Origin of the sequence: Mannheimia bovis (assembly GCF_014541205.1) — a bacterium.
In the GTDB taxonomy this organism is placed as follows: domain Bacteria; phylum Pseudomonadota; class Gammaproteobacteria; order Enterobacterales; family Pasteurellaceae; genus Mannheimia; species Mannheimia bovis.
In genome coordinates this window covers 227,610-458,295 of sequence record NZ_CP061280.1, presented here as the reverse complement: position 1 = coordinate 458,295, position 230,686 = coordinate 227,610, and the positions used below count along the sequence as shown (strand labels likewise).

General features: G+C 40.3%; 206 protein-coding genes, 5 tRNA genes and 2 pseudogenes (2 of these 213 only partly in view). 126 read left to right on the top strand and 87 right to left on the bottom strand.

Annotation, left to right across the window (positions count from 1 at the left end):
• The 6 genes from atpA to ICJ55_RS02270 all read right to left on the bottom strand — a co-directional run.
• Positions 1-793 carry the 5' portion of a F0F1 ATP synthase subunit alpha gene (gene atpA / locus ICJ55_RS02295; protein WP_188157166.1) on the bottom strand. Its footprint begins 749 nt before the window's first position, so 793 of the gene's 1,542 nt are visible here — the first part of the coding sequence; the start codon lies at positions 791-793; the stop codon falls past the left edge of the window.
• A gap of 12 nt (positions 794-805) precedes the next feature.
• Positions 806-1,339, bottom strand: coding sequence for a F0F1 ATP synthase subunit delta (gene atpH, locus ICJ55_RS02290; RefSeq protein WP_188157165.1), 534 nt, complete (start codon positions 1,337-1,339; stop codon positions 806-808).
• Between the two features lie 13 nt (positions 1,340-1,352).
• Entirely contained in the window at positions 1,353-1,823 is a 471-nt protein-coding gene (gene atpF, locus ICJ55_RS02285) for a F0F1 ATP synthase subunit B (RefSeq protein WP_025236986.1), read from the bottom strand.
• 58 nt (positions 1,824-1,881) lie between these two features.
• Positions 1,882-2,136, bottom strand: coding sequence for a F0F1 ATP synthase subunit C (gene atpE, locus ICJ55_RS02280; protein ID WP_025236987.1), 255 nt, complete (start codon positions 2,134-2,136; stop codon positions 1,882-1,884).
• Between the two features lie 147 nt (positions 2,137-2,283).
• Positions 2,284-3,072, bottom strand: coding sequence for a F0F1 ATP synthase subunit A (gene atpB / locus ICJ55_RS02275; protein ID WP_188157164.1), 789 nt, complete (start codon positions 3,070-3,072; stop codon positions 2,284-2,286).
• Positions 3,073-3,097: 25 nt separating this feature from the next.
• Positions 3,098-3,481: an ATP synthase subunit I gene (locus ICJ55_RS02270; protein ID WP_188157163.1), complete on the bottom strand. Its 384-nt coding sequence runs from the start codon at positions 3,479-3,481 to the stop codon at positions 3,098-3,100.
• 303 nt (positions 3,482-3,784) lie between these two features.
• Between ICJ55_RS02270 and ICJ55_RS02265 the strand changes: the two genes are divergently transcribed.
• A complete protein-coding gene (locus tag ICJ55_RS02265) occupies positions 3,785-4,423 on the top strand; it encodes a MerR family transcriptional regulator (protein ID WP_188157162.1) in 639 nt (212 codons plus the stop codon).
• A gap of 141 nt (positions 4,424-4,564) precedes the next feature.
• On the opposite strand, the gene rsmG is transcribed toward ICJ55_RS02265, so the two are convergent.
• Together rsmG and mnmG are read right to left on the bottom strand one after the other, a co-directional pair.
• Complete coding sequence (gene rsmG / locus ICJ55_RS02260; protein ID WP_188157161.1) at positions 4,565-5,179, bottom strand: 16S rRNA (guanine(527)-N(7))-methyltransferase RsmG; 615 nt, start codon at positions 5,177-5,179, stop codon at positions 4,565-4,567.
• 45 nt (positions 5,180-5,224) lie between these two features.
• Positions 5,225-7,117, bottom strand: coding sequence for a tRNA uridine-5-carboxymethylaminomethyl(34) synthesis enzyme MnmG (mnmG, locus tag ICJ55_RS02255; RefSeq protein WP_188157160.1), 1,893 nt, complete (start codon positions 7,115-7,117; stop codon positions 5,225-5,227).
• A gap of 452 nt (positions 7,118-7,569) precedes the next feature.
• Here mnmG and ICJ55_RS02250 point away from each other — a divergent pair, with 452 nt between their 5' ends.
• Both ICJ55_RS02250 and ICJ55_RS02245 read left to right on the top strand, forming a co-directional pair.
• On the top strand, positions 7,570-8,031 hold the full coding sequence (locus tag ICJ55_RS02250) for a YchJ family protein (protein WP_188157159.1): 462 nt from the start codon (positions 7,570-7,572) through the stop codon (positions 8,029-8,031).
• A gap of 87 nt (positions 8,032-8,118) precedes the next feature.
• On the top strand, positions 8,119-8,748 hold the full coding sequence (locus ICJ55_RS02245; RefSeq protein WP_188157158.1) for a tellurite resistance TerB family protein: 630 nt from the start codon (positions 8,119-8,121) through the stop codon (positions 8,746-8,748).
• 86 nt (positions 8,749-8,834) lie between these two features.
• On the opposite strand, the gene ICJ55_RS02240 is transcribed toward ICJ55_RS02245, so the two are convergent.
• Both ICJ55_RS02240 and ICJ55_RS02235 read right to left on the bottom strand, forming a co-directional pair.
• A complete protein-coding gene (locus ICJ55_RS02240) occupies positions 8,835-9,059 on the bottom strand; it encodes a sulfurtransferase TusA family protein (RefSeq protein ID WP_025234956.1) in 225 nt (74 codons plus the stop codon).
• A 9-nt stretch (positions 9,060-9,068) separates the two neighbouring features.
• A complete protein-coding gene (locus ICJ55_RS02235) occupies positions 9,069-10,106 on the bottom strand; it encodes a YeeE/YedE family protein (protein ID WP_188157157.1) in 1,038 nt (345 codons plus the stop codon).
• A gap of 258 nt (positions 10,107-10,364) precedes the next feature.
• On the opposite strand from ICJ55_RS02235, the gene ICJ55_RS02230 reads away from it, so the two are divergent.
• A complete protein-coding gene (locus tag ICJ55_RS02230) occupies positions 10,365-12,017 on the top strand; it encodes a phospho-sugar mutase (RefSeq protein ID WP_188157156.1) in 1,653 nt (550 codons plus the stop codon).
• Between the two features lie 52 nt (positions 12,018-12,069).
• Positions 12,070-13,002 (top strand): uridine-preferring nucleoside hydrolase UriH, encoded by a 933-nt coding sequence (uriH, locus tag ICJ55_RS02225; RefSeq protein ID WP_188157155.1) that lies wholly within the window; start codon positions 12,070-12,072, stop codon positions 13,000-13,002.
• A gap of 11 nt (positions 13,003-13,013) precedes the next feature.
• Here the strand turns inward: uriH and recG are convergent, their stop codons facing one another.
• Positions 13,014-15,107 (bottom strand): ATP-dependent DNA helicase RecG, encoded by a 2,094-nt coding sequence (recG, locus tag ICJ55_RS02220; protein WP_188157154.1) that lies wholly within the window; start codon positions 15,105-15,107, stop codon positions 13,014-13,016.
• 181 nt (positions 15,108-15,288) lie between these two features.
• On the opposite strand from recG, the gene htpG reads away from it, so the two are divergent.
• On the top strand, positions 15,289-17,169 hold the full coding sequence (htpG, locus tag ICJ55_RS02215; protein ID WP_188157153.1) for a molecular chaperone HtpG: 1,881 nt from the start codon (positions 15,289-15,291) through the stop codon (positions 17,167-17,169).
• A gap of 45 nt (positions 17,170-17,214) precedes the next feature.
• Here the strand turns inward: htpG and ICJ55_RS02210 are convergent, their stop codons facing one another.
• Positions 17,215-18,039 carry a hypothetical protein gene (locus ICJ55_RS02210; RefSeq protein ID WP_188157152.1) on the bottom strand — a complete coding sequence of 275 codons (825 nt, stop codon included), beginning with the start codon at positions 18,037-18,039 and terminating at the stop codon, positions 17,215-17,217.
• A gap of 161 nt (positions 18,040-18,200) precedes the next feature.
• Here ICJ55_RS02210 and proS point away from each other — a divergent pair, with 161 nt between their 5' ends.
• Positions 18,201-19,916, top strand: a complete 1,716-nt coding sequence (gene proS, locus ICJ55_RS02205) for a proline--tRNA ligase (RefSeq protein WP_188157151.1) — start codon at positions 18,201-18,203, stop codon at positions 19,914-19,916.
• Between the two features lie 72 nt (positions 19,917-19,988).
• On the opposite strand, the gene ICJ55_RS02200 is transcribed toward proS, so the two are convergent.
• From ICJ55_RS02200 to ICJ55_RS02170, 7 genes are all read right to left on the bottom strand, one after another.
• The gene (locus ICJ55_RS02200) at positions 19,989-20,168 is read right to left on the bottom strand and encodes a DUF1232 domain-containing protein (RefSeq protein ID WP_188157150.1); all 180 of its coding nucleotides are present in this window, start codon (positions 20,166-20,168) and stop codon (positions 19,989-19,991) included.
• Between the two features lie 8 nt (positions 20,169-20,176).
• On the bottom strand, positions 20,177-20,617 hold the full coding sequence (gene mioC / locus ICJ55_RS02195; RefSeq protein ID WP_188157149.1) for an FMN-binding protein MioC: 441 nt from the start codon (positions 20,615-20,617) through the stop codon (positions 20,177-20,179).
• Between the two features lie 394 nt (positions 20,618-21,011).
• Positions 21,012-21,572, bottom strand: coding sequence for a DUF2059 domain-containing protein (locus tag ICJ55_RS02190; RefSeq protein ID WP_188157148.1), 561 nt, complete (start codon positions 21,570-21,572; stop codon positions 21,012-21,014).
• 129 nt (positions 21,573-21,701) lie between these two features.
• Positions 21,702-22,583: an N-acetylneuraminate lyase gene (gene nanA, locus ICJ55_RS02185; RefSeq protein WP_188157147.1), complete on the bottom strand. Its 882-nt coding sequence runs from the start codon at positions 22,581-22,583 to the stop codon at positions 21,702-21,704.
• 24 nt (positions 22,584-22,607) lie between these two features.
• On the bottom strand, positions 22,608-23,510 hold the full coding sequence (locus tag ICJ55_RS02180) for an N-acetylmannosamine kinase (RefSeq protein ID WP_188157146.1): 903 nt from the start codon (positions 23,508-23,510) through the stop codon (positions 22,608-22,610).
• 10 nt (positions 23,511-23,520) lie between these two features.
• A complete protein-coding gene (locus ICJ55_RS02175; RefSeq protein WP_188157145.1) occupies positions 23,521-24,210 on the bottom strand; it encodes an N-acetylmannosamine-6-phosphate 2-epimerase in 690 nt (229 codons plus the stop codon).
• 204 nt (positions 24,211-24,414) lie between these two features.
• A tRNA-Sec gene (locus tag ICJ55_RS02170) sits at positions 24,415-24,509 on the bottom strand.
• Positions 24,510-24,577: 68 nt separating this feature from the next.
• Between ICJ55_RS02170 and selA the strand changes: the two genes are divergently transcribed.
• From selA to trkA, 7 genes are all read left to right on the top strand, one after another.
• Entirely contained in the window at positions 24,578-25,963 is a 1,386-nt protein-coding gene (gene selA / locus ICJ55_RS02165) for an L-seryl-tRNA(Sec) selenium transferase (protein WP_188157144.1), read from the top strand.
• Positions 25,960-27,816 (top strand): selenocysteine-specific translation elongation factor, encoded by a 1,857-nt coding sequence (gene selB, locus ICJ55_RS02160; RefSeq protein WP_188157143.1) that lies wholly within the window; start codon positions 25,960-25,962, stop codon positions 27,814-27,816. The genes selA and selB overlap by 4 nt, the downstream gene beginning before the upstream one ends.
• 178 nt (positions 27,817-27,994) lie before the next feature.
• Complete coding sequence (locus ICJ55_RS02155) at positions 27,995-28,957, top strand: TAXI family TRAP transporter solute-binding subunit (protein WP_025342030.1); 963 nt, start codon at positions 27,995-27,997, stop codon at positions 28,955-28,957.
• A 205-nt stretch (positions 28,958-29,162) separates the two neighbouring features.
• Positions 29,163-31,799, top strand: coding sequence for a TRAP transporter permease (locus tag ICJ55_RS02150; RefSeq protein WP_188157142.1), 2,637 nt, complete (start codon positions 29,163-29,165; stop codon positions 31,797-31,799).
• Between the two features lie 37 nt (positions 31,800-31,836).
• Positions 31,837-32,262, top strand: a complete 426-nt coding sequence (locus ICJ55_RS02145) for a universal stress protein (protein WP_188157141.1) — start codon at positions 31,837-31,839, stop codon at positions 32,260-32,262.
• Positions 32,263-32,297: 35 nt separating this feature from the next.
• A complete protein-coding gene (gene rsmB, locus ICJ55_RS02140; protein WP_188157140.1) occupies positions 32,298-33,632 on the top strand; it encodes a 16S rRNA (cytosine(967)-C(5))-methyltransferase RsmB in 1,335 nt (444 codons plus the stop codon).
• The gene (gene trkA / locus ICJ55_RS02135) at positions 33,633-35,009 is read left to right on the top strand and encodes a Trk system potassium transporter TrkA (protein ID WP_188157139.1); all 1,377 of its coding nucleotides are present in this window, start codon (positions 33,633-33,635) and stop codon (positions 35,007-35,009) included.
• A 76-nt stretch (positions 35,010-35,085) separates the two neighbouring features.
• On the opposite strand, the gene ICJ55_RS02130 is transcribed toward trkA, so the two are convergent.
• The 12 genes from ICJ55_RS02130 to ICJ55_RS02075 all read right to left on the bottom strand — a co-directional run bounded on the left by ICJ55_RS02130 (position 35,086) and on the right by ICJ55_RS02075 (position 48,271).
• On the bottom strand, positions 35,086-35,736 hold the full coding sequence (locus tag ICJ55_RS02130) for a YagU family protein (RefSeq protein ID WP_025234978.1): 651 nt from the start codon (positions 35,734-35,736) through the stop codon (positions 35,086-35,088).
• 247 nt (positions 35,737-35,983) lie between these two features.
• Positions 35,984-37,429 carry an aldehyde dehydrogenase gene (gene aldA, locus ICJ55_RS02125; RefSeq protein WP_188157138.1) on the bottom strand — a complete coding sequence of 482 codons (1,446 nt, stop codon included), beginning with the start codon at positions 37,427-37,429 and terminating at the stop codon, positions 35,984-35,986.
• 274 nt (positions 37,430-37,703) lie between these two features.
• Positions 37,704-38,855, bottom strand: a complete 1,152-nt coding sequence (fucO, locus tag ICJ55_RS02120; RefSeq protein WP_188157137.1) for a lactaldehyde reductase — start codon at positions 38,853-38,855, stop codon at positions 37,704-37,706.
• 142 nt (positions 38,856-38,997) lie between these two features.
• A complete protein-coding gene (locus ICJ55_RS02115) occupies positions 38,998-39,249 on the bottom strand; it encodes a PTS sugar transporter subunit IIB (protein ID WP_025234981.1) in 252 nt (83 codons plus the stop codon).
• Positions 39,250-39,304: 55 nt separating this feature from the next.
• The gene (locus tag ICJ55_RS02110; RefSeq protein ID WP_025234982.1) at positions 39,305-40,252 is read right to left on the bottom strand and encodes an ABC transporter substrate-binding protein; all 948 of its coding nucleotides are present in this window, start codon (positions 40,250-40,252) and stop codon (positions 39,305-39,307) included.
• 24 nt (positions 40,253-40,276) lie between these two features.
• A complete protein-coding gene (locus ICJ55_RS02105) occupies positions 40,277-41,275 on the bottom strand; it encodes an ABC transporter permease (RefSeq protein WP_188157136.1) in 999 nt (332 codons plus the stop codon).
• Entirely contained in the window at positions 41,272-42,801 is a 1,530-nt protein-coding gene (locus tag ICJ55_RS02100; protein WP_188157135.1) for a sugar ABC transporter ATP-binding protein, read from the bottom strand. Before ICJ55_RS02100 ends, ICJ55_RS02105 begins: the two co-directional genes overlap by 4 nt.
• Positions 42,802-42,851: 50 nt before the next feature.
• Positions 42,852-43,505, bottom strand: a complete 654-nt coding sequence (locus tag ICJ55_RS02095; RefSeq protein ID WP_188157134.1) for an L-fuculose-phosphate aldolase — start codon at positions 43,503-43,505, stop codon at positions 42,852-42,854.
• 58 nt (positions 43,506-43,563) lie between these two features.
• Positions 43,564-43,998, bottom strand: coding sequence for an L-fucose mutarotase (fucU, locus tag ICJ55_RS02090; protein WP_188157133.1), 435 nt, complete (start codon positions 43,996-43,998; stop codon positions 43,564-43,566).
• Positions 43,999-44,007: 9 nt separating this feature from the next.
• Positions 44,008-45,441: an L-fuculokinase gene (gene fucK, locus ICJ55_RS02085; RefSeq protein WP_188157132.1), complete on the bottom strand. Its 1,434-nt coding sequence runs from the start codon at positions 45,439-45,441 to the stop codon at positions 44,008-44,010.
• A 117-nt stretch (positions 45,442-45,558) separates the two neighbouring features.
• Positions 45,559-47,325, bottom strand: a complete 1,767-nt coding sequence (gene fucI / locus ICJ55_RS02080) for an L-fucose isomerase (protein WP_188157131.1) — start codon at positions 47,323-47,325, stop codon at positions 45,559-45,561.
• Between the two features lie 199 nt (positions 47,326-47,524).
• Positions 47,525-48,271, bottom strand: a complete 747-nt coding sequence (locus ICJ55_RS02075) for a DeoR/GlpR family DNA-binding transcription regulator (RefSeq protein WP_188157130.1) — start codon at positions 48,269-48,271, stop codon at positions 47,525-47,527.
• 282 nt (positions 48,272-48,553) lie between these two features.
• On the opposite strand from ICJ55_RS02075, the gene ICJ55_RS02070 reads away from it, so the two are divergent.
• Positions 48,554-50,656: a TonB-dependent siderophore receptor gene (locus ICJ55_RS02070; protein ID WP_188157129.1), complete on the top strand. Its 2,103-nt coding sequence runs from the start codon at positions 48,554-48,556 to the stop codon at positions 50,654-50,656.
• A gap of 102 nt (positions 50,657-50,758) precedes the next feature.
• Here ICJ55_RS02070 and ICJ55_RS02065 read toward each other — a convergent pair whose 3' ends face one another.
• Complete coding sequence (locus ICJ55_RS02065; RefSeq protein ID WP_188157128.1) at positions 50,759-51,970, bottom strand: ATP-binding protein; 1,212 nt, start codon at positions 51,968-51,970, stop codon at positions 50,759-50,761.
• Between the two features lie 172 nt (positions 51,971-52,142).
• Between ICJ55_RS02065 and purL the strand changes: the two genes are divergently transcribed.
• The 28 genes from purL to ICJ55_RS01925 all read left to right on the top strand — a co-directional run bounded on the left by purL (position 52,143) and on the right by ICJ55_RS01925 (position 83,545).
• Positions 52,143-56,039 (top strand): phosphoribosylformylglycinamidine synthase, encoded by a 3,897-nt coding sequence (purL, locus tag ICJ55_RS02060; protein ID WP_188157127.1) that lies wholly within the window; start codon positions 52,143-52,145, stop codon positions 56,037-56,039.
• Positions 56,040-56,091: 52 nt separating this feature from the next.
• Positions 56,092-57,228, top strand: a complete 1,137-nt coding sequence (locus ICJ55_RS02055; protein ID WP_188157126.1) for a DUF3800 domain-containing protein — start codon at positions 56,092-56,094, stop codon at positions 57,226-57,228.
• A 237-nt stretch (positions 57,229-57,465) separates the two neighbouring features.
• Positions 57,466-58,014 (top strand): REP-associated tyrosine transposase, encoded by a 549-nt coding sequence (locus ICJ55_RS02050; RefSeq protein ID WP_188157125.1) that lies wholly within the window; start codon positions 57,466-57,468, stop codon positions 58,012-58,014.
• Positions 58,015-58,157: 143 nt separating this feature from the next.
• A complete protein-coding gene (locus ICJ55_RS02045; protein ID WP_188157124.1) occupies positions 58,158-59,264 on the top strand; it encodes a transglutaminase-like domain-containing protein in 1,107 nt (368 codons plus the stop codon).
• Positions 59,239-59,607, top strand: coding sequence for a mercuric transporter MerT family protein (locus ICJ55_RS02040; RefSeq protein ID WP_188157123.1), 369 nt, complete (start codon positions 59,239-59,241; stop codon positions 59,605-59,607). The genes ICJ55_RS02045 and ICJ55_RS02040 overlap by 26 nt, the downstream gene beginning before the upstream one ends.
• 1 nt (position 59,608) lies before the next feature.
• Positions 59,609-59,914, top strand: a complete 306-nt coding sequence (locus ICJ55_RS02035; RefSeq protein WP_188157122.1) for a heavy-metal-associated domain-containing protein — start codon at positions 59,609-59,611, stop codon at positions 59,912-59,914.
• 116 nt (positions 59,915-60,030) lie between these two features.
• Positions 60,031-60,966 (top strand): KpsF/GutQ family sugar-phosphate isomerase, encoded by a 936-nt coding sequence (locus tag ICJ55_RS02030; RefSeq protein WP_188157121.1) that lies wholly within the window; start codon positions 60,031-60,033, stop codon positions 60,964-60,966.
• Between the two features lie 212 nt (positions 60,967-61,178).
• Positions 61,179-63,056 (top strand): PTS mannitol transporter subunit IICBA, encoded by a 1,878-nt coding sequence (locus ICJ55_RS02025; RefSeq protein ID WP_188157120.1) that lies wholly within the window; start codon positions 61,179-61,181, stop codon positions 63,054-63,056.
• A gap of 58 nt (positions 63,057-63,114) precedes the next feature.
• On the top strand, positions 63,115-64,254 hold the full coding sequence (locus ICJ55_RS02020) for a mannitol-1-phosphate 5-dehydrogenase (RefSeq protein WP_188157119.1): 1,140 nt from the start codon (positions 63,115-63,117) through the stop codon (positions 64,252-64,254).
• Positions 64,255-64,262: 8 nt separating this feature from the next.
• Complete coding sequence (locus tag ICJ55_RS02015) at positions 64,263-64,778, top strand: MltR family transcriptional regulator (protein ID WP_425168891.1); 516 nt, start codon at positions 64,263-64,265, stop codon at positions 64,776-64,778.
• A 178-nt stretch (positions 64,779-64,956) separates the two neighbouring features.
• On the top strand, positions 64,957-66,822 hold the full coding sequence (locus ICJ55_RS02010) for an SLC13 family permease (protein WP_188157118.1): 1,866 nt from the start codon (positions 64,957-64,959) through the stop codon (positions 66,820-66,822).
• 238 nt (positions 66,823-67,060) lie between these two features.
• Positions 67,061-68,059 carry a 3-dehydro-L-gulonate 2-dehydrogenase gene (gene yiaK / locus ICJ55_RS02005; RefSeq protein WP_188157669.1) on the top strand — a complete coding sequence of 333 codons (999 nt, stop codon included), beginning with the start codon at positions 67,061-67,063 and terminating at the stop codon, positions 68,057-68,059.
• Positions 68,060-68,172: 113 nt separating this feature from the next.
• A complete protein-coding gene (locus tag ICJ55_RS02000; RefSeq protein ID WP_188157117.1) occupies positions 68,173-68,634 on the top strand; it encodes a NanQ anomerase/TabA/YiaL family protein in 462 nt (153 codons plus the stop codon).
• Between the two features lie 8 nt (positions 68,635-68,642).
• Positions 68,643-69,125: a TRAP transporter small permease gene (locus ICJ55_RS01995; RefSeq protein ID WP_188157116.1), complete on the top strand. Its 483-nt coding sequence runs from the start codon at positions 68,643-68,645 to the stop codon at positions 69,123-69,125.
• Positions 69,122-70,399 carry a TRAP transporter large permease subunit gene (locus ICJ55_RS01990; protein WP_188157115.1) on the top strand — a complete coding sequence of 426 codons (1,278 nt, stop codon included), beginning with the start codon at positions 69,122-69,124 and terminating at the stop codon, positions 70,397-70,399. The genes ICJ55_RS01995 and ICJ55_RS01990 overlap by 4 nt, the downstream gene beginning before the upstream one ends.
• Positions 70,400-70,492: 93 nt before the next feature.
• Positions 70,493-71,479 (top strand): TRAP transporter substrate-binding protein, encoded by a 987-nt coding sequence (locus ICJ55_RS01985; protein ID WP_188157114.1) that lies wholly within the window; start codon positions 70,493-70,495, stop codon positions 71,477-71,479.
• Positions 71,480-71,561: 82 nt separating this feature from the next.
• Positions 71,562-72,545, top strand: coding sequence for a TRAP transporter substrate-binding protein (locus tag ICJ55_RS01980; RefSeq protein WP_188157113.1), 984 nt, complete (start codon positions 71,562-71,564; stop codon positions 72,543-72,545).
• A gap of 124 nt (positions 72,546-72,669) precedes the next feature.
• Complete coding sequence (locus tag ICJ55_RS01975; RefSeq protein ID WP_208455134.1) at positions 72,670-74,154, top strand: sugar ABC transporter ATP-binding protein; 1,485 nt, start codon at positions 72,670-72,672, stop codon at positions 74,152-74,154.
• A 242-nt stretch (positions 74,155-74,396) separates the two neighbouring features.
• Positions 74,397-75,443: an ABC transporter permease gene (locus ICJ55_RS01970; protein ID WP_006249001.1), complete on the top strand. Its 1,047-nt coding sequence runs from the start codon at positions 74,397-74,399 to the stop codon at positions 75,441-75,443.
• Between the two features lie 17 nt (positions 75,444-75,460).
• Positions 75,461-76,570, top strand: a complete 1,110-nt coding sequence (locus ICJ55_RS01965; RefSeq protein ID WP_188157111.1) for an ABC transporter substrate-binding protein — start codon at positions 75,461-75,463, stop codon at positions 76,568-76,570.
• 166 nt (positions 76,571-76,736) lie between these two features.
• A complete protein-coding gene (locus ICJ55_RS01960; RefSeq protein WP_188157110.1) occupies positions 76,737-77,627 on the top strand; it encodes an SMP-30/gluconolactonase/LRE family protein in 891 nt (296 codons plus the stop codon).
• 62 nt (positions 77,628-77,689) lie between these two features.
• Entirely contained in the window at positions 77,690-79,162 is a 1,473-nt protein-coding gene (locus ICJ55_RS01955) for an FGGY-family carbohydrate kinase (protein ID WP_188157109.1), read from the top strand.
• Positions 79,163-79,366: 204 nt separating this feature from the next.
• On the top strand, positions 79,367-79,678 hold the full coding sequence (locus ICJ55_RS01950) for an ElaB/YgaM/YqjD family protein (protein ID WP_188157108.1): 312 nt from the start codon (positions 79,367-79,369) through the stop codon (positions 79,676-79,678).
• A gap of 90 nt (positions 79,679-79,768) precedes the next feature.
• Positions 79,769-80,176, top strand: a complete 408-nt coding sequence (locus tag ICJ55_RS01945; protein ID WP_188157107.1) for a phage holin family protein — start codon at positions 79,769-79,771, stop codon at positions 80,174-80,176.
• Positions 80,177-80,180: 4 nt separating this feature from the next.
• On the top strand, positions 80,181-80,459 hold the full coding sequence (locus ICJ55_RS01940; RefSeq protein ID WP_244141785.1) for a hypothetical protein: 279 nt from the start codon (positions 80,181-80,183) through the stop codon (positions 80,457-80,459).
• Positions 80,460-80,662: 203 nt separating this feature from the next.
• A complete protein-coding gene (gene tnaC, locus ICJ55_RS10745) occupies positions 80,663-80,764 on the top strand; it encodes a tryptophanase leader peptide (protein WP_188157105.1) in 102 nt (33 codons plus the stop codon).
• Between the two features lie 83 nt (positions 80,765-80,847).
• Positions 80,848-82,266 carry a tryptophanase gene (tnaA, locus tag ICJ55_RS01930; RefSeq protein ID WP_188157104.1) on the top strand — a complete coding sequence of 473 codons (1,419 nt, stop codon included), beginning with the start codon at positions 80,848-80,850 and terminating at the stop codon, positions 82,264-82,266.
• Positions 82,267-82,330: 64 nt separating this feature from the next.
• Entirely contained in the window at positions 82,331-83,545 is a 1,215-nt protein-coding gene (locus tag ICJ55_RS01925) for an aromatic amino acid transporter (RefSeq protein ID WP_188157103.1), read from the top strand.
• A gap of 76 nt (positions 83,546-83,621) precedes the next feature.
• Here ICJ55_RS01925 and ICJ55_RS01920 read toward each other — a convergent pair whose 3' ends face one another.
• Positions 83,622-85,214 (bottom strand): glycerol-3-phosphate dehydrogenase/oxidase, encoded by a 1,593-nt coding sequence (locus ICJ55_RS01920; RefSeq protein ID WP_025235039.1) that lies wholly within the window; start codon positions 85,212-85,214, stop codon positions 83,622-83,624.
• A gap of 364 nt (positions 85,215-85,578) precedes the next feature.
• Between ICJ55_RS01920 and glpT the strand changes: the two genes are divergently transcribed.
• Entirely contained in the window at positions 85,579-87,024 is a 1,446-nt protein-coding gene (gene glpT, locus ICJ55_RS01915; protein ID WP_188157102.1) for a glycerol-3-phosphate transporter, read from the top strand.
• 70 nt (positions 87,025-87,094) lie between these two features.
• Positions 87,095-88,028 (top strand): annotated as a pseudogene (glpQ, locus tag ICJ55_RS01910) (glycerophosphodiester phosphodiesterase).
• 74 nt (positions 88,029-88,102) lie between these two features.
• On the opposite strand, the gene fbpC reads toward glpQ, so the two are convergent.
• From fbpC to ICJ55_RS01895, 3 genes are all read right to left on the bottom strand, one after another.
• Positions 88,103-89,149 (bottom strand): ferric ABC transporter ATP-binding protein, encoded by a 1,047-nt coding sequence (fbpC, locus tag ICJ55_RS01905; RefSeq protein ID WP_188157101.1) that lies wholly within the window; start codon positions 89,147-89,149, stop codon positions 88,103-88,105.
• A gap of 97 nt (positions 89,150-89,246) precedes the next feature.
• Positions 89,247-91,283 carry an ABC transporter permease gene (locus ICJ55_RS01900; protein WP_188157100.1) on the bottom strand — a complete coding sequence of 679 codons (2,037 nt, stop codon included), beginning with the start codon at positions 91,281-91,283 and terminating at the stop codon, positions 89,247-89,249.
• A 64-nt stretch (positions 91,284-91,347) separates the two neighbouring features.
• Complete coding sequence (locus tag ICJ55_RS01895; RefSeq protein ID WP_188157099.1) at positions 91,348-92,382, bottom strand: ABC transporter substrate-binding protein; 1,035 nt, start codon at positions 92,380-92,382, stop codon at positions 91,348-91,350.
• 221 nt (positions 92,383-92,603) lie between these two features.
• On the opposite strand from ICJ55_RS01895, the gene ICJ55_RS01890 reads away from it, so the two are divergent.
• From ICJ55_RS01890 to glmS, 3 genes are all read left to right on the top strand, one after another.
• A complete protein-coding gene (locus ICJ55_RS01890) occupies positions 92,604-92,804 on the top strand; it encodes a glycine zipper 2TM domain-containing protein (protein WP_025235047.1) in 201 nt (66 codons plus the stop codon).
• A 157-nt stretch (positions 92,805-92,961) separates the two neighbouring features.
• Positions 92,962-93,723, top strand: coding sequence for a DeoR/GlpR family DNA-binding transcription regulator (locus tag ICJ55_RS01885; protein ID WP_188157098.1), 762 nt, complete (start codon positions 92,962-92,964; stop codon positions 93,721-93,723).
• A gap of 56 nt (positions 93,724-93,779) precedes the next feature.
• On the top strand, positions 93,780-95,615 hold the full coding sequence (gene glmS / locus ICJ55_RS01880) for a glutamine--fructose-6-phosphate transaminase (isomerizing) (protein ID WP_188157097.1): 1,836 nt from the start codon (positions 93,780-93,782) through the stop codon (positions 95,613-95,615).
• Between the two features lie 135 nt (positions 95,616-95,750).
• Here the strand turns inward: glmS and ICJ55_RS01875 are convergent, their stop codons facing one another.
• The 9 genes from ICJ55_RS01875 to ltnD all read right to left on the bottom strand — a co-directional run bounded on the left by ICJ55_RS01875 (position 95,751) and on the right by ltnD (position 104,913).
• Positions 95,751-96,578, bottom strand: coding sequence for a cysteine ABC transporter substrate-binding protein (locus tag ICJ55_RS01875; protein WP_188157096.1), 828 nt, complete (start codon positions 96,576-96,578; stop codon positions 95,751-95,753).
• Between the two features lie 20 nt (positions 96,579-96,598).
• Positions 96,599-97,330 (bottom strand): amino acid ABC transporter ATP-binding protein, encoded by a 732-nt coding sequence (locus ICJ55_RS01870; protein WP_188157668.1) that lies wholly within the window; start codon positions 97,328-97,330, stop codon positions 96,599-96,601.
• A 177-nt stretch (positions 97,331-97,507) separates the two neighbouring features.
• The gene (locus ICJ55_RS01865) at positions 97,508-98,848 is read right to left on the bottom strand and encodes a carboxylesterase family protein (RefSeq protein WP_188157095.1); all 1,341 of its coding nucleotides are present in this window, start codon (positions 98,846-98,848) and stop codon (positions 97,508-97,510) included.
• 64 nt (positions 98,849-98,912) lie between these two features.
• Entirely contained in the window at positions 98,913-100,385 is a 1,473-nt protein-coding gene (locus ICJ55_RS01860) for a GntT/GntP/DsdX family permease (RefSeq protein WP_188157094.1), read from the bottom strand.
• Positions 100,386-100,399: 14 nt separating this feature from the next.
• Positions 100,400-101,347 (bottom strand): D-erythronate dehydrogenase, encoded by a 948-nt coding sequence (gene denD, locus ICJ55_RS01855; protein WP_188157093.1) that lies wholly within the window; start codon positions 101,345-101,347, stop codon positions 100,400-100,402.
• 12 nt (positions 101,348-101,359) lie between these two features.
• Entirely contained in the window at positions 101,360-102,136 is a 777-nt protein-coding gene (gene otnI / locus ICJ55_RS01850) for a 2-oxo-tetronate isomerase (protein ID WP_188157092.1), read from the bottom strand.
• Position 102,137: 1 nt separating this feature from the next.
• Positions 102,138-102,770, bottom strand: coding sequence for a 3-oxo-tetronate 4-phosphate decarboxylase (gene otnC / locus ICJ55_RS01845; protein WP_188157091.1), 633 nt, complete (start codon positions 102,768-102,770; stop codon positions 102,138-102,140).
• Positions 102,767-104,008, bottom strand: a complete 1,242-nt coding sequence (gene otnK, locus ICJ55_RS01840) for a 3-oxo-tetronate kinase (protein WP_188157090.1) — start codon at positions 104,006-104,008, stop codon at positions 102,767-102,769. Before otnK ends, otnC begins: the two co-directional genes overlap by 4 nt.
• Positions 104,008-104,913, bottom strand: coding sequence for an L-threonate dehydrogenase (gene ltnD / locus ICJ55_RS01835; protein WP_188157089.1), 906 nt, complete (start codon positions 104,911-104,913; stop codon positions 104,008-104,010). Before ltnD ends, otnK begins: the two co-directional genes overlap by 1 nt.
• Positions 104,914-105,087: 174 nt before the next feature.
• Between ltnD and ICJ55_RS01830 the strand changes: the two genes are divergently transcribed.
• Positions 105,088-105,849: a DeoR/GlpR family DNA-binding transcription regulator gene (locus tag ICJ55_RS01830; protein ID WP_188157088.1), complete on the top strand. Its 762-nt coding sequence runs from the start codon at positions 105,088-105,090 to the stop codon at positions 105,847-105,849.
• Here the strand turns inward: ICJ55_RS01830 and ICJ55_RS01825 are convergent, their stop codons facing one another.
• The 4 genes from ICJ55_RS01825 to ICJ55_RS01810 all read right to left on the bottom strand — a co-directional run bounded on the left by ICJ55_RS01825 (position 105,850) and on the right by ICJ55_RS01810 (position 108,881).
• The gene (locus tag ICJ55_RS01825) at positions 105,850-106,518 is read right to left on the bottom strand and encodes an amino acid ABC transporter permease (protein WP_188157087.1); all 669 of its coding nucleotides are present in this window, start codon (positions 106,516-106,518) and stop codon (positions 105,850-105,852) included.
• Positions 106,508-107,167 carry an amino acid ABC transporter permease gene (locus tag ICJ55_RS01820; protein ID WP_188157086.1) on the bottom strand — a complete coding sequence of 220 codons (660 nt, stop codon included), beginning with the start codon at positions 107,165-107,167 and terminating at the stop codon, positions 106,508-106,510. The genes ICJ55_RS01825 and ICJ55_RS01820 overlap by 11 nt, the downstream gene beginning before the upstream one ends.
• A gap of 137 nt (positions 107,168-107,304) precedes the next feature.
• Positions 107,305-108,024 carry an L-ribulose-5-phosphate 4-epimerase gene (locus tag ICJ55_RS01815; protein WP_188157085.1) on the bottom strand — a complete coding sequence of 240 codons (720 nt, stop codon included), beginning with the start codon at positions 108,022-108,024 and terminating at the stop codon, positions 107,305-107,307.
• Positions 108,021-108,881, bottom strand: coding sequence for an L-ribulose-5-phosphate 3-epimerase (locus tag ICJ55_RS01810; RefSeq protein WP_188157084.1), 861 nt, complete (start codon positions 108,879-108,881; stop codon positions 108,021-108,023). The genes ICJ55_RS01815 and ICJ55_RS01810 overlap by 4 nt, the downstream gene beginning before the upstream one ends.
• Positions 108,882-109,363: 482 nt before the next feature.
• Between ICJ55_RS01810 and ICJ55_RS01805 the strand changes: the two genes are divergently transcribed.
• Positions 109,364-110,044 (top strand): 3-keto-L-gulonate-6-phosphate decarboxylase UlaD, encoded by a 681-nt coding sequence (locus tag ICJ55_RS01805; RefSeq protein ID WP_188157083.1) that lies wholly within the window; start codon positions 109,364-109,366, stop codon positions 110,042-110,044.
• 71 nt (positions 110,045-110,115) lie between these two features.
• Here ICJ55_RS01805 and ICJ55_RS01800 read toward each other — a convergent pair whose 3' ends face one another.
• The 4 genes from ICJ55_RS01800 to ICJ55_RS01785 form a co-directional block, all read right to left on the bottom strand.
• Positions 110,116-111,255, bottom strand: a complete 1,140-nt coding sequence (locus tag ICJ55_RS01800) for a glycerate kinase (protein WP_188157667.1) — start codon at positions 111,253-111,255, stop codon at positions 110,116-110,118.
• Positions 111,256-111,264: 9 nt separating this feature from the next.
• Complete coding sequence (locus ICJ55_RS01795) at positions 111,265-112,644, bottom strand: GntP family permease (RefSeq protein WP_025218225.1); 1,380 nt, start codon at positions 112,642-112,644, stop codon at positions 111,265-111,267.
• 122 nt (positions 112,645-112,766) lie between these two features.
• The gene (locus ICJ55_RS01790) at positions 112,767-113,861 is read right to left on the bottom strand and encodes a CdaR family transcriptional regulator (RefSeq protein WP_188157082.1); all 1,095 of its coding nucleotides are present in this window, start codon (positions 113,859-113,861) and stop codon (positions 112,767-112,769) included.
• Positions 113,862-113,892: 31 nt separating this feature from the next.
• On the bottom strand, positions 113,893-114,726 hold the full coding sequence (locus ICJ55_RS01785) for an alpha/beta hydrolase (protein ID WP_188157081.1): 834 nt from the start codon (positions 114,724-114,726) through the stop codon (positions 113,893-113,895).
• A 224-nt stretch (positions 114,727-114,950) separates the two neighbouring features.
• Between ICJ55_RS01785 and ICJ55_RS01780 the strand changes: the two genes are divergently transcribed.
• Genes ICJ55_RS01780 through ICJ55_RS01770 form a run of 3 tightly spaced genes read left to right on the top strand, consistent with a single transcriptional unit; the run spans position 114,951 to position 118,553 of the window.
• Positions 114,951-116,495, top strand: coding sequence for a YjjI family glycine radical enzyme (locus ICJ55_RS01780; RefSeq protein WP_188157080.1), 1,545 nt, complete (start codon positions 114,951-114,953; stop codon positions 116,493-116,495).
• Position 116,496: 1 nt separating this feature from the next.
• On the top strand, positions 116,497-117,285 hold the full coding sequence (locus ICJ55_RS01775) for a 4Fe-4S cluster-binding domain-containing protein (protein ID WP_188157079.1): 789 nt from the start codon (positions 116,497-116,499) through the stop codon (positions 117,283-117,285).
• An 11-nt stretch (positions 117,286-117,296) separates the two neighbouring features.
• Positions 117,297-118,553 carry a NupC/NupG family nucleoside CNT transporter gene (locus tag ICJ55_RS01770; RefSeq protein WP_188157078.1) on the top strand — a complete coding sequence of 419 codons (1,257 nt, stop codon included), beginning with the start codon at positions 117,297-117,299 and terminating at the stop codon, positions 118,551-118,553.
• Between the two features lie 80 nt (positions 118,554-118,633).
• Here the strand turns inward: ICJ55_RS01770 and rimO are convergent, their stop codons facing one another.
• From rimO to ICJ55_RS01755, 3 genes are all read right to left on the bottom strand, one after another.
• Positions 118,634-119,968: a 30S ribosomal protein S12 methylthiotransferase RimO gene (rimO, locus tag ICJ55_RS01765; protein ID WP_188157077.1), complete on the bottom strand. Its 1,335-nt coding sequence runs from the start codon at positions 119,966-119,968 to the stop codon at positions 118,634-118,636.
• A 133-nt stretch (positions 119,969-120,101) separates the two neighbouring features.
• Positions 120,102-120,794, bottom strand: a complete 693-nt coding sequence (gene mtnN / locus ICJ55_RS01760) for a 5'-methylthioadenosine/S-adenosylhomocysteine nucleosidase (RefSeq protein ID WP_188157076.1) — start codon at positions 120,792-120,794, stop codon at positions 120,102-120,104.
• Positions 120,795-120,845: 51 nt separating this feature from the next.
• Entirely contained in the window at positions 120,846-121,067 is a 222-nt protein-coding gene (locus ICJ55_RS01755; protein ID WP_188157075.1) for a SlyX family protein, read from the bottom strand.
• An 86-nt stretch (positions 121,068-121,153) separates the two neighbouring features.
• Between ICJ55_RS01755 and fkpA the strand changes: the two genes are divergently transcribed.
• The 7 genes from fkpA (at position 121,154) to ICJ55_RS01720 (ending at position 126,067) form a co-directional block, all read left to right on the top strand.
• Positions 121,154-121,879, top strand: coding sequence for an FKBP-type peptidyl-prolyl cis-trans isomerase (gene fkpA / locus ICJ55_RS01750; protein WP_188157074.1), 726 nt, complete (start codon positions 121,154-121,156; stop codon positions 121,877-121,879).
• Positions 121,880-121,975: 96 nt separating this feature from the next.
• The gene (locus ICJ55_RS01745) at positions 121,976-122,644 is read left to right on the top strand and encodes a helix-turn-helix transcriptional regulator (protein ID WP_188157073.1); all 669 of its coding nucleotides are present in this window, start codon (positions 121,976-121,978) and stop codon (positions 122,642-122,644) included.
• The gene (gene tusD, locus ICJ55_RS01740; protein ID WP_188157072.1) at positions 122,644-123,021 is read left to right on the top strand and encodes a sulfurtransferase complex subunit TusD; all 378 of its coding nucleotides are present in this window, start codon (positions 122,644-122,646) and stop codon (positions 123,019-123,021) included. The genes ICJ55_RS01745 and tusD overlap by 1 nt, the downstream gene beginning before the upstream one ends.
• A 1-nt stretch (position 123,022) precedes the next feature.
• Entirely contained in the window at positions 123,023-123,394 is a 372-nt protein-coding gene (tusC, locus tag ICJ55_RS01735) for a sulfurtransferase complex subunit TusC (RefSeq protein ID WP_188157071.1), read from the top strand.
• A gap of 8 nt (positions 123,395-123,402) precedes the next feature.
• Positions 123,403-123,675, top strand: coding sequence for a sulfurtransferase complex subunit TusB (gene tusB / locus ICJ55_RS01730; protein WP_188157070.1), 273 nt, complete (start codon positions 123,403-123,405; stop codon positions 123,673-123,675).
• Between the two features lie 61 nt (positions 123,676-123,736).
• Positions 123,737-124,684: a hypothetical protein gene (locus ICJ55_RS01725; protein ID WP_188157738.1), complete on the top strand. Its 948-nt coding sequence runs from the start codon at positions 123,737-123,739 to the stop codon at positions 124,682-124,684.
• A gap of 264 nt (positions 124,685-124,948) precedes the next feature.
• Entirely contained in the window at positions 124,949-126,067 is a 1,119-nt protein-coding gene (locus ICJ55_RS01720) for a DNA-methyltransferase (RefSeq protein WP_188157069.1), read from the top strand.
• A 38-nt stretch (positions 126,068-126,105) separates the two neighbouring features.
• Here the strand turns inward: ICJ55_RS01720 and ICJ55_RS01715 are convergent, their stop codons facing one another.
• The 3 genes from ICJ55_RS01715 to ICJ55_RS01705 all read right to left on the bottom strand — a co-directional run bounded on the left by ICJ55_RS01715 (position 126,106) and on the right by ICJ55_RS01705 (position 129,077).
• A complete protein-coding gene (locus ICJ55_RS01715) occupies positions 126,106-126,666 on the bottom strand; it encodes a hypothetical protein (RefSeq protein WP_208455131.1) in 561 nt (186 codons plus the stop codon).
• Between the two features lie 463 nt (positions 126,667-127,129).
• Positions 127,130-127,882 carry an esterase family protein gene (locus tag ICJ55_RS01710; RefSeq protein WP_188157067.1) on the bottom strand — a complete coding sequence of 251 codons (753 nt, stop codon included), beginning with the start codon at positions 127,880-127,882 and terminating at the stop codon, positions 127,130-127,132.
• 10 nt (positions 127,883-127,892) lie between these two features.
• Positions 127,893-129,077: an ATP-grasp domain-containing protein gene (locus ICJ55_RS01705; RefSeq protein WP_188157066.1), complete on the bottom strand. Its 1,185-nt coding sequence runs from the start codon at positions 129,075-129,077 to the stop codon at positions 127,893-127,895.
• A 306-nt stretch (positions 129,078-129,383) separates the two neighbouring features.
• Here ICJ55_RS01705 and ICJ55_RS01700 point away from each other — a divergent pair, with 306 nt between their 5' ends.
• Complete coding sequence (locus tag ICJ55_RS01700) at positions 129,384-129,815, top strand: PAS domain-containing protein (RefSeq protein ID WP_188157065.1); 432 nt, start codon at positions 129,384-129,386, stop codon at positions 129,813-129,815.
• Positions 129,816-129,895: 80 nt separating this feature from the next.
• Complete coding sequence (locus ICJ55_RS01695) at positions 129,896-131,452, top strand: diflavin oxidoreductase (RefSeq protein WP_188157064.1); 1,557 nt, start codon at positions 129,896-129,898, stop codon at positions 131,450-131,452.
• A 75-nt stretch (positions 131,453-131,527) separates the two neighbouring features.
• Here ICJ55_RS01695 and ffh read toward each other — a convergent pair whose 3' ends face one another.
• From ffh to mutY, 8 genes are all read right to left on the bottom strand, one after another.
• Positions 131,528-132,928 carry a signal recognition particle protein gene (ffh, locus tag ICJ55_RS01690; protein WP_188157063.1) on the bottom strand — a complete coding sequence of 467 codons (1,401 nt, stop codon included), beginning with the start codon at positions 132,926-132,928 and terminating at the stop codon, positions 131,528-131,530.
• 333 nt (positions 132,929-133,261) lie between these two features.
• Positions 133,262-133,337, bottom strand: a tRNA-Asn gene (locus ICJ55_RS01685).
• A gap of 5 nt (positions 133,338-133,342) precedes the next feature.
• Positions 133,343-133,418 (bottom strand) — tRNA-Phe (locus tag ICJ55_RS01680).
• 168 nt (positions 133,419-133,586) lie between these two features.
• Positions 133,587-133,662, bottom strand: a tRNA-Asn gene (locus tag ICJ55_RS01675).
• Positions 133,663-133,667: 5 nt separating this feature from the next.
• Positions 133,668-133,743 (bottom strand) — tRNA-Phe (locus ICJ55_RS01670).
• 131 nt (positions 133,744-133,874) lie between these two features.
• The gene (mltC, locus tag ICJ55_RS01665; RefSeq protein ID WP_188157062.1) at positions 133,875-134,972 is read right to left on the bottom strand and encodes a membrane-bound lytic murein transglycosylase MltC; all 1,098 of its coding nucleotides are present in this window, start codon (positions 134,970-134,972) and stop codon (positions 133,875-133,877) included.
• A gap of 18 nt (positions 134,973-134,990) precedes the next feature.
• On the bottom strand, positions 134,991-135,260 hold the full coding sequence (locus tag ICJ55_RS01660) for an oxidative damage protection protein (protein ID WP_188157061.1): 270 nt from the start codon (positions 135,258-135,260) through the stop codon (positions 134,991-134,993).
• 10 nt (positions 135,261-135,270) lie between these two features.
• Complete coding sequence (gene mutY / locus ICJ55_RS01655; RefSeq protein WP_188157060.1) at positions 135,271-136,413, bottom strand: A/G-specific adenine glycosylase; 1,143 nt, start codon at positions 136,411-136,413, stop codon at positions 135,271-135,273.
• An 81-nt stretch (positions 136,414-136,494) separates the two neighbouring features.
• On the opposite strand from mutY, the gene gloA2 reads away from it, so the two are divergent.
• From gloA2 to hslU, 6 genes are all read left to right on the top strand, one after another.
• Positions 136,495-136,887: an SMU1112c/YaeR family gloxylase I-like metalloprotein gene (gene gloA2, locus ICJ55_RS01650; RefSeq protein ID WP_025247064.1), complete on the top strand. Its 393-nt coding sequence runs from the start codon at positions 136,495-136,497 to the stop codon at positions 136,885-136,887.
• A gap of 1 nt (position 136,888) precedes the next feature.
• Positions 136,889-137,758 (top strand): DMT family transporter, encoded by an 870-nt coding sequence (locus tag ICJ55_RS01645; RefSeq protein WP_188157059.1) that lies wholly within the window; start codon positions 136,889-136,891, stop codon positions 137,756-137,758.
• A gap of 15 nt (positions 137,759-137,773) precedes the next feature.
• Positions 137,774-138,484 carry a DNA/RNA nuclease SfsA gene (sfsA, locus tag ICJ55_RS01640; RefSeq protein WP_188157058.1) on the top strand — a complete coding sequence of 237 codons (711 nt, stop codon included), beginning with the start codon at positions 137,774-137,776 and terminating at the stop codon, positions 138,482-138,484.
• Between the two features lie 69 nt (positions 138,485-138,553).
• The gene (locus ICJ55_RS01635; RefSeq protein ID WP_188157057.1) at positions 138,554-139,057 is read left to right on the top strand and encodes a cytochrome b; all 504 of its coding nucleotides are present in this window, start codon (positions 138,554-138,556) and stop codon (positions 139,055-139,057) included.
• Between the two features lie 134 nt (positions 139,058-139,191).
• Positions 139,192-139,713, top strand: a complete 522-nt coding sequence (gene hslV, locus ICJ55_RS01630; protein WP_025235100.1) for an ATP-dependent protease subunit HslV — start codon at positions 139,192-139,194, stop codon at positions 139,711-139,713.
• A 69-nt stretch (positions 139,714-139,782) separates the two neighbouring features.
• Positions 139,783-141,105, top strand: a complete 1,323-nt coding sequence (gene hslU / locus ICJ55_RS01625; protein ID WP_188157056.1) for an HslU--HslV peptidase ATPase subunit — start codon at positions 139,783-139,785, stop codon at positions 141,103-141,105.
• A 61-nt stretch (positions 141,106-141,166) separates the two neighbouring features.
• Here hslU and ICJ55_RS01620 read toward each other — a convergent pair whose 3' ends face one another.
• Positions 141,167-141,883 (bottom strand): arginine ABC transporter substrate-binding protein, encoded by a 717-nt coding sequence (locus tag ICJ55_RS01620; protein WP_188157055.1) that lies wholly within the window; start codon positions 141,881-141,883, stop codon positions 141,167-141,169.
• A gap of 203 nt (positions 141,884-142,086) precedes the next feature.
• Here ICJ55_RS01620 and ICJ55_RS01615 point away from each other — a divergent pair, with 203 nt between their 5' ends.
• The 4 genes from ICJ55_RS01615 to ICJ55_RS01600 all read left to right on the top strand — a co-directional run bounded on the left by ICJ55_RS01615 (position 142,087) and on the right by ICJ55_RS01600 (position 146,030).
• Positions 142,087-142,878 (top strand): ABC transporter ATP-binding protein, encoded by a 792-nt coding sequence (locus ICJ55_RS01615; protein ID WP_188157054.1) that lies wholly within the window; start codon positions 142,087-142,089, stop codon positions 142,876-142,878.
• 8 nt (positions 142,879-142,886) lie between these two features.
• Complete coding sequence (locus ICJ55_RS01610) at positions 142,887-144,053, top strand: ABC transporter substrate-binding protein (RefSeq protein ID WP_188157053.1); 1,167 nt, start codon at positions 142,887-142,889, stop codon at positions 144,051-144,053.
• Positions 144,054-144,070: 17 nt separating this feature from the next.
• Positions 144,071-144,814, top strand: a complete 744-nt coding sequence (locus ICJ55_RS01605) for an ABC transporter permease (RefSeq protein WP_188157052.1) — start codon at positions 144,071-144,073, stop codon at positions 144,812-144,814.
• A 157-nt stretch (positions 144,815-144,971) separates the two neighbouring features.
• The gene (locus ICJ55_RS01600; RefSeq protein ID WP_188157051.1) at positions 144,972-146,030 is read left to right on the top strand and encodes an acyl-CoA dehydrogenase family protein; all 1,059 of its coding nucleotides are present in this window, start codon (positions 144,972-144,974) and stop codon (positions 146,028-146,030) included.
• Positions 146,031-146,146: 116 nt separating this feature from the next.
• On the opposite strand, the gene ICJ55_RS01595 is transcribed toward ICJ55_RS01600, so the two are convergent.
• The 3 genes from ICJ55_RS01595 to ICJ55_RS01585 all read right to left on the bottom strand — a co-directional run bounded on the left by ICJ55_RS01595 (position 146,147) and on the right by ICJ55_RS01585 (position 149,145).
• Complete coding sequence (locus tag ICJ55_RS01595) at positions 146,147-146,692, bottom strand: carboxymuconolactone decarboxylase family protein (RefSeq protein WP_188157050.1); 546 nt, start codon at positions 146,690-146,692, stop codon at positions 146,147-146,149.
• Between the two features lie 152 nt (positions 146,693-146,844).
• Positions 146,845-148,356, bottom strand: a complete 1,512-nt coding sequence (gene glpK / locus ICJ55_RS01590) for a glycerol kinase GlpK (RefSeq protein ID WP_188157049.1) — start codon at positions 148,354-148,356, stop codon at positions 146,845-146,847.
• Positions 148,357-148,359: 3 nt separating this feature from the next.
• Positions 148,360-149,145 carry an MIP/aquaporin family protein gene (locus tag ICJ55_RS01585; RefSeq protein WP_188157048.1) on the bottom strand — a complete coding sequence of 262 codons (786 nt, stop codon included), beginning with the start codon at positions 149,143-149,145 and terminating at the stop codon, positions 148,360-148,362.
• Between the two features lie 195 nt (positions 149,146-149,340).
• On the opposite strand from ICJ55_RS01585, the gene ICJ55_RS01580 reads away from it, so the two are divergent.
• Positions 149,341-149,706: a CrcB family protein gene (locus ICJ55_RS01580; RefSeq protein WP_188157047.1), complete on the top strand. Its 366-nt coding sequence runs from the start codon at positions 149,341-149,343 to the stop codon at positions 149,704-149,706.
• A gap of 59 nt (positions 149,707-149,765) precedes the next feature.
• Here the strand turns inward: ICJ55_RS01580 and ICJ55_RS01575 are convergent, their stop codons facing one another.
• A complete protein-coding gene (locus tag ICJ55_RS01575) occupies positions 149,766-151,088 on the bottom strand; it encodes an anaerobic C4-dicarboxylate transporter (RefSeq protein WP_188157046.1) in 1,323 nt (440 codons plus the stop codon).
• A gap of 141 nt (positions 151,089-151,229) precedes the next feature.
• Between ICJ55_RS01575 and dapF the strand changes: the two genes are divergently transcribed.
• Entirely contained in the window at positions 151,230-152,054 is an 825-nt protein-coding gene (dapF, locus tag ICJ55_RS01570) for a diaminopimelate epimerase (protein WP_188157045.1), read from the top strand.
• A gap of 36 nt (positions 152,055-152,090) precedes the next feature.
• On the opposite strand, the gene ICJ55_RS01565 is transcribed toward dapF, so the two are convergent.
• Positions 152,091-152,630 carry an RBBP9/YdeN family alpha/beta hydrolase gene (locus tag ICJ55_RS01565; protein ID WP_188157044.1) on the bottom strand — a complete coding sequence of 180 codons (540 nt, stop codon included), beginning with the start codon at positions 152,628-152,630 and terminating at the stop codon, positions 152,091-152,093.
• Between the two features lie 78 nt (positions 152,631-152,708).
• On the opposite strand from ICJ55_RS01565, the gene ICJ55_RS01560 reads away from it, so the two are divergent.
• On the top strand, positions 152,709-153,032 hold the full coding sequence (locus tag ICJ55_RS01560) for a DMT family transporter (RefSeq protein WP_025235118.1): 324 nt from the start codon (positions 152,709-152,711) through the stop codon (positions 153,030-153,032).
• Positions 153,033-153,088: 56 nt separating this feature from the next.
• Here the strand turns inward: ICJ55_RS01560 and xylB are convergent, their stop codons facing one another.
• Both xylB and xylA read right to left on the bottom strand, forming a co-directional pair.
• Positions 153,089-154,534, bottom strand: coding sequence for a xylulokinase (gene xylB / locus ICJ55_RS01555; protein ID WP_188157043.1), 1,446 nt, complete (start codon positions 154,532-154,534; stop codon positions 153,089-153,091).
• A 73-nt stretch (positions 154,535-154,607) separates the two neighbouring features.
• Positions 154,608-155,927, bottom strand: a complete 1,320-nt coding sequence (gene xylA / locus ICJ55_RS01550) for a xylose isomerase (protein ID WP_188157042.1) — start codon at positions 155,925-155,927, stop codon at positions 154,608-154,610.
• Positions 155,928-156,172: 245 nt separating this feature from the next.
• Here xylA and xylF point away from each other — a divergent pair, with 245 nt between their 5' ends.
• From xylF to gntR, 8 genes are all read left to right on the top strand, one after another.
• Complete coding sequence (xylF, locus tag ICJ55_RS01545; protein WP_188157041.1) at positions 156,173-157,174, top strand: D-xylose ABC transporter substrate-binding protein; 1,002 nt, start codon at positions 156,173-156,175, stop codon at positions 157,172-157,174.
• A gap of 62 nt (positions 157,175-157,236) precedes the next feature.
• On the top strand, positions 157,237-158,751 hold the full coding sequence (gene xylG, locus ICJ55_RS01540) for a D-xylose ABC transporter ATP-binding protein (RefSeq protein WP_188157040.1): 1,515 nt from the start codon (positions 157,237-157,239) through the stop codon (positions 158,749-158,751).
• A 3-nt stretch (positions 158,752-158,754) separates the two neighbouring features.
• The gene (locus ICJ55_RS01535) at positions 158,755-159,882 is read left to right on the top strand and encodes a sugar ABC transporter permease (protein ID WP_188157039.1); all 1,128 of its coding nucleotides are present in this window, start codon (positions 158,755-158,757) and stop codon (positions 159,880-159,882) included.
• Between the two features lie 260 nt (positions 159,883-160,142).
• A complete protein-coding gene (locus tag ICJ55_RS01530) occupies positions 160,143-161,591 on the top strand; it encodes an MFS transporter (RefSeq protein WP_188157038.1) in 1,449 nt (482 codons plus the stop codon).
• A gap of 22 nt (positions 161,592-161,613) precedes the next feature.
• On the top strand, positions 161,614-163,302 hold the full coding sequence (locus ICJ55_RS01525) for a glycoside hydrolase family 43 protein (RefSeq protein ID WP_188157037.1): 1,689 nt from the start codon (positions 161,614-161,616) through the stop codon (positions 163,300-163,302).
• An 11-nt stretch (positions 163,303-163,313) separates the two neighbouring features.
• On the top strand, positions 163,314-164,297 hold the full coding sequence (locus ICJ55_RS01520; RefSeq protein WP_244141784.1) for an aldo/keto reductase: 984 nt from the start codon (positions 163,314-163,316) through the stop codon (positions 164,295-164,297).
• A 125-nt stretch (positions 164,298-164,422) separates the two neighbouring features.
• Positions 164,423-165,583, top strand: coding sequence for a XylR family transcriptional regulator (locus tag ICJ55_RS01515; protein ID WP_188157036.1), 1,161 nt, complete (start codon positions 164,423-164,425; stop codon positions 165,581-165,583).
• 74 nt (positions 165,584-165,657) lie between these two features.
• Entirely contained in the window at positions 165,658-166,653 is a 996-nt protein-coding gene (gntR, locus tag ICJ55_RS01510; RefSeq protein WP_188157035.1) for a gluconate operon transcriptional repressor GntR, read from the top strand.
• 44 nt (positions 166,654-166,697) lie between these two features.
• On the opposite strand, the gene ICJ55_RS01505 is transcribed toward gntR, so the two are convergent.
• Complete coding sequence (locus ICJ55_RS01505; protein WP_188157034.1) at positions 166,698-167,213, bottom strand: gluconokinase; 516 nt, start codon at positions 167,211-167,213, stop codon at positions 166,698-166,700.
• A gap of 187 nt (positions 167,214-167,400) precedes the next feature.
• On the opposite strand from ICJ55_RS01505, the gene ICJ55_RS01500 reads away from it, so the two are divergent.
• The 6 genes and pseudogenes from ICJ55_RS01500 to ICJ55_RS01475 form a co-directional block, all read left to right on the top strand.
• Positions 167,401-168,750, top strand: a complete 1,350-nt coding sequence (locus ICJ55_RS01500; RefSeq protein WP_188157033.1) for a GntP family permease — start codon at positions 167,401-167,403, stop codon at positions 168,748-168,750.
• A 156-nt stretch (positions 168,751-168,906) separates the two neighbouring features.
• Positions 168,907-170,352 carry an NAD-dependent succinate-semialdehyde dehydrogenase gene (locus tag ICJ55_RS01495; RefSeq protein WP_188157032.1) on the top strand — a complete coding sequence of 482 codons (1,446 nt, stop codon included), beginning with the start codon at positions 168,907-168,909 and terminating at the stop codon, positions 170,350-170,352.
• Positions 170,353-170,568: 216 nt separating this feature from the next.
• Positions 170,569-174,561 (top strand): YadA family autotransporter adhesin, encoded by a 3,993-nt coding sequence (locus tag ICJ55_RS01490; protein WP_188157031.1) that lies wholly within the window; start codon positions 170,569-170,571, stop codon positions 174,559-174,561.
• 83 nt (positions 174,562-174,644) lie between these two features.
• Positions 174,645-175,166 carry a hypothetical protein gene (locus tag ICJ55_RS01485; RefSeq protein WP_188157030.1) on the top strand — a complete coding sequence of 174 codons (522 nt, stop codon included), beginning with the start codon at positions 174,645-174,647 and terminating at the stop codon, positions 175,164-175,166.
• A 41-nt stretch (positions 175,167-175,207) separates the two neighbouring features.
• Positions 175,208-175,519 (top strand): hypothetical protein, encoded by a 312-nt coding sequence (locus ICJ55_RS01480; protein ID WP_188157029.1) that lies wholly within the window; start codon positions 175,208-175,210, stop codon positions 175,517-175,519.
• A gap of 1,095 nt (positions 175,520-176,614) precedes the next feature.
• Positions 176,615-177,520, top strand: a pseudogene (locus ICJ55_RS01475) (IS256 family transposase, variant Zn-binding type); the annotation flags it as partial.
• Between the two features lie 144 nt (positions 177,521-177,664).
• Here the strand turns inward: ICJ55_RS01475 and rfaD are convergent.
• Together rfaD and def are read right to left on the bottom strand one after the other, a co-directional pair.
• On the bottom strand, positions 177,665-178,597 hold the full coding sequence (gene rfaD, locus ICJ55_RS01470) for an ADP-glyceromanno-heptose 6-epimerase (RefSeq protein ID WP_188157028.1): 933 nt from the start codon (positions 178,595-178,597) through the stop codon (positions 177,665-177,667).
• A gap of 94 nt (positions 178,598-178,691) precedes the next feature.
• Positions 178,692-179,204 carry a peptide deformylase gene (gene def, locus ICJ55_RS01465; RefSeq protein WP_188157027.1) on the bottom strand — a complete coding sequence of 171 codons (513 nt, stop codon included), beginning with the start codon at positions 179,202-179,204 and terminating at the stop codon, positions 178,692-178,694.
• Positions 179,205-179,291: 87 nt separating this feature from the next.
• Between def and dprA the strand changes: the two genes are divergently transcribed.
• The 9 genes from dprA to ICJ55_RS01420 all read left to right on the top strand — a co-directional run bounded on the left by dprA (position 179,292) and on the right by ICJ55_RS01420 (position 186,784).
• Positions 179,292-180,431, top strand: a complete 1,140-nt coding sequence (dprA, locus tag ICJ55_RS01460; protein ID WP_188157026.1) for a DNA-processing protein DprA — start codon at positions 179,292-179,294, stop codon at positions 180,429-180,431.
• Between the two features lie 123 nt (positions 180,432-180,554).
• Entirely contained in the window at positions 180,555-180,968 is a 414-nt protein-coding gene (secE, locus tag ICJ55_RS01455) for a preprotein translocase subunit SecE (protein ID WP_188157025.1), read from the top strand.
• A gap of 1 nt (position 180,969) precedes the next feature.
• Positions 180,970-181,533, top strand: coding sequence for a transcription termination/antitermination protein NusG (nusG, locus tag ICJ55_RS01450; RefSeq protein WP_188157024.1), 564 nt, complete (start codon positions 180,970-180,972; stop codon positions 181,531-181,533).
• A 127-nt stretch (positions 181,534-181,660) separates the two neighbouring features.
• Positions 181,661-183,127 (top strand): alkaline phosphatase, encoded by a 1,467-nt coding sequence (locus ICJ55_RS01445; RefSeq protein WP_188157023.1) that lies wholly within the window; start codon positions 181,661-181,663, stop codon positions 183,125-183,127.
• 170 nt (positions 183,128-183,297) lie between these two features.
• The gene (gene rplK, locus ICJ55_RS01440) at positions 183,298-183,726 is read left to right on the top strand and encodes a 50S ribosomal protein L11 (protein WP_188157022.1); all 429 of its coding nucleotides are present in this window, start codon (positions 183,298-183,300) and stop codon (positions 183,724-183,726) included.
• 4 nt (positions 183,727-183,730) lie between these two features.
• The gene (gene rplA / locus ICJ55_RS01435) at positions 183,731-184,420 is read left to right on the top strand and encodes a 50S ribosomal protein L1 (protein WP_188157021.1); all 690 of its coding nucleotides are present in this window, start codon (positions 183,731-183,733) and stop codon (positions 184,418-184,420) included.
• Positions 184,421-184,705: 285 nt separating this feature from the next.
• Positions 184,706-185,197 carry a 50S ribosomal protein L10 gene (gene rplJ / locus ICJ55_RS01430; protein ID WP_025235143.1) on the top strand — a complete coding sequence of 164 codons (492 nt, stop codon included), beginning with the start codon at positions 184,706-184,708 and terminating at the stop codon, positions 185,195-185,197.
• A gap of 55 nt (positions 185,198-185,252) precedes the next feature.
• Positions 185,253-185,618, top strand: coding sequence for a 50S ribosomal protein L7/L12 (rplL, locus tag ICJ55_RS01425; protein ID WP_005621166.1), 366 nt, complete (start codon positions 185,253-185,255; stop codon positions 185,616-185,618).
• 236 nt (positions 185,619-185,854) lie between these two features.
• Positions 185,855-186,784, top strand: coding sequence for a Fic family protein (locus tag ICJ55_RS01420; RefSeq protein WP_279611696.1), 930 nt, complete (start codon positions 185,855-185,857; stop codon positions 186,782-186,784).
• A gap of 211 nt (positions 186,785-186,995) precedes the next feature.
• Here the strand turns inward: ICJ55_RS01420 and ICJ55_RS01415 are convergent, their stop codons facing one another.
• Entirely contained in the window at positions 186,996-187,181 is a 186-nt protein-coding gene (locus tag ICJ55_RS01415; RefSeq protein ID WP_244141783.1) for a helix-turn-helix domain-containing protein, read from the bottom strand.
• Positions 187,182-187,394: 213 nt separating this feature from the next.
• Here ICJ55_RS01415 and ICJ55_RS01410 point away from each other — a divergent pair, with 213 nt between their 5' ends.
• The 4 genes from ICJ55_RS01410 (at position 187,395) to rpoC (ending at position 196,940) form a co-directional block, all read left to right on the top strand.
• Positions 187,395-187,841 carry a hypothetical protein gene (locus ICJ55_RS01410; RefSeq protein WP_188157020.1) on the top strand — a complete coding sequence of 149 codons (447 nt, stop codon included), beginning with the start codon at positions 187,395-187,397 and terminating at the stop codon, positions 187,839-187,841.
• Positions 187,841-188,089, top strand: a complete 249-nt coding sequence (locus ICJ55_RS01405; RefSeq protein ID WP_188157019.1) for a hypothetical protein — start codon at positions 187,841-187,843, stop codon at positions 188,087-188,089. Before ICJ55_RS01410 ends, ICJ55_RS01405 begins: the two co-directional genes overlap by 1 nt.
• 360 nt (positions 188,090-188,449) lie before the next feature.
• The gene (gene rpoB / locus ICJ55_RS01400; protein WP_188157018.1) at positions 188,450-192,475 is read left to right on the top strand and encodes a DNA-directed RNA polymerase subunit beta; all 4,026 of its coding nucleotides are present in this window, start codon (positions 188,450-188,452) and stop codon (positions 192,473-192,475) included.
• A 181-nt stretch (positions 192,476-192,656) separates the two neighbouring features.
• Complete coding sequence (rpoC, locus tag ICJ55_RS01395; RefSeq protein ID WP_188157017.1) at positions 192,657-196,940, top strand: DNA-directed RNA polymerase subunit beta'; 4,284 nt, start codon at positions 192,657-192,659, stop codon at positions 196,938-196,940.
• 206 nt (positions 196,941-197,146) lie between these two features.
• Here rpoC and hemL read toward each other — a convergent pair whose 3' ends face one another.
• A complete protein-coding gene (gene hemL / locus ICJ55_RS01390) occupies positions 197,147-198,427 on the bottom strand; it encodes a glutamate-1-semialdehyde 2,1-aminomutase (protein WP_188157016.1) in 1,281 nt (426 codons plus the stop codon).
• Between the two features lie 142 nt (positions 198,428-198,569).
• Here hemL and wecA point away from each other — a divergent pair, with 142 nt between their 5' ends.
• The 5 genes from wecA to rffA are packed head-to-tail and all read left to right on the top strand — an operon-like array spanning position 198,570 to position 203,525.
• Positions 198,570-199,634 (top strand): UDP-N-acetylglucosamine--undecaprenyl-phosphate N-acetylglucosaminephosphotransferase, encoded by a 1,065-nt coding sequence (gene wecA / locus ICJ55_RS01385; RefSeq protein WP_188157015.1) that lies wholly within the window; start codon positions 198,570-198,572, stop codon positions 199,632-199,634.
• An 11-nt stretch (positions 199,635-199,645) separates the two neighbouring features.
• Positions 199,646-200,455, top strand: a complete 810-nt coding sequence (locus tag ICJ55_RS01380) for a Wzz/FepE/Etk N-terminal domain-containing protein (RefSeq protein ID WP_188157014.1) — start codon at positions 199,646-199,648, stop codon at positions 200,453-200,455.
• Positions 200,456-200,503: 48 nt separating this feature from the next.
• Positions 200,504-201,748 (top strand): UDP-N-acetyl-D-mannosamine dehydrogenase, encoded by a 1,245-nt coding sequence (gene wecC, locus ICJ55_RS01375; protein WP_188157013.1) that lies wholly within the window; start codon positions 200,504-200,506, stop codon positions 201,746-201,748.
• Positions 201,736-202,380, top strand: coding sequence for a dTDP-4-amino-4,6-dideoxy-D-galactose acyltransferase (rffC, locus tag ICJ55_RS01370; RefSeq protein WP_244141782.1), 645 nt, complete (start codon positions 201,736-201,738; stop codon positions 202,378-202,380). The genes wecC and rffC overlap by 13 nt, the downstream gene beginning before the upstream one ends.
• Positions 202,377-203,525, top strand: a complete 1,149-nt coding sequence (gene rffA, locus ICJ55_RS01365; RefSeq protein ID WP_188157012.1) for a dTDP-4-amino-4,6-dideoxygalactose transaminase — start codon at positions 202,377-202,379, stop codon at positions 203,523-203,525. The genes rffC and rffA overlap by 4 nt, the downstream gene beginning before the upstream one ends.
• Before the next feature lie 51 nt (positions 203,526-203,576).
• Here the strand turns inward: rffA and ICJ55_RS01360 are convergent, their stop codons facing one another.
• Positions 203,577-205,379, bottom strand: coding sequence for a DUF4153 domain-containing protein (locus tag ICJ55_RS01360; protein ID WP_188157011.1), 1,803 nt, complete (start codon positions 205,377-205,379; stop codon positions 203,577-203,579).
• Positions 205,380-205,445: 66 nt separating this feature from the next.
• Positions 205,446-206,399 (bottom strand): magnesium/cobalt transporter CorA, encoded by a 954-nt coding sequence (corA, locus tag ICJ55_RS01355; RefSeq protein WP_188157010.1) that lies wholly within the window; start codon positions 206,397-206,399, stop codon positions 205,446-205,448.
• A 328-nt stretch (positions 206,400-206,727) separates the two neighbouring features.
• Here corA and ubiE point away from each other — a divergent pair, with 328 nt between their 5' ends.
• From ubiE to hemB, 7 genes are all read left to right on the top strand, one after another.
• Entirely contained in the window at positions 206,728-207,516 is a 789-nt protein-coding gene (gene ubiE / locus ICJ55_RS01350; protein WP_188157009.1) for a bifunctional demethylmenaquinone methyltransferase/2-methoxy-6-polyprenyl-1,4-benzoquinol methylase UbiE, read from the top strand.
• A gap of 2 nt (positions 207,517-207,518) precedes the next feature.
• Positions 207,519-208,148, top strand: a complete 630-nt coding sequence (locus tag ICJ55_RS01345; protein ID WP_188157008.1) for a ubiquinone biosynthesis accessory factor UbiJ — start codon at positions 207,519-207,521, stop codon at positions 208,146-208,148.
• Complete coding sequence (gene ubiB / locus ICJ55_RS01340) at positions 208,148-209,785, top strand: ubiquinone biosynthesis regulatory protein kinase UbiB (RefSeq protein ID WP_188157007.1); 1,638 nt, start codon at positions 208,148-208,150, stop codon at positions 209,783-209,785. The genes ICJ55_RS01345 and ubiB overlap by 1 nt, the downstream gene beginning before the upstream one ends.
• Before the next feature lie 109 nt (positions 209,786-209,894).
• A complete protein-coding gene (tatA, locus tag ICJ55_RS01335; RefSeq protein ID WP_188157006.1) occupies positions 209,895-210,146 on the top strand; it encodes a twin-arginine translocase TatA/TatE family subunit in 252 nt (83 codons plus the stop codon).
• Between the two features lie 3 nt (positions 210,147-210,149).
• Positions 210,150-210,794, top strand: a complete 645-nt coding sequence (gene tatB / locus ICJ55_RS01330; protein ID WP_188157005.1) for a Sec-independent protein translocase protein TatB — start codon at positions 210,150-210,152, stop codon at positions 210,792-210,794.
• Positions 210,781-211,536 (top strand): twin-arginine translocase subunit TatC, encoded by a 756-nt coding sequence (gene tatC / locus ICJ55_RS01325; RefSeq protein WP_188157004.1) that lies wholly within the window; start codon positions 210,781-210,783, stop codon positions 211,534-211,536. The genes tatB and tatC overlap by 14 nt, the downstream gene beginning before the upstream one ends.
• 62 nt (positions 211,537-211,598) lie before the next feature.
• Positions 211,599-212,618, top strand: a complete 1,020-nt coding sequence (gene hemB / locus ICJ55_RS01320) for a porphobilinogen synthase (RefSeq protein WP_188157003.1) — start codon at positions 211,599-211,601, stop codon at positions 212,616-212,618.
• Positions 212,619-212,694: 76 nt separating this feature from the next.
• On the opposite strand, the gene ICJ55_RS01315 is transcribed toward hemB, so the two are convergent.
• On the bottom strand, positions 212,695-213,384 hold the full coding sequence (locus ICJ55_RS01315) for a pirin family protein (RefSeq protein ID WP_188157002.1): 690 nt from the start codon (positions 213,382-213,384) through the stop codon (positions 212,695-212,697).
• 203 nt (positions 213,385-213,587) lie between these two features.
• Between ICJ55_RS01315 and ICJ55_RS01310 the strand changes: the two genes are divergently transcribed.
• Together ICJ55_RS01310 and map are read left to right on the top strand one after the other, a co-directional pair.
• On the top strand, positions 213,588-214,253 hold the full coding sequence (locus tag ICJ55_RS01310) for a 7-cyano-7-deazaguanine/7-aminomethyl-7-deazaguanine transporter (protein WP_188157001.1): 666 nt from the start codon (positions 213,588-213,590) through the stop codon (positions 214,251-214,253).
• A 78-nt stretch (positions 214,254-214,331) separates the two neighbouring features.
• On the top strand, positions 214,332-215,135 hold the full coding sequence (gene map, locus ICJ55_RS01305) for a type I methionyl aminopeptidase (RefSeq protein WP_188157000.1): 804 nt from the start codon (positions 214,332-214,334) through the stop codon (positions 215,133-215,135).
• An 82-nt stretch (positions 215,136-215,217) separates the two neighbouring features.
• Here the strand turns inward: map and ICJ55_RS01300 are convergent, their stop codons facing one another.
• From ICJ55_RS01300 to thiP, 3 genes are all read right to left on the bottom strand, one after another.
• Entirely contained in the window at positions 215,218-216,642 is a 1,425-nt protein-coding gene (locus ICJ55_RS01300) for a sucrose-specific PTS transporter subunit IIBC (protein WP_188156999.1), read from the bottom strand.
• A 163-nt stretch (positions 216,643-216,805) separates the two neighbouring features.
• A complete protein-coding gene (gene thiQ / locus ICJ55_RS01295; RefSeq protein ID WP_188156998.1) occupies positions 216,806-217,450 on the bottom strand; it encodes a thiamine ABC transporter ATP-binding protein in 645 nt (214 codons plus the stop codon).
• Positions 217,447-219,021 (bottom strand): thiamine/thiamine pyrophosphate ABC transporter permease ThiP, encoded by a 1,575-nt coding sequence (thiP, locus tag ICJ55_RS01290; protein ID WP_188156997.1) that lies wholly within the window; start codon positions 219,019-219,021, stop codon positions 217,447-217,449. Before thiP ends, thiQ begins: the two co-directional genes overlap by 4 nt.
• A 259-nt stretch (positions 219,022-219,280) precedes the next feature.
• On the opposite strand from thiP, the gene ptsH reads away from it, so the two are divergent.
• The 10 genes from ptsH (at position 219,281) to spoT (ending at position 230,381) form a co-directional block, all read left to right on the top strand.
• Positions 219,281-219,538 (top strand): phosphocarrier protein Hpr, encoded by a 258-nt coding sequence (ptsH, locus tag ICJ55_RS01285; protein WP_025216575.1) that lies wholly within the window; start codon positions 219,281-219,283, stop codon positions 219,536-219,538.
• Between the two features lie 112 nt (positions 219,539-219,650).
• On the top strand, positions 219,651-221,372 hold the full coding sequence (ptsI, locus tag ICJ55_RS01280; protein ID WP_188156996.1) for a phosphoenolpyruvate-protein phosphotransferase PtsI: 1,722 nt from the start codon (positions 219,651-219,653) through the stop codon (positions 221,370-221,372).
• 80 nt (positions 221,373-221,452) lie between these two features.
• A complete protein-coding gene (gene crr / locus ICJ55_RS01275) occupies positions 221,453-221,953 on the top strand; it encodes a PTS glucose transporter subunit IIA (RefSeq protein WP_188156995.1) in 501 nt (166 codons plus the stop codon).
• A 214-nt stretch (positions 221,954-222,167) separates the two neighbouring features.
• Positions 222,168-223,595, top strand: a complete 1,428-nt coding sequence (gene miaB / locus ICJ55_RS01270; RefSeq protein ID WP_188156994.1) for a tRNA (N6-isopentenyl adenosine(37)-C2)-methylthiotransferase MiaB — start codon at positions 222,168-222,170, stop codon at positions 223,593-223,595.
• 177 nt (positions 223,596-223,772) lie between these two features.
• Positions 223,773-224,696 carry an aminoimidazole riboside kinase gene (locus ICJ55_RS01265; RefSeq protein WP_188156993.1) on the top strand — a complete coding sequence of 308 codons (924 nt, stop codon included), beginning with the start codon at positions 223,773-223,775 and terminating at the stop codon, positions 224,694-224,696.
• Positions 224,697-224,779: 83 nt separating this feature from the next.
• Positions 224,780-226,210: a glycoside hydrolase family 32 protein gene (locus ICJ55_RS01260; RefSeq protein WP_188156992.1), complete on the top strand. Its 1,431-nt coding sequence runs from the start codon at positions 224,780-224,782 to the stop codon at positions 226,208-226,210.
• A gap of 45 nt (positions 226,211-226,255) precedes the next feature.
• Entirely contained in the window at positions 226,256-227,269 is a 1,014-nt protein-coding gene (locus ICJ55_RS01255; RefSeq protein ID WP_188156991.1) for a substrate-binding domain-containing protein, read from the top strand.
• A 10-nt stretch (positions 227,270-227,279) separates the two neighbouring features.
• Complete coding sequence (locus tag ICJ55_RS01250) at positions 227,280-227,777, top strand: thioredoxin family protein (RefSeq protein WP_188156990.1); 498 nt, start codon at positions 227,280-227,282, stop codon at positions 227,775-227,777.
• Between the two features lie 101 nt (positions 227,778-227,878).
• Positions 227,879-228,160 (top strand): DNA-directed RNA polymerase subunit omega, encoded by a 282-nt coding sequence (gene rpoZ, locus ICJ55_RS01245; RefSeq protein ID WP_025216583.1) that lies wholly within the window; start codon positions 227,879-227,881, stop codon positions 228,158-228,160.
• Between the two features lie 106 nt (positions 228,161-228,266).
• On the top strand, positions 228,267-230,381 hold the full coding sequence (spoT, locus tag ICJ55_RS01240; RefSeq protein WP_188156989.1) for a bifunctional GTP diphosphokinase/guanosine-3',5'-bis pyrophosphate 3'-pyrophosphohydrolase: 2,115 nt from the start codon (positions 228,267-228,269) through the stop codon (positions 230,379-230,381).
• A gap of 50 nt (positions 230,382-230,431) precedes the next feature.
• On the opposite strand, the gene hemH is transcribed toward spoT, so the two are convergent.
• Positions 230,432-230,686, bottom strand: partial view of a ferrochelatase gene (gene hemH, locus ICJ55_RS01235; RefSeq protein WP_188156988.1) — the 3' portion only. Its footprint extends 705 nt past the window's final position; 255 of the gene's 960 nt are visible here — the last part of the coding sequence; the start codon falls outside the window, past its right edge — the gene reads right to left on this strand; its stop codon occupies positions 230,432-230,434.

Below are 230,686 nucleotides of genomic sequence, written 5' to 3'. Positions count from 1 at the left end.
TAGATAAATCATCGTAAACGATTAACGCATCTTCACCACGATCACGGAAGTACTCACCCATTGCACAACCTGCATAAGGAGCTAAGTATTGTAATGCTGCAGATTCAGATGCAGATGCTACAACCACGATAGTGTTTTGTAATGCACCGTGCTCTTCTAATTTACGCACTACGTTTGCAATAGTTGATGCTTTTTGACCGATAGCAACATAGATACATTTAATACCTGAATCACGTTGGTTGATGATCGCATCGATTGCTAATGCTGTTTTACCGGTTTGACGGTCGCCGATGATAAGCTCACGCTGACCACGACCGATTGGTACCATTGAGTCAACCGCTTTATAACCGGTTTGAACAGGTTGATCTACCGATTGACGGTCGATAACACCCGGAGCAATAACTTCGATTGGTGAGAAACCATCATTCTGGATTTCGCCTTTACCATCAATTGGCTGACCTAATGTATTAACTACACGACCTAATAAACCACGACCAACCGGCACTTCTAAAATACGACCTGTGCATTGTACTTCCATACCTTCTGCTAAATCTGCATAAGGTCCCATTACAACCGCACCGACAGAATCTCTTTCTAAGTTTAATGCAATCGCATAACGATTGCCCGGTAATGCAATCATTTCGCCTTGCATTACATCTGATAAGCCGTGGATACGAATAACCCCGTCACTTACCGAAACGATTGTCCCTGTGCTTTGAGCTTCGCTCACAACATTGAATTGGGCAATACGTTTTTTAATCAATTCACTAATTTCTGTTGAATTTAGTTGCATTTTTTATTCCTCTTACAAGCTCAACTCTTGACTCAAGCGGTTTAGCTGTCCACGACTACTACCATCAATCACCACATCATCATAACGAATGATTACACCCGCAATTAATGAACTATCAATTGATGAAGTAATACGTACTTTTGTTCCGAGTCGCTTTTCCATCGCATTGGCAATTTTTGCTTCTTGTGCATCTGTTAATTTATCTGCAGAAACAACCTCAACATTTTTTATTGATTCGTGCTCTGCTCTTAATTCTAAAAATGCATTCAATACAGCAGGTAATACCGCTAAACGCTTATTATCAGCCATAACGCGAATGAAATTTTGCCCATATTGATCTAATTGTTCGCCACAAATATTGATAAACGTATCAGAAATTTGACCGCTTGCAAGTGATGAACTGATGAAATCAGCTACTTGCTCATCATTCGCGACAGCTGCAGAAAATTGCAACATTTCCTGCCATTTATCCAATTGACCTTGTTCTAAAGCAAAATCGAAAGCCGCTTTAGCATAGGGGCGAGCTACTGTGCTTAATTCTGACATCTGCCCCACCTTTTTATAGTTCTGCAACTAGCTTATCAATAATATCGTTGTTCGCTGCAGCATCCACTGAACGACCGACAATTTTCTCAGCACCGGCAACAGCCAATGCAGCCACTTTTTGACGAAGCTCTTCTTGAACACGTTTACGTTCGCTTTCTACTTCCGCATAACCTTGTTCAATAATGCGTAGACGTTCAACTTCAGCTTCTGCTTGTACAGACTCTAAAATTTCATTACGACGTTTTGTTGCCAAATCAATAATTTTTTGTGCTTCTTCTTTTGCCAGCAGAATTTCTTGATCCGCAGCAGCTTTAGAATCAGCTTGCTCTTGTTTCGCTTTTTCGGCAGAAGCTAAAGCATTAGCAATATTTGCTTGACGCTCTTCAATTGCTCGAATTAGCGGTGGCCATACATATTTCATACAGAACGCAACAAAGAGTGCGAACGCAATAAGCTGACCAATTAGTGTTGCATTTAAATTCACAACGCCTCCTATAAAGTTAGTTAAATTACCCGAAGGTAACGCCTATTATTTATAGGGATTAGCCTAATAAACCAATGAACGGGTTAGCGAAGATGAATAATAATGCGATACCCACAGCGATCATTGAGATAGCATCTAAAAGACCTGCAACGATAAACATTTTAGTTTGTAAGCTGTTTGCTAATTCTGGTTGACGAGCAGAAGATTCTAAGAATTTACCACCTAATAATGCGAAACCAATCGCAGTACCGAATGCAGCGAAAGCTAATAAAATTACTGAACCAAAAATTGTTGCGGTAATTACGTTTTCCATAATGTTCTCCATAAGGGTTGAGGAATTTAGCCAAAGGCTAGGTTAGTTAAATATCAAAGGCTTATGCCTTTCATTTCATTGTTTTACAGAGCAATCACTCTACAAAATTTAAAATTGTAAAAAATTAAGATTTTTTAACCGCTTGTATTAGTGATCGGCTTTATTATAACCAATACTTAAATACACGATTGTCAGCATCATAAAGATGAATGCTTGAAGCGTAATAACTAAAATGTGGAAGATAGCCCAAATAATTTGAAGCGGCACACCCAACATTTGAGGTACTATGCTTTCTGCCATATACATTACAGCAATCAAAATAAAGATTAATTCACCTGCATACATATTACCGAATAAACGGAAAGCAAGAGAAATCGGTTTAGCAAGTAAAGTAACCACTTCTAATAAGAAGTTTACAGGAATAAACGCCCAATGATTAAAAGGGTGTAACGTATATTCTTTTACAAAACCACCGAAACCTTTCGATTTGATTGTGTAGTAGATAATTAGGCAGAATACACCAATTGATAAACCCAATGTCGCACTAATATCTGCTGTTGGTACTGCACGCAAATAGTCAATACCTAGCAAACTTGCTAATTGAGGTGGATAATCAACAGGGATCAAGTCAATCGCATTCATAATGAATACCCAGCAAAAGATGGTTAAAGCTAATGGACCGACTTCGTGGCGAGGACCGTGAAAGTTCTCTTTAACCACACCGTTTACCCATTCAATAATCATCTCAACAAAACATTGCCACTTACCCGGCACGCCTGTTGTTGCGTTTTTTGCTGCTTTGCGGAAAAAATAAAGGAAAATAGCACCTGCTACCAATGAGAAAAATAAGGTATCTAAATGCACATTCCAAAATCCCTCACCTGTCGTTAAAAACGTCAAATGGTGAGTGATATATTCTGCGGTAGACCCAGCCATAATTTATCCTTTCAAAATTAAAAAACTATGTTGATTTCCGACTCAAGAACATCGGCAATGCAATGTTTAAAAACAGTGCCAAAAAATAACCTACAAAAAATACTAAAAATTGGAAATGAGGAATTAAGGTAAAACTCACTATCATTAAAATGATTGCAACTAACCATTTACCCCCTTCTCCCCAATAGAAAGCGGTCATTTTTGTCCGATCTTTTGCAGAATTTCTAAAGAAAACCCAATACACAAAAACACAGTGAGGCACAAAACTAGAGATACCTCCGGCAAGAAAGGAAACTGCAATATTCCCTTTACACAAAAAAAGAATAAAAGCTAAAACTAAAATAGTTCCCGCCTCAATTCCCAACGCTCTGCGATATTGTGATTTTGCTTTATTGATTACAGCAGACACATTTTACCCTTTTTGAACAAGTTTACCTTAACAAACAGGCTAATAATTAGCCACTGTTGAATCAATGGAAATCCAGCGGGAAATTATACTTTACAAATTAAGAGTTGCAACCTAAAACTACTCAAAACGTGGCATTCTTCACATTTTTGACAAAAAACACCTATTTTTAACAAAACCACAAACAAATCTATTTAAAAAATGAACAATTTATTCTATATTTTATTCATAACTGCAACGTTTCACTTTACACTTATATAATATAAATAATCCGATAAGTAATTAGAGTTAATTAAAGGAAAGATTATGATAAAAATGAATGACTTAGTAAAACTGACAAGTACTCCAAAATCAACCATTTTATACTATATAAAAGAGGGATTATTGCCCGAACCTTATAAAGATAAGCCAAACTTCCATCTTTATGATGAAAGTAACGTAAAACTACTAGAGTTTATCAAATATCTACAAACTAACTTTAATGCCAGCATTGCACAAATAAAATCATTATTTAACCAGCCTAACTTTGATAAAATGAACCCATATGAAAGTTTAATTCATTCACTTTCATTAGTTATGGGGGCAGAAACTGAAGAATTTGCTCCAAAGCAATTATGCCAAGAATTTAACATTAGTGAGCAAAAACTCAGCGAATATATAGAAAAAGGATTACTCCACCCTCGTGATAATATTTTTACCAATAAAGAACGGGAAATTTTAGCCATTGTCAGCCGCTGTAATGAAACCGAACTAAACTTACTACAAGCCTACATTGATGTAGCCAAACAACTTGCACAGTTTGAAGTTAATATCACGTTAGAAGGTTTAGCTGATAATGAGCAAAATGATGAAAAGCTGAAACATCTATTTGATATTTTGCTGGTGCTAAAACCCTATGTATTTAATATGGAAACGTTAAAAACTTATCAAAAAATAACTAGATAGCTTTTATCAAGTAAGTATTTACTTTCTAAATTTTACATAATAAAAACAGTGAGTAAAATAAAGTACAAGCGATTGTTTTTTTCTGAAAAATTTGCAAAAAAATCAGGGAAAACAACCGCTTGATATGCTTTTAATGAAAATCTATAGTTTTTTCAATACAACCAAATGCCTTTCTCCTACCAACTCCGGCACTTGTAAGGAGATAATTTCAACCAATTCTACCGGATTTTTAACCGCTTGCATTTCGGTTTCATCATATATCCCTTTTAACGCATAAAACTTGCCGTTTTTATTCGGTAAGTGATAGCACCAATTAACCATATCATCAAGCGAGGCAAAGGCACGGCTGAGTACACCATCAAATTGCTGCTCGTGGTATTCCTCCACACGGCTGAGAACAGGCGTTACATTTTTAATCCCTAACTCACGCAACGCATTTTTAATAAAAGTAATACGTTTACCTAGGCTATCCAGCAGCACAAATTGTTTATCGGGGTTAGCAATCGCTAATGGAATACCCGGCAACCCCGGACCTGTGCCAACATCAATAAATTTATCGCCGTGTAAATGTGGGCTTACCACAAGACTATCCAAAATATGTTTTACCAACATTTCATCAGGGTTGCGAACAGACGTCAGGTTATAGGCTTTATTCCATTTATCCAACAATCGTACAAAACCAACTAACTGCTCTTTTTGTTGATCGGTTAAATTTATTTCAGCTTGAGCTAACAAGCGGTCTAATTTTTCTAACATTTTGCAAATTCCTAAAATAAAACCTCGGTAAACCGAGGCTTATTATTACAGCTCACCGCGTTTTAACATTCCTTGCTTTTTCAAATTCACAAGCAGAATGGAAATCGCCGCAGGGGTGATGCCTGAAATACGGCTTGCCTGCCCGATAGATACCGGGCGGTGTTGCATTAATTTTGCCCGTACTTCATTCGATAAGCTATCCACTTTATCATAATCAAATTCAGGTGGAATTTGGGTGTTTTCGTGGCGTTTGTGGCGTTCGATTTCGTTATATTGATGCTCAATATAGCCTTGGTATTTAATCGCAATTTCCACTTGTTCTGCTGCTTGTTTGTCTTCAATAGCTGGAGCAAACGGGGCAATTTGAGTGAGTTTATCGTAACTCATTTCTGGACGACGAATTAAATCTTCACCACTGGATTCACGGGCAAGTGGCGTACTTAATAACGCATTAAGTTCACTTAAATTAGGCATTTGTAAGTGTGCCCAAGTTTGTTTTAAGCGAGTACGTTCTTGCTCAATCGCTTCCATTTTTTGGTTAAAGCGAACCCAACGTGCTTCATCAATCAAACCTAATTGGTGAGCAATCGGCGTTAAACGAATATCGGCATTATCTTCACGCAGCAATAAGCGATATTCGGCACGAGAAGTAAATACACGGTAAGGCTCTTTTGTACCAAGCGTGCAGAGATCGTCCACCAATACGCCGGTGTAAGCCTGATCACGAGTTGGGAACCAGGCCTCTTTGCCTTGAACTTGTAAGCCTGCGTTAATCCCAGCTAGCAATCCTTGGGCTGCAGCTTCCTCATAACCGGTTGTACCGTTAATTTGACCAGCAAAGAATAAGCCCTCAATAGCTTTGGTTTCCAACGTTGGTTTTAAATCACGAGGGTCGAAATAATCGTATTCAATCGCATAGCCCGGCTTGATAATACGGGTATTTTCCAAGCCCTTCATTGAGTTTACGATCCCCATTTGCACGTCAAAGGGCAAGCTAGTTGAGATCCCGTTCGGGTAAACTTCAATCGTATTTAAGCCTTCCGGTTCAAGGTAAATCTGGTGTGAATTACGATCGGAAAAACGCATTACTTTATCTTCAATCGATGGGCAGTAGCGTGGACCAATTCCTTCGATAATCCCTGTGTACATAGGGCTGCGATCTAAATTGGAACGGATCACCTCGTGGGTTTGCTCATTCGTGTGTGTAATATAACAAGGAATTTGACGAGGGTGCTGTTCAACCGATCCCATAAAAGACATTACCGGTAGCACATCATCACCGTGCTGCTTAGCTAATACATCAAAATTAATGGTACGGGCATCTAAACGTGGTGGTGTTCCTGTTTTTAAGCGATCAACACGCAAATTCAGATCACGTAGACGATCAGCTAACATCGTTGCTGCAGGATCACCTGCTCGACCACCTGCATAATTATCTAAACCAATGTGGATCTTACCGGCTAAGAATGTACCTGCGGTTAACACAACAGATCGAGATTTAAAAATTAATCCCATTTTAGTAACAGCACCTACTGCTCGGTTATTTTCTACTAAAATATCAACTACTTCTTGTTGGAAAATATCTAAATTCGGTTGATTTTCTAATGCTGTACGCACCGCATTACGGTAAAGCACACGGTCTGCTTGAGCACGGGTTGCTCTTACGGCAGGGCCTTTTGAACTGTTTAATGTACGAAATTGGATCCCTGCAAAGTCGGTAGCTATCGCCATTAAGCCGCCCATTGCATCAATCTCTTTCACTAAATGCCCTTTACCAATCCCCCCAATGGCAGGATTACAAGACATTTGCCCTAAAGTATCTACATTATGTGTTAAAAGTAGGGTTTTTAACCCCATACGGGCGGGAGCAAGTGCAGCCTCAGTTCCCGCGTGTCCGCCACCTACGACAATCACATCGTAAATTTGGTTATAAATCATATATCGCCTTTTCTCTCAAAAATACTGTGCAAAAATAAACGTGTATTTTAGCTTAAAAAGGGATCATCAGGGAAATAAAATTTAAATTGAACAAGATCCAAAGTTCCTTTGCTAAAGATAATATAGATCTATATAAAGATCTTTATTGTTAATCTTATTAGATCCGCTACTTTATGTGAGTAAAAGATCTTTTACAAGAAAAACAACAAGTTAAATCCAAAAATGGTCGTGAATAGATCTCACTAAAAGAAGATCTAACCTGTGGATAAAATCTAAAGTTATCCACAGAAGCTAAAATAAAGAAACTTTTAACAGTGTAATTCCCAAATAATTCAATCTTTTTCATAAGTTATCCACATAGGATATGTAACGTTTTTTTAGATTAAATTCCTTTTTTTGTATTTATACAGTAAAATTTTACTCCATTTTGATATGTAAAAAAGTGAGAAAAAATGACCGCTTGTAACTGCCAATCAGGCAAAAAATATACTGAATGTTGTGAGCCTTTTCATTTAAAAGCTGAAATACCACAAACAGCAGAACAACTTATGCGTTCTCGTTACTCAGCTTATACGCTGGTTAATATTCCCTATATTGTTGAAACTACAGTTCCAAACCAGCAAAAATATCTTGATCAAGCAGCAATGAAAACGTGGGGAGAAAATACAAAATGGGCTGGTTTAGAAATCATTAAACATTTACCTAACCTTTCAAAAATACATAGTCAGGTTGAATTTAAGGCATTTTTTGATACAGAAGAGGGAAAACAAGCACATCACGAATTATCGCTTTTTGTCAAAATAGAGAGTAAATGGTTCTTTGTAGACCCTACTGTTCCTTTACCAAGTCAAAAGCAAAATTGTGTATGCGGATCAGGCAAAAAATTTAAACATTGTTGTGGTCATTATCTTTAATATTGAATTGAACTCTTTTTAAATCAAAAAGACTAAGTAAATGAATTCTATTCACCAACGACTAACTTACCTACAGGGGAACGAAAAATGGATTTCAATAAAATTTTAAACCAAGTGTTAAATACGGCAAAAGATGCAGCAACTAACGGATTAATCAAAGGTAATACGACAAATGACCAAATCGCCAAAGTAGGTGGTGGTGCAGCAGCTCTAGGTCTTATTTCAATGTTATTTGGACGCAAAGGCGGCTCAGGTTTAGCGAAATTAGGTTCTTTAGCCGCTCTGGGGAGTTTGGCTTATCAAGCATATCAAAGATATCAAGAACAAAATGCGTCAGCGTCTCAATTAAGCCAAGATAATTTTGAAGAAGTTGATGCGAATGAAGCAAGTAAGGTGATTTTACAAGCAATGATTGCCGCAGCGGCAGCAGATGGTGCAATTACTGAAGATGAAAAAGCCGCAATTGTTGCACAAGTATCACAAGATCCGGAAGTATTATCGTGGATTAGTCAAGAAATGAATAGTCCTGCAAGCGTAGAAGAAATTGCTCGTCAAGTAGGTAACGATCAAGCTCTTGCGACTCAAGTTTACCTTGCTGCTCGTGCAGTATGTACAAACTTAGAGCGTAAAGAAATCATTTTCTTAGCAAACTTAGCGAATGCACTAGGTTTACCGGATGCGTTAGTTGAACAGTTAGAAAAAGATGCCGGATTCTAAATTTAGACTATTTTAGTTTAGCTACAAGCGGTTATATTTTGAGAGTTTTTTGCAAAAAACTTGTGAAATATGACCGCTTGTTCTTTTTAAGCTTTTTGGATAACAATTTCCCAAGCGGCATCACCAATTTGAGCGAAATGAGTAACAGGATAATTATTCTCAGCAGCCCAGCGAGGTAAATTTTCCGTAGCTTCAGCACAAGTAAATTGGATAGCCAACTCGTCGCCAATATTTAAATCAACAATTTTCTTTTTAGCTTCCATTAATGGATAAGGGCATAGATGCCCTTGAGTATCAAGCTCGTAACGCATATTTTCTCCTTATTGAGGTTGTTTGGTCGGTCGGATATGGACAAAATAAGTCATTATCCACACTCCGATCATAATAAAAAACAGTGAAATCCAGCCTTTGGCACTCATTATTGCTGTTGCCGTTAAACCATTGCCAATCGTACAACCACCGGCAAGTGAAGCTCCTATTCCCATTAATAATCCGCCGATGACACTGTTCCGACAAGTTGTTAGATCAGGCATCCGCCATTTAAACTCTTTACTCCCTTTGGCTGCAATGTAAGAACCAAGCATAATGCCTAATACAAGGAATACTCCCCAGTTTATTAACTTAGCATCTCCGGTAACAGTATAACGAATGATATTAGCCGATGGACCTGTGATGCCTAATCCGGCTGATTTCCCATACAGAGCATTTACTCCCCAAGCGGCAAAAGCTAATAATCCAATTAATACAGCAGCAAAAAATGGGTGGTAACGTTTTTCGAATAAATAGTGGCGAATGCCGGTCCATTTAGGTGGTAAAGAAGCAACTTTAAGTGTTGGTTTTGACAATGTTCGATAAACTAAAAAGCCAGTAATAGTAATAAGTATCCCGATTAACCACCATATAGATATATTTAATAAAGCAGCTAAGTTTTCCTCTATTTTGCCGTATTGCATCATTGATTTTGTAAAATCACTTAATGCACCAAATCGCATCGCAGCAGCACTAATCATATACATCAATAATGCAATCCAAGCACTAATTAACCCTTCACCTGCGTGATACCAAGTGCCGGTAGCACAGCCGCTTGCTAAGATAATACTCATACCAAAAATTAATGAACCGATAATAGTGGTTGGGAGTGAGAAATCTTTATAAGGTAAAGTGATATAACCCAATTCCATTAAGGAAACTACGCCTATACTTTGCACCGAAATTGCGATTAGCAAAGCATAAAACATACGATTATTTTTGAGGAGATACATATCACGAAATCCGCCTGTTAAGCAGAAGCGGGAGCGTTGAAAAATAAAACCAAGTAATCCGCCGATTATCAAGGCTGATAAGAAAGACCAAAACATAACTAAACCTTAGTATAATGTAATGAAAAAGAGGTAGACATTTTTGTCGTGTTTATAAACTTTGTCAATTGAGTTAATTATATTTTGTGAGATCTCTCACAAATTTCATTTTTGTGTCCGATTTTATATTAGATAAAAAAGTAAACGTTTGCCTGAGTTTTATTTGATAACTCGATCACAAAAAAGCAAATAAATCCTTTAAAACAAAGGTTCTTTGCGTTAGTCTAACTCAAAGTTTAAATTACAAAGGAGTACAAAATGACTATTTTTCAAGTTGCTCAAAATTGGTTAGCACAAGACCCTGATGCTGAAACCCGTGCAGAGTTAGAACAGCTTATTCAAGCGGCACAAACGGATGAAAAAGCGAAAGCAGAGTTGGAAGCTCGTTTTGATGGACGTTTACAATTCGGTACGGCAGGTTTGCGAGGCAGATTACAAGCAGGCTCTCAAGGTATGAACCGTGTATTGGTTGCACAAGCTGCCGGTGGATTAGCAGAATTTGTGAAAGGTTATGATAAATCCCCTTCTATTGTGATTGGTTACGATGGTCGTAAAAATTCTGATGTGTTCGCCCGCGATACTGCAGAAATTATGGCTGCAGCAGGTATTAAAACCTACCTATTGCCACGTAAATTACCAACTCCGGTGTTAGCTTTTGCCATTCAATATTTTGATACCACCGCAGGTGTAATGGTAACGGCAAGTCATAACCCACCGGAAGATAACGGTTATAAAGTCTATTTAGGTAAAGCTAATGGTGGCGGACAAATCGTTTCACCTGCCGATAAAGAGATTGCAGCATTAATTGATAAAGTGGCAAGTGGAAGTATTGTTGATTTACCTCGCAGTCAAGATTTCATCGTGTTAGATGATGAAGTAGTAAATAAATATATCGAAAAAACAGCCTCACTGGCGAAACAGCCAAAAGCGGAGATCAATTATGTTTATACTGCAATGCACGGTGTGGGCTATGAAGTATTAAGCAAAACCTTAGCTAAAGCCGGTTTACCTCAACCTCATTTAGTAGAAGCACAAATTCAGCCAGATGGTTCTTTTCCTACGGTAAACTTCCCAAATCCGGAAGAAAAAGGGGCATTAGATTTAGCCATTGAATTAGCGAAAGATAAAAATGCAGAATTTATTATTGCAAATGACCCTGATGCAGACCGTTTAGCGGTTGCTGTACCTGATGCTCAAGGTAATTGGAAACCTCTACACGGTAATGTAATTGGTTGTTTCTTAGGCTGGTATTTAGCAAAACAGTATCACGCACAAGGCAAAAAAGGCGTATTGGCTTGCTCGCTGGTATCTTCCCCTGCATTAGCGGAGATTGCGAAAAAATATGGTTTAGAGTCAGAAGAAACGCTTACCGGCTTTAAATACATCGGCAAAGTGGAAAATCTCTTATTCGGCTTTGAAGAAGCATTAGGTTATTTAGTTGACCCTGATAAAGTGCGTGATAAAGACGGTATTTCAGCGGCAATTATGTTCTTAGATTTAGTTTGCAGCTTGAAAAAAGAGGGTAAAACGCTGGCAGATTACACCGCAGAATTTGTGAAAGAATTTGGGGCTTATGTAAGCGGTCAAATTTCTATTAGAGTTTGCGATTTAGCAGAAATCGGTAAATTAATGACCGCTTTACGCAATAATCCGCCGGCAGACATCGGTGGATTTAAAGTCGTTGAATTTATCGATCATACAAAAACGCCACGTCAAAATGATATTTTAGTATTCATTTTAGAAAATGGCAGCCGTTTAATCGCTCGTCCTTCAGGTACTGAGCCAAAAATTAAGTTCTACTTAGATGCTCGAGGTACTGATGCAGCAAATGCCGAAGAAGTACTAAGCCAATTTGATGCAAGTGTGCGTGCATTACTACATCAAGAACAATACGGCAAACAAGATTGTTAATTTTTACTAAGAGAGGGTTATTCCCTCTCATTTTTTTATAAAGGAGAAATTAATGGCTCAAAAAATTATTTTAGATTGCGACCCGGGGCACGATGATGCAATTGCGATGATGTTAGCTTGGGGAAATCCGAATATTGATTTATTGGCGGTCACTACAGTTGTAGGCAACCAAACGTTGGAAAAAGTCTCTCGCAATGCGTTAGCGGTGGCGGAAATTGCTAATATTCGCAATATTCCTTTTGCCAAAGGTTGCCCTCGCCCACTGGTGCGTGAGGTGGAAAATGCCCCTGATATTCACGGCGATTCAGGAATGGATGGACCAAAATTACCAGAGCCGACTCAGCAATTTTCCGAAAAACACGCCGCTCAATTAATTATTGATTTAGTGATGTCGCATCCTGAAAAAACCATCACCTTAGTGCCAACCGGCGGCTTAACCAATATTGCGTTAGCCGCACGATTAGAGCCTCGTATTATCGAACGAGTGAAAGAAGTAGTGCTGATGGGCGGAGGCTATCATACCGGTAACTGGAGTGCAGTGGCGGAATTCAATATCAAAATTGACCCGGAAGCCGCTCATATTGTCTTTAATGCCGGTTGGAAAGTAACAATGGTTGGGCTTGATTTAACTCACCAAGCGTTAGCTACCCCTGATGTGGTGGAACGTTTGGTCGCTCTTAACAGCAAGCCGGGGCAATTTGTGGTAGAGCTACTTGAGTTCTTTGGCAAGATGTATAAACAAGCACAAAACTTTGATGCCCCACCGGTACACGATGCCTGTGCGGTGGCTTATGTAATTGACCCGAGCTTAATTGAAGTTCAGCAAGTGCCGGTCAATATTGAATTAACCGGTACTCACACGCTAGGAATGACGGTTACCGACTTCCGCTACCCACCAAAACAGTGCAATACTTGGGTGGCGAAGAAATTAGATAAAGAGCGTTTCTGGAATTTGGTGATCGACTCCGTGAAAAATCTTGGCTAATCATTTATTTGTTAAGCGTTGGTATATTCCGCTTTATTATCTAACCAACGCTTAATTAATTTTTGTGCAAGCGGTGGATTTTCGACAATAATTTGCTTGGCGTAGTGCTGCACAAGTGGAATCATTTTGCGGTCTCGCATTAAATCCGCCACCTTAAATTCTGCCATTCCGGTCTGTTTTGTGCCGAGAATTTCCCCCGTGCCTCGAATTTCCAAATCTTTTTCGGCAATGAAAAAGCCATCTTGGCTATCTCGCATTACTTGTAAACGCTTGCTGGAAATTTTGCCGAGCGGCGGTTTATACATCAACACGCAATGGGATGCGGTTGCTCCTCGCCCTACTCGTCCACGTAATTGGTGAAGTTGAGCCAAACCCAAACGCTCGGAATTTTCAATGATCATTAAGCTCGCATTAGGGACATCTACCCCCACCTCAATCACTGTGGTCGCGACTAATAAATCCAACTCCGCCGTTTTAAACGATGCCATAATATCTTGTTTTTCTTGCGGTTTCATTCGTCCATGTACTAAACCAATACGTAAATCCGGCAAGGCTCGTTGTAAATCTTCGGCAATCGCTGCTGCTGCTTGGGCTTCTAACACTTCCGATTCATCAATTAAGGTACAAACCCAATAGGCTTGGCGGTTTTCGTTTTTACAGGCTTGATAAACCCGCTGCACAATTTCAGCCCGTCTGTCTTCCGAAATCACCACCGTGGTAATAGGCGTTCGTCCCGGTGGGAGTTCATCAATAATGGAGGTGTCTAAATCCGCATAGACTGTCATCGCCAGCGTTCTTGGAATTGGCGTTGCAGTCATAATCAGTTGGTGCGGATAAATCTCTTGCCCGTTCGCATTTTTAGCCCCTTTTTCACGCAAAGTTAAACGCTGATGCACACCAAAACGGTGTTGTTCATCAATAATTACTAAGGCTAAATGATGGAATTCCACAGCTTCTTGGAATAAGGCGTGTGTGCCAATAATCATCTGCACTTTACCATTTTTAATGGCTTCAAGTTGAGCGGTTCTTGCTTTTCCTTTCACTTTACCGGCAAGCCAGCCTACTTCAATGCCAAAGGGGTTAAGCCAGTTGGCAAAGTTATTAGCGTGCTGCTCGGCTAAGATTTCAGTCGGTGCCATCAAGGCAACCTGCTTGCCATTATCAATCGCTAACAAAGCGGCTAAAGCAGCAACCAATGTTTTACCTGAACCTACATCGCCCTGTACTAACCGCATCATTGGGTTGGGACGTGCTAAATCTTGCTCAATATCCGTCGTAACTCGGCTTTGGGCGTTGGTTGGTTGGAATGGTAGGCTTGCTAAAAAGCGATCTTTCAAATCTGTTTTGTAGGTCAGTGGCTCGGCGAACTGCTGTTTGACCCCTAAACGAAGTTGCTGCATCGCTAAATTATGGGCAAGCAATTCCTCAAAAATCAATCGTTTTTGGGCAGGATGTTCGCCTTTTTCTAGAATTTCTGCCGAAATGGTTGGTGGCGGACGATGCAATAATTGCAACGCCTCTTTTAAGCTATATTTATGTGGATTGTATTCATCCGGCAGAAGTTCTTCCACTTTTACATTATTTAACACCGCTAAGGCTTGCTCGGTCATTTTGCGTAATGAAGCCTGTTTTAACCCTTCAGTGGTGGAATAAATAGGTGTCAGGGTTTCTGCTAATTCAAGGGGTTGATTATTGCGGATAATTTGATATTCAGGGTGATGAATTTCCGCCATAAAACGTCCACGTTTTACCTCGCCAAAGGCTTTTACCCGAACGCCGGTGGCAAGGCTGTTTTTCATTCCGGCATTGAAATTGAAAAATTTCAGCATAATTTTGCTGGTACTGTCAGACAGTGTAACAGACAAAATCGGACGTTTACCAAACTGCACTTCAGTTAATTGCACATAGCCTTCAATAGTGCAGTAAGTATCAGGGCGAACATCGGCAATCGGCGTAATACGGGTGCGGTCTTCGTATCTCATTGGCAGATGAAACAGTAAATCTTGCACGTTATTAATACCGATACGGCTCAGTTTTTCCGAAATCGCCGCACCCACGCCCGAAAGAGCGGTTAAAGGCACGCCATCTAGTAGTTGTTCGCTCATAGTGTTATTCAAATCATCATTATTGGAAACAAGTATAAGGGGAAAATAACGTTTTCTCTATTTTTTAATCATTTTTCTTACAGACAAGCGGTATTTTTTCTCTCATTTTTTGCAAAAAATCTTGAAAATTTGACCGCTTGCCCCATCTAGTTTCTGTTTTTAGATGAAAAAGGAATACACAATGGCAAATCAAGAAACTCGTGGCTTCCAGTCGGAAGTAAAACAGCTTTTACAGCTGATGATCCATTCACTTTACTCTAACAAAGAAATTTTCCTGCGTGAGCTGATCTCAAATGCGAGTGATGCGGCGGATAAACTCCGTTTCAAAGCCCTTTCCGAGCCGGCTCTATATGAAGGCGATGGTGAATTGCGTGTGCGTGTGTCGATTGATGAAACGCTTGGCACTATTACCATTGCCGATAATGGGATAGGTATGACCCGTGAACAGGTGATTGATCATTTGGGCACGATTGCAAAATCCGGCACGAAAGAATTTTTAGCTTCACTCGGCACAGAACAATCCAAAGACAGCCAGCTTATCGGTCAATTCGGTGTGGGATTCTATTCTTCGTTTATTGTAGCGGATAAAGTTACCGTCAAGACCCGTGCCGCAGGTGTGCCGGCAAATCAAGGTGTGATTTGGGAATCAGCGGGCGAAGGGGAATATACCATTGCTGATTTTGAGAAAGCTGATCGTGGTACAGAAATTATTTTGCATCTGCGTGAAGAAGAAAAAGCATTTTTAAACGAATGGCGTTTGCGTGAGATTATCGGCAAATATTCCGATCATATCGGCTTGGCGGTGGAAATTCAAACCAACGAATACGATGACGAAGGCAAACCAAGCGGTCAAAAATGGGAAAAAATTAACAAAGCTCAAGCCCTTTGGACAAGATCGAAAAACGAGATTTCAGACGAAGAGTATAAAGAGTTCTACAAGCACATCAGCCACGATTTTGCCGACCCTCTGCTCTGGTCGCATAACAAAGTGGAAGGCAAACAAGAGTACACCAGCTTGCTCTATGTGCCGAGCAAAGCTCCGTGGGATTTATTCCAACGTGAACAGAAACACGGCTTGAAACTCTATGTACAACGTGTGTTTATTATGGACGATGCGGAAGTCTTTATGCCGAATTATCTACGTTTTATGCGTGGTTTGTTGGATACCAACGATCTGCCGCTCAATGTTAGCCGTGAAATTCTGCAAGAAAACCGTGTTACTCAATCGCTCCGTTCTGCTCTGACTAAGCGTGCCTTACAGTTACTGGAAAAACTGGCGAAAGATGATGCGGAAAAATATGCTCAATTCTGGAAAGAGTTCGGCTTAGTATTGAAAGAGGGCGTGGGCGAAGATTTTGCCAACAAGCAACAGGTGGCAGGTTTACTCCGTTTTGCCTCAACGCACACAGACAGTAGCGAACAAGCGGTCAGTTTTGCCGATTATATTGCAAGAATGAAAGAGGGGCAGAAAGCGATCTACTTCTTAACCGCTGATAGTTATAGTGCAGCCAAAAACAGCCCGCACTTAGAGTTGTTTAACAAAAAGGGCATTGAAGTATTACTGCTTTCCGACCGCATAGATGAGTGGTTAATCAGCCATCTCACCGAATTTGACGGTAAACCTCTGCAAAGTATCACCAAGTCTGATTTAGACTTAGGCGACCTTGCCGACAAAGCGGAAGATGAAACCCAAAAAGCTCAAGAGGCTGAGTTTGGTTCATTCTTAGAGCGAGCAAAAAGCTACTTTGGTGAACGGGTTAAAAATGTAGTGCTCACTCATCGCTTAACAGATACCCCAGCTGTGGTTTCCACCGATAGCGACGAAATGACTACTCAAATGGCAAAACTCTTCGCTGCAATGGGGCAAACTGCTCCGGAAGTGAAATATACTTTTGAACTAAACCCTGAACATCCAATGGTTAAAAAAGTAGCCGATATTGCAAGCGATGATGAGTTCAACGAGTGGATTGAACTACTGTTTGAGCAAGCATTACTCGCCGAACGAGGCACATTGGAAAACCCAACGGCATTTATTAAACGAATGAATAAACTCTTAGGGTAATAACAAAAAAACACCTTCAATGAAGGTGTTTTTTGTTAGAAAGAATTACTGTTTATTAGTTTCTGGTTGCTGTTCTGCTTTTTGCTCTCGATGACCTTCTAAAGATTGTTCTTCCGGTAAGGCTTGCTCTTTATGCGGAGCTGGTTCTTCTTGACCAATTGCTTTAGATTGTTGCTCAGGTGTTTTTTGTTGCTCAACAGGTTTATCTCCGGAAGATTGACTTTGCGTTTGTTGAGTTTGGTTTGTCGATTCTGTTGCCATTGGCTCAGAGGTAGAAGCTGCTTTATTGGTTTCAGGCTGTTGTACTGCTTTCTGCTCTCGATGACCTTCTAAAGATTGCTCTTCAGGTAAGGCTTGCTCTTTATGCGGAGCTGCTTCTTTTTGACCAACTGCTTTAGATAATTCTTCAGGCGTTGTTTGCTGAACAGTTGGTTTAGCCTCAGGTGTTACACCTGTTGATACTGCAGTTGGATTATGTTCAAGCGTTTTAGCGTGAGCTTCAGGTTTCTGCTCATTGGCTAAGGTTTTTGCCTCGGGTTGCTCTTGGTTAGCTTGTGGAACATCAGAAGGCTGCTGCTGTTGCTGACCTTCAAGCGATTGCTCTTCAGGTAGGGCTTGTTGCTCACTTGGAGCTGGCGTTGGTTCAGTCTCTTTTGTTTGAGTTGCCGCTTCTTCTTTTGTTACCGCCGGAAGAGGCTCAGGATTTTTCACTTCCAACTCTTTATGTTGCTCTGCAACTTGTTGAGATTCAGTTTTTACCGGTTCAACCGTTTCTACTTTTTCTTCCTTCTTGTTTTTATTGTCGATAAGATAATTACCGCCAATAAATGCTACCAAAACCAGTGCAATTAATAACAATACTCTAGCCATAGTTGATCTCCTTTATCAAGTTTTCCCTATCCTAACATTTTTTTAACTTAATACACAACAAGCGGTTAGGTTTAGATAAAAATTTGCAAAATTTCCTGAAAATCTAACCGCTTTGTTTTAGAATAGAGAAATTTTTGAAATTTAGAAGAATAGGAATAACAATGCGTACAAGTCAGTATTTATTTTCAACCTTGAAAGAAACCCCGAACGATGCTCAGGTGGTTAGCCATCAATTAATGTTACGTGCAGGAATGATTCGCCCGATGGCATCAGGTTTATACAACTGGTTGCCGACCGGGATTCGTGTGTTGAAAAAAGTGGAAAATATCATTCGTGAGGAGATGAACAAAGGTGGTGCAATTGAGGTATTAATGCCTGTGGTTCAGCCGGCTGAATTGTGGGTGGAATCCGGTCGTTGGAATGATTACGGTCCGGAATTACTGCGTTTTAAAGATCGTGGCGAGCGTGATTTTGTGCTTGGTCCAACGCACGAAGAGGTGATTACCGATTTAGTTCGCCGTGAAGTGTCATCATACAAACAACTTCCGCTGAATTTATATCAAATCCAAACTAAATTCCGTGATGAAGTGCGTCCACGTTTTGGTGTGATGCGTTCACGTGAGTTTTTGATGAAAGATGCCTACTCTTTCCACACCGATAAAGAGAGTTTACAAGAAACCTATGATGTGATGTATCAAGTTTACAGCAATATCTTTACCCGCCTTGGATTAGATTTCCGTGCAGTACAGGCGGATACAGGGTCTATTGGTGGTTCGGCTTCTCACGAGTTCCAAGTGCTTGCTTCAAGCGGTGAAGATGATGTGGTGTTCTCAACAGAATCTGATTTTGCGGCAAATATTGAATTGGCGGAAGCGGTTGCTGTGGGTGAACGCCAAGCTCCAACGGCAGTAATGGAATTAGTGGATACGCCAAATGCAAAAACAATCAATGAGTTAGTGGAAAATCACGGTTTAGCGATTGAAAAAACAGTTAAAACTTTGATTGTAAAAGGTGCAGCCGAAGAACAACCGCTTATTGCTTTAGTGATTCGTGGCGATCACGATTTAAATGAAATTAAAGCTCAAAAACATCCTTTAGTGGCAGACCCACTTGAATTTGCTGATGAAGCGGATATTAAAGCGAAAATCGGAGCGAGTGTGGGTTCATTAGGGGTGATTAATTTACCAATCCCTGCCATTATTGACCGTTCTGTAGCGTTAATGTCAGATTTCGGTTGTGGTGCGAATATTGATGGCAAACATTATTTCAATGTGAACTGGGAACGTGATGTGGCAATGCCGGAAGTGTTTGATTTGCGTAACGTGGTGGAGGGAGACCCAAGTCCGGACGGTAAAGGTACACTTCAAATCAAACGTGGTATCGAAGTAGGTCATATTTTCCAATTAGGTAAAAAATATTCCGAAGCGATGAAAGCAACCGTGCAAGGTGAAGACGGTAAACCGCTTGTAATGACAATGGGGTGTTATGGTATTGGTGTAACCCGTGTGGTGGCGGCAGCGATTGAGCAACATCACGATGAGCGTGGTATTATCTGGCCAAGCGATGAAATCGCACCATTTACAGTGGCGATTGTGCCGATGAATATGCACAAATCAGAAAGTGTTCAAGCCTTTGCAGAAGAGCTATATTCAACTTTAAAAGCACAAGGTGTTGATGTGATTTTTGATGATCGTAAAGAACGCCCGGGTGTGATGTTTGCGGATATGGAATTAATCGGTGTACCGCATATGGTCGTGATTGGTGAGAAAAACCTTGAAAACGGCGAAATTGAATATAAAAACCGTCGCAAAGGTGAGAAACAGATGATTGCTAAAGAAAGCTTACTTTCTTTCTTAAAAGAAAACGTGAAAGCTTAATTGGTAAAATTTTAACGAAAAAAGACCGCTTGTAGAGATGACAAGCGGTTATTTTTTATGATTTTTTGCAAACTACTTTTCTAAAATCGTTTTAATTAATAACATAAGTGCTGTAGCATCATCAACCAATCCAAGTGGACCTAAAATCGCTTCAGGCAGAATATCAATAGGGCTAAACATATAAATTAAGATAATTGCTATCTTAATCCATTTCATTTTGTTGGTTGGAAGTTTTGCTTGAATTTTGTTCATTTTTTATCCTATAGATTTTCGATAAAAGATGGCAGCCATTCTTCTGCTGTTGCATCGTGATCAAAATTATTTACTACATCAATCCGTAAAGATTCACAAATTTGAGTTGCCTCTTTCGCTTTTAAGGTTTCTTCAACAATATTTACCGCATTACAGAAAGTATCATAATCGGTACTACCTAAGCCGATTACCCCAAATTTCATTGAACTAAAATCAGCAGTGCTATGTGCTAAATCTTTAAATAATGGTTGAATATTTTCTGGCAACTCACCTGCTCCGTGCGTGGAGGTAATAACCAGTAAATTGGATTTACCCTCAATATCAGCGAGAGTTGCCTGGTTATATAATTCCACCTCAAAACCTTGTTCGGTTAATACATTATTAATATGGTCAGCAACATATTCCGCACCGCCTAAGGTGCTACCTGTGATAATGCAAATAGATGTCATCGTCGTTCTCTCTTAATTATTTTTGTGGCTATTCTAACTAAGATTGAATGCTTTGCAATCATTCTTTTGGTGTTAGATGACGCTTATGTTAAGGCTAAAAATTATTAGGAGTAAAAATGAAATATAAAACGCTCATTTCAACGCTATTATTGGGATTATCTGCTCATATTCAAGCCAATGAAAATCAAATATACTCAAATTTGTACAGAGCATCATAATCAAATTATTGCTAATTACTTTAATGTGTCTAAAGAGCAACTTTCTATCTGTACTTGAGCGTCTGCTTGTAACGTTGATCCTAATCAGTTACGCAGTAAAAGCAGAATGAATGGCTGCATTAAATAGCAAGTTTTTGAGAAAAAATCACCGCTTGTAAGTGGTGATTTTGTGCTTATTATGAAGAAATGTTGCAGCGAGCCGTCTCTTTTTCATAAAGAGGTAATGCAAAATTAATTGCATCTTGTTCGCTCATCGCATCACTTTTTGCTTTTACTTTTACAAAGAATGGTTTAGTAATTGCTTTGGCAATTTCAGATTTTTCTTCTGTGGTTGGCTCAATAAATGGCGGTAAATTTTCAGCACCTGCTTGACGTAGTAGGATTTCAGTAAACTTTTGTCCGGCACCGGTTGAGAAGAAATCATCAGCTTCTTTTATTTCTTCTTCGGTAAGGATACCTTTAAAATATGGCTCAAGTACTTCCATATAGTTTGGATTGCCTTCAATACTACTTAAACAAACATTTTGTTCTTCACTAAGTTCATATTCAGCTTTAAGCGAATTTACAATCATTGTACGGTTAACATTCACTTGAAAGTTCATATAAGGGCTCTTAATAAGAAGCTTTTCGATGTCAGTAGGATTTGCGGGAGACACCGCAATAGCGTTTTGTGAGTGTGTAATTAAAGTAGATGAGAGAACGAAAGATAAAGCAAAGAATTTTGTTAGTTTTTTCATTATATAATCCTTAAATTTAAGAGTTAAAATGGAGTTCTTATCTTATCTATATATTTTTGTAATAAAAAGCACCTTGATTACATATCAAGGTGCTTTATTTAAAAACTACACTATATTAAAGATGATGCTTTATGAAAGATATTTCGCTTTTAACTCTTTCACAACCGCTTTTTGTTGTGCGTTAAGTTCTTTCGTCATTGGCTCACGGCAGTAACCTGCTTGAACACCTTCTTCTTCCAATAAGCCTTTGATGGTTTGGTATAAACCGTTGCCTAAAATGCCTTCGATTAAATCATTCGTCACGTTTTGAATTTCAAACGCTTCTTTGATTTTTCCTTCACGAGCAAGGTCGAAGATTTGACGTGCACGGATACCGTTTACGTTGAAGGTTGAGCCGATTGCACCGTCCACACCTAAAACGGTTGCCGGTAACATCATTTCATCGAAACCTGCGTAGATTAAGTGGTTCGGGAAGGCTTTGCGCAGACGCTCTAATAGGTAGAAATCGCCCGCGGTGAATTTCACACCAATGATTTTTTCATTTTCAAATAATTCTGCAAATTGGCTCACACCGATGTTTACACCTGTTAAGAACGGGATTGAGTAAACAATCATTTTGTTGCCGGTTTCACGAATAATAGTTTCGTAGAAGTTTTTGATTTCTGCGAAGCTGAATTTGTAGTAGAAAGGGGTTACCGCAGAAAGGCTGTCATAGCCTAATTCAGTTGCATATTTACCTAACTCCACCGCTTCTTTTAAGTTTACGCTACCCACTTGTGCGATAAGTGCGATTTCATCTTTCGCTTCATCTTTCGCAATACGGAAGATCTCTTTTTTCTCTTCGGTTGAAAGCATAAAGTTTTCGCCGGTTGAACCACCAACGTATAAACCATCCACTTTCATCTTATCGATGTTGTGGCGGATAATTTGGCGTAAACCTTTTTCGTTGATTGTGCCGTCTTCGTTAAATGAAACGAGTAACGCACTAAAAATACCTTTTAAATTTTTCATTTAAATCTCCAAAATAAGAATTTGTTAAAGGGTTGATCCTTGTTTAAGGCGGTTTTCCGCCCACCACGCAGCACCGATTAATCCGGCATCTTGTCCGGATTTTGCATTTTCTAATGCACACTGATAAACAGTGGGCATTTCAGATAAGTAACGTTGAACGAGTGGTAAATAGCCTTCCGCTAATCCAACACTACCGCCTAAAACGACTTTTTGTATATCTAAACTGATTTTTAAATCTGCGATCAGGTTTGCAATCGCTTTTGCAGATTTTTGCACTAATTCGACCGCTTGTGAGTTGCCTTGTCTAAAGCGTTCAAACACTTCTTTGGGTGAACAAGGGTTTTCCCACTGGCTTGAAACGGCTTCAATAGCTCTTCCTGCGGCAATCGCCTCAACACAACCGACACGACCACAACCGCAAACAGGACCGTTTGGATCGGCAAGAGTATGACCGATATGACCTGCAATACCGTTCGGACCGGTTTGCAATTCGCCGTTTAAAATAATGCCACCGCCAACACCGGTAGAAACGGTAATAAAGACGAAGTTTTTAACCGCTTGTCGGTTCTCAAAAAGATATTCCGCACACACTGCGGCTTGCACATCATTTAACAAGCCGATCGGTTTATCGGTATGGCGGGCAATGCTCGCTTTCAGCGGAAATTCTGCCAGTCCGCCTAAGTTTTTCGGGTTTAATGCAGTAAGCACACCTTGGTTGATAATGCCGGTTGAGGCAACAGAAACAAAATCAAACTGCCCTTGGTAGCCTTGCATAATCTCAGATATAGCTTGGTGTAAACTTTCCGCCTGATCTTCTTGAGGTCTATCGGTTGGGGTTTGAATTTGCTGACGTTGCTCGACTTGATTATTGTGAACAATCGCAGTTGCTATTTTCGTACCACCAATATCTATGGCTAAACAACGCATACGCTTACCTCTATTTTTGGGCGGATTTCACCGAATCGGCAAACCAACTTACAATATGCTCTAAACGGGTTAAAGCTGAGCCTACCGTTACATAATCCGCACCGATTTCCATCGCCACTTTGGCGAGTTCCGGAGTGTTATAACGCCCTTCTGCCATCACATTACAGCCTGCGGCTTTTAAATCTTTCACTAATTGATAGTCCGGCTCGTCAGGAATTGGTCCGCCTGTATAGCCCGACATTGTACTGCCGACAATATCAAAGCCTAACTGTTGGCAAAATAGACCTTCTTCTAGGCTTGAACAGTCAGCCATCGCCAAGCAGCCTTTTTCGTGAATGCGTTTTACCGCATCTTCAATACTCACAGGGCGTGTGCGGAAAGTACCATCTACGGCAATAATATCTGCACCGGCTTCGGCTAAAGCATCAATATCTTCTAAGAATGGAGTAATACGAACAGGAGAATCCGGTAGGTCACGTTTTACAATGCCGATAATCGGCACATCAATTACGGCACGGGTGGCTTTTAAATTATCAACCCCCTCAATGCGAATCCCTTTCGCACCGCCAATCACAGAGGCGTGAGCCATTGCAGCAACGATTTCTGGTTTATCCATCGGACCATCGTCTACAGGCTGACAGGAGGCAATAAGACCGTTTTGAATTTTGTTTAAAATAGTATCACGAGATAGTTTTGACATAACATTTCCTTTTTTAGATTTCAAAAGGTAGTCAATGGACTAGATTTTGGTGTGAAGAAATACTCCAAATAATTATACTTTAATAAATATTTACTACAATTAGAAAAGTGAAAAAATGTGAGATAGGTCGCATTTTTGATAAAAATTTAGCGATGTAGTGTGTAGAAACGAAAAAAGCAGTTGTAAACAACTGCTTTTAGAATTTGGCGGAAGTGAATGGGAGTCGAACCCACCCGAGAACGCTGGCGTCCTCAACAGGATTTGAAGTCCTGCCACCTCACCGGAGATGACGCACTTCCGAAAAGATGGCAATATTGTACTTTATTTATTAGAATTATCCAAATCATTCTCTTAAACAATACTGACTATGCAACAACTATTTCGCCAAATTCCCTCAGTCGATCAGCTGCTCAAACAGCCACAAGCGGTCGAATTATGCCAACAATTTACCCATTCTGCGGTGGTAGAGCAAACACGCCTGCTTATTGAGCAAGCCCGCCAATTTATTGTACATCAGCAATCCGTTCCTTCATTTATTACAGATGAAAATGAATTTTTCATTCGCTTGGCACAACAACTAAAATCATTGAGTGAAGTAAAAATTCAAACCGTATTTAATCTAACAGGCACGGTACTGCATACGAATTTGGGGCGTGGATTATGGTCGGAAAAAGCGGTTGAGGCAGCCACTAATGCAATGCGAAATAATGTAGCGTTAGAGTTTGATATTGCAGAGGGAAAACGCTCACACCGAGATAATTATATTTCAGAGTTAATGCAGAAAATCACCGGTGCTGAGGCGGCTTGCGTGGTGAATAACAATGCGGCAGCGGTGTTGTTGATGTTAGCGACTTTTGCTCAGGGGAAAGAGGTGATTGTTTCCCGTGGCGAATTGGTGGAAATTGGCGGGGCTTTCCGTATTCCCGATATTATGGCTCAAGCAGGCTGTAAATTAGTGGAAGTTGGCACCACCAATCGCACACATTTAAAAGATTATCGCAACGCGATCACCGAAAATACCGCCTTTTTAATGAAAGTTCACACCAGTAATTATCATATTGAAGGTTTTACCAGCTCGGTGTCGGAAGAAGAATTAGTGGCGTTAGGCAAAGAGTTTAACTTGCCTGTGATTAGCGATTTAGGCAGTGGCTCATTAACCGATATGCAAGCGTTAAATCTACCTGCTGAACCCATGGTGCAACAAAAAGTAGCAGCAGGCGTGAGCTTAGTTTCGTTCTCAGGCGATAAATTATTAGGCGGTCCACAAGCAGGCATCATTGTGGGTAGCAAAGCGATGATTGAACAACTGCAACAACATCCATTAAAACGGGTGCTACGTTGCGATAAAGTGATTTTATCCGCCCTTGAAGCCACACTCCGCCACTATTTATTCCCTGAAAAAATCACCAGCGAATTACCGACTTTAAACTTACTCACTCAGTCGGTTGAGGTGCTACAAAACAAGGCGGAGCGATTAAAAACCGCATTAAGCAAGCGGTTAAATTCCACCTATATTTTGCAAATCGAGCCAAGCCTCACCCAAATCGGCAGCGGTGCATTGCCGAAAGAAACCTTGCCTTCGGTAGCGGTCACTATTTCTGCCGAAAAACAGAGCGATTTATTGACCTTAGAAAAACAATTTAAAAATTTCCCAAGCCCGATTATCGGACGATTTTCAGCCCAAAAATTCTGGTTGGATTTAAGATCGGTAGCGGAGTTTGAGAAATTAATTGAGATGTTGGAGATAGCATGATTTTTGTAACCGCAGGCCATATCGATCACGGTAAAACAGCATTATTAGAAGCACTTACCGGAAAAAATACCGCACATTTACCCGAAGAACAAAAGCGTGGGCTAACCATTGATTTAGGTTATGCCTATTTGCCTGTTGAAAACGATATTTTAGGTTTTATTGATGTGCCGGGGCATCAACGCTTTTTATCCAATATGCTTGCCGGGCTTGGTGGAATTAATCACGCCTTATTGGTGATTTCTGCCGAAGAGGGCATTAAACCGCAAACGGAAGAACATTTGGATATTCTCCGTTTGCTGAATTTCCAGCACATTATGGTAGTGATCACTAAGGCTGATCGTGCTGACGCTGAGCAAATTTCGCAATTAATCGAAAAGGTGAAAACCACTTATCCGTTCTTGGCGGAGGCGAAAACGTTCGTGACGTCTGCCAAAACTTCGCAAGGCATTGAGGAGTTGAAAGCCTACTTAATTCAACTCAATCAGCAAAATAACCAAATAAATAAGCCGTTCCGTTATGCGATTGATCGTGTTTTTAATGTGAAAGGAGCAGGCTTGGTTGTTACCGGCACAACAGTGGCGGGTAATGTTAGCGTTGGCTCAGAGTTGTTTTTATCGAACGGCAAAAAAGTGCGAGTAAAAGCGATTCACGCTCAAAATACACCTTCGGAAACAGGTTCTGCCGGTCAGCGTTTGGCGTTAAATATCGCTAACGTGGAAAAAGAAGATATTAAGCGTGGAGACTGGATTACCGAGCTTGAGCCAAAATTTGCCACTGATCGCATTACCGTATCCTTTACGGCTAACCAATCATTTAAAGAAAATACAGTAGTGCATTTGTACCATTTTGCTTCGCATATTACAGGCAAACTCAATTTGCTTGAGGGTAAACAAGCGGTCAAAAATCAGCAATTTTTTGCAGAAGTGATTTTAGACGAGCCATTGCATATTGCGGTGAATGATAAATTGATTATCCGCAGTGGTGATGACAGTCAAACGCTGGCAGGGGCAGAAGTGCTGGAAATCCACTCGCCGAAACGCCATAAACGCACCGATGAGCGTTTAGCTTTGGTAAAAAATGTAGCAAAAACAACCGCTTGTAATGACTTTGCTGCACGCATTGAGCTTTATCTGCAAAACAGAGCAATGGATTTAGCGTTGCTATTATGGGCAGAACAATGTTTTGCTGGAGACGTGGCAAAACTCGGTTTTGATGTTTCTTCAAAATGGTTATTCAATGCCGATTTTAAAGCTCAATCTCAACAACGAGTGTTGGAAAAAATGGCGGAATACCATCAACAGCATCAAGACCAAGTTGGCGTAACTAAAGCTCGTTTATATCGCATTGCATTATTGGATTTACCTGAAAATTTAGCCAATCAATTTGTTGATGATTTGGTGGAGCAAAAAGCACTGGCGAATAGTCGAGGCTGGTTACACTTGCCTGAACATCGCATTGAGTTTAATGCGAGCGAATTGCAAATTTGGCAACAAATTCGACCGCTTTTTGAAGCAACTAATCAAGCACTTTGGGTGCGAGATATTGCGAGCTCGCTCTCTATTGATGAAACCCAAATGCGTAATCTTCTGTATAAAGCAGGCAAGTTAGGTTATTTGATCCCGATTGTGAAAGACCGCTTCTTATTAAGTGAGCAAATTAGCGAATTTGCCGCATTGATTAAGAAATTTATAGCGGAAAATGGCTCGATTTCGGTGAATCAATTGCGTGATGAGTTAAGTTATGGGCGAAAATTAACAGTTCAGTTAATTGAATATTTCGACCGTTCTGGTTTTTTGAGACGCAAAGGTGATGTACATTTGTTACGAGATTGTGAAACTTTTGCATCAAATTAATTCAGAATAGAATTTTTTATTATTAAAAATAAATTTACTAATTTAAAAATCTATGTTAAAACTCAAAATCCAAGAGGCAAATGCAACTCAAATAAGTTTCGTATCTCTTATGGTGTTTGGAGCGGTGGCTCAAAAACAAAAATTCTTATTTTCCCTCTTAATATTTAGGAGCTAAAAAATGAAAAAATTAGTCAAACTTTCTTTCCTTGCAAGCCTTGTGATGGGAACAGCTTCAGTTCAAGCTGCTGAAACATTTGTAACTATCGGTACAGGTGGTCAAACCGGGGTTTATTATGTTGTGGGTCAATCAATCTGCCAATTAGTAAACCGTGATTCAGCGAAAACAGGTTTAAAATGTAATGCACCTTCAACCGGAGCTTCGGTTGCAAACCTAAACTCAATTGCAGCGAAAGAAATGGATATGGGTATTGCACAATCAGATTGGCAATATCACGCATATAATGGCTCAAGCTCATTTGAAGGTAAGAAAAACGATAAGATCCGTGCTATTTTCTCACTTCACCCTGAACCATTCACCGTAATGGCTCGTACTGATGCGAATATCAAATCTTTCGATGATTTAAAAGCAAAACGTGTAAACGTGGGCGATCCGGGTTCCGGCACTCGTGCAACAATGAATGTTATCTTAGCTGCAAAAGGTTGGACGGATAAAGATTTTAAAGTGGCTTCTGAGTTAAAACCGGCTGAAATGGCATCGGTAATGTGTGATAACAACTTAGATGCAATCACTTATAACGTAGGTCATCCGAACGGTGCGTTAAAAGAAGCAGCAGCATCTTGTGATGCAAAATTAGTACCGGTAACTGGTCCTGAAATCGATAAATTAGTGGCAGATCACTCATACTATGCAAAAGCAACTATTCCGGGCGGTTTATATAAAGGTTCTGATGAGCCAACAGAAACCTTCGGTGTGTATGCAACGTTAGTAACTTCTGCCGATGTTGATGCAGATAAAGTGTATAACGTAACTAAAGCGGTATTTGATAACTTCGACCGTTTTAAACGTTTACACCCTGCGTTTGAAAATTTAAAACAAGAAGAAATGATTAAAAATGCACTTTCTGCTCCGTTACACGAAGGGGCTGTGCGTTACTACAAAGAGAAAGGTTGGATTAAATAGCCCACTTTTATCTTAGATTTATGCGTAATCAGCACGTTTTTCGGCGTGCTGGTTTTTTGCGTTTATAAGGCTGTTGATAATTTATCGATTTTTCCTTTTGATCTATAAGTTATCCATAGTATTTTGTTTAGCAAGCGGTGGTTTTTTCGAGAAAATTTGCAAATTTTTTATCAAATATGACCGCTTGTCTTTTTGAGGAATTATTATGTCGGTTGAATCTAAAGCTGATTATGATGACCTACAAGATATGGTCGCTTCAAACGATACAGGTGGTCGAACTCCGTCCGGTTTGGCGAAAAAAGCCATTGTGTATGTCGCTATTCTTTGGTCTATCTTCCAAATTTACTACGCTTCTCCAATCCCATTTGTTTTCCAAGAATGGCTTACTCAAGCAGGTATTAACTTGAATGTGGTGGTAGATGACACCAAAGCTCGTTCTATCCACTTAGCCTTTGCGATGTTCTTGGCTTTCCTGTCTTATCCTGCTTTTGCAACTTCGCCAAAACATCGTATTCCAAAGATTGATTGGGTGTTTGCGATAGTCGGGGCTTGCTTGGCGTTGTACTATATTTTCTTCTATGAAGGCTTGGTAAAACGCTTTGGTGCACCTAATACACAAGATATTATCGCAGGTTGCTTAGGGATTTTATTAGTGCTTGAAGCTACTCGTCGTAGCTTAGGCTTGCCGCTTGTTATTATTGCGATTGTGTTCCTGATTTATAACTTCTTCGGGCAATATTTCCCTGCTGATTGGATTGTAAGTCATCGTTCAGGTTCACTTTCCCAAATTATTAACCAACAATGGATTACCACCGAAGGTGTGTTTGGTGTTGCACTCGGTGTTTCAACGAAATATGTGTTCTTGTTTGTGTTGTTTGGTGCATTGTTAGACAAAGCCGGTGCAGGTAACTATTTCATTAAGACCGCTTTTGCTTATTTAGGGCATTTGCGTGGTGGTCCTGCAAAAGCAGCGGTAGTTTCTTCTGCATTAACCGGCTTAATTTCCGGTTCATCAATTGCGAATGTGGTAACTACAGGTACGTTCACTATTCCAATGATGAAACGTGTTGGTTTTACTAAAGAAAAAGCGGGTGCTGTGGAAGTGGCATCTTCCGTGAACGGACAGATTATGCCACCGGTAATGGGAGCGGCGGCATTTTTGATGATTGAATATGTGAATATGCCATATAGTCAATTGATTACGCACGCCTTCTTACCGGCATTGATTTCTTATATCGCATTGGTTTATATCGTGCATTTAGAAGCTTGTAAGATGAATTTACAAGGCTTACCAAGAGCTGAAGAACCAAGCCCGATTTTAGTTTTCTTGTTAAGAACGGTTGCTTCAATTTTAGTGATTGTTGGTCTGGCTATCGGGGTTTACTACGGTTTAGGTTGGATTCGTAATGTTGCTGAAGATTATGCCTTCATTATCGTTTGCGTATTCTTAGGCTTGTGGTATTTACTGGCAATTCGCCGTGTAGCAAACTACCCTGATTTAGAAGCGGACGACCCAAATTCAGAGATTGTCTCTCTACCAAAAAGAAAACCAACCGTAAATGCAGGCTTACATTACCTCATTCCTGTTGTTGTGTTGCTTTGGTGCTTAATGGTGGAAATGCTTTCGCCGGGTTTATCTGCGTTCTGGGGAACAATTACATTAATTTTCATTCAATTAACCCAACGCCCGTTACTCAATTTCTTCCGTAAGGAGACGGTAACGAAAGAGATTATCAAGCAAGGTATTCGAGATGTGGTAGATAGCCTTGAGGCTGGCGGTCGTAATATGACGGGTATCGCCCTTGCAACTGCAACTGCGGGTATTATCGTAGGCGTTGTAGCATTAACAGGTTTCGGTGTGCAGCTATCAAGTGTGATTGAGCTACTATCAATGGGCAACATTGTACTAATGTTGATTTTAGTTGCCATCTTCAGCTTGATTTTAGGTATGGGGCTGCCAACTACTGCAAACTACATTGTCGTATCATCATTAATGGCAACGGTGATTGTGGAAGTTGGTCGCCAAAACGGTTTAATTGTGCCATTGATTGCTGTGCATTTATTTGTGTTCTACTTCGGGATTATGGCTGATGTTACCCCACCTGTTGGTTTAGCTTCTTTCGCAGCAGCGGCAATTTCAGGCGGTAGCCCGATTAATACAGGTATGGTTGCGTTTAAATATAGCTTAAGAACCGCAATTTTACCGTTCTTATTTATTTTTAATACCGACTTATTATTAATTGATCTGCGTTATCCGGGGCACGGCTGGGTAGTATTTATTACCGCAACTGTTGGGGTTCTCGCCTTCACCTCTGCAACAATGCAATATATTGTTACTAAAAACAAATGGTGGGAAACCGTATTGCTTGTTGTTGCAGCATTTGCATTGTTCCGTCCGGGCTTCTTTATGGATAGAATTTATCCGTCAGAACGCCATATTGAGCCGGTGCAGTTTGAAGAACAATTACTTGAGAGCAAAGTGGGTCAAAGCGTTACCTTAAAAGTGGAAGGTTTGAACCCTTATGGTAAAGAAATTGAGTTCTACGCTCAATTACCTGTACCGGAAGGTTCAACCGGCGAAGAACGTTTGAAAAACTTAGGTTTAACGCTTATTCAAACTGATGAAAAAATCGAAGTTGATGGAGTAGAAACACCAAAAGTGGTTATTGATATGGTTGAGATTGATTCCCCAGCGGCTAAAGCAGGCTTAAACTGGGATCAAGCTATTCACTATATTGCAGTTCCACAAGATGCACCAGCTAAAGATTGGATTTTCATTCCAGCCTTGTTAATGGTGTTTGGCGTGGTGGCAAACCAACGTCGTCGTGTGAAAAAATCATAAGTAAATGGGAGGGTATTCCCTCCCTATAGGAATTATTATGTATAACAAAATACTTATTGCCATTGATTTAACTGATCTTAAAAGTGCGAAATATGTGGTAGATACTGCGTTAAAAATGACTGCAAATAATCCAAATGCAGTTTATCGTGTGGCTTCTATTATTGAACCTGTGGATAACAGTTTAATTTCTGCGTTTTTACCCAAAAATTTTGATAAAGAAGTTGTAGCAGAAGCTAACCAAAAACTGCACGAATTCACTAAGGCACATTTTCCTGAAGGTTCAAAAGTGCAACACATTGTTGCGTATGGAACAATTTACGAAGAAATTTGCCGTATTGCAGATGAAAAATCGGTGGATTTAATCTTAATGCTAGCAAGCAGCAAACCACAAGCGAAAGGCTTAAGCTCAAATACGGTAAAAGTGGCTCGTAATACAAGTAAGCCAATTTTAGTTTTAAGATAATCTCGCATTCAGTTACAATAGTGCCATTCTGTCGAATGGCATTTTTATTTATGAAAAAAGATTTTTCCAAAGCACTTTCTTCCAGAGCAATAAGTGCGAACATTATTTTACAAGTTTTAGATCAAGGTAAATCGCTCTCAACGCTTATTCCTGAAGCACAAAAGCAGCTTGACCCCAAAGATGTACCATTAGTACAAGAAATCACTTTTGGGGTGTGCCGAGTGTTACCTCGCCTAGAATCGATCATTAGGTTATTGGTAGAAAAACCACTTAAAGGCAAAACCCGTTTAGTACATTGCTTATTGCTGGTGGGTTTATATCAATTGCTTTATATGCGAGTACCTGTCCACGCAGCGGTTGATGAAGTAGTTAATGCAACCAAATCGCTAAAATTAGACAGCTTCCGAGCCTTAACCAATGGTGTGCTTCGTCGTTTCTTGCGTGAGCAGGACGAAATTTTGGCAAAGGTAGATAAACATTGGCAAACACTACACCCTGAATGGCTAGTGAATAAGCTGAAAAAAGCTTATCCGCATTGGCGTGAGATTGTGGAGGCGAATAACCAACGTCCACCAATGTGGATTAGGGTCAATCAGCAACATATCAAAGCAAAAGACTATGCCGTATTACTTGGCGATGTAGTTGCAAAAAATTCAGCAAATCTGACCGCTTGTTCCCCTCATTGTGCCTTGCTATTAGATAAGCCGGTTAGCGTAAATCAACTACACAATTTCGAGCAAGGTTGGGCAACGGTGCAAGACGCTCACGCACAATGGTCGGCAGAATTGCTGGGAGCAGAAAATGGTGAAACTATTTTAGATGCCTGTGCTGCTCCGGGCGGAAAAACCACTCATATTTTAGAAAAAGCACCGAATGCAAAAGTTATCGCATTAGATATTGAAGAAAGCCGTTTAAACCGAGTGCGAGAAAATTTAGTCAGACTTCAGCAAAGTGCAACTGTGATTTGTGGTGATGCTTCAAAGCCTCAAGAATGGTTAGACGATGATGTAATGTTCGACCGTATTTTATTAGATGCCCCTTGTTCCGCAACAGGGGTTATTCGTCGCCACCCTGATATTAAATGGCTACGCCAAGAAAGCGACATTCCGGAGCTGGCACAATTACAAGGTAATATTTTAAGAGCATTATGGGATAGACTGAAACCCAACGGTATTTTGCTTTATGCAACTTGTTCGGTATTACCTGAAGAAAATAGCGAACAAATTCAACAATTTGTACAAGAAACGCCAAATGCAAAATTAGTGGAAATGGATTTTAACGGCGAAAAAGTATTGGAAAAGCAGTTTTTTCCACACCAAAATGGCGGCGATGGTTTCTTCTACGCAAAATTACAAAAAGTGGCAAATTAAATGAAAATTATCATTTTAGGTGCAGGACAAGCAGGCTCAACGCTCGCAGAGAACTTAGTTAGTGAAGATAACGATATTGTCTTAATTGACAACGATCCTGCACGCTTAGACAAGTTAAAAGATAAGCACGATTTACAAGTTATTCGTGGTGAATTTGCCTCTCCTCGAACACTCCGAGATGCGGGAGCAAATGATGCAGATTTATTAGTTGCCGTTACCAGTAGCGATGAAGTAAATATGATTGCTTGCCAAATTGCCTATACGCTATTTAATGTTCCGACCAAAATTGCTCGTATTCGTAATGCCGATTATGTGAGAGAAAGAGAGCGACTATTTAATAATGATGTGTTGCCAATTGATCACATTATCGCTCCGGAAATTTTAGTAAAAGAAGATATTCTACGCCTTATTCACTATCCGGGAGCATTGCAAATTACCCAATTTGCCAATGAATTAGTGAGCATTGTAAACGTAAAAGCCTATTATGGCGGACCGCTAGTGGGCTACCCGATTTCCGCATTGCGAGATCATCTCCCCCATATTGAGGCTCGAATTGTGGCGATTTTCCGACAAGATAAAGCAATTGTGCCACAAGGTTCAACTATTATTGAAGCAGGTGATGAAGTCTTTTTCATCTGTGCCACTCAACATATCCGAGCGGTAATGGGGGAACTACAACGCCTAGATAAGCCTCATAAATGCATTATGATTGTAGGTGGTGGGAGTATTGGTTCGTCTCTGGCACGAGATTTGGAAGATCAATATCGAGTTAAAATTATTGAACGCAATCCAAAACTAGCCGAAAAGTTAGCAGAGAAACTCTCCAATACACTTGTTTTAACCGGCGACGCTTCTGATGAAGAACTGTTGTTCGAAGAGCATATCGAAAATATCGACTTATTCCTTGCAGTAACGAGTGATGACGAAGCCAATATTATGTCCGCACTACTGGCAAAACGACTGGGTGCAAAAAAAGTAATCATTTTGGTGCAGCGTTCAGCTTATCTACACCTTATTCAAGGCGGTACAATTGATATTGCAATCTCCCCACAACAAGCCACTATTTCAGCGTTAGCAAGTTATGTTAGAAAAGGTGATATTTTACAAGTTTCCTCGTTAAAATTAGGCGTTGCCGGTGCGGTAGAAATCATCGCTCACGGCGATGAAAGCTCTTCAAAAGTGGTTGGTAGACAAATCCGAGAAATAAAACTGCCACAAGGTGCAATTGTGGGTGCGGTGGTACGAGGCGAGGAAGTTATTATTGCCCACAAATCTACCGTCATTCAAGAAAACGACCGAGTTATTATTTTTGTAAACGATAAGAAACAAATAGACGAAATTGAAAAACTGTTCCAACTTGGGGTGTTTTTCTTATAAAAGAAAGAGCATTGTTTTAAAGCAATGCTCTTTTTCGTTTGCAAATTTTTAAGCAAATATTACCGCTTGTAGTTGATTAACGGAAAGGTTGATCTAACGGCACTTCTGCATCAGGTTCACGTGTAATGCGGTTACGCAAATCACGGCGGATAACCTCAATGGTCCAGAACCAGAAAATATGACCTACTAATTCTGAAATGTGTTCGTATAAAGGCCATTCAGCAACAGGTGGTGTTAATCCTAAAGCAGGGAATGTGATGTAGTGAACACAGATGTTTGCAATAATACCTGCACCAATACCTTGCCAGAATTTAATTTTTGGGAAAATTTCCGCAACGATACAGTAACCAATCGCAAATACTAAAGAGAAGATCATATGAGTTACACCGATTGAGTTGAATGGGTGATCTGCAAAGGTAAAGGCAACTGTGTTGTAAGGGTCGATACCGATATAATCACGCAAGAACACCGCCGGTGGGTTTAAAAACGCACGTGAACACTCTTGTAATGCAATTGTTTTGGCGGCAACTTGATCTGCTGCGGCATTCATTGCATCTAAAACAGGTTGTGGACAAGCTGCGGTGAATAAATCAATCGGGCTACGCGGTGGGAATGGATGCTCTGCTCCCCATTTTACAAATGCTGAGATAATACCTGCAATAATACCGATAAATACAGCTAAACCATAACGGCGACGGTTTGGGTTTGTTTGTTGGAAAATACTCATAATGAAATCCTAATTTGAAAGAATTATTGTGTTACTCCATTTTATGAAACGTTATTTCACAATGGCGAGAGCATTTTGCACCTAATTAATTCAAATAGCAAATTAAATAATCAAAATGAGGTAATCATAAATAATTATTTAACTATTAAATAACATTTCATTCTTATCGTTTTCAATTTGGATACAAAATTGATTAAAAATAACCCCGCTCAAAAATGAGTGGGGTTTTGAATTTTTATCTTAAAAATTAGACTTTATCATCAAACTGTAAGTAAACGACTTGGGTTTGCAGATACTCTTCCAAACCGTGTTTACCGTCTGCACCGCCGATGCCCGATTTACGCCAGCCAGCGTGGTAGCCTTGCATTGCTTCAAAGTTTTCACGGTTTACATAGGTTTCACCAAATTTCAGGCGAGAGATCACTTTCATCGCTTTATTGATATTTTGCGTATAAACCGAAGAGGTTAAGCCGTATTCACAGTCGTTAGCGAGTTTGATTGCCTCATCAATGGTTTCAAAAGTGGCAACAGGAATGACCGGTCCGAAGATTTCGTGCCTCATAATATCCATCGTGTTGTCTACATTATCGATGATCGTCGGTTCAAAATAGTAACCGGTACCTTCCACCGCTTTACCACCCAGCACTAAGTTACCACCTTGATGGATGGCGTGGCTCACCATTTCTTGTACTTTGTGCAAGCCTTTTTCATTCACCATCGGTCCCATATCAATATCATCACGTTCTAGTGGGTTGCCATATTTGACCGCTTGCATTTTCTCCACTAATTTTTGGACGAATTGCTCTTTGATGGATTTGTGAACATAAATACGTTCTGCACAGTTACACACCTGCCCTGAGTTGATCACACGAGAGTTTACTACTGCCGTTGCTGCGAGTTCTAAATCAGCATCATCTAATACAATCGCAGGGGCTTTACCACCTAATTCTAAATTCACTTTGATGATATTTTTGCTTGCGGCTTCCATCACTTTTTGTCCTGCGAATTGGCTACCGGTAAACGACACCATTCCCACTTTTTCATTGCCCGAAAGTTCCGGACCGACTTCGTTGCCATAACCGGTTACTACGTTGAATACACCTTTTGGTAGACCGATTTGATGGACAATTTCAGAGAATAAAATCGCATTGTTTGGTGCATCTTCACTTGGTTTGATCACGATAGTGTTACCTGTTACCAATGCAGGAGCGGCTTTACGTGCGATAAGGAAGAACGGGAAGTTCCACGGCAGAATACCGGTGGTTACGCCAATTGCTTTTTTGTAGAGGAAAATATGCTCGTTCGGGCGGTCGCTTTGGATAATTTCGCCTTCATAACGGCGAGCCCATTCCGCCATATAATCTAAATAGTCCGCAGTGAAGTGCACTTCAATGGTGGCGAGAGAAAGAGTTTTCCCCATTTCTTCGGAAATCGTACGGGCGATTTCATCCGCACGTTCACGAATGCCTACCGCGATTTTACGCAGATATTGCCCACGTTGTACCGCAGGTAAACGTTCCCACGCTTCTTGTGCTGCCTCCGCAGCATCAATTGCAACTCTTGCATCGTTTTCCGAGCCTCGAGGTACTTCGGAAATTGCTTGCTCGGTAGCTGGGTTATAAACCGCTAAGGTGCGACCATCTAAAGCCGGTACGAATTCACCTTTAATGTACATTTGATAAGATTTAACCATTATTTGCTCCTTTTATATCCTCTGTGGAAAAGTCATATTCATCATTGGCTAAGCGGCTCAAGTTTGCAAATAAATTGTTGTTTTATTGTTAATATTGATGCATAAATGTGAATAAGATCACATTTATTTCGTATTCATAGCTGATTTATCACCAATAAAAATGCCCGATTTTTCACATTTGTGGAAAAATCGGGCGTTATATGAATGATATTTCGCCTTTGCTCAGAATAATACAAGCGGGTTATTTTGAGCAAAAATTTGCTAAATACTGAAATTAGAAGGCAATTTTATACACTTCTAACAATTCTTCAGGTGTACAATCTCTCGGGTTACCGCCGGTGCAAACATCATTGAAAGCATCGACTGATAATGCCGGCAAGTCTTCTTCTTTCACGCCGATTTGGTGAAGTTTTGGTGGAATACCCACATTTTGTGAAAGTTGTTGAACCGCTTTGATCGCAGCATTACGATATTCTTCTTGGCTCATTTCATCAACACCTTTGACACCCATTGCACGGGCAATTTCACGGTATTTTTCGCCGGTGTAGTTTTTGTTAAATTCCATTACATACGGTAATAGCACCGCATTCGCAATACCGTGTGGGGTGTCGTAGTAAGCTGAAAGTGGGTGTGCCATACTATGCACTACACCTAAGCCCACATTTGAGAACCCCATACCTGCCACATATTGACCGAGAGCCATTCCTTCAATATCTTTTGGATTTTTCTCTACCGCACCGCGTAGTGAACGGCTGATAAGTTCAATCGCTTTTAAGTGTAGGGCATCCGTTAATTCCCAAGCGGCTTTGGTAATGTAGCCTTCGATTGCGTGAGTGAGTGCATCCATACCGGTTGCAGCAGCAAGGCTTTTTGGCATTGATTCCATCATATCCGGATCGACTAATGCCACTGCCGGTACATCGTGTACGTCCACACACACGAATTTACGTTTTTTCTCTTCGTCTGTGATAACGTAGTTGATGGTTACTTCCGCTGCAGTACCTGCGGTGGTTGGCACTGCGATAATCGGTACACATTTTTGGTGGGTTGGGGCAACGCCTTCAAGTGAAAGCACATCGCTAAATTCAGGGTTATTAATGATGATACCAATCGCTTTCGCACTATCAATTGGTGAGCCACCACCGATAGCGATTAAATAGTCTGCACCGGAGGCTTTAAATTTTTCTACACCGGCTTTGATCACATCGACTGCCGGGTTGGCTTTCACTTCATCAAAAATTTCATAAGGTAGATTTTCTGCATCAAGTAAGTCAGTTACTTTTTGTGCAACATTAAACTTGATAAGATCTTTGTCTGTAACGACAAGAGCTTTATTGAAACTGCGACTTTTCACTTCGTGAACAATGTGTTGAATTGCTCCTTTACCGTGATAGCTAGTTTCGTTAAGGATCAGACGATTTGACATAATATTTTCCTTCTTAAAAGTTAAACAATTCGGTTAACTTGCAAGCGGTAAAATTATGGCGATTTTTTGCAAATTTTTATAAAAATTTCACCGCTTGTAATAATAAATTCGGCTGATAATGCATTAGGAATAGCAGTTAAAACTAAATATTTAAAATACGTTTTATTTCATCACGATAGTGTTCTGCTTCACTACCAAAGATGGATTGAATCACGGAGCCTGAAGTAACTACACCTAAAGCACCCACCGATTTGATTTTGTCCCATTCTACGATTTGGGTATTTTTGACTTCAACACGCAAGCGTGTGATACAGGAGTAAACATCAACAATATTTTCTTTGCCACCAAGGGCTGCAATCACAACAAGAGCTTTATCGGTAAGAGAGTTTGACATAGAGTTTTCCTTTTTGGTTAAAGGGTGGGTTGCCCCACCCTGTTTAACTTGGTGTTTAGTAAAGAACACCTTTCGCTTCTTCGCTATCAATGTTTTCTTTCGTGACATACACCACCCCGGTATCGATCACTTTTTCAACTTTCTCGCCTTTAATCAATTTACCGATGGTATCTACACCTTTGTAGCCCATTTGGTAAGAAGATTGCACCACGATGCCGTCTAATGTGCCATCTTTCACGAAGTTTTGTAGGTCTGAGTTACCGTCAAAGCCAACTGCTACGATTTTGCCTGCAAAACCTTTTTGTTTCACTGCACGTGCCATACCGACAGCGGTTGGTTCGTTTGCACCGAAGATGGCTGCGATATCCGGGTTAGAACCTAATACGTCTTCAGTTTGGTTCAGTGCTTTGGTCATATCAGAGTCTGAGTAGTATGGACCGACAATTTTGTAATCAGCTTTCGCTTTAATTTCATCAACAAAGCCACCGGTACGCTCAATCGCAGAGGCTGCACCTTGGGTGAAGCTCATTACTGCCACTTTGCCACCTTTCACTTTCGCTAATAATTTTTCAGCAGCTAATTTACCTGCCGCACGGTTATCGGTCGCTAGGAATGATTGGTAGTATTTGCCATCACTGTTGATACCTGAGTCAATCAACACAACCGGAATGCCGCTCTCGTACGCTTTTTTCACAGCCGGTACTAATGCCACCGGGTCAGATGCTGCAAGTACGATACCTGCTACACCACGGTTTACAGCGTTGTCCACCATATTTACTTGGGCGTCAATCGCAGTTTCAGCTTCAGGACCTTGGAAAGTTACTTTGTATTGTCCACCAATATCTTTACCGGCAGTTTCTGCACCTTTACGTACGTTTTGCCAGAAAGTTGAGTTTGCTGATTTTACGATTACAGCGATTTCATCGGATTTTGCCCACGCTGAGCCTGCAAAAAGGGTTGATAAACCTAAGATAGTTGCAGTGAATAATGCGGTTTTTTTCATTTTAAATTCTCCTATGAGAGTTGATTATTTTTTACCGGCTTTTTTAGATTGGCGTAGTTGGTCAAGAGAAACCGCTACGATAATCACAAGCCCGATGACAATCATTTGAACAAATGAAGAGACGCCATTCATATTCAAACCATTACGGAGTACACCGATAATGAATGACCCAATCAGTGTGCCAGGGATTGTACCGATACCACCTGAAAGTGATGTACCCCCAACAACAGCACTGGCGATAGCATCTAGCTCGTAAGATACACCACCGTTTGGCTGTGCAGTTACTAAGCGAGAGGCTAGAATTACACCTGTTAAACCAGAGAGTAAACCACTGGCAGTATAGGCATAAAGTTTTACGATATTGGTTTTGATACCGGATAAGCGAGCTGCTTCTTCGTTAGAGCCAATAGCGTATAAGTAACGTCCAACTTTCAATTTAGCTAAAGCGAAAGTGAACAAGATGGTGATGAAGATCATGATGATTACAGGATATGGAATACCGGCAAACACCACTTTCGGTAAGCCATTCGCCCCTTCTTCAACAATTTTAAATAACGCACCGTTACCTAAGTTAGCAAAGGATTCCGGCATACCTGATACGGGTGCTGCGTTGGTGACATAAAGTGCTAAACCACGAGCCACCATCATCATACCAAGGGTTGCAATAAATGGTGGGAGTTTCATACGGGTGACTAACACGCCGTTGATTAAACCGCAGATACCGCCTACGATAATCCCAAAAATCATACCAAGCGGAACTGGTACACCTGCGTTTACAATCATTGCCGCTGCGACACCGGAAAGTGCCACCACTGAACCGGTACTTAAGTCAATCCCGCCGGTTAAGATTACGCAGGTTGCCCCGATACCGATTAAGGCGATAGTGGAGGTTTGTAAACCTACCGTCATAATGTTGTTAGAGGTAAAGAAGTATTCATTGGTTACGCTGAAGAAGATGATTAACAGAACTAAACCTGCTAATGCTGCCATTTTGCGTAACATTTCTTTTTGTTTTTCACTCATTTTGCCACCCCATATTCTTTAGCAAACATATTTTTCACACCTGTTGCATAATGCATAATTTCTTCTTGGTTGGTTTTCTTGGTTTCAAGCATACCGGTCATTCTGCCTTCACGCATCACGATGATGCGGTCTGAAATACCTAATACTTCCGGTAATTCTGATGAAATCACAATTACCCCCACTCCGCTTGCTGCTAGCTCATCAAGGAGCTGGTAAATGGCGTATTTTGCCCCTACGTCAATACCACGGGTTGGCTCATCGAAAATCATCACTTTTGCTTCACGGAACAACCATTTGCCGATAACCACTTTTTGTTGGTTACCCCCACTTAAGTTTTGCACTTTTTGTTCAATGGTTGGTGTTTTGATTTCCATTTTGTCGATAAAGGTATTTGAGGCTTTCTCTTCCTCTTCGTATGAAATCACGCCAAGTCCGTTAGACACTTTATCCATTGATGCCATCGTGATGTTTTCACGAATCGACATTCTTACCGCCACACCGTTAAGTTTACGGTCTTCGGATAAGTAGGCGATACCGGCTTGAATTGCATCACTTGGGTCTTTAATACTCACTTTTTGCTCGTGAACAAAAATTTCACCACCATCAAGTGGGTCAGCCCCAAAAATCGCACGAGCCAATTCAGTACGTTTCGCTCCGACTAAGCCGGTAAAGCCTAAGATTTCACCTTTACGCAAGTCAAAGTTAAGCGGTTCAAACACGCCGTGGCGTTCGGCGTTCATTACCGAAAGAATAATGTCATCGGTTACAACTGCTGTTTTTGGCGGGAAGTGATTATCCAGAGAACGACCTACCATTTTGGTGATGATTTCATCCATTGTGATTTCATCAAATTTATGGTTAGACACATAAGTCCCATCACGGAAAATCGTAATGTGGTTACAGATGCGTTTAAGTTCTTCCATACGGTGAGAAATGTAAACAATACTCACGCCTTTAGAACGTAACTTATCCACCAATTCAAAGAGTTTATCGATCTCTTTTTCTGTTAAAGCTGATGTTGGCTCATCCATAATCAGAATTTCAACATCGAAAGACAGGGCTTTGGCAATCTCCACCATTTGTTGTTTTGCCACTGATAACATTCTCACTTCATCAGCTGGGTCAACATCAATATCAAATAAGGCTAATAATTTGGCGGATTCCTCAATCATTTTCTCTTTATCGACTAAACCGTGTTTTAACGGCTCACGCGCAAAGAAAATATTTTCTGCCACTGTTAAATGAGGGATTAAGTTCAGCTCTTGGAAAATCATACTGATACCGGCTTTTTGTGCCTCTAAAACAGATTCAAATTGAACCGGTTTGCCTTTATACACAATTTCACCTTGATCAGCTTTGTGCACACCAATCATACATTTCATTAATGTTGATTTGCCTGCACCGTTTTCACCCATCAGGGCGTGAACTTCACCTTTACGCAAGGTAAGTTCTACGTTTTTCAACGCATTTACTCCCGCAAAGGATTTGCTGATGTTTTTCATCGTGAGTATTACTTCGTTTGACATACTACACTCCGTTTGTAAATTTCTTTTAAAAAATGACCGCTTGTTTGTTTTTAGTCTTCACCTTCAACCCAAGAGCCGTAGGATTTAAATTTTTCTAATACAATATCCATCTGTTCTTTGTTTAAGGTTGGAATTGGCTTGCCGGTTGCTAAGAGTTTTAAATACCATTCAGCAATAACTTCAACTTCGTGTGCCACACCTAAGGCTTTATCAAGGGTTTTGTCTGCAGTAATTAAGCCGTGGTGAGCAAGTAAAATCGCTTTACTGCCACGAATACCTTCACGCACATAGTCCGCTAATTGGTGTGTGCCGAAAGGGGCATAAGGTACGCAAGGAATATGGTCTGTGCCGGTACAAGCAATCATATAGTGGATGGCTGGAATCGGTTCACCGAAAATCGAGACCGCTGCACAGTTTTTCGCGTGGTTGTGCACCACAGCATTTAACTCAGGGCGAGCTTCATACACCGCTAAGTGGAATTGCCATTCGCTTGAAGGGAGTTTGCCTTCTTCGTGTTTGCCGTTAGCATCAACGAATACGATAGAATCTTCGGTCATTTCTTCATAAGGGGTGCCGGTTGGGGTAATAAGCATTCCGTCTTGATAACGAACGCTGACATTACCTGCTGTACCTTGGTTTAACCCTAGTTTCGTCATTTCAAGACAAGTATCTATGATTTGTCTTGAGAGTGTTTTTCTGTCCATAACGAACTCCTTTTAATTTGTAAAAAATTTGATTTTTTAAACCGCTTGTTATTAGCGATTAAGGCACTGGCGTTACGCCTTTTTTAATAATAATGTTGCCGTATTTTGCTAACTCGCCAGTAATGACTACTGCGTAAGCAGTTTTGGCTCTCTCGTAGAAAGCAAAGCGTTCAACACGTTCTACTTTCGGTGCAGAGCCGTTGATTTTTTTGATTGCATTGAGATAACGCTCTTCTACCGTAGGGTCGAGAGAATCACCCGGTACGGCTTGCATCATTGCAAGTGGAGCCTCAACATATTGGTCAAACTCAAACAGAGCAGAAATGCCTTCTAATAGAGTCGCAACACTTAAACCGTCTGCACGAATCACTTTTTGATGAATGGAATGTGCTGGGAAATGGGCATCTGAAAGCACTAATTCATCGCCGTGCCCCATTTCTGCTAAGACTTTTAGTAATTCCGGTGAAATTGCCGGGTGGATACCTTTTAACATTTCAAACTCCTATTTATAAAAATCGCTGTTGGCTGATGGCTCAACCCGTTTTACATTCGGTTTCATTGCTTGTTGTGCGGCATTTGGATTGTCAAACACGCCAGCACCGGCAAAGGTAAACATTGCTGCACCCAACACGGTACTTTCAGGGAAATCCACCACATCAATCGGGCAATTTAAAACATCGGCTCGGATTTGGTTCCATAATGCATTTTTAGAGCCACCGCCCACGCAAATTAAACGCTCCGCATTGAAGTTACCGACTTGTTGCAACACATCTAACCCTGCTTTTAAGCGATACGCCATATATTCCAAACCTGCACGGTAAATTTCTCCACGAGCCGTGTGCATTGATAAGCCGATAATGGAGCCGGTGTGGCCTGTTGTGCCGTCAAAGTTACCTACTAATTTCACACCGTTTGAGCCGGCAGGCACTTCGCTAGCCTCATTAATCATTGTGGTGTAGTAGTTTGGTGTACCAGCCACATCAGCGAAGAAACGTTTACCAAACCATTCCATCACGCCAGAGGCAACCCATTGCACGCCTGGGTTGAAGTAACCTGCTTGGCTGTCAAATTCAATGGTTAAACCGTTTTGTACAAATTGCCATTCTGGTTTGGCTTGCAGGGTACGAACCATCAAAATTTCCCACGTGCCGGAGCTTAAAACCGGTTGGTTGTAACCTGCACCTGAGCCAAAGATGGCGAATTGGGTGTCGTGTCCGCAAGAAATCACCGGAATTTGACCGCTTAAACCAAGCTCTTGGGAAATGTCTCCTTTTAATGTTCCCACAACCTCGCCCGCACTTTTCATTGGCGGGAAGTGGCTTTCGTTTAATCCAAGTACGTCAAGTACTTCTTTATCCCAATAATCGCTTTCAATGTTGGTCATCATTGATGTGCCCGCCATTGTGCGGTCTGTGCTTTTCACCCCTGTTAAGCGATAAGTTAAAATGGATGAAATGAATAAGAAACTGTCTGCTTTTGCATAAATTTCAGGTTTATTTTGTTTAAGCCATAACAGTTTGAATAAGGTATTAAAGCTGTAATGCCCAACCCCGTTACGGCGATATAAAGCCTCAACATCAATATAGCTGGCAATATTTTCCATAATCGGTAAGGTTCTTGGGCATTTCCAAGAAATAATCGGATAAAGTTGATTGCCGGCTTTATCGAAAAGTGTACCGTCCACGCCAAAAGTGGTAACTGAAATCCCAACAATCTCTTTTCGTTGTTGTTCTGAAAGTTGGGAGAGTGTTTGCTTGGCACAGGTCATCAGTTTTGACCAGATTTCTTCAATATCCCAAATATGGAATTCAGGATTTTTCGCACCCGGTTGCGTATTATTCTGTAAGTGATGTGCCGCCACAATTTGACCTGTTTGGTCGATTGCAATAGTGCGAAGGTTTGTAGCACCACAGTCAAAAATAAGGGCAATAGACATAGGTTTTCCCCTTGTTATTTCCTTGTAGGGACGCACTATGTGCGTCCGTATTGTTTTAGGTTTGATCAAGCGGTCTTATTTGCAAATTTTTTTACAAATTTAACCGCTTGTAAGTGCTTATTTATAAAGCGGTCCGAAGTTTGCACACGCACGGTAGTCTTGACCTTCTTTGTCTTGACCGAAACCGTTCCACGCACTTGGACGGAATACATCTTTATCTTCTACGTTGTGCATACAAACCGGAATGCGTAACATTGATGCAAGGGTGATTAAATCTGCACCCACGTGGCCGAAAGTGGCTACACAGTGGTTTGCCCCCCAGTTTGCCATCACGCTATACACGTCTGCGAATGCACCTTTACCGGTTAAGCGAGGCACGAACCAAGTAGTTGGCCAGGTTTCGTTGGTACGTTTGTTTAAGGTATCGTGAACGTGTTCCGGTAAGTCGATTGACCAACCTTCCGCAATTTGTAATACAGGACCAATGCCTTTGATGAGGTTGATTCGGTGCATCGTAAACGGCATTCCGCCTTTGGTTAAGAATTGAGAAGATAAACCGCCGCCACGGAAATATTCGTGCACTGCCGGACACCAACGGGTATTCTCTAAGCAACGTTTGCCGTCTTCTTCTGTTACTTCCCAAACCGGTTTGATTACAGGTTTACCGTCTTTGTCGGTATGCTGACCTGTACCGTCTAATGCCGCTGAACCTGAGTTAATTAAGTGGATAAAGCCACTTTCAGGACGCCAACCGGTAACACGCTCAACAGAATCTTCGCTCCAGTAAGTACGCACATCCGCAAACACTTGGGCTTGACCGGTTAATAAGTTACCGAACAACATATTCACGCCATTTAAGCTATCGTTTTCTGTTGCCATAATGTATGGTGCTCGCACACCGTTCCAGTCATAGGTTGAGTTGAGTGTTGCCTCTAAGAAATCGCCGTTTGGTAAATGGTCTGTCCATTGGCGTTGTCCTTGGAAACCGGCAGCAATCGCATTATGACCTAATGCCTCTTCGCCATAACCTAATTCTGCTAAACGTGGGTTGCCGACCATTAAATCACGGGCGATAATGGTCATTTTCACCACATCTTCCCAAAGTTTTTCACGTTCTTCTGGGCTGCGTTGGTTTTCCGGTGCATTCACATCAACACCTTCTTTGCAATAAGTTTTCACCCATTCCATCGCTAATTTAAATTCTGCGTCATCGTAGATGTTGCGATCTAAACGGCGTTTAATTTCCGTCATATCTACATATTCATTACGCATACCTAAATATTCTTGGAAGAATTGTTGGTTTACGATAGAACCGGCGATACCCATTGAAACTGAACCGATAGATAAATAAGATTTGCTACGCAAAGTCGCCACTGCTAAACCTGCACGAGCAAAACGCAATAATTTTTCACGCACATCGGTAGGAATGGATTGGTCGCCTGCTTCTTGTACTTCTGTGCCATAAATGGAGAATGCCGGTAAACCTAATTGGCTATGCCCTGCTAAGGCTGCCGCTAAATACACTGCACCCGGGCGTTCTGTACCGTTAAAGCCCCAAATGGCTTTTGGCATATGTGGGTCCATATCGATGGTTTCAGAACCGTAGCACCAGCAAGGGGTTACGGTAATCACCGCACCGACATTTTCACGTTTGAATTTTTCGGCACAAGCCGCAGCTTCGGCAACGCCACCGATGGTGGTGTCAGCAATCACACATTCAACGAAATCACCGTTTGGATGGCGGATTTCCGATTGAATTAAATTGGCAACTGCTTTTGCCATATTCATTGTTTGATCTTCAAGTGATTCACGCACTCCTAAACGGCGACCGTCAATAGTAGGGCGGATACCAATTTTCACAGGGGTAGATTTCAACGTTGTCATAAATAGTTCTCCCGATTGGTTTAAAAAATGTTGTTGTTGAATTTATTATGCATACGCAATATAGGTTATGAAGAAAAATGCGAAATTCGTTTTAAATTTGTGATTGAGATCACAAAAAAGAGGAGGTTTTTTGCAAAATAGCTTAATAAAGGATGCCCGATTTTGGTTTGTTTTTGAAAAAATCGGGCAAGTTTAGGTACTAAATAATGATTTCAACTTGATTATCTAGACAATAATTTTGTAGAGATTCTGGAAGTGCTTGATTAATAAATAATTTATCAATACAGGATAAATTTTCGATTTGGAATAAATCCTTACGTTCAAATTTACTATGATCGGCTAATAAGAAAACCTGCTTACTATTAGTAATTAATTTTCTCTTTAACGAGATATTAATTTCATTGGATTCCCAAATCGCTCCATCAGCAATACCGGTACAAGAAAGAATAGCCAAATCAATTTTTAACCGGGTCAGTAACTGCTCGGATAATGGACCGTAAAACGCATCGTATTTTTCAGAATAAATACCACCGGTAGCAATGGTTTTAATGTGTGGCTTGTGTGAAAGGCTATAGATAATCCGCATTGAACTGCTGACAACTGTGCAGGGAATATTCGGAATACGTTGTGCTACATTCCACGAGGTTGAGCTGGCATCTAAGGCAATCACCGACTCAGGTTGTAAGTATTCCAATACATTTTCTGCAATACTGCGTTTTGCCTCGCTGTTCAGCCGTTGTCGGGTGGTAAATGAGCGACCAATATCTCGCTTTTTGTGGCTCACTGCCCCTCCGTGAGTGCGATGTAATAACCCATCTTTATCTAGCTTATTTAAATCTCGGCGGATAGTTTCAATCGAAACCCCACAATGTTCCGCCAATTCTTGAACGTTAGCTTCATCAAACTGTTCTATATATTCCATTATCTGTTTGTGTCGCAGCTGCATAATCTATCCTTTTTGTAAATTTTTCTCCAAATTTAACCGTTTGTAGCGTTGCTGTCGAGCAAGCAAATTTGATTTTTAGAAGGCGATCACATTTTGTGTTGCAAGCGGTTAAATTTAGGGAACTTTTTGCAAAATTTGTAATATATTTTTTGAAATTTTATTTCAGACTAATTGACAACCATTTTTATCTCTGTAAAATTCGCTTTGTTTGATGTTGAGAATTGTTTTTAATATCAAAATTTGGTAATCCTCTTAAATAACTTACCTAAGGAAATGTTTCGAATGAAAAAATTTAAATTACTTCCTGTTTCAGCTGCAGTCTTGAGCGTACTTGCTGCAAATGCAATGGCTCAAACTGCTTCAACAGATACAGTAGCATTAGATACTGTTACTGTAACCGACAATCAAGGCTTAAAAGTGCAAAGCAATGTGGTAACAACACAGAAAAAAGATGAGAGCACACAAACAGACTTACGTGGTTTATTAAAAGATGAGCCGGCAATTAGCTTAGGTGGTGGTAATGGCACATCTCAATATCTCTATATTCGTGGTATGGGGCAAAACTCCATTGATGTAAAAGTAGATAACACTTACTCAGATAGCCAAATTTTGTATCACCAAGGTCGTCATATGTTAGATCCGGCATTGGTGAAAATTGTTTCTGTACAAAAAGGTGCAGGCAGTGCTTCAGCCGGTATTGGTCAAACTAATGGTGCAGTAATTGCTAAAACCGTTGATGCATTAGATTTATTAAAAAACAGCGATAAAAACTTCGGTGCAAAATTAGGTACTGGCTTCAGCACAAACCACGCTCACAATTTCAATGCAACCTTATATGGTAAAGGCGAAATCTTTGATGCTTTAGTTTCAGGTAATCTTGTGAGAGATCGCGACTATAAAGGCGGTAAAGATTACGTAAACCAATTCGGCACAAACCGTGTTCCGTATAGTGCATTAGATAAAACCAGCTTCTTAGCTAAATTAGGTGCAACATTGGGAGATCACCGTTTTGTATTAAGCCATTCAAACGAGCGAAATGAAGGTCAGCGTTTAGTGCGTGAAGAATTTGATACAGCACCAAATGGTACGATTACACCTCCATACCATCGTTTAAATTTAAAAAGTCAAGCTCCAGCTAACCGTAGAATTACGGTTCAAAGAACTAACTTAGAATGGACTGGTAAAAACTTAGGTTTTGCTCAAGAAGCAACAGCTAACGTGTATCAGTTAGTACAAGGTCGTTGGTCTGAGAATGAAACAGGTAATGGTTATGCTGGTGGTGTAGATTATGCAACCAAAACTAAAATAGTAACCCACGGTGCAAACGTAAACTTTGATTCTGCCCTTCACGAAAATGTATTATTAAAATACGGTGTGAACTATCGCCACCAAGAAGCTAAACCACACACTAAATTTAACCCTCTTGTGAAAAACCAAGAGAAAACCGATACCGGCGTGTATGTTGAAGCAATTACTGCTCCAGTAGATAAAGTAACTTTAACTACCGGTGTACGTTACGACCACTTCAAATTCAAAGCAATGGATGGTAAAGAGCGTAGTAATGGTGCATTCAGCCCAAGCGTTGGTCTTATCTATGAGCCAATTGAACATTTAAGCTTAAGTGCAAGCCACAACTATGCAACTCGTAGTCCTCGTTTATACGATGCACTAACGGCTCACGGAAATAGAAAAATCGTTAGTATTGGCAGCAATACTAAAGCGGAGAAAGCTCGTAATACTGAAATCGGTTTCAACTATAACAATGGTACATTCAGTTTTGATGGTAGCTATTTTTGGCAAGATATAAAAGATGCATTAGGTGGTGGTCGTGATAGCCATAATCCTAATAATGAGTTAATTATGAACCTAGGTAAAATTAAAAACCGTGGTTATGAGTTAAATGCAGGTTACCATAATGGTGGTTTTACTGCTCGTATTGGTGTTGCACACAGCAAACCACGTTTCTACTCACCAACTATTTGGGAAGTAAACAGACAAACTGGTAAGCTAGAAGAAAAACCATTATTAAGTACTAACCCGGAATACGCATCAGCAATCGGTCGTACTTGGACAGCCTCTTTGAGCTATCGCTTTGAACAACCAAATTTAGAGGTTGGCGTACACCACCGTATTGTTGAGAAAGTGAAACCTGAAGATAATTTCTTCGTTACGGGCGGAACATTACAAACAAATACCGGTACAGGCAAAGACGGCTACAATGTAACTGATATCACCTTAAACTGGAAACCACTTAAAGATGATAGCGTGAATGTAAACTTCGCAGTGGATAACGTGGCGAATAAAAAATACAACGCACACGGTCAGCGTGGTAATTTCCCAGCTCGTGGACGTGAATTCCGTGCAGGTGTGAACTACACGTTCTAATTCTTAAATTAGACTAAAGTGCCCGATTGAACTAACATTCTCAATCGGGCATTTTTTATGTTACAAGCGGTCAAATTTTCCGGCTTTTTTGCAAATTCGCTGTTACTTCACAAAAAATTCTGCAAAAGGGATAATCTCAATTGTTTTTCCTTCACTGATCACTTTGTCTTTTTGGGTTAATGTAATGATATAGCCGGTATCAAAATTGAAAAAATGCATTGCATCTAATGCCCCTTGAATTTCTCGTTTTTGATTTTCGGCATTCAGCGTTAAACAAACCTGAATCAGCTGATGTGGTTGAGCGTTTTGGCACACCACAAAATCACACTCTTTATTATTTTCGTTGTAATAATAAATCTCTTTGTATTGACGGCGTAATGCCCAAAATACGGCATTTTCTAATTTCCTGCCGAGATCTGCCGTAAAAGAGGGGGAAATTGCTTCTTGTAAGCCGTTATCAATAAAATAGACCTTACGAGGGTTCACTAACTGAGCTTTATAAGAGTACGCAAATTTTGGAATAAGCTGTACCAAATAAGCATTTTCCAAATAAGTTAAATATTCCTGCACGGTGGAAGTACTTTTTACATTTAAACTTTGGGTGAGCTTGCTGGCAGAAATTAAGTTTCCTACATTTCCGGCTAGAAACAGTACAAGCCGTTTCATTGATTGTTCGTCCCGAATAGCGTAACGTACCACTATATCACGATATAAAATATCGTTGATTAAATGCTCAAACAGTTCATTTTCTTGCATTTTTAAATATTGTGGAAAACCGCCTTGGTGCAAATATTCCTCTACGCTTTCTGCATTTGGTGGTAATTGTAAAAACGCACAAAATTCGGAAAATGAAAAAGGAAACAGCTCTTTACTTATATGCCTGCCGGTTAGCTTTGTACCTAATTCTCGGCTTAATAATGAGGCATTCGAGCCTGTAACAATCACTCGATACCCTTCATCGAGCTTGCCCCGCACATAGATTTCCCATTGATCAATAACTTGGATTTCATCGAAAAAAAGAATGTTGGCTTGTTTTTCTTGAATGATTTCATCTAACAAGCGGAAATCGCCGAATTGGAAATCAAACAGTCTTGGCGTATCAAAATTGATGAATAGCGTTGTTTTTGGATCTTGCTGCTGTAAAAGTTGGGTAAGCAATGTGCTTTTACCGCAACGCCTGATACCCGAAATAATTAATGCCATTTCGTTATAAAAACGCAGTTGAGGCAACATTTCTCGAGGATAGCTTTGTTGAACCACTAACTGTTGTTGCTGGCTGCTTATTACATCAAGGAGATCGGATTTTAGTATCATAATTGTTCATTAGTATTGAATAAATTTGTTTGATAGTAACAAATAAATTTATTCGATGCTAGAAAATAAATTTGAAATAATTATCTTTCTCTTATTTTTCAATGTTGGCAACCGTTTGCGTAATGAATTATAATCAGCACAAATTTTCATTTTAGATAGGAAAATCTCACCAATGACTATGCAAATCTTCCGTGGCTCGCCTGCCCTTTCAGAATTTCGTTTAAATCAACTTCAACAAAAATTTGCCGCTGCCAATTTGCCGGTGAAATCGATTTACGCAGAATATGTGCATTTTGCGGATTTAACCGCACCACTCTCAGCAGAGCAAGAAGATAAATTAGTTCAATTATTACACTACGGTCCAACCCTTGCTGAACACGAACCTGTTGGTGAAACCTTTATCGTGATTCCTCGTTTAGGCACGATTTCTTCGTGGTCATCAAAAGCAACTGACATCGCCCACAACTGTGGCTTAGAAAACATTGCTCGTGTAGAACGTGGCTTAGCTTACTATTTTGAATTTGAACGTAGCTTAACCACTGAAGAAGAGAGCAAACTTGCCGCCTTGTTACACGACCGTATGATGGAAACCGTGATTCGCAATGCAGACGATGCGGCGGTGTTATTCAAACAACAAGAGCCAAAACCATTCACCAGTGTGGATATTTTAGGCGGTGGTCGCAAGGCGTTGGAAGAAGCGAACGTCAATTTAGGCTTGGCGTTGGCGGAAGATGAAATTGATTATTTGGTGGAAAATTTCACCGCACTTGGGCGTAACCCGAACGACATTGAGCTTTATATGTTCGCCCAAGCCAACTCAGAACACTGCCGCCACAAAATTTTCAACGCCGATTGGACGATTGACGGCGTGAAACAGGAAAAATCCCTGTTCAAAATGATTAAAAACACCTTCGAGAAAACTCCTGACTATGTGCTTTCCGCTTACAAAGACAATGCGGCGGTAATGGAAGGCTCAACGGTTGGCAGATGGTTCCCGGATCAAGACGGTCAATACCGTGCTCACCAAGAACAAGCCCATATTTTGATGAAAGTGGAAACCCACAACCACCCAACCGCTATTTCGCCATTCCCTGGTGCAGCGACCGGTTCGGGCGGTGAAATCCGTGATGAAGGAGCAACTGGTCGTGGAGCAAAACCAAAAGCGGGCTTAACGGGCTTTTCGGTATCTAACCTTGTGATTCCAAACTTTGAGCAGCCTTGGGAAAATCCACTTTCCAAACCGAGCCGTATTGCATCTGCGTTAGACATTATGATCGAAGGTCCACTCGGTGGTGCTGCGTTCAACAACGAATTTGGTCGCCCTGCGTTATTAGGTTATTTCCGTACTTACGAGGAAAAAGTGAATAGCTTTGCGGGCGAAGAAGTACGTGGCTACCACAAGCCGATTATGTTGGCGGGTGGTATCGGTAATATTCGTGCCGAACACGTGCAAAAAGGCGAAATCCCTGTGGGGGCGAAGTTAATCGTGCTTGGCGGTCCGGCGATGAATATCGGCTTGGGCGGCGGTGCGGCATCGTCAATGGCATCAGGTAAATCGAAAGAAGATTTAGACTTCGCCTCTGTTCAACGTGAAAACCCGGAAATGGAACGCCGTTGCCAAGAAGTGATCGACCGCTGCTGGCAAATGGGCGAAGAGAACCCGATTTTATTTATTCACGACGTGGGTGCAGGCGGTTTATCGAATGCGATGCCTGAATTAGTCCACGATGGCGAGCGTGGCGGTAAGTTCGATTTACGCAAAATCCTGTGTGATGAAAAAGGAATGTCGCCGCTCGAAATTTGGTGTAACGAATCCCAAGAGCGTTATGTGTTAGCAGTTGCTCCTGAAAAACTCGAACTTTTCACCGCACTTTGTGAGCGTGAGCGTGCACCGTTTGCGGTGATTGGCGAGGCTACCGAAGAGAAACACTTAACCTTACACGATGAGCATTTCGGCAACGATCCGATTGATTTACCGATGAACGTGTTGCTCGGCAAAACCCCGAAAATGCACCGTGAAGTTTCGCAAAAAACCGTTGAAAATGCACCGCTTGCAACGGACGGTATCGACCTGAAAGAAGCATTACACCGTGTATTACGCTTGCCTGTGGTGGCGGAAAAAACCTTCTTAATCACCATTGGTGACCGCTCGGTAACAGGTATGGTGGCTCGTGACCAAATGGTTGGCCCGTGGCAAATTCCGGTGGCGGACTGTGCCGTTACAACTGCATCGCTTGATAGCTATCACGGTGAGGCGATGTCAATGGGCGAACGTGCACCAGTTGCGTTGTTAGACTTTGGAGCGTCAGCTCGCTTGGCGGTGGCGGAAAGTATCACCAACATTGCGGCGACCAACATCGGCGACATCAAACGCATTAAACTCTCGGCGAACTGGATGTCGGCAGCAGGCCACGAGGGCGAAGACGCAGGCTTGTATGAAGCGGTAAAAGCGGTGGGCGAGGAGCTTTGCCCTGCACTTGGCATCACCATTCCGGTGGGTAAAGACTCAATGTCGATGAAAACCACTTGGGAAGAAAATGGTGAGAAGAAAACGGTTACCGCTCCGCTTTCCCTTGTGATTTCGGCGTTTGCTCGTGTGGAAGATGTACGTAAAACGGTTACGCCACAACTTCGCACCGACAAAGGGGATTCTCGCTTGTTGTTAATTGACTTAGGCGAAGGCAACAACCGCTTGGGTGCAACGGCGTTAGCACAGGTTTACAAACAACTGGGTGACAAACCTGCGGATGTCGTAAATGTTCAAGCCTTAAAAGATTTCTTCAACGCAATGCAAGCCTTAGTAGCAGAAGATAAATTATTGGCGTACCACGACCGTTCAGACGGTGGCTTAATCACCACCTTAGCGGAAATGGCATTTGCCGGTAACTGCGGTGTGGATGTAGATATTTCAGCCCTTGGCGACAACGATTTAGCGGTGCTATTCAATGAAGAGTTAGGTGCGGTAATCCAAGTCGCTGATAGCGAACTCAATGCAGTACGTGAGGTGTTAAAAGCTCATAACTTGATTCACGTAACCAAAGAATTAGGTGCGGTGAATGCGGATAACCGCTTTGAAATCAGCCGTGGCTCTCGCAAACTGTTAAGCGAAAAACGCTCTGAATTACGTGGTATTTGGGCAGAATTAACCCACCAAATGCAACGTTTGCGTGACAACCCTGAATGTGCTGACCAAGAGTTTGCAGCGAAAAAAGATGAGAATAACAAAGGCTTATCTGCATTCTTAACTTACGATGTAAATGAAGACATCGCCGCACCGTTTATCAACAAAGGAGCGAAACCAAGCATTGCGATCTTGCGTGAGCAAGGCGTAAACAGCCACTATGAAATGGCGGCGGCGTTCGACCGTGCTGGCTTTAAAGCGATTGACGTGCATATGTCCGACTTAATCGCAGGTAGACGCAACTTAAACGACTTCAACGCAATGGTAGCGTGCGGTGGCTTCTCTTACGGCGACGTACTCGGTGCTGGCGGCGGCTGGGCGAAATCAATCCTATTCAACCCAATGTTGCGTGACCAATTCAGCCAGTTCTTCGCTAACCCGAACACATTAGCACTTGGTGTATGTAACGGCTGCCAGATGGTGTCTAACTTGGCGGAAATCATTCCGGGTACAGAAAACTGGCCTCGCTTTGTTCGTAATAAATCCGAACGTTTTGAAGCCCGTGCAGCGATGGTAAAAATCAACGACACCAACTCGCTCTGGTTCAACGGAATGGCAGGCAGCCATATGCCGATTGCGGTTTCACACGGCGAAGGACAGGTTGAGTTCAAAAATCCACAGCAATTAGCGAACTTGCAGCAGCAAAATCTCGTGATCGCACAATATGTGGATAGCCACCTCAACCCAACCGAACAATACCCAGCTAACCCGAATGGCTCAGCATTTGGTATCACGGCAATCGGTAATACAGATGGACGTGTAGCAATTATGATGCCACACCCAGAACGTGTGTTCCGTGCAGTAAGCAACTCTTGGTGTCCGGAAGATTGGACAGAAGACGGGGCTTGGATGAGATTGTTTAGAAGTGCACGTGTAGCGCTGAAATAGATAAAGAAATAGCACTCGTCTTTGATGAGTGCTATTTTATTGAGAGTAATGTATGTATTTTTATATAGATGAAAGCGGTAATACTGGACTAAATTTATTTGATAAATCACAACCATATTTATATTATGGAGTATTAAGCTCCCCTTTAAACATAGATGATGTTGGATTAAAAGAAATAAAAGATATTAGAAACAAGTTTTCAGTCAATCGATTACATGGACACGAGCTAGGCGTCGCTAAGTTATCGGAAATATATAAAGAACTTATATCTTTTATAGAAAGGTATGATTTAAAATTTGATTTATACAGACTAAATAAATCAGACTACATCATAATTTCTTTCTTTGACCAGATTTTTGATCAAGGGATAAATCCTGCTGTCCCATATAGTGCCTATTGGACTCCACTAAGATACCCATTATTATTTCATGTGGCTAATTTATTTGATGCGGATCTATTATATAAGGCTTGGAGTGCTAGAATTGAAAAAGATCAAAATAAATCTAATAATTTATTATTAGATGTTTGTAAGATTCTATTAAGCAGAGTTGAATATTTACATGACAAGAGAGCTAAAGAAATTATTAGTCATGCTATAACATGGGTTGTGAATAATGTAGACGACATATATTATAATGGACCTAAAGATAAGAAATCCAGATTACTCATTTCTCCTAATTTAATTAGTTTCCAAAGTGTTCTATTTGGGATAATACACCGATCTGAACTACATAAAAGCAATGTAGATAAGATTATTGTTGATCAGCAATCTCAGTTTAATAATACTCAAAAGTGGTTAGCTCAATTGTACCAAAGAACAGATGATATATTACGTATAGGCCCAGGATTACCAGAAATAGATTTACGCGGTATGTTTCAAACTAGTATAGAATGCGTTTCTGGAATGGATAGTATTGGATTAGAAATCACAGATCTATTTTTATGGTTATTTAAGAGATATATAGAGAATAAAAGTTTATCTAATGATCTAAGAAGTGTTATAAATATTTTACTTAATGATGCATTAACAGATGAGATATCACTAACTAGTTTATCTGCCCGTTGGGAAACATGGTTTAATGAATTACCAGAATTATCTGAGTATTCAGAATGCAATTTGGAAAAAATAAAATTAATGCAAACTGAAGAAAATAGAAAAATAAAAGAACTTGTTTCTGCTTATAAATAATTACCCCGATGGCGCTCGTCTCTGACGAGTGCCTTTGTCTTCTCGTTAAACGTAACTTTCCTTCTATTAAATTACAGCACTCGTCGGAGACGAGCGCTATCTTTCCTATTTGCAAAAAATGAAGTGAAATTGACCGCTTGTATTTTTGCGATCTCTGTCGAAAAATTGTGATTTACTGCTTGTCTGCTAGGAGATTTTGAGTAATTCAGCTTATTATGTTTTAGTTGAAGGTATTCTATGAATAGAAAATACAAAATGAGAAATAGCGATGGGGCTTATTTTGTGAGTTTTGCAACGGTATATTGGATAGATGTTTTTATTCGTGAGATTTATTTCCAAGCCATTATTCAATCTCTCGCATTTTGCCATAAAGAAAAGGGAATGCAGATTTATGGTTACTGCATTATGCCAAGCCATATTCATTTACTCTTTCAAGCTAAAAATCAAAACCCAACCGAAGTATTGCGAGATTTCAAAAAATTTACGGCAAATCAACTGATTACGTTAATTCGTGAAAATCAACAAGAAAGTCGGCGTGAATGGCTATTATGGATGTTTTCCCGAGCAGCAGCAAAACGTGGTAATGTGCAGAAATATCAATTTTGGCAGCATCATAATCAACCTATCGAAATTTATTCGCAGAAATTCTTTGATGAAAAGTTAAATTATATTCATCAAAACCCTGTGATAAGTGGCTTTGTATCTGAGCCTTGGGAGTGGAGATATAGTAGTGCGAGAAATTATTGCGGAATGAGTTCCGTGCTCGATATTGATATTGCAGTGTAAGGTATTATCAGACAACTATTATTATTTCCTATCCCCTATTGCTTTCCCCTTTTTTATTGGCTACTATGCAACCTCATCCGTAGTTAGAATACTTAATATGTTAAGTTTTAACTGTTTTTTCAATCTAATAAGGATCATCTCAAATGAATAAACTTATTGCCTCTCTTGTTGCATCAAGCTGTGCAACCGCTTTTGCAGCCCCTGTTCAACAAAACAATTTCCACACCAACACGCATACTTACGAATTTACCCAATCTTATGATTTAGTAGTGCCGCAAGGTTCTTCGGGAACAACGAATTTATGGATTCCGTTGCCGTCTGATACCGATTACCAAACGGTAAAATCGATTGAGTTTGAGGGCAGCTATAAAACTGCTTATATCACTGAAAACAATGCCTATGGTGCAAAAACGCTTTATGCCACTTGGGATAAAGATGCACCGAAACGTGATATGAAAGTGAAATTGGTTATCCAAACACAAGACCGTGAGCCAATGGCTCAAGGGGCGTTGAAAGATTACCAAATGCCGGAAAAAATTACCTATTCGGTGGATGTGTTGGAATATCTTAAACCAACTACTCATATTAAAACAGACGGTATCGTGAAGGAATATGCTGATAAAATTGTGGGTAACGAGAAAAACCCACTGAAACAAGCGGAATTAATCCACAACTGGATCGTCAATAATATGGAGCGTGATAACTCTGTGTTGGGTTGTGGCGATGGTGATGTTGAGAAAATCTTAACTACCAAAGTCTTGAAAGGAAAGTGTACCGACATCAACTCTGTATTCGTAGCGTTAGCCCGTGCTTCAGGCATTCCGTCTCGTGAGGTGTTTGGTATCCGTTTAGGTAAAGCAGACAAAATGAGCCAATATTCCAAAACCGCTTTTGGTAGCTCAAAAGATGGTATTGCGAATGAAAACAGCGGGCAACATTGCCGTGCGGAATTTTATTTAGCCGGCTTCGGATGGGTGCCGGTAGATTCTGCCGATGTAGCGAAAATGCGTTTAGCAGAGAAAAAAGAGGTCTCAGATCCAGATGTTCAAGAGGTATCAAAATATTTGTTTGGTAACTGGGAAATGAACTGGGTTAGCTTTAACCACGGGCGTGATTTTGATCTATATCCACAGCCTGAATTAGCCCCACTGAACAACTTCGGTTATCCGTATGCGGAAGTGGGCGGCGACCCATTAAACTCTTTTGATCCGAAAGAATTTGGTTATGAGTTCATTTCAAAAGAACTATAACAATAAATTCATCACAATGTGTATCACCGCTGTGATTACAGCGGTGAGTTCAACGTTGTGTTGCATTGCACCGCTTATTTATTTGCTGTTTGGGATTTCCTCCCCTTGGTTGATGGAATTAAACCAGCTGGAGTTTTTGCAAATTCCAATGCTAATTCTTTCACTTTGTGCATTTGGCTACGGTTTTTGGCTACTTAATTTTTCCAATAAGATTATTTGTACCAAATACTTCTCTCGCAGAACCTTAGTGATTTTGTATTGGGTGGTGTTTGTTATTGTGATGTTCTTTCTAACTTACCCTTATGTTTTGCCTTATATTTTAGAAATATGGGGCGGAGAATAAAATGAAAAAATATATCGCAACAATGTTGTTGGCTTTTGGGTTGATAAATTCAAGCTATGCACAAGAAAAAACAGCTCAATCTGCAGTACAACAAGCTGAGAAAACGGTTGTCCTTCACATTCCTGAAATGTACTGCCAACTTTGTGTGTATTTAGTGAATAAAGAACTACGTACGGTGGAAGGTGTGGTTTCAACTAAAGCCTCGATGAAAGAACGTACTGCAACTGTAGTTGCTAAAGAAAATGTGGATAACGAAGCATTAATACAAGCGGTCAGAAAATTAAATTATTCTGCAAAAGTGATGTAAGAAAGAAGTCGGGAAATCCCGACTTTTATTTTTCAAAATTGGCTTAAATCCAGATAAATTGGTAAAATTGGTTCATTGCAAAAAATCAGCGGATTTTGACCGCTTGTGAGGAAGAGATGAATCATCTAGACAGTGCAAAAGAAACGCTAAGCCTTTACGCTCAGCAGATTATCACGCTAAACCATCGACTCTCTGAAGAATTTAATGAGGTCGTTGAAATGATGCTGGCTTGTCAAGGGCGGGTAGTTGTAGGCGGTATTGGCAAATCAGGACTGGTGGGGAAAAAGATGGTAGCGACCTTTGCTTCTACAGGAACGCCAAGTTTTTTTCTACATCCGACTGAAGCGTTCCACGGTGATTTAGGAATGCTTAAACCAATTGATATGGTAATTCTGATTTCCAACAGTGGCGAAACCGATGATGTGAATAAGTTGATTCCGAGCCTGAAAAGTTTTGGCAATAAAATTATTGCGATGACGGGCAACCCGTATTCCATCCTTGGGCGAAATGCGGATGTGATTTTAAATATCGGGGTGGAGCGTGAGGCTTGTTTGAACAACCTCGCACCAACCAGCTCGACTTTAGTTACTATGGCATTAGGCGATGCGTTGGCGATTGCTTTGATGAAAGCCCGTGATTTCCGCCCTGAAGATTTTGCCCGTTTCCACCCGGGCGGCAGCCTTGGTCGTCGCTTGCTTAACCGTGTGAGAGATGTAATGGTGCGGAACTTGCCGATTGCCCATCTTGATACCCCATTTACTGAATGTTTATCCGTGATGAACGAAGGCAGAATGGGTGTTGCCGTCATTATGCACGAGGGAAAATTAGAAGGGATTATTACTGATGGTGATATCCGCCGAACCTTAGCAAAACACGGAGCGGAAAGCCTAAGCAAAACCGCAGAAGAAATTATGACCCGTAATCCGAAAACCATTAATGATTCTGTATTCTTAGTCAAAGCGGAAGATTTAATGAAAGAGTTAAAAATCCACTCACTGATTGCTGTTGATGACAACGGCAAAGTGACCGGCTTGATAGAGTTCTCGAGTTAGTTTTGTTATTAATTAAAACCAAACAATTTTGTTTGGTTTTTTTAGGTTTAAATTTAAAAGTGTGAACTAGATCACATTTTTAAATTATGCTTAAAAAAATTAATGTGATCTACTTCACATTTTAGAGAGAAATATTTTTGTAACTTTTCAAAATGGTGTTATTTTGCACACGATTTATTCAACCCTAATTTTCTCTCCTTTTCGAGGTTTTTATGTCTAATTTAAAAGTGAAAGTTCAAGGCTTTGGACGCTTTCTCTCTAATATGGTGATGCCAAACATCGGTGCATTTATTGCTTGGGGTTTCATCACCGCGTTATTTATTCCAACCGGTTGGTTGCCAAACGAGACGTTTGCCAAACTTGTTGGACCAATGATTCAATACTTACTGCCGTTACTAATTGGTTATAGCGGTGGTAAATTAGTCGGTGGCGAGCGTGGTGCGGTTGTGGGTGCAATTACCACAATGGGTATCATCGTCGGTACTGATATTCCAATGTTCTTAGGTGCAATGATTGTTGGTCCATTAGGCGGCTGGGCAATCAAAACTTTCGATAAAGCCATCGACGGCAAAGTGAAAAGCGGTTTTGAGATGTTGGTAAACAACTTCTCTGTAGGTATCATCGGTATGATTTTAGCGATGTTATCGTTCGCTTTCATCGGTGGTGTGGTAACGCAAATCTCTGCGGCATTAGGTGCAGGTGTGGGTGCGTTGGTTGATGCAGGTTTACTGCCATTAACCTCAATCATCGTTGAGCCGGCGAAGATCCTGTTCTTAAACAACGCAATCAACCACGGTGTATTCACTCCGCTTGGTACAGCCCAAGCACAAGAAGTGGGTAAATCTATCCTGTTCTTAATTGAAGCGAACCCGGGTCCGGGCTTTGGTATCTTACTTGCTTATATGTTCTTTGGTCGTGGTACAGCAAAACAAACCGCCGGTAGTGCGTCAATCATTCACTTCTTAGGTGGTATCCACGAAATTTACTTCCCGTATGTGTTAATGAGCCCACGTTTAATCTTAGCGGTAATCGCAGGTGGTGCAACAGGCGTTTTAACTAACTCATTATTAGGCGGTGGCTTAATCGCTCCGGCATCTCCGGGTTCTATTTTTGCAATCCTTGCGATGACTGCACCGGGTGCACATTTTGCGGTAATTGCTTCTGTAGTGCTTTCTTGTGCGGTAACTTTTGCGATTGCTTCAGTATTACTTAAAACACAAAAAACTGATGCTTCATTAGAAGATGCACAAGCACAAACCCAAGCAATGAAAGCAGAGAGCAAAGGTGTGGCGGTAGCTGCGGTAAACGGCAATATCCGTAAAATCTATGTAGCGTGCGATGCAGGTATGGGCTCAAGTGCGATGGGTGCAAGTATGTTACGTAAAAAAGTACAAGCAGCCGGCTTAAACATTGAAGTACAAAACTTAGCGATTAACGATTTACCGAAAGATGCACAATTAGTTATCACCCACAAAGACTTGACTGCTCGTGCACAACAACGTGTTGCATCAGCTCAACACTTATCTTTAACTAATTTCTTAGACAGTGCGTTCTACGATAGCTTAGTATCGAAATTAAGCAATGAAATTGCTCCGCAAGCGGTTCAAAATTCACAAAATTTTGCAAATCCGGTTGTGGTTGAAGGAGCACAAGAAGAAGGCTTAAAACTTCAAGCATCGCAAGTGTTCTTAGGTTTAACGGCAAACAGCAAAGAAGAAGCTATCCGCTTTGCTGGCGAACAATTAGTGAAAGCAGGCTTTGTGCAACCAAGTTATGTTGATGCAATGTTCGCTCGTGAACAACTGGTTTCAACTTACTTAGGTGAAGGTTTAGCCGTTCCACACGGTACAGCGGATGCGAAAGATAGCGTACTCAAAACCGGTATCGTCGTTTGTCAATATCCGAACGGTGTTCGTTTCACCGATGAAGAAGATGGTGTAGCGAAATTAGTGGTAGGTATTGCGGCAAAAGGCAATGATCACATTCAGATTTTAAGTGCGATTACCAACGCTTTAGATGATGAACAAGCAATGCAAACTTTAACGCAAACTCAAAATGTAGATGAAGTATTAGCGTTATTGGCTAAATAATATTATGGGGCGACTTTCGCCCCTTTGTCTTTATATTAATTTTTTCGGAGAACAAATTATGAACGCACTCCATTTCGGTGCAGGCAATATCGGACGTGGCTTTATCGGTAAATTATTGGCAGATAGCGGCGTGTTCGTTACTTTTGCTGATATTAACCAAACTCAAATTGACCAAATCAACCAAAACAAACAGTATGGCGTGAAAATTGTGGGAGATGCAAGCCGTGTTGAAATGGTTAAAAATATTGCGGCGATCAATTCTAAAGATGAAGCAGCAGTTATCGAACAAGTTAAAACAGTTGATTTAATTACCACTGCCGTTGGTCCAAACGTATTAGGCTTTATCGCCCCACTTTTTGCAAAAGCACTAGTGGCTCGTGTGGAAAGCGGTAATACTCAACCGTTAAACATTATTGCCTGTGAAAATATGGTGCGTGGTACAACGTTCTTTAAAGGCAAGATTTTTGAAAATTTAACTGCTGAGCAACAAGCAGAAGTGGAAAAATTGGTCGGTTTTGTGGATTCTGCGGTAGATAGAATTGTGCCACCGGCAGAGCTAAACGAAAACGATCCGCTTGAAGTAACGGTTGAAGAATTTAGTGAATGGATTGTGGATAAAACCCAATTTAAAGGCTCAATTCCAGATATTAAAGGAATGGAATTAACCGATAACCTAATGGCATTTGTGGAGCGTAAATTATTTACGCTTAACACAGGGCATTTAATTTGTGCTTATTTAGGTAAACAAGCTGGTGTGCAATGGATCAAAGAAGCAATCGCAATTGATGAAATCAAAGCCCAAGTTAAAGCCACAATGGAAGAGAGCGGTGCGGTATTAATTAAACGTTATGGTTTTAATGAGGCAGCACACGCAGCCTATATCGAGAAAATTCTTAAACGTTTCGCCAACCCATACTTAAACGATGATGTAAACCGTGTCGGTCGTGAGCCAATCCGCAAACTCAGTCCGAATGACCGTTTAATTAAGCCACTTTCAGGCACATTAGAATATGATTTACCACATAGCAACTTAGTGAATGGCGTGGTAATGGCATTGCAATATCGTAATGAAGAAGACCCACAAGCGGTCGAATTGAGCCAATTTATTGCAAATCACGGTGTAGCCGCAGCAGTTGAGAAATACACCGGTTTAACCGACCAAGCTGTGATTGCGAAGGTTGTTGGGTTATATCAGTAAGTCTGGATATTGTGGACTACATCGACAAACTGAGCGAGGAAGCCTCATTACAGGGCTTTCTCGCCACCGCAAATCAACTGTTTGCTAACGGAGTGGAACAGTTGATTGAGCGGGTGTTTCGCAAAACGGACTTTGCATTAAAGTCAGTGGTGGATTCCTTGTTTGAACATCAAGGTCCGCTGGCTGATCTTTCTGTTCGCTTAAAAGTTTTACTCGGCTTAGGTGTGATCTCGCCGAAAGTATTTGAAGATATTTCACTTTTTCTTGAAGTGAAATCCCATCTAAGCGAAGAGGAAGAAGATTTCCCTTTTTCCCACCCAGCGGTGGTGCAATTTGCCAAAGATTTAAACCACGTTGATTTTTTTCCGATTAACGAATTGCTGAATGTAAAGGCAACAAAAGGCAATAAAGATTCAATGTTGTTTCAAATGCAGCAAATGCGGCTAGAAAAGATCGTACGTTCCAGCTTGATTTTGGCGGTTACCGAAATTGATGAACAACTAAATGTTGAAAGTCCGCTATAATAGGTAAGGGCATACGGTGTGCGTCCATTTACAAGCGGTTAGATTTGGCTAAATTTTTGCGAATAAAATTAAGGGGTACATTGTGCCTCTACTTAAATTCCCTCTTTTTGATCTTCTCGACTTTTTTATTTCCCTAAAGCGGTGTAATCTATCTCTAACTATTTTGGAGGATATGACTATGCAATCGCTTCTTGCTTTCGTGCCTGATTTTTTACAGCAGCAGCTCTTTTGGGTAATGGCTCTCCTTGTGTTTGCCATTTGGCAATTTATCCAAAACAAACTACGTATGGACGTTGTTGCCTTAATTGTAATGCTCTTTTTTAGCCTAACGGGCATTTTATCGGTAAAAGAGGTACTGGCAGGATTAAGCGATCCAAACGTGGTACTGATTGCTCTCCTTTTTATTGTGGGTGAAGGCTTAGTGCGAACGGGGGTAGCAAATCAAGTAAGCGATTGGCTGATGCGTGTTTCGGGAGCGAGTGAAACAAAGGTATTAGTGCTATTAATGCTCTCAATTGCCGGGCTTGGCTCTTTTATGAGTTCTACGGGCATTGTGGCGATTTTTATTCCTGTGGTATTAGCGATTTGTGCCGGTATGGGGATTTCCCCCCGCCGTTTAATGATGCCGCTGAGTGTTGCAGGCTTGATCAGCGGTATGATGACTTTAATTGCTACACCGCCTAACTTAGTCGCTCATTCCGAATTAGTGAAATCGGGCTTTGAAGGCTTTAGTTTCTTTAGCTTTACGCCGATTGGTTTGATTATTTTGGTACTAGGTATTGGTTATATGTTAGTCGCTCGCCGTTGGTTAGATAATGGTGAACAGCGTGAGGAGCTAAACTCAGCTAAACATTTTTCGATGCCTCACTTAATTGAAGAATACCAACTACGTGGCAGAGCCAAAATGCTATTAGTTGAGCCTGACTCAATTTGTGTCGGCAAAACGATTGGACAATTGGATTTACGCATCGGGCACGGCTTGAACATTATTGCCATTCAACGCAATAAACATTTCAGAACCATCACGGTAAATGCTTCTGTGAACGAAGTGTTCCAGCCAAAAGATATTTTGTTACTTGATACTGCCTTAGACGATGAAGCCTATCAACAACGTTGTGAAGAGCTTAAGCTCCGCCCGATTGAACTAAAAGGTGAGTTTTTCTCGACCCATTATCGCTCGGTGGGAATGGCGGAAATTTCAGTAATGCCTGAGGCTGAATGTATCGGCAAGACTATTCGAGAATTAAAGTTTCGCTCAAGATACCATTTAAGCATTGTAGGGCTAAAACGGGGTGATGAAATCATACAAGATGAATTACTTGAAACCCCACTAAAATTTGGGGATTTGTTATTAGTAATGGGCGTTTGGCAACAAATTCACCGAATGAATGATGACCAGCGTGATTTCTTTTTACTACGAGCACCGGTAGAAAGTAAAAATGCACCACCTGCTCTAAGCCAAGCACCACACGCTCTTTTCTCCGTATTCACAATGGTGGTGCTGATGATTACCGGCATTGTACCGAATGTAATGGCGGCACTGGTTGCTTGTTTGATGTTAGGTAAATTCCGTTGTGTTGATGTAAAAAGTGCTTATGATTCCATTCATATGCCAAGCATTATTTTAATTGTGGGTATGATGCCGTTTTCTATCGCACTGCAAAAAACCGGCGGGGTGGATTTAACCGTGAAGCTCTTGCTTGATGTAATGCAAGGTTTGGACGTGCATTTTGTCTTAATGGCATTATTTGTGTTTACAGCCATCATCAGTGCATTTATTTCTAATACTGCCACAGCGATTTTGGTGATGCCGATTGCGATTGCCATCGCTAACCAGCTTGGTTACTCGCCTGCTCCGTTTGCGATGATTGTGGCGGTTTCCGCTTCTGCTGCCTTTATGACGCCGGTTTCCTCGCCGGTAAACACAATGGTGCTTGCTCCTGGGGGCTATAAATTTATTGATTTCGTTAAAGTCGGTGTGCCATTTACCGTGCTGGTGATGCTAGTTTCAGTGTTTGTCATTCCAATTCTTTTCCCGCTCTAATATCTTCTTGATTACACAAGCGGTCATTTTGGCGTAAATTTTTACCAAAAAATGACCGCTTGCTCGTCTTCTTAAAAGTGTGATCTACCTCTCAAATTTACAAAAATATTTATAACCATTTGATTTTAAATGATTTTTATATTTTTGCTTTGATTGACTTTAAACTGCCTTAAGAGTACCTTATGAAACGTAATTTTACTATTTGAAATTTTAACTTTTAGAGGTATCCAAAATGACTATTCGAGTGTCTTATGACGATTTAAAAGCTCAATTCAAACGTGTTTTACTTTCTCGTAACGTGCGTGAAGAAATTGCGGAAGAGTGTGCAACCGTGTTTGCGGATACTACCCAAGCTGGTGCGTATTCACACGGGGTAAACCGTTTCCCACGTTTTATTCAACAGTTAGAGAACGGTGATGTGATCCCTGAAGCCGAGCCGACGAAGGTATTATCATTAGGTGCAATCGAGCAGTGGGACGCCCACCAAGCCATCGGTAACTTAACTGCGAAAAAAATGATGGACAGAGCGATGGAGCTTGCTTCACAAAACGGTATCGGTGTGGTGGCATTACGTAATGCAAACCACTGGATGCGTGGCGGTTCTTATGGCTGGCAAGCGGCAGAGAAAGGCTATATTGGTATCTGCTGGACGAACGCCTTAGCGGTTATGCCACCTTGGGGGGCGAAAGAGTGCCGTGTGGGGACAAACCCGCTTATCATCGCTGTGCCAACTACCCCAATCACAATGGTGGATATGTCTTGTTCAATGTACTCTTACGGAATGTTAGAAGTTCACCGTTTAGCCGGTCGTCAAACCTTCGTAGATGCCGGTTTTGATGATGAAGGCAACCCAACCCGTGATCCGGCAACGGTAGAAAGAAACCGCCGCTTAATGCCAATGGGCTTCTGGAAAGGTTCAGGCTTATCTATTGTGTTAGATATGATCGCAACATTGCTTTCTAACGGTGAATCAACCGCAGCGGTAACAGAAGATAAAGACGATGAATACTGTGTATCTCAAGTTTACATTGCGATTGAAGTTGATCGCTTAATTGACGGCAAAACTAAAGACGAAAAACTCAACCGCATTATGGATTACGTTCGTACCGCAGAGCGTGCAGACCCGGATGTTGCAGTTCGCTTACCGGGACACGAATTTACCCAAATTCTAGCGGACAACAAAGCAAACGGCATTCCGGTAGATGATACCGTTTGGGCGAAATTGCAGGCGTTGTAAAGAAAAACTCCCCTCTTTTCTAAAGAGGGGGATTAGATCGAGCGAATGTATCGTTCATCTGAAAAAATACAAGCGGTTCAATTTCCCAAAAATTTTGCAAAACGGAGCAATCAATGTTTTTCGGTCATATTTCAAATTACAACCCGAAGCAGTACCCAAAAGCGATTCAGTTCGCCTTGGATTATTTAAAAAATACCGATTTTGATGCGATGGAAGCAGGTGTTTACGAATTAAAAGGTCGTAGTATTTACGTTCAAGTGTTAGATCTTGAAACGAAAGAAAAATCCGCATTTCAGCCGGAAGTACATCAAAATTATTTAGACGTGCAATATTTACATAAAGGCGTGGAATTAATGGCGGCATCTATTGATTCAGGCAACAACCCTGTGGCAGTGGAATATAACCCTGAGCGTGATATTAAATTTTACGCTTCGGTGCAAAATGAAAATGAATTCCGCTGTGAAGCTGGTAACTTTGCGGTATTCTTCCCTGAAGATACACACCGCACGGCGATTTTTGCCGGAGAGGCAAAAATCCGCAAAGTAGTGGTAAAAATTGCGATGAGTGAAATTTGAGGTAACTTATGAAAGCCTTTGCACAATTAGCCGGAAAAGTATTAGAGGTATTGGCGGTAGTCATTTTATCCGCAATGTCGATTTTGGTTTTCCTCAATGTGGTGTTACGTTATGGCTTTAATAGCAGTATTAACGTCACCGAAGAAATTTCTCGCTTTATGTTCGTTTGGCTCACCTTTTTAGGTGCAGTATTGGCATTTAGTGAGAATCAGCACGTGAGCGTAACGATGCTGACAGATAAACTTTCACCAATGAAGAAAAAAGTATTAAGCGTGATAACTGATTGCGTAATGTTATTCTGCTGCTACTTAATCATTGATGGAAGCTGGATTCAATTTAACTTAAATTTAAATAACCTTGCTCCAATTTCAGGTTTACCACAAGGTATTACCTTCCTAGCAAGTACAGTGGCTGGTGTGTTAATCGCCATTTTAATTATCGCCCGCATTATCGGCAACGTTGGTGTTATTGCGAAAGGAGAAGTGAAATGACAGTTGTAATTTTTCTTTCAGCATTACTCGGTTCTATTTTATTAGGGATTCCGGTTGCCTTCTCACTCCTCGTGTGTGGTGTGGCGTTAATGCTACATTTGGATTTATTCGATTCACAAATCCTGGCTCAACAAATTGTAAGTGGTGCAGACAGCTTCTCATTAATGGCAATTCCGTTCTTCATCCTTGCGGGTGAAATTATGAACGAAGGTGGTTTGTCTAAACGTATTATTGACTTACCTATGAAATTAGTCGGTCACAAACGTGGTGGTTTAGGCTTTGTGGCAATTCTAGCTGCAATGATTATGGCAAGCCTTTCAGGTTCAGCAGTTGCTGATACTGCCGCGGTTGCCGCAATGTTGTTACCGATGATGAAAACCACTGGTTACCCGATTGATAAATCTGCGGGCTTAATTGGCACGGCAGGGATTATCGCCCCAATCATTCCGCCAAGCATTCCGTTTATCGTATTCGGTGTGGCAAGTGGCGTATCCATCACAAAATTATTCTTAGCCGGTATTTTCCCAGGTATTATGATGGGGATTTTCTTAGCCCTATTATGGTGGTGGCAAGCGAAGCGTTTAGACCTAATGACTTTCTCTAAAGCAACCAAAGAAGAACTTTGCATTTCGTTTAAAAACAGTATTTGGGCGTTGTTGCTACCTGTGATCATCATCGGCGGTTTCCGTTCAGGTATGTTCACCCCAACCGAAGCGGGTGCGGTTGCAACTTTCTATGCGTTAATTGTTTCACTATTCGTTTACCGTGAAATGAAGTTCAAAGATTTATATAAAGTGGTGTTAGCCGCAGCGAAAACCACAGCCGTTGTAATGTTCTTGGTAGCCGCAGCGAACGTAACCGGCTGGTTAATCACCGTGGCAGAGTTACCAACAATGCTAACTGAATTATTAGAGCCGTTAATTGAAAGCCCAACGACCTTATTATTGGTAATTATGCTTGCGGTATTTATTATCGGTATGGTGATGGACTTAACCCCAACAGTATTAATCTTAACCCCGGTATTAATGCCGTTAATTGAAGAAGCAGGCATCGACCCGGTTTATTTCGGTGTGTTATTCATCTTGAATACCTCAATCGGCTTAATTACCCCACCGGTGGGGAACGTATTAAACGTTATCACAGGCGTGTCAAAACTACCGTTTGACCAAGCTGCTAAAGGGGTATTCCCTTACTTAATGATGATGATTTTCTTGTTACTCTTATTTGTGTTCTTCCCGTCACTGATTTTAGTGCCGTTGGAATGGATGCAGTAATTAAATTTAACCTTGCAAGCGGTTAAAAGTGGCAAAAAATTTGCAAAAACTGACCGCTTGCATTTCACAATTTGTTTATCACAGGAGAACCCTATGAAACTTTTTAACTTAAAAACTTTAGCAGCATTAGTCGCAGGCGTTGCCGTAATGAGCTCTTCAGCTATCGCTGAAACTTCGCTACGTTTCGGTTACGAAGCACCACGTTCAGATAGCCAACACATCGCAGCGAAAAAATTCGATGAGTTATTAGCTGAAAAAACCAAAGGTGAAATCAAATTAAAATTATTCCCGGACAGCACCTTAGGTAACGCACAAACTATGATCAGCGGCGTGCGTGGCGGTACGATTGATATCGAAATGTCAGGTTCACCAAACTTCACCGGCTTAGAGCCAAAATTAAACGTAATCGACATTCCGTTTATCTTCAAAGATCGTGAACACGTTTACAAAGTGTTAGACGGTGAAATCGGTCAAGGCTTATTAAAAGATTTAGAAGCACAAGGCTTAAAAGGCTTAGCATTCTGGGATGTAGGTTTCCGTGCATTCTCTAACTCAAAACATCCGGTAAACAAACCTGAAGATATCAAAGGCTTAAAAGTACGTACCAACCAAAACCCAATGTACATTCAAGCATTTAACTTATTAGGCGGTAACCCGGTACCAATGCCGTTATCTGAGCTTTACACAGCATTAGAAACCCGTGCGGTAGATGCACAAGAGCACCCAATCGGCATCTTCTGGTCTGTGAAATTATACGAAGTACAAAAACACTTAAGCTTAACCAACCACGGCTACACTCCGTTAATCGTAGTAATGAACAAAGCGAAATTCGACAGCTTATCACCTGAGTTCCAACAAGCATTATTAGATGCAGCGAAAGAAGCAGGTCAATTCCAACGTGATCTAAACGTGAAAAACGAAAAAGAGATCATCGAGAAATTACGTAAAGCGGGCATCGAAGTTATCGAGCAAGTGGATAACGCACCGTTCAAAGCAGCGGTTGAAGCAGAAGTTCGTAAAGCCTTCGTTGAAAAACATGGCGATGAATTATTGAAAAAAGTGGATGCTTTAGCAAAATAATTTCAATGACTTAATTTAAGTCTAACACTCCCTCCGCCTCGGGGGGAGTTGCTGTATAGACTCTACATTCTTAGGAGAGACTATGAAACTTTTTAACCTCAAAACCCTTGCAACCTTAGTTGCCGGCTTTTCTTTGTTTTCCATTGCTCAGGCAGAAACAACTTTCCGTTTTGCCTATGAAGCACCTCGTTCTGACACTCAACACATTGCTGCGAAAAAATTTAATGATTTGTTGCAAGAAAAATCCAACAAAACCCTTAAATTAAGCCTGTTCGCAGATAGTACTTTGGGTAATGCTCAAACCGCAATCAGCGGCGTGCGTGGCGGTACTATTGATTTGGCAATGTCTAGCTCATCAAACTTCACCGGCTTGGTTTCAAAATTAAACGTGATCGATATTCCGTTCATTTTTAAAGATCGTGACCACGCTTATGCCGCATTAGACGGTGAAATCGGTCAAGGTTTATTAAAATCACTTGAAGAGCAAGGCTTAAAAGGCTTAGCGTTCTGGGAAGTAGGTTTCCGTGCTTTTTCTAACTCAAAACACCCGGTAAACAAACCTGATGATATCAAAGGCTTAAAAATCCGTACTAACCAAAACCCAATGTACATTCAAGCCTTCTCTATCTTAGGTGCAAACCCGGTACCAATGCCGTTATCTGAGCTTTACACCGCACTTGAAACCAAAGCAGTCGATGCACAGGAACACCCAATCGGTATTTTCTGGTCAGCAAAACTGTATGAAGTGCAAAAATATTTCAGCTTTACCAACCACGGCTACACCCCGTTAATTGTGGTAATGAACAAAGCGAAATTTGATGTGTTATCGCCAGAGCAACAAAAAGTGTTGGTAGAAACCGCTCAAGAAGCAGGTAACTATCAACGTCAGCTTAACTTAGAGAATGAGCAAAAAATCATTGATTCTCTGAAAAAAGCAGGTATTGAATTTGTCGATAACCTCGATACCACACCATTCAAAGATGCCGTTTCTGCCGAAACCAGAAAAGCATTTATTGAGAAAAACGGCGATGATTTAGTCAACGCAATTGATGCATTGGCGAAATAATCCTAAAAAACCATTGTAGGGGTGAAATGTGAATGATTATTCGCCCCTACAAGCGGTCAAAAAAGTAAAAAATTTTACAAACAACTTCCTCACAGGAGGAACAATGGCACAACCCATTCTAAGTATGCAACATATCATTAAACGCTTCGGCAGCCATACCGCAGTAAATGATGTTAGCCTTGATATTTATTCAGGCGAAATTGTTGCCCTGCTCGGTGAAAACGGGGCAGGCAAATCCACCTTGATTAAAATCCTCGCCGGTATTTACGACCGTGATGAGGGTGAAATTCTTTTCCATAACCAAAAAATTCAATCGGCACACGCCCTTGAAAAAGGCAACAAAAAACCGATTGCCTTTATCCACCAAGATCTTGGCTTAATTGAGTGGATGACGATTGCCGAAAATATGGCATTTGTGATGGGCTTCCCACGCCGCTTTGGCTTAATTGACTGGGCGAAAGTGCGTGAGCAGTCGCAAAAAGCCTTAGATTTCGTTGGCATTAAACTCTCTGCAGACACCCGTGTGTTTGATTTAAGTCGTACCGAAAAAGCTCTGTTAGCGATTGCCCGCGCGATTGCGGTAAATGCGGAAATTTTGGTATTGGACGAACCAACCGCGTCTCTCCCGGCTTCTGACGTAGAACACCTTTTCACTGTACTCAACCGCTTGCGTGAGCAAGGGGTGGGAATGATTTATGTAACCCACCGTTTAGACGAAGTGATCGCGATTTCCGACCGTATTCTTGTAATGCGTGATGGATTCCCTGTCGCTGAAGGCGAAACCAAACTTTACGATGTGAAAGGCTTGGTGAAAGCGATTGTTGGCGAAGAGAGCCGTGGCAGACAGCGTGTTGATTTACCAACCAACACCCCTGAAATTTTAAGCCTTGAAAATGTGGTAGTTGGTGATACCGGTCCGGTGAACTTACGCTTACATAAAGGCGAAATGATTGCTTTAGCAGGCTTACGCGGTGCAGGCCAAGAGGAGATCGGACGTTTATTATTCGGCGAACGTACCTTAGATAAAGGCTCAATCCGTTTGGATAACCAACCTTATTTAGCCAGTAACCCGCAAGATGCAATTGCAAAAGGTGTGGCGTTAGTGGCAGGCGACCGCACCCGTGAAAGTGTGTTTATGTCGATGACCACTAGCGAAAACCTGTTTATCAACCCGGTGTTAAGCGGCCACTCAGCGTTAAAACGCTACTCACGCCGTGAAGAATGGGGAGAAAGCTGGTACAAATTCCAACTGTTCGATATTCGCCCGAAAAACCTGTTTATTGACGCTAGTGCCTTATCCGGCGGTAACCAACAGAAAATCGTGTTGGCACGTTGGATGCACCTGAATACGCCAATCCTGATTTTGGAAGACCCAACCGCAGGCGTGGACGTGGGAGCAAGGGCAGAAATTTACGACTTGCTCAACAAAGCCCTCGCAGAAGGCGTGGCAATTATCGTGATTTCCACCGACTTTGAAGAGATCGCTCACTTATGTAACCGTGCGTTAGTCTTCAACCGTGGCGAAATTGCAGGTGAGTTACTTAATGAATATGTCAGCTTTGCGAATTTATTGGCGTTGGCATCGGATAGTAAGTCGAAACAAGTGTAAAAAATTGAACGCTCGATCAGATCCCCCTCTTTAGCAAAGAGGGGTTAGGGGAGATTTGGCAGAAGTGATTACGGAGAAAATAGGTGATTTTTATCATCTTTCTGATTGCTCAAAAGAGCATTATTTAATCTCTCACTTTGCTAATTTCTACTGCCAAATCTCCCCCTGCCCCTCTTTGCTAAAGAGGGGAGATAAACCGAGCAAAAATCACGTTTAGTGAAAAAATTTCAACGGAGTAATTTATGGCTCAAACAAACATTAAATCCACCGCGTTAGAGCAACCGGTGTCTATCGCTCGTGATGGCTTTATGGCGTGGTTTTCCCAAATGTCCACACGCTACGGCTTATTATGGCTTTGCGTGCTGTTGGTGATTATTTTCTCACTCACCACAGAATCCTTCGCTTCAATGCTAACTTTAAATGCAATTTTAGAAAGTAAATCGAAAATCGCCCTGTTAGCCTTAGCCGCAACCACCACGATGATCGTGGGTAAAATCGACCTAAACGTCGGTTTCGGTATCGTGTTATGGCACATTTTAGTCATTACCCTGCAAGTGCAATATGGCTTCTCGTGGTATATGGCGATTTTAATCGTATTAGTGATCGCTGCCCTTTACGGCTTGCTAAATGGTATTTTAGTTGCTTTAGCTGACATCGATAGCTTCGTAGCAACACTCGGCTCAGGCACAGTGCTTTATGCAGTCGCATTATGGCACTCAGGCGGTCGCCAAATCGTGGGTGATTTACCGGACGAGTTCATCGCTTTAAACAGCACCGAAATTTTCGGCATTCCAATCTCTGCCTTCTATGTGTTAGCCGTCGCCATCGTAATGTGGTTAGTGACTGAACACACCCCGACAGGCCGTTGTATGTACGCTGTGGGTGGCAACCCAACTGCGGCTCGCTTAAACGGCATTAACATCAAAAAATACACCATCGTGCCGTTTATTGTATCGAGTGTGATCACAGCCTTCACTGGCGTGCTGATCTCTGCACAACAAGGCGTAGGTCAGGCAAGCGTGGGTATGGACTACTTACTGCCGGCATTAGTCGGTGCATTCTTAGGTAGTACTACAATTCGCCCGGGACGTATTAACGTATGGGGAACGGTGGTCGGTATCGCCATTCTCGCTATCGGGATTTCAGGTATTCAACAATTTGGTGGAGCGTTCTGGGTTGAGCCGTTATTTAATGGTGCGACATTACTACTATCCATCACCATCGCAGGCTATGCCCAACGCAAACGCTTGTTAAACCAAAAAGCTGTACAGAAAAAATCAACCAACTAACCTTTGAGGATTTGATTATGAAAAATACCTTTCGTACAACCTTAACTGCATTGGCAACTTTAACTGCCGTTGCATTCGGAAACCACGCTTTTGCAAATGAAGACCCATTTGTACAAGAAGCGAAACAGCTTGTTGCTGCTGCAACCGCTAAACAAGAAAAATGGGACGGCCCAACTACCGGCCCACAATTACAAAAAGACAAAACCGTGATTTTTATCGCATCTGATATGAAAAACGGCGGTGTACTTGGTGTAATTGACGGTATGAAAGAAGCCGTAGGTGCAACCGGCTGGAAACTTGATGTGTTAGATGGTGCAGGTACAGTAAACAACCAACTTGCGGCATTAAACCAAGCAATCGCTCGTAAACCGGACGCGATTGTGATTGGCGGTTGGAACCCGAATGTGGCGAAAATCCCACTGCAAAAAGCGACCAAAAACGGCATCACACTGGCTGCGTGGCACGCAACGCCTGAGCCGGGTGCGATTGATAAATACGGCATTTTCTATAACGTAACCTCTGATTCTGATGAAATTGCTCGCTTATCTGCAATGTTGGCGGTAGCTGAGTCTAACGGTAAAGCGAAAGCGATTATCTTAACCGACTCGTTATATGAAATTGCGTTACGTAAAGCAAATGTGATGAAAGAAGTGATCGAAAAATGTAAAGAGTGCAAAGTGTTAGAGTTTATCGACACCCCACTTGCCGACACATCAAGCCGTATGCCGAACTTAACGTTCAGCTTACTGCAAAAATACGGTGACGATTTAGAGTATGCCTTAGCGATCAACGACCTCTATTTCGACTTTATGGCTCCGTCTTTACGTTCAGCTAACAAAGACAAACCGTTCAGCATTTCTGCGGGTGACGGCTCAGTAACCGCTTACCAACGTATCCGTGCTGGTGATAAACAGTTCGCGACAGTACCAGAGCCGCTTAACTTACACGGCTGGCAGTTAGTGGACGAATTAAACCGTGCATTCGCGAACGAAAAACCGTCTGGCTATGTGACTCCTGCTCACCTAGTGACCAAAGAAAACGTGGCATTTGACGGCGGTGAGAAGAACCTTTACGACCCACAAAACGGTTATAAAGATGCTTACAAAGCAATTTGGGGTGTGAAATAACCTCACCTGATAGGGGCGAATAAACATTCGCCCCGAACAAGCGGTTGTTTTTGCAAAAAATTGGCGAAATTTGACCGCTTGTTTTGGTAGGGTGCGTTTGTAACGCACCGTTTTGATATTTAAGCTTTACGGTGCGTTAGCAAATGCACCCTACGAATAAAATACTATGGCAGAATTTATCCCCCAAATCTCCGACCCTCGTTTTGCTGAGTTAGTCGGCACTACTTTTGAAATCGAAGAACTTTTTGACAAAGCGATCTGGGCAGAAGGCCCGGCGTGGAGCAAAGCACAACAGGCACTCTATTTCAGCGATGTGAAAGGTTGCATAATGTACCGCTGGACAGCTGAAACCGGCACGCAGATTTTCCGCCAGCCTTCGCACTTTTCCAACGGCAACACCTTTGATGCAAACGACAACCTGATTACTTGCGAACACGGTAACCGTGGCATCAGCTTGACCACCCCGAGTGGAGAGTACCGTTTTTTAGTCGGCAAATTAGACGGCAAACGCCTCAATTCGCCGAATGATGTGGTGGTGAAATCGGACGGCACGATCTGGTTTACCGATCCTCCGTACGGCATTTTATCCGACAACGAAGGCAAACAGTCGCCAAGTGAAATTATCGGTTGCTACGTTTACTGTTACGATCCGAAAACTGACAAGCTAAACATTGCGACTTTCAACACAATGCGACCAAACGGCTTAGTATTCTCGCCGGACGAAAAACAGCTCTATGTGGCGGATATGTCGAGCGTCGAATTTGACGCTGACGGCTTGCACCATTTAGTCGTTTTCGATGTGGACGGCAACAAATTGAAAAACCGCCGTGATGTGGCTGAAATCAACCCCGGTATTCCGGACGGCTTCTGTATTAAACGCAACGGCGTGATTTTCTGCTCGTGCGAAAACGGCATTATCGCTTTATTGCCGGACGGCACAGAACTTGGGCGATTTGTACTCGGCAAACCCACTTCAAATTGTAGCTTTGGAAATGATGAACAGACACTATTTATTACTTGCTCTAATAGTGTTTATCGTTTAACAATAAAAGCATAAAGATAAAAAATATTTTTGCATTTACAAGCGGTTATTTTTTCAAAATTTTTTACAAACAAATAATGGATAACAAAATGAACTATACTCTCGGCATCGACTGCGGCGGTACTTTTATCAAAGCCGCACTTTTTGACAATCAAGGCAATATTCAAGCACTTCACCGTGAAAATGTCCCTGTTATCAGCGAAACGGCAGGCTATGCAGAGCGTGATATGCAACAGCTTTGGGCTGTATGTGCGGAAGTGGTACGTTTAACGATAGAAAAAAGCGGGGTAAACCCAAGCAATATCAAAGGCGTTGGCATTTCTGCCCAAGGTAAAGGGGCATTTTTGCTTGATAAAAACAATCAGCCACTAGGCAGAGCGATTTTATCATCTGACCAACGTTCACTTGCGATTGTTAAACAGTGGCAGGCTGAGGGGATTCCCGAAAAACTTTACCCGATCACTCGCCAAACGCTTTGGACAGGGCATCCGGTGTCTATTTTGAAATGGGTACAACAAAATGAGCCGGAGCGTTATGCACAAATTGGCTCGGTATTAATGTCGCACGACTATTTGCGTTTTTGCCTCACGGGTGAGCTGCATTGCGAAGAGACTAATATCTCTGAAAGCAACCTCTACAATATGGCGAAAGGCGAATACGATCAAAGTTTAGCTGATTTGCTCGGTATGCCTGATGTGTTGGAAAAATTGCCTCCAGTGATAGAACCGAATAAAGTAGCCGGTTTCGTAACTGAAGATGCTGCAAAACTAACAGGTTTAGCGGTGGGTACACCTGTTGTAGGTGGTTTGTTTGATGTGGTTTCTACCGCTCGCTGTGCGAACCTAGACGATGAAAGCAAGCTCAACGTGGTGCTAGGCACTTGGTCGGTAGTAAGTGGTATTACCGATTCTCTTGACCCTAACCAACCGCTACCGTTCGTTTATGGCAAATATGCTGAAGCAGGTAAATTTATCGTTCACGAAGCCAGCCCAACGTCCGCAGGCAATTTGGAATGGTTTGTGAAGCAGTGGAGTAATTTAAGCTACCAAGAGATCAATGAGGGCATTGCTGCGTTACCGCCAGCACAAAGTTCGGTGTTATTTGTGCCGTTCCTCTATGGTTCGAATGCAGGCTTGGGAATGCAGGCAAGTTTCTACGGAATGCAGTCTTACCACACGCAAATGCACTTGTTACAGGCGATTTATGAGGGCGTATTATTCAGCCTAATGCACCACCTAAACCGTATGTTTATTCGCTTCCCTCAAACGAAAGTACTACGTGTTACCGGCGGTCCGGTGAAATCAACAGTCTGGATGCAAATGTTGGCGGATTTAACAGGAATGAGGCTTGAAGTGCCACAAGTAGAAGAAACCGGTTGTTTAGGTGCTGCCTTAATGGCAATGCAGGCTGTAGGACTTGATACAACTCAAGTTCAAGCATTAAATGCAGAAATGCAAGTATTTGAGACAAATGCAGAAAATTATGCCGCTTATCAGGCGAAATATCAGCGTTATCAAAAGCTAACTGATGCACTTAAAGCAATGCTTTAAAAGCAGTAAGTTATTTTATAAGTGGTCATTTTTTGTAAAAAGATTGCAAAATATGACCACTTTTAGTTTATTTAATTTCCAAATTAAATTAAATAAAGTTTAAAAATAAATATTGACATCGGTGTATGGGGTCTGTATTTTAGTAAGTGAAACATAAATGAATTATGTTTTATGTCATATTCACTAAATATAAGGAGAGTAATTATGGCTAAGAGTTTAGATGCAAAACGTGAAGAATTAACGAATGAAATTCGTGAAATCTTAAAAAATGCAGAAGAATTATTTAACGAAACGTCAGATTCATCTACAGAAGAATATAAAAAATTAAAACACAGATTATCTGAACAGTTTGATGATGTTAAATATCGTTTCGCTACATTAAAAGACGATACTATTGATAGTGCTAAAAACGTTGCAAAACAAACAGATACCTTAGTGCACGATAATCCATATAAAGCAATTACTGTTGCCGGTGTGGTTGGATTATTATTAGGTGTTTTAGTTGCAAGAAGATAATAATTTTCTTTAAATTAATTAAAATGTTTTAATTAGATAATTAAGCCACGCCTTTTGGTGTGGCTTATTGTTTAATACAAGGAATGTGATATGTTAGATAATATTAAATCCGGATTTAGAAATAGTCTTGTTACTTTATTAGAAATAATTCAAGTTCGTGGTGAAATGGCAAGGCTGGAAATTAATGAACAAAAAAATCAATTAATTTCTGTTTTAGTTTTAGCATTATTAGTCTTTATATTTTTATTGTTTTCATTTATTAGCTTATTATTTGCCTTAGATAATTATTTATTGCCTGAATATAAGGTTGTTGCATTTTTTGCTATTTCGGGCATAAGTTTAATATTAGTATTGCTCTTTGTTTGGGGGATTATCGCTTCTTTGAAAAAACAAACCAGTTTTATGCAAAGTACGTTAGATGAACTCAAATTAGATATTGCGGCATTTAAAAGTGCATTAACCTTTAAAGATAATTTTAAGGATAATAATGGGGAGTAATAAAATGGAAGATTTAAAACTATCAGAAAAAGAACTTTTGATTATGAAAGGCAATGCCCTGAGAATGCGTTTTAAAGCGGAAACCAATAAAACTAAAAACGATATTGTTCAGCCGTTTAAACAAGCGAGAAATACAGGTTTATCACTTATTTCGTCTCCTGTTGCAACAACGGCAGTATTAGAGTTTATGTTGAAAAAATTCCTGAAAACTAAAGGAGTTGGTTATTCCGCATTGGGATTAATTGCTCTGTTTTTATTGAAGCAGAAGCAAAATAGACGATAATCAAGATACAAGCGGTCAATTTTACAACTTTTTTTGCAAAATTGACCGCTTGTTTTTTATTGGCGTCAATTTTTATCTCTGATGTAAATGTTGTGAATCAGATCACATTTTTGATATTTAGGAGATGATAAAAACTTCACTTTCTATATACTTATCGAACTATTATCTATCACGATTTTCCACCAACCCTTGAGAAACATATTATGGAGGAACATATTATGAAATTTCTCAAAAAAAGTGTATTAAGTCGATGGTTTAATCTCGATCACAAGCTCTCCTTTTTCTTTCCCTTAATTTCCTGCTAATGTAAGCAATTAGTTGCTCCTTTTATTTTTAATCAACCTTTCTATTTTTATTTTTGCTAACTAAGGTTAGTAAGGGATTTTCTATGCAAAATTTTAAACATTTACCTGAACCGTTTCGTATTCGTGTTATTGAACCTGTTAAACGTACCACCCGTGAATATCGCGACCAAGCGATTTTAAAAGCCGGAATGAACCCATTTTTATTAGACAGCGATGATGTTTTTATTGATTTGCTGACCGACAGTGGTACGGGGGCAATTACTCAAGATATGCAAGCTGCAATGTTACGGGGTGATGAAGCTTATAGCGGCAGTCGCAGCTACTATGCTTTGGCTGATGCAGTGAAAGAGATTTTTGGCTATCAATATACCATTCCAACCCACCAAGGGCGAGGTGCGGAGCAGATCTATATTCCTGTGTTGATCAAAAAGCGTGAGCAGGAAAAGGGCTTAGATCGTAGCAAAATGGTGGTGATCTCCAACTATTTCTTTGATACCACGCAAGGGCATAGTCAAATCAACGGTTGTACGGTGAAAAATACTTATACCAAAGAGGCATTTGATACCGGCGTGCGTAGCGATTTCAAAGGTAATTTTGACTTAGAACAGCTTGAAAAAACGATTTTAGAAGCTGAACCGAAAAACGTACCGTATATTGTTTGTACCATCACTTGTAACTCTGCGGGTGGTCAGCCTGTTTCAATTGAAAATATGAAAGGTATGTATGCGATTGCCAAGAAATATGATATCCCTGTAGTGATGGATTCTGCCCGCTTTGCCGAAAATGCCTACTTTATTCAGCAGCGTGAAGAAGCCTACAAAGATTGGACGATTGAGCAGATTACCTTTGAAAGCTATAAATATGCTGATATGTTGGCGATGTCGGCGAAAAAAGATGCGATGGTACAAATGGGTGGCTTGCTCTGCTTTAAAGATGATAAATGGTTTGACGTTTATACTGAATGCCGCACGCTTTGTGTAGTGCAGGAAGGTTTCCCAACCTACGGCGGTTTAGAAGGCGGTGCTATGGAGCGTTTAGCCGTCGGGCTGCGTGATGGTATGCGTCAAGATTGGTTAGCATATCGCATCAATCAAGTGCAATATTTAGTGGATGGTTTGGAAGCGATCGGTGTGGTTTGCCAACAAGCTGGCGGGCACGCGGCGTTCGTGGATGCAGGCAAACTGTTGCCACATATCCCACCAGAGCAGTTCCCGGCACAAGCTCTTGCTTGTGAATTGTATAAAGTAGCAGGTATTCGTGCGGTGGAAATCGGCTCGTTCCTGCTTGGACGCGACCCGAAAACGGGCAAACAACTGCCTTGCCCTGCGGAGTTACTACGTTTAACGATTCCGCGTGCAACTTATACCCAAACTCATATGGATTTTATTATTGAAGCGTTCCAAAAAGTGAAAGAAAATGCTGCAAATATCAAAGGGCTGACTTTTACTTATGAACCGAAAGTGTTAAGGCATTTCACCGCATTATTAAAAGAAGTGGAATAACTACACGAATAGCTACCCCTGCTAAGGAAGGGGTAGCCAAATAATATTCAATAAGGAGTTCCTTATGAAAAAACAACCTTCTGTTTTTGGCGGCGCGTGTATTATTGCCAGCGTGTGTGTTGGTGCGGGAATGCTAGGACTTCCCAGTGCCGGCTCAGGGGCTTGGACAATCTGGACAATATTAGTGTTGTTGCTAACTATGTCAGTGATGATGCTTTCTGGTTTTATGCTTTTAGAAGCCTATAGAAAGTATGATTTACGAGCTTCGTTTAATACAGTTACCAAAGATGTATTAGGCTGCCAAGTTAATATGATTAATAACTTAGCAGTCTATTTTGTTGGTGGGATTTTACTTTATGCGTATATCACCTCTTCCGGTTTGATTTTACAAGAGCTTCTGGGACTAAATAGCAAAGTCGCCTCAGCGTTGTTTGTGTTGGTGTTTGGGGCTTTTGTCTGGCATTCAACTCGTGCGGTGGACAGAATCTCAGTCATTTTGATCGTCTTTATGGTACTAAGTTTTGTGTTTAGTATTTTGGGATTAACGGCAAATATCAGCTTTGATACGTTGTTTGACACCCAATCCGCCAATGATTCGGGCTACCTCAAGTATGCGATGATGATGTTGCCTGTAGCATTGACTTCCTTTGGTTATCATCACTCAGTGTCATCAATGCGAGCTTACTACGGTGAGGAGAAAAAAGCGGCAAAAGCAATTTTCTATGGTACTTTAATTTCATTCCTGCTTTACTTTGTTTGGGTGGTAAGTATTTTCGGTAATTTACCACGAGATCAATTTGCCCCTATTATTAAAAGTGGTGGCAATGTGGATGTGTTGTTGAAAATCTTAGGTGGTGTGGTTGATTCAGCGTCAGTCAAACACTCATTGAATGCGTTTTCGATGGCGGCAATTTTATCCTCATTTATCGGTGTGGGGTTGGGCGTGTTTGATTTTTTGGCAGACTTCTTTGGTTTCCAAAATGACAAAGCAGGCAGAACTAAAAGTTATCTTGTTACTTTCTTGCCGCCGTTGGTACTCTCTATTCTGTTCCCATTCGGTTTTGTGACGGCGATTGGGTATGCAGGGGCAGTAGCAACGATTTGGACGTGCATTATCCCTGCTGTGTTGGTTTATAAAGTTCGCCAGCAAGGTTTGCAAGAGGGATTTAAAGTGGGTGGTGGCAATCTATTGATTGGTGCGGTTATCCTGTTTGGTGTATTGGTGGCGGTATTCCACTTCCTTGCAATGTTTGAGATGTTGCCGGTTTACAAAGGCTAAAGTATTGAAATAAAAATAGCGAACATTAAGTTCGCTATTTTTTTGTAATTTTTATGAAAAATATGACCGCTTGTGATTAATTTTGCGGTTGGTAATCCACAAGTAAGTAGTGTTTTGCCACTTCAAGGAATTGAGATACTTGGGCTTGTTGCCACACTTCATCTTTACCCATTTCTTTCGCCATAATTGCAGCAACTTTAGCTGCACTGTCAATTGCAGCTCTTGCATCAGTAAAGAGTAAGCGAACGCGGCGTGCTAATACATCTTCTACTGTTTGAGCCATCTCATTACGAACCGCCCAAATCACTTCAGCCACAGTGTAATCCAATCTTGGGTGGAGTTTTTCCGCATATTCAGGGTAAGCGGTCATTAAGCCTCGTAGTTCCGGAATGTCTGAACCATAAACGTAGAGATGATCTTGTAAATTAACTAATTCTGCTGGAATATTACCGTGAATAGATAAATCGACCGTTCTACAAGGTTTGTTGCCTAATTGTGGGTGAACTTTTAATGCTTCTTCCACCGTATCTTCTGCCATTTGGCGATAAGTTGTCCATTTACCACCTGTGATAGTAACCAAGCCACTAGTCGGGTCGGTTAAAACTTTATGGCTACGAGAAACCTCTTTCGTGCTTTGACCTTCTTTTTCAGGTGCAGCAAGCGGGCGTTGTCCTGCGAATACGGCTTTTACATCATCTCGGGTTGGTTTTTTTGTCAGATATTGCCCAGCAGTAGTTAAAATAAAGTTTACCTCTTGTTCTAACGGAATAGGTTCGTAAGATGGGTGTTCGATTAACGTATCCGTTGTGCCTACGACTAGCACATCGTGCCAAGGCACAGCGAATAGCACACGACCGTCTGAGGTTTTAGGAATCATTAATGCATCATTACTTGGTAAGAATGATTTATCTAACACTAAGTGAATCCCTTGACTTGGCACAACGAATTTTTTCGGGCTGCCGTGATCCATACTTAAAATATCATTCATAAATACGCCGGTTGCATTAATCACTGCTGTACCAAATACTGTATGCTCTTGTTGGTTTAGCTCATCGTAGAAAGTTACGCCATCAATTTTGCCCTGTGGTGTTTTGTGCAATGACGTTACTTTAGCGTGGTTTAGCACTGTTCCGCCTTGTTCTACCACTGTTTGAGCCATATTTACGGCTAAACGAGCATCATCAAATTGTCCGTCTTGATAAACTGTTCCTGCACGCAAACCCAAATCGTTTAATGTTGGTAAACGTCTTTTTGCTTCAGCTTTATCAATGTTTTGGGTTTTACCTAAACTGAGATTGCCTGAAAGCATATCGTACATTCCTAAACCAACACGGTACATTAAACAATCTTTAAGGGTGTAATTTGGAATAATGAAACTTTGGTTTTTAAAGAGGTGAGCCGCATTTTTAGCTAAGCGACCACGTTCACGCAATGCCTCTCTCACTAATGCGACATCGCCATTGGCTAAATAACGCACACCACCGTGTACTAATTTAGTACTACGGCTTGATGTCCCTTTAGCGAAGTCGTGGCTTTCTAACAATAAGGTTTTATAGCCACGAGAGGCGGTATCTACTGCAATACCTAAACCGCTTGCACCGCCACCAATAATAATGAAATCCCATTTTTGTGTTTGTTGCACTTGAGCGAGTTGTTGATTTCTTTGCATTTTTTGCTCCTTTTGTTCGATGCTGATTGCTCGAATTTGAACTTAATTTAAACTTTATTAGCATAAACGAAAATAAAATGAGTTCAAATAGATTTGTTTGAAAATCAGATCTATATCACAAAATTATTGAATTTAAATCGTAAGTTACTGCTTTTCAGTTGTGTAAAGTGGCTTTTTTATAAGTAGTTAGATTAGATATACAAGAATAAAATGCGTATTTTCGAAAATTTAAAATGGTTTAAAGTGAAAATTTTGTGAAATAAATCACACTTTTGCAAAAAATAACTTTGTCATTTGTTATTTTCAGATATTATTGACCGACCTAAGAATAGGTATTACTTAATAATTATATTGGAGAATAAAAATGTTTGGTCCATTTAAACCCGCTCCGCATATTGCGGAGTTGCCGGCGGACAAAGTTGATGCAAGATACAAATTCTTACGTTGGCAAGTGTTTGCAGGTATTTTTTTCGGCTATGCCGCTTATTATTTTGTGCGTGCTAACTTCGACTTAGCACAAAAAGGTTTAATTGAAGCCGGTTTATACAACAAAGCGGAACTCGGTATCATCGGTACCGGTGCCGGTTTAGCGTACGGTTTATCAAAATTTGTGATGGCGTGGATGTCAGACCGCTCAAATCCGAAAGTCTTTTTACCGTTCGGTTTATTACTGTCCGGTTTATGTATGACTATGATGGGCTTGATGCCGTGGGCAACTTCAGGCATTGCGGTAATGTTTGTTATGATCTTCTTAAACGGTTGGTTCCAAGGTATGGGTTGGCCGCCGTGTGGTCGTACGATGGTTCACTGGTGGTCTAAATCTGAACGCGGTACTATCGTTTCTATTTGGAACTGTGCTCACAACGTGGGTGGTATGGTACCGGGCTTAATGGTGATTTTAGCCGGTGCAATTTTCTACAACACATATGGTGTTGAAGCAACCGCAAAAGATATTTGGCAACAAGCGTTGTACTATCCGGGTATTGCAGCGATGATTGCGGCGATTCCAATCTATTTTATGATGAAAGACACGCCTCAATCTTGCGGTTTACCACCGGTTGAAAAATGGCGTAACGACTATCCGGATGATTATGATGAGAAAAAATCTGAAACAGAATTAACCACCAAAGAGATTTTATTCACTTATGTATTGAAAAATAAACTCTTGTGGTACATCGCAATTGCGAACGTATTCGTTTACTTAATTCGCTATGGTGTATTGAAATGGTCTCCGGTTTATTTAGGTGAAGTGAAACATTTCAACATTAAAGGTACTGCGTCTGCGTACATTATTTATGAGCTTGCGGCAATTCCGGGGACACTATTATGTGGTTGGGTGTCAGATAAGATCTTCAAAGGTAAACGTGGTTTAACCGGTTTCGTATTTATGATTTTAACCACCGCAGCGGTTGTTGCATTATGGTTGAACCCAGCAACACCTGAGGCGGAGCTGGCTCAATATGCAGGCAAAGCGTGGTATGAAAACCCATATCAGTTAATGGACTTCATTTTAATGACGACTATCGGTTTCTTAATTTACGGTCCTGTAATGCTTATCGGTTTACACGCTCTTGAATTAGCACCGAAAAAAGCCGCGGGTACATCAGCAGGTTTCACCGGTTTATTCGGTTACTTAGGTGGTACAGTTTCTGCATCTGCGGTAGTAGGTTGGGCTGCTCACGAATTTGGCTGGGACGGTGGCTTCTATGTGATGATCGTAGGTGGCGTATTAGCTGTGTTACTGATGTTTATCGTGATGATTGAAGAAGGTAAACACAAAGCAAAATTAGGCGACCACTACGGTAAATAGTCGTTAATTTATTAGCAAAAGGAAGAGCAGAAATGTTCTTCCTTTATTTTTAACACAATGAGGTAATTCTATGAAATTTCAATTCAAAACATTAGTTGCGGCATTAGCATTATCAGCAGCGACATTGAGTGCTTATGCACAACAATCGGATAAGTTAGTTATTGCTCATCGTGGTGCAAGTGGTTATCTGCCGGAGCACACGCTTGAATCCAAAGCCTTAGCATTTGGGCAACAAGCGGACTATTTAGAGTAAGATCTTGCAATGACGAAAGATGATCACATTATTGTGATTCACGACCATTTAAGTGGCAGTTTATCCAAAACGTTTCCCACTTTGGCAGTCCAATTTTAAAATTCATACGTTTGAAGAGGAAATTGAATTTATTCAAGGCTTAGAAAAATCAACGGGTAAGAAAATTGGGATCTATCCAGAAATTAAAGCACCTTGGTTACACCACAAAGAAGGTAAAGACATTGCGTTAGAAACGTTGAAAGTGTTGAAAAAATATGGCTACGATAAAAAATCATCGCCAGTTTATCTACAAACTTTCGATTTCAATGAGTTAAAACGGATTAAAACCGAATTACTTCCTCAGCTTGGTATGGATGTGAAATTAGTACAACTTGTGGCGTACACCGATTGGTTTGAGACCGAAGAGAAAGACAAAGACGGCAAATGGATTAACTACGACTACGACTGGATGTTCAAAGAAGGAGCGATGGCGGAAGTGGCAAAATATGCTGATGGCGTAGGTCCGGGCTGGTATATGTTGATTGACGATAAAAACTCAAAAGTAGGAGATATTAAATATACCCCGCTTGTAAAAGAGTTGGCTAAACATAAGTTAGAAATTCACCCTTACACTGTGCGTAAAGATGCGTTAGCTCCATTCTTTGAAAATGTAGATCAAATGTATGACGCACTATTGAATAAAGCAGGGGCAACGGGTGTATTTACCGACTTCCCAGATACTGCCGTTGAGTTTTTAAAAAAACAGAAATAATTAATGCTTTTTAAATAGCAAGCGGTCTGATTAGTAAATTTTTTTGCAAATCAGACCGCTTGTATTTTTATTGGCTACTCATTATTAAGCAAAAAGATACCATTTTGGCTTAAGTGAATATAATATTCCGCTTGGTTTTCATTATATTGATCAGGGTTGAGGTTTACCATCAGCTCTTTGCCTTGCCACTCCACTGCAATTTCCCAATGAGCACCCATATAAACCGCGTGTTTGATTTGGCAACGTTGATTTTCTTCACCATCAGCCTGCAAGCGGATTGCTTCTGGGCGGATACCAACCAAGCAGTCGCCGTTCGGTACATTGAAGCGAGCTGAATTAGCAAGGATAAAACTGAAATTGCCAATTTGGATTTGGTCATCCAATTTCTTCGCCGGTAGAATTGTCGATTCGCCCATAAAGTTGGCAAGGAATAGCGAGTTTGGCTGTAAATAGAGATTTTTTGCCGTATCTTGCTGCTTGATTACACCTTTATCCATCACAATAACTTGGTCAGACACAGCAAAGGCTTCCGATTGGTCGTGCGTAACATAAAGTGAAGTAATATTCAGGCGTTGCTGTAATTCACGGATTTTTTCTCGCATTGAGCGGCGTAGGTTCGCATCTAAGTTACTTAACGGCTCATCAAATAAAAGCACCTTTGGTTTAAGGATTAACGCACGAGCCAATGCCACCCGTTGCTGTTGTCCGCCTGAAATCTGATCGACAAAGCGATTTTCAAACCCCGCTAAATCCACTAATTCTAACGCCTCTTTTACGCGTTGTTCCCGTTCCACTTTTGGCACGCCTTGCATTTTTAAACCGTAGCCCACGTTATCGCCAATCGACATATGCGGAAAGAGGGCATAGGATTGGAATACAATACAGATATCACGGTTTTGAATGGAACTTTGGGTAACATCTTCGCCATCAATAAAAATCTGCCCCGAAGTCGGGCTTTCTAATCCTGCGACAAGGCGTAACACGGTGGTTTTTCCACAACCGGAAGGTCCGAGTAGGGTAATCATTTTGCCTTTCGGAATGCAGAGGTTGAGATTATCGATGACAGTTGCTTTGCCGAAAGATTTAGTTACATTTTTTAATACTAAGAAATCGTTATTCATATTTTGTCCTTTTAATTATATCCCTCTCTCTGAAAAATACTTCTGAACGAAGTATTTTTCTGTCTTTCTCCCATAAAGGGAGAGAGTAGATATCTTTTTACATTTTCTTCGCCTTAGAGCGAGCAATACGCGTATCGCCGACGATCCAATCGAAAATTAGAATAATCGCCATCATCACGACAATCAAAATTGAGCCGTAAGCAATCGCAATGCCGTATTCGCCATCTTCTACTCGGTTGAGAATATAAGAGGTTGCAACACGCGTATCAGCAGTAACTAAGAATACAATTGCACTCACGGTAGTCATTGCCCGCACGAAGCTGGTTACTAAAGCGGAAAGCAAGGCTGGCTTGAGGAGCGGTAGCACCACAAACAACATTGTTTTAAACGAACCTGCTTTTAGCGAAAGAGAGGCTTCATCAAGGGACTTATCTAACTGCCCTAAGCCAGCAATGGCGGCACGCATACCCACAGGCATATTTCGCATTACCATTGAAAGGATAATAATTATCCCTGTGCCCGTTAAATAAATCGGTGCATCGTTGAAGGCGAGAATGTAAGACACGCCTGCTACCGTGCCCGGTACGGCAAAGCAGAGTAAGGTTAAAAATTCCAAGGTTTTCTTGCCTTTGAAATCACGGCGAACCGTAACATAAGCAATCAACAAACCAAACAGAGCGGTAATTGGAGCGGCGGCAGCAGCGAACAACACGGTTTGAATGAGTGATGGGAAACCGCCATCGCTGAAACCTTGCCCGAAAAGTTTGATGTAATTATCAAGCGTTAAGGTGTAATCTACGCCCCAGTTCACGGTGAAACTGCCGTAGAAAATGCTGCCGTAAAGTACTAAGTTGAACGTTCCCCAGAACAACAATGTGCAAATAATCAGCCATTTCATACCGCTTGGTAAGTCTTGTACATCGCCACGATAGGATTTGCCCGATACCGTTACATAAGAACGGTTGCCGATCCAGAGATATTGGATTACGAAAATCGCCAGTGAGAAGACAAGTAGAATAGCCCCGAGAGTACTTGCAGAAGCATAATCTAACTGTGAGCCGGCAATATAGAAGTAGATTTGTGTGGCGATTACATCAAAACTGCCACCTAAAACTAATGGGGTACTGAAATCGGCAAGGGATTGAATTGCCACCACTAAGAATGAGTTCGCCAGAGCAGGTTTGAGTAGCGGGAAAATAATGTTAAAGAAGGCTTGATAGCGATTAGAACGCAAGGTATAAGCGGCTTCTTCCACAGACGGATGAATGGATTTCAACGCTCCTTCCAAAATCATAAAAGACATTGGTGTAAGTGCGAGGGTGTGAGCAATCACAATCCCGGTATAACCGTAGAGCCAGTTGCTGGCAAAACCAAAGTATTCCACTAAAAATTCGGTTACATAGCCCGAACGCCCAAGCATTAACGTTACACCTAAACCCACTACAAAGGGTGGTGTAACAATCGGTAAAATCGAGAAAATCCGACCAATGAATGCAGAACGTTTAGCAATACGAGTAGTGTAAAGGGCAAAGGCTAAACCAAACAAGGTGGAAAGTATGCCTACCGTGCCGGCAACGGAGAGTGAATTCCCTACCACGCGTGCCACATACGGCTGTTGTAAAATTGTTAGCACTTGGCTTGGCACAAATTCGCTGCCGTTGTAGAACATTGAAACGAAAATCGCAATGGTTGGATAAACAATAAAGAAGAAAATCAGTAAAATAATGCTAATTAATGAGCCGATAATAAAACGATCGCCCTGCATCACTTTAAGAATGGCGAGATTATTGGTAGCAAGCCCTGTAATGGCAATAATCAGAGGTAATACTGCGTAGCCTAAGCTAATTTTAAGCACGATTGCCGACAAGAAAATAAAAGCAAATAATAAACCTAAGCCCACTAATTCGAGCTTAGCTCTACGTTTACAAGCGGTCGGATTTGGCAATAAAAATGCAAAAAGTGGTAAGAACCACGCCCAAGTAATATTGAAACTACTCCAACCCATTGCTTGTAGAATTTCATCTGATGTTGAATCAAAAAAACCGTAATCAAGGGCTTTAGACGGTAACAATGCAAACCCTAATATGCCGATGAGCACCCATACAAGCGGTCGAGAAAAAGAAAAATTCTGCATAACACCTCACAGATTTTAAAAAGAAAGGGGATAACTCTTTTATCCCCTTACATCAGAAAGCAGATTATTTCGCTAATTTAACTTCATTAACCCATTTGTCAATCAAACGTTTACGCTCTTCACTTGAGCCATATTTCTCAAAATTGTAGTCAATTAAGTTTAAGTCTTTTGGATTAAGAGCATAAGGCGAGGCTTCTGCTGTCGTATTCGTTAAAACTTGGAACGCATTCCCTTTTTGCCAAGAGAGTTCTTGAGCTTCTTTAGAAAGCGACCAATCCACGAACAATTTCGCATTTTCAAGATTTCTCGCCCCTTTTAAGATACTCACACCACCAAGTTCATAGCCTGTACCATCGGTTGGTGCAGTCATTTCAATGTTAGCCCCGTTTTTCTTCTCGATAGCGTAGTCGTGTAAGAAGCCGATACCGATAGTGGTTTCGCCTCGAGCGGTGTTACGAGCCGGCGTAATGCCTGATTTGGTGTATTGTGAGATATTTTTGTGTAATTTGCGGAAGTATTCAAAGGCTTTTTCTTCGCCCCAAAGTTGCACGAAAGTAGCAATTGCTGTATAAGCTGTGCCTGAGCTTTGTGGGTCGGCAATTTGAATTTCCCCTGCTAAACGTGGGTCAAGTAACTCTTCCCAAGTGGTCGGCACTTTCTCAATACCTAATTTTTTCAGACGATCTAAGTTCACGCCGTAACCTAAAATCCCCATATACACCGCAGAGGAATAATTGCCTTTTAATTTTGCAGGATCACGAAATTTTTCGATAATTTGGGTAAGGTTTGGCGATTGATAAGGTTCTAACAAGCCCATTTCTGCCGCTTGTGAATGCGGATCAAGCGTACCGCCGTACCAAACATCCGCCTGAGGATTATTTTTTTCCGCTTCAATTTTCGCTAATGTGCTACCCGAACCGTTACGCACAAACGAAACTTTTACATCATATTTCTTACCGAAAGCTTGAACTTCTTGCTCACAAAGCTCGTTCGTCGCACTACAATAAACTGTTAAACGACCTTCCGCCAATGCCGATTGAGTAAATAATGAACCGAGTAATAAAGCAGATGCTGTCAAAGCCAATTTTTTTAATTTCATTGCGATTTCCTTCATAGTTAGGGAGAAAATTAGACGAAATATAGCAAAAAACGGGAGGCAATTCTGTGAACTGCTTCACAGTTCAGCTAAACAAGCGGTCCAATTTACTTGGAATTTTGCAATTAAATATAGCTTATTGAACCTTTCGGCGTAAATGAAATCTTATAATACAGGTCAAGGAGATTGACCGATTTGAAATTGATTAATAATGAGGGATTAATATGAAATCTATGTTAAAAGTTGTCGGAGTAGCCCTTTTAGCGGTTGCAGTATCAGGCTGTAACAATATGACAAAATCGCAACGTAATACAGCGATTGGTGCTGCTGTTGGTGGTGTTGCAGGCAATGTGATCGGTAATTCAACGGGTGCAACCTTAGGTGGTGCGGCACTTGGTGGCGTAATTGGTAGCCAAATCAAATAATTGCAAAAAATTAATAGAAATGAACCGCTTGTAAATTAATATTACAAGCGGTTTTGTTTTGTATAGATTTTGTAAATTATGGATTTCTTGCTTTTCTTTTTATTTTCTTTCTTTATAATGCATAAAGTTTTGAAACGAAACTTAAGTGAAGATTGTAATGTCAAAACGTAACACGCAACAACGCCGTCATTTAATTGTACAGATGGTACAATCGCAACAAGAAGTGAGTGTAGATGAGCTCGCTACGCTATTTGAGACTTCAGAAGTTACGATTAGAAAAGACTTAACCGCTTTAGAAGAAAGTGGTTTTTTATTGCGAAAATATGGCGGAGCAGTAAAAATTCCATCAGAAATGATGGAGGAAGAATTTATCGAGCAACTTTCGATTCAAAAGAAAATGATTGCTCAAGCCGCTCGTGATTGTATTCGTGATCATAACCGTATCATTATTGATAGCGGTAGCACCACAGGAGCTTTGGTTAAAGTTTTAAACCAAACGGGGTTAGTGGTGATGACAAACTCGCTGAATTTAGCGGCTGAATTAACCTCCCTTGAGTGTGAACCAACGGTGTTAATGACAGGCGGTACTTGGGATAGCCGTTCGGAATCGTTTCAAGGAAAAGTAGCCGAACAGGTTTTAAGATCTTATGATTTTGACCAGTTATTTATTGGTGCAGATGGTTTAGATCTTGCCCGTGGCACAACCACTTTCAATGAATTAGTGGGGCTAAGCCAAGTAATGGCGGAAGTTAGCCGAGAAGTGATTGTATTGATTGAATCCCAAAAAATCGGGCGAAAGATGCCGAATATTGAATTGGAATGGGGCAAGATCACGAAAATTATTACCGACAATCAACTAAATTTCGAAACGAAAGAACAGATCGAAAAGATGGGTGTCGAAGTGATCACCGCCAAATAAAAATGGTTGTAAAAGAATTAAATTTTTTAACTTTAAATTAATAGGAAAGCAAATTTATGTGTGGAATTGTAGGTGCAGTAGCACAACGTGATGTCGCAGAAATCTTAGTAGATGGTTTACACCGTTTAGAATACCGTGGTTATGACTCAGCCGGTGTGGCGGTGTTAAACAGTAACGACAAACAAATGCAAATTGTACGCCGTGTCGGTAAAGTAAAAGCGTTAGATGATGCGTTAGAAGCAAAACCATTATTAGGCGGTACAGGTATCGCTCACACCCGTTGGGCAACTCACGGTGAACCGTCTGAAACTAACGCTCACCCACATCGTAGCGGTAAAATTGCCGTTGTGCATAACGGTATTATTGAAAACTACGAAGAGTTAAAAGTGGTGTTACAAGAGCGTGGTTATGTATTCCAATCACAAACCGATACGGAAGTTATTGCACACTTAGTTGAGTGGGAATTACGTTCAGCCTCTTCATTATTAGAAGCGGTACAAAAAACCGTTGTGCAACTTCGTGGTGCATACGGCACGGTAGTATTAAATGAAGAAGAGCCAGAGCATTTAATTGTAGCTCGTTCAGGCAGCCCTCTTGTCATCGGTTATGGTGTAGGGGAAAACTTCTTAGCCTCTGACCCATTAGCACTATTAAGTGTAACCCGCCGTTTTGCTTACTTGGAAGAAGGAGATGTGGCAGAAATTACTCGCCGTACAGTAAATATTTACGATCGCCAAGGCAATAAAGTGGAACGTGAAATTCACGAAGGTAACTTTGAGGCAGACGCTGCGGATAAAGGTCAATATCGCCACTATATGCAAAAAGAAATTTTTGAACAACCTGTTGCGATTATGAATACCTTAGACGGTCGTATTAAAGACGGAAAAGTGGATGTGTCTGCAATTGCCCCAAATGCAACAGAGATTTTATCAAAAGTTCAACACGTTCAAATCGTGGCTTGTGGTACATCATACAATGCCGGTATGGTAGCTCGTTACTGGTTTGAATCTTTAGCAGGTGTGAGTTGCGATGTGGAAATTGCCTCAGAATTCCGCTACCGTAAATTCGTAACACGCCCGAACAGCTTATTAATCACGCTTTCTCAATCAGGCGAAACCGCAGATACTTTAGCGGCATTACGTTTAGCAAAAGAGTCTGGTTATATGGCGGCAATGACGGTATGTAACGTAGCAAGCTCATCATTAGTGCGTGAATCTGATTTCGCTTTCTTAACCAAAGCCGGCGTGGAAATTGGGGTTGCATCAACTAAAGCCTTCACTACCCAATTAACCTGTTTATTGTTATTAAATGTGGCAATCGGTCGCCTACAAGGCAATATGAGCGAAGAGCAAGAACATCACATCGTTCAATCTTTACAACGCTTACCGGCTCAAATTGAGAGTGCATTAGTATTTGATAAACAAATTGAAAAATTATCGGAAGACTTTGCAGATAAACACCACACTCTATTCTTAGGTCGTGGCGAATACTACCCGATTGCAATGGAATCGGCCTTAAAATTAAAAGAGATTTCATATATTCACGCTGAAGCCTACGCAGCAGGTGAATTAAAACACGGTCCGTTAGCGTTAATCGACAGCGATATGCCGGTTGTGGTGGTAGCACCTGAAAACGATTTACTTGAAAAAGTGAAATCAAACATTGAAGAAGTACGTGCTCGTGGCGGTCAATTATATGTATTTGCGGATCACGATGCCGGTTTTGAAGAAGCAGAAGGCTTCAAAACCATTGTAATGCCGAAAGTAGATGAAGTAACCGCACCGATTTTCTATACCGTGCCGTTACAACTGCTTTCATACCACATTGCTTTAATTAAAGGTACTGATGTGGATCAACCTCGTAACCTTGCAAAAGCGGTAACCGTAGAGTAACGATAAAAGAAAAACCTTATTCATCGCTGAATAAGGTTTTTTTCTTCCTTGAAGATTACAAGCGGTCAAAAAAGTAGAATTTTTTGCAAATAGTTTATGTTAATCAACCGCAAGGTAAGCAATCCGTTCACTTACTTATTTTGCTAAAAGATCTTCTTTTTCGCCATAAACGGGAACTAAGGTTTTTTCGTAAGCTGCTTTTAATTTGCCGTTCGCTTTAAGTTCGCTAATTTCTTTGTTCACGAAATCCAGTAAAGCCTTATTACCTTTTTGTACCGCCGGTGCAATTTGCTCAGATGGACCGATATTGCCAATCGCTACATCAAAGTCTATGTTCTCTTTTGCCCAAGCCCAAACTAATGCGTTGTCGTGTGCAAGAGCAACGCCACGTCCGTCTTTTAATGCATTAAAGGTTTCGGTGTTATGGTCGAATTTTAATAACTGAATTTCAGGGTGGTTTTTGCTGAAATAAGCATCAGCTGTTGTGCCTTTATTCACTAATAAGGTTTTGCCTTCAAGTTGTTTAACATCTGTAATTGGGGCATTTTTTGGAGAAACCACACCTAATGCTACGTTCATATAAGGCTCGGCAAAATCAACCACTTCCGCACGTTCAGGTGTTTTAGTAAAGTTGGCTAATACTAAATCTACTTTATTTGATTTTAGATATTCTACACGGTTTGCTGCTTCTGTGAGTACGAACTCCACTTTGTCAGGGCTACCCAGTAAATCATTGGCGATTTCTTTCGCAATTTCCACATCAAAACCTTGATTTTTACCGTTAGCATCAATGTAGCCAAAGGGTGGTTTATCACTAAATACTCCAATACGGATTACTCCTTTTTCTTTAATTTGAGCGACGCTATCTTTTGCTTGAGTAGAACCACTGTTATCACAAGCAGTTAATGTAAAAGCTGCAAGTGTTGTTGCCAGCAAGGTTTTTAAGAATGTTGAACGTTTCATAATAATTCCTCAAATAGTAGTTAATAATCTAAACCGTGTAAGAACTGTTTTGCCCGCTCGGTTTTCGGTGCTTTAAAAAATTCTTGTGGAGAAGATTGCTCGATGATTTCGCCTTTATCAATAAATACAATACGATCGGCTACCTTCTCTGCAAACCCCATCTCGTGGGTAACAATGAGCATTGACATTCCCTCATCTGCCAATTCCAATACCACATCTAAAACCTCTCTTACCATTTCAGGGTCAAGAGCCGCAGTAATTTCATCTAACAAAATAACTTCAGGGTTCATACATAACGCTCGTACGATAGCAATACGTTGTTTTTGTCCGCCGGAGAGTTCTCTTGGGAAAGCTGCTTTTCTATCAAACAAACCAACTCGTTTTAAGAGTAAATCTGCTTGAGCTGCAACTTCTTCCCGACTACGTTTTTGAGCCTTTAATGGACCAAGTAAAATATTTTCGATAACGTTTAAGTGTGCGAATAATTCATAGCTTTGAAATACCATTCCCACTTTTTGCCGAGATTGCTCCCAGCTCAAATCTTTGCCAAATTCACCGACACCTTGCATCGTAATTGTGCCACCTTGTTTATCTTCCAATCCATTAATACAGCGAAGTAACGTGCTTTTCCCACAGCCGGAAGGTCCGAGTAACACTACCACTTCACCTTTATGTAAATCTAAACTTAGATTATTAATCGCGATGGTTTCACCATATTTTTTGTGTAAATTTTGGATTGAAAGTAAAGACATATATGCATTTGCTAAGTTATTTGATGAGTTCATTTTGCAAAAAAATTTTTAGGAAAGGAAATTATAAGAGGCTATTTTGTATAACTTTTGATTATAAGGGTGGTTTGAGATAAGTTAGGTAACAGAACTGTTACCTAACCTTAAGATTGATTTTATTTTATGAATGATAACCTCAAATTACTGGCGTTTTTGTTGAAGTAGCCACTCAATAATTTCAGGACTGTTATAGACAGCGTCCCAAGTATTATGAGGATTGTTATTAACAATACCATTGTCGCCGGCTTGCTCAAAGCTGAATTCGGTATATTTCACATTAGGGGCGTTAAGTTGCTCGCTTAAAATTTGGTAGTTGATGCGAGAACCTTTCACAGGTGAAACTTTGTCTTCTTTGCTATGGAAGAACCAGATGGGGAGGTCTTTAATCGCCGCCAAATTCGCTTTAGTTGCATTGCCGTCCACCCACTCATTGGTGTAGGCTTCACGTCCGCTCATCAATAAAGCTCCAGCAAAGAAATTCGGGCGGGCGAGTAACAGATTTAGTCCGCCCTCTGCCCCACGAGATAAACCGTTCACGTAGATGCGGTTAGTATCAATTTGTGGATTGGCTTTGATAGTTTCATCAATCATTTTGAATACGAGATTGATACGGTTTTCCGTCTGCCAATGAATACCGCCTTTTTGTCCTTTTTCTGCACTATCAAATGGGTCAAAGACTTGGTCATATTGCGGAGCTAACACAAAACTTGGTTCATAAGGCAAGGTTGCAATTGCCCCTTTACTCGAAATTAAATGAGCAAGATTATCTGAACCAACCTGCCCTGAACCGTGTAGGAAAATGACAAGCGGGTATTTTTCATCATTTTTTTGCAAAGGCGAATAGAGGCGATAGTTCAGCTTATTTTTTGGATTATCTAAGCTAATCTGTTTTGCCACGAACTCGTCAAGGTAAGTTGTTTTGATTTTTTCAGGCTCAGCGGTTTGTGTCCATTCTGCCTTACCTAAGGTTGATCCATTCGTTAATTTTAGTAATCCTCTTTGTTCCACCGAATAAGCTAAGCGATTTGCAAAAAATTCAGGAATTCTGACCGCTTGTACCCTCTCACTTTCTACAATTTTGCCGTTTGCCTCTTTAGCTTTGAATTTCATTGGCTCTTTGTTAGCTTCTTTTAGGCTATATGGCACAGCATTTTTATCTGTGGTATCTAATTCAATAATAATATACTTACCGGCTTTCGGAAGGTTTGTGGTTTTCGGCTCACTATTTACATAGGCTTTTAGGACCGAACGGTTTTCTTTTTCCGCATTATCTAAACTGGTTTTGACTTGATAAAGCTGACGAAGATCGCTACCCGATAACACATTTTCAGGGTATTCCAATGCTAAACCGTTAATTTTTTGGCCTTGAGGAGTGATTTCGGCAAGTAGAGTAATATTTACCGCTCCGTTAGGTTTAACTTCATCGGCTGCGTATAAGAAAGTAGAGAATGCTAGACCAGCAAGAAGAGAGAGGTTTTTCATAATATTTCCTTATATATAAAAAAATAGACTATGAGATTGTTCTCATAGTCTATTTATCAGTTCATTACTTATTTAAGGTTTTATTTTGAGATTTGATATAGATTGCGATAATTACCATCACTCCAACAGGGAACGCAAGGTCAAATAATGAACCATCGTTACCCCAAACAAGGTTAGCTAGAATAACGCTAATGCCGCCGATACCCCACGCAATAGTGGTTGGTACAGACCAAACAATCATCTGTTTTTTCACATCGTTGATGCCCATCATTCGGTTTACCACCCAGAATAAGCTGTCGTTAAAGTAACCGAAGAAGAGTGAACCCATTGTTGCCGCTTGTGCTGCTAATAACATATTCACGCCCGGAATTTGAGCTAAGATTGGAGCGGAAATAGACGCTGCTGTAATCATTGCAACTGTACCAGAACCTTGAATAAAACGAACCATTGTAGAAACAATGAACGGAATTAAGATTGGAGAAATCGGTAATTGTGCAATTTGTTCTGCTAATTGTTTACCTGCACCGCTATCACGCAATACTGCACCCAACGCACCGCCAGCACCGGTTACTAATAAGATAATACCTGCAGTTTTAACCCCTTCTTCAAGATGAAGTGCAGTTGTATTTCTATCAGTATTTGGAAGAAGTGTATAAACAGCAACTAATACACTTAACGCAAGTGCAATCATCGGATGACCAACGAAAGCGAAGAATTGATAGACAGCTGATTGAGCTAATTCCGTATTGCCTTTTGCCGCTAAATCAAACATTGCTTTAATGAAAATTAGGGCAATAGGAAGCACGATAGGTAATAAAGATAAACCTAAACTTGGTAAGTTTTTCTTCTCACGGCTTTCGATGTAGTCATCAAATTTTTGTTTTAACTCTTCTTGAGTGAAAACTTGTTGGTTGAACTCTGGGTATTTTTTATCTAACCATTTAGCATACAGAACGATACCAATTACAGGTAATACTGCCATTGCCATACCGACTAATAGCATTAAGCCAAGATCAACATTAAACAGTCCTGCAACACCTAATGGACCTGGTGTTGGTGGTACAGTGTGGTGAGTTACTACTAAGCCACCAGCAAGAGCAACTCCTAAGGTTAAAAGTGAACGTTTACCATTTTTCGCTAATGCTTTAGCCACAGGATAGAGAATAACAAAAGCAGAATCTACGAAGATAGGGATACTTACCACATAGCCTGTGATTGCTAATGCCCATTCTTCTTTTTTCTTACCTAACATTTTGATAAAGCTATATGCCATTTTTTCTGCTGCACCAGAAACTTCAAGCACACTACCCATCATTACACCCAAGCCGATAACAATACCGATACCACCTAATGTGCCGCCAAAACCTTTACTGATTGCACCTAAAGTATCATTTACGGACATTCCGCCTATAAGACCAGCAATAGCGGAGGCAATTAACATTGCAATAAATGCGTGAACACGAGTTTTTAATACTAAATAGACTAAGACAAAAACGGCAATCAATAGTCCGATAATCGGAATGGGTAAGCCAAACATAGAATTGCTCCTAATTACATATCATATTGAATAAATTGTTGGATGACTTCTTTGAAGTTGTTATCTGCCGTAAAGCCAAGTTTAAGAGCTATAGTTTTATCTATCTCAACCGGCCAGCTGGCAACGATATTGTTAATATTTTCATCAAACTTGAATTGGATTTTATCTAAGATTTGTTCTCCTTTTATTGAAACTAAATCAGATAGCATTTGCTCTACGCTTACCGTGAAACCCGGTAGATTAATCACGTGCCAGTCGCGTGGTGGCAAGCTAGGTAAAGTTAATGCGTGGATAAAGTTATTAATTACTGTATTCGGGCTGGAAAGCCATAAACGTAATGAGCCTGATACAGGGCAGATAGCCTCTTCCCCGTGTAAAGGTTCACGGATAATACCGCTTACAAAAGAGGAAGCTGCTTTATTAGGTTTACCCGGGCGGATACAAATTGTAGGTAAGCGAAGCACAATGCCATCAACAAAACCCTTGCGAGAGTAGTCATTGATGAGCAATTCACACATTGCTTTCTGTGAGCCATAAGTTGATTGTGGTGTAACTGCTGTGTCATTAGTGATTACATCTGGTAGCTCACCACCAAATACCGCTAATGAGCTGGAGAAAATAAAGCGAATATTCGGGTTATTTTTACGACAGATTTCTAATAGATTACGAGTAGCTAAGAAATTGATTTCATAACCTAAATCAGGATCTTGCTCTGCGTGGCTACTGACAATCGCAGCTAAATGAAAAATAGCGGTCGTTTTTTCGGTAATAATTGCATCTAAACCTTCAGGATTTCTTAAATCCATTTCTAAACAACGTACACGAGAGTCATTATTGGGTGCGGTTGGTTTAATAACATCCACTAACACCAATTCTTCAATTTTGTCTGAATGCTGAGTTAATAAGGTTTTTGCAAGGCGTTGTCCTAAAAAGCCTGCTCCACCTGTAATGACGATATTCATTTTATCTATCCTCTATTTATATTGCTCGAACCAACCTAATCCTGCGGTTGTTTCCGCTCTTGGTTTATATTCACAACCCACATAGCCGTCATAACCGATTTCATCAAGTTTGTTGAAAATGTATTCGTAGTTAATTTCGCCTTCATCAGGCTCGTGTCTATCCGGCACAGATGCAATCTGAATATGAGCAAATCTGCCGTTTAATTTATCGGTTAAACGAGAAAGATTGCCGTCCACATTCTGTGCGTGGAAATAATCAAGCTGAACAAATACATTGTCTCGATTAACAGCTTCTACAATTTCCAACGTATCAAACTGGCTTTTTAGCAGATAGTTTGGTTTTACTTCAGGGCTAAGTGCTTCTAATAACACCTTAATGCCGTGAGGTTTAAATTTATCTGCGGCATATTGCACATTTTTGATGAAAGTCTGTTTATAAGCTTCACGAGCTTCTCCTTCCGGCACAACCGCTGCCATAACGTGCACATTTTCACAACCTAATGCGAGAGCATATTCCAATGCCAAATCAATATCACGATGGCTGTCTGCTTCACGCCCCGGGATTGCCGAAACACCCCACTCGCCCTTAGAAACATCGCCTGCTGCGGTGTTAAATAGCACTTGCTTTAAGCCGTATTGTTCTAGCTTGGCTTTAAGTTCTTCAGCTGGATAGTCATAAGGCCAAAGGTATTCAACATACTTAAATCCTGCTTTTGCTGCCGCCTCAAAACGATCTAAAAACGGCACTTCGTTAAACATCATCGTTAAATTTGCTGCAAATTTAGGCATTTTATTTTCCTCTGTTTTTTAGGTCATTCACTTCGTCATCAGTGAGATAACGAACCTTCTGACCTTGTAGAATAAAATGAAGTTTGGCGGTTTCTTCCAGCTCTTCGGTGTTGTCTACTGCATCAACTAAATCTGAACCAGTTACCACAACACCGTGATTTGCCAGTAAAAAGGCTTTACCATCTAAGGCTCTTTCGCCTAATTCTCTCGCAATATTGCTATCGCCCGGTCGGTAGTAAGGAATAACGGGCAATTTTCCAACACGCATTACATAGTATGGTGTGAAGGCTTTCATTGCATTGTCTGTGTCCAGATTTTCTAAGCAAGAAAGTGCTGTTAAATAAGTGGAATGTAGATGCACGATTGCTTTGCAATTTGGATTTTTTCGGTACATCGCCAAGTGAAAAATCGATTCCTTAGAAGGTTTATCACCCTCAAGTACATTCCCTTCCATATCTAGCACTGAAAGACGCTCAGCCTGTAGCCGTCCTAGTGATGAACCTGTTGGAGTAACTAAAATACGATTTTCATCTAAACGAACAGAAAGATTGCCTGCTCCACCTACCGTATAGCCTCGCTCAAATAAAGAACGAGCGAGATTTACCATTTCAATTTTTTGTTCTTGTTCTGTCATTGGTACATTCCTTGTGCATAAGAGAAGAAATCTTCTTTTCCGAAATTTCCAGATTTCAATGCAAGAAAAATTGGTTTTTCGACCGCTTGTAACCACGGTACACCCGGTGCAATTTGCTTACCGATGTGGAAACCACTAAATCCAAGCTGTTGAACTACAATGCTAGAGGTTTCTCCACCGGCAGTAATAAAGTTGGTTACACCTGCTGTTTGTAATTTTTCTGCTAGTTTGGCAAAGGTATTTTCAATTGCGTGGCTGGCTTTATCGCCACCGAATTGGCTTTGGATCTCTTTGAGTTTTTCCGGCGGCACTGTGGCATAAACCAAAGGAGCTAATTCACCATCTAAATTCCCAATAACCCATTGATAGATTTCTTCTACATAGTTCGGGTCGTTAATCGCTTTTTCTGCTTCTAAGAAATAGCTTGGAGCTTGTTGTTTATAAGCGGTTACTTGGCTGTTAGTCATTACAGAACAAGAACCAGAAAGTACAACGGTTTTGCCTTTGCTTGGCACAAATGCATTCGTGCCTTTCTTGCCACCTGAACGGTAAGCTGCCATATAAGCCCCTAAGCCTGATCCACCTGTTACTAATTTGAAATCAGCTATGGCTTCTGCAAGTACCGTAAGTTGTGAGTTGTCCGCTGCATCTACAACAGCATATTTGTAGCCTTGTGCTTTTAATTCAGCGAAACGAGCTCTTACACGCTCTGTCCCTTGAATAACATCAGCATAGGCTACTAAACCCGTTTTACCTTGAGATTGAGCGTCCATTAAACGCACTAAGTTGGCATCTTTCATCGGGGTAATCGGGTGGTTACGCATACCTGATTCGCTCAACAATACATCGCCGACAAATAAGTAGCCGTTAAAGATCGTACGACCATTTACTGGTAGAGCAGGTGTTACTACCGTGAAATCGGTCTCTAACGCTGCCATTAATGCATCGGTAACTGGTCCGATATTGCCTTTTTCGGTACTGTCGAAAGTTGAGCAATACTTAAAATAGAATTGTGTGCAACCGTTTTGTTTTAACCATTCAAGAGCAGATAAAGATTGTGCAATCGCTTCATCAACAGGGTTTGAGCGAGATTTCAAGCTAATGACAATCGCATCAACTTCACCATTTAATGCTACTTTAGGTACACCGTTCATCTGTACAGTGCGTAAACCGTTTTCAACCAAGAAGCTCGCAATGTCGCTCGCACCGGTAAAATCATCTGCAATAATGCCTAGCATTAGTTGTCTCCTTTTTTCGGCAACTCAATCCCGCTGAAAATTTTGATCACCGCACTATCATCTTCCTTGCCATAACCTGCGTTACTTGCTTCGGTAAACATTGAGTAAGCCGTACTTGCTAAATGCAGCGGGAAGCGTAATGATTTTGCGGTGTCGTTCACTAAGCCTAAATCTTTCACGAAAATATCTACCATTGAAAGCGGAGTGTAGTCGCCATCAACGACGTGTTTCATACGGTTTTCAAACATCCAAGAATTACCTGCGGCGTTAGTCACTACGTCATACATTAAATCAAGTGGAATACCTGCACGAGCCGCTAATGCCATTGCTTCTGCACCTGCGGCAATATGTACACCAGCTAATAGTTGGTGAATAATTTTCACCGTTGCACCTAAGCCAATTTCTTCGCCGATGTTGTATACTTTGCCTGCAACGGCATCTAAAACAGGTTTTAATTTCTCAAATGCTTGTGCAGAACCTGATGCCATAACCGTCATTTCGCCTTGTGCGGCTTTAGCTGCACCACCTGAAACAGGAGCATCTAACATAATTAAGTCTAAATTTGTTAATTTATGTGAAATATCTTTCGCATCTTGTGCAGAAATGGTAGATGAAACCATTACGACAGTACCTTTATTCAAATGTTGTGCTAAGCCATTCTCGCCGAATAATACTGCATTTACTTGGTTTGCATTCACAACTAATAATAAAACTGCATCTAAATCTGATGCAAATTCAATTGCACTATTACCAACGCCTTTTGCACCTGCTGCTTTTAAGGTTTCTAAGTAGGTTGGATTTAAATCTACACCGTAGGTGTCTAAACCTGCTGCGATACAAGATTTCGCCGCACCCATACCCATTGCACCTAAGCCGATAACGGCAACGCTATATTTTTGACTCATTGTTTATTTCCTCAAATAAATTAATGAACTTGATGGGCGTATATTAACCAATAGAAAAGATAAAATCTGTGATAGCGATCACAAAATTTAACAATTAATGTTAAATTTTGTGATTTTAATTTTGTGGGCTAAATCTGATATAATTTGTAACAACAACTAAAATTAGGCGAAAAAATGATTCCTATAGAACGACAACAGAAAATATTGCAATTTATCAATAATAATGGGGTGGCTAGTATTCAATTTTTGGCAGATAAGTTAAATGTGTCGCATATGACTATCCGCCGCGATATTCAAAAACTTGAAGATGAAGGCAGGATTTCGTTAGTTTCAGGGGGGGCTCAATCCGTTGAGCGATTAGCGGCTGAGCTACCGCATAGTGATAAATCAAGTTTGTTTCACGATGAAAAATCCGCCATTGGGACTTTAGCTGCAAAGCTTATTTCAGATCACACTACGGTGTATCTTGATGCAGGAACTACCACATTAGAAATTGCTCATCAAATAGCAGATAGAAAAGACCTACTGGTTATTACAAACGACTTTGTAATAGCTCATTATCTTAGTAATGCAGGAAAGTGTGATTTAATTCATATAGGTGGAAGTGTTTGTAAAGAAAATTTCTCAACAACAGGTTCACTTGCTGCAGAGTTTCTTAAGAATCTTTCTATTGATATTGCCTTTATTTCAACCTCATCTTGGAGTTTAAAAGGTTTAACAACGCCAAATGAAAATAAAATTCCCGTAAAAAAAGCGATATTACAATCATCAAAACAAAATATTTTAGTTACCGACTCATCAAAATACGGCAAAATTGCTACTTTTTTTGTTTGTCCTTTAACCGTATTTGATCAAATTATTTGTGATAACGGATTGTTTGAAAATGTGCAAGATGCACTTAAAGGGCTTGATGTTAAATTGAATATTGCACAGTAATTAACTCTCCCACCTATGTTCTAATTTGTTCGCCAATAATGAAAGTGGATAGCAAATTAAGAAATAGAGCACGAAAATTAGCCCATAGACAAAAAATGACGCATTAGGGCTGGTAAGAAGGGAATTTTCAATAATCTGTTGTCCTACTTTTACTACTTCAATAACACCAATGAGTGCGGCGAGTGAGCTGGTTTTAATCATTCGAGTAAATAGATTAATCGCACTTGGCAACAGACGGCGAGTACCCTGTGGTAATTCAATGTGGCGGAAAATCTGCATACGGGTTAAACTGATTGCTTTTGCGGATTCTATTTGGTGTTTTTCGATTGAGGCTAAAGCACCACGTACCAAATCGCCCATTTCAGCTGTTCCCCATAAAGTAAACACCCATATACAAACCCAAACACCGCTAATGTGAATATCTAACCACGTTGATATGCCAAAATAGAGCATAAAGAGCCAAACTAAGATTGGCACAATGCGTATTGTTTCAAGGTAAAAACGAGCAAATCCACGTACAATCAGGCTATTTGAACGCATAATCAAGCCAAATAATATGCCTAAAACCAGCGATAGTGTAACGGATATAAAGGATATTTTAGCTGTTAGCCATAGCCCTTGAGCCAAGCGGGCGGCATTTTGCCCTTCCCATAACCAATCAAACCCCATATTTTGCCTTCCTTACTCTGTTTTCAAAATGACGGACCAAAAGCGATATTGGTAGCAAGATAATTAAATAAGCAATAAATAGCATAAATAACGCTTCGTTGGTTTTGTAATCCATACCAATAATATCTTTAGTAACAAATAATAATTCTGCTACGGCGATAGCACTAATAACAGAGGTTTCTTTAATTAAAAAGAGTACATTTGCCCCAATGGCTGGAATAGATACTGCCCACGCTTGTGGGAAAATAACATATCGGAAGATTTGGTAAGGCTTTAAGCCGATAGATTTTGCAGCCTCAGTTTGTCCTTTGGGAATAGCTTGTAAACCAGCTCGTAGGCTTTCTGCCATATAACTAGAACCTAGAAAAACTAAAGCGATAACACCACAAGTGAAGCCGTCCCACTTAATCCCTATTTTCGGTAAGCCATAGTACAGAAAAAAGAGTTGAATAAGTAAAGGAGTATTACGAGAAAGTTCTATATAACCTTTTGCAATGCTATCAAGCGGTCGTATTTTGTAAGTAATAATAACGGCAATAATCAACCCGAAAAAGAGAGAAAGGGAAATTCCCCAAAACGAGAGTTGCAGGGTAAGCCAAGCTGCATCTAAAAATTTGGGGATATTGTTATAAATATAAGTCCAATTCATATCGCATAAACATTTTGGAGATAATGAAGGCTATTGTGTGAGAAGTAAAATAAAAAGGGAAAGAATTAGAACTACTTTTTTATAGAAATTAGTTATAAAAAAATCAGCACATTGCTGTGCTGATTTTTTAATTTGAATTATTGCCCGTAATAAGCATTTTTACCGTGTTTGCGGAGGTAGTGTTTATCTAGCAATTCTTGTTGCATCGGCTGAATATCAGGGCGAACTTGGTGGCTGATAAAATTCATATAGGCAACTTCTTCTAAAACCACTGAATTATGCACCGCATCGTGTCCGTTTTTACCCCAAGTGAATGGACCGTGCGAATGTACCAGAACTCCCGGAATAGACATTGGCTCAATGCCACGGGTACGGAAAGTTTCTACAATCACTTTACCTGTTTCTAACTCATATCCACCTGCAATTTCTTCAGGGGTCATTTTACGGGTACAAGGAATTGCACCGTAGAAATAATCACCTTGTGTTGTACCGAGTGCTAACAGATCTTTACCTGCTTGAGCCCAACCCACAGCGTTGCGTGAATGCGTATGTACTACGCCGCCAATATCTGTAAATTCACGATAAAGTTCTAAGTGAGTTTCTGTGTCCGAAGATGGCTTTTTATCCCCATATACACGGTTGCCTTGTAAATCAACAAGCACAATATCTTCAACCGTCATTGCATCATATTCCACACCTGATGGTTTGATAGCTACTAAGCCTGTTTCACGGTCGATTTCACTTACATTGCCCCAAGTGAAAGTAACTAAACCGTGTTTTGGTAATTCTAAATTTGCTTTTAAAACACGTTCTCTTAATGCTTGTAATGCCGGTGTTAATTCGGTTAATTGAGTCATAGCGTGAAGCCTCCTTCTGTCATTTTTTGTTCAATCCAACGGCGAGCATTAATAATCTCAGCGATTGGCTCTTCTGCTTTTTCTGTCCACATTTCGATTAAAAATGCACCACGATAATTTAATTCAGCCAGCGTTTTAAAGCAAGCAGGGAAATTCACGCAACCATCACCGAACGGCACATCACGGAATTGTCCTTTGCAAGTTTCAGTTACTTTGTAGGTATCTTTCAAATGGATTGCTGAAATTTTATCCATTCCTAATTTAAGTTCTTCCGCTACGTTATCATTCCACGCAGAGAGATTGCCTAAATCCGGATAAACGGTAAACCAAGGAGATTTGATAATATCGTCCCATTTCTTCCAGCGAATGATGGAACTCATAAATTTGGTGTCCATAATTTCAACGGCAATGGTTACTTGGTTACTTGCCGCAAGTTCTACCGCCCATTCCAAGCCTTCTTGGAAGCGTTGGATTGTGCCTTCGTCTTGCTCTTCATAATAGACATCATAGCCGGCAAGCTGAATGGTGCGAATGCCGAGATCAACTGCTAATTGAATAGCCTTTTCCATAATCTCATAGGCTTTTTGACGAGTGGCTTCATCACGAGAACCGAATGGAAAACGGCGATGTCCCGATAAGCACATTGATGGAATGGTTACCCCGGTGTTAATGATCGTTTTGACTAATTTAGCACGCTCTTTTTTGCTCCAATCAAGGCGAGCAAGGCGTTCGTCTGTTTCGTCAATCGACATTTCCACAAAGTCAAAACCGCAGACTTTGGCGATAGAAAGTCTATCTTGCCAAGAAATATTCTTAGGCAAGGCTTTTTCATAGATACCGAGTTTGTGTTTTCTCATAAATTTTCCTTGAGAGTAGTATTTGCAAAATTTTAGTAAAAAATAACCGCTTGTTGTACTAAGCTAGAATAATCTCTAATCCATTTAATTAGTGGATATCTTGTCTTCAATGACAGAAGAATTCTTTATATCTGTTACTTTGTTTATCGAATAAATAACTATTCTGCCATAATGAAATGGCTGAAAAAAGCATAACCTCTAAAATAGATATTTATTATAAGCATAATTTGTTATTATTCACTAAACATAAAAATAATTCTATTCTTCTTTGATCAAAAAGTTGCAAACTGGCATAAAGAATGAACCTATATTGCATACTCTTTCTGAGACTGTTCCGAACAATAAAAGCAAGGTTTAATCGAAATTACTCAAGTCTTATATGATGAAGATAGAAGAATTGCTCATAATGTTTATGCAATGATTGATAACGCATTAAACGGTTGAGAATTAATGAATTTTAAAATCCACAGAGGAATATCAATATGTCAAAACCCTTACTACAAATCGCATTAGATTCACTCAGTTTAGAAAAAGCCGTTGCGGATGCAAAACAAGCTGAAAATTTAGTAGAAATCATAGAATGTGGCACAATTTTAGCCTTTGCAGAAGGTATGAAAGCGATTTCTACCTTACGTGCATTACACCCAAATCACATCATTGTGTGTGATCTAAAAACTACCGACGGTGGTGCAATTTTAGCGAAAATGGCGTTTGAAGCAGGGGCGGACTGGCTTACTGTTTCAGCAGCGGCTCACCCTGCCACCAAAGCTGCCTGTAAAAAAGTGGCGGACGATTTCAATGCTGCCCACCCAGAATTGAAAGTGAAAAAAGAGATTCAAATTGAAATCTATGGTAACTGGACAGTCGAGAAAGATGCCAAAGAGTGGGTGGAACTTGGTGTTACTCAAGCTATTTACCACCGTTCACGCGATGCCGAATTAGCTGGTAAAGGTTGGACAACAGAAGATGTTGAGCTAATGAAGCAACTGTCTACATTAGGTATCGAATTATCTATCACCGGTGGTATTGTGCCGGAAGATATCCATCTGTTTAAAGAGATCAAAAATGCGAAAGCCTTTATTGCAGGTCGTGCTTTAGTGGGTGAAAAAGGCAAACAAACCGCTGAAGCAATTCGTGCAGAAATTGATAAATACTGGAGTTAATAAAGCTCTATAAAAGAAATTGAGTTCTAACTATCCGCTAGAACTCAATTTTTTACCCTCTGACAGTCTTCTTATTTAGCATCTGCCATTTTCCAAAGTCGTGCCACATTCTCTGCGGTGGAAATCAGATTTTCTTTACCGAGTTTCAGCGTTTCTTCAAGACTACCCAACTGTCGGATAATCGGGAACACAGCATCAATACCGTGTTGATAAACCACAGGGTAGTCTTCTCGTAAACAACCGACAATCGCAATCACTGGCTTGTCAAACTGCTTAGCTGTTTTGGCAACGCCAATCGGGGTCTTACCTGCGATGGATTGAGCGTCCATTCTGCCTTCGCCTGTAATCACCAAATCCGCATTTGCTACTTTTTCGGCAAGACGAGTGGCTTCAATAATAATGTTCACTCCGGAACGAAGTGTAACATTTGGTAGCAGTAATAATCCGCCCCCCATTCCGCCTGCCGCTCCAGCCCCTGCGGTATCGGCAATATTCACACCAAGCTGTTTCTGAGCTTGCTCAGCAAAATGGCGGAGAGCATTATCTAAGGTTTTGACCATCTCAGGTGTTGCTCCTTTCTGCGGTCCAAAAATGGCGGAAGCCCCACGCTCGCCACATAACGGATTATCCACATCACAAGCGACTTCAAAGGCGACTTGAGATAAACGTGGATCTAAACCGCTTAAATCAATCTGTTGAATTTGATTTAACGCTTCGCCCCCGAAGCCGATTTCTTGCTTTTCCGCATTGCGGAATGTTGCCCCTAAGGCTTGCAACATTCCCACTCCGCCATCGTTAGTAGCACTGCCACCAATGCCGAGAATGATTTTTTCCACCCCGAAATCGAGTGCGGCTTTAATCAGCTCGCCAGTACCATAACTGGTGGTAATCAGCGGATTTCGCTTGTTGTTTGGTACAAGATGTAAGCCACTTGCCGCCGCCATTTCAATAAAGGCAGTTTTTTTATCGCCCGATAGCCCGAAAAACGCTTCAACTTGGTTTGCAAGCGGTGCTTTTACGCTGATTTTTTGCAAATTACCTTGAGTGGCATCAATCAGCGATTGCACTGAACCTTCACCGCCGTCTGCCATTGGTACAAGCTCACAATCAGCATTCGGGAAAATGCGAGAAAAACCTGTTTGAATTGCCTGAGCCACCTCTAAAGCGGTCAAGCTCTCTTTAAATGAATCGGGAGCAATTACAATCTTCATCATACTTCCTTACAATAATACTAATGAGAGTAGATACACTGTAAGAATACCAACCACGCCCATAATGAAGGTTAGCGTGGTTTGTGTGCGATAACCCTGTTGCGGCGTGAGTTTGGTAAAGTTAGTAACCACCCAGTAATAGCTGTCGTTGGCGTGTGAGACACACATTGAGCCTGCGGCAATTGCCATCACAGTTAGAGCTGCCGCCATTTCGCTGGTTAAACCTAAGGCGTTCATTAGTGAATCTGGGGCGTTGAACATTCCCATAATAGAAGCAGTTGTAATAATCGCCACAGTTGAGCTGCCTTGTGCGGTTTTCAAAATAGCTGAAATCAAGAATGGGAAGAAAATGCCTGCGGTGCTGATAATGTGGGCGTTTTGTTTGATGTAATCCACAAAACCTGCTTGAGTAATCACATTACCTAACACGCCACCTGCTGCGGTAATGAATAGGATTGGTCCAACTAATTTCAAGGTATCGTTGGTTAAGCTGTCAAACTCTGCCATTTTACCGCTCGAAGCCAGTAAGAAAATCGCAAAGACGACACCAACTGCTAAGGCGATAATCGGGTTGCCGACAAACTGTAAGAATGTACCGAAATTACCACTTACACCTGCGATTTTAGCAATAGAGCCTAACGCCATTAAGATAATCGGTACAAAAATCGGGGCAAGGCTTAAAAAGCCACTCGGTAATTTTCCATAGTGTTTCAGTAAGTCTTCATAACTTTGGCTGATGATTTTATCCGCTTCCGCTTCTTCGCTAACCGAGACTTGTTTACCGATATATTTTGCAAAGAAGTAGCTGGCAATTAGCACAGGAATTGATACCACAACGCCCATTCCGATAACCAATAATAAGTTATGGCTTAATCCTACTGCACCCGCTGCTGCAATCGGACCAGGTGTCGGAGGAATAAAAACGTGAGCGGCATATAAACCGGCACTCAGTGCAACCGCCATTCCAACTGGGTTAGCCAAGATTTTTTTACGAATCGCTTCACGGATTGGATTTAACACCACGAAACCGCTGTCACAGAACACAGGAATGCCGACAACCCAGCCCATAATCAGCATCGCAAGCTCTGGGCGTTTTTGCCCGACTACTTTTACCACCATATCGGCAAGTTTCAGGGCTGCCCCTGTTTTTTCTAAAATCGTGCCGATAATCGCCCCAAAGATGATGACGATACCGATACTTTTGAAGGTGTTGCTAAACCCTTCGCCGACAATAGACGGAATTTTCGCCAGCGGTAAACCGGCTAATAGAGCCAATGCCAATGAAATCGACATTAACGCCAAGAAAGGGTGAACTTTCAGTTTGGCAATCATATAGATCATAATAATGATTGCCACCACAAAGGTGAGAATAAGTGCAATACCGGACATAATCAGTCTCCTCGTTGTAGAATAATCAACCCATTATTAGAGATCTGCCGGTAAAAATCTTTATATGAAATTGCAAAAAATTTGTTAAAAATGACCGCTTGTTTTGTATTTTTCTACAATTTTTACGATAAAACCGCACCAAGATAAAGCACAAATTTTTGCTCTATGTTATTGAAAGATAAGCCGGTAATCTGCTCAATCTTCTCTAACCGATAGCGTAGGGTATTTGGGTGGATAAACAATTTTTGTGCGGCGTGATCCAGATCACAATTTGCAAAAAAATAGTGGCGAAGACTTTTCAGTAGCACCGGTTTTTTATCTGAATTCAGCAACGCTTGGAACGGAACAAGTAAGGTTTTTGCCTCCCAAGAGTGGCTAAAGCTATGTAACAAAGCAGGCAGTTTGAAATCTTCAAAATGAATAATCCGCTTGCGACTTTGGATTTGCTCGGCATAGTTGAGGGTGTGGCGAGCGGTTTGATATGAAATGTTGGTTTGCGATAAATTCTCAACCGCCAACCCAACCACTGTTTTAAAGGATATTTCGGGTTCTGCCAGTTTATTTAAGGTATTGCGAATCAGAGATTTATCATTGGATAAATTATTCAATAAGGCGATTTTATCTAAGCTAATTACCGCCGTGAGCAAGGTGGGGAAATGATGCTCAAAGAAATCGATCAAGTGTTGTAATTTCTCAGCCGTTGGCGTATTCACTTTAATCAGTATAACCGAGAGCGGTTTTGCAAAATCTTGCTCAAAAAAGACCGCTTGTTCGTGAATCTCTTCCGTGCTGAGTGTGCCTTTGAGCAAAGCTCGCACAAATTCTTCACGATAACGCCGCTGCCAACGCTCTTGTTCCAGCTCAAAGGCTTGTTGCATAATCAGCTCTGCTGCCATTTTCACTAATTGAGCATATTGGCGAATTTCTTGCGGCTGCCCTGAAATTCCTACCACACCAACGGTAGAACCGAGATAGTGTAGCGGTAAATTAATGCCCGCTTTTGCTTCATAGTGCCACTGTTTTGCAAGATTTTCATCAATTTCGACCGCTTGATCTTGGCGTAACGCCAACACCGCCCCGGTATGTCGCTGCCCGATACGAGTGGTATCGCCGGAGGCAATAATGACGCCTTCGTTATCCATCACATTGACGGAATTGGGAATAATCTGCATCGTGCGTTTTACAATACGGTCAGCAATGGCTCGGTTGAGTTTCATCTTTTATCCTGTTGCAATCGGCACAGCCTGTTTAGCGTTTTAAGAGCGAGAAATGTAAAAACTCGACAAAATGATCAGCCCAGTGCATTTCGTGGTGGATTTCGTTCGCCATAATGCGTAGGCGAATGTTATCCAGTGGCACACCGGTGCGAATTAGCGACTGATAATAGTTTAACGAGCAGTCAATATAAGTTTGGTTCATATTGGAGATAAAGTGTGAGTCGATTTCATCGCCTTCATTCGTGCCGACCTGAATAAACACCTTGGTATTTGGTTGTATTGGGTGCTGGTGCGTAAAGTGTAAAAAATCCGGCTCGCTAAACCAAGAAGCCAGAGAAAATACGCCTAAATGCCCGAAAATATGGGGGTAGCGGCTTCCCATATAAGCTGTGATAATGCCTCCCATTGAGCTACCGGCAAGTAACGTATGCTCACGTTGTGGTTTGGTGCGGTAATGGATATCAATAAACGGCTTCACAGTTTCTACCACCCATTTTGCATAGTCGCCGCCTAAACCGCCCGCGTTTTTGGTTTCAGGCGTAGAGCCTGTTGTGGTTTTCCAAGGACCATATTCATTTAAACGCTCTTTGCCTGCATTATCAATGCCGACAATAATCATCTTGGGTAATTCCGAGTGCGATTTAATGGTTGGAATAATTTTCCACGAATGCCCGGAGTAAGACTCTTTGCTGTAAAACACATTCTGCCCATCGTGCATATATAACACAGGGTAAGTTTCCCATTTTTCGTGATGATAATCTTTCGGCAGCAATACCCGAATACGGCGATGGTGATGTAAGTATGGCACATATAAAAAATGTTCCTGCATTTCCAGATAGTGATGATTGAAATGTTTATATGCCATTATGTTTATTCCTTTCTGATATTAAATGTTGTCATAACCGTATTTTACACCTTAATTTTATGACGAGAAACAAGCGGTCATAAAAAGTGAATTTTTTGCAAATTCAAGCAATCGTTTGCCTTATTCTTTTTCGATATATAAAAGAGAAACTGTGATCTAAATCACAGTAATTTTAGTTAGGCTTGGTTAAAATCCCTCCCGATAATTCAATAAAGGAGAACGCTATGCAGGCTTCATTACAAGATATTCTTGATGTGGTAAAAGCAAAAAATTTAACTTATCAACAAAAGTTGATGAGTTTGGGTAATATTGCCGAGCGGTTATTTAGCCCCGTTGAGTTACTCGGTTATACCGAAGAAGAGTGGGCGTATATTAACAATCAGATGATTTGCGATCTGTGTGAAGGTTATGCGATTTACCGCCCTCGTTATATTCTGCCTGATTATAATGTTTATATTCAAAAAGGTTGTAAATTCTTAGATTTACCACCGCCAACCAATCTTGATGAAGTGCTGGACGGGTTATTGATTCTCTACTCTCACGTTCCGTCAATTACCACTTTCCCTGTCTATATCGGGCGTTTAGATGAATTATTAGATCCGTTTATTACCGATGAAGAACAAGATTACATCAAAATTAAACGTTTCTTAAATCATATCGATAAAACCATTTCAGACTCATTCTGCCACGCTAATATTGGACCTTATGATACCAAAGCAGGGCGTTTAATCTTAAAAGCTGTGATTGAACTTGAAAACACCACGCCGAATATGACGATTCGTTATGATAAAACCAAAACCTCTCGTGAATTTGCGGAATTAGCAGCGAAAGCTTGCTTGTTGGTTTCAAAACCTTCTTTCGCCAATGATGCCTACTACCGCCAAGATTTAGGCGATGAATACGGCATTGCGAGTTGTTATAACGCCTTACCGGAATGTGGCGGTGCTTACACCTTAACCCGTTTACGTTTGGGGACGATTGGGCGAGCGTGTGCAACGGTAGATGAAATGGTCAATAAACTATTACCAAAAGTAGCGAAGTTAGCACTTTCTACAATGGATAAACGCCATAAATTCTTGGTGGAAGAAAGTAACTTCTTTGAAAGTAGTTTCTTAGTTCACGAAGGATTTATTAAACGTACGAACTTCACGGGTATGTTTGCGATTGTAGGGCTTGCCGACGCAGTAAATCATTTATTAGAGCAAGAAGGTTTAAGCGAAACCTTCGGACAGAGCAAGCGTGGTGATGAAATTGCAACCCTGATTATGGATAAACTTCAAGAAGTCAATAATGCTCATCAAGGTGTGTATGCAGAACGTACCAACGATCACTATTTACTACACGCTCAAGTTGGGGCAAGCAACCACGCAGAAGATAAATTGAATACGCCGGCTCACCGTATTCGTGTCGGTCAAGAACCAACGCTATTGGCTCACTTAAAACAATCTGCACCGTTCCACAAATATTTCCCATCGGGTACAGGCGATTTGTTTGCGTTTGACCAAACCTACACCGACCATTTAGATGCCGTTGTGGATATTATTGATGGCTCATTTGAACAAGGTTATCGCTACATTACCACTTACTTGAAAAATACCGATTTAATTCGCGTAACGGGTTATTTAGTGAAGAAAAGTGAGGTGGAACGTTACCGTCAAGGCGAAGCCGTATTGCGTGATACCACTTGGTATGGTGCGGGTACGGACGATTGTGCCAAAGTATTCGACCGTCAGTTGCGTGATGAAGAAAATGTAACTGTGGCACAATAAAATGGCTGCACTTTCTGATATTTTTGTGCCGTTGCATCGCATTATTCCCTTTTCTAATGTGGAAGGGCAGGGCAACCGCACAAGTATTTTTCTACAAGGTTGTAAGCTAAATTGCTTGTATTGTCATAATCCGGAAACAATCTCTCGTTATACGGAAGAAGCAAAACAGGTTAGTTTGCAATACTTATATGATCAAGTGATGGAGGCTGTGCCTTTTATTCGAGGGGTAACCATTTCGGGTGGAGAGCCGACGATTCATCATAAAAAATTAGTTCCGCTGTTTGAAGCATTTCGCCGAAAAGGCTTAACCTGTTATTTAGATAGCAGTGGCTTTTTTGATTTTGAGGCAACAGAGCCGTTAATTAATGTTACCGATAAATTTCTGTTTGATCTTAAAGGTGATGGAATCGGTTTACAAACGCTCTGCTTTGATCGAAAAAATCAAGCCGGCAAAGTGCCTGAACAGGTTATTCCAAGCGTTAATCATATTAAGCCTGAAAACTTGGCTCGTAATTTGCAAAATTTAGCCAAATTATTACCGCTTGATAAGGTAGAAGAGGTGCGTTTGGTTTACCTCAACGAGTTTTATGATGCCTATCATTTACTCGAAAAAGTAGCTCAATTACTTAAGCCTTATCCAAACGTATTGCTCAAAATTATTCGGGTACATACCAAAGGAGCAAGAGACGAAGACGGTTTAGCCTGCTTTGTACCAAGCATTGAGCAAACAGATAAACTGGCGGCATTTGCCAAACAGTGTGGAATAAACAAAATTATTACTATCTACTAACGGAGTTCTCTATGGATATATTCATTAGCATTATCGGCGTATTTGTCCTATTAGGTATTGGGGCTTTACTGTCTAATAATCGACGTGCAATTAATTTGCGAACCGTATTTGGAGCATTAGCCATTCAAATTGCTTTTGCTGCACTTATTCTGTATGTGCCAGCAGGGCGTGATGCGTTACTTGCCACCGCAAATGGCGTGAGTAAGGTGATCAATTACGGTAATGAAGGGATTTCATTTTTGTTTGGTAACTTAGCTGATCCAAGCAATAGCAGTATTGGCTTTGTGTTCGCCATTAAGGTATTACCGATTATTATCTTCTTCTCTGCACTGATTTCATTACTCTACTACATTGGCGTGATGCAATGGGTGATTAAAATTATTGGTGGCAGCTTACAAAAGTTACTCGGCACTTCACAGGCGGAATCAATGTCTGCGGCAGCGAATATTTTCGTTGGACAAACTGAAGCTCCATTAGTGGTAAAACCTTATATCAGCCGAATGAGTGATTCAGAACTCTTTGCGGTGATGGTAGGTGGAACAGCATCTATCGCAGGTTCTGTAATGGCTGGTTATGCAGGAATGGGCGTGCCTTTAACTTACTTAATTGCAGCGTCATTTATGGCTGCACCGGCAGGTTTGTTATTTGCGAAATTAATGTATCCGCAAAATGAACACATTTCAGATACCATTGATGAAAATGTTGAAATCGAAAAACCAAATAATGTGGTGGAAGCCTTAGCTAACGGTGCAAGTTCAGGGGTATCTTTAGCGATTAATGTTGGTGCGATGTTAATTGCCTTTATTGCGGTGATTGCATTACTTAACGGCATTATCGGCGGAATTGGTGGTTTATTTGGGCGTGAAGATTTAACGCTACAAATTCTATTGGGCTACATCTTCCAACCGCTTGCATTTATTATTGGTGTGCCTTGGGAAGATGCTGATATTGCAGGGCAGATGATCGGTATGAAATTAGCGGTAAATGAGTTTGTAGGTTATCTGGAATTTGCCAAGTATCTGCAACCTGATTCAGTTGTGCAACTAAGCGATAAAACCAAAGCAATTATTACTTTTGCATTATGTGGTTTCGCTAATATTAGCTCTATTGCGGTATTAATTGGTGGTATTGGCAGTATGGCTCCAAATCGCCGTTCAGACATCGCTCGCTTAGGCTTAAAAGCAGTAATTGGCGGTACATTAGCGAACTTAATGAGTGCAACTATTGCAGGTTTCTTTATCGGCTTAAGTGGTGCTGCTTTAGGTTAATATAAGGGCTTATACAAGCGGTTAAAAAATGCTGCTAGATTGCAAATCTGGCAGCATTTATTTTTTACTCGGATTTGTAGTTAATTCAAGGTTCCCCACAGATCGTATTCATCTGCATTGGTAATGGTTACTGAAATAATTTGGCCGACACTCACGTCTTTATTTTCAAGATTATCAACATACACGACACCGTCAATTTCCGGTGCATCAGCCATTGAACGCCCGATAATACCTTCTTCATCAATTTCATCAATGATTACAGGTAAGGTTTTACCGATTTTAGCTTGTAAGCGTGCAGCGGAAATCTCTTGTTGTAACTGCATAAAGCGGTGGAAGCGTTCTTCTTTTACCTCTTCCGGCACTTGATCCGGCATATCGGTTGCAACTGCACCTTCAACAGGGCTGAATTTAAAGCAACCAACACGGTCAAGTTGGGCTTCTTTTAAGAAATCAAGTAACAGTTGGAAATCTTCCTCTGTTTCACCCGGAAAGCCAACAATAAATGTGGAACGTAGCGTTAATTCAGGGCAGATTTCACGCCATTTTTTGATACGCTCTAGAGTTCTTTCAATTGAGCCGGGGCGTTTCATCGCTTTTAAAATTTTCGGGCTGGCGTGTTGGAGCGGAATATCCAAATACGGCAGAATTTTGCCTGCTGCCATTAGCGGGATTAAATCGTCTACGTGCGGATACGGATACACATAATGCAAACGCACCCAAACACCCATTGAACCTAATTGCTCACAAAGTGTGATTAAGTTACTTTTAATCGGCATACCGTTCCAGAAAACGGTTTTAGTGGCTTCTTCTTTTTTGCGATCTAATGAGTAAGCAGAGGTGTCTTGAGAGACAATTAATAACTCTTTTACACCGGCGTCGACTAAACGTTTGGCTTCATCTAATACTTGCACAATCGGGCGGCTTGCCAAATCGCCACGCATTGACGGAATGATGCAGAATGTACAACGATGATCACAGCCTTCTGAAATTTTTAAGTAAGCGTAATGCTTTGGTGTGAGTTTTACGCCTTGTTTTGGTACAAGGCTAGTGTAAGGATTGAACTCAGGTTTTGGCACATATTTATGGACGTGGTTCATTACCGCCTCATAACTGTGTGGACCAGTAATTTCCAACACTTTCGGGTGGACTTCACGAATTTGGTTCTCTTTTGCTCCTAAACAGCCTGTAACGATCACTTTTCCGTTTGCTTCTAGGGCTTCGCCAATGCTTTCCAATGATTCTTGCACTGCAGAATCAATAAAACCGCAGGTGTTTACAATCACTAAATCAGCATCTTCATAGCTTGGAATGATGTTATAACCGTCGGCACGTAGCTCGGTTAAAATACGTTCGGAATCAACTAAATTTTTAGGGCAGCCTAAGCTGATAAAACCAATATTCGGGGTAGCACTCATATAACTCTCAACAATTAAAAAAGAAAATGCCTACAAATTTTGTCTTGTAGGCAAAAAACTAGCGAGATTTTACAAAAAATTGCCGCAAATAGCGATAACAAGCGGTCATTTTTTGATAAAGTTTTGCAAATAGTTAGTCAATATCATTTAGCATTGCTAACACAATAGCAGAGGATTTCTCCGCTGTTAAAGGCAGGAACTCTTCAAATGACAGATGAGATTCTTTATCTGCCACATCAGAAACGGCTCTCACAATCACAAACGGCACGCCAAAGCCATTACAAACTTGAGCAATTGCCGCCGCTTCCATTTCTACCGCAACAACATTTGGGAAATTTTGGCGGATTTCGTTAATTTTCTCTTTGCCATTGATAAAGGCATCGCCACTACAAATTAAGCCTGACACTACGTTGAAGCCTGCTTTTTTCGCTTCTTTTTGGGCAACTTCGACTAATTGCTCGTTTGGCTCAAATGCGGCAGGATTTGCGGGAAGTTGCCCGATTTCATAGCCGAAAGCGGTTACATCAACATCGTGATGGCGTACTTCGGTTGAAATGAGAATATCGCCTACATTTAAGTTTGGGTCTAATCCACCGGCAGAACCTGTGTTAATAATCATATCAGGTTGGGTGAGCTGAATAAGTAATGTTGTGCCGATAGCAGCTGACACTTTACCAATGCCCGATTGTAGTAACGCAATACGCGTATTGTTAATTTTTCCTTCAAAAATTTTACAGCCTGCTAATTCCGTTATTTTAGGCTCAACCATTAAGTTACGTAAAATTTCCACTTCTTGTGCCATTGCACCAATAATACCAATTTTCATTATTTTGCTTTCTCTATAATTCTTAATTAAAAAAACGCTATTTTAACAGCATTAATAGTGGGGTGGGGGTGTTTCTTCAGAACGTGAAGCAACAAGGCTTACTTGAGCCCCTTTTAATTTTTCAGCAATATGGCGAATTTGAGTTTGTAGCTTATCTATCGCAAATTGTTGCTTGATTAATGATTGATTTAACTCTTCAATAATCAGCTCTTGGAAGGCAACTTTCGTCTCCAATTCGGTAATTCTTGCCGATAATGTACAATTATTATCCATTTTCGTGAAAAAAAGGTTGTGTGAAATGAAATTACACTTTACCCTATCTGAAGTCTTCTTAACAGTTATTTTTATAAGGAAAAATTATGTTAAAAATGAAGTTATCCGTAGCTGCCGTTCTTGCAGGGGCATTTTTTGCAACAAATGCAATGGCTGAAGAAAAAGCTGATCCAAAGTTTGTTGATGAATCGTCTTATGCAGTAGGCGTATTAATGGGTAAAAATATCAATGGTGTGATTGAATCACAAAAAGAGATTTTTACTTATAATCAGGATAAAATTTTAGCCGGTGTGCAAGACACGCTCAAGAAAACAGGTAAATTAACTGATGAAGATTTACAAAAACAGTTAAAATCTTTAGATGCATATTTGTCAGAGAAAGAAGCTAAAATTAACGAAGAAAAAACAAAAGCCACGGTTTCGGCAGGCGATAAATTCCGTGCAGATTACAAAAAACAAGCCGGCGTGAAAGAAACCTCTTCGGGCTTGTTATATAAAATTGAAAAAGCAGGTGAAGGCGAATCACCAAAACCACAAGATACCGTTAAAGTTCACTATAAAGGTACTTTAACAGACGGTACGGTGTTTGATAGCTCATACGATCGTGGTGAGCCGATTGAATTCCAATTAAACCAACTGATCCCGGCGTGGATTGAAGCAATCCCAATGCTGAAAAAAGGCGGTAAAATGGAAATCGTTGTTCCTCCAAAATTAGGTTATGGCGACCGTGCAGCAGGCAAAATTCCTGCAAACTCAACCTTAAAATTTGAAATTGAATTATTGGATTTCAAAGCGACTGATGCTAAAAAATAGTTGATATTCAGTTTATCATTGCACCTACACAAGCGGTTAGATTTATTATAAGATTTGCAAAAAATGTTATAAAACTAACCGCTTTTAATTTGTATTATGACCAAAAAATTCACGCCTTTTTCTGATGAAGATCACGCAATTCTTGCTTCTTACTTTCCCATTGTAGATGGTATTGCCGCTCTTATTGGTGAGCATTGTGAAATCGTTCTCCATTCATTAGAGTTTCTTGAACATTCCGCTATTTATATTGCAAACGGGCACAATACCAACCGCAAAATTGGCTCGCCAATTACTGATCGTGCGTTAAAATCCCTCCATAATATGGCAACAGATAGCGTGTCTAAGCCTTATTTTACGAAAGCAAAAGGTGGTGTGTTGATGAAATCCATTACGGTGGCTATCCGTAACGGCAAGCAGCACGTTATCGGGCTATTGTGTATTAATATCAATTTAGAAGTGCCAACTTCACAGTTCCTCAGTTCCTTTATTGCTCCGCAAGACGAAGCGGCAGATGTTACCTTTGCCAGCTCGGTGGAAGATTTAGTCGCTCAAACCATTCAAACCACGATTGATGATGTGATGGCGGATCGAACGATTTCTAACAATAATAAAAATCGCCAAATCGTGATTTCTCTGTTTGAAAAAGGCATTTTTGATATTAAAGATGCAATTAATCAAGTGGCTGAGAAGCTGGATATTTCCCGCCATACGGTGTATCTCTACATTCGCCAAATCAAGCAGCCGGAGAAGGGAGAAAATGATTGATGGAGTATGTATTAGCGATAAAATCACCTGTTTATGGCTCACAAGGGGCATTTTTAGCTTACCAAGTGGCTGAAGAATTGTTACAGGCAAAGCATAATATTTGCCAAGTGTTCTTTTTCCAAGGAGGCGTAAGCAATGCCAACGCGTTAGTTAATCCTGCCAGTGATGAAATTAATTTGGTGGAAAAATGGCAAAAATTAGCCGAATTACACCGCTTGCAGCTACATTTATGCATTGCTGCCGCTCAGCGTAGAGGCATTGTGGACGAGCAAACTTCCGCTACCGCCACCACCAATTTAGCACAAGGTTTTACCCTTGCGGGGCTTGGCGAGTTTAGCCAAGCAGTATTAAAAGCGGATAGACTTCTCACCTTTTAAAATGAAAAAATATAAAATTGCTTTTCTATTTACTCAGCCGCCTTTTGGCTCGGCAGCCAGCCGTGAAGGGCTAGATGCTTTACTTGCGGCAAGTGCGTTTTGTGATGAACAAGACATTGCTATCTGCTTTATCAATGATGGCGTGTTCAACTTAATTTCAAGCCAGCAGCCAGAACAAATTTTGCAAAAAGATCATATCTCTACCTTTAAATTATTAGATCTCTATGATTTAAGTGAATGCTTTGTCTGTCAAGAGAGTGTGAATGTACGTCAATTAGGCAATGCAGAGTGGGTATTGCCCCATATTCAATTTAAGGCGAAAGCGGATATGATGGCTTTACTCAATCAAGCAGAAAAAGTGATGACTTTTTAAGGAATACAATGCTTTATACTCTTTCCAATGCACAATATGATGATGAAACACTTAGTTTACTCAATCATTTAAATGAAAATGATGCGGTGGTTCTATGGCAAGACGGCGTGTTACAAGCGGTCAAAAATCCACAATTTTTTGCAAATTTACCACGCTGTTATCTGCTTGAGCGAGATGTTATCGCAAGAGGATTACAACAATCTCTCTTTGAATTTCGCACTATTTCATTAGCGGAATTAGTGAAATTAACGGAAGTTTATTTTCCTCAAATAGCCTTATAATTTTCTTTGTAATGGCAAATAAATTGGATTATGATGGAGTAACCTTGAAGGAGGACTTACTATGAAAACAAAATACCTTGTTTCTTTACTTGCACTTGCCCCTGTTTTTGCTACAGCACAACAAAATGATCCAAATTGGGTTGATAAGCAACATAGCAAAGCCAGTAATACATTGGACCGTTGGGCAAATAACATTAACAATTGGTTAGGTGAAGCTGATCCAGACAAGCCCGGCACTGCTTCTTTGCGTGTTATGTTAGACAGCCGCTGGGATAAATATGACAAATTTACCGTTAAGCCTCGCGTTCGCGGTAAAATCAAATTACCCGTATTAAAAAAACACCTAAATGTGGTATTTGGTGATGATGAACTAGATAACGAATTAACCGACAAAAACCACGTTGGAAAATTATACAAAGATGTTAAGGCTAATAAACGTTATAATTCTCGCGAAGCAAGAGATTCTAACGCTTCTATCGGTTTGCGTTGGTCTGATGGTATTAAATCATTAGGGATTGAAACTGATTTTGACGTTGGTGTTCGCTCCGGTAGTGATATTTTTGGACGTGTACGTATCAGTAAAGATTGGAAAATTACCGATCAATTTACTACTCGTTTAGAACAAATTTATCGTTATGGTTCGGATAGTAAGCATTATTTACGTACAAACTTTGAAAATAAATATAATGAAACGGATACAACCTTCATTATGAACCATACTCATTTTGAGTATCGCCATGATTTAGATGAAGAAAGAAGCTGGGGAAACAGTTTATATCGTCAGCATAACTTCAAACCACTTACGCATATTAGCTATGGTATTGGTATGGGAGGGCGTATAGATAAGGATTTCGCAAGATTTAATTATTGGGGACCATTTGTAACGTACCGTCAACCAATTTGGCGTAATTGGCTCTTTATCCAGCCAGAAATCAGTTTCTACAACGATAAAGATAAAGATCGTAAGCACTTTGTTCACACATTCGTACGTTTAGAAGCGATTTTCTAATAGCTATCCATTACAAGTGAGCTATTTTGTAAAAACTTTCTTTATTATGTAGCAGTTGCACAAAGATTTTCTCTTTTGTTTCTGCTACATTTTTCTTATCTGTGATCATTAAAATTAAGAAAAGAGCAATAACATATTCTCAATCTGTTTAAAATAATTTTTACCAGCGATTGCTGTATATAAAAAGCAAATACCAAAGGCAAAGGTATGCGAATTTACAAAGAAAAAGCTTTAGCAGATGAATTTAAGAGTTAGTAATTAAAAATGGAATTAAATCAGATAATTAATAGCGACTCCATAGAGGAGATGAATAAATTACCTGCAAATAGTGTTGATCTTATTTTTGCGGATCCACCGTACTGGATGCGTACAGGAGGAACTTTAATGAGGGTGGAAGGAACAGAATTTAGTGGGTGCGATGATGAATGGGATCAGTTTGATACATTAGAAAATTATGAACACTTTACTAGAGAATGGCTATCTGCTTGCTATAGGGTTTTAAAGCCAAACGGCTCTATTTGGGTTATTGGCGGTATGCAATGTATCTATTCTATTGGTGCAATTATGCAACAAATAGGATTTTGGCTAATCAATGATGTAGTTTGGCATAAAAAAAATCCTACTCCTAATTTTAAAGGCACAAGATTAAATAATAGCCAAGAGACTTTAATTTGGGCAACTAAAAGCAAAAATTCAAAATATACGTTTAACTACAAAACAGCAAAAGAATTAAATACTGATTCTGTTTCTGCTGACGATTTTGCAAATGGTGTAAGAAAGCAATTAGGTTCGGTATGGCGTTTTTCTGTATGTTCAGGTAATGAGAGGTTAAAAGATAATTTGGGTGAAAAATTACATAGCACACAGAAGCCGATAGAATTATTAGAGAGAATTATTGCTATTTCTTCCAAAAAGAATGATATTATTTTAGATCCTTTTGGTGGAACAATGACCACAGCAGCAGCAGCTAAGAAACTTGGTCGAAATTATTTAATGATTGAAAAAAGTGCAGTTTATTGTAAATATGGACAAGAAAGATTAGATTTAATTAAATTTGATTCATTTGAAAATCAAGATATAGCTAATGCTCTTTATGATGAAAAACCCAAAAAAGCAACAATGCCCGATATGATAAAGAGCAACTATTTTACTGTTGATGAATGGTTTTATTTTAAAAATGGAGATAGGATCGCCAGATTATTAGATGATGGTAAACTTTCTTATAATGGAAATAAACTGGATATGCATACTTGTGCTGCTATTGCTAAAGGTGTTAAAGCAGCAAGACTAAATGGGTTTGATTATTGGTATGTTTTACGTAACAGCGTACTAGTCTCAATTAACGAAATAAGAGAGAAATATAGAGAACAGCTAAATAATTAAATAATGTTAATGAAAAAATAAAGCCTTATATCAAGGCTTTATTTTTTAATAGCTCGAAGAAAATCATTTATACTAAATGGTAATAACTCATTTAAACTAAAATGGTAATTGACTACAACTCCTTTATGTTGCCCATTAACTATGTCACCTACGCCACTTTTTCTACGAAATCTTCTTTTATCCTTATAATATTCAAATATATCTTTCAATATACCTATATGGTTATAATAAAATTTTGTTGTATTTCCAGTAATACATGGTCGGTTTGATAAAACCCACATAATAAATATTGGTGCAGATTCCACCTTGCTTTGTTCAATGTAATGCTCCAAGTCAGATTGATTCAAAGCAACAGTTTCTGAAGGTATTAGACTTCCATTTGGTAAATATTTTTCAACTGTCATAAAAGTTCTTCTTTGCACTTTTACTTCAATAAAACACAATATATTCCCATCTTTCTTATCATAAACTTCCACATCAGGATATTGACTTCTTTCGGTTTTTTTGGCGAATAATCCTAGTGCATTTATTTTATCAATAAGTTGTTTTTCATACTTTTCAGAGTATTGTACGTCATTTAGAAAATCATATTTCATCAATGACTTTCCATCACATTTTTTTAAACATAATGAGCAATTAAATAAATAGTTCATATTTAAACAATATCCGATATATGTTTTATAGGAAGTAATTTTAGTCTTAATTAAATATAGTTTAGGTAAAGGAATAATCGTTTTTAATATAAACTATATTGATAATTTTTTAATTTTATCATAGCAATTGTTATATCATTACTCGTATCAAACGCAAGAATGTAAAGAAAATTATTCAATTTTATTATTTGTTATTTTAGTAAATAAGAACATATTTCTTTCTAAGTTTTAAAAGTACTGTAATGATGTAGATTTATCATATTATTAGCAATATACTATCCATAAATGCCCTAAACTGAGATCAATTTAGGGCATTTCATTTTTTAGCGATTTAAGTGTGTCTAATCTGTATACAATAGCTAGATAATAGAGAAAATCTTTACAAAATCAACTGCTTGGTTATTTGTAATTAAATAATTCCTTGTCTTTCTAATTTATTTAAGAAATAAGGCATTTGCTTACGCCAAGTCGGCCAATCGTGATCGATATCAAAGCCCCAATAATCAAACCAAGCCTCGATCCCTTTCGCTTTAAACGCTTCTTGTAGGCGGCGGGTATCTTCAACGTGTTGTTCTTCCCAAGCACCTTGTCCAACAGCAATGACATAATGGTTTTGACGATAACGATCTAAGAACCAATCATCATTTTGCCCCCAGACGTAATCAATCGGAGAGTTGAAGTATACTGCTTGATCACCATAAAATTCGCCTGTGAAGAAACGTGCATCGTAAACACCGCTTAAGGCAATAGCAACATCGAATAAATCAGGGTGGCGTAGGGCAAAATTAATAGTATGGAATGCTCCCATACTGCAACCTGTTGCCATCATTGTGCCGTTCCATTGCGATTCGTGGCGAATTAACGGTACAAGTTCGTGAATAATGTAGCGGTCGTAAGCATTGTGAGCCAATGCCATATCGTGCCCGGATTTGTGTTTTGATAACCAAGATTCTGCATCATAAGAGTCCGGCGTGTAGAATTTGATCAAGCCTCTTTCGATAAACGAACGGCAGGCTTCAATCATACCGAAGTTGCCATATTCATTTTCATTACCGCCTGATGACGGAAAAACAATAACGGGTTTGCCTGCGTGTCCGTAAACGTTGAATGACATCTCACGCCCTAATTCGCCACTCCAGTGGCTTCTTTTTTCAAAATGCATAGTTCACCTCTTATTGTTTAGCTTGTGCGAATTGTGCGATTTCACGCATTTGTTCCATTGTTTCAGTGCGAGCTAAAATGCCTTGCTCGCCCATTACTTTGGCAAATACGCCCGGAACAGTTTGCACGCTGATAATATTGCCTGCAAACTTCTCACATACGGCTTCAATTGAATTTACATAGTTTTGATTTGCCTTGCGAGAAATATAAACCACATTCCAAGGGTGTTGAATATCTGAGTAGAATTTGTTTTCTTTCACAATATTTGCAAATTCACGGAATACATCAAAATCGTTGGCGTAGTTCCACATATCAATGGTTAAACCACCCGGTGGACGGCAATTAATTTCAAGTGGCAATATTTCGTCTTTTTTACTGCCTTTCACACGGAAAAATTCAAAGTGGAAAAAGCGTTCTTTGACGTTAAAAGCGTCCACACATTTTTTGCCCATTTCAACTAATTTTGGTGAAATTTCGCGTGGCACGTAGTAATACATATCACTATCTTTAGATACGGTATCTAATACCGCTTCAGAATATTCCAGGCTGGAGTAGAACACAATATTGCCTTGGTGGTCGGTTAAACCGTCAAAGGTAATAATATCGCCATCAATAAACTCTTCCATAATGTATTCAACGGTTGGTGTTTTATAACCAAAGAAGGCTTCTAATTCTTCAGCAGATTTAATTTTATAAGTATCGCTTGCTCCGACGCCTGAGTTTGGCTTGATGATCACTGGGAATTTTAATTCTTTCGCTAATTTGCGAGCATCTTCATCATTTTTGAACACTCGACCTTTTGCCACTTTTAAGCCTGTTTTACGGAAAACTTCTTTCATTTGGGCTTTGGTTTTAATTGCCAACATATCGTCAGTTTTATAACCAAACACGTTAAAGTCGGTACGCAATTTGGCATCCAATTCCAACCAATACTCATTGTGCGATTCAATGCGATCAATCCGCCCATATTTGTGAGCAAAATAGGCAACTGCACGGTAAACCTGTTCATAATCTTCCATATTATCAACACGATAATATTCCGTTAAAGAATTACGAAGGTTTTCGCTGAGCGATTCATAAGGTGCATCGGCAATACCTAAGGTATTAAAACCCGCTTCACGCAAACGAACGGCAAAAGTTTCAAAGTTCGTAGGGAAGTGAGGGGAAATCATCACAAAATTGAGTGGTCTGGACATAAGTTTTCCTTTTGAGTTTGCATATTATTAATTCAATAAAGTGATTGTAGGCTAAATTAATTAAATTGCAAAATATATTCAAACAAATAACTTTGCAACAAAAAATAAACTTTTAAATAACGTGTGTTTAATGATTTTGGAATTGATATTTAACAAGAAAGTAACCTTATTAATTTACTAGGATATTTTTCACAAACTCGCACTATTTCTAATTTACATCACAATGGCTATCTATTATGCTAATTGTATTCATCAGTGCTGATACTGATAAATTACAACATTAATCTATCTAATGGGAGATTTAAAATGGCTGAACAAATTGTTCCTTCAAATGAAGCTATCTTAAAAGCAGTACAAGATACCTTAGTAATTTCAACCACCGATTTACAAGGTGTGATTACTTATGCTAACGATCTTTTCTGTCGTTTAACAGGTTTTTCTCGCGAAGAGCTAATCGGGCAACCTCACAATATCGTTCGCCATCCGGCAGTACCGAAAGAAGTATATAAAGATATGTGGGATACCATTCAAGCAGGAAAAATTTGGACAGGCATCGTACCAAACTGCGGTAAAGGTGGTGTAGTTTATGTAGTTGATACTACCGTTCAGCCAATGTTTGATGAAGCCGGCAATATCTCAGGTTACATCAGTGTTCGCCGTGTAATTAACGATTTAATGACAAACTTTGAAGCAGTTGAATTGTCAAAAGAAATCTTTGATGACTTCTACGGCGAATAATTAAAAAGCTAGGATTGCGTGTAAAAGAAGCTCTCTTTTGCACGCAATTTTTTATTCCTTTTAGTTTTCGAGGAGTTTTTATGTCTCTCATTACCCATATTCACATCGCTTATGGTTCAGAGTCTGGCAACGCAGAGAAACTTGCCCAACAGTTAGCCCAACAACCTTTTTTAAATCACTACTCAATGAGCCTTTCCACCCTTAATGAAACGGATTTAACCACTTTCAACCCAAATAGCTTATTGCTGGTTTTAACCAGTTCATTTGGTGATGGCGAACCACCTGAAAATGCTGATGGATTTGCAGAAAAATTGGAAAATTTGACCGCTTGTAATGTGAAATATGCCATTTTCGGACTGGGTGATATTACTTACGATAAATTCTGTGGCTATAGCAAACAGTTAGACTGCTTATTGCAGGCAAAACAAGCCCAAGCCGTGATTGAAAGGGTAGATGCAGACCTAAATTATCAAGAAATCTTTAAACAGTGGTTGCCACTTGTGCAGCAGGTTTTAACTCAGCCTAATGAAGCTCCGCTAACCCATCAGCTTTCTGTACAAGTGTATGGAGAAGATGCCACTTATCAAGCAGAAGTGTTAGAAATTAAGCATTTAGCCAATTCAAATCCGCCTGTTTATCATCTTCGATTATCGCTTAAGGATAGCGGTATTTTCTATCAAGCAGGGGATTTAATTTATATCAAAGTAAACCAGCCTGAACAGTTGTTAAACCAATATGCCGAGTGGTTTGATGATACACAGGCTCTCAATGTATTACGCAATAAAGAATTACGCTTATTAAGTAAAAATGTGCTGCGTGATATTCAAAAAATTTGTGGCAGCCAAGCGTTAAAAGACTTAACGAAAATTTCCAACAAAAAAGCACTAGAACAATATTTATACGGACGAGATTTATTGGATGTGCTACAAGATTTTGACCCGAACAAAACTGTTACATTAGCGGATTTAGAGCCGATGTTATCCAACTTATCCGCTCGTGCTTATTCAATTAGCTCTTGTGGTAAAACGCACTCTGATTATGTGGATTTATGCGTTCGACACGTCTATTATGATTTAAACGGCAGATCTTACCAAGGTACAGCGAGCGACTATTTAGCCAAATTACAAGCGGGTGAATTTGTTTCAATTTTTGCAAAAGCAAATCCAAACTTCCGTTTACCTGAACATTTAAATGCTCCTGTAGTAATGATTGGTTCCGGTACAGGTATTGCACCGCATATTGCCTTTTTACAAGCGTTAGAAAGCCAATATCAAAATGTGGAAAGCTACCTATTTTTTGGGGAGCGTTATCGTTCGAAAGATTTTCTCTATCAAGCAGAATTGGAAAACTATCTCTCCAACGGCACATTAACGCAACTATTTACTGCATTTTCACGCGATCAGGCGGAGAAATTTTATGTGCAAAACGCTTTAGCTAACCAAGCCGAACTCGTTTGGAAATTGATTCAACAAGGGGCTTATTTCTACATTTGTGGAAGTAAGGCAATGAGCAAAGCCATTGATGCGGAAATCATTAAAATTGCGGAAGAAATCGGCGGTCAGCCTTATGTGGATGATTTTAATAACATCATTGCACAGCTTGTAGCGGAAGGGCGTTTAATGAGAGATGTGTATTAAACTCTGAATATTGTCAATGAAAAAGGCACAAAACTGAATTTGTGCCTTTGTGTTTTGCAAAAAAATGTGAAAATCTTACCGCTTGCCGAACATTCCGCCTAAGTTGCCAAGACCACCTAAGCCTCCCATTCCTCCGCCCATTAAGCCTTTCATTCCACGCATCATTTTCGACATTCCGCCTTTACGCATTTTTTTCATCATACGCTGCATATCGTCAAATTGTTTGAGTAGTTTATTGACATCTTGTACTTGCGTACCTGAACCAAGTGCGATACGGCGACGGCGAGAACCTTTGATAATATCCGGGTTAGCACGCTCTTTCAGCGTCATTGAGTTGATGATCGCCTCCATTTTCACGAACATTTTATCGTCCACTTGATTTTTAACGTGATCAGGTAAATTTTTCGCACCCGGTAATTTGTCGAGCATTGACATCATACCGCCCATTTTCTTCATTTCGATAAGCTGCTCACGGAAATCTTCAAGGGTGAAATCGTCCCCTTTCTTGAATTTTGCCGCCATTTTCTCGGCTTTTTCTTGATCGACCGAACGTTGTAAGTCTTCAATTAACGACATTACATCGCCCATACCTAAAATACGGGAGGCGACACGATCAGGGTGGAATGGCTCAAGTGCATCGGTTTTCTCACCCACACCGAGGAATTTAATCGGCTTGCCGGTGATTTGGCGGATAGAAAGAGCCGCACCGCCACGAGCATCGCCATCCACTTTGGTTAAAATTACCCCGGTGAGCGGTAATGCTTCATTGAACGCTTTTGCCGTATTTGCCGCATCTTGACCGGTCATTGCATCAACGGTAAACAAGGTTTCAATTGGATTAAGGGCGGCGTGGATTTGTTGGATTTCCTCCATCATTTCGCCATCAACGTGTAAACGACCGGCGGTATCGACAATTAACACATCAAAGAAATTGAGTTTAGCGTGTTTGAGTGCGGCTTCAGCAATCGCTACCGGCTTTTGGCTGGTTTCGGTAGGGAAGAAATCCACTTTTAACGCTTCAGCGAGCGTTTGGAGCTGTTTAATCGCCGCCGGGCGGTAAACGTCGGCAGAGACCACTAATACTTTTTTCTTGTGGCGTTCTTTTAAGAATTTCGCCAATTTGCCGACCGAGGTGGTTTTACCCGCACCTTGTAAACCTGCCATTAAAATGACCGCAGGCGGTTGAGCCGCAAGGTTGAGTTCCTCATTGGCTTCGCCCATCGCACTTTCTAATTCGCTTTGGACGATTTTTAAGAATTCTTGACCCGGGGTGAGGCTTTTGTTTACTTCAACGCCTAAAGCACGTTCTTTGACCTTATTGATAAAATCACGCACTACAGGTAGGGCAACGTCTGCCTCGAGCAATGCCATACGCACTTCACGCAGAGTGTCTTTAATATTATCTTCGGTTAAGCGACCTTTGCCTGTGATGTTACGCAGGGTTTTGGAAAGTCTATCGGATAGGTTTTCAAACATATTGGGTTCTCAATGTGCAAAATTTTAGAAAAATTTGACCGCTTGTAGGCGGAAAATTGCGGATATTATACAAAAAAACGAGGAGATATTATAGGGGCATAAAAAAACGACATAGGGTTTAAGCTATGCCGTAAAATTTGACGATATTCGAGGAATCATTATTATTTAATTATTGTGTTGAGGATAATACTCCGAATACTTCTTAAAAGTGAAGTAAAATTTTCATATTTGTTTCAGAAATGAGAAGTAAATCACATAATTTTTTGAGAAAAGAGAATTAAGCATCTTAAAAAGCGAAAACCCTGATGATTGCTCATCAGGGTTATCTAAATATGGCTCCTCCTGCGGGACTCGAACCTGCGACATATGGATTAACAGTCCACCGTTCTACCGACTGAACTAAGGAGGAATAGATGGTGCCTCGAGGCGGAATCGAACCACCGACACGGGGATTTTCAATCCCCTGCTCTACCGACTGAGCTATCGAGGCAACGTCGTTGCGTGGTGCATTATGCTGATTTTTTAGGGCTTCGTCAAATATAATTATCAGAAATTTGACCTTTTTGATTGCATAATACTAAAAATTGAACAATCTCATTCAATTGTGCATTTGTAAAAAGTAAAAGCCCCGATAATTTCTTATCGGGGCTTTAGAATATGGCTCCTCCTGCGGGACTCGAACCTGCGACATATGGATTAACAGTCCACCGTTCTACCGACTGAACTAAGGAGGAATAGATGGTGCCTCGAGGCGGAATCGAACCACCGACACGGGGATTTTCAATCCCCTGCTCTACCGACTGAGCTATCGAGGCAACGTCGTTGCGTGTTGCATTATGCTGATTTCAGCCATCAACGTCAAACACTTTTTGCTGAATTTAAAAAAACTCCTGTTTAAATGTGCTTTTTTTATACTTTTAGGCTAAAAAACAACATAATTCACGCATTATCGAATATTTCGATATTTCTCTCTAGCCGTTGTTACTTTTCTTAAATAATTTCTTGCTTGAGAAGATGGGTGAGCGGTGGTTAAAATTCGATAAACCGCATCAGGCGAAAGATCGTTAATTCTATCAATCGCCTCATATTTATCCGAATCAAACACACGTAACACTGCTCCAGCACCGCTGTTATAAGCAGAAATCATCGCATAGCGTTTAGATAATGGATCAATGATGCCATCTAAGTATTCATCACGCAAAATGGTTAAGTAGAGCGTACCTGCATCAATATTATTTGATGGATTGTAGAGATATTCACGGCTTGGCTGCCCACCCATTCCTTTACGGGCAAAAATATCACGCCCTGCGGTACGAGGCACAACCTGCATCAAACCAATCGCATTAGCGTAACTTACCGCATAAGGGTTGAAAGAAGATTCCACTTCCATAATGCCTAAAATGAGGCTTGGTTCAATACCATATTGTCTTGCCATTTTGCGTACAAGCGGTAAATATTGTCTTGCACGCACTTCAACGTGCCCTTCCACCATTTTAATCGCCACATACATCGCATTTCGACCATTTTTCAATCTGCGGGTTTGCGTTTTATTTTGAATAAGATAGGTAGCAAAATCATTTGCAAAAGCGACATTAGTAATATCACGACCAAATTGATCTTTTACCTGACCTTTTAAGAACGGATTTGTACTAATCGGCACATCACCTGATGCAAATAAGTCAATTCCTCTAGGATCTCGCCCCATTAATAAAGTATGAACAATGGAGTTACGAAGATGATTTTGATCACCTAAAGTCTCAATGGTAATCACCCCTTCTTCAAACGAAATATGACTACGGGTGTAGAATTTATCGGTGTATTTTACGTAATCTTTTTTACTGGCAACCAAAAGCTCGTTGCTACCCCAAATATCATCAATATTATTAGAGAATTGCCCCGTTAAGATATCCATTGCATTGGTATCTTTTGAATAATCGACACGGGTAGATTTTGGCTTTTTACCACTGGAAGATGTATTACTTCCACAGGCAATAAGAAAGGGAATAATTGCCAACATTGGCAAATATTTTGCATATTTTTTCATTTTGAATTTAACCTTGAATTATTCGATTGGCTTGTAGCCTTCAATGATGATTTCTTTACCTTCAAATAAGAAATTAACCATCTCTTCTTCAAGTAATTTGCGATGTTCCGGGTTCATCATACTGAGCTTTTTCTCATTAACGATCATTGTTTGTTTTTTGATCCACTCAGACCACGCTTGTTTACTGATGGAAGCAAAAATACGTTTGCCGAGTTCGCCCGGATACAATTGAAAGTCTAAGCCTTCGGCATCTTGTTTTAAGTATTCGCAAAATACGGTACGAGCCATAATCTAATCCTTAATTTTTGTTTGTTACGCTAAACGCCAGTTCATCTAAAATGCGTTTAACCGGCGTGGCTAAACCTATTTCATTATGTTGGCTGAAATCATACCAATAATCCGCCTCTGAAGATACAGTAGAAAGGTAATTTCCTGCGTTTTCTTCCGCTACAAGCGGTAAGATTTTAGCTATTTTTTGCAAATTTAGATCTACCAAAATGGGGGTAATATCTAAATGAAAATGGCTGAATGTGTGTCTAAAAGTGGTTAATTGTTGCGAAATTTGTAAATTTCCTACTAAATCTGACCGCTTGAGTTCCTCTAAACTACCAAATTGTGGAAAGGCAAATAATCCACCCCAAATACCTTTTGCTTCCCGCTTTTGTAATAACACTTTTGAGCCGTTTTTCAGGATTAAAAAATAGGCTTGGCGTTCGGGGAGCGTTTTCTTTGGCTTCTTGGCTGGGAATTTATCCCACGCTTGCATTACATTTGTTTGGCAATGTTCTTGTAACGGGCAGAGCAGGCATTTCGGCTTAGAGCGAGTACAAATCATCGCCCCCAAATCCATCATTGCTTGGTTAAAATCAGCCACCTGTTCTGTTGGCGTAACACTTTCACTTAACTGCCAAAGTTGGTTTTCAACCGCCTTTTCGCCAGCCCAGCCTTCCACCGCAAAATAGCGGCTTAACACACGTTTAACGTTGCCGTCTAAAATCGGGTGCGGAGCATCTAACACCGAAGACAAAATCGCCCCCGCTGTACTTCTCCCCACACCGGACAATGCCAGTACATCATCAAATGTTGTGGGAAACTCACCACCAAATTCATCTCGAATTTGAATTGCCGCTTTATGCAAGTTTCTCGCTCGTGCGTAGTAGCCCAAGCCCGTCCATAAATGCAGCACTTCATCAATAGAGCCATTAGCTAAGTCAGTAACAGTTGGAAATCGTTCCGTAAAACGTGCAAAATAAGGAATAACGGTGGCAACTTGAGTTTGTTGCAACATCACTTCTGACAACCAAACTTTATACAAGGTTTTATTTTGTTGCCAAGGCAAATGTTTACGCCCGTATTGCTCAAACCACGCTAATACAGATTTTGCAAATGGATCAGACACTTTCGCTGTCGCTAACGGATATTGTGAAGAATTGCTATTCATTAAACATCTTGAAATCAAAAAAAGAAATCATCATACTGCAAGCGGTTGTTTTTGCCAAAAATTTTACATATCGAGGAAAAAATGAAATCTCCTATTCTAGGCTTCCACCACGTTGCTATTATTGTGTCGGATTATGAAAAATCCAAACATTTCTACACCCAGATTTTAGGTGCGGAAATTATTGAAGAAACCTACAGAACTGCACGAGATAGTTACAAATTAGACTTACGTTTTCAAGACGGCTCGCAAATTGAACTTTTTAGTTTTCCGGTTACGCCACCTCGCTTTACCTCGCCTGAAACTTGCGGGTTACGCCATTTAGCATTCAAGGTGGAAAATATTGAACAAGCCATCGCCTTTTTAGAACAGCACAATTTGCCACACGAAGGCATTCGCCTTGATGATCTTACCGGCAAACGTTTCACCTTTTTCCGAGATCCCGACGATCTACCGCTAGAATTTTACGAGATCTAAAATGGTATATTTACTGATCGCAACCTTAATTTGGGCAAGTTCATTTATTGTGGGTAAAGTGGCGATTGCCGAATTTGACCCTGTGCAAATTATGCAAATTCGGCTGACGCTGGCGGCATTTATCGCTCTGCCGTTTTTTATGCGAGCCTATCGAAAAATTCAGCAAAATCAGCATATTAAAGTTTGGTTGATTAGTTTTCTTACCTTTCCGCTCTGTGTAATCTTACAATTTTCAGGCTTGAAATTAACTTCAGCGGCGAGTGCGGTTGCATTACTTGGGCTAAATCCGCTTTTAACGGTATTGGTGGGCTATTTCTGCTTTAAAAAACGGGCAACAAGGCTGGATTTTATCTTAAGTTTGTTCGCTTGTGTCGGCATTCTAATTATGGCAGCAGGGAGTGATGATAGCGGTTCAATTAATATGCTGGGGCTATTGCTCGTAACGTTAGGCAGTTTGAGTTTTATTATTGGAATGTATCTCAGCAAAGACATTTTACAATCCGTTAAAGTTACAGATTTAACCAATATCACACTAGTACAAGGGGCAATTACCGCTTTACCCATCACATTATTATTCGCCGAAGATTGGCAACTGCCAACCAGCTTCTCGGCGTGGACGAGTGTGGTGTATCTCGGCATTATTTGTACCAGTTTGGCAATGTTGTTATGGAATAAAGGCATTAGCCAATCTTCCCCTATTCTCGCAGGCATTCTGCTTGCTCTTGAGCCTGTGTTTGGATTATTAATGGCGTTACTCTTTTTATCGGAGCAACTGGGCCTTATCACTTGGATTGGTATTATTATCGTCATTTGCACAGCGTTACTTTCTGTTTTTCTGCCGATGATGAAAAGATACAAGCGGTCATTTTAAAAGGATTTTTTACTAATGCAATTTCCTCCTCTTTCTAGTGGCATTTTGCTTCGTCGTTATAAGCGTTTTCTTGCCGATATTCAGCTACCTAACGGCGATCAAATTACCATTCATTGCCCGAATACCGGAGCGATGACAGGTTGTGCTAATGTAGGTGATACGGTTTGGTTTTCCACTTCCAATAACCCGAAACGTAAATACGCCCACACTTGGGAGCTGACCCAAACACAATCGGGCGATTTCATTTGCGTAAATACTTTGAGAGCCAATCAGCTTGTGCAAGAGGCGTTGGAAAATCAATGGATTAGCGAGCTTGCTGAGTATCAGCAAATTTTACCCGAGAAAAAATATGGAAATGAGAACAGCCGTGTCGATTTTTTATTAAAATCTGACCGCTTGCAGGATTGTTTTGTAGAAGTGAAATCCACCACATTGTTAATAGAAAACGGGGTGGGAATGTTCCCCGATGCGAAAACCGAACGAGGGCAAAAACACTTGCGAGAACTGGCAACTATTGCCGAACAAGGGCTACAAGCGGTCATTTTTTTCGCCATTTTGCACACTGGCATTGATAAGTTTGAAGTGGCAAAACAAATCGACCCTAAATATGCAGAATTGCTTGAGCGAGCTAAAAAACAAAATGTGAAAGTTTTGACTTATAAAGTAGATGTGATATTTGAAAACGGTAAGCCGTACGGAATACGATTAAATCGAAAATTGCAATAATCGGAAATAGCTTGTGTATAAAAGTACTTTTTCTATTATACTTCGCCCGAACATTTACTAGGAGAACTTATGCGTTCAGATAATTCACAAGTTTACGGCACAATCAGCCGTACATTACATTGGACGATGGCAATTTGCTTTGGTTTTATGCTTTATACAGGGCTTCAGGGAGAGGCGTTTCGTGAGTGGTTGCCTTATCACAAATCTGTTGGGGCAATTTTAATGTTGCTTATCGTTATTCGAGTGATTTGGGCGATCATCAATCGAAATAACCGCCCTGCACCTGATAATATTTTTGTTACACTCGGACATTTTGCACTTTATGTGTTAATGCTTGCTGTACCAACCATTGCTTTAATCCGCCAATATGGGGCAGCACGAGGTCCGTTAGAAGTGTTTGGTGTGAAAGTGATGGAAGGCTCTACAGAAAAAATCGAATGGGCGGTCTCACTGGGTAACAACTTTCACGGCGAACTTGCGTGGGGGCTATTTGTGTTATCGGCTGGTCATATTGTGATGGCGATTTACCACCAAATTAAAGGTAAAAAGATTTTAAACCGTATGGCTCACTAAAATAAAAAAGAAGATGGCTTGAAGAAATTCAAGCCATTTTTTTGCAAAAAATTCAGTAAAAACGACCGCTTGTAATTGAAATGCAGAGAATGAGCCCCATATAAGCGAAAGTTTTCTAAAAAGAAGGATTTAAAATGACAACAATTGTATGTGTGCGAAAAGACGGAAAAGTGGCTATCGGTGGCGATGGTCAGGCAACACTTGGCAACTGCATTGAAAAAGGCACAGTGCGTAAAGTTCGCCGTTTATATAAAGACAAAGTGGTAACAGGCTTTGCCGGTTCAACGGCTGATGCCTTTATTCTACGTGATTTATTCGAGAAAAAATTAGAATTACATCAAGGGCATTTGGTGAAATCGGCGGTGGAATTGGCGAAAGAGTGGCGTACCGAACGTGCTTTACGCCGTTTAGAAGCAATGATGATCGTAGCAAATGAAAGTGAGTTCCTGCTGGTTTCAGGTTCAGGTGATGTGATTGAGCCGGAACAAGATGTACTGGCAATCGGCTCAGGCGGAAACTATGCCAAAGCCGCCGCTCTCGCACTACTTCGCACCGAAAATAACCTCTCTGCGAAAGAGATCGTTGCCGAATCGTTAAAAATCGCCGGCGATATTGATATTTACAGTAATCATAACCACGTGATTGAAGAAGTTTAAATTTTACTCCCCTCTTTAGCTACCCCTCTTTTCTAAAGAGGGGAACTACGTAATAAAGGAACAAAATATATGTCAATGACCCCTCGTGAAATCGTCTCAGAATTAGACGCTCATATTATCGGACAAAAAGATGCAAAACGTGCGGTAGCAATCGCCTTGCGTAACCGCTGGAGAAGAATGCAGTTGCCGGAAGATCTTCGCCAAGAAGTAACTCCAAAAAACATTTTAATGATAGGTCCAACCGGTGTGGGTAAAACCGAAATCGCCCGCCGTTTGGCAAAACTGGCAAATGCTCCGTTCATTAAAGTGGAAGCGACGAAATTTACCGAGGTCGGCTACGTAGGTAAAGAAGTGGATTCAATTATCCGTGATTTGGCAGACGTTTCGATGAAATTGGTTCGCCAACAAGCGGTAGAAAAAAACAAAATGCGTGCTCAAGATGCGGCGGAAGATCGCATTTTAGATGTGTTATTGCCACCGGCAAAAGATCAATGGGGCAATGTGCAGGAATCGGACAATAGCTCAACCCGCCAAGTTTTCCGCAAAAAATTGCGTGAAGGTCAGCTAGATGACAAAGAGATTGAAATCGATGTTGCCGCTCAGGTGAGCGTAGAAATTATGACGCCACCGGGAATGGAAGAGATGACCTCGCAGCTGCAATCGCTCTTTGAGGGAATGTCGCCAAACAAAACCAAAAAACGCAAAATGAAAATTAAAGATGCGTTAAAAGTGATGTTAGATGAAGAAGCCGCTAAATTAGTCAATCCTGAAGAGCTAAAACAGCAAGCGATTGAGGCGGTGGAACAGCACGGTATTGTGTTTATTGATGAGATTGACAAGATTTGCAAAAAAGGCGAACACTCTGGCGGCGATGTTTCTCGTGAAGGCGTGCAGCGTGATTTACTGCCGATTATTGAAGGTTCAACCGTAAACACTAAACACGGTATGGTGAAAACCGACCACATTCTGTTTATCTGCTCAGGGGCGTTCCAAGTAGCTCGACCGTCTGATTTACTGCCTGAATTGCAAGGTCGTTTACCAATTCGTGTGGAGTTAAAATCGTTAACTAAAGAAGATTTCGAGCGAATTTTAACCGAGCCGAACGCCTCATTAACATTGCAATATCGTGAGTTAATGAAAACCGAAGGCGTTGAAATTGAGTTTACTAAAGAAGGTATCAGCCGCATTGCGGAAAGTGCTTTCCGTGTGAACGAGAAAACCGAAAACATCGGTGCAAGACGTTTACATACTGTGCTTGAACGCTTAATGGACGGCATCTCTTTCGATGCAAGCGAACGTCGTGGTGAGAAAATCGTGATTGACGAAAACTACGTTTCTGAAGCGTTAAATGATGTGGTAGAAAACGAAGATCTGAGTCGTTTTATTCTTTAATTTGAAATGAAACAAGCGGTCAAAATCTGCAAAAAATTTGCGAATTTTGACCGCTTGAATTTTATTTACCGCTCATCCATTTATCATAGATTTTTTGGTATTCGCCATTCTCTTTAATGGTTTTTAACGCTGCGTTGAATTGATCAACCAATGCTTGGTTTTTGATATTGGTTGCAATGCCTAAACCATTACCAAAGTAGTTTTGGTTGTCAATTTTCTCGCCAACAAAATCAAGTTCTTGGTGCTTTTTGATCATCTCTGCTAATACAGGCACATCACCAAAGATCGCATCAATTCTCCCATTTTCAACATCTAAAATCGCACTTTGGTAAGAAGCGTAAGATTTTGAGTTGTACTCTTTTTTCTCTTTTGCTAAGTAGTTCTGGTAAGTTGTGCCATTTTGCACGCCAATGGTTTTTAGATTAGCAAAATCCGTGCCTTTTTTCGCAATGAACGCAGCTGAACTTGGAAAATACGGGTCGCTGAATAGCACCTGTTTTTTACGTGCTTCGGTAATGCCCATACCTGAAATTGCCGCATCAAATTGTTTCTGTTTTAAACCTTGAATTAAGCCGTCAAACGGTTGGCTGTGGAAAGTACAGTTTGCGTTGATCTCTTTACAGATTGCATTAGCAATATCCACATCAAAACCGATAATTTCACCTTTCTCATTCGTCATTTCAAACGGTGGGTAACTTGGTTCCATCGCAAATTTAATATCCGTTGCCTGAGCGGTTAGGCTAAATCCGAATAACAGAGCTAAAAGTGTTTTTTTCATCGAAAGATCCTTATGTATTTAGAAAAAAGGCATTTTAACGTACTTATTGCTCAAAAGCAGTTTTTTACTCAACAAGTGGTTAGAAAAGGCAAAAAATTTACGTTTTTATAACAAATCGTTCTAACTACAAATGACTAGTTCTTTTCTATTCCGCTAAAAATAAGCTACTTTTAGCGAAAATTAAATATGAAGAAGAGGGATTTATGAGCCTTATTATTACTGATCTTTCTCTTGGTTATGAGAAAAACGGGCAAACTAAAACCATTTTGCAAGAGGTCAATTTTGAGGTCGATAACGGTACACTTACCTCAATTTTAGGTCCGAGTGGTGTGGGGAAATCATCATTACTGCGTGTGATTGCCGGTTTAGATAAACCACTAAGTGGTAACGTGGCATTGTTTGGGGAGCAAATCAACCAGCCACACCCTGATGTCGGTTTTGTGTTTCAATCAGCTACATTATTGCCTTGGCTTTCGGTCAGAAATAATGTGGCATTTGGGCTGGATTTTAAATGCCGCACGCCACTTTCAAAAGCAGACATTCAAAAGCGGGTAGAAGAAGCATTGGAAGAAGTTGGCTTAAGCCACGCTATTGATGCGATGCCGCACGAACTTTCAGGTGGTATGGCTCAGCGGGTGAATTTAGCTCGAGCCTTAGCCCGCCAGCCGAAAGTGATTTTGTTAGATGAGCCGTTCTCTGCTCTTGATGAAGTCATTCGTAGCCAAATGCAAACCTTATTGCACGATATTGTTCGCCACCATAATGCGGCGGCAATTATGGTAACGCACGACATTGATGAGGCATTATTAGTTTCTGATGATGTGTTATTACTTGGCGGCACGCCAGCTCATATTGCTGGAAAATGGCATTTATCTGATCCCTTCCCTCGTACCGATTTGCTTAGTTTAAACCATATTCGAGTGGATATTTTACAATCTCTCAAGTGGGCTCAGCAGAAAAATCAGCCAGAACCAGTAATTGATTTTGTGATTTAGGGGGATTTATGGATCAACAACGTCGAGATTTTATGAAACTGCTTAGCCTGTTTTCGGTTGCTGGCAGCTTTCCTTTACTACAAGCCTGCGAGCAAGTGCAAAAAACAGCAGAAAATCGACCGCTTGTGATTGGCTATTTGCCGATTACCGATGCAACCCCTTTGCTTGTTGCTCACGCCAAAGGCTTATTTGAAAAGCACGGTGTGCAGGTGGAAAAGCCGGTGATGTTCCGTAGTTGGGCTCAGTTGGTGGAAGCCTTTTTAAGCGGCAACGTGAATGTAGTGCATCTGCTTTCGCCAATGAGTTTATGGGCGAAATATGGAGCAAATGCCCCAGTGAAAGCGGTGATGTGGAACCATTTAGCCGGTTCAGCTCTCACCGTTCGCCCTGAAATTAATAGCGTTGCGGAGTTATCGGGCAAAACGGTAGCAATTCCGTTTTGGTATTCGATCCACAACATCGTATTGCAGCGTTTATTGCGTGAAAATGGCTTGAAAGTAACTGAAAAAGAGCCGAAAAGTGGCGAAGTACGTTTAAGTGTAATGGCTCCTTCTGATATGGTGGCGGCACTGGCGAGCGAAGCTATTTCAGGTTTTATTGTGGCAGAACCTTTTAATGCTTTGGCGGAAGCCAAAGGGGTGGGTAAAGTGCTGCGTTTTAGTGGCGATGTGTGGAAAGATCACGCCTGTTGTTTAACGCTAATGCACGAATACGATATTCAAAACCGTCCGCAGTGGGTGCAAAAAGTGGTGAATGCATTAACGGAAGCCCAAGTTTATACACTAGCAAATCGTTCTGAGGTAGCAAAATTATTAGCTCGTGGCAGTGGCTACACACCGCACGATCAAAAAGTGTTGGAAAACGTATTAGCCCCAACGCAAGCACAGATGGATAAATATATTGAAAACGGGGCAATTATCAATCCGCAGTGGCATCAAGAGCGTATTGGCTTCCAGCCTTACCCGTTTAATTCTTATATGGAAGAGTTAGTGAAAATGCTCAAAGAAACGCACATTGCAGGCAATAATGCCTTTTTACAACCACTTGACCCTGTAGAAGCTGCAAAAGCCATTAATGAACCCAAATTTGTGCGAAGAGCGATTGAAGAAGGTGGTTGGATTGAAACTTTCAACTTACAAGCAGGTTGGACAAGAACCGAAGAAATCAGCGTATAAATAGATTAAGGAACAGTATGAAACAGAAGTATATTTACGGCTTAGCAGGTTTATTGCTACTGCTTTTAGGCTGGCAACTAGGCACAATATTATTAAGCCAAAGATTGCCGATGGCATCAATGTTAGCTCCGCTCAAAACGTGGGAAAGCTTTGGTTGGTTGATTTCTTCGGGCGAAATTTTTCCTCACTTATTGGCTAGTTTAAAACGAATTGTCGTGGGCTTGTCAGCAGCATTGCTAATTGGCGTTCCTGTGGGTTTATTACTCGGCTTTTCCCGCCGCTTGGAAATGCTTTGTACGCCGTCATTCCAGCTGTTGAGAATGATTTCTCCGCTTTCGTGGATGCCTATCATCGTAATGTTATTAGGCGTAGGTGATTTACCAATCTATTTCCTACTCGCTTTTGCAACCGTGTGGTCATTGATTATTTCTACCGCCTCAGGGGTAAAAAATATTGATCCACAATGGCTACAACTGGGTAAAGTAATGTCGGCTTCCCGCAAAGAATTATTGTGTAAAATCGTTGTGCCAGCTATTACAGGGCACGTTCTAACAGGCTTACGTGTGGCAGTGGGTATTGCGTGGGTAGTGCTTGTGCCGTGTGAAATGTTAGGCGTAAACGAAGGCTTAGGCTATTTCATTTTAGACACTCGCGATAGATTAGCCTATTCTGAATTAATGGCAGTAATTGTCATCATCGGCTTAATTGGCTGGGCATTGGATAGTTTAATTCGCTTAGCGTTAGCGAAAGGCGGAAAATAATTTCATCATTTACAAGCGGTTGTTTTTTGCAAAAAAATTGCAAAATATAACCGCTTGTTTATTCCAAAAAAGCATATTACTTTCCTTTCTTTTATTTCATCGCAATAAAAAAGCCTATTAAGATAGCCTTAATAACACATTATAAGAGGTAAACACAATGTCAGTACTTTCGACATCTTTTATTGAATGGCTGCAAGAAAACGCAGAGAGTTTAGATCAATCTAACCAGCACGCTGATTTGTTAATTCGCAAAATTGCGGCTGAAAATCTGTTCAAAATTGGGGTGCCGACAGAATTGGGGGGCAATGGCGGTAATTTAGTTGATGCGATTAAAGCGATTTCTGAGCTGGGTAATCACTCATTAGCGGCGGCTTTTGTTTCGTGGGGGCATCGTACTTTTATTGAGCATATTATTGCTTCGAAAAATCCTATTCCTAGAGAAATCTATTTGGCAGATTTGCTGAGTGGCAATTTAACTGCCGGCACTGGGTTATCGAACGCGATGAAATTTCTGGCTGGCATCGAAGAGTTAAATGTCAAAATTAGTGAAGAAAACGGCAAACGTTATTTAAATGGTCGCCTGCCGTGGGTAACGAATTTACGTTCAGACCGCTTTGTAGCAAGTTTTGTGGCGGGTTTTGAAGATGAGCGTAAACCGATTGTGATCGCGATTCCTTCTACGGCTCAAGGTTTAACTCGCACCAAAGAATTGGAGTTTATGTCGTTACAAGGCACGAATACTACCGCTCTCATATTTGAAAATGTGGAATTACTAGATGAATGGATTCTGGCTGATAACGCTCCGGAGTTTTTAGCAGCAACTCGCCCTGCGTTCTTAGGTTTACAATTTGGTTTACCTTTTGGTTTAGTGGAAAAAAGTTTAGCGGAAATTGAAAAATCGCTCTCATTCCGAGCCATTCTAACTCCTGAATGGCAAACTCAAGTTGATGCTTTAAACGATATTAAAACTCGTCTATTTAATGGCTTAAATGACGAAGGCTATTTCGTTCGCCACCCGAAAGAGCTATTTCAAGCCAGAATTGATATTGTGAATGTGGTTGCACAAACCATTTTGTTAGAATTACAAGCCAGCGGTGGGCGTGGCTATTTGAAAAATGATACCTCAGGCTTCAGCCGCCGCTGGAAAGAAGCCGCATTCTTACCCGTTGTTACCCCAAGTGCGGTGCAGCTAAGAATGGTGCTGGCGAATTGTTAAGAAATAGAGAGGCAAATGTTTGCCTCTTTTTTATTTGCAAAAAATGAGATAAAAAGAACCGCTTGTAGATATAAAAAAGGACACATTGAAAGCGTCCTAATTTGATTTGATCCCTATTACGCAAAAGGCTGTAACTCTGGGTTAATTGGTGTTTCAGCAATGTTGTTCACATAATTACACAACGTTGCCAAACTCACACCTAAAATCACGTCAATTGCATTTTGTTGATTATAACCTGCAGCAAAAAACTCATTGAGTTGTGCTTCGGTCAATTTTGCTTTTTGTAGCATTACTGCAAGAGTGAAACGAGCTAAAGTGTCTAATTTATCATCAGAATCAATGCGAGAGGTTGCACGCAACGCATTTACGACTTCTTCAGGCATTTTTAACAATTTTAACGCGATTTTAGTATGACCTGCCACACAGAATCCACAACCGTTTACCACCGCAGCAGTAATTTGCACCACTTCACGTTCCTCAGCGGTTAAGCTGTTGCGACCGTTAATACCGCCTACCGTGCGGTAGGTTTCTAACGCAGTTGGGGCATTTGCTAACACGCCGATAAGATTTGGGATAAAGCCATTTGCTTGTTGTACCGCTTTTAATGCTTCTTGTGCGGCTTCCGGTGCAGATTCAATAGTGTGAATTTGAAATTTTGACATAATTATTCCTTATCAATTTATGGGTTGAATAGGCTAATCATAAATAAAACATTCTTCCACAACAAATCAAAATGACTATGTGATATAACTAAAAGATCTTAAAAGGGAGTATGGTTGCCGATACTCCCTTTCTGTTTAGTTTAAGTTGGAAATTACTCTTCAGCGTCTTCTTTTGCCCATTCTAATGAACGGCGAACCGCTTTTTTCCAGCCTTTATAGCGTTTAGCTCGTTTTTCTTGGTCGCCATCCGGTGTGAAGGTTCGCTCAATTTCTGCTTTATCTTTTAGCTCCTCCAAATCTTTCCAGAAACCAACTGCAATACCGGCAAGATAAGCTGCCCCTAATGCAGTCACTTCTTTTACTTTCGGACGTTCTACTTTGGTATCTAAAATATCCGCTTGGAATTGCATTAAGAAGTTGTTTGCTGTCGCACCGCCATCAACACGCAATGCTTGCAGTTTCGCTTTTGAATCAGACTGCATTGCTTCTAATACATCACGGGTTTGGTAAGCGATAGATTCCAATGTTGCACGCACAATATGATTGCGGTTTGCCCCACGGGTTAAACCGAAAATTGAGCCTCGTGCATAAGGATCCCAATATGGTGCACCTAAGCCTGTAAATGCCGGTACTACATATACGCCGTTAGAGCTGTCTTCTTTCGTCGCAAAATATTCGCTATCGAAACTGTCGTGAACAATTTTTAGCTCATCACGTAACCATTGAATGGAGGCTCCTGCAATAAAGACAGAACCTTCTAACGCATATTCAGGCTCGCCTTTCGCATTACAAGCAATGGTGGTTAATAAGCCGTTTTCGGACTGAATCGCAGTATTACCTGTGTGCATCAGCATAAAACAGCCTGTGCCGTAGGTATTTTTCGCTTGCCCTTCCTTAACACATAAATGACCATAAAGAGCCGCTTGTTGGTCGCCTGCGATACCTGCAATTGGAATACGTACACCACCTTGTCCGCCGATATTGGTTTTGCCGTAAATTTCAGAGGAATTTTTCACTTCCGGTAACATTGAGCGTGGAATATTCAGTAATTCCAGCATCTTATCGTCCCACTGCTTGGTGTGAATGTTAAATAACATCGTACGAGAAGCATTGGTGTAATCGGTAATATGAACACGTCCTTGAGTTAATTTCCACACCAGCCAAGTATCGACTGTGCCGAATAATAATTCGCCACGTTCGGCTTTTTCTCTTGCCCCTTCTACGTTGTCTAAAATCCATTTTACTTTCGTACCCGAGAAGTATGGATCGACAACCAAGCCTGTGGTTTTACGAATATACTCTTCGTGTCCGTCTGCTTTTAATTTATCGGTAATATCGGAGGTACGGCGGCATTGCCATACGATCGCATTATAAACTGGTTTACCGCTCTCTTTTTCCCACACAATGGTGGTTTCACGCTGGTTGGTAATACCAATTGCCGCAATACTATCAGGGCTAACACCTGCTTTAGCAACTACTTCATTTAACGTAGAACTTTGTGTTGCCCAAATTTCCATCGGGTTATGTTCTACCCAACCAGCTTGTGGATAAATTTGGGTAAATTCACGTTGTGCCACTTCAACAACATTGGCATTTTTATCTAGTAATACCGCACGGGAGCTTGTTGTGCCTTGATCAAGGGCGATGATATATTGTTTGTCCATAGATTACTCCTGAATATTTGCCGGAAGGTTTTTGTGAATAAGATTTTTATAGCCCCAAGCACCGAATAACGCACCGCAGATTGGAGCAACAATTGGAATAATGAAATAAGGGATTTCTTTGCCGCCGGTGAGTGCAATTTCGCCCCAACCTGCAAGGAAAGCAAAGAGTTTAGGTCCAAAATCACGAGCTGGGTTCATCGCAAAGCCTGTTAATGGACCGGTTGCACCACCAATCACAGCAATTAATAAACCGATGAGCAATGCCGCTAGAGCTTTATTTGGTAAGCCATTTTTATCATCACCAATCGCTAAAATGGTAGACATTAACACGGCAGTAATCACAAATTCCACAATAAATGCCGTTAATAATGTAATATTTGGGTTTGGATAAGTTGAGAACACACCGGCAAAACCAACAGTTTCACCACGTACAATCCCTTGAGCTGCTTCGGCTGCTGCAAAGAGATCGCTATACATAAAATAGATAAGTGCAACAGAGCAGAAAGCACCTGCTACTTGAGCGATGATATAGGGTAGAATTTTGTGTTTTTCAAAACCATAAAATGCAGCGAGTGCGATAGTTACAGCTGGGTTAAGGTGAGCACCGGAAATCCCGGCAGAAATATAAATTGCCATTGAGACCCCAATACCCCAAACAATTGCAATTTCCCATAAACCGAAACTTGCACCAGCAACTTGTGCAGCCGCTACGCAGCCGGCACCAAAGAAGAGAATGAAAGCTGTACCGATAAATTCACCGATACAAGCATTGCGTAAGGTTCTGTCCATAACGTTCCCCTTAAGAAGAAATGATTGAAAACCAATAAAGAAATGTTTGAAAATGAAAATATTTTCGAGCTGATATTGCCAAAACACCATTTTTTAAGCAAATGGGAAATTTTAAATTTGTGAAATCCATCACATTATTTTTTTAAATCAACTATTTCTAGGTATAATTTTACAAATCATTTTTTAGGGCAAAATATGTACTCAGTTTTTATACTTTCAACCGGTGCAGTACTTGGGGCATTGTCTCGTTGGCAATTAGGTGTGTGGGTTAATCCATTACTTAATCAGTTTGCATTAGGCACATTGTTAGCAAATTGGGCTGGTTGCTTTCTGATTGGTATTGCGATGGGGTTTAATTTAGGCGATAGCCAAAGATTATTATTTATTACAGGCTTTCTCGGCAGTTTCACCACCTTTTCAAGTTTTTCCGCAGAGTTAAGCGAGAAATTATTAGCGGAAAAATGGGGAGAATTTATCGCGGTATTAAGCCTGCATTTAGTGGGTGGCATTGTACTCACAATTTGTGGCATTTTGCTCACTCGTTGTCTTACAAGCGGTTAAATTTGCTGAAAAATTTGCAAATAAAAAACCTCCCAATCGGGAGGTTTTTCGTGGAACTTTTACAGTAACATATTCGATAGTAATAAACCGAAGCCGATACTGAAAATCATACTGAGTAAGCCCGGTAGCATAAAGCTATGGTTGAAAATAAACTTACCAATGCGAGTTGTACCCGTTGTATCAAAGTCGATTGAAGCAATAATCGGACCATAGTTCGGAATGAAGAAGTAGCCGTTTACGGCAACAAATACCCCGATTAATACCGGTGCAGGAATACCGATTGCAATCGCCACAGGGAATAGAGTTGCAACTGTTGCCCCTTGGCTATTTACTAATACAGAAAGTACGAATAGTGCGAATGCAAATGCCCAAGGTGCAGTTTCAACTAAGCCTGACACCATAGATTTTACTTCATCCATATGACCTTGCATTAAGGTATCGCCTAACCACGCAATACCGAAAATCGCAATTACCGCACGCATACCGGCGTGGAATACTGAGCCTTTGGTAATTTCATTGCCATCCGGCTTGCAGAGTAAAATGATTAATGCACCTACGCTTAACATTACGATTTCAATGGTGTGAGCCATACCCATCGGTTTGCCGTCAAACACTGGGCGAAGTGAAGGCATCGCACCCATTAAAACTACTAATAATGCACCGAATAAGAATAAGCCAACGGATAATTTTGCAGTTGGTTTTAACGGTAATTCGGTTGGGTTTGCGGTGATGTGGTTTGCTTTCACATACTCAGGATCTTGCAATAATTTTTGATAGTGTGGGTCGTCTTTCAACTCTTTACCCATTTTATTCACAAATACGCAAGCTAAACCTAAACCTAATAATGTTGAAGGAATGGTAACCATCAGCACATCGCCTAAGGTAATGCCTTGTGGTTCAAGGAATGCTACTACTGCGACGACTGCCGCTGCAATCGGGCTTGCCACAATTGCAAATTGTGAAGCGATTACTGCCATTGAAAGAGGACGCTCAGGGCGAATACCGTTATGGCGACTTACCTCAGCGATTACAGGTAATACAGAATAAGCAACGTGTCCTGTACCTGCAAGCACGGTAAATGTCCAAGTTACAAGTGGTGCGATAAAGGTAATGTGTTTTGGATTTTTACGCAAAATACGAGTGGCGATTTTGATCATATAATCTAAACCACCGGCAGCTTGCATTGCAGCTGCTGCTGCAACTACCGCCATAATCATAAACATTACATCAATTGGTAATCCTGCCGGCTTTAAGCCAAAGCCAAATGACAAAATGGCTAAACCTAAACCACCGAATACCCCTAATCCGATACCGCCAACGCGAGCACCAACCAAAATGCACAGTAATACTATGGCAAATTGGATAATAAACATAGCAGACATAATTTTTGCTCCTAGTAAGATTGTAAAAATACATTTTTGAAGAAATTAAATTCCTCAAATTCATTGAGATTTACTATATCAATAACTATTTTTAATCTCTATAATCTAAATCAATAAATGGTTTAATAATTAAGGAAAAATATGCAATTCTCAAAAATGCACGGTTTGGGCAATGATTTTATGGTAGTGGACGGTGTAACTCAAAATGTTTATTTAACGGAGGAGATGATTCGCACACTTTCTGATCGCCATCGTGGGGTTGGTTTTGATCAGCTTTTACTGGTTGAACCGCCTTACGACCCTGAATTAGATTTCCACTACCGCATTTTTAATGCAGATGGCAGTGAAGTTTCACAATGTGGAAATGGGGCAAGATGTTTTGCTCGCTTTGTAACGCTTAAAGGGCTTACCAATAAAAAAGATATTCACGTTAGTACTGCCAAAGGCAAAATGGTGTTAAGCCTGCAAGATGACGACAAAGTACGAGTAAATATGGGAGAGCCGATTTGGGAACCTGCACAAATTCCGTTTACGGCGAATAAATTCGAGAAAAACTATATTTTACGCACAGATTTACAAACGGTATTGTGCGGGGTAGTGTCGATGGGCAATCCGCATTGTGTATTGCAAGTAGATGATGTGAAAACTGCCCCTGTAAATGAACTTGGTCCTTTGCTTGAAAGCCACGAACGCTTCCCTGAACGAGCAAATATCAGCTTTATGCAAGTGGTGAATCGCAATCACGTCAAATTACGGGTATATGAGCGTGGAGCAGGCGAAACCCAAGCCTGTGGCAGTGGGGCGTGCGGCACGGTGGCGGTCGGTATTATGCAAGGTTTGTTGGATAACAAAGTGCAAGTCGATCTACCCGGTGGCTCGCTGATTATTGAATGGCAAGGCGTAGGGCATCCTCTTTATATGACAGGCGATGCAACGCATATTTATGATGGATTTATCAAGCTGTAATTATTATCGGGAGGGTTAAGCCCTCCCATTTTTTCATTAAATTAACTTCTTCACCAACTCCAATACCACAGGCAATTCGGTTACACCCTCTCTATCCAAGAAATGTCCACCCTGATTTAGGCGAATATAGTCCGCTTGCAAATGTTGAGCGAGAGCATCGCTGTATTTATGATTAACGATTTCATCGTCTAACGCACTCACCACATAGCTTGGAAAATGCGATACGCTCGGTAAAATCGCATAATAATTGGTAAAGGCAGACAGTTCGGGTAAATTTTCTACGGGTTGATAGAACCCTGACACAAACACCGCCCCTTTAATTTTGGCGTAATTTTTCGCTAAAAAATTCAAAATGGCGATACAACCTAAACTATGCCCGACAAAAATGGTTTGATCGTTAAGCTCCACATTTTGTGCAAGATGATTTAACCAACCATCTAATGATGGATTTTCCGAGTTAGGCATATTCAGCCGCTCGCAACTTACCCCAAGCTCGGTTAATTGCTGCTCCAACCAAGGAAACCAATGCTTATCGGCATTTGCCGTATAGCCGTGTACGATATAAACCTGTGCCATTACATACCTCCTAATTGACTAAAAAGATTGTAGCAAAAAATGCTAAAATAGCCACATATACTACTTATAAGGAACTCAATGAACGTTTGGATTTTGTTAGCGATTTCAATTTGTTTGGAAATTGCCGCCACTAACTTATTAAAATTAAGCAACGGTTTTACCAAAGCCGTACCAACCATTAGCTCGCTGGCACTTTATGGCTTATCGTTTTACTTTCTCTCAATTATTTTCCGCACCTTACCGGTGGGCATTGTTTATGCGGTTTGGTCTGGTGTAGGAATTGTACTTACTGCCATTGTTGCGTATTTCGCATTCGGGCAGAAAATAGACTTGGCAGGCTTGGTTGGTATTGCGTTGATTTTAGCTGGTGTATTGGTGATTAATTTATTTTCGAAGGTGTGATTACAAGCGGTCATTTTTCTGCAAAATTTTGCGAGAAAATGACCGCTTGTTAGTCTTTATAAACCCTTCAACCGCTGATAAATCTCCGCAAATTTTTTGCGTTTTTCTTGATATTCCGCATAACGAGCCGGGTTTGGCTGATAAACCTGTTCTAACGGTAGCGGCTGGCAGAACTCGGCAATATCTTGGTTTGGATTTAATGCAATTTGAGCCAGTTTTGCAGCTCCTAAAGCCGGACCAACATCGCCACCTGTGCGGTATTCAAAGGTTTTACCGCTAATATCGGCAAGCAGTTGTCGCCAGTAGGCACTTTTTGCTCCACCACCAATTAAGGCGATATTTTCCGCTTTTATCCCTGTTTCGTGAAGTACATCAATCCCTTCCGCCAAAGCAAAACTCACGCTTTCAATCACGGCTTTTGCCATCGTAACTTGGTTATCGTTATGACTTAAACCCCAGAATACGCCTTTGGCGTAAGGGTCATTATGCGGTGTGCGTTCACCTGATAAATAAGGCAAGAAAATCGCATCAGAAGCAGTTCGGTTTGCTTCAACTTGTTGGAATAAGGTTGGCACATCTTTAACGCCAAGCGATTTTGCCGCCCAATCGACCGAAGATGCCGCACTTAAAATCACCGACATCAAATGCCAGCGATCCGGTAAGGCGTGGCAGAAACTGTGAACCGCTTTTTGTGGATTAGCGTGGAATTTATCGCTCACCACAAAATAAACACCTGAAGTACCGAGTGAGAGCATTGCCTGCCCTGTTTGGTATAAGCCAATACCGATTGCACCGGCGGCATTATCGCCACCACCTGCTACAATTGGCACGGATTTCATTTTCCACTGTTCGGCAAGCGTTGGGCGTAAATAGCCTGTGATTTGATTGCCTTCAAATAGTGTTGGCATATTTTCAATATCTAATCCGCAAGCATTCAGCAGAGAGGTGTTCCAATCCCGCTTGCCTACATCTAGCCACATAGTGCCGGATGCATCCGACATGTCCGAGGCATATTCACCTGTCATTAAGAGCCTTAAATAATCTTTCGGCAACAACACTTTACTCACTTTTTCCGCTACATTTGGTAAGTGTTTATTCACCCAACGCAATTTTGGGGCGGTAAAGCCCGGCATCATTAAGTTTCCGGTAATTTCACGGCTATCAGGCACTAGTTTTTCCAGCTCTTCACATTCAGCAAAACTGCGACCATCGTTCCATAAAATAGCCGGGGAAAGCACATTATCTGCGTTGTCTAGTAAGGTTGCTCCGTGCATTTGCCCTGTCAAACCAATAGCTTTTACGCCACTTAAATCGTGTTTCGAGGCGAGTTCAAGCATTGCTTCATTAGTGGCATTCCACCAATCTTGTGGGTTTTGTTCAGACCACAATGGCTGTGGGCGAGAAATAGGGAGAGGCTTTTGGGTAATTGCAACAATGTGTTGGGTTTCACCCAGTAGAACGACTTTAACCCCAGAAGTACCAAGATCAATTCCAATGTACATAAATACTCCTTAATTTAAAAACAAGCGGTCATTTTTCTGCAAAATTTTGCGAAAAAACGACCGCTTGTCAGAATTAACGATAAATATAGCTATTCACTAAATTTTCTAAATATTCTTGCTGACCTGAAACAGGTTTTGGATCTAAGCCTTGGGTTTCTACAATTCTAGCAAGATCTTCAAGGCTTGCTTTGCCTGTTAAGATTTGCTGACCTAGTTCTTGGTTCCAACCTGCGTAGCGGTTATCCACTACTTTTTGTAACGCTTGGTCTTCAATCATTTTCGCTGCACGTTTTAGTGATAATGCTAACACGTCCATTGCACCGATATGGGCGTGGAATAAATCATACGGGTCAGTACTTTGGCGGCGGATTTTCGCATCAAAGTTGAAACCGCCTGTAGTAAACCCACCAGCTTTTAAGATTTCATACATCACAAGGGTATTTTCTTCCACACTGTTCGGGAATTGGTCGGTATCCCAGCCTAATTGCGGGTCGCCACGGTTTGCATCGATAGAACCAAAGATGCCTAATGCTGTTGCAGTTGCAATTTCGTGTTGGAATGTATGCCCTGCAAGGGTAGCGTGATTGGCTTCAATGTTCATTTTAATTTCATTTTCTAAACCAAACTGTTTTAAGAAACCATAAACGGTTGCGACATCGTAGTCGTATTGGTGTTTAGTTGGCTCTTGTGGTTTTGGCTCAATTAATAGTGTGCCTTTAAAGCCAATTTTATGTTTATGTTCTACCACTAATTGCATAAAGCGACCGATTTGTTCGCGCTCACGTTTGAGATCGGTATTCAGTAAAGTCTCATAACCTTCACGACCGCCCCATAACACATAGTTTTCGCCACCTAAGCGTTGAGTTGCGTTCATTGCGGTGAAGACTTGTGCGGCTGCCCAAGCAAACACTTCCGGATTTGGGTTGGTTGATGCACCAGACATATAGCGAGGGTTAGTAAAGCAGTTTGCTGTTCCCCAGAGCAATTTCACGCCGGTTTCTGCTTGTTTTTTCTCTAAAATATCGACAATGGTATTGAAATTATGAAGATATTCTTTGAAATTATTGCCTTCAGGGGCGATATCCACATCGTGGAAACAGTAATAAGGTACGCCTAATTTTTGGAAAAACTCAAAAGCAATTTCCGCCTTTTGTTTAGCACCTTGCAGTAAATCACCGGTTTTTTGCCAGCTTCTGTCAAGCGAACCTACACCGAACATATCATTCCCTGTCCAGCAGAATGTGTGCCAATAGCAAACTGCTAAACGCAGATGTTCTGCCATTGTTTTTCCTAAAATCACTTCATTTGGATTGTAATGCTTGAATGCAAACGGATTGGTTGAGTTTGCCCCTTCGTATTGTACTTTTGAGATTTTGTCGAAATAGTTAGACATAACAATGCTCCTATGTATTGGAAAAATGATGTTTCGGCGACATCATCGGAGAATTATCAAAACCATTCAATTACGATATTTCGTTTTTTAATTTCGATTATTGGTTAATGTGGCGTAGATCACAAAAGTGAAAAATCGTAATAGTGTTGAGAAATATGATAATTGAACTTCATTTGAAATCAGAACAGACTTTGGGCGAGTGAGAACCGGCTCGAACATCATTTTTACAACCAATGAGGTGAACTATGAAACTCAAATCCAAATTATTAGCAGTTGCTGCCGCTACTTTAATGGCATTTAGCCACTCTGCAATTGCCAAAGATCTGAAAATCGGTATGTCAATTGATGATTTACGTTTAGAAAGATGGCAAAAAGATAGAGATATTTTTGTGAATAAAGCGGAAGCCTTAGGTGCAAAAGTGTTTGTGCAATCCGCAAACGGTGATGCGACTGCTCAAATTTCTCAAATTGAGAATATGTTGAATAAAGATATTGATGTGTTAGTGATTATTCCGTTTAACGGCGAAGTATTATCAAACGTGATTGTGGAAGCGAAAAAAGAAGGCGTGAAAGTACTTGCTTATGACCGTTTAATTAATAATGCCGATATTGATTTTTATGTTTCATTCGATAATGAAAAAGTGGGTGAGCTACAAGCACAAAGCATTATCGAGCAAAAACCGGAAGGGAATTATTTTTTAATGGGTGGTTCACCTGTGGATAACAACGCAAAATTATTCCGCCAAGGGCAAATGAAAGTGTTACAACCCCACATTGACAGCGGCAAAATCAAAGTAGTAGGTGATCAATGGGTTGATTCTTGGTTAGCTGAGAAAGCACTGCAAATTATGGAAAATGCTTTAACTGCAAATAAAAACAATATTGATGCAGTAGTGGCTTCAAACGATGCAACCGCAGGCGGTGCAATCCAAGCATTAAGTGCTCAAGGCTTATCAGGAAAAGTGGCAATTTCTGGTCAAGATGCTGACTTAGCAGCAATTAAACGAATCATTGCCGGTACACAAACGATGACGGTATATAAGCCAATTACTAACCTTGCAGATAAAGCGGCGGAAATTGCAGTAGCACTGGGTAAGGAAGAAAAAGTTGAAAGCAATGCGAAATTAAATAACGGTAGCAAAGAGGTTGAGGCTTACTTATTAGAGCCTGTGGTAGTAACCAAAGAAAATATTGATGACACTGTAATTAAAGACGGCTTCCACACAAAAGATGCAGTATATAAATAAATCACTTTAATTTATCGAGATGGCGAGGCTTACTCGCCATTTTTTGAAAATAGGGGCTAAGTATGGCGAAATTATTAGAAATGAAGAACATCACCAAAAAATTTGGTGAAGTTGTCGCATTAAATAATATTTCAATCTCCCTTGAAACCGGTGAAATACTTTCTTTGTGTGGCGAAAACGGCTCAGGTAAATCAACCTTGATGAAAGTATTATGTGGCATTTATCCCGCTGGTGAGTATGAAGGAGAAATCTATTTTTCCGGCGAAAAACTGATTGCCAAAAATATTAAAGATACCGAAGAAAAAGGCATTTCCATTATTCACCAAGAATTGACCTTAGTAAAAAATATGTCAATTTTGGAGAATATGTTTTTAGGCAACGAAATTACTAATGCAGGTATTACTAATGACAACGAAATGTACCTGCGTTGTAAAACCTTGCTTGAACAAGTTCAGCTCGATGTTGATCCGAATACCAAAGTGGGCGAATTAGGCTTAGGGCAACAACAATTGGTCGAAATTGCTAAGGCTTTGAACAAACAGGTGCGTTTATTAATTTTGGACGAACCAACAGCCTCTCTTACTGAAAAAGAAACCGATATTCTGCTTAATTTAATTAAAGACCTAAAAGCCCATAACATTGCTTGCGTTTATATTTCTCACAAGTTAAACGAAGTCAAAGCCATTTCTGACAAAATCTGTGTAATTCGTGATGGAGAGCATATTGGTACGCGTTCGGCAATCGGTATGAGTGAAGATGACATTATCACAATGATGGTAGGGCGTGAGATTACCTCGCTTTATCCACACGAACCACACGAAATTGGCGAAGAAATTCTGCGTGTTGAAAATATTACCGCTTGGCACCCAACTAATACGCATATCAAGCGGGTAGATAATGCTAATTTTGTGCTACATAAAGGCGAAATTTTAGGCGTGGCAGGTCTAGTCGGTTCAGGACGAACCGAAATGGCACAATGTATTTTTGGCTCTTATCAAGGCAAATATCAGGCAGATATTTATCTCAATAACCAAAAAATAAAAATCAAGAATTGTGCACAAGCTATTGAAAATCACATTGTAATGGTGCCGGAAGATCGTAAAAAACACGGCATTGTACCGATTATGGGAGTAGGCAAAAATATTACTCTCTCTGCATTGCCGCAATTTTGTTTTGGAAAAAAAGTGATAAATGAACCGCTTGAAGAGACCATTATCAACCAATCTATTGCCAAACTAAAAGTGAAAACTTCCTCACCTGAATTAGCCATTGGGCGGTTAAGTGGCGGTAATCAACAAAAAGCGATTTTAGCGAAATGTTTGCTACTCAACCCGAAAATCTTAATTTTAGACGAGCCAACACGGGGTATTGATGTGGGGGCAAAATATGAAATTTATAAACTCATCAATCAATTAGCTCAAGAAGGAATGGCGATTATTGTGATCTCTTCCGAATTGCCAGAAGTATTAGGCATTAGCGACCGAGTGTTAGTAATGCACGAAGGCAAAATCAAAGCAAACCTCATCAACCAAAATTTAACCCAAGAAAAAGTGATGGAAGCGGCACTCAAGGAGTAATCTATGAATAAGTTAAAATCCATTAATTTACAAGTTTATATTATGCTGATTGCAATCATCGTAATTATGAGCTTTTTCTCTATTGCAACTGACGGTGCTTATTTAAGTGCCAGAAATATTTCTAACCTGCTACGCCAAACTTCCATTACAGGTATTCTTGCCATTGGTATGGTATTTGTGATTATTTCTGCTGAAATCGATTTATCGGTCGGCTCACTAATGGGTTTACTTGGCGGTTTTGCTGCGATCAGTAATGTCTGGTGGGGCTGGCCTTTGTCGCTAACCATTGTAGTTACGCTGATTTTAGGTTTAATGATTGGTGCCTGGAACGGCTGGTGGGTGGCTTATCAAAAAGTACCATCTTTTATTGTAACCCTTGCAGGTATGTTGGCGTTTCGTGGCATCTTAGTCGGTATCACTAACGGTACAACGGTTTCGCCTATCAGCGAAGAGATGACAACTATCGGTCAAGGCTACTTGCCGGATATGGTCGGTATGATTTTAGGCACTATCGGTATTTTCTGCTTTATTGCTTGGGGCAGCTATCAACGTAAAGCCAGACAGAAACTCAATTTAACTGTGCCATCTATGCCGAAAGATACGCTTAAATATGGCATTGTAGCGATGATTGTATTGGGGGCAATTTATCTGCTTAATGATTATCGAGGCGTACCATTCCCGGTATTGGTATTAGTAGTATTAGCAATTGCAGGCACATTCCTAGCTCGCAAAACTGCCTTTGGTCGCCACGTTTATGCGATTGGTGGCAATATTGATGCCGCACGTCTCTCTGGTATTGCAGTTGAAAAAATCAAACTTTCCATTTTCGCATTAAACGGATTATTAGTCGCCATTGCAGGTTTGATTTTAAGCTCTCGACTTGGTGCAGGTGCTCCATCAGCAGGGCAAAATGCTGAGCTTGATGCCATTGCCGCTTGTGTGATTGGTGGAGCAAGTTTAGCCGGTGGTGTCGGTACAATTTACGGTGTTGTTATCGGTGCATTTATCATCGCCTTACTGGATAACGGAATGAGTATGCTTGATGTACCAACTTTCTGGCAATATATCGTAAAAGGGGCAATTTTACTGCTTGCGGTTTGGGTGGATATCATCAGCAAGAAAAAAGCCTAAGACTTAAAGTTACAAGCGGTTGAATTTGTAAAATTTTTTGCAATTTATTCTTAAAAAATAACCGCTTGCATTAAGCATTTTTCATAAAGCACTGCTATTTTTAATGGTGGTGCTTTTTTATTTTTAGTTGAATTTTCTCATTTTGTGATATGGTTCACAAAAGTGAAAAAACGTAATGCAATGAAAAATTATCATAATTGAGAGCTTAATTTATTTACTCGAAAATACAAGCACTTAATCCATAAAATAAGGAGTTCGTGATGAACGCAATAAAAAGTAAAGCTGATGAGTTTGCAAAACTCAGTACGTTTGAACGTATCGCTTATGGTAGTGGCGACTTAGCCCAAAATTTAGTTTTTGGTACTGTTGGTGGTTTCTTACTCACCTACTTAACTACCGTAAATGGTATTTCTGCCGCAGCCGGTGCGACTATTTTCTTAATTGTGAAATGGGGAAATGTGTTTTGGGATCCGTTAGTCGGTGCGTTTATTGATAAAAGTAAACCAACCGCACAAGGTAAATATCGCCCTTATTTGCTGAAATTTGGTATTCCGTTGGTTATTTTAGCATCATTACTATTTTTACCGATTGAATCGGTACGAGGCTCAGTGATTTATGCTTTCCTCTCTTATTTTGCGACAGCGATGGTCTATTCTTTCGTAAATATTCCTTATGGTTCACTTTCTGCATCTTTAACTCGTGATACCGAAGAAATTGCGAAATTAACCACCACCCGAATGACGATGGCAAATATCGCTAACTTGTTTGTTTACACGCTTTTCCCGCTTTTTGTACAGCTACTTGCACCACACACAGAGTTAAAAAATACCGGTTTCTTCGGCATTGAACTCTATTTAGGCGATTATATGTCTGCTGCCGCAGGACTGGCTTGGTTTAAAGTCTATGCCATTTATATGGTTGTTGGATTTGCTGCATTGATGTTCTCTTACTTTGGCGTTAAAGAGCGAATTATTCCAAGTGCGGAAGAAACTGAAAATGTGAAATATTCAGACTTAATCAATGAGTTAAAACGTAACCGTCCGTTACAAATTTTAGGTATGTTCTTCTTAATCGGTTTTACCTTTATGTTCTTTGGTAATACGGTTTGGCCTTTCTACCTAAAATATAATATCGGACATTCCGAGTGGATTGCTTCAGTGGGGTTATTAGGTTCTATCCCGGGTATTTTCTTAGTTTTCTTATGGCCGAAATTACGCCGCACCATCGGTAAAAAGAATTTCTTCTATCTGTTTTTAGGGATTTTCGTGCTAGGGCAACTTTGTTTATGGGTATGGCAATTTGACGCCTTCAAAGATTCGCCAACTCTGGGGTATATCGGTCGTTTTTTACAACAATGGGGTTTAACTTCTGCTACCGGTTTTATGTGGGCATTAGTACCGGAGGTTGTAACCTTTGGCGAATTTAAATCGAAAAAACGTGTGGCAGGTATCATCAACGCATTAATGGGCTTGTTCTTTAAAATCGGTTTAGCGTTAGGCGGTATTATTCCGGGCTATATCAATGCAGTTTATGGCTTTAATGGTTCACTTGTGGCTCAGACGGAAGATGCTTTATTTGGTATCAATCTTTCAATGATTTGGGCTCCGATTGTGTTAGCCATCGTGGCAGGATTTGTGATGAGCCGTTATCCGTTAAGTGATACCGATATTGATCACATCAATGAAAAAATTACCGCATATTCCAAATAATTTGAGTGTAGGAGAATAGATTATGCAAATTCAAAATCCAATTTTACCCGGCTTTAACCCAGATCCGTCTATTGTGCGTGTGGGGAATACTTATTACATTGCAACCTCAACATTTGAGTGGTTCCCTGGTGTGAGAATTCACGAATCAAAAGATTTGGTACATTGGAATTTAGTAAAAAATGTCTTAGATACAACTACGTTGTTAGATATGCGAGGCAATCCATCTTCAGGTGGGATATGGGCTCCCGATCTCTCTTATGCTGACGGTCAATTTTGGTTGGTTTACACGGATGTAAAAATTACCGATGGTGCATTTAAGGATATGACGAACTATCTGACAACCGCAAAAGATATTCAAGGACCTTGGTCAGACCCGATTAAATTAAACGGTGTTGGCTTTGATGCTTCGTTATTCCACGATGATGACGGCAGAAAATATTTGGTGCAACAAACTTGGGATCACCGTGAATATCGCCACCCGTTTGATGGCATTACGCTGACCGAATTTGATGTTGCAACGATGAAACTCAAGCCGGAAACCCAGCGTACTATTTTTGAAGGCACAGAAGTGAAATTAGTTGAAGGACCACATATTTATAAAATTAATGGAGAATATTATCTCTTCGCTGCAGAGGGAGGAACAGTATTTACACATCAAGAAGTGGTTGCTCGTTCTAAAACCCTTGAGGCTCATTCGTTTGAATTAGCACCGAACACACCGTTTATTACCAATTTTGATACACCTAACTCTTACTTACAAAAACAGGGGCACGGTTCATTAGTTGATACGCCAAGTGGTGAATGGTATTACGCTTCACTCACGGCAAGACCTTGGAATCACCCAACGGAATCAGCAACTGACCCTCGTGGTTGGTCTACATTAGGACGTGAAACGTCCATTCAAAAAGTAGAGTTTGATCAAGACGGCTGGCCTTATATTGTAGGCGGGCACGGTGGTAGAACATTTGTAGAAGCACCGAAAGATGCGATTTTTACCGAAGCTCCGGCAGATCATTCTCAACACGATGAATTTGATAGCCCAACGTTGGATATCAACTGGAACACGTTGAGAGTACCTTTTAGTAAAGAGATGGGCGAAACAGGCAAGGGCGTTTTAAAATTGGTTGGTCGAGGTTCTCTTGCGAATACGCACGATCTGTCATTAATCGCTCGCCGCTGGCAAGCCTTCTATTTTGATGTGGAAACTAAAGTGAAATTTACCCCGTTTTCTTATCAATCAATGGCAGGTTTAACCAACTACTACAATCACTCACATTGGTCTTGGATTTTCATCACTAAAAATGATCAAGGTCAGCAGGTAATTGAAGTAGCAGAAAATAAAGGTGGACTTAGAAACGGGCAATATACTTCTTACCTGAAAGACAAAGCGATTGTCATTCCTGACGGAACGGAGTATGTTTGGTTTAAAACTAAAGTACGTAAAGAAACTTACAGCTACGAATATTCATTTGATGGTAAACAATGGCACGCTATTCCGGTTGAATTAGATGCTGCGGTTCTCTCAGATGATTATGTGTTACGCAGTTATGGTGGCTTCTTCACAGGGGCTTTTGTCGGGCTTGCAGCAGTTGATTATTCAGGCTATGACTCTACTGCAGAATTTAGTTATTTTGACTATAAGGAGCTGGGCGATAAACAGCTTGATGATGGTTCTTTCTCTTGGGAACGTTCTGAAAGCCGTTTCGGCTGATATCGGAGGTTATGATGCAACAACGTCGATTTGGTAAAACCAACAAAATGGTTTCAGAAATTGGCTTAGGCACTTGGCAGCTTGGTACGAAATGGGGAGACCCTTTTAATCATCAAGAGGCAATGGCAATTTTGGAAACCGCTTATGAGCAAGGCATCAATTTTATTGATACTGCTGATGTGTATAACAATGGGCAAAGCGAGAAAGCCATTGGCGAAATCCTGAAAAAATATCCTGACTTTTTCTATGTGGTAACCAAGTGTGGGCGAGCGTTAAATCCACACACTGCCGAAATGTACACGCCGCAAGCTATCGAAAAGTTTGTTGAGGGTAGTTTAAGCCGTTTAGGTACAGAAAAGTTAGATATGATTTTGCTCCATTGCCCGCCAACCTCGGTGTATCGCAATGATGAGATTTTTGCGAAATTGGAACAGCTTAAGTCTAGTGGAAAATTAATCGACTACGGTGTGAGTATCGAAACTGTAGAAGAAGGCTTGCTGGCAATGGGCTACGATATTGCCGCAATGGAAGTGATCTTCAATATGTTCCGTTTAAAACCATTGGAGGAACTTTTCCCAACCGCACAGCAGAAAGATGTAGGAATTATTGCTCGAGTGCCGCTTGCAAGCGGTTTACTCACAGGCAGATACAACGCAAATACTGCTTTTGGTAAAGATGATCATCGTACTTTTAACCGCAATGGCGAAGCTTTTGATAAAGGCGAAACCTTTTCGGGTGTGGATTATCAACTTGGTTTACAAGCGGTGGAGGAACTGAAAGTCCTATTCGGCACGGAAGATTTAATTCCTTTCGTCCTACGTTGGGTGTTGATGAATGAAGCGGTTAGTACAGTAATCCCGGGTGCAAGTAAGGTTTCACAAGTGATTACTAACGCCGCCGTAGATAACTTCCCGCCGCTCACTGAAAATGAAATGCAAAAAGTTCAAGAGATTTATAACCGCTTAATCCGTCCAAGCGTGCATCATTTGTGGTAGAACTTAACAATTAGAACGAAAAGCAGGCGAGATAAATTATCTAGCCGGCTTTTCTTTTTTTATCTTCTTTGATTAAGCAATCATTTTCTTTTATAGTTAGCCCTAAACCGACACTTGGAGGCTAAATGATAGAGAAATACCATAAAGTTGCCCTACTTTTTAATGCTAACAAAGTTTATGATCGTGGAGTTATGCAAGGCATCGGGCAGTTTATTCAAGCATCGCAATGTTCGTGGGATATTTTTGTAGAAGATGATTTTGTTTATCACAAAAACACGATAGAAAGCCTCTCAATTGACGGTATTATTGCTGATTTTGACGATCCTGAAACCGTTGAACTACTAAAAGGTATTGATGTACCGATTGTAGGGGTGGGGGGCTCTTATCAAAATCCTGACTTTTACCCCAAAGTGCCTTATGTCGCAACCGATAACTATGCCTTGGTGGAAGCCGCTTTTTTGCACTTAAAGCAAAAAGGGATTAATCAGTTTGCCTTTTACGGTTACCCTGCGGAAACGGAAAAGCATTGGGCGATAGAACGCCAAAATGCCTTTATTCAGTTGATGGAAAAATATGAACATCAGCCAATTTGTTATATGGGAGAGCAAGCCCACTCTGATAATTGGTTTGAGTTACAAGAAAAATTAGGCGACTGGCTACAGAAATTACCGCTGCATACAGGCATTATTGCCGTAACCGATGCTCGAGCCAGACATTTACTTCAAACCTGCGAACATCTCAAAATTGCGGTACCTGACCAGCTTTGTGTTATTGGCATTGATAATGAAGAGCTGATCCAATATCTCTCTCGTGTTTCCCTCTCTTCCGTTACACAGGGCACAACGCAAATTGGTTACCACGCTGCAAAATTACTTTATCGCAAATTGAATGATTTGCCTGTTTCCACGAAACCAATTTTAATTCCACCGATGAATGTGGAAGAGCGGCGTTCGACCGACTACCGTTCTTTACAAGATCCGCTAGTGATTCAGGCTATGCACTTTATTCGCCATCGAGCTTGTCAGGGGATCAAGGTTGAGCAAGTGTTGGATCATCTGAAAATTTCTCGCTCTAACCTTGAGCAGCGTTTTAAAGAGGAAATGAATAAAACTATTCATCAAGTTATCCACGAGGAAAAGCTGGCTCGAGCAAAATATATGCTCAAATTTACCGATATTTCTACCCAAGAGATTGCTAATGTGTGCGGATATCCTTCCCTACAGTATTTCTATGCGGTATTTAAAAAAGAATTTGGCAAAACCCCAAAAGAGTTTCGGGAAGAGTAGCTACAAGCGGTCGTTTTTGTGCAAAATTTTGCATATAATGAGCCACATTTGATTTATCCCTCAACATATTCTAAATGACCAAACATAAACGTCCTACTTTGCAAGACATTGCCTCCCATCTTGGTATTACCAAAATGACTGTTAGCCGTTTTTTGCGTGATCCGAATACGGTAGCGAAAGAGACCGGAGAACGCATTGCACAAGCGATAGAGCAGTTTGGTTATATTCCGAATCGTGCCCCAGATATTCTCTCCAATGCCAAAAGTAGAGCAATTGGTGTGCTTGTTCCTTCACTCACGAACCAAGTTTTTGCGGATGTAATTAAAGGCATTGAACAAATTACCGACCAAGCTGGTTACCAGACAATGCTTGCTCACTACGGTTATAGCGAAGAAAAGGAAGAGAAGCGGATTGAGTCACTGCTTTCCTATAATATTGATGGCATTATTCTCTCGGAAAATCACCACTCTGCCCGTACGCTAAAAATGCTGGAAGTGGCTCGAATTCCTGTGATTGAGATAATGGAATGTGAAGGCGGTATTCAACAAGCGGTCGGATTTGACAATATTTCTGCAGCACAAGCGATGGTGGAAACGATGATCAATCGAGGCAGCCGCCACATTGCCTATTTCGGGGCGAGAATGGATAAACGCTCTCAGCTTAAAATGCAGGGCTACGAGCAGGCGATGCAAAAACACGGTTTGACACCATTGAATATCACGACAGAAGAACATTCCTCTTTTACGCTTGGAGCAGAACAACTCCGTCAAGCTCTCGCACTACAACCACAACTAGATGGTGTGTTCTGCACCAATGACGACTTAGCTATTGGAGCATTATTTGAATGCCAACGTTTAGGCATTGCAGTGCCTGAGCAGATTAAAATTGCCGGTTTTCACGGACACGATGTTGGGCAATCCCTCACTCCGCAACTTGCGAGCGTGATTACCCCTCGTCTGCAAATGGGCAGAGTGGCAGCACAGGAACTGTTAGACCGCATTCACGGCATACCGCAACAAAGCCCGATTATCAATTTAGGGTATCAGATCCATTTGGGAGAAAGTGTGTAGCAAGCGTTTGTGCAAATTTTTTTGTAATTTAGACCGCTTGTATCTTAAATCAAGGGTTTTACAGCCTCTACACATCTCTCCACTACCTCCTCAAAACTGCCGTCAATATCAATAAAGATCACATCAGGCTCGTCAGCTTGTGGAATTTCGAGGGTGTTAAACTGGCTTTGCAGCATTTCAGGTTTCATAAAATGCCCTTTACGTTGCTTCATTCGCTCTAATACCAACTCAAATGAGCCGTGCAGGAATAAAAATTTTACATCAGCATTGCCTTCACGGATTTGATCACGATATTTTTTCTTGAGTGCTGAGCAGACAATAATTCCTTTCTCACTCTTCTGTTCAAGACTGAATGCCGCATCGTTAATTCTCTCTAACCAAGGATGGCGGTCATCATCATTTAGCGGTGTACCACTTGCCATTTTCACTATGTTCGCACGAGGGTGAAGATCATCCCCATCAATCAATTTTAACCCTAATTTCTGTGCAACAGCCGTGCCGACAGAGGTTTTCCCTGTACTGGAAACCCCCATTAAGATAAATGCTTTTCCTTGAGACATTTGTCTGCTCCTATGTTATCGGTAACTTCTATTTGGGTTTAATTTAGCAGTTTAAAACGAAAAATCATCTGCTATTTATGCAAAATTTGAAGTAGATCACAAATTTAAAATAAAAAATAACGACTTATTTACAAGTTTGGTTTTTATCGTTATGTTACCGATAACAATTTGTTGTGGAGAAAATAGTATGTTACTTTTCATTATGTTTGCCGCAATTTTATTATTGCTGGTCTTAATTATTAAATTTAAGGTTCACGCCTTTGTAGCCTTGATTATTGTGAGTTTACTCACGGCATTAGCTGCAGGTATTCCTGTTGATAAAATCTTGCCAACGTTACTGAATGGCTTTGGCGGTACGCTTGCTTCTGTTGCATTGTTGGTGGGATTGGGAGCAATGATTGGTCGCTTGCTTGAAATCACGGGTGGTGCAAAAGTATTAGCAGACACGCTTATCAATAAATTCGGTAAAGAGAAAGCACCATTTGCATTGGGTGTAGCCTCATTGCTATTCGGTTTCCCGATTTTCTTTGATGCAGGTTTAGTCGTAATGTTGCCGATTATTTTTAGCGTCGCGAAGCAGTTCGGTGGTTCAGTGCTACGTTATGCCTTCCCGTCTGCAGGGGCATTTGCGGTAATGCACGCATTCCTTCCTCCTCACCCAGGTCCGGTTGCTTCGGGCGATCTACTTGGTGTAAATATGGGGCTATTGGTATTAGTGGGTTTAGTTTGTGCAATTCCAACTTGGTACATTGGTACTTATATGTTCAGCCAATTTATCAGCAAACGTATTCACGTTGATTTGCCAAAAGCATTTTTGAACGGCTTATCTGCAAATGAAATGGCAGTACAAAATCCACCGAGCTTCGGTAAAGTGCTGACGGTACTATTACTGCCAATTATCTTAATTTTGTTTGATACAGGCTTGAACACACTTTCCGTTGCAAAAGTCGTGGACGGTAACGAACTTTGGGTGCAAAGCCTACGTTTAATTGGAAAAACACCTGTAGCATTATTAATTACCTTAATTGTGGCGATTATGTTGCTGCGTGATAACCGTAGCTTCGATCAAATTGAGAAAATTTGTAATAACGCACTTGGTCCAATTTGTTCTATCGTGCTAGTAACAGGTGCTGGAGGTATGTTTGGTGGCGTGTTGCGTGCAAGTGGCATTGGCGATGTATTATCTGAAATGATGGCAGATACCGGAATGCCGATTGTTGTTGCAGCCTTTATTATTGCAACAGTGTTCCGTGTGGCACAAGGTTCTGCAACTGTTGCTTTAACGACAACGGCGGCATTAATTGCTCCAATGGTGGCAGCTGCAACAGATTTAAGCCAGTTTGATCTTTGCTTTATCGTGATTTCAATCGCTTCAGGTGCAACCGTTCTTTCTCACGTAAACGATTCAGGCTTCTGGCTGATGAGTCGCTTCCTTGAAATGGACGAAAAAACCACCCTCAAAACCTGGACAATGCTAGAAACCTCAATTGGTTTAACCGGTTTTGCTTGTGCGTTGATTGGTAGCTGGTTGCTCTAATTTAACTCTTACAAGCGGTCGATTTTCTTCATAATCTTGCAATATAGATAAGAAAATCGACCGCTTGTTTTTTTATATAACTATTGTAATTTTCTCTTTAATTGGAGTAGATTATAGACGTTCCGTTCTATTTTTAATCATTTAATAGGGGTGATTATGTCAAATAACAACTTTTCTTTACTGGACTTTAGAGCCTATATCAATGGGGAGTTTGTCGAAGGTAAGAGAACCTTTGATGTTACCAATCCAACTACTGGCGAATTAATCGGCAAGGTTGCAGATTTAGATGTAGAAGATGCTCGCTTAGCGATTGAAAAAGCGGTTATCGCACAGAAAAAATGGCAGGCACTATTACCAAAAGAAAAATCAACGATTTTACGCAAATGGTTTGATCTGATTATTCAAAACAAAGAAGAACTGGCTCAAATTTTGAGTTTGGAACAAGGCAAGCCAATCACTGAAAGCCGTACTGAAATTACCTACGGAGCAAGTTTTGTTGAGTTTTATGCGGAAGAATGTAAACGAATTTATGGTGATGTATTACCGCAAGATAGGACTGATCATCGCTTAATGGTCATCAAACAACCTATCGGTGTAGTAGCTGCAATTACTCCTTGGAATTTTCCAAATGCAATGATTACCCGAAAAGCCGCTCCGGCACTAGCAGCGGGCTGTGCAATAGTCTTTAAACCCGCAGCAGAAACGCCACTTTCTGCTATCGCTTTAGCAAAATTAGCCGAGCAGGCAGGAATTCCAGCGGGTGTGTTTAACATTGTTACTGCTGAGAAATCGGAAGAGATTGGTAAGGAGTTAACCACTAATTCAAGTGTGAGAAAAGTAACCTTTACGGGTTCAACCCGTGTGGGTAAGATTTTAATGGAGCAATCGGCAAGTACCGTTAAAAAATTAGCCCTAGAATTGGGGGGCAATGCTCCAGCAATCGTGTTTGACGATGCAGATTTAGATAAAGCTGTTGAAGGCGTATTTGCCTCAAAATTCCGTAATGCAGGACAAACCTGTGTTTGTGCTAACCGTATTTATGTGCAAGCGGGTATTTATGAGCAATTTCTTGCAAAATTCCAACAAAAAGTCGAGCAAATTAAACTCGGAGCTCCAACCGATCCAAATGTTACAATGGGGGCACTGATTAGCAAACGAGCTCTTGAAAAAGTGGAAGATCATATTGAAAATGCTCTTTCTCTCGGTGCGGAGTTAGTAATAGGCGGTAAACGCTACGAGCTTGGAGGTACTTTTTTCCAGCCAACTATCCTGAAAAATGTAACTCAAGAAATGAAAGTTGCTCGAGAGGAAACCTTTGCTCCACTTGCTCCAATCTTTAAATTTAAGACAGAAGAAGAGGTTGTTCAGTGGGCAAATGATACCGAGTTTGGTTTAGCGTCGTATCTCTTTAGTGAAAATCTTTCACGAATTTGGCGAGTGTCTGAACAGTTAGAATACGGTATTGTTGGCATAAATGAAGGACTGATCAGCAACGAAATTGCCCCATTCGGTGGGGTCAAAGAGTCCGGCATCGGACGAGAAGGTTCGAAATATGGGCTAGATGAATTTTTAGAAATAAAATATCTTTGTATTAAGATTTAAGTTGACCTGCTTTTAATTATTATAAATGGTACACAAACAACCTCTCTAGAGTAGAAAATTGACAAATTTTTACTCTAGAGAGGTTGTTTTTTTATTTTTTCATAGTTGAGACAATTAAAATGTAAATTAATTAAATTTATAATGCTGATTGAATACAAATTTATTAAAATTAACTTAGTTATTCTTTATATTATAATAGATTTAGGAAAATTGTATATGAAATCTTATACGTTCAACTGTTCTCCGCACAGTGTGGCTTCTCTTCTTCTTACTCTTCTGATTTCAAGCTCAGCGTATGCTAACAGCTATTCTGCCGGTAACGGGCAGGCTTTAGGCACAAATTCTACGGCTATTGGGCAAGGTAGTTATACTACTTCAACTAATGGTGTTGCTATAGGACATAATGCTATTGCAACAGGTGAAGGAATGAATCGAGAGCAGTTTGCCAAACGCCGTGAAGCGGTTGCAGATATTGAACGTCAAATTGGTGAAAAACAGAAAGAAATTAGCAATATTGATGCTCAACTTTACTCTATTCAAAGCTTAATTGATGGTATTGAACGCCGTATCACTGATATTAATCAACGTCAAATTGCTGTTGCTCGTTTACTTGAGCAGCAGGCCACCCTACAAAAACAAAGAGAAACTATTGAAAATAATTTAAGTGATCAGCAAAACCAATTAACCCAAGCGAATGATGCCTATAACCGTGTATCAAAAGATAGTCGTGGTGATAGTTTATACTCAGATTTTGATAAAGTATTAAGAACATTAGATTGGTCTCAGCTTAATCAAGCTAACGGTAGAGAAACTTTAACAACCGTGTTAAAGAATAAAATTGAAAATGAATTTACGGATTTAGCAGGGCAATATACTGAGCAGCAATATCGGGCGTTAATTGATGGATATATTAATCGTAATAATAGCGCAGGTATTGCCGAACAGTATTTAAGAGAACAATTGGGTGAGACTTTTCAATACATTAATACTCATAGTAAAAAATACGCAGCATACATAAAAATGATGGATGATTACGAAGAGGCCTTGAGACAATATAGGGAAGATCTGAAGGAATATTACAAACAAAAGGAAGAATATGATCGTAATCCAGATTATGTTTCTGAGCCAATATTCCCTAGTGAACCTATGGAACCATATGACCCTAGTATTGGCACTCAGCATCACGCATTTTATATTACAGATTTATCTCGTATAGATAGAGAAATTCTTACACGTCAATTTGATTCGAACAAACAATATGACGCAGTTAGTGTAATTGGTGATTTTTTTAATAGTCTTAACCCTGATCAGTATAGTCATTCCTACAGTTCTTTTACTCACAGAGGTGGAGACTCTCTATTATTAGATTTATATTTCTCTTTTTCTTCATTAAAAGAAAATAGTTTAGTAAATGTTATGATTAATGATATGTATCCGGTGACGCGTATAAGTATTCATGAAAAATTTAATTTACCTAGTTTGTTTTTACCGCCTTTAAAAGAAAATCATTACTCGAGACTAAAGCATAGTGAATTGAATTATTTATTGAATCTAGATGGTGGGGCATATGTTTCAAATGTAATCCAAATATTAAAGGCTTTTTCTAAAAATAATGCTTTTTCAGAGGATGATGTAATTAGTCTTAATCGTTATATTAAGAGTGTTAATGATACGTATGGTGCAATTGATTTTGAGAGGGATGAATGGTTTTTTGATTTGGTAGGGTATAAGGAGAACTGGGATAAAGTAAAAGCTTATAGTGAAGCTATAAATCAGTATATTACAGGGCTTGAAGAATTGAAAAGAGAACAGTCGAAGCCATTAGGAGAGCAAAATAATCAACGTATTGATGAACTGAATGCTCAATTATTAGAGGATAGAAACACTATTGTGGAAGGGGTAGGTGATAAGCGTAATTTCTCGCAATGGATTGTTGATAAATTAACTATCAACAAAGAAGTTATTGAAAGAGAATTTGCTGAATATTTACCACGAATACAAGAGTTTTATAATCATGTAGATAAACGCATTAGAACTTATGACTCTACTGATCCGATTATTGTGGCAACCAAAACAAAATCGGAAGAATTAAAGAGAGCGGTGACAGAGGCTCAAAATAAGGTAAATAGTACACAGAACGAGATTAACCAGCTTATCGACCAAATTGCTAGTTTAGGTTTGTCTCCAGATGATGAAACCCTAGCAGATCGCAAGCGAGAGCAAGAACAACTGTTAAATCAGCGTCAAGGTGAACTAGTATTACAACGCCAAGAGCTAGTAGGCAAACAAACCGAATTAGAACAGTTAAACAAAAATTTAGCTAATTCATCAATAGCGAATATTGGCGAAAATTCAATAGCAGAAGGAGCCAATGCCTTTGCTTCAGGCAAAAATGCAATTGCGGATGGTGTTAATGCTCTAGCAATTGGCGAGAATGCCATCGCACAAGGAAATAATGCTCAAGCATTAGGTAAAGATTCAACAGCACAAGGTACAAATGCCGTTGCAGTAGGAGAAAACGCTACAGCAGAAGGTGCTAACGTTAAAGCATTGGGTAAAAACTCAACGGCACAGGGTGCAAACGCTGTAGCTAAAGAAGAAAATGCGACTGCAACAGGTGCTAATGCTCAAGCGTTAGGCAAAAATTCAACGGCACAGGGTGCAAACGCAGTCGCAGCCGAAGAAAATGCAACAGCAACAGGTGCGAATGCTCAAGCCTTAGGTAAGAACTCTACGGTCCAGGGTGCAAATGCAGTCGCAGCCGAAGAAAATTCAACAGCAACAGGTGCTAATGCTCAAGCGTTAGGCAAAAATTCAACGGCACAGGGTGCAAATGCAGTCGCAGCCGAAGAAAATGCAACAGCAACAGGTGCTAATGCTCAAGCGTTAGGCAAAAATTCAACGGCACAGGGTGCAAACGCTGTAGCTAAAGAAGAAAATGCGACTGCAACAGGTGCTAATGCTCAAGCGTTAGGCAAAAATTCAACGGCACAGGGTGCAAACGCTGTAGCTAAAGAAGAAAATGCGACTGCAACAGGTGCTAGTGCTCAAGCGTTAGGCAAAAATTCAACGGCACAGGGTGCAAACGCTGTAGCTAAAGAAGAAAATGCGACTGCAACAGGTGCTAATGCTCAAGCGTTAGGCAAAAATTCAACGGCACAGGGTGCAAACGCTGTAGCTAAAGAAGAAAATGCGACTGCAACAGGTGCTAATGCTCAAGCGTTAGGCAAAGATTCAATTGCTTTAGGAAATAATGCAGTTTCAGCTGAGCAAAGGGCAATGGCGTTAGGAATTAATACTCAAGCCTTAGGCTCAGCCTCGACAGTGTTGGGAAATGAGGCAGTGGCAACGAAAGAGAACGCAACGGTATTAGGACAAAATGCAGCAGCGTTGGCTAGTGGTTCTGTGGCATTAGGGCAAGGCTCGTTAGCAACGGCAGAAAATGAGGTTTCTGTCGGTAATGAAGTAACTGGTTTGAAACGTAAGATAAACAATGTGTCGAACGGATTAATTAGTGATACAAGTAGTGAAGCAGTAACAGGTCAGCAGCTTTATGGTGTTGCTCAAATTTTAGGTGCAGTTGTAACATCAAATGGTTTGTTAGATGCAGAATTTGAATATTACGAGCAAGGTGATGCGAAGAAAACCAAGAATGTTAAAACCGCTATTAAAGCAGTTTCACAAAATAACCGTTATGCTTCAGTAAATAGCACAGGAAATGCAGCTTCGGCAAAAGGCAATGAAAGTGTAGCTATTGGTGGAAATAGTGCTGCGTTAGGGGCAAATAGTGTTGCTATGGGTTCAGGCTCTGTAGCATTGAGCGATAATGAATTTTCCGTGGGTAATTCACAAGTGGGCTTATCTCGCCGTATTACGAATGTTGCCGATGGGGTTGCAGATAATGATGCAGCAACAGTTGGTCAATTAAATCGTGGTATTGCAGGTGTTGAGAGCAAACTACAAAAAGCGGAAAAACGTTTAAGTGGTGGTGTGGCAGGTGCATATGCCGCTGCGAGTTTAGTGAATGCATCATTGGCAGGTGATAATATGCTCTCTGTTGGGACAGGTACTTATAACGGCTCAACTGCACTTGCTGTGGGTTATTCTAAAGTATCTGATAATGGTAAAATACATTTAAAACTACTTGGTTCAGCGAATAATCAAGGTGAAGTGGGCGGTGGTGCTTCCGTTGGCTTTAAATTTAAGTAATTTGCAAAAATTGAGTAATTTTAACCGCTTGTAAGCCTGCAAATGAGGCAGGCTTACTTTATTTATGAAATATTGAGGTAGTAATGAAATTTTTACATAAACCGCTAATTTGTGCGTTTTTATCTTTTGGAATACTTACATCGGCAGTCGCAAATATTGATGAATCTGCAGTATTTAAACGTTATGAACAGGCTAAATTAAAATTAGCCTATGAGGGGGAAGTCGGCGATTTACTCCAATTGGCGTCAAATCGTTTAAATATTGGCTATTTAAGTTATAAAATTGACCCAAATAAGAAGGTTAAATTTAATAATAGCACACCAATTACAGTTAAAAATCTAATTGAAGATCTCCAAAAACAAGTGCCAGATGTGGTTATCCAGTTTGAAAAAGTGGGCTCGACCGTGTTTATAAGTGCAGTAAATAAACAGTCACAGCTGAAATTAAAGCAGGATCAATTTATTAGCGAAGCAATCTTTGAAGAAGAGACAAATACCGAGACTCCTGTCGTTCAGCCTCCAGAAGGTAATCAAATAGAAGTCATTTTAGATAATGAAGTGAAAGAAAATTCGGCTCCAGAGGTAAATGAAGAAAAAAAGCCATAATTGATGGTCAAGTTCAATCGGAATCACCTGAGGCGAAAGCATTGAATGAGATCATCAATCGGGCAACCGACAAAAAGGTGATAGCAAAATACAAAAAGAAAAAAGAACCGAAGTATAAGCTAACTAAAAAAGAATTCGATAGCTTAGAAAGCGTAAAAGTTACGCGAATCGGTACGTTCTTATTGTTTAATAAAGACACGGATACAGCCCAGTTTAAATTAAATGGAAAATTTGAAAAAATAGCTCAATTCGGAAACGTAATTGCTATTTCACATGAAAAAGTAATTGCTCCCAAAGTAATTGAGATAGAGTTTGAAGGTAAAAAATTAGTGCTTAATAGAAGCACTAAGTAAAAAATAATAGTGCCTCTTTTTAAGAGGCATTATTTTTAGGTATAATAGAAAAAAGTGTTGGTAAAAAGTGGATTAAAGCTTTATAATAGAAAGTTTTAATCCGATTTTTTGAATTATAAACAAAAAAATGTTCTTTTCTGCCCCAAATCGACCATATATAAGCATGTTAAGAAAAATAAAACTCAACGTTACAAATGCCCTTCCTATAATAAAAATTTAATAAAAAAATTAGATCCAATATCTATTTGAATTGGCTACACTTGCGAAAAACAAGCTTACACATAACCTACTGTATAAATATCATTATTTAGTTAGAATAATTCAACGATATATTGAAACACTTCTAAGAATAAATTAAATCTTCCTAAAAATAAAAAATGAAATATTTTGATGGATATCATATTTTATCATTTTGGTTTTTGTATTTTAAGTTTGATGGATAGCAATATCAAAAAGCTATTGCTCATTACACAGTTAAAACAGAAAAAGATATTTACTAAAAAATAACTTTAAATCGACTACGAGAAAAAGGTTGTGTAATGCAATTAGTTATGAAATGTATTATAGGTTGTTAAATGGGCTTTTTGGAATACCTGACACAAATGTGTCATTTTAATATGATTGCGATAAGAAAGCTTCAGAATGAAGTATAAATCGGCAGAAAGAAGAGGATATAAAAATATTAGTGAATAAATAAAAGTATGAAGAATGCGTTTTATAAATCATTAAACTTATGGTATGTAAAAGATTTTTTTAATGAATGCTCAGAATATCCAAATGATAAGAAGCTATTATCCTTATAAACACTGATAATTAAGAGGAGTTTATGCAAGTTTGAACACTATCAAGATTATTTACTTTTGAGAGACATTAACATCTAAATATAGAAAAGATAACAAATAGGATAAAACATACGATCCTCCTTTTTGTTTAGATTGACTTTAGGAACTCATATTCTAAATGGGAAACTCTCTCTTTTTAGAGTGAGTTATCAGAGGCATAGTAGACAAAAGTGTTGGTAAAAAGTGGGTTAAAACCTTATAGTACAAGGCTTTAACCCACTTTGTTGAATTATGAACAAAAAATTGTCCTTTCTGCCAAAAATCGACTATACATAAACATGGTAAGAAAAATAACACTCAACGTTACAAATGCACTTCTTGTAATAAAACTTTCAGCTTTAATAAAAAATTAGATCCAATATCCATTTGGATTGATTACACATCAGGAAAACAAACCTACAAACAACTTGCCGATAAATATCATTGTTCAGTCAGAACAATTCAAAGATATATTGAAAAATCCCCTAAAAATAAATTAAACCTTCCCCAAAATAAAAAATTAAATAGTGTGATGGATACGACATTCTTTCATCGTGATTTTGGTATTTTAGTTTTGATGGATAGTAATATTAAAAAAGTCATTGCACATTACACCGTTAAAACCGAGAAAGATATTTACTACAAAACTGCTTTAAATCGACTACGAGAGAAAGGCTATATAATTCAATCGGTTACTTGTGATGGTCGGCGTAGACTGTTAAAAGATGTTTTTGATACACCAACTCAAATGTGTCAATTTCATATGATTGCGATTGTGATGAGAAAGCTCAGAATAAAACATAAATCGGTTGCAGGAAAAGAATTAAAAATAATCGTAAAAACGCTAACAAAAAGCACGAAAAATACATTTTATAAAACATTACACTTATGGTATTTAAAACATCAGGATTTTTTAAATGAACGATCAGAATATCCGAATGAAAAAGGTTATTATCCTTATAAACATAGAGAAGTAAGGGGAGCTTATGCGAGCTTGAAACGCTATCAAGATTATTTATTTTCGTTTGAGAAACATCCACATCTCAATATAGAAAAGACAACCAATAGAATAGCAAGTCTATTTAAGGAACTTAAACAGAAATTAAGTAATCATAATGGATTAACAAAAAAACATAAGGTTATGTTTATAAAGGATTTTTTAAATAAAAAGAGTTGGTAATGATGAATAAAAATAATCAAAACCAACACTTTTGTCTACTATGCCTTATCAGATCGGGTTTGATCTTCTATAAATTAAGAAAAATAATCAAAACTAGAACATTTTATCTATGATGCTTATTCTTATGTGTTATGTAATCTGAGATTAGCTCTTTAGGTTCAACCACTCCATATACTCCGCAGTGCCTTCTGCCACAGTTTTAAATTTACCTGTATAGCCGGCTGAACGGAGGTTGGTTAAATCCGCTTGGGTGAATGTTTGGTAGCGGGATTTTAAGTGATCCGGGAATGGGATTGTTTCAATCTCGCCTCTGCCGTGGTATTTAATTACTGCATTAGCTACTTCTTCAAAAGATTCCGCTTTGCCTGTGCCGAGGTTGAAAATGCCTGATACACCATTTTGCCACGCCCATAAATTTACTTTTGCCACATCTTCCACATAAACAAAATCACGCAAAAACTGCTCAGAACCTTCAAATAATTTCGGGTTTTCACCTTTTAACATTTGGTTGTTAAGGTGAAACGCTACACTTGCCATTGAGCCTTTGTGTTGTTCGCGAGGTCCGTAAACGTTGAAATATTTGAAGCCACAGACAGGCGATTCAGTTTCCGACAAAATGCGACGAACATACTCATCAAATAGGAATTTTGAATAACCATAAGCATTTAACGGACTTTCAAATTCACGTTTTTCGATGAAATTATCAGAGCGTCCACCGTAAGTTGCAGCACTTGAGGCATAGAAAAACGGAATTTGTCGATCCAGGCAGAAATGCAATAACTCTTTTGAATATTCGTAGTTATTTTGCATTAAGTATTTGCCATCCCACTCGGTGGTTGCCGAGCAAGCACCTTGATGGAAAACCGCATCAATCTCGCCAAAATCATCACCAGCAATAATAGAAGCAATAAAATCTTCTTTATCGCAGTAGTCGGCAATATCTAAATCCACTAAATTGATAAATTTTTCGCCATTTTTCAGGTTATCTACCACTAAAATATCTCTACGACCGATTTCATTTAACGCTTTGATAATATTGCTGCCGATCATTCCGGCACCACCGGTTACGATAATCATTTTTCTATCCTTTTTAACTGTTCAACTTTATTTATTATGGTTTTATTGCATTGAATTTGCAAATTTTTACGCTTTTTTAACCGCTTGTAGATACTTATTTTGCTCTCGCAATCTGCTTTTTCAGCTTCTGCATTTTTTCTTTAATGCGTTGGCGTTTGAGAGCGGAAATATGATCCACGAATAGTACACCATTTAGGTGGTCGATTTCGTGTTGAATGCAAATGGCGAATAAGTCGTCTGCCTCAAAGATAATTTCCTCGCCTTTACGGTTTAAGGCTTTCACTTTTAATTTTTCTTTGCGTGGCACTAGGGCACGGTGTCCTGGAATGGAGAGGCAGCCCTCTTCAATACCTGTTTCGCCACTACTTTCTAATATTTCAGGGTTGATGAGAACCACTTGGTTGGTTTTATCGCCTTCAATATCAATGGTAATTACACGTTTTAATACGCCGACCTGCGGTGCCGCTAAGCCGATACCTTCATGTTCGTACATTGTTTCAAACATATCATCAATAAAACGATTTAATTCTTCATCAACCTGTTCTACAGGTTCGCACATTGTTGCAAGCCCTTCATCAGGGTAGAGTACAACCTCTAATACAGCCATTTTTGTGATCTCTCTCGAAAAGTTTAAAAAATTCGTTTGGCTATTCTAAACCTTTTCTTATTATTAGGGAAATGTTGAGGAATAAAAATGGCACATCAATACAATTTATTACGATTATTGCAAGTTCCACAGTTTGGAGCACAGCGAATTGGGCGATTATTGAATGAAGTTGATTTTGCTCAATTTTGCGATTATGACAAAGTGCAGCTTAAACAAATGGGCTGGAACGAAAAGCAAATTCAACGTTGGTTTAATCCGGATAAAAATTGGATTGAGCAATCCCTTACTTGGGCGGAGCAAGAAAATCAACGAATTATCACGTTGTTTGATGACGATTATCCATTTCTTTTACGCCAAATTTCTACCGCACCGCCGCTTCTTTATATAAAAGGAATGGCAGAAAGCCTTTCGTTACCACAAATTGCGATTGTAGGCAGTCGAGATTATTCCCCTTACGGTGAATATTGGGCAGGGCAATTTGCCGAACAACTCACTCAACATAATCTAGCCGTAACCAGCGGATTAGCAATTGGCATTGATGGTTTTGCCCATAAAAAAGTGGTTGAACAGCAAGGCATCACCATTGCGGTTTTGGGGAGTGGTTTAAATCAGGTTTATCCTGCTCGGCATAAAAAATTAGCGGAGCAGATTGTGGATTTAGGTGGTGCGTTGGTGTCAGAGTTTTCACCCAATCAACCACCGATGGCAGAAAATTTTCCTCGCCGCAATCGGATTATCAGTGGTTTATCACTCGGCACGTTGGTAATTGAAGCAACTATCAATAGCGGATCATTGATTACTGCTCGCTATGCGTTGGAGCAAGGGAGAGAAGTTTTTGCCTTACCGAATGCGGTGCAAAACCCGTATGCTCAAGGTTGCCATAAATTAATTAAAGAAGGGGCGTTGTTAGTGGAAACTGTCGCAGATATTTTAGAAGCTATTAGTCATCAATACCAACCACAGCAAATCTCTTTATTTGATAAGCCTTCACTATCAGTAAGTAAGCCTTTACAAGCGGTTGAAAAAGAGAAATTTTTTGCAAAAGATTTGCCAAATCTGACCGCTTGTCAGCAGCAAATTTATCAACATATTAACCTAGACCCGATTTCTATTGATGATTTAGCAAAAGCAGTAGAAATGCCGATAGAAGCCCTTTTGGTGGAATTGTTAGGGTTGGAATTATTAGGTGTGATTAGACAGGTAAGTGGAGGCTATGTGGTAAGCTGATCGCTTTTTAAAAGAAATTTAGCGAAAAATGTATAAAAGATCGTGGCAACTTTTGTAGAAAATGATAGAATTTGACGCTTTAAAAATAAATGTTCGATTTTTTTATTCATTTTTAGGTTATATATGGCTACTGAGATTAAAACAAAGTCCCTTGAACAAGTTGAACAAAAAGGGTCAAAAAGTAAAGGTGTGAATACCGTATTATGGGTGTTATCTATTGCACTTTTAGTGGTTGCAGCGGTAGGAAATACTTATTTTGCATCACACTTTTCATTAATTGTTCGAGTGCTTTTATTAGTGGTTTTATTGGTTGGAGCAGTAGCACTTGCAGCTATTACTAATCAAGGTCAAAAAGCAATTCATTTTATAAAAGATTCTCGTACAGAGCTTCGCAAAATTATTTGGCCAACTCGCTCTGAAGCAACACAAACCACGTTAATCGTACTTGCGATGTGTGTAGTTGTCGCGTTAGTGCTATGGGGTATTGATTCAATTATTGTGGCATTAATTACATTTTTAACAAATTTAAGGTTCTAAAATGAGTGAAGTAGAAGTAAAAGAGAGCAGCTCAAAACGCTGGTACGTATTACAAGCATTTTCAGGTTTTGAAAACCGTGTGGCAGTAACATTACGCGAATACATCAAACTTCATAAAATGGAAGAGCAGTTTGGCGAAGTATTAGTGCCAACCGAAGAAGTAGTGGAAAATGTGGGTGGGAAACGCCGCAAAACGGAACGTAAATTCTTTCCGGGCTATGTGTTAGTAGAAATGGAAATGAACGATGATACCTGGCACTTAGTAAAAAGTGTTCCGCGTGTAATGGGCTTTATTGGCGGTACGGCGGATCGTCCTGCACCAATTACCAAGCGTGAAGCAGATCGCATTCTAAACCGTGTTCAAGAAACTGCAGAAAAACCACGCCACAGAAAAGAGTTCCAACCGGGCGAGAGCATTCGCGTTACCGATGGACCGTTTGCAGACTTTACTGGTACGGTTGAAGAAGTGGACTACGAAAAAGGTCGCTTGAAAGTTTCTGTATCGATTTTCGGTCGTGCAACACCGGTTGAGCTTGAATTTGGTCAAGTTGAGAAACAGTCTTAATTTAGATAAATTGATTGAAAACCTCGCAAATGCGGGGTTTTATTTTTTTATCATTTGTTGTCATTAAAGTGTCATAAATATTGAATAGAATTTGTGGCGGTAACACCACAGCCTATGAGAGGACTTTATGAAAAAACTAGCTCAATTAACTTTTTCCGCTATTGCTGCGTTCTGCTTTATGGCGTCAGCTAATGCACAGCAAGCGGTCAAAAATACACAAGATTCTGCAAAAGCGAGAAATGTGATTTTATTGATTAGTGATGGTGCAGGAATGCAAACTTGGAATGCTGCCAGTTATTATCGACACGGTACATTAGGCAAGGAAGTCTATGATAAGTTTGGGGTAAAAGTATTCGCTTCAACCCACTCATTAAATACCTCAAAGCAAGCAACAAAAACCGCTGAAGGTACGATAAAATTTGATTCGGCAAAATTATGGGGAAACCAAAAATCAAACAATATATTTAAAGGCAGTTTGGGTAATTATGATGGCTATTTCAATGGCTACGATTATGCCAGAGCCGATGCAACCGATAGTGCCGCTGCGGCAACAGCACTTGCTACGGGTTATAAAACCTACAACAATGCAATTAATTGGTCGAATGATGATATTCGGTTAAAACATATTGGCGAATATGTGGTAGAAAGTGGTCGCTCGTTAGGTGTTGTGAGCTCAGTGCAATGGAGTCACGCAACACCAGCCGGTTTCTTAGCCCATAACCAAAGCCGCAATAATTATGCAGAAATCGCCAAAGAAATTGTGGATTCAGGCTTGGCAACAGTTGTGATGGGAGCAGGGAATCCTTACTTTGATGAAAATGGAAAATCTGTTGAGCCTAAAGATGACAAGGCTTTCCGATTTGTTGGCGGTAAAGAAACTTGGGAGAAATTAATTTCAGGGCAGACAGACTATCACTTTATTGAAAAGAAAGATGATTTCATTGCTCTTGCAGAAAAACGCCTTGATTTGGGCTCAAAATCAAAAGTATTAGGCACAACTCAAACTGCTTCTACCATACAGTTTAGTCGTAAAGGTCAAACAGGCGGAGGCTTGCTTGATAACCAACCTGATTTACCAACAATGACTAAGGGGGCGTTAAATGTAGTCAGCCAAAATCCAAACGGGTTCTTTTTAATGGTAGAAGGCGGTGCGGTTGACTGGGCAGCTCACGCCAATAATTTACCGCGTTTGATTGAAGAGCAAATTGATTTTAATCTTGCGGTTGAAGCAGTGGTAGAATGGGTAGAGAAAAACAGTTCTTGGGACGAAACCTTAGTGATAGTAACTACTGATCACGGCAACGGCTTACTCGCAGGTCCTGATTCTGATGTTAATCCTTACTCGCCAATTATCAATCAAGGGGCAGGAGCATTGCCACTGGTTCGTTGGCACACAGACAACCATACCCGTGAACTTGTACCGGTTTATGCCAACGGTGTTGGGGCAGATTTCTTCCATAAAATTGCTCGCAAAGAACCGAATTTAGGACGAGTGTATAAAGTTGCTGAAGAGAGCAGTAAATATATCGACAATACCCACATTTTTGATGCAACCGCAGATGCACTAGGTATTAAAACGGATAAAGTGAAATAACAAGCGGTTCATTTTCATTGATTTTTTGCAAAATAGAAAATTTGCTTGAAAAACGATCGCTAACTCATTATAATATTGCCCTCATACGAGCCGTTTGGCTCGTATTTTTATGTAAAACAACCACAGGGGAGCTGATTTCAGCGTTATCACCCACAATAAAGGAAATTAAAATGGCAAAAAAAGTCCAAGCCTACGTTAAACTGCAAGTTGCAGCGGGTATGGCTAACCCATCACCACCAGTTGGTCCTGCATTAGGTCAACAAGGTGTTAACATCATGGAATTCTGTAAAGCATTCAACGCTCGTACTGAGAGCTTAGAAAAAGGTTTACCAATTCCAGTTGTTATCACTGTATATGCAGATAAATCTTTCACATTCGTTACCAAAACTCCACCGGCAGCAGTATTACTGAAAAAAGCGGTAGGTATCAAATCTGGTTCTGGTAAACCGAACAAAGATAAAGTGGGTACAGTAACTCAAGAGCAAATCCGTCAAATTGCTGAAACTAAAGCAGCTGATATGACAGGTGCAACTATCGAAAGCAAAATGAAATCAATCGCTGGTACAGCTCGTTCAATGGGCTTAATCGTAGAGGAATAATACAATGGCTAAATTGACTAAAAAAATGAAAGCAATTAAAGCTGGCGTAGATTCTACTAAAGCTTATGACATCAACGAAGCAGTTGAAGTGTTAAAAAAATTCGCAACAGCGAAATTCGTTGAAAGTGTTGATGTTGCAGTAAACTTAGGTATCGATCCTCGTAAATCAGACCAAAACGTACGTGGTGCAACAGTTTTACCACACGGTACAGGTCGTACGGCACGTGTTGCGGTGTTCACTCAAGGTGCTAACGCAGAAGCAGCGAAAGCAGCGGGTGCTGATTTAGTGGGTATGGAAGATCTTGCAGAGCAAATCAAAAAAGGCGAAATGAACTTTGATGTTGTTATCGCTTCACCGGATGCAATGCGTGTTGTAGGTCAATTAGGTCAAGTATTAGGTCCACGTGGCTTAATGCCAAACCCGAAAGTAGGTACTGTTACTCCAAACGTTGCTGAAGCAGTTAAAAATGCAAAATCAGGTCAGATCCGTTACCGTAATGACAAAAATGGTATTATCCATACCACTATCGGTAAAGCAGATTTCTCAGCTGAACAATTAAAAGATAACTTAAACGCATTATTAGCGGCATTAGTAAAAGCTAAACCGACTACTGCGAAAGGTATCTTCATCAAGAAAGTAAGCATCTCTACAACTATGGGTGCTGGTGTAGCGGTTGATCAAGCTTCACTTTAATTTCTCGTTAGAAGTTAAAACTTTACAGGGTCGCACATTATCTGTATAATTTGCGACCTTAACTTGCGAGAGCAAGCTGATGGTGCTTAGCCTATCTAAGCCCCGTCTAAGACTGTAGGGGTGAAAACTTAATTATCCTACATAGATGGTGAACAGACAGAATTCTCTGCTTCTGTACACCTTAGGCTCAGAAGATTGCAACTTGTTGTAAAACAAGCGGTGATATTTTTGGGATTTTTTGTAAATTCTACTTGAAAGAGTAGAGTGTATCAGGAGCTAAAACCAATGGCATTAAATCTTCAAGACAAACAAGCGATTGTTGCTGAAGTAAACGAAGCTGCCAAAGGTGCACTTTCAGCTGTTGTTGCGGATTCACGCGGTGTAACAGTTGAAAAAATGACTGAGTTACGTAAAGCAGCTCGCGAAGCTGGTGTTACAATGCAAGTAGTACGTAATACTTTATTACGTCGTGCAGTGGAAGGCACAGAATTCGAGTGCTTAACAGATACGTTTACCGGTCCAACTCTTATCGCATTCTCAAATGAACACCCGGGTGCAGCAGCACGTTTGTTCACTGAATTTGCGAAAACAAACAAAGAGTTTGAACTTAAAGGTGCAGCCTTTGAAGGTAAAAGACAAGATGTTGCATTCTTAGCAACATTACCGACTTACGAAGAAGCAATTGCACGTTTAATGGGCACAATGAAAGAAGCTGCGGCAGGCAAACTTGTTCGCACTCTTGCAGCATTACGCGACCAAATGGAAGCAGCTGCTTAATTTTAGCAGTACTTCTTTATTCGTTTAACTTTATTTACTTTAGGAATCGATTGTTATGTCATTAACTAACGAACAAATCATTGAAGCGATTGCTTCTAAATCAGTATCAGAAATCGTTGAATTAATCACAGCGATGGAAGAAAAATTCGGCGTTTCAGCAGCGGCAGCAGTTGCAGCAGCAGCTCCAGCAGCGGCAGCAGCAGAAGAGAAAACTGAATTCGACGTAATCTTAGCAGAAGCTGGTGCAAACAAAGTTGCTGTAATCAAAGCAGTACGTGGTGCAACAGGTTTAGGCTTAAAAGAAGCTAAAGACTTAGTTGAATCAGCACCTGCAGCGTTAAAAGAAGGCATCTCTAAAGGTGAAGCTGAAGCACTTAAGAAAGAATTAGAAGAAGCTGGTGCGAAAGTAGAAATCAAATAATTTTTGATTTAACTTTCCCCGAACTTCAAGTTCAACAAACCCCGATGGAAACATCGGGGTTTTGTGTTTTACCAATAGTTGGATTTTGAGCATTGCAAAAAATTTAGGAAAAACGACCGCTTGTTAGATTTTAATGGATATGTTTAAAAATTATGAAAATTTAAAGATATTTTGTTGATATGTTTATCGGATAAACATATACTGAAAATATGTTTAAATTTTTGAGATTTTTAAAGATGAATGTTTGGAATCCTAAACTAGCTTACAACAATTTACCTGAATTGCCACCACAAGAAGAGTTAGAAACCAAAGCTATTTTAAAGCAAACGATTAGAGCAAGAGCTGCATTGGCGGAATTAAAGCAAGCAGCCGAACTTATACCCAATCAATCTATGTTAATAAATACGCTTCCGATTATGGAGGCGAGAGCAAGTAGTGAAATTGAAAATATTGTTACTACCACAGATAAAATTTTTCAGTCACTACAATTAGAGAGTGATGAGCAAGATTCTGCAACTAAAGAGGCTCTGCAATATAGAAGTGCATTATTTCTAGGTTATGAAAGTTTAAAAAATCGACCGTTCAGTACTCAAACCGCTATTCTTGTTTGTAGCGAAATTAAAGGACGGGAAATGGATATTCGCAAAGTAACCGGGACGGCTTTACGCAATGGTGCTAATGGTGAGGTGATTTATACCCCACCTGAAGGTGAGCAGATTATTCGAGACAAATTAACTAACTGGGAAAAATTTATTCATTATAGTGATGATTTAGACCCGCTTATTATTCTTGCGGTTGCTCATTACCAATTTGAAGCGATTCACCCCTTTATTGACGGTAATGGCAGGACAGGGCGTGTTTTGAATAGCTTATTACTGATTGAAAAAGGTTTACTTCATCTGCCGATTTTATATTTAAGCCGCTATATTATTGAAAATAAAGCGGATTATTATCGCTTATTATTGGAAGTAACCGCACAGCAAAATTGGCAAGATTGGATTATTTATATTTTAAAAGGCATTGAAGAAACGGCAAAGTGGACTGTTGCGAAAATTGAATCGATAAAAGCATTAGCGATAGATACACAGCATTATATTCAGGGTGCTTTACCCCAGATTTACAGCAGAGAATTGGTCGGGATAAATTATTTATTCATCCTAAATTAATGGAGTTGTTAAGAGGTGATAACAATCTCTTTACACCGTATCCTTAAGAGTATATCGTCGGGGCGAAAGATATTTCGCCTCTACAGTTATCCATTATCCTTTTGCAAAAAGTTGAAGAAAAACAACCGCTTGTTTTTTTATTTTTGAATCAAATCATCTACTGAATAATCGCTTTTCAGTAGGTCTATTAGGCTGACGTTTAGGGCGTCGGCTATTTTCCCATCGCATCGATTGAGATGGCTCTTTTCCCTCTTTCCACATCACTAATATAAGCTCGGCTTAGTTCGGCATCAAAAGCTAACGCCTCTTGAGAAATATCCTTTAATCGGCGGATTTTTCTAAGATTATTGGCGAAGGTATGGCGAATTGGATGGATAGTTAGCGTTTCATTTTTCATTCTCCTAGTATTGTTTTTAGGGATAAACCTATCAATTTACTAACGAATGCTAAATGTAGCCTATCGTTTATATCATTCTTCTAATTTCTCGCTAGAATACTTTAAGGAAAATTGAACAAATAAAAATCAATTTTTCAAGGGAGTATACTCCCTTTACTTCCTATTGACATAGGAAGTAAAACATCTCTATTAAACCATTTCTAAGGATTTATTATGTACAAACAATTTCTTAAATCTATTCTATTAACTACTGTTGCGACCTTTTCTCTTTCGACTGTTGTGAATGCAAAGCCTATTCCTAAAAATGTAACATATAATCAAATTTATGATGGTATTGAAGCTAAGGCTTATAAGTTTGACGATTTAGTTGCAGCAGTAAAAAAAGAGCAGCCTAATGTTCTAGGATTTTGGGCTTATCTGTTTTATGAAGGAAAGAAATTTGATGAGGCACATACGCATGCTCAAAAAGCGATTGTTAAAAATGATGCTTTAGGGAAGTTTATTGTAGGAAACTTATATTTGGATGGGTATAAACACAATTCTTCCCGTGAAGGAAGTAAGTTGATAACACAGGCTTGTGTAGATGGTAAGTTGGGACAAAAATTTTCTAAAGTAACTTGGATCGTTAAAATGTGCGATACAGCTCTTGGTAAAGACTAATGGGATTATGTATTATCGCTGGATTTGGATTGTATTTAGCTCAAGGTAAAATACCTGACTTTGAAATCCGCTCGGTGCAAGTCGGAAAAGTGATTGTTGTTTTATGTATTAGTGGTGGATACGCTCTTACTTTGGGAAATGTAGTGACTATTCAAGGTTTAGAAGCAACCATTAATTATGTTGAATGGGGGTTACTATTTCTTAATTTCTATCTTTGCTATCGGCTTTGCAAGCCTATTTTTTGGTAGTAAATTAGCCCAAGACGAAGAGAAAATCCAATAATTTTCCCATAAAAACAAGCGGTCAAATTGTTGTCAAATTTTGTAAAATCCGCTATAATTTACAACCATTTTTAGTAAAAATTGGCTGACGGCTTGACCGCTCAGCCTTTTGTGCTTGAACGCAAGTGTTGGTTTTGTCATTTTAATCAACAAAATTTGCAAATTTCCTGCCCAATTTGACCGCTTGCAGTAGTGATTTTTGACTGCTTGATTGGCGATTGGAAAATGACACCTCGTACAGTTTTTTATAATGCCACTTCCAACCGAGTCTTTCGTGTCGGATTGTGTAATCTCAACCAAAATATACATCAGAGGCTATCTTAAAAAATGGCATATTCATATTCCGAGAAAAAGCGTATCCGTAAGAGCTTTGGCAAACGTCCACAAGTTCTGAACGTACCTTATCTATTAACAATTCAGCTTGATTCTTTTGAAAAATTTATTGAAAAAGATCCTGAAGGGCAACAAGGTTTAGAAGCGGCATTCCGTTCAGTTTTCCCGATTGTGAGCAACAACGGTGCAACTGAATTGCAATACGTTTCTTACGAATTAGGCGATCCGGTGTTTGATGTTCGTGAATGTCAAATCCGTGGCACAACCTATGCTGCACCATTACGCGTAAAATTGCGTTTAGTATCTTATGACCGTGAGGCTGCTGCCGGTACGGTGAAAGATATTAAAGAGCAAAACGTGTATATGGGCGAAATCCCATTAATGACCGATAACGGTACTTTCGTTATCAACGGGACTGAGCGTGTTATCGTTTCTCAATTACACCGTAGCCCGGGCGTGTTCTTCGATTCTGACAAAGGTAAAACCCACTCTTCAGGTAAAGTGCTTTATAACGCACGCATTATTCCTTACCGTGGTTCTTGGTTAGATTTCGAGTTCGACCCGAAAGATAACTTATTTGCTCGTATTGACCGCCGCCGTAAATTACCGGCAACTATCATTTTGCGTGCATTAGGTTACAGCACTGAAGAAATCTTAAATTTATTCTTCGAAAAAATTACGTTTGAAATTGTTGATAACAAATTATTAATGACGTTAGTGCCTGAGCGTTTAAGAGGCGAAACGGCAACATTCGATATTTCAGCAAACGGCAAAGTATATGTGGAAGTGGGACGTCGTATTACCGCTCGTCACATCCGTGCATTAGAAAAAGATAACGTTACCCAAATTGAAGTGCCGGTTGAGTATATCGTCGGTAAAGTTGCTGCTCAAGATTACGTTGATTTATCGTCAGGCGAAGTGATTTGCCCTGCGAATATGGAAATCTCAATGGAAATGTTGGCAAACTTATCAGCGGCCGGCTATAAAGAGATTGACGTATTATTTACCAACGATTTAGACCACGGTTCATACATTTCTGAAACCTTACGAGTGGATCCAACTTACGACCGTTTAAGTGCGTTAGTGGAAATCTACCGTATGATGCGTCCGGGTGAACCACCAACGAAAGAAGCGGCAGAAGCATTATTCGATAATATGTTCTTCTCAGCAGAACGTTATGACTTATCTGCGGTAGGTCGTATGAAGTTCAACCGCTCTTTAGATATTCCTGAAGGCGTGGGTAGCGGTATCTTAAGCAACGATGACATCATCGGTGTAATGAAAAAATTAATCGAGATCCGTAACGGTCGTGGCGAAGTGGACGATATCGACCACTTAGGTAACCGTCGTATCCGTTCGGTCGGCGAAATGGCAGAAAACCAATTCCGTATTGGTTTAGTGCGTGTTGAGCGTGCAGTACGTGAGCGTTTATCTTTAGGTGATTTAGATGGCGTAACCCCACAAGATTTAATCAATGCAAAACCGATTTCTGCGGCAGTGAAAGAGTTCTTCGGCTCTTCACAACTTTCGCAATTTATGGACCAAAATAACCCGCTTTCAGAGGTTACGCACAAACGCCGTATTTCTGCATTAGGTCCGGGTGGTTTAACTCGTGAGCGTGCAGGTTTTGAGGTTCGAGATGTTCACCCAACTCACTACGGTCGTTTATGCCCAATCGAAACCCCAGAGGGTCCAAACATCGGTTTGATCAACTCGCTTTCTGTTTATGCTCGTACTAACAACTACGGTTTCTTAGAAACTCCATTCCGTAAAGTGGTTGATGGTCAAGTTACTGAAGAGATCGAGTACTTATCAGCGATTGAAGAGAGCAACAATATTATTGCTCAGGCGAACTCAAACTTAGATGAGAATTTCCGCTTTACTGATACTTATGTCACTTGCCGTCAGCAAGGTGAGTCTGGTTTATTCAAACCGGAAGAAGTTCAGTATATGGACATCTCAACCCAACAAGTGGTTTCGGTTGCGGCAGCGTTGATTCCGTTCCTTGAGCACGACGATGCGAACCGTGCGTTAATGGGTGCGAACATGCAACGTCAGGCAGTTCCAACATTGCGTGCGGACAAACCGTTAGTCGGTACCGGTATGGAAAAACCAATCGCTCTTGACTCAGGGGTTGCGATTGTGGCGAAACGTGGTGGTACGGTCCAATATGTTGATGCTTCTCGTATCGTAGTGAAAGTTAATGAAGATGAAACGATCCCAGGCGAAGCAGGTATCGACATCTATAACTTAATTAAATACACCCGTTCAAACCAAAACACCTGTATCAACCAAGTACCTTGTGTGAACTTAGGCGAGCCGGTAGCACGTGGTGAGATCTTAGCAGACGGTCCTTCAACAGACTTAGGTGAATTAGCGTTAGGTCAAAATATCCGTGTGGCATTTATGCCTTGGAACGGTTATAACTTCGAAGACTCAATGTTAGTGTCTGAGCGTGTGGTTCAAGAAGATCGCTTCACGACAATCCACATTCAAGAATTATCTTGTGTGGCTCGTGACACCAAATTAGGTGCAGAAGAGATCACAGCGGATATTCCAAACGTGGGTGAATCTGCATTAAGCAAATTAGATGAATCGGGTATTGTTTACATCGGTGCGGAAGTGAAAGGTGGCGACATCTTAGTCGGTAAAGTAACCCCTAAAGGTGAAACCCAATTAACACCGGAAGAGAAACTATTACGTGCGATCTTCGGTGAAAAAGCATCAGACGTTAAAGATTCTTCACTTCGTGTACCAAACGGTACTTCAGGTACGGTTATCGATGTTCAAGTATTTACCCGTGATGGCGTAGAGAAAGACAAGCGTGCGAAAGAAATTGAAGAACTTCAACTTCGTGAAGCGAAGAAAGATTTATCTGAAGAGTTAGAAATCTTAGAAGCCGGTTTATTCACTCGTGTTCGTAACTTGTTAATCGAAGGCGGCGTGAAAGAGTCTGCACTAGATGGCGTTGCTCGTGAGAAATGGTTAGAACAAACTTTAGATGACGAAGCGAAACAAAATCAATTAGAGCAGTTAGCGGAGCAACACGAAGAGTTACGCAAAGAGTTTGAACGTAAACTTGAAATCAAACGTAATAAAATCATTCAAGGCGATGATTTAGCACCGGGCGTGTTAAAAGTAGTTAAAGTTTACCTTGCGGTTAAACGCCAAATCCAACCGGGTGATAAGATGGCTGGTCGTCACGGTAACAAAGGTGTTATCTCAAAAATCAACCCTGTTGAAGATATGCCATACGATGAAAACGGTCAGCCGGTAGAAATCGTATTGAACCCGCTGGGCGTACCATCTCGTATGAACATTGGTCAGATCTTAGAAACCCACTTAGGTTTAGCGGCTCGTGGTATCGGTGATCAAATCGATAAGATGATCAAACAACAGCAAGAAATTGCTAAATTACGTGAATATATCCAAAAAGCGTATGACTTAGGACACGGTTCACAAGTGGTTGATTTAAGTACCTTCACAGATGAAGAAGTAATGCGTTTAGCACAAAACTTACGTAAAGGTTTACCGCTTGCAACACCTGTATTCGATGGTGCTCACGAAACGGAGATCAAAGGCTTATTAGAATTAGGTGGCTTACCGACTTCAGGTCAGATTACCCTTTACGATGGTCGCACAGGTGAGAAATTTGAGCGTCCTGTAACCGTAGGTTATATGTATATGCTCAAATTGAACCACTTGGTTGATGATAAAATGCACGCACGTTCAACCGGTTCTTATAGCCTTGTTACTCAACAACCGTTGGGTGGTAAAGCACAGTTCGGTGGTCAGCGTTTCGGTGAGATGGAGGTTTGGGCATTAGAAGCATACGGTGCTGCTTACACCTTACAAGAAATGCTCACAGTGAAATCAGATGACGTGAACGGTCGTACGAAGATGTACAAAAATATCGTAGACGGCACACATTATATGGAGCCGGGTATCCCAGAGTCATTTAATGTAATCACCAAAGAGATCCGTGCATTAGCGATCGATATGGAGTTAGACGAAGCGTAATAGTTGATTTTCCCTTGATCAAACTCTTCTCTTTAGAAAAGAGGGGAGCAGATCGGAGAATAAACTACAACAAGCGGTCAAATTTCGTAAAAATTTTGCAAAATCTAACCGCTTGTAGACAAAATTTACTCGCTCGGCTAATTGCGGGGCGAACTTAAAAACCTACCCTAGGGGCAAAAAAGTGAAAGACTTAGTGAAGTTTTTAAAAGCACAAACAAAATCAAGCGATGATTTTGATGTGATTAAAATTGGTTTAGCATCACCGGACAAGATCCGTTCTTGGTCGTTCGGTGAAGTAAAAAAACCGGAAACGATTAACTACCGTACCTTCAAACCAGAGCGTGATGGTTTATTCTGTGCACGTATTTTCGGACCGGTAAAAGATTACGAGTGTTTATGTGGTAAATATAAACGTTTAAAACATCGTGGTGTAATTTGTGAAAAATGCGGTGTTGAAGTAACCCAAACTAAAGTACGCCGTGAGCGTATGGGTCATATCGAATTAGCGTGTCCGGTTGCCCACATTTGGTTCTTAAAATCACTTCCGTCCCGTATCGGATTAATTTTAGATATGCCGTTACGTGATATTGAACGTGTACTTTATTTCGAAAGCTATGTTGTAACTGAGCCGGGTATGACTGATTTAGAGAAAAATCAGCTATTAACCGAAGAACAGTTTATGGATGCTGAAGAGCGTTGGGGCGATGAGTTTGAAGCGAAAATGGGTGCCGAAGGTATCCAAGCATTACTTCGTGATTTAGATTTAGAACACCAATGCGAAGTATTGCGTGAAGAGTTACAAGAAACCAACTCTGAAACCAAACGTAAAAAAATCACTAAACGTTTAAAAACCTTAGAAGCATTCTTGCAATCAGGCAACAAACCTGAGTGGATGGTAATGACTGTATTACCGGTATTGCCACCGGATTTACGTCCGTTAGTTCCGCTTGATGGTGGTCGTTTTGCAACGTCTGACTTAAATGATTTATACCGCCGTGTAATCAACCGTAATAACCGTTTAAAACGCTTACTAGACTTAGTTGCACCGGATATTATCGTGCGTAACGAAAAACGTATGTTACAAGAGTCTGTAGATGCGTTATTAGACAACGGTCGTCGTGGTCGTGCGATTACCGGTTCTAACAAACGTCCGTTAAAATCTTTGGCAGATATGATCAAAGGTAAACAAGGTCGTTTCCGTCAAAACTTATTAGGTAAACGTGTAGACTACTCAGGTCGTTCGGTAATTACCGTAGGTCCATACTTACGCTTACACCAATGTGGTTTACCGAAGAAAATGGCATTGGAATTATTCCGTCCGTTTATCTATTCTAAATTAGAATCTCGTGGCATTGCATCAACTATCAAAGCTGCGAAGAAAATGGTAGAACGTGAAGATCCGATCGTATGGGATATTCTTGCAGAAGTTATTCGCGAGCACCCGATTCTTCTTAACCGTGCACCAACGCTTCACCGTTTAGGTATTCAAGCGTTTGAACCGTTATTGATTGAAGGTAAAGCAATCCAGTTACACCCTCTTGTGTGTGCGGCGTTCAACGCGGACTTCGACGGTGACCAAATGGCGGTACACGTTCCATTAACACTCGAAGCACAATTAGAAGCACGTGCGTTAATGATGTCTACCAACAACGTACTTTCACCGGCAAGTGGTGATCCGATTATCGTTCCATCTCAAGACGTTGTATTAGGCTTGTACTATATGACCCGCGAGAAAGTAAACGGTAAAGGCGAAGGAATGTACTTCTTAGACCCTCGTGAAGCGGAGAAGGCTTACCGTACAGGTCAGGCAGAATTACACTCTCGTGTAAAAGTGCGTGTAACAGAATATGAGAAAAATGAAGCAGGCGAATTTGTTGCTAAAACAGAATTAGTGGATACCACAATCGGTCGTGCAATCTTATGGATGATCGCACCAAAAGGTATGCCATTTAGCTTATTCAACCAAACATTAGGTAAAAAAGCGATCTCAAAATTAATTAACGAAAGCTACCGCCGTTTAGGTTTGAAAGAATCCGTTGTTTTAGCTGACCAAATTATGTACACAGGTTTCGCTTACGCTGCACGTTCAGGTGCTTCTGTTGGTATTGATGATATGGTGATCCCAGAGCAAAAATACGCCATCATTGAAGCAGCTGAAGCAGAGGTTGCTGAAATTCAAGAACAGTTCAATGGCGGTTTAGTGACTGCGGGTGAGCGTTATAACAAAGTAATCGATATTTGGGCGGCAGCAAACGAACGTGTGGCGAAAGCGATGATGGAAAACCTTTCAACGGAGGAAGTTATTAACCGTGAAGGTAACCCTGAAAAGCAAGCCTCATTTAACAGCATCTTTATGATGGCGGACTCAGGTGCACGTGGTTCTGCGGCACAGATTCGTCAGTTAGCCGGTATGCGTGGTTTGATGGCACGTCCGGACGGCTCGATTATAGAAACTCCAATCACGGCAAACTTCCGTGAAGGCTTGAACGTTCTTCAGTACTTTATTTCTACCCACGGTGCACGTAAAGGTCTTGCCGATACCGCATTAAAAACAGCGAACTCAGGTTACTTAACCCGTCGTTTAGTGGATGTAGCACAAGATTTAGTGATTATCGAAGATGACTGCGGTACTCACGAAGGTATTGTGATGACCCCGTTAATCGAAGGTGGTGATGTGAAAGAAGCTCTGCGTGATCGAGTATTAGGTCGTGTAGTAGCTGAAGATGTATTAAAACCGGGTACAGATGAAGTTTTAATTCCACGTAACACCTTATTAGATGAAAAATGGTGTGATGTGGTAGATCGTGAATCTGTTGATGTGATCAAAGTACGCTCGGTAGTAACTTGTGATACAGACTTTGGTGTGTGTGCGAAATGTTACGGTCGTGATTTAGCACGTGGACACTTAATTAACCAAGGTGAAGCGGTTGGCGTTATTGCAGCACAATCTATCGGTGAGCCGGGTACACAGTTAACGATGCGTACGTTCCACATTGGTGGTGCGGCATCTGCGGCAGCGAAAGAATCTAGCATTCAAGTGAAAAATGCAGGTACGATTAAACTCACTAACGCGAAATTCGTTACTAACAAAGACGGCAAAATCGTATTAACTTCACGTAACACTGAATTGACGGTTATCGACACTTTCGGTCGTACCAAAGAGAACTATAAAGTGCCTTACGGTGCAGTGTTATCGAAAAATGACGGTGCAGAAGTGAATGCAGGTGAAGTAGTTGCGAATTGGGATCCGCACACAATGCCGGTTATCTCAGAGGTTTCAGGTCGTATCCAATTTAGCGATATCGTTGATGGCTTAACCGTAACGCGTCAAACTGACGAATTAACAGGTTTATCATCAATCGTGGTTCAAGATGTGGGTGAACGTGCAACAGCAGGTAAAGACTTACGTCCGGCATTACGTTTAGTAGATAGCAACGGTAACGACATCTTAATTCCGGGTACAGACGTTCCGGCACAATACTTCTTACCGGGTAAAGCAATCGTAACCTTAGATGATGGTGCAGAAATTGCAGTGGGTGAAGCATTAGCTCGTATTCCACAAGAATCTGTAGGTACAAAAGATATTACTGGTGGTCTTCCACGCGTTGCGGACTTATTTGAAGCTCGTAAACCGAAAGATCCGGCAATCTTGGCAGAAATTTCAGGTATTGTATCATTCGGTAAAGAAACCAAAGGCAAACGTCGCTTGGTAATTACACCGGCTGAAGGTGAAGCGTTTGAAGAAATGATTCCAAAATGGCGTCAGCTCAACGTATTCGAAGGCGAAATGGTACAACGTGGTGATGTCATTTCCGATGGTGCAGAAACGCCACACGATATCTTGCGTTTACGTGGTGTTCACGCAGTAACCGACTATATCGTTAACGAAGTGCAAGAAGTTTACCGCTTACAAGGGGTAAAAATTAACGACAAGCACATTGAAGTTATCGTTCGCCAAATGTTACGTAAAGCAACCATCACCAACGCTTACGACTCTGAATTCCTAGACGGAGAACAGGTTGAAGTAGCTCGAGTGAAAATCGCTAACCGTAAACGTGCGGAAGAAGGCAAGCCACTTGTTGAGTTCGAGCGTGAATTGCTTGGTATTACTAAAGCATCACTTGCAACAGAAAGCTTCATTTCTGCGGCATCGTTCCAAGAAACGACTCGAGTGCTTACCGAAGCCGCTGTTGCAGGTAAACAAGATGAGTTGCGTGGTTTGAAAGAGAACGTGATCGTAGGTCGCTTAATTCCTGCGGGTACAGGTTTTGCTTACCACCAAGCTCGTGCGAAAAAACGTGCACAACTTGAAGCAGGCATTGCAGTAGCACCTGAGTTTGAAGCACCGGCTGCAAAAGAAAATTCATTTGTAACCGATGCAGACATTGAAGCTGAATTTGAATTTGTTGCAGATGACGCAACTCAAAGTTTAGCAGCATTGTTAAATGCGGGTGATGAAGAGTAATAGTTTGTAATCTAGGCTATTAAATAAAGAAACCCTCAGACTGAATCTGAGGGTTTTTATATTTATAATTCTTTTAATAGATAGACTAACTATGATAGTAGTTTATATATTCAATATATAAAAGAGATTCTTTTAGCTACAAGTGTGGAAAACTATTTCAGAAATTTGCAAATTTCTTTTCCAATCCAACCGCTTGTAAGGGGTAATTACAGCTCCCCAAACGCCTTATCTGCAGCCTCTAACGTGCGAGCAATATCCTCATCTGTGTGAGCTAAAGACATAAAACCTGCCTCAAATGCTGATGGGGCTAAATAAACACCTTGCTCTAGCATTAAGTGGAAGAAACGGTTGAATTTGGCTGCATCGCATTTCATCACTTCTTGGAAGTTGGTTACCGATTTTTGTTCAGTGAAGAATAAACCGAACATTCCACCAACATATTGGACAGTGAGTGGAATATTATGCTTGTCTGCTAAGGCTTTAAATCCTTCGGCAAGGATTTGGGTTTTGGTTGCTAATTGTTCTTCGTTACCTGATTTTGATAATTCGGTTAAACAAGCCAAGCCTGCTGCCATTGCAATCGGGTTGCCTGAAAGTGTGCCAGCTTGGTAAACAGGGCCTGTTGGGGCGATGTATTCCATAATCTCTTTTTTACCGCCGAATGCACCCACTGGCATACCGCCGCCGATAATTTTGCCGAGCGTGGTTAAATCAGGCGTAACGCCATAGTAAGATTGAGCACCACCAAGTGCGACACGGAAACCTGTCATCACTTCATCAATAATAAATACTGCACCATATTGTGTGCAAAGCTCACGTAAGCCTTGTAAAAAGTCTTCTTGTGGCGGAATACAGTTCATATTGCCTGCAACAGGTTCAACAATTAAACAAGCAATATCATTTGGATATTGTTCAAACGCCGCTTTTACGGAATCTAAATCGTTGTAAGTGCAAGTAAGTGTGTGCTTAGCGAAATCGGCAGGCACACCCGGGCCGCTTGGCTGACCGAGCGTTAAAGCCCCAGAACCTGCTTTTACTAATAGCGAATCGGAGTGCCCGTGATAGCAGCCTTCAAATTTGATGATTTTATCTCGTCCTGTATAGCCACGAGCCAAGCGAATAGCAGACATTGTTGCCTCTGTGCCACTACTTACCATTCTTACCATTTCAATAGAAGGGATTAATTTGCAGACTAATTCGGCAAGAGTGATTTCAGCAGCAGTTGGAGCTCCGAAACTTAATCCGTTCGGCACGGCTTTTAATACGGCATCAATAATAGATGGGTGATTATGCCCTAATACCATCGGACCCCAAGAGCCTACATAGTCGATATACTGTTTGCCGTCGCTATCGGTAATATAAGCCCCTTGTGCTTTTTCAATAAATACTGGCGTGCCTCCCACGCCTTTAAAGGCACGAACAGGAGAGTTTACCCCGCCTGGAATCACTTTCTGGGCTTGTTCAAACAATTTTTCTGACATTGACATAATAATTCCTTTTTACTTAAAACAAATTTGTGTTCTATTGTACTGAAAAGCCTCTATTTTCGCTAAAAAATTTTACGGTTTTGTTGCCTTGTGCTATTCTGAGTACCTATTTTTATTGCACATTTTTTGAGGTAATCCCACTATGTGGCTTACTTTTCTAACCGTATTTATTGTTTCATTTCTCGCCTTAATTGTGATGCGACCTGTGGCGGAATTTGTGGGTTTAGTCGATAAACCAAACTTTCGTAAACGCCATCAAGGTTTAATCCCGTTAATTGGCGGTATTGCATTATTTATTGGTAATCTCACTTTTTATTTTATGCAGTGGCAAGATATGCGGCTGCCGGAGCTTTACCTTAGTGCCGTTACTATTTTGCTGATTATCGGTGTATTAGATGACCGCTTTGACATTAGTCCACTATTGCGTGCGGGCATTCAAGCCGCATTAGCAGGAGCGATGATTTACAGTGGCTTATCGCTTAGCAGTTTAGGGCAGATAATCGCCCCATTTAGTATTGAGTTGGGTTGGTTGGGAATTGTATTTACAGTGTTCATTACCATTGGTGTGATTAATGCCTTCAATATGGTTGATGGTATTGATGGCTTGTTAGCTGGGCTATCAAGTGTGAGCTTCGCCGGGCTTGGTACATTGATGTTTATTAAAGATGAGCCAACTTTAGGCTATTGGTGTTTTGCTCTCATTTTTGTATTACTGCCGTATGCAATGTTCAACTTGAGTGTATTCGGAGCAAAATGGAAAGTATTTATGGGCGACTCAGGTAGTATGCTGATTGGCTTTACCATTATTTGGGTTTTACTGTTAAGTACGCAAGGACAAGGCTCGCCAATCAGCCCAATTACCGGGTTATGGCTGATTGCAGTTCCTCTCATTGATATGGTGGCGGTCATTATCCGTCGTTTGAAAAAAGGTAAAAGTCCGTTCAAACCTGACCGCTTGCACTTGCACCATTTAATGATGCGAGCAGGGCTAACCTCTCGCCAAGCTCTGTTAGTGATTACACTTTGGGCAGGATTTTGTGCCACTATTGGCATTTTGGGCGAAGTATATTACTGGAACCAGTGGGTAATGATGTTGATGTTTATCGGTGTATTCTTTTTGTACGCCTATTCGATTACCCGAGCGTGGCGTATAACGCGTTTTATTCGTCGTTTAAAACGCCGTGCAAAACGTACTAAACAAGTTTAAAGGAAATTTTTGTGAAAACGCTATTTTATCGTTTTTTAGTGCTTATTTTATTTACTGCTATTGGAGTAGGATTGGGTTATGGCTTAAGTTATTCGCAGCCGGAAAAATGGAAAGTAACCGCACAATTTGAACAACCGAATGTACCTGATTTAGGTAACTACTATTCGTTACTCTCTACCTATCATTTTTTGAGTAGTAGTACGCCTGAGCTTAGCAATCAAACTGTACAAAAAGAAGCGGTTGAACAAGTTTATGAAGAATTTAAACGTAATTTAACCTCAGCAGATTTACTCCAAGCCTATTTAGTAGAAAGTGAAGTTGTGAAGTTAAAGGCACAAGTTGAGAAAAAATCGACAGCGATTGTTGCAGCTGAATTAGTGGAGCAGTTTAGTTTCCAAAAAGATGTAGCCACTTCTGCCGATAATTTGAGTTTAACGTTAGAAAATGCAGAAGATGCTCAAAAATTATTAACGGATTTTATTCCACTGGTAAATACTCAAGCTCGTGAGAGGTTAAACGCCGATTTAATTGCGAAATGGAAGGTGTTATTCCAACAAATTAAAACGGCATCAGAGTTAAATGTTGGAGCAAAAGGTAATCAAGACTGGGCGGCAAAATTGCAAATGATGCGTTCGGTTCAGCCATTAGATAACCAATTAAAAGCTTATCGTTTGGTGAAATCGCCATCTGTTCCACTAAAAGCAGAATCGCCGGATCGCCTATTTTGGTTAATGATTGGTGCATTAAGTGGATTGCTTATCGGCTTTGTGTTGAGTTTTGCAGTAAGAGCAAAAACGAATGCAACATTAGAAAATGTATAATTAAAATGGCATACGTTAGTGTGCCATTTCTATTTTTAATGGGTAAAGATGCAAAAAACTAAATTTAATCGAATTTGTATTATTGGCTTAGGCTATATCGGGCTGCCAACGGCGGTGGCTTTTGCCAATGCAGGTAAGCAAGTGATTGGGGTGGATATTAATGAGCAAGTTGTAGCAAGCCTCAAGCAAGGTAAAATCCATATTGTTGAACCTGATTTGCAAACTGCCTTCACGCAAGCGGTCAAAAATAGCAATTTTTTTGCAACTCAAACGCCTGATACTGCTGATGCCTTTATTATTGCAGTGCCAACGCCACTATTAGAGAAAAAGCCCGATCTCTCCTATATGCAAAATGCTGCTTTAGCTATCGCCCCTTATTTACGCAAAGGGAATTTGGTAGTGCTTGAGTCCACATCGCCTGTTGGCACAACAGAAAAACTAGCTGAGTGGCTAAGCCAAGCCCGTCCCGATTTAGCCTTTCCTGCCGATGTGCATATTGCCTACTGCCCTGAACGTGTTTTACCCGGCAGAATAATGACAGAATTGGTGGAAAATAACCGCATTATTGGTGGTTTAACCCCCCAATGCAGCCAACAAGCGGTCGATTTATACCAAATTTTTGCAAAAGGGAATTGTATTTCAACCCAAGCTCGCACGGCTGAAATGTGTAAGCTGGTGGAAAATAGCTTTCGTGATGCAAATATCGCTTTTGCCAACGAACTTTCAATGATTTGCGATGAGCTGGATATTAATGTGTGGGAGCTCATTGAGCTTACCAATCAGCACCCAAGAGTGAATATTCTACAACCCGGAGCCGGCGTGGGCGGACATTGCATTGCGGTTGATCCTTGGTTTATTGTGTCTCAATCGCCTCAATTAGCCCGTTTAATTCGCACTGCACGGGAAGTAAATAATGCCAAGCCGCAATGGGTGTTAGAAAAACTTAAAGCCCTAGTGGAGGATTGTGTGGCAGAGAAAGATTGTAAACTGAGTGAGCTAACTATTGCTTGTTTTGGTTTAGCATTTAAACCAGATATTGATGATTTGCGAGAAAGCCCAGCCCTAGCAATTACCCAACAGATAGCTCGATGGCATAAAGGCAGAGTGATGGCGGTTGAACCAAATATTCAGACTTTATCGTTAGAAAATATAACATTAGTTGATACTGACACAGCACTTTCCCAAGCCGATATTATTGTTCTATTGGTTGATCATACACCATTCAAACAAATCTCAATTGATCGTGTGAAACAAAAATATCTGCTTGATTGCAGAGGGATATGGTTAAGATGATAAGGGCGGATAAATGGCTCTCTGATTTTTTCGGCAGAGAAATCGTGCAAGCAAAAGTAGCGGCTGATAATTTTGTTCACATAGACCGACTGCAAAAACAAGGTTTTATCTTTGTAGAAGGCGAGGTGGAACTTGCATTCGATCTTGTAAAATTTTCGCAAAATTCGACCGCTTGTAGTAAGGCTACGATGGCAGATTTACCCGAATTGATCTCATTATTTCGTCCAGCTTTTCCGAATAGTCGCTTTCGCCCACCCTATTTTTCTTTAGCAGAAAATCAACGCTTTTATCAGACCTGGATTGAAAATGCGGTAAAAGGTGAATTTGATGATATTTGCTTCATTAAACGAAATGAATTAGGGCAACTTCAAGGGGCGATTACTGTTCGCCTATTGGCTGGAAATCAAGCCAAAATTGGATTATTGGCGGTAGAGCCACGTTTTCAGCAACAAGGGATTGGTTCTGCATTATTGCACGCTGCAATCTATTGGGCGAAGCAACAACAGGTAGATAAGTTATTTGTTGCTACGCAAAGTAGTAATCTGAAGGCTGCTCGGTTGTACCAATCTCTAGGGGCAAATATACAAGCGGTCTATTATTGGTTTTATCCTGCAATTTTAAGCAATTTATGAAAAATACAGATCTTATCCCATTCAATCAACCACCGATTATTGGCTCGGAACTTGGCTATATTCAACAAGCAATGGCGAGTAGAAAGCTATCAGGCAATGGTAAATTTACCCATTTGTGCGAACAGTGGCTGGAGAAAAACCTCACGCACAGTAAAGTGCTACTCACACCTTCTTGCACGGCAGCCTTAGAAATGGCTGCGATTTTGTTGGATATTCAGCCTGATGATGAAGTGATTATGCCAAGTTACACTTTTGTTTCTACTGCTAATGCTTTTGTGCTGCGTGGGGCGAAAATCGTGTTTGTGGATATTCGCCCTGATACAATGAATATTGATGAAAACCAAATTGAGCAAGCCATCACGCCGAAAACCAAAGCCATTGTGCCTGTGCATTATGTAGGTGTGGCGTGCGAGATGGAAAAAATTATGGCGATTGCTGAAAAGCACGGGCTTTATGTGGTGGAAGATGCCGCTCAAGCGGTTAATGCCTTTTATCAAGGCAGAGCATTAGGTTCAATCGGGCATATTGGTTGCTATAGTTTCCACGAAACTAAAAATTACTCGGCAGGTGGTGAAGGTGGAGCAATCGTGCTGAATGATCCGACATTGATCGCTAGAGCAGAGATTTTACGGGAAAAAGGCACGGATCGAAGCCGGTTTTTTCGTGGCGAGGTGGATAAATACCGTTGGCAGGATATTGGATCGAGCTTTTTGATGTCGGAAATTCAAGCTGCCTATTTGTATGCTCAACTTGAAGTGGCAGATAAAATCAACCAAAAGCGATTGACCTTGTGGCGAAACTATTTCCAAGCCTTTTTACCGTTAGCTCAAGCAGGCAGAGTAGCCTTACCAAGTTCGGCAGAACAATATCAACATAACGGGCATTTGTTTTATCTGAAACTGAAAGATTTAGCTGAACGTTCGGCGTTTATTGCGTTTATGAAAGCTCGAAAGATCTTAACGGTGTTTCATTATGTGCCGTTACATTCCAGTCCTGCCGGGGGGAAGTTTGGCAGATTTAGTGGGGAAGATCGTTTTACTACACAAGAAAGTGAACGATTAGTGAGATTGCCGCTGTTTTATAATTTAACTGAACAAGAGCAAAACAAAGTGATTGAAGCGGTAAGAGATTTCTTTTTTCAATAAAAAAGCTGCTTGCTGTTATATCAGAAGCAGCTTTTTAGGGAATATTAAGGATTATTTCAACATCAAATATTTTGTTGTGAAATTATCTACCACATAGCCAATATTATCTTCAAACTGAAGTCGAATATCACTCAGTGATAACACCGCACTGCCTAAATCAATGTTAAGTAGATCGGATTTTATGTTTTCCAAAACTTCATATTGATGCGTTTGAGTAATGTCTAAATTATGCTTATCAAAAATTTTTCGCACTTCATCGTCTATATTAAATTGAATTTCCGGCTCAATGCCTTTAAAGGCAATGATAAACTCCGTCGGGGCTTTTATTTCATCACAGGCTTGGGCGGTTTCGGTATAATTATCCACATTAAATTCATTAGTGGTAAAGTCATAACCTTGATAGATTAACGTTTGGCACTGATTTATATCTTCTTCGGTTCTTCGAGTATAGATATGGGTTGGGCGATAAAACATTCTCTCTAAAACAATAAACTCTTTCGCATTTTCAATATCGGCTTTGGTTAAGCGAATAGGGCGGCGATCAGAGGCTTCAAAGATGCGTGGATTCTCATTATAATCTCTCTCGCTAATCAGTTCATAAGGTGACTCAATACCATATTTTTCTTTAAATTTTTCAGAGTGAAATTCTCTTGCAACATAACTTACCATTGAATTAAAACGTTCAATTTCAGCACGGTTATCACCTAGTAATTGTTTATGCTTAGATACGGCTTCTTTATCGATTTTATTATTCTTATCTAGCAAGTTATGTTCGTTTAAATAGCGATCTAAACGCTGGGTTTGGTCTTTAATCGCCATTTGTTGTGGGTCTAAAACAAATACTGAAATTAAAATGACTGCAATTGAAACAGCAGAGAATAAGCGGTATTGAGCGAAACGTTGTACTAGTAATAATCCATAACAGATGGATAAGGTAGTAGCTCCAATCACTAAATAAATACGAGCTTCGGTTAAGCCATAATTGCTTAGGCGAATGTAAATGGCATACCACACTAAAGCGAGTGGCAATAAGGCTAAATAAATATAGTAACGATAGAACCACTGCCATTTTGCATTTTGTAGCAATAATTGTACCGCTTGTATTGCTAAACCAATGGTTAAATAGGGGAATGCAACGTTTGCCACCACGCCATTTGGCATTTCGCCTCTGATAATAATATAAACCACATAAGCATAAATAATGGTGGTATAGATAATTAACGCCGGTGATAAAATCCAGTTTAGTAACATTTCACCGACTCGATTTAAATAGGTGGAGTCATCCGCAGATCTTTGGTGTTCAAGTGTTAGAAATAGAACAGGGAAAGCCCAAACAATAGAAAATATCCAGAACCGCTCGAATAGAGAGTAGTCATAACTATTGAGGTTAAATAGCTTGGTAATGGCAAATGTAATCGCACTTAATGCTGCAAAAATAATCGTTGCTAATACAAAAGCAAAGCCAATATTTACTAATTTATTGACCGTTTCACGGACAAAATATGTATTATTTTTATGCCAATGTTGGCTGATTAAACATAAGAAAGTACAAAGCATTACAGCCCAATAACGGGAATCTTTAATAAGTTCAAGTTTGATTTCAGTAAAAAACAAGGCAATTGCAATCGGCAACAGAATTAAAAGCCAATAAGCTTTGGTGCTGCGTGCTAAATAAAGCACTATAAAGCAAATTGGAGCAAGGGCAATTAAGTTTTGAAAAGTTTTTAATGAATTATATTCGCCCCCATAAGGCAGCAATATTGATGTTACATAGGTTACGAATAAAATTTCAATCGGGTGCTGGATAATGGCATTTTTTACCATATTGCCGAAGTGTTTTAATTTATCAAACATAAATATTTCCTAGCCAATTGTGAGAGAATAAGAAAGCCTATAGTTTATAAAACTATAGACTTTCTTTTATAACCAACCCTTACGTTTAAAGTAAAGATAAGGAGCTGAGGCGGCGATAATCATCAAACCAATCGCCATTGGGTAACCATATTTAAAGCCCAATTCCGGCATAAATTCAAAGTTCATTCCGTAAGTGGAGGCTACTAAGGTTGCCGGCAGGAACATCACCGACACCACCGAGAAGAATTTCATAATGCGGTTCTGCTCAATATTGATATAACCCATTGCCGCTTGCATTAAGAAGTTTACTTTTTGGAATAATGACTCATTATGCGGTTGTAGAGATTCAATATCTCGCATAATATCCCGAGCCTGCTCAAGCTGATTATTCGGCAAGCGGGTTTTTCGTAGTAAGAAACTTAATGCACGCTGAGTATCCATCAGGCACAAGCGTACTTTTGAACTGGCATCTTCAAACTCGGTTAAGCGAGAGAGTGCGTCGTTGAAATTATCTTTTTCTTGTTTACCATCTAAAATGACACGGCTTAATTTTTCCAAATCTGCATAAACTTCTTCAATTACATCAGCAAGCTGCTCAATTTTGGTTTCAAATAAGTCGAGTAGCAGTTCATAAGCGTTACTGTCGATCAATTTTTCACGGCGTGAACGCATTCGGTATAAACGAAATGCGGGTAAGTCTCGATCACGCAAAGTAAACAAACGCCCATCACGAATAGTAAAAGCAACGGTAGCAATGTCAGCGTAATCGTCATCATCTAAACAATAAAAGAATGAGTGCAAGTGCAAGCCGTCTTCATCTTCAAAAAAGCGGGCGGAAGCCTCTAAGTCTTCTAATTCACGTTCTTCGGCAAGGGTTTGATCTAAACGGCTTTCTAAAACACCACGTTCGGCATCGGTTGGATCAACCAAATCAATCCAAATAGCATCGTTTAATAAAATAGGATTTGTTTCATCCACGCTGATTAAGCGTGCGTTATCCAGTCCAAAAGCACGGATCATAATTAAGCTCCGAATGGTTAGGAGGCTAGGACAAAAAGGAACAAAGATACTGGGAAGTATTACCGATCTTGTCGGTAATTTGAGGTTAGACAAGATAGGTTAAAGAGTTAAGTATCGACTATGGCTGTCCAAAATGTGTAATCCTCAAGAAAAATAGTGTGCGAATGTTACAGAATTTAGGGGTTTTAGTCAAGCAAGTGAAGGTTTACTTGGAAAATTGGCAATGCTACAAGCGGTGATTTTTTTGATGAAATTTGCAAATTATTAAGGAAAAACAACCGCTTTTTTGCTATGGTTACACCTAAATTTTAATGAAAGAGAATTAGCTATGAATAACGTTCAGCAACCAGAACAAATTGAAAAATTAGATCAAGTAGCAGAGACAACCCACTTTGGTTTTAAAACAGTTGCCAAAGAAGAAAAACAGCAACTTGTGGCGAATGTGTTTCACTCGGTAGCAGGTAAATATGACTTAATGAATGACTTGCTCTCATTTGGTATCCACCGTGTATGGAAGCGTTTTACCATTGATTGCAGCGGTGTTCGTAAAGGACAAAAAGTGCTGGATTTAGCAGGCGGTACAGGTGATTTTACTGCAAAATTTTCTCGTCTTGTCGGTGAAACCGGCGAAGTAATTTTAGCGGATATCAACAGCTCAATGCTTGAAGTCGGGCGTGAAAAATTACGCAATTTAGGCGTAGTGGGCAATGTGAGCTATGTGCAGGCAAATGCTGAGTGCTTGCCTTTTGCCGATAATACTTTTGATTGTATCGTCATCAGCTTTGGTCTGCGTAATGTTACTGATAAAGATAAAGCTCTACGTTCAATGTTCCGAGTACTAAAACCGGGTGGTCGCTTACTTGTTTTAGAGTTTTCAAAACCGATTATTGACCCAATCAGCCAGCTTTATAATTTCTATTCGTTCAATATTTTACCGAAAGTTGGCGAAGTGGTGGTCAATGATGCGGAAAGCTACCGCTATTTGGCGGAATCTATCCGTATGCACCCGAAGCAAGACGAACTAAAATCGATGATGGAACAAGCAGGCTTTGAAAGCGTAAATTACTATAATTTAAGTGCGGGCATTGTGGCATTACACAGAGGTTATAAATTTTAACGATGTTAAATGAACTTAAACAACAATTGATGTTTCCTCAATTTGCTTTTGGGTTGATTGAAACGGCATTTAATGCGTTACTTAAACGCTCACCACATATTGAGCCTAACCTACGTAAATTAGCAGGAAAAGTGCTGAAAATTGAGCTAACTTCGCCAAAAATAGATTTTTTTATCCTGTTTGGTGAAAATCGAACAGATTGGCTAGGTAGCTATGAAGGCGAGCCAGATTGTTCTGTACAATTGGTGTTTGAAACACTCCCTAAACTGGCAGATAAACAAAAACTCACCGACTTAATCAATAATAAATCGCTCGTGCTAAATGGCGATATTCAGGTGTTGCAACATTTCACCACGTTACTTGAGCAGTTAGAAAAAGACCCTGCGGAGTTGCTTTCCCCTTTTGTTGGCGATGTGGTGGCACAAATCTCAACCGATTTTGCGAAAAAATTGTTCCACAAAGCCAAAGCTCAATTTACGCAAAATAATCAACATTTGGTTGGAAACTTAATGCAAGAACGTCCGGTATTGGTGCATCGCTTACAAGCATTGAATTTTTACGACCAAGTTGAAGAACTTGCCCAACAAGCGGTTAAATTAGAGCAAAAATTCGCAAAATTAGGAATTCATTAATGCAATTTAGAAATATTCGGCGTTTTTATCAAATTATCCACACTTTCCTCCGCTATGGCATTGATGAAGCCATTCCGAATCTACCTATTACTCGCAAAATGAAACTAGGGCGTACGGCGTTATTTTGGGTGAAAAATCAGCATCAAGATAAACCTTACGGCGTACGGTTGCGTTTGGCGTTGCAAGAGCTTGGACCTGTTTGGATTAAATTAGGGCAGATGCTTGCTACTCGCCGTGATCTTTTTGCTCCGGAGTTGGCTGACCAACTCGCCTTGCTACAAGATAATGTAGAGCCTTTTGATGGCAAAATTGCTCGTCAAATTATGGAACAAGCATTGGGTAGTTCGCTTGAAACTTGGTTTGATGATTTTAATGAAACAGCTTTAGCTTCAGCTTCTATCGCTCAAGTTCACACGGCAAAATTTAATCAAAATCAACCGCTTGCAGGCAAAGATGTGGTGCTGAAAGTCATTCGACCGGGCATTGAACCTGTTATCAAAGCTGATTTGGAGTTAATGTATAAAATTGCTCGGCTGATTCCTAAATTATCAAATGATGGCAAGCGTTTGCGTGCGGTTGAGGTGGTTCGAGAATACGAAAAAACTATTTTAGATGAGTTGGATCTACGCAAAGAAATGCACAATGCCGTTCGGCTGAGAGCTAATTTTGAGAACAGCGAGATGCTCTATGTGCCTGAAATGTACCAAGATTTTTGCCATAAAAATCTAATTGTGATGGAGCGAATTTACGGTATTCCGGTGTCTAATATTGCTGAATTAGAAGCAAACGGCACGGATATGAAATTGCTTGCCGAGCGAGGAGTGCAAGTGTTTTTTACCCAAGTATTTCGTGATAGTTTTTTCCACGCGGATATGCACGCGGGCAATATTTTTGTAAACCGAGAACACCCTGAAAATCCACAATATATTGGTATTGATTGTGGTATTGTTGGTACGCTTAATCATAACGACAAACGCTATTTGGCAGAAAGTTTTGTGGCGTTTTTCAATCGAGATTATCGCCGAGTAGCGTTGATGCACGTGGAATCAGGTTGGACACCACCGGATACTGATATTGATAAATTCGAGCAAGCATTTCGTGAAGTTTGTGAGCCTATTTTTGCAAAACCACTGTCTGAAATTTCATTTGGGCACGTTTTATTGAATCTCTTTAATGTGGCAAGAGAATTTAATATGGAAGTCCAGCCGCAGTTGGTGCTTTTGCAAAAAACGCTTCTCTATATTGAGGGCTTAGGCAGACAAGTTTATCCACAGCTAGATTTATGGCAAACCGCTAAGCCGTTTTTACAAAATTGGCTGAACGAGCAAGTTGGCGTGAAAGCGATGATGCGCGATATTAAACAGCGTTTACCGCAATATCGCGAACATTTTGCGGAATTTCCTGAAGCGATGTTTAAAGCCTTGCAGCAACAAAAACAGATTAATTTTAGGTTGGCTGAGATTAATGAAAGCCTTAAAGCCCAAAATTCAAGCGGCAATAGTCGTTTTATTGTACTTTTAATCTCTGCAATTGTGATCCTTGGCACATTTTGGAAATTTGAATCTTTGCCTCTGTGGCTGAGTGTGTCATTATTAACCATATTTCCGCTGGCATTGATTTTGAGCCAACGCAAATAAGCGGTTATTTTTTACAAATTTTTTGCAAAATCCTTTTTTATATGTCAAAGTAACATATAATAACTGGAGTTTTACTTTATTTATTCCCAATTAAATGAAAGGAGTTTTTATGGGCGGTATTAGTATTTGGCAGCTTTTGATTGTGGTTGCAATTATTGTGTTACTTTTCGGTACAAAGAAATTGCGTACTTTAGGTTCTGACTTAGGCGAATCAGTGAAAGGCTTCAAAAAAGCAATGTCTGATGAGAAAAAAGACGCAGGATTTGAGAACGTTGAAAAAGTTGAAGTGGTTGAAGTAAAAGAAAGAGTTTCAACAGAGCAACAAACCGTTGTAAAAGATAAAGATAAAGAGCAGGTTTAATCCGTGTTTGATGTAGGTTTTTCTGAATTAGTACTGATTATGATTGTGGGCTTAGTGGTGCTAGGTCCAAAACGTATGCCGATTGCGATTAGAACCGTGATGGGCTGGGTAAGTACAATTCGAGGTTTAGCCGCAAACGTGCAAAATGAACTGTCTCAAGAACTTAAATTGCAGGAATTGAAAGAGAGTATTAAAAAAGCGGAAGAGCTTAATTTGAGTTCTCTGTCACCTGAATTGAGTAAAACCGTAGAAGATTTGAAAAACTCGGCGACTCAGTTGCAAGATTCGATTAATTCTGCAAAAAGTGAGTTTGATAACAATGCTGCAACATCAGCAACAGTTCCAAAACTGAGCGATGAGCAGGTGGCGGAAATCCAACAAAAAATTGAGCAGGAAAGCCAAGAGTTAGAAGCTCAAGAATTGCAAAAAATAGCAGAAAATCAACCGCTTGCAGTTGATGATTTATCTGAGAAATTGCCATCTTCTAATGCAGAAAGCGAATTATCGCCAGATGAAATTGCAGAATTAGCTGAAATGGAAGAAGCACTGGTGGATATGTCGGCTTACTACCCACCAGATGACGATTTAGCAACACCGGCTACAACTGAAACAGCGAAGAAATCGGAGGCAGAATATGGCAGAAGTTGATGAGTCTCAGCCGCTGATTTCACATTTAATTGAACTTAGAAACCGATTATTACGTTGTTTTATCTTTGTTTTAGTTGTGTTTTGTTGCTTAGTATATTGGGCAAATGATATTTATACCTTATTGGCAACCCCTTTAACAGAGAACCTGCCTGAAGGTGCAACGATGATTGCAACCAATGTTGCAACGCCGTTTTTTACCCCAATTAAATTGACCATTGTTGTGTCGGTGTTTTTGTCTGTGCCTTTTATTTTGTACCAAGTTTGGGCTTTCGTTGCCCCTGCGTTGTATAAGCAGGAAAAACGCTTAGTTTACCCACTATTGGTATCAAGTACCTTGTTGTTCTACTGCGGTGTGGCTTTTGCTTATTATGTCGTGTTCCCATTGGTTTTCGGCTTCTTAACCTCAACAGCCCCTGAGGGGGTAACAATGGCAACCGATATCAGTAGCTATCTAGATTTCGTTTTAACCATCTTTATGGCGTTTGGTATCTGTTTTGAAGTGCCAGTGGCTATTATCTTGTTATGTTGGGCGGGTGTAACGACACCTGAAGATTTAAGAGAAAAACGCCCATATATTATCGTGGCTGCTTTTGTAATCGGTATGTTCCTTACGCCACCTGATATTTTCTCACAAACCTTATTGGCTATCCCAATGTGCTTGTTGTTTGAAGTGGGAGTATTATGTGCCAAATTCTATCGTCCGAAAGACGATGATGAACCATCAGAACAGGTTGCACAGTAATAATTTTGTTAAAAAAGGCATAGCACCTGTGGCTGTGCCTTTATTCTTTTAGGAAATTTAAAATGCAAGTAATTCAATCTCAATTCCCTTTACGCCGTATGCGTCGTTTACGCAAACACGATTTTAGCCGCCGTTTAGTGGCAGAAAACCAATTAACTGTGAATGATTTAATTTATCCTGTATTTGTGATTGAAGGTGAAAATCAGCGTGTGCAAGTGCCTTCAATGCCGGGAGTAGAACGTTTAACTATCGATCAGCTTTTAGTTGAAGCAGAAGAACTCGTAAAATATGGTGTACCCGCAGTGGCATTATTCCCTGTGGTGGGCGATGCGAAAAAATCGCTAATGGCAGAAGAGGCTTATAACCCTGAAGGCTTAGCTCAGCGTGCAGTGCGTGCATTAAAAGCAAAATTCCCAGAGTTAGGTGTGATTACTGATGTCGCCTTAGATCCATTTACCACTCACGGACAAGACGGCATTATTGATGAGACAGGTTATGTAATAAATGACGTTACCACAGAAGTGCTGGTAAAACAGGCGTTATCACACGCAGAAGCAGGAGCAGATATTGTTGCTCCAAGTGATATGATGGACGGACGAATTGGCGAAATCCGTGAGGCGTTAGAGGCTAACGGTTTTATCAACACTCAAATTATGGCGTATTCCGCAAAATATGCCTCAAACTACTACGGTCCATTCCGTGATGCGGTAGGTTCTGCCGGCAATTTAAAAGGCGGCAATAAATACACTTATCAAGTTGATCCTGCGAATGGTAATGAGGGTTTACACGAAGTCGCAATGGATATTCAAGAAGGGGCGGATATGGTAATGGTAAAACCGGGTATGCCTTATTTGGATATGGTGTGGCGTGTAAAAGAGAACTTTGGTGTGCCAACCTTTGCCTACCAAGTTTCAGGCGAATATGCGATGCATATGGCAGCAATTCAAAACGGTTGGCTAAAAGAGCGTGAGTGCATTATGGAAGGCTTGCTCTGCTTCAAACGAGCAGGAGCAGACGGTATTTTAACCTATTTCGCGAAACGTGTGGCGAAGTGGTTATATGAAGATGCACAATCAAAATAATTGATGAACAACAAGCGGTTGGATTTGCAAAAAAATTTACAAATTTAACCGCTTGTATCTTATTTACACCCGTTATTTATACTAAGTCAAACAGTAAAAATTCTACGTCATCTTGAGCGTTAATTTCTAACAAATCTTCTTGGCGAATGCCTAAGGCATCGCTTGTGGTTAGCTCAACGCCGTTTACAGTTAAATTTCCTCTTACTACTTGTAACCAATAGCTGCGATTGCGGTTAAGCGTAACTTGCTCTGTTTTTGTTGTTGGGTATTGGTAACGCCACAATTTCATATCTTGATAAATTTTGAATGAACCATCTTCTGCGTTTGGCGAAAGAATTAACGTTGCCCCCTCTTTCGGAGCAAATTTGTCTTGGCTGTAGCGTGGAGTAACATCTTTCTGATTTGGAATAATCCAAATTTGATAAAGGTGTAGGGTTTCTTCTGAAGATGGGTTTACTTCCGAATGGAAAATCCCTGTGCCTGCCGACATAATTTGAAATTCGCCTGCTTTTACTTCGGTTTTATTGCCCATACTGTCTTCGTGAGCCACACGTCCGTTTAATACATAAGTTAAGATTTCCATATTGTCGTGCGGGTGTTTGCCGAAGCCATAATTTGGGGCGATGAAGTCTTCGTTAATCACGCGTAAATGAGAAAAATGGATATGCTTCGGATCATAATAATTGGCGAATGAAAAAGTGTGATAGCTCTCAAGCCAGTCGAAAGAACCGTTGCCGCGTTCGTTTGCTTTTCTAAGTTGTAACATAATATATTCCTTATTGTGTGTTTTGTTATGAATAGTTTACTCTGTTATTAAAATAGATAAATAGTGATTTTATAGATTAATTGTTTTCTATTGGTAAATAATGGATAAAAAAGAACCGCTTGCATTTTCTTTAAAAAACGTTATGATTACGCCCCCTTGAGTTCCCTTACCTCAAGTTGTTGTTTAACTAAAAAGGATACAATATGCATCTTAATACTTACTTTTCAGACGAAAGCAAATTTCGTTCGCTGATTTTACTTTCCCTTTTCCACATTTTTATTATTACCATCAGTAACTATTTAGTACAGATTACGTTTGAAATAAAAGTGCCATTTACTGATTGGGTGATTCCGACTACTTGGGGAACTTTCACTTTCCCGTTTATTTTCTTAGCCACAGACTTAACCGTACGAGTGTTTGGGGCAGAGCTGGCTCGAAAAATTATTTTTCTTGTAATGTTGCCTGCGTTGCTTATTAGTTACATCATTTCAGTGTTGTTCTTTGAAACCGAATTTCAAGGCTTTGCTGCTTTATCTGAATTTAATCTTTTTGTTTTCCGAATTGCATTAGCCAGTTTTAGTGGCTATGTGGTGGGGCAGTTTTTGGATATTTTTGTATTCAACCGTTTACGTCAAGGCAAAAGCTGGTGGCTTGCTCCAATGTGTTCGACCATTTTCGGTACATTAATCGACACTTTTGTCTTTTTCGCAGTGGCATTCTATAAAAGTAGTGATGAATATATGGCGGAACATTGGTTTACCATCGGGTCGGTAGATTATGCGTTTAAACTTTTTGTGAGTTTATTACTGTTCTTGCCGCTTTATGGTGTTGTATTAAATTTCATTATGAAAAAATTAGATTTGAAATAGAAATTATTCAGTGAGGGTTTGGGGATTATGCCGAAAAAAGGTATAATCCCCATAATTTTTTTAAGTGAGAATAATGTAATGAATAATATCCCAATTAGAAATGAAGACGAAATCCAAAAATTACGTGAAGCCTGTAAATTAGCCTCAGATGTGCTGGTGATGATCACGCCGTATGTTAAAGAAGGCGTGAGTACAGGTGAATTAGATAAAATTTGCCACGAATATATTTTGGCAAACGGTGCAACCTCTGCGAGTCTTGGTTATCACGGCTTCCCAAAATCAGTATGTATCTCGCTAAATGAAGTGGTTTGCCACGGTATTCCGAGTGATGATAAAAAACTGAAAAAAGGCGATATTCTAAATATTGATGTAACGGTAATTAAAGATGGCTATTATGGCGACAATTCAATGATGTATGTGGTAGGCGAGCCAAGCGTGCGTGATAAACGCTTAATGGAAGTTACTCAAGAATCCCTTTACATCGGCATTCGTACGGTAAAAGCAGGTATCCGCTTAAAAGAGATCGGCACTGCAATTCAAAAGTATGTGGAAAAAGAGGGCTTCTCTGTTGTGCGTGAATATTGCGGACACGGTATCGGCACTGAGTTCCATTGCGAGCCGCAAGTCGTGCATTATGCAGCAGACGATGGCGGTGTTGTGTTAAAAGAGGGAATGGTTTTTACCATTGAGCCAATGGTCAATTCAGGGAAAAAAGAGATCCGTTTAATGGGCGATGGGTGGACAGTAAAAACCAAAGACCGCAGTCATTCTGCTCAATACGAACACCAAATTGTGGTTACTAAAGACGGTTGTGAAGTGCTAACAATTCGTGATGAAGAAATTCAAGTCGGGAGAATTAGTCGTATAATGCAAAATGTGTAAAATGTTGCGAAAAAACGACCGCTTGTAATAGCAAAAGGGATTAAGTTTTAACTTAATCCCTTTTATTATCAATTAGTTATAGTTATTTCGCTTTCGCTTGTGCACGTTTTACCCACACAGTGGAGATAGTGAAAGCGACCACAAATGAAATCACCATACCGATAGAGTACATTGCAAGGCTATCCGGTTTGATTGATGGTACACCTAAGAAACCTGCTGCACCTAAGGCAATTGCTTTTACATTAAAGAATGCGATAAATGCACTCGCTAAACCTGAGCCGATCATCGCAGCAATGAAGGCTTGACGGTAGCGTAAGTTCACCCCGAACATTGCAGGTTCTGTAATCCCTAATAATGCTGAGATACCTGATGGCACGGCTAAACCACGTACTTTAGCATCTTTCATTGCGAATGCTACACCTAAACAAGCTGCACCTTGTGCAATATTAGACATTGCTGCAATTGGGAAGATGAAAGTACCACCGGTTTGTGCCACTTCAGCCAATAATTGCGTTTCTACCGCAATAAAGGTTTGGTGCATACCAGTAATTACAATTGGTGCATAGAATGTACCGAAGATAGCTCCACCGATAAAGCCTAAGCTGTCATATAACCAAGTTAAACCTGCTGAGATGGCTGAACCTGCTTCACGCCCAAATGGACCAATTACGGTAAATGCTAAAATACCTGCAATGAATAACGACATCATTGGTGTAACAAGGTTATCCAAGTAACTTGGTACAAATTTGCGGAATGTCTTCTCAAGGGTTGCTAATACCCACGCAGAAATAATGGTTGGGATAACAGTGCCTTGATAGCCTACTTTCTCAATTTCTAAACCGAAAATGTTCCAATATTTGATGTTACCTTCCATTAAGGTTTTCGCATAGTTCCAACCGTCTGCGAGTGCCGGGTGAACTAATAACATACCAAGAGCAGCCCCTAAGAATGGGTTGCCGCCGAATTTGCGAGTTGCGGAGAAACCAAGAAGTACAGGTAAGAATACGAATGGTGCATTTGCAACGGTGTTAATGAAATCCACTAAATCTGCAATAGCAGGATAGCGGCTTACCACAGATTCACCTTCCCAGAAGAAGCCAACCGCAGTAAGCATTGAGTGAATACCCATTAACAAACCGCCTGCCACGATAGCAGGAATGATTGGAACGAAAATATCGGCTAAACCTTTCACTAAACGTTGTAGCAATGGTTGATTTGCCGCTCCCGCTGCTGCTACATCAGACGTGGACATATCTGCAAGTCCCATTTGTTTTTGCATTTCAGCATAAACGTTATTCACAATACCTGAGCCGAAAATGATTTGGTATTGACCTGAGGTTGAGAATTGACCTTTTACGCCTTCAATATTTTCAATGCCTTCTTTATCAATTTTTGATTCATCAGCAATAGTTAAACGTAAACGGGTTGCACAGTGGGCAAGGGTTGTGATGTTTTCTTTTCCGCCTAATTTTGCAATCGTTTGCTCGGCGATTTTTGGAAAATTCATAGTAGTTACCTTTGATGTGAATAGAATGGCAATATTCTAACTAAAACGGTTTAGCTAAAAAAGAGAAGATTAAAAATATTTCTAAAATTGTGATTTAGATCACATTTTTGCAAAAGCATAGAGCAATTGAGAGGTGGTATTAGTAGCTAGTTCCCCTGATTGCTCAAAGAGGGGAGAGATCAGAAACAATCTTCCCGTCTGAAACTGTAATCACCCGATTAAACAAAAACAAACTTTCTTCTAACTGGTGCGTTACCATTAAAAGTGTCAGATTACGATGTTGGCAAATATCCAGCACGATTTGCTGTAATTCTTCTCTACGCTTGGGATCGAGAGCGGAAAAGGGTTCGTCCAGCAGTAAAATCGGTTTATCACGCAAGAGTGTGCGAGCAAGTGCAACACGTTGCTTTTGTCCGCCTGAAAGCTGATCGGCTTGTCGGTTTAAAAATTCCTCAATCCCCATTTGACCGGCAATCTGTTTAACGTGTAATTTTTGCTCTGTATTGAGCAATAAGCTCGGCACAAGGGCTAACCCAATATTTTGTTCTACCGTTAAATGCGGGAAAATATTGTTGTCTTGGAATAACATAGAAACAGGGCGTTGTGCCACTTCGGTATGGGTATGATTTTCTTTATTTAGAAATAATTCGCCTTTTTCGGCTTTTTCAAATCCGGCAATTAAATTGAGTAGCGTACTTTTGCCAGCACCACTTTCGCCAACAACTGCAATGCGTTCACCTTTATGAGCGGAAAGTTGAAAGTGCATTTTCATCTGTTCATAAGTAAAGTAAAGATCAAGTTCGATCATATTTTGTCCTTTATACATAAAAACGGCAGCAAGGCGAATAACATTAGCATTAACGCAGTAACTGCGGCATCTTCGGTTCTATAGTTTCCGAGTTGTTGATAGAGCAAGTAAGGTAGCGAGCTGAAATCACGATTGCCAAAAAAAGCAATCACGGTAAAACTGCCTAAACTGGAGGACATTGCTAATGCGAAGGCAGTTGCAAGCGGTCGAATTAGCTGCGTTTTTTCCACAATCCACCAGCGTTGAAAGCCTGTTAGCCCTAAGCTGTGAGCCAGTTTATCGTGGCTTGTTAAACTATTCCACATCGCAGAAAAGAGCATCGGGTAGATAAAAGGGAGCAACGTTAAGCCATTGCATACACCAACTAAAACCAGTAGTTCCGATGTGGAGAGGTTTTGGTTCATTAGCAAAATAAATAAACCAACTGATAACAAAAAGATTGGTAGCACTAACGGATAAATCGCTACACTGCCTAAAATAGTGTGAGCAAGTTTGGCTTTTTTATAGAGCAGTTGGCGAGCTTCTAACGCAATAAGATAACTTATTCCAATTACCACAAAAGAGGCAATCAGGCTTAAAACCAGAGAGAACCGTGCTGCTTCCCATAACGCAGTGTTGAGCAATCGCTCACTGAATTTTGACACACTAATGCCAGCCCAAACCACACTTACAAGCGGTAGAATTATGGCAAAACTTTGCAAAAAAATGACCGCTTGTAGCAGCACTTTTGCTATACCTGTAGGCTTTGGTTTCCAAATTTCTACTCGGTTAGGTTGTTGTTTTAACTGCTTCAATGCAGATGTAGAAATTCGGCTCATCGCAAATTGTAAGCCAATACCCACAACAAATTGTACCGCGATTAAGATAATCGCTTTTGCAAAATCAAACTCAAAAGTAACCGCTTGATAAATAGCCACTTCAAGCGTGCTGTATTTCGGGCTGCCGCCGAGCATTAACACAATAGGGAAGCTGGTAAAGCAAACGAGAAATATCGTCATAAAAATATAAGGGAACAACGTTTTGATAATTGGCATTTCCACAATACTGATGAAATTCCAGCCCTTTAAATTTAATTGAGCGGCAAGTTGGAAACGGCTACTTGGGAGCAAGTTTAATCCGCTAATGTAATATTTCATCACAAAAGGAATATTGAATAAGCAGTGAGCAATAATAATGCCGTGTAAACCGTATAAATTAAATTGCCATTCTAAGCCTAAAGAGTGAAAAAGTTGTGCCAGCCAGCCTGAATTGCCAAACACACCAATAACCGCAAAGATAATAACGAGTGAAGGTAATGCCCAAACAAAAGAGAGGGTTTTATAAAGTAATTGCTTGCCTTTAAAGTCTAAATAGAAAAAAGATCTTGCTAAAAGACTACCTAAAATAAGTGAAATGACGGCAGAAAGTGAGGCTTGAAGCGAGCTATAGGCGAGAATTTGTAGCACATCTGTACCGGAAATTAATGTGCTGTTTTGTTGATATCCGACCAGTGCCCATAAACTAAAGCTATAAAGTGCAATAATGCCAAAGTAGATAAACCACGCTGTTGTCTTGGTTAATTTGCTAAGCATATTGCTCCAATCTTGAAAATAATTAAGAGAAAATCGTGTGTAAATTATTGTAACACTTCCATTTGTCTGTATGCTAGAATCTTGATATTTAATAAGTGATTTTTAAATTTGCTCAAAAAATTAGCAGTTTTTTGGGCTAAAGCAACAAGTTTTTCATTTTTTTAGCGTGTGTTTAATTTGAATTTGTAGTAAAGTTGCGGACGAAAATCAATTGATTCAAACACATTTTTTTAACTTTCAAATTTAAGAGGAATACATTATGTACTCAAAAGATGTTGTTATCACAGCTCCGAATGGTTTACACACTCGTCCGGCAGCTGAATTTGTTAAAGCAGCTAAAGGCTTTGCATCTGATATTACCGTTGCTTCTGGCGGTAAAAGTGCAAGTGCAAAGAGCTTATTTAAATTACAAACATTGGGTTTAACTCAAGGTACTACAATCACTATTTCTGCTGAAGGCGAAGATGAGCAAAAAGCAGTTGATTTCTTAGTTGATTTGATTCCTACTTTAGAATAATTTTTTTACTCTCGGATTAAGATTTATACCACTTTATTGTAGCGAAATGCCGCAATAAAGTGTTTTGCTATGCAACACCAGACGATTTATCGTCTTACATAAGGACACGATTATGATTACAGGTATCGCAGCTTCCCCCGGTGCAGTATTTGGAAAAGCATTGGTTTTAAAAGAAGAGCCAATTGTATTAAATACCCGCAAAATTGATGAAAGCGAAGTTGAGGCTGAAAAAGCGAAATTCTTTGAAGGACGTGAAAAAGCAGCTGCACAATTAACCGCGATTAAAGAGAAAGCCCGCCGAACATTGGGTGAAGAAAAAGAAGCGATTTTTGAAGGTCATTTAATGATCTTAGAAGATGAAGAGCTTGAAGAAGAAATTCTGGGTTACCTGAGTGATAATCTTGTTACTGCAGATGTTGCAGCAAGTAAAGTTATTGAAATGCAGGCAGCAATGCTTGCAGAAATTGATGATGAATATTTAAAAGAACGTGCGGGCGATATTCGTGATATCGGTAATCGTTTAGTGCGTAATATTTTAAATATGAATATTGTAGATTTAGGCGATATTCAAGATGAAGTCATTTTAGTGGCTTACGACTTAACCCCTTCTGAAACGGCACAATTAAATTTAGATAAAGTGTTAGGCTTTATTACTGATATTGGCGGTCGTACATCTCATACTTCGATTATGGCTCGTTCATTAGAGCTTCCTGCAATCGTTGGCACAAATAACGTAACCTCTTTAGTAAAAACAGGTGATGTGTTGATTTTAGATGCGGTCAATAATGAAATTCATTTAAACCCTTCAGAAGTTGAAATTGCAGAGTTTAAAGCATTACAAGAAAAACTTAATTCAGAAAAAGAAGAATTAGCGAAATTAAAAGAGTTACCGGCACAAACATTAGACGGTCATAAAGTTGATGTAGCAGGTAACATCGGTACAATCCGTGATGTAGACGGTGTATTGCGTAATGGCGGTGAAGCGGTTGGTTTATACCGCACTGAGTTCTTGTTTATGGATAGAGCTCAACTGCCGGGCGAAGAAGAACAATTCCAAGCCTACAAAGAAATTGTAGAGGCGATGGGCGATAAGATGGTTATTCTTCGTACTATGGATATTGGTGGCGACAAAGAATTACCATATCTTGATTTACCAAAAGAGATGAACCCATTCTTAGGCTGGCGTGCGGTGCGTATCGGTTTCACTCGCCGTGAAATTTTAGATACCCAATTGCGTGCGGTATTGCGTGCTTCTGCCTTCGGTAATTTAGCGGTAATGTTCCCAATGATTATTTCGGTAGAAGAAATTCGCTTATTAAAATCAATCGTTGCAGAGTTAAAAGAACAGTTACGCAGCGAAGGTCATTCATTCGATGAGAACCTAAAACTCGGTATTATGGTGGAAACGCCATCAGCTGCGGTAAATGCCCGCTATTTAGCCAAAGAAGCTGATTTCTTTAGTATCGGTACAAACGACTTAACTCAATATACGCTCGCGGTGGATCGTGGTAATGAAATTATTGCTCACTTATATAATCCATTAAGCCCATCGGTATTAAACTTAATCAAACAAGTAATTGATGCTTCACACGCAGAAGGTAAATGGACGGGTATGTGTGGTGAGTTGGCAGGCGATGTGCGTGCAACTGCATTATTGCTTGGTATGGGCTTAGATGAGTTCAGTATGAGCGGTATTTCTGTGCCACACGTGAAGAAACTTATTCGTTCAATTAATTTTGCCGATGCGAAAGCGTTAGCAGACGAAGCATTAGCTCAGCCGACTGCGGCAGATATTGAGCGTTTAGTTGATGCGTTTTATCAGAAATTAAACTAATTTCAATTATTTAGCATACAAATACAAAATTCTCGTATAGAATGTACGGGAATTCTGTAATATCTGAGGGAGATTTAAAGATGGGATTATTTGATAAATTATTCGGCTCAAAACAAAAAGAGAGCCAAGAAATCAAAATTTATTCACCATTAACCGGTGAAGTTGTCAACATCGAAGATGTACCGGATGTTGTTTTTTCTGAAAAAATCGTAGGCGATGGTGTTGCAATTCGTCCGGTAGGCGATACTATCGTTGCTCCAGTAAATGGTACAATCGGTAAGATTTTTGAAACTAACCACGCATTTTCTATTGAATCTGAAGATGGTGTTGAGTTATTTGTTCACTTCGGTATTGACACTGTTGAACTAAAAGGTGAAGGTTTCACTCGCCTTGCGACAGAAGGTCAAACGGTGAAAGTAGGTGATCCAATCATCAAATTTGATTTAGCCTTACTTGAAGGTAAAGCAAAATCTGTTTTAACACCAATTGTTATTTCAAATATGGATGAAATCAGCAACTTATCTAAATTAAGTGGTCAAGTTGTTGCAGGTGAAAGCGTTGTCTTAACCTTAACAAAATAATTCTAAAATGATGAATAGAGCCACGATATTAAAAAATCGTGGCTTTTTTATTTGTTGAATATCAGATTTATGCAGATTATTTCTAGATAAAAAATAGGCTACAGGGTAAAATATGCCACAAATTTTGCGTAAAGGGTTTATTTTGAGTACAAAACAATAAATTGCTTTACGCTTTTCTTTTCTAACTAATTGATATATCTATTATTTTCGAACTATGGCTAAATTACATATTACCACTTGGGGCTGCCAAATGAACGAGTACGACTCGTCCAAAATGGCGGATTTACTCAATTCTACACACGGTTTTGAGCTAACTGAAAATCCGGAAGATGCAGATGTTTTATTACTGAATACTTGTTCTATTCGTGAAAAAGCACAAGAAAAAGTATTCTCACAGCTTGGTCGTTGGAAAAACTGGAAGAAAGACAAACCAAACCTAATCATTGGTGTGGGCGGTTGTGTTGCCTCGCAAGAAGGAGAGCATATTCGTGATCGTGCCCCTTATGTCGATATCGTATTCGGTCCTCAAACACTTCACCGCTTACCGGAAATGATTAACCAAATTCGTGGCGGTAAAAGCTCGATTGTGGATATTTCTTTCCCTGAAATTGAGAAATTTGACCGCCTACCCGAGCCAAAAGCTGAAGGTCCAACAGCCTTTGTGTCAATTATGGAAGGTTGTAACAAATACTGCTCCTTCTGCGTTGTGCCTTACACACGTGGTGAAGAGGTTTCACGTCCGGTAGATGATGTATTATTTGAAATTGCACAACTTGCTGCTCAAGGTGTGCGTGAAGTAAATTTACTCGGTCAAAACGTAAATGCTTATCGTGGTGAGACTTTTGATGGTGGCATTTGCACTTTTGCAGAATTGCTACGTTTAGTGGCGGCGATTGATGGTATTGACCGTTTGCGTTATACCACCAGCCACCCGATTGAATTTAGCGATGATATTATCGAGGTTTACCGTGATACGCCTGAGTTGGTAAGTTTCTTACACTTACCAATTCAAAGTGGCTCAGATCGAGTGCTGACGATGATGAAACGTAATCACACTGCATTAGAGTATAAAGCGATTATTCGCAAATTGCGTGAAGTTCGTCCTGAAATTCAAATCAGCTCAGACTTTATTGTCGGTTTCCCGGGCGAAACGGCGGAAGATTTTGAGCAAACAATGAAAATCATCGAGCAAGTCAATTTTGATATGAGTTTCAGCTTTATCTATTCAGCTCGTCCGGGCACACCGGCGGCGGATCTGCCGGACAATGTCTCTGAAGAGGAGAAAAAAGAGCGTTTATCACGCCTACAACAACGTATTAACCACCAAGCAATGCAGTTTAGCCGTGCAATGCTAGGCACGGAGCAGCGTATTTTAGTGGAAGGTCCATCAAAAAAAGATTTAATGGAACTCACAGGTCGTACAGAAACCAACCGTGTGGTGAATTTCGTGGGTACGCCGGATATGATCGGCAAATTTGTTGATGTGAAAATCACCGATGTTTACACCAATTCCCTGCGTGGTGAAGTAATCCGTACGGAAGAAGAGATGGGATTACGCGTGGTGGAATCAGCCGAAAGTGTTATTGCCCGAACTCGTAAAGAAGACGAGTTAGGTGTTGGCAAATACGTTGTTAATCTGTAAAAATGACGTTTTATGACCGCTTGTAGCTATATACAAGCGGTCATTTTTTTAGACTTTTTTTCAATGTAACGTATTTTAAAATGCAAAAAATGAGTGAAATTGAACCGCTTACAATTTATAATAATATTTAGCTAAATCGTTTTAGCTAAGCATTAAATAAGATAAAGAGAAAAAATTATGAGCAAGATTTGGGTAACAGGCGATGCCGTTGTAGATTTAATTCCAGACGGCGAAAATCACTATTTAAAATGTGCAGGCGGTGCACCAGCGAATGTGGCAGTGGGTGTTTCTCGTTTAGGCGTTGAAGCCGGTTTTATCGGGCGTGTAGGCAATGATCCGCTTGGTAAATTTATGCGTGAGGTACTACAAGCTGAGAATGTCTCTGTTGAGAATATGATTTTAGATGACAATCACCGTACTTCAACTGTTGTGGTTGGTTTAGATAATGGCGAACGCAGTTTTACCTTTATGGTTAATCCAAGTGCAGACCAATTTTTAGAAATTGGTGATTTACCTGAATTTAGCAAAGGCGATTTCTTACATTGTTGCTCAATTGCCTTAATTAATGATCCTTCACGTTCTACAACCATTGAAGCGATTTGCCGTGTTAAACAATCGGGCGGATATGTTTCATTCGATCCAAATTTGCGTGAATCGCTCTGGAAAAGCCTTGATAAAATGAAATCGGTAGTCAATTCAGTGGTTTCAATGGCAGATATTCTCAAATTTTCGGAAGAAGAACTGACATTACTCACCGATAGCACCACTTTAGAAGAAGCGACTAAAGTAATTACGGCACAATATCCTGAAAAATTAATTATCATCACCTTAGGTAAAGATGGAGCAATTTACCACTTTAACGGTAAGAGCCAAGTTGTAGCAGGTAAAGCATTAAAACCTGTAGATACCACAGGGGCTGGTGATGCTTTTGTCAGCGGATTATTAGCAGGTCTAGCCAACACGCCTGATTGGAAAGATGAAAACGCTTTAGTTGAGGTTATCCGCAAAGCAAATGCCTCCGGTGCATTAGCGACCACAGCAAAAGGGGCGATGTCCGCACTGCCGAATAAAGCGGAGTTGGAAGCATTTTTGGCGGAGTAGCCCTTTAATCTGTTTCCGTTTTTAGGGGCATATTGCAATACGCCCCTACATAAACAAAGAAGATAATCAAACAGGAAATCCCTATGCACATTTTCAATAACGGCAAATATAAAAGCCTGCACGCTCAAAGCGAGGGCGAATTAAATACTCTTCGCCAAACCGTACTTTCTGATCTCAATTTTTATCCAACTTACCATCTCGCCCCTGAAACAGGCTTATTCAATGACCCAAACGGTTTACTTTTTGATGGCAAGAACTACCACATCTTTGCTCAATGGTTTCCTTACGGTGCATTGCACGGAATGAAGCATTGGCAACATTTTATGACCGAAGATTTTCAAACCTTTGAAAAAGGGGAGTTATTAATCCCCGATGAATTGTTTGAATCACACGGTTGCTATTCCGGTGGAGCGATTTTATGGCAAGGCAAAATCGTGGCTTTCTATACGGGTAACACCCGCCGCCCTTCTGATAACGCTCGAGTTCCACATCAAAATATTGCGATTTTTGATACTTCAGGCAAATTGCTTGAAAAACGTTGCATTATTGACCAAGCTCCTACAGGTTATACCGAACACGTGCGTGATCCAAAACCTTACATTACAGCGGAAGGAAAAATTCGTTTTGTACTTGGAGCTCAACGTGAAAATTTAACGGGTACGGCGTTAATTTATGAAATGAATGATCTAAATGATACACCTCGTTTAGTTGCCGAACTTGATGTGAATGGTTTTGATAATAGCAACGTGTTTATGTGGGAATGCCCGGATCTATTTAGGCTTGGCGGAAAGGATCTGTTTGTTTGGTCGCCACAGGGTAAATTGCGCGAAAGCCATCAATTTCAAAATAACTATCACGCCACTTATGTGGTGGGGCAGTTAAATGGTAATAGTCTCAATGCCGAGCATATTGAAGAATTAGATTACGGCTTCGATTTTTATGCACCACAAACGGTGGAAAATTCGGATCGCATTATGTTTGGCTGGGTAGGCTTACCGGATCTCACTTATCCGACCGACAAATACCAATGGCATTCAATGCTGACAATGCCTCGCAAACTTTCCTTACAAAACGGCAAAGTGGTACAGCAACCAATCGTGAATTTAGGCGAGCAACAAGCGGTCGAAATGTCAGAAAATGTTGCAATTGATGATTTAGATACTGCTTATTTGCAAATTTCTTTGGAAAATCAACCGCTTGTATTAGATTTCTTCAGTAATGAACAAGGGCAAAAGCTCACAATGCGTTTTGAAAATGGCGTATTTAGCTTAGATCGTAGCCAAAGTGAGCAAACGGAATTGATGGAAAAGTTTGGTTCAGTCCGTCATTGTAAAATTGAGAAATTAGATACGCTGGATATTTTCTTCGACCGTTCGGTAGTGGAAATTTTCCTCAATGGTGGCGAAAAAGTGCTTACCTCTCGTTTCTTTATCGCTAACCGTGAAAATAGCGTGAAAAGCTCTCGCCCTCTCCGAGCGAGGGTAGCAAAAGTAATACCAATTAGCGTAGAATAAAACAAAGTGGGCGGGAAAGCCCCAAAATGATAAAAAGGAGAAAGTGTGAAAAAACGCTTAACGCTAAGCGATATTGCAGGACTAAGCGGTGTGTCTAAAACCACCGCTAGTATGATTTTAAACGGGCGGGGCAATGATTTTAGAATTAAGCCTGAAACTTGCCAAAAAGTAAAAGAGATCGCCAAAAAACACGGCTATCGAGCCAATGTATATGCAAAATCCTTGCAAGCCCAACGCACGAATGTGATTGGTTTAGTCATTCCTGATCTCACCAACTATGGCTTTGCATTAACCGCTAAAACGCTAGAAAAATTATGCCGTGATAACGGGCTACAGCTTGTGATTGCTTGTTCTGACGATAGCCCTGAGAGTGAGAAAAAAGCAATAGAGCGTTTATTGGATAGACAGGTAGATTTGCTTATTACTGCTCCAACAGCCCACGAGCCGAGTTACTATAAAAGTATTACTCAATATACCCCAATGTTACAGCTAGACCGTTATATTTCCGGGCTAGATGTGCCATCTATTACCAGTAATGATACAGATACTATTAGTATATTGGTGGAAAATATGGTGAGAGCGTATCAGCCAAAAGAGTTTTTCTATTTGGGCGGTCAGCTTTCACTCTCGCCGAGTCAAAATCGTTTAAAAGGTTTTCGTGAGGGCTTGGAGCAATCGCATTTAGACTTCGATGAAAATTGGGTACTGCACAAAGATTACCAACCAGAATCCGGTTATCAGATGTTTTCGCAAGTTGTGGAAAAGTTAGGGCGGCTGCCAGAAGCGGTATTTACTGCCTCTTTTACCTTGCTTGAGGGGGTGATGCGTTATTTAACCGAGCATCGACAAATGGATAAACTCTTAACTCAAGAATTCCATCTAGCCACCTTTGACGATCACCATTTGTTGAATGCATTACCGTTTCATATTCACTCGATCAAGCAAGATCACCAACAGATCGCAGAACAAACATTCACTTTAATTCAGCAAAAATTAGCCCAAAAGAAAGTGGAAAGTGTGAAAGTCGATTGTGAAATTTTATGGCGGAAATCAATTTAAAAGGAAAGTTATGGCACATTTTTATGAATATGTAGAGTTCAATAGCGATGAAGATCGTGAAAATCAACTGGAAGTCTATGTTGAGGTAACGTTAGAACCGGAAACCGAGGAAAAGTTGAAAGCTATTGGTGTACAAGGCGATTGGCTTGTGATGGCAGAACCGCATTGCCCCGATTGTGTCGAAGTAGTTGCTTATTTTCAACGAATGGCAAAACTCAATCCAAACATAAAAGTTGAATATATTTCTTGCAAAGAAGCTCAGGAAGCAAAACAATTCAAGAATGATGAACAGCTACAAGCGGTTATTTCCGAGCAGAAAATTCCCACTATTTTTGATGTAAGTAGTGGTAAGGCTGAAGTTGTGTTATCTGAATTTCCGCAATTTTTAAAAGATAAAATTGAAGAGCAGCCAGAACAATCCGATCAATTAATTGCTGATTTCCGAATGGGGAAATTAGGGAAAGGGGTTGAGAAAGCGTTATTAGGGGTTTTAACCAAAGTTAAATAATTACCTAAATTCCCTCAACCATAATTGCAGAACCTGCCTAATTTCTGTATAATCTGCAATCTTTTTATGAATAGAAATGAATATATCTTTGGAGTAAATTTATGGCTCGTGTAACCGTACAAGAAGCAGCGGAGAAAATTGGCAACCGTTTTGATTTAATCTTAATTGCTGCACGTCGTGCAAGACAATTACAACTTCACACGCGTGAGCCACTTGTGCCTGAAGAAAATGATAAGCCAACTGTTATCGCATTGCGTGAAATTGAAGAAGGCTTAATTACCACTGATATTATGGATCAGTTAGAAAACCACGAGTCTATTAAACAAGAAGCGGCAGAGCAAGAAGCGATTTCGTTTTTAACTGAAATGAGCAACGAAGCGTAATTTTATTTTTCGTCAAGAGAGAATGGACAATTGGGTCTGCAAGCGGTAGGATTTTCCTAAAAATTTGCAAATTCGTTGTCCATTTTTATTTCTGTTGAGGTATAACGTGTATCTTTTTGAACCTTTAGATCGAATTATTCAGGGCTATTTGCCGAGTGAGCAAATCGAACGTGTTAAACGTGCTTATGTGATTGCACGCGATGCTCACGAGGGGCAAACACGCTCAAGCGGAGAGCCTTACATCACCCACCCTGTTGCGGTGGCTTCTATCATTGCTGAGATGAAATTAGATCACGAAGCCGTGATTGCCGCTCTCCTACACGATGTGATTGAAGATACACCTTACACCGAAGAAGAACTTGCCGCTGAATTTGGACAGAGCGTTGCCGATATTGTGCAGGGCGTTTCTAAGCTTGATAAGTTAAAATTCCGCACCCGTCAAGAAGCGGAAGTGGCAAATTTCCGCAAAATGATTTTGGCGATGACGAAAGATATTCGTGTTGTTTTGATAAAACTCGCCGACCGTACTCACAATATGCGAACCTTAGGTTCACTTCGCCCCGACAAACGTCGCCGTATTGCAAAAGAAACATTAGAAATTTACAGCCCGTTAGCCCATCGTTTAGGTATTGAGCATATTAAAAACGAGCTAGAAGATCTCGGCTTTGAGGCAATGCACCCACAGCGTTATCGTGTATTAAAAATGGCAATTGCGAGTGCCAGAGGTCATCGTAAAGAGCTTATTCAACGCATTGCAGATGATATTAAAGGGCGTTTAGAGGATGTAAAAATTGAAGCTCGAGTTTACGGGCGTGAAAAGCATCTCTATTCGATTTATCAAAAAATGCGTCAGAAAGATCAGCATTTTCATTCCATTTTAGATATTTACGCTTTCCGTGTGGTAGTAGGAAATGTGGATAATTGCTACCGCGTATTGGGGCAGATGCACGCATTGTATAAACCTCGCCCGAAGCGTGTGAAAGATTATATTGCAGTACCGAAGCCAAATGGCTATCAATCGTTACATACTTCAATGATTGGTCCGCACGGTGTACCGGTTGAGGTACAAATTCGTACCGAAGATATGGATAAAATGGCGGATATGGGGGTTACCGCTCACTGGCGTTATAAAGAGGGCGAAAGTCCGCACAATACTACTATGCAGTTGAAAGCACAGCAGTGGTTACAAAGTATTGTTGAATTGCAAAACAGTGCGGGCAACTCAGCAGAGTTTATTGATAGCGTGAAATCTGATCTTTTCTCGGATGATATTTTCGTCTTTACCCCGAAAGGACGTATTGTGGAACTGCCTGCGAATGCAACAGCGATTGATTTTGCCTACGCCGTTCACTCAGGTATTGGTGATCGTTGTGTTGGTGCACTTGTAGATCGCAATCCATATCCACTTACTGAGCCTTTACGAACAGGACAGACGATTGAAATTATTACCGAGCAGGGCAAACGGCCGAAAGCTTCTTGGCTGAACTTTGTCGTAACGGGTAAGGCTCGTGCAAAAATTCGACAGTTCCTTAAAAATCAAGAACACGATGAAGCCATTGAATTAGGCAAACGCCAGTTAATTCGTGTGATGAATTTGAATTCTATTGATGAACTCAAGCCAGAAATCATTCAGCCTGTATTAGATGAGTTGCGTTTAGCCACCTTTGATGATTTGCTATCTGAAATCGGGCTAGGTAATCAGATGAGCAGCGTGATCGCTCAACGCTTATCGGGTGAAACATTACAAATTGATACTGATGGTAACCCGGAAAATAATCAACCAATAAAAATTGAAGGTATTGAAAACCATCTTATCAGTTTTGCGAAATGCTGTTTACCGATACCGGGTGATGACATTATCGCTTACGTTAGTTCAGGAAAAGGCTTGGTTATTCATAATACTTGTTGTGCAAATGTGAAAGATTACGCTATCGATCAAAGCCATTATCTTCCTGTAATGTGGGAAGTTGCGAAAGAGAAAGCCATCAAGTTTGAAACTGAAATCATTTTAGATATTATGAATGAACCGGGTGTGTTGGCAGCCATTACTTCAACTTTTGCGAAGATGGACAGTAATATCGGCAGCATTCATAGTGAAGCAAGAGAGGGCAATGTCTATCAAGTGATATTCCAAATCTCCGTTATCGACAAAGCTCATTTTGAGGCGATTTTACGCAAACTTTCCAGCATTAATGGTGTGGTAAAAGTTGCTCGTAAATAGGTAACAAGCGGTTAAATTTTATGAAAATTTAACCGCTTGTATTTTATTTCTTACATTTTGGCTTCAATCAATTTCACTAAAGCTCTAATGTGATCGCCATTTGCATTCAATGCTGGAATGTAACGATAAGATTCCCCGCCTGCGTGTTCAAAGTTCTCACGGTTTTCTTCGGCAATTTCTTCTAATGTTTCTAAACAGTCTGCTGAGAAACCCGGACAAACTACGGCGACTTTTTTCACTCCTTTTTGTGGGAAGCCTTCGAGTGTTTCATCGGTGTAAGGTTGTAACCATTCTTCATCGCCAAA

Coding starts and splice junctions, on each gene's coding strand:
- atpH (WP_188157165.1), bottom strand. CDS start 1,339: ATGTCAGAATTAAGCACAGTAGCTCGCCCCTATGCTAAAGCGGCTTTC.
- atpE (WP_025236987.1), bottom strand. CDS start 2,136: ATGGAAAACGTAATTACCGCAACAATTTTTGGTTCAGTAATTTTATTA.
- atpB (WP_188157164.1), bottom strand. CDS start 3,072: ATGGCTGGGTCTACCGCAGAATATATCACTCACCATTTGACGTTTTTA.
- ICJ55_RS02265 (WP_188157162.1), top strand. CDS start 3,785: ATGATAAAAATGAATGACTTAGTAAAACTGACAAGTACTCCAAAATCA.
- rsmG (WP_188157161.1), bottom strand. CDS start 5,179: ATGTTAGAAAAATTAGACCGCTTGTTAGCTCAAGCTGAAATAAATTTA.
- mnmG (WP_188157160.1), bottom strand. CDS start 7,117: ATGATTTATAACCAAATTTACGATGTGATTGTCGTAGGTGGCGGACAC.
- ICJ55_RS02250 (WP_188157159.1), top strand. CDS start 7,570: ATGACCGCTTGTAACTGCCAATCAGGCAAAAAATATACTGAATGTTGT.
- ICJ55_RS02245 (WP_188157158.1), top strand. CDS start 8,119: ATGGATTTCAATAAAATTTTAAACCAAGTGTTAAATACGGCAAAAGAT.
- ICJ55_RS02240 (WP_025234956.1), bottom strand. CDS start 9,059: ATGCGTTACGAGCTTGATACTCAAGGGCATCTATGCCCTTATCCATTA.
- ICJ55_RS02235 (WP_188157157.1), bottom strand. CDS start 10,106: ATGTTTTGGTCTTTCTTATCAGCCTTGATAATCGGCGGATTACTTGGT.
- ICJ55_RS02230 (WP_188157156.1), top strand. CDS start 10,365: ATGACTATTTTTCAAGTTGCTCAAAATTGGTTAGCACAAGACCCTGAT.
- uriH (WP_188157155.1), top strand. CDS start 12,070: ATGGCTCAAAAAATTATTTTAGATTGCGACCCGGGGCACGATGATGCA.
- recG (WP_188157154.1), bottom strand. CDS start 15,107: ATGAGCGAACAACTACTAGATGGCGTGCCTTTAACCGCTCTTTCGGGC.
- htpG (WP_188157153.1), top strand. CDS start 15,289: ATGGCAAATCAAGAAACTCGTGGCTTCCAGTCGGAAGTAAAACAGCTT.
- ICJ55_RS02210 (WP_188157152.1), bottom strand. CDS start 18,039: ATGGCTAGAGTATTGTTATTAATTGCACTGGTTTTGGTAGCATTTATT.
- proS (WP_188157151.1), top strand. CDS start 18,201: ATGCGTACAAGTCAGTATTTATTTTCAACCTTGAAAGAAACCCCGAAC.
- ICJ55_RS02200 (WP_188157150.1), bottom strand. CDS start 20,168: ATGAACAAAATTCAAGCAAAACTTCCAACCAACAAAATGAAATGGATT.
- mioC (WP_188157149.1), bottom strand. CDS start 20,617: ATGACATCTATTTGCATTATCACAGGTAGCACCTTAGGCGGTGCGGAA.
- ICJ55_RS02190 (WP_188157148.1), bottom strand. CDS start 21,572: ATGAAAAAACTAACAAAATTCTTTGCTTTATCTTTCGTTCTCTCATCT.
- nanA (WP_188157147.1), bottom strand. CDS start 22,583: ATGAAAAATTTAAAAGGTATTTTTAGTGCGTTACTCGTTTCATTTAAC.
- ICJ55_RS02180 (WP_188157146.1), bottom strand. CDS start 23,510: ATGCGTTGTTTAGCCATAGATATTGGTGGTACGAAAATAGCAACTGCG.
- ICJ55_RS02175 (WP_188157145.1), bottom strand. CDS start 24,210: ATGTCAAAACTATCTCGTGATACTATTTTAAACAAAATTCAAAACGGT.
- selA (WP_188157144.1), top strand. CDS start 24,578: ATGCAACAACTATTTCGCCAAATTCCCTCAGTCGATCAGCTGCTCAAA.
- selB (WP_188157143.1), top strand. CDS start 25,960: ATGATTTTTGTAACCGCAGGCCATATCGATCACGGTAAAACAGCATTA.
- ICJ55_RS02155 (WP_025342030.1), top strand. CDS start 27,995: ATGAAAAAATTAGTCAAACTTTCTTTCCTTGCAAGCCTTGTGATGGGA.
- ICJ55_RS02150 (WP_188157142.1), top strand. CDS start 29,163: ATGTCGGTTGAATCTAAAGCTGATTATGATGACCTACAAGATATGGTC.
- ICJ55_RS02145 (WP_188157141.1), top strand. CDS start 31,837: ATGTATAACAAAATACTTATTGCCATTGATTTAACTGATCTTAAAAGT.
- rsmB (WP_188157140.1), top strand. CDS start 32,298: ATGGCATTTTTATTTATGAAAAAAGATTTTTCCAAAGCACTTTCTTCC.
- trkA (WP_188157139.1), top strand. CDS start 33,633: ATGAAAATTATCATTTTAGGTGCAGGACAAGCAGGCTCAACGCTCGCA.
- ICJ55_RS02130 (WP_025234978.1), bottom strand. CDS start 35,736: ATGAGTATTTTCCAACAAACAAACCCAAACCGTCGCCGTTATGGTTTA.
- aldA (WP_188157138.1), bottom strand. CDS start 37,429: ATGGTTAAATCTTATCAAATGTACATTAAAGGTGAATTCGTACCGGCT.
- fucO (WP_188157137.1), bottom strand. CDS start 38,855: ATGTCAAATCGTCTGATCCTTAACGAAACTAGCTATCACGGTAAAGGA.
- ICJ55_RS02115 (WP_025234981.1), bottom strand. CDS start 39,249: ATGTCAAACTCTCTTACCGATAAAGCTCTTGTTGTGATTGCAGCCCTT.
- ICJ55_RS02110 (WP_025234982.1), bottom strand. CDS start 40,252: ATGAAAAAAACCGCATTATTCACTGCAACTATCTTAGGTTTATCAACC.
- ICJ55_RS02105 (WP_188157136.1), bottom strand. CDS start 41,275: ATGAGTGAAAAACAAAAAGAAATGTTACGCAAAATGGCAGCATTAGCA.
- ICJ55_RS02100 (WP_188157135.1), bottom strand. CDS start 42,801: ATGTCAAACGAAGTAATACTCACGATGAAAAACATCAGCAAATCCTTT.
- ICJ55_RS02095 (WP_188157134.1), bottom strand. CDS start 43,505: ATGGACAGAAAAACACTCTCAAGACAAATCATAGATACTTGTCTTGAA.
- fucU (WP_188157133.1), bottom strand. CDS start 43,998: ATGTTAAAAGGTATCCACCCGGCAATTTCACCGGAATTACTAAAAGTC.
- fucK (WP_188157132.1), bottom strand. CDS start 45,441: ATGTCTATTGCCCTTATTTTTGACTGTGGTGCTACAAACCTTCGCACT.
- fucI (WP_188157131.1), bottom strand. CDS start 47,325: ATGACAACGTTGAAATCTACCCCTGTGAAAATTGGTATCCGCCCTACT.
- ICJ55_RS02075 (WP_188157130.1), bottom strand. CDS start 48,271: ATGCAGCTGCGACACAAACAGATAATGGAATATATAGAACAGTTTGAT.
- ICJ55_RS02070 (WP_188157129.1), top strand. CDS start 48,554: ATGAAAAAATTTAAATTACTTCCTGTTTCAGCTGCAGTCTTGAGCGTA.
- ICJ55_RS02065 (WP_188157128.1), bottom strand. CDS start 51,970: ATGATACTAAAATCCGATCTCCTTGATGTAATAAGCAGCCAGCAACAA.
- purL (WP_188157127.1), top strand. CDS start 52,143: ATGACTATGCAAATCTTCCGTGGCTCGCCTGCCCTTTCAGAATTTCGT.
- ICJ55_RS02055 (WP_188157126.1), top strand. CDS start 56,092: ATGTATTTTTATATAGATGAAAGCGGTAATACTGGACTAAATTTATTT.
- ICJ55_RS02050 (WP_188157125.1), top strand. CDS start 57,466: ATGAATAGAAAATACAAAATGAGAAATAGCGATGGGGCTTATTTTGTG.
- ICJ55_RS02045 (WP_188157124.1), top strand. CDS start 58,158: ATGAATAAACTTATTGCCTCTCTTGTTGCATCAAGCTGTGCAACCGCT.
- ICJ55_RS02040 (WP_188157123.1), top strand. CDS start 59,239: ATGAGTTCATTTCAAAAGAACTATAACAATAAATTCATCACAATGTGT.
- ICJ55_RS02035 (WP_188157122.1), top strand. CDS start 59,609: ATGAAAAAATATATCGCAACAATGTTGTTGGCTTTTGGGTTGATAAAT.
- ICJ55_RS02030 (WP_188157121.1), top strand. CDS start 60,031: ATGAATCATCTAGACAGTGCAAAAGAAACGCTAAGCCTTTACGCTCAG.
- ICJ55_RS02025 (WP_188157120.1), top strand. CDS start 61,179: ATGTCTAATTTAAAAGTGAAAGTTCAAGGCTTTGGACGCTTTCTCTCT.
- ICJ55_RS02020 (WP_188157119.1), top strand. CDS start 63,115: ATGAACGCACTCCATTTCGGTGCAGGCAATATCGGACGTGGCTTTATC.
- ICJ55_RS02010 (WP_188157118.1), top strand. CDS start 64,957: ATGCAATCGCTTCTTGCTTTCGTGCCTGATTTTTTACAGCAGCAGCTC.
- ICJ55_RS02000 (WP_188157117.1), top strand. CDS start 68,173: ATGTTTTTCGGTCATATTTCAAATTACAACCCGAAGCAGTACCCAAAA.
- ICJ55_RS01995 (WP_188157116.1), top strand. CDS start 68,643: ATGAAAGCCTTTGCACAATTAGCCGGAAAAGTATTAGAGGTATTGGCG.
- ICJ55_RS01990 (WP_188157115.1), top strand. CDS start 69,122: ATGACAGTTGTAATTTTTCTTTCAGCATTACTCGGTTCTATTTTATTA.
- ICJ55_RS01985 (WP_188157114.1), top strand. CDS start 70,493: ATGAAACTTTTTAACTTAAAAACTTTAGCAGCATTAGTCGCAGGCGTT.
- ICJ55_RS01980 (WP_188157113.1), top strand. CDS start 71,562: ATGAAACTTTTTAACCTCAAAACCCTTGCAACCTTAGTTGCCGGCTTT.
- ICJ55_RS01975 (WP_208455134.1), top strand. CDS start 72,670: ATGCAACATATCATTAAACGCTTCGGCAGCCATACCGCAGTAAATGAT.
- ICJ55_RS01970 (WP_006249001.1), top strand. CDS start 74,397: ATGGCTCAAACAAACATTAAATCCACCGCGTTAGAGCAACCGGTGTCT.
- ICJ55_RS01965 (WP_188157111.1), top strand. CDS start 75,461: ATGAAAAATACCTTTCGTACAACCTTAACTGCATTGGCAACTTTAACT.
- ICJ55_RS01960 (WP_188157110.1), top strand. CDS start 76,737: ATGGCAGAATTTATCCCCCAAATCTCCGACCCTCGTTTTGCTGAGTTA.
- ICJ55_RS01955 (WP_188157109.1), top strand. CDS start 77,690: ATGGATAACAAAATGAACTATACTCTCGGCATCGACTGCGGCGGTACT.
- ICJ55_RS01950 (WP_188157108.1), top strand. CDS start 79,367: ATGGCTAAGAGTTTAGATGCAAAACGTGAAGAATTAACGAATGAAATT.
- ICJ55_RS01945 (WP_188157107.1), top strand. CDS start 79,769: ATGTTAGATAATATTAAATCCGGATTTAGAAATAGTCTTGTTACTTTA.
- ICJ55_RS01940 (WP_244141785.1), top strand. CDS start 80,181: ATGGAAGATTTAAAACTATCAGAAAAAGAACTTTTGATTATGAAAGGC.
- tnaC (WP_188157105.1), top strand. CDS start 80,663: ATGGAGGAACATATTATGAAATTTCTCAAAAAAAGTGTATTAAGTCGA.
- tnaA (WP_188157104.1), top strand. CDS start 80,848: ATGCAAAATTTTAAACATTTACCTGAACCGTTTCGTATTCGTGTTATT.
- ICJ55_RS01925 (WP_188157103.1), top strand. CDS start 82,331: ATGAAAAAACAACCTTCTGTTTTTGGCGGCGCGTGTATTATTGCCAGC.
- ICJ55_RS01920 (WP_025235039.1), bottom strand. CDS start 85,214: ATGCAAAGAAATCAACAACTCGCTCAAGTGCAACAAACACAAAAATGG.
- glpT (WP_188157102.1), top strand. CDS start 85,579: ATGTTTGGTCCATTTAAACCCGCTCCGCATATTGCGGAGTTGCCGGCG.
- fbpC (WP_188157101.1), bottom strand. CDS start 89,149: ATGAATAACGATTTCTTAGTATTAAAAAATGTAACTAAATCTTTCGGC.
- ICJ55_RS01900 (WP_188157100.1), bottom strand. CDS start 91,283: ATGCAGAATTTTTCTTTTTCTCGACCGCTTGTATGGGTGCTCATCGGC.
- ICJ55_RS01895 (WP_188157099.1), bottom strand. CDS start 92,382: ATGAAATTAAAAAAATTGGCTTTGACAGCATCTGCTTTATTACTCGGT.
- ICJ55_RS01890 (WP_025235047.1), top strand. CDS start 92,604: ATGAAATCTATGTTAAAAGTTGTCGGAGTAGCCCTTTTAGCGGTTGCA.
- ICJ55_RS01885 (WP_188157098.1), top strand. CDS start 92,962: ATGTCAAAACGTAACACGCAACAACGCCGTCATTTAATTGTACAGATG.
- glmS (WP_188157097.1), top strand. CDS start 93,780: ATGTGTGGAATTGTAGGTGCAGTAGCACAACGTGATGTCGCAGAAATC.
- ICJ55_RS01875 (WP_188157096.1), bottom strand. CDS start 96,578: ATGAAACGTTCAACATTCTTAAAAACCTTGCTGGCAACAACACTTGCA.
- ICJ55_RS01870 (WP_188157668.1), bottom strand. CDS start 97,330: ATGTCTTTACTTTCAATCCAAAATTTACACAAAAAATATGGTGAAACC.
- ICJ55_RS01865 (WP_188157095.1), bottom strand. CDS start 98,848: ATGAAAAACCTCTCTCTTCTTGCTGGTCTAGCATTCTCTACTTTCTTA.
- ICJ55_RS01860 (WP_188157094.1), bottom strand. CDS start 100,385: ATGTTTGGCTTACCCATTCCGATTATCGGACTATTGATTGCCGTTTTT.
- denD (WP_188157093.1), bottom strand. CDS start 101,347: ATGAATATCGTCATTACAGGTGGAGCAGGCTTTTTAGGACAACGCCTT.
- otnI (WP_188157092.1), bottom strand. CDS start 102,136: ATGCCTAAATTTGCAGCAAATTTAACGATGATGTTTAACGAAGTGCCG.
- otnC (WP_188157091.1), bottom strand. CDS start 102,770: ATGACAGAACAAGAACAAAAAATTGAAATGGTAAATCTCGCTCGTTCT.
- otnK (WP_188157090.1), bottom strand. CDS start 104,008: ATGCTAGGCATTATTGCAGATGATTTTACCGGTGCGAGCGACATTGCG.
- ltnD (WP_188157089.1), bottom strand. CDS start 104,913: ATGAGTCAAAAATATAGCGTTGCCGTTATCGGCTTAGGTGCAATGGGT.
- ICJ55_RS01830 (WP_188157088.1), top strand. CDS start 105,088: ATGATTCCTATAGAACGACAACAGAAAATATTGCAATTTATCAATAAT.
- ICJ55_RS01825 (WP_188157087.1), bottom strand. CDS start 106,518: ATGGGGTTTGATTGGTTATGGGAAGGGCAAAATGCCGCCCGCTTGGCT.
- ICJ55_RS01820 (WP_188157086.1), bottom strand. CDS start 107,167: ATGAATTGGACTTATATTTATAACAATATCCCCAAATTTTTAGATGCA.
- ICJ55_RS01815 (WP_188157085.1), bottom strand. CDS start 108,024: ATGACTCAATTAACCGAATTAACACCGGCATTACAAGCATTAAGAGAA.
- ICJ55_RS01810 (WP_188157084.1), bottom strand. CDS start 108,881: ATGAGAAAACACAAACTCGGTATCTATGAAAAAGCCTTGCCTAAGAAT.
- ICJ55_RS01805 (WP_188157083.1), top strand. CDS start 109,364: ATGTCAAAACCCTTACTACAAATCGCATTAGATTCACTCAGTTTAGAA.
- ICJ55_RS01800 (WP_188157667.1), bottom strand. CDS start 111,255: ATGAAGATTGTAATTGCTCCCGATTCATTTAAAGAGAGCTTGACCGCT.
- ICJ55_RS01795 (WP_025218225.1), bottom strand. CDS start 112,644: ATGTCCGGTATTGCACTTATTCTCACCTTTGTGGTGGCAATCATTATT.
- ICJ55_RS01790 (WP_188157082.1), bottom strand. CDS start 113,861: ATGAAACTCAACCGAGCCATTGCTGACCGTATTGTAAAACGCACGATG.
- ICJ55_RS01785 (WP_188157081.1), bottom strand. CDS start 114,726: ATGGCATATAAACATTTCAATCATCACTATCTGGAAATGCAGGAACAT.
- ICJ55_RS01780 (WP_188157080.1), top strand. CDS start 114,951: ATGCAGGCTTCATTACAAGATATTCTTGATGTGGTAAAAGCAAAAAAT.
- ICJ55_RS01775 (WP_188157079.1), top strand. CDS start 116,497: ATGGCTGCACTTTCTGATATTTTTGTGCCGTTGCATCGCATTATTCCC.
- ICJ55_RS01770 (WP_188157078.1), top strand. CDS start 117,297: ATGGATATATTCATTAGCATTATCGGCGTATTTGTCCTATTAGGTATT.
- rimO (WP_188157077.1), bottom strand. CDS start 119,968: ATGAGTGCTACCCCGAATATTGGTTTTATCAGCTTAGGCTGCCCTAAA.
- mtnN (WP_188157076.1), bottom strand. CDS start 120,794: ATGAAAATTGGTATTATTGGTGCAATGGCACAAGAAGTGGAAATTTTA.
- ICJ55_RS01755 (WP_188157075.1), bottom strand. CDS start 121,067: ATGGATAATAATTGTACATTATCGGCAAGAATTACCGAATTGGAGACG.
- fkpA (WP_188157074.1), top strand. CDS start 121,154: ATGTTAAAAATGAAGTTATCCGTAGCTGCCGTTCTTGCAGGGGCATTT.
- ICJ55_RS01745 (WP_188157073.1), top strand. CDS start 121,976: ATGACCAAAAAATTCACGCCTTTTTCTGATGAAGATCACGCAATTCTT.
- tusD (WP_188157072.1), top strand. CDS start 122,644: ATGGAGTATGTATTAGCGATAAAATCACCTGTTTATGGCTCACAAGGG.
- tusC (WP_188157071.1), top strand. CDS start 123,023: ATGAAAAAATATAAAATTGCTTTTCTATTTACTCAGCCGCCTTTTGGC.
- tusB (WP_188157070.1), top strand. CDS start 123,403: ATGCTTTATACTCTTTCCAATGCACAATATGATGATGAAACACTTAGT.
- ICJ55_RS01725 (WP_188157738.1), top strand. CDS start 123,737: ATGAAAACAAAATACCTTGTTTCTTTACTTGCACTTGCCCCTGTTTTT.
- ICJ55_RS01720 (WP_188157069.1), top strand. CDS start 124,949: ATGGAATTAAATCAGATAATTAATAGCGACTCCATAGAGGAGATGAAT.
- ICJ55_RS01710 (WP_188157067.1), bottom strand. CDS start 127,882: ATGCATTTTGAAAAAAGAAGCCACTGGAGTGGCGAATTAGGGCGTGAG.
- ICJ55_RS01705 (WP_188157066.1), bottom strand. CDS start 129,077: ATGTCCAGACCACTCAATTTTGTGATGATTTCCCCTCACTTCCCTACG.
- ICJ55_RS01700 (WP_188157065.1), top strand. CDS start 129,384: ATGGCTGAACAAATTGTTCCTTCAAATGAAGCTATCTTAAAAGCAGTA.
- ICJ55_RS01695 (WP_188157064.1), top strand. CDS start 129,896: ATGTCTCTCATTACCCATATTCACATCGCTTATGGTTCAGAGTCTGGC.
- ffh (WP_188157063.1), bottom strand. CDS start 132,928: ATGTTTGAAAACCTATCCGATAGACTTTCCAAAACCCTGCGTAACATC.
- mltC (WP_188157062.1), bottom strand. CDS start 134,972: ATGAAAAAATATGCAAAATATTTGCCAATGTTGGCAATTATTCCCTTT.
- ICJ55_RS01660 (WP_188157061.1), bottom strand. CDS start 135,260: ATGGCTCGTACCGTATTTTGCGAATACTTAAAACAAGATGCCGAAGGC.
- mutY (WP_188157060.1), bottom strand. CDS start 136,413: ATGAATAGCAATTCTTCACAATATCCGTTAGCGACAGCGAAAGTGTCT.
- gloA2 (WP_025247064.1), top strand. CDS start 136,495: ATGAAATCTCCTATTCTAGGCTTCCACCACGTTGCTATTATTGTGTCG.
- ICJ55_RS01645 (WP_188157059.1), top strand. CDS start 136,889: ATGGTATATTTACTGATCGCAACCTTAATTTGGGCAAGTTCATTTATT.
- sfsA (WP_188157058.1), top strand. CDS start 137,774: ATGCAATTTCCTCCTCTTTCTAGTGGCATTTTGCTTCGTCGTTATAAG.
- ICJ55_RS01635 (WP_188157057.1), top strand. CDS start 138,554: ATGCGTTCAGATAATTCACAAGTTTACGGCACAATCAGCCGTACATTA.
- hslV (WP_025235100.1), top strand. CDS start 139,192: ATGACAACAATTGTATGTGTGCGAAAAGACGGAAAAGTGGCTATCGGT.
- hslU (WP_188157056.1), top strand. CDS start 139,783: ATGTCAATGACCCCTCGTGAAATCGTCTCAGAATTAGACGCTCATATT.
- ICJ55_RS01620 (WP_188157055.1), bottom strand. CDS start 141,883: ATGAAAAAAACACTTTTAGCTCTGTTATTCGGATTTAGCCTAACCGCT.
- ICJ55_RS01615 (WP_188157054.1), top strand. CDS start 142,087: ATGAGCCTTATTATTACTGATCTTTCTCTTGGTTATGAGAAAAACGGG.
- ICJ55_RS01610 (WP_188157053.1), top strand. CDS start 142,887: ATGGATCAACAACGTCGAGATTTTATGAAACTGCTTAGCCTGTTTTCG.
- ICJ55_RS01605 (WP_188157052.1), top strand. CDS start 144,071: ATGAAACAGAAGTATATTTACGGCTTAGCAGGTTTATTGCTACTGCTT.
- ICJ55_RS01600 (WP_188157051.1), top strand. CDS start 144,972: ATGTCAGTACTTTCGACATCTTTTATTGAATGGCTGCAAGAAAACGCA.
- ICJ55_RS01595 (WP_188157050.1), bottom strand. CDS start 146,692: ATGTCAAAATTTCAAATTCACACTATTGAATCTGCACCGGAAGCCGCA.
- glpK (WP_188157049.1), bottom strand. CDS start 148,356: ATGGACAAACAATATATCATCGCCCTTGATCAAGGCACAACAAGCTCC.
- ICJ55_RS01585 (WP_188157048.1), bottom strand. CDS start 149,145: ATGGACAGAACCTTACGCAATGCTTGTATCGGTGAATTTATCGGTACA.
- ICJ55_RS01580 (WP_188157047.1), top strand. CDS start 149,341: ATGTACTCAGTTTTTATACTTTCAACCGGTGCAGTACTTGGGGCATTG.
- ICJ55_RS01575 (WP_188157046.1), bottom strand. CDS start 151,088: ATGTCTGCTATGTTTATTATCCAATTTGCCATAGTATTACTGTGCATT.
- dapF (WP_188157045.1), top strand. CDS start 151,230: ATGCAATTCTCAAAAATGCACGGTTTGGGCAATGATTTTATGGTAGTG.
- ICJ55_RS01565 (WP_188157044.1), bottom strand. CDS start 152,630: ATGGCACAGGTTTATATCGTACACGGCTATACGGCAAATGCCGATAAG.
- ICJ55_RS01560 (WP_025235118.1), top strand. CDS start 152,709: ATGAACGTTTGGATTTTGTTAGCGATTTCAATTTGTTTGGAAATTGCC.
- xylB (WP_188157043.1), bottom strand. CDS start 154,534: ATGTACATTGGAATTGATCTTGGTACTTCTGGGGTTAAAGTCGTTCTA.
- xylA (WP_188157042.1), bottom strand. CDS start 155,927: ATGTCTAACTATTTCGACAAAATCTCAAAAGTACAATACGAAGGGGCA.
- xylF (WP_188157041.1), top strand. CDS start 156,173: ATGAAACTCAAATCCAAATTATTAGCAGTTGCTGCCGCTACTTTAATG.
- xylG (WP_188157040.1), top strand. CDS start 157,237: ATGGCGAAATTATTAGAAATGAAGAACATCACCAAAAAATTTGGTGAA.
- ICJ55_RS01535 (WP_188157039.1), top strand. CDS start 158,755: ATGAATAAGTTAAAATCCATTAATTTACAAGTTTATATTATGCTGATT.
- ICJ55_RS01530 (WP_188157038.1), top strand. CDS start 160,143: ATGAACGCAATAAAAAGTAAAGCTGATGAGTTTGCAAAACTCAGTACG.
- ICJ55_RS01525 (WP_188157037.1), top strand. CDS start 161,614: ATGCAAATTCAAAATCCAATTTTACCCGGCTTTAACCCAGATCCGTCT.
- ICJ55_RS01520 (WP_244141784.1), top strand. CDS start 163,314: ATGATGCAACAACGTCGATTTGGTAAAACCAACAAAATGGTTTCAGAA.
- ICJ55_RS01515 (WP_188157036.1), top strand. CDS start 164,423: ATGATAGAGAAATACCATAAAGTTGCCCTACTTTTTAATGCTAACAAA.
- gntR (WP_188157035.1), top strand. CDS start 165,658: ATGACCAAACATAAACGTCCTACTTTGCAAGACATTGCCTCCCATCTT.
- ICJ55_RS01505 (WP_188157034.1), bottom strand. CDS start 167,213: ATGTCTCAAGGAAAAGCATTTATCTTAATGGGGGTTTCCAGTACAGGG.
- ICJ55_RS01500 (WP_188157033.1), top strand. CDS start 167,401: ATGTTACTTTTCATTATGTTTGCCGCAATTTTATTATTGCTGGTCTTA.
- ICJ55_RS01495 (WP_188157032.1), top strand. CDS start 168,907: ATGTCAAATAACAACTTTTCTTTACTGGACTTTAGAGCCTATATCAAT.
- ICJ55_RS01490 (WP_188157031.1), top strand. CDS start 170,569: ATGAAATCTTATACGTTCAACTGTTCTCCGCACAGTGTGGCTTCTCTT.
- ICJ55_RS01485 (WP_188157030.1), top strand. CDS start 174,645: ATGAAATTTTTACATAAACCGCTAATTTGTGCGTTTTTATCTTTTGGA.
- rfaD (WP_188157028.1), bottom strand. CDS start 178,597: ATGATTATCGTAACCGGTGGTGCCGGAATGATCGGCAGCAATATTATC.
- def (WP_188157027.1), bottom strand. CDS start 179,204: ATGGCTGTATTAGAGGTTGTACTCTACCCTGATGAAGGGCTTGCAACA.
- dprA (WP_188157026.1), top strand. CDS start 179,292: ATGGCACATCAATACAATTTATTACGATTATTGCAAGTTCCACAGTTT.
- secE (WP_188157025.1), top strand. CDS start 180,555: ATGGCTACTGAGATTAAAACAAAGTCCCTTGAACAAGTTGAACAAAAA.
- nusG (WP_188157024.1), top strand. CDS start 180,970: ATGAGTGAAGTAGAAGTAAAAGAGAGCAGCTCAAAACGCTGGTACGTA.
- ICJ55_RS01445 (WP_188157023.1), top strand. CDS start 181,661: ATGAAAAAACTAGCTCAATTAACTTTTTCCGCTATTGCTGCGTTCTGC.
- rplK (WP_188157022.1), top strand. CDS start 183,298: ATGGCAAAAAAAGTCCAAGCCTACGTTAAACTGCAAGTTGCAGCGGGT.
- rplA (WP_188157021.1), top strand. CDS start 183,731: ATGGCTAAATTGACTAAAAAAATGAAAGCAATTAAAGCTGGCGTAGAT.
- rplJ (WP_025235143.1), top strand. CDS start 184,706: ATGGCATTAAATCTTCAAGACAAACAAGCGATTGTTGCTGAAGTAAAC.
- rplL (WP_005621166.1), top strand. CDS start 185,253: ATGTCATTAACTAACGAACAAATCATTGAAGCGATTGCTTCTAAATCA.
- ICJ55_RS01420 (WP_279611696.1), top strand. CDS start 185,855: ATGAATGTTTGGAATCCTAAACTAGCTTACAACAATTTACCTGAATTG.
- ICJ55_RS01415 (WP_244141783.1), bottom strand. CDS start 187,181: ATGAAAAATGAAACGCTAACTATCCATCCAATTCGCCATACCTTCGCC.
- ICJ55_RS01410 (WP_188157020.1), top strand. CDS start 187,395: ATGTACAAACAATTTCTTAAATCTATTCTATTAACTACTGTTGCGACC.
- ICJ55_RS01405 (WP_188157019.1), top strand. CDS start 187,841: ATGGGATTATGTATTATCGCTGGATTTGGATTGTATTTAGCTCAAGGT.
- rpoB (WP_188157018.1), top strand. CDS start 188,450: ATGGCATATTCATATTCCGAGAAAAAGCGTATCCGTAAGAGCTTTGGC.
- hemL (WP_188157016.1), bottom strand. CDS start 198,427: ATGTCAATGTCAGAAAAATTGTTTGAACAAGCCCAGAAAGTGATTCCA.
- wecA (WP_188157015.1), top strand. CDS start 198,570: ATGTGGCTTACTTTTCTAACCGTATTTATTGTTTCATTTCTCGCCTTA.
- wecC (WP_188157013.1), top strand. CDS start 200,504: ATGCAAAAAACTAAATTTAATCGAATTTGTATTATTGGCTTAGGCTAT.
- rffC (WP_244141782.1), top strand. CDS start 201,736: ATGGTTAAGATGATAAGGGCGGATAAATGGCTCTCTGATTTTTTCGGC.
- rffA (WP_188157012.1), top strand. CDS start 202,377: ATGAAAAATACAGATCTTATCCCATTCAATCAACCACCGATTATTGGC.
- ICJ55_RS01360 (WP_188157011.1), bottom strand. CDS start 205,379: ATGTTTGATAAATTAAAACACTTCGGCAATATGGTAAAAAATGCCATT.
- corA (WP_188157010.1), bottom strand. CDS start 206,399: ATGATCCGTGCTTTTGGACTGGATAACGCACGCTTAATCAGCGTGGAT.
- ubiE (WP_188157009.1), top strand. CDS start 206,728: ATGAATAACGTTCAGCAACCAGAACAAATTGAAAAATTAGATCAAGTA.
- ICJ55_RS01345 (WP_188157008.1), top strand. CDS start 207,519: ATGTTAAATGAACTTAAACAACAATTGATGTTTCCTCAATTTGCTTTT.
- ubiB (WP_188157007.1), top strand. CDS start 208,148: ATGCAATTTAGAAATATTCGGCGTTTTTATCAAATTATCCACACTTTC.
- tatA (WP_188157006.1), top strand. CDS start 209,895: ATGGGCGGTATTAGTATTTGGCAGCTTTTGATTGTGGTTGCAATTATT.
- tatC (WP_188157004.1), top strand. CDS start 210,781: ATGGCAGAAGTTGATGAGTCTCAGCCGCTGATTTCACATTTAATTGAA.
- hemB (WP_188157003.1), top strand. CDS start 211,599: ATGCAAGTAATTCAATCTCAATTCCCTTTACGCCGTATGCGTCGTTTA.
- ICJ55_RS01315 (WP_188157002.1), bottom strand. CDS start 213,384: ATGTTACAACTTAGAAAAGCAAACGAACGCGGCAACGGTTCTTTCGAC.
- ICJ55_RS01310 (WP_188157001.1), top strand. CDS start 213,588: ATGCATCTTAATACTTACTTTTCAGACGAAAGCAAATTTCGTTCGCTG.
- map (WP_188157000.1), top strand. CDS start 214,332: ATGAATAATATCCCAATTAGAAATGAAGACGAAATCCAAAAATTACGT.
- ICJ55_RS01300 (WP_188156999.1), bottom strand. CDS start 216,642: ATGAATTTTCCAAAAATCGCCGAGCAAACGATTGCAAAATTAGGCGGA.
- thiQ (WP_188156998.1), bottom strand. CDS start 217,450: ATGATCGAACTTGATCTTTACTTTACTTATGAACAGATGAAAATGCAC.
- thiP (WP_188156997.1), bottom strand. CDS start 219,021: ATGCTTAGCAAATTAACCAAGACAACAGCGTGGTTTATCTACTTTGGC.
- ptsH (WP_025216575.1), top strand. CDS start 219,281: ATGTACTCAAAAGATGTTGTTATCACAGCTCCGAATGGTTTACACACT.
- ptsI (WP_188156996.1), top strand. CDS start 219,651: ATGATTACAGGTATCGCAGCTTCCCCCGGTGCAGTATTTGGAAAAGCA.
- crr (WP_188156995.1), top strand. CDS start 221,453: ATGGGATTATTTGATAAATTATTCGGCTCAAAACAAAAAGAGAGCCAA.
- miaB (WP_188156994.1), top strand. CDS start 222,168: ATGGCTAAATTACATATTACCACTTGGGGCTGCCAAATGAACGAGTAC.
- ICJ55_RS01265 (WP_188156993.1), top strand. CDS start 223,773: ATGAGCAAGATTTGGGTAACAGGCGATGCCGTTGTAGATTTAATTCCA.
- ICJ55_RS01260 (WP_188156992.1), top strand. CDS start 224,780: ATGCACATTTTCAATAACGGCAAATATAAAAGCCTGCACGCTCAAAGC.
- ICJ55_RS01250 (WP_188156990.1), top strand. CDS start 227,280: ATGGCACATTTTTATGAATATGTAGAGTTCAATAGCGATGAAGATCGT.
- rpoZ (WP_025216583.1), top strand. CDS start 227,879: ATGGCTCGTGTAACCGTACAAGAAGCAGCGGAGAAAATTGGCAACCGT.